224 protein-coding genes, 1 tRNA gene and 1 riboswitch (2 of these 226 only partly in view) are annotated in these 227681 nt (G+C 63.9%); of the genes, 111 read left to right on the plus strand and 114 right to left on the minus strand.

The window, feature by feature from the left end; all coding sequences use genetic code 11:
* The 4 genes from ENE74_RS07485 to ENE74_RS07500 form a co-directional block, all read left to right on the plus strand.
* On the plus strand, window positions 1–755 hold the 3' portion of the coding sequence (locus ENE74_RS07485) for a ribonuclease (protein WP_127690254.1). 238 nt of this gene lie to the left of the window's left edge; 755 of the gene's 993 nt are visible here — the last part of the coding sequence; its start codon lies beyond the left edge, outside the window; it ends in the stop codon at window positions 753–755.
* A gap of 1 nt (window position 756) precedes the next feature.
* The gene (locus ENE74_RS07490) at window positions 757–924 is read left to right on the plus strand and encodes a DNA gyrase inhibitor YacG (RefSeq protein ID WP_127690255.1); all 168 of its coding nucleotides are present in this window, start codon (window positions 757–759) and stop codon (window positions 922–924) included.
* 75 nt (window positions 925–999) lie between these two features.
* Window positions 1000–1075 (plus strand) — tRNA-Phe (locus tag ENE74_RS07495).
* 134 nt (window positions 1076–1209) lie between these two features.
* On the plus strand, window positions 1210–2985 hold the full coding sequence (locus ENE74_RS07500) for an SLC13 family permease (protein WP_127690256.1): 1776 nt from the start codon (window positions 1210–1212) through the stop codon (window positions 2983–2985).
* Between the two features lie 21 nt (window positions 2986–3006).
* Here ENE74_RS07500 and ENE74_RS07505 read toward each other — a convergent pair whose 3' ends face one another.
* The 3 genes from ENE74_RS07505 to ENE74_RS18200 are packed head-to-tail and all read right to left on the minus strand — an operon-like array spanning window position 3007 to window position 5219.
* Entirely contained in the window at window positions 3007–3918 is a 912-nt protein-coding gene (locus tag ENE74_RS07505) for an ROK family protein (RefSeq protein WP_127690257.1), read from the minus strand.
* The gene (locus ENE74_RS07510) at window positions 3915–5033 is read right to left on the minus strand and encodes a glycoside hydrolase family 68 protein (protein ID WP_127690258.1); all 1119 of its coding nucleotides are present in this window, start codon (window positions 5031–5033) and stop codon (window positions 3915–3917) included. Before ENE74_RS07510 ends, ENE74_RS07505 begins: the two co-directional genes overlap by 4 nt.
* An 18-nt stretch (window positions 5034–5051) precedes the next feature.
* Window positions 5052–5219 carry a hypothetical protein gene (locus ENE74_RS18200; RefSeq protein WP_164847405.1) on the minus strand — a complete coding sequence of 56 codons (168 nt, stop codon included), beginning with the start codon at window positions 5217–5219 and terminating at the stop codon, window positions 5052–5054.
* A 256-nt stretch (window positions 5220–5475) separates the two neighbouring features.
* On the opposite strand from ENE74_RS18200, the gene ENE74_RS07515 reads away from it, so the two are divergent.
* From ENE74_RS07515 to ENE74_RS07560, 10 genes are all read left to right on the plus strand, one after another.
* A complete protein-coding gene (locus ENE74_RS07515; protein WP_241241880.1) occupies window positions 5476–6795 on the plus strand; it encodes an MFS transporter in 1320 nt (439 codons plus the stop codon).
* 134 nt (window positions 6796–6929) lie between these two features.
* Window positions 6930–7937 carry a LacI family DNA-binding transcriptional regulator gene (locus tag ENE74_RS07520; protein ID WP_241241881.1) on the plus strand — a complete coding sequence of 336 codons (1008 nt, stop codon included), beginning with the start codon at window positions 6930–6932 and terminating at the stop codon, window positions 7935–7937.
* Between the two features lie 20 nt (window positions 7938–7957).
* Entirely contained in the window at window positions 7958–9295 is a 1338-nt protein-coding gene (locus ENE74_RS07525) for a cation:proton antiporter (protein WP_127690259.1), read from the plus strand.
* A 70-nt stretch (window positions 9296–9365) separates the two neighbouring features.
* Window positions 9366–11201 carry a copper resistance system multicopper oxidase gene (locus ENE74_RS07530; RefSeq protein WP_127690605.1) on the plus strand — a complete coding sequence of 612 codons (1836 nt, stop codon included), beginning with the start codon at window positions 9366–9368 and terminating at the stop codon, window positions 11199–11201.
* Window positions 11198–12139 carry a copper resistance protein B gene (locus ENE74_RS07535; RefSeq protein ID WP_127690260.1) on the plus strand — a complete coding sequence of 314 codons (942 nt, stop codon included), beginning with the start codon at window positions 11198–11200 and terminating at the stop codon, window positions 12137–12139. The genes ENE74_RS07530 and ENE74_RS07535 overlap by 4 nt, the downstream gene beginning before the upstream one ends.
* A gap of 50 nt (window positions 12140–12189) precedes the next feature.
* Window positions 12190–12816 carry a glutathione S-transferase family protein gene (locus ENE74_RS07540; RefSeq protein WP_127690261.1) on the plus strand — a complete coding sequence of 209 codons (627 nt, stop codon included), beginning with the start codon at window positions 12190–12192 and terminating at the stop codon, window positions 12814–12816.
* A 356-nt stretch (window positions 12817–13172) separates the two neighbouring features.
* Window positions 13173–14489 carry a DNA cytosine methyltransferase gene (locus ENE74_RS07545; protein WP_127690262.1) on the plus strand — a complete coding sequence of 439 codons (1317 nt, stop codon included), beginning with the start codon at window positions 13173–13175 and terminating at the stop codon, window positions 14487–14489.
* 2 nt (window positions 14490–14491) lie between these two features.
* Window positions 14492–15409: a XamI family restriction endonuclease gene (locus ENE74_RS07550; RefSeq protein WP_127690263.1), complete on the plus strand. Its 918-nt coding sequence runs from the start codon at window positions 14492–14494 to the stop codon at window positions 15407–15409.
* 66 nt (window positions 15410–15475) lie between these two features.
* Window positions 15476–18133, plus strand: coding sequence for an alanine--tRNA ligase (alaS, locus tag ENE74_RS07555; protein WP_127690264.1), 2658 nt, complete (start codon window positions 15476–15478; stop codon window positions 18131–18133).
* A 79-nt stretch (window positions 18134–18212) separates the two neighbouring features.
* A complete protein-coding gene (locus ENE74_RS07560) occupies window positions 18213–18767 on the plus strand; it encodes a hypothetical protein (protein WP_127690265.1) in 555 nt (184 codons plus the stop codon).
* Window positions 18768–18773: 6 nt separating this feature from the next.
* Here ENE74_RS07560 and ENE74_RS07565 read toward each other — a convergent pair whose 3' ends face one another.
* The 3 genes from ENE74_RS07565 to ENE74_RS07575 form a co-directional block, all read right to left on the minus strand.
* Window positions 18774–20546, minus strand: a complete 1773-nt coding sequence (locus tag ENE74_RS07565; RefSeq protein ID WP_127690266.1) for a cation:proton antiporter domain-containing protein — start codon at window positions 20544–20546, stop codon at window positions 18774–18776.
* A 94-nt stretch (window positions 20547–20640) separates the two neighbouring features.
* The gene (locus ENE74_RS07570) at window positions 20641–22257 is read right to left on the minus strand and encodes a carbon-nitrogen hydrolase family protein (RefSeq protein ID WP_127690267.1); all 1617 of its coding nucleotides are present in this window, start codon (window positions 22255–22257) and stop codon (window positions 20641–20643) included.
* A 127-nt stretch (window positions 22258–22384) separates the two neighbouring features.
* Window positions 22385–23605, minus strand: a complete 1221-nt coding sequence (locus ENE74_RS07575; protein ID WP_127690268.1) for an NADP-dependent isocitrate dehydrogenase — start codon at window positions 23603–23605, stop codon at window positions 22385–22387.
* A gap of 170 nt (window positions 23606–23775) precedes the next feature.
* On the opposite strand from ENE74_RS07575, the gene ENE74_RS07580 reads away from it, so the two are divergent.
* The gene (locus tag ENE74_RS07580) at window positions 23776–24510 is read left to right on the plus strand and encodes a phosphatidylserine decarboxylase (RefSeq protein ID WP_127690269.1); all 735 of its coding nucleotides are present in this window, start codon (window positions 23776–23778) and stop codon (window positions 24508–24510) included.
* 53 nt (window positions 24511–24563) lie between these two features.
* On the plus strand, window positions 24564–25280 hold the full coding sequence (locus ENE74_RS07585; protein WP_127690606.1) for a CDP-alcohol phosphatidyltransferase family protein: 717 nt from the start codon (window positions 24564–24566) through the stop codon (window positions 25278–25280).
* 114 nt (window positions 25281–25394) lie between these two features.
* On the opposite strand, the gene ENE74_RS07590 is transcribed toward ENE74_RS07585, so the two are convergent.
* Window positions 25395–25625 (minus strand): hypothetical protein, encoded by a 231-nt coding sequence (locus tag ENE74_RS07590; RefSeq protein ID WP_241241882.1) that lies wholly within the window; start codon window positions 25623–25625, stop codon window positions 25395–25397.
* Window positions 25626–25876: 251 nt separating this feature from the next.
* Between ENE74_RS07590 and rpsB the strand changes: the two genes are divergently transcribed.
* From rpsB to rpmE, 12 genes are all read left to right on the plus strand, one after another.
* On the plus strand, window positions 25877–26689 hold the full coding sequence (rpsB, locus tag ENE74_RS07595; protein WP_127690270.1) for a 30S ribosomal protein S2: 813 nt from the start codon (window positions 25877–25879) through the stop codon (window positions 26687–26689).
* A gap of 248 nt (window positions 26690–26937) precedes the next feature.
* The gene (gene tsf, locus ENE74_RS07600) at window positions 26938–27864 is read left to right on the plus strand and encodes a translation elongation factor Ts (protein WP_127690271.1); all 927 of its coding nucleotides are present in this window, start codon (window positions 26938–26940) and stop codon (window positions 27862–27864) included.
* 218 nt (window positions 27865–28082) lie between these two features.
* A complete protein-coding gene (gene pyrH / locus ENE74_RS07605; protein ID WP_127690272.1) occupies window positions 28083–28799 on the plus strand; it encodes a UMP kinase in 717 nt (238 codons plus the stop codon).
* 12 nt (window positions 28800–28811) lie between these two features.
* Window positions 28812–29369 carry a ribosome recycling factor gene (gene frr, locus ENE74_RS07610; RefSeq protein ID WP_127690273.1) on the plus strand — a complete coding sequence of 186 codons (558 nt, stop codon included), beginning with the start codon at window positions 28812–28814 and terminating at the stop codon, window positions 29367–29369.
* Window positions 29370–29392: 23 nt separating this feature from the next.
* Window positions 29393–30151 carry an isoprenyl transferase gene (locus tag ENE74_RS07615; RefSeq protein ID WP_206517680.1) on the plus strand — a complete coding sequence of 253 codons (759 nt, stop codon included), beginning with the start codon at window positions 29393–29395 and terminating at the stop codon, window positions 30149–30151.
* A gap of 33 nt (window positions 30152–30184) precedes the next feature.
* On the plus strand, window positions 30185–30985 hold the full coding sequence (locus ENE74_RS07620) for a phosphatidate cytidylyltransferase (protein WP_127690275.1): 801 nt from the start codon (window positions 30185–30187) through the stop codon (window positions 30983–30985).
* Window positions 30986–31007: 22 nt separating this feature from the next.
* On the plus strand, window positions 31008–32168 hold the full coding sequence (locus ENE74_RS07625) for a 1-deoxy-D-xylulose-5-phosphate reductoisomerase (protein WP_127690276.1): 1161 nt from the start codon (window positions 31008–31010) through the stop codon (window positions 32166–32168).
* Window positions 32165–33298, plus strand: coding sequence for an RIP metalloprotease RseP (gene rseP / locus ENE74_RS07630; protein ID WP_127690277.1), 1134 nt, complete (start codon window positions 32165–32167; stop codon window positions 33296–33298). The genes ENE74_RS07625 and rseP overlap by 4 nt, the downstream gene beginning before the upstream one ends.
* A gap of 194 nt (window positions 33299–33492) precedes the next feature.
* On the plus strand, window positions 33493–36162 hold the full coding sequence (bamA, locus tag ENE74_RS07635) for an outer membrane protein assembly factor BamA (RefSeq protein ID WP_127690608.1): 2670 nt from the start codon (window positions 33493–33495) through the stop codon (window positions 36160–36162).
* Window positions 36162–36824, plus strand: coding sequence for an OmpH/Skp family outer membrane protein (locus ENE74_RS07640; RefSeq protein WP_127690278.1), 663 nt, complete (start codon window positions 36162–36164; stop codon window positions 36822–36824). The genes bamA and ENE74_RS07640 overlap by 1 nt, the downstream gene beginning before the upstream one ends.
* Before the next feature lie 14 nt (window positions 36825–36838).
* Window positions 36839–37333, plus strand: a complete 495-nt coding sequence (gene fabZ / locus ENE74_RS07645; protein ID WP_127690279.1) for a 3-hydroxyacyl-ACP dehydratase FabZ — start codon at window positions 36839–36841, stop codon at window positions 37331–37333.
* Window positions 37334–37618: 285 nt separating this feature from the next.
* On the plus strand, window positions 37619–37843 hold the full coding sequence (rpmE, locus tag ENE74_RS07650) for a 50S ribosomal protein L31 (RefSeq protein WP_127690280.1): 225 nt from the start codon (window positions 37619–37621) through the stop codon (window positions 37841–37843).
* A 74-nt stretch (window positions 37844–37917) separates the two neighbouring features.
* On the opposite strand, the gene ruvC is transcribed toward rpmE, so the two are convergent.
* From ruvC to ENE74_RS07675, 5 genes are all read right to left on the minus strand, one after another.
* Window positions 37918–38412 carry a crossover junction endodeoxyribonuclease RuvC gene (gene ruvC / locus ENE74_RS07655; RefSeq protein WP_127690281.1) on the minus strand — a complete coding sequence of 165 codons (495 nt, stop codon included), beginning with the start codon at window positions 38410–38412 and terminating at the stop codon, window positions 37918–37920.
* An 87-nt stretch (window positions 38413–38499) separates the two neighbouring features.
* A complete protein-coding gene (locus ENE74_RS07660) occupies window positions 38500–39243 on the minus strand; it encodes a YebC/PmpR family DNA-binding transcriptional regulator (RefSeq protein WP_127690282.1) in 744 nt (247 codons plus the stop codon).
* Window positions 39244–39412: 169 nt separating this feature from the next.
* A complete protein-coding gene (locus ENE74_RS07665; RefSeq protein ID WP_206517663.1) occupies window positions 39413–39739 on the minus strand; it encodes a heavy metal-binding domain-containing protein in 327 nt (108 codons plus the stop codon).
* 39 nt (window positions 39740–39778) lie between these two features.
* Window positions 39779–40021: a DUF2312 domain-containing protein gene (locus ENE74_RS07670; RefSeq protein WP_127690283.1), complete on the minus strand. Its 243-nt coding sequence runs from the start codon at window positions 40019–40021 to the stop codon at window positions 39779–39781.
* 145 nt (window positions 40022–40166) lie between these two features.
* Window positions 40167–40466 carry a DUF1244 domain-containing protein gene (locus tag ENE74_RS07675; protein ID WP_127690284.1) on the minus strand — a complete coding sequence of 100 codons (300 nt, stop codon included), beginning with the start codon at window positions 40464–40466 and terminating at the stop codon, window positions 40167–40169.
* Window positions 40467–40574: 108 nt separating this feature from the next.
* On the opposite strand from ENE74_RS07675, the gene pyk reads away from it, so the two are divergent.
* Window positions 40575–42032, plus strand: coding sequence for a pyruvate kinase (pyk, locus tag ENE74_RS07680; RefSeq protein WP_127690285.1), 1458 nt, complete (start codon window positions 40575–40577; stop codon window positions 42030–42032).
* A 151-nt stretch (window positions 42033–42183) separates the two neighbouring features.
* Here the strand turns inward: pyk and ENE74_RS07685 are convergent, their stop codons facing one another.
* Together ENE74_RS07685 and ykgO are read right to left on the minus strand one after the other, a co-directional pair.
* Window positions 42184–42795, minus strand: a complete 612-nt coding sequence (locus tag ENE74_RS07685; RefSeq protein WP_127690286.1) for an HAD family hydrolase — start codon at window positions 42793–42795, stop codon at window positions 42184–42186.
* Between the two features lie 8 nt (window positions 42796–42803).
* Entirely contained in the window at window positions 42804–42929 is a 126-nt protein-coding gene (gene ykgO / locus ENE74_RS07690; protein ID WP_003046794.1) for a type B 50S ribosomal protein L36, read from the minus strand.
* Between the two features lie 189 nt (window positions 42930–43118).
* Here ykgO and ENE74_RS07695 point away from each other — a divergent pair, with 189 nt between their 5' ends.
* The 9 genes from ENE74_RS07695 (at window position 43119) to ENE74_RS07735 (ending at window position 47517) form a co-directional block, all read left to right on the plus strand.
* Window positions 43119–43709 carry a DUF4136 domain-containing protein gene (locus ENE74_RS07695; protein WP_127690287.1) on the plus strand — a complete coding sequence of 197 codons (591 nt, stop codon included), beginning with the start codon at window positions 43119–43121 and terminating at the stop codon, window positions 43707–43709.
* On the plus strand, window positions 43706–44824 hold the full coding sequence (locus tag ENE74_RS07700) for a M14 family metallopeptidase (RefSeq protein WP_127690288.1): 1119 nt from the start codon (window positions 43706–43708) through the stop codon (window positions 44822–44824). The genes ENE74_RS07695 and ENE74_RS07700 overlap by 4 nt, the downstream gene beginning before the upstream one ends.
* A gap of 27 nt (window positions 44825–44851) precedes the next feature.
* Window positions 44852–45430 carry a hypothetical protein gene (locus ENE74_RS07705; RefSeq protein WP_164847406.1) on the plus strand — a complete coding sequence of 193 codons (579 nt, stop codon included), beginning with the start codon at window positions 44852–44854 and terminating at the stop codon, window positions 45428–45430.
* Between the two features lie 42 nt (window positions 45431–45472).
* On the plus strand, window positions 45473–45727 hold the full coding sequence (locus ENE74_RS07710) for a type II toxin-antitoxin system Phd/YefM family antitoxin (protein ID WP_127690290.1): 255 nt from the start codon (window positions 45473–45475) through the stop codon (window positions 45725–45727).
* Window positions 45724–45990, plus strand: a complete 267-nt coding sequence (locus ENE74_RS07715; RefSeq protein WP_127690291.1) for a Txe/YoeB family addiction module toxin — start codon at window positions 45724–45726, stop codon at window positions 45988–45990. The genes ENE74_RS07710 and ENE74_RS07715 overlap by 4 nt, the downstream gene beginning before the upstream one ends.
* Window positions 45991–46039: 49 nt before the next feature.
* Window positions 46040–46303: a type II toxin-antitoxin system ParD family antitoxin gene (locus ENE74_RS07720; protein ID WP_164847407.1), complete on the plus strand. Its 264-nt coding sequence runs from the start codon at window positions 46040–46042 to the stop codon at window positions 46301–46303.
* 119 nt (window positions 46304–46422) lie between these two features.
* Window positions 46423–46509, plus strand: coding sequence for a type II toxin-antitoxin system RelE family toxin (locus ENE74_RS18480; RefSeq protein WP_241241917.1), 87 nt, complete (start codon window positions 46423–46425; stop codon window positions 46507–46509).
* A 73-nt stretch (window positions 46510–46582) separates the two neighbouring features.
* Window positions 46583–47116, plus strand: a complete 534-nt coding sequence (locus ENE74_RS07730) for a hypothetical protein (RefSeq protein ID WP_127690292.1) — start codon at window positions 46583–46585, stop codon at window positions 47114–47116.
* Window positions 47113–47517: a hypothetical protein gene (locus ENE74_RS07735; RefSeq protein ID WP_127690293.1), complete on the plus strand. Its 405-nt coding sequence runs from the start codon at window positions 47113–47115 to the stop codon at window positions 47515–47517. Before ENE74_RS07730 ends, ENE74_RS07735 begins: the two co-directional genes overlap by 4 nt.
* Window positions 47518–47535: 18 nt before the next feature.
* On the opposite strand, the gene thiC is transcribed toward ENE74_RS07735, so the two are convergent.
* From thiC to ENE74_RS07765, 6 genes are all read right to left on the minus strand, one after another.
* Window positions 47536–49416: a phosphomethylpyrimidine synthase ThiC gene (gene thiC / locus ENE74_RS07740; protein ID WP_127690294.1), complete on the minus strand. Its 1881-nt coding sequence runs from the start codon at window positions 49414–49416 to the stop codon at window positions 47536–47538.
* 45 nt (window positions 49417–49461) lie between these two features.
* Window positions 49462–49569, minus strand: a riboswitch (TPP riboswitch).
* A 68-nt stretch (window positions 49570–49637) separates the two neighbouring features.
* Window positions 49638–49832: a hypothetical protein gene (locus ENE74_RS07745; RefSeq protein WP_127690295.1), complete on the minus strand. Its 195-nt coding sequence runs from the start codon at window positions 49830–49832 to the stop codon at window positions 49638–49640.
* 189 nt (window positions 49833–50021) lie between these two features.
* Window positions 50022–50873, minus strand: coding sequence for a MipA/OmpV family protein (locus ENE74_RS07750; RefSeq protein ID WP_127690296.1), 852 nt, complete (start codon window positions 50871–50873; stop codon window positions 50022–50024).
* 111 nt (window positions 50874–50984) lie between these two features.
* Window positions 50985–51446 carry a DUF2141 domain-containing protein gene (locus ENE74_RS07755; RefSeq protein WP_127690297.1) on the minus strand — a complete coding sequence of 154 codons (462 nt, stop codon included), beginning with the start codon at window positions 51444–51446 and terminating at the stop codon, window positions 50985–50987.
* Entirely contained in the window at window positions 51443–52132 is a 690-nt protein-coding gene (locus ENE74_RS07760) for a sterol desaturase family protein (protein ID WP_420902569.1), read from the minus strand. Before ENE74_RS07760 ends, ENE74_RS07755 begins: the two co-directional genes overlap by 4 nt.
* A gap of 173 nt (window positions 52133–52305) precedes the next feature.
* On the minus strand, window positions 52306–52686 hold the full coding sequence (locus ENE74_RS07765; protein WP_127690298.1) for a hypothetical protein: 381 nt from the start codon (window positions 52684–52686) through the stop codon (window positions 52306–52308).
* 197 nt (window positions 52687–52883) lie between these two features.
* Here ENE74_RS07765 and ENE74_RS07770 point away from each other — a divergent pair, with 197 nt between their 5' ends.
* From ENE74_RS07770 to tgt, 8 genes are all read left to right on the plus strand, one after another.
* Window positions 52884–53156: an exodeoxyribonuclease VII small subunit gene (locus ENE74_RS07770; protein WP_127690299.1), complete on the plus strand. Its 273-nt coding sequence runs from the start codon at window positions 52884–52886 to the stop codon at window positions 53154–53156.
* Window positions 53157–53191: 35 nt separating this feature from the next.
* Window positions 53192–54097 carry a polyprenyl synthetase family protein gene (locus tag ENE74_RS07775; RefSeq protein WP_127690613.1) on the plus strand — a complete coding sequence of 302 codons (906 nt, stop codon included), beginning with the start codon at window positions 53192–53194 and terminating at the stop codon, window positions 54095–54097.
* Window positions 54094–54612: a pantetheine-phosphate adenylyltransferase gene (gene coaD, locus ENE74_RS07780; RefSeq protein WP_127690300.1), complete on the plus strand. Its 519-nt coding sequence runs from the start codon at window positions 54094–54096 to the stop codon at window positions 54610–54612. Before ENE74_RS07775 ends, coaD begins: the two co-directional genes overlap by 4 nt.
* A gap of 87 nt (window positions 54613–54699) precedes the next feature.
* On the plus strand, window positions 54700–55452 hold the full coding sequence (locus ENE74_RS07785; RefSeq protein WP_127690614.1) for a peptidylprolyl isomerase: 753 nt from the start codon (window positions 54700–54702) through the stop codon (window positions 55450–55452).
* Window positions 55453–55508: 56 nt separating this feature from the next.
* Window positions 55509–56537: a tRNA preQ1(34) S-adenosylmethionine ribosyltransferase-isomerase QueA gene (gene queA / locus ENE74_RS07790; RefSeq protein ID WP_127690301.1), complete on the plus strand. Its 1029-nt coding sequence runs from the start codon at window positions 55509–55511 to the stop codon at window positions 56535–56537.
* Between the two features lie 63 nt (window positions 56538–56600).
* Complete coding sequence (locus ENE74_RS07795; protein ID WP_127690302.1) at window positions 56601–57791, plus strand: cytochrome P450; 1191 nt, start codon at window positions 56601–56603, stop codon at window positions 57789–57791.
* Window positions 57792–57963: 172 nt separating this feature from the next.
* Window positions 57964–59973 (plus strand): putative bifunctional diguanylate cyclase/phosphodiesterase, encoded by a 2010-nt coding sequence (locus tag ENE74_RS07800; protein WP_241241883.1) that lies wholly within the window; start codon window positions 57964–57966, stop codon window positions 59971–59973.
* 33 nt (window positions 59974–60006) lie between these two features.
* Window positions 60007–61137 (plus strand): tRNA guanosine(34) transglycosylase Tgt, encoded by a 1131-nt coding sequence (gene tgt, locus ENE74_RS07805; protein WP_127690303.1) that lies wholly within the window; start codon window positions 60007–60009, stop codon window positions 61135–61137.
* Here the strand turns inward: tgt and ENE74_RS07810 are convergent.
* Complete coding sequence (locus tag ENE74_RS07810) at window positions 61134–62669, minus strand: sensor histidine kinase (RefSeq protein ID WP_127690616.1); 1536 nt, start codon at window positions 62667–62669, stop codon at window positions 61134–61136. The genes tgt and ENE74_RS07810 overlap by 4 nt on opposite strands.
* Window positions 62670–62758: 89 nt before the next feature.
* Complete coding sequence (locus ENE74_RS18485; RefSeq protein WP_127690304.1) at window positions 62759–63106, minus strand: NepR family anti-sigma factor; 348 nt, start codon at window positions 63104–63106, stop codon at window positions 62759–62761.
* Window positions 63107–63362: 256 nt separating this feature from the next.
* Between ENE74_RS18485 and ENE74_RS07820 the strand changes: the two genes are divergently transcribed.
* From ENE74_RS07820 to ENE74_RS07825, 3 genes are all read left to right on the plus strand, one after another.
* Window positions 63363–64157, plus strand: coding sequence for a response regulator (locus ENE74_RS07820; RefSeq protein ID WP_127690305.1), 795 nt, complete (start codon window positions 63363–63365; stop codon window positions 64155–64157).
* Between the two features lie 119 nt (window positions 64158–64276).
* Complete coding sequence (locus tag ENE74_RS18655) at window positions 64277–64408, plus strand: hypothetical protein (RefSeq protein ID WP_277601362.1); 132 nt, start codon at window positions 64277–64279, stop codon at window positions 64406–64408.
* A 115-nt stretch (window positions 64409–64523) separates the two neighbouring features.
* Window positions 64524–65180 (plus strand): sigma-70 family RNA polymerase sigma factor, encoded by a 657-nt coding sequence (locus ENE74_RS07825; RefSeq protein WP_127690306.1) that lies wholly within the window; start codon window positions 64524–64526, stop codon window positions 65178–65180.
* Window positions 65181–65209: 29 nt separating this feature from the next.
* Here ENE74_RS07825 and ENE74_RS07830 read toward each other — a convergent pair whose 3' ends face one another.
* On the minus strand, window positions 65210–65395 hold the full coding sequence (locus ENE74_RS07830) for a hypothetical protein (protein ID WP_164847408.1): 186 nt from the start codon (window positions 65393–65395) through the stop codon (window positions 65210–65212).
* 144 nt (window positions 65396–65539) lie between these two features.
* Here ENE74_RS07830 and ENE74_RS07835 point away from each other — a divergent pair, with 144 nt between their 5' ends.
* The 5 genes from ENE74_RS07835 to xth all read left to right on the plus strand — a co-directional run bounded on the left by ENE74_RS07835 (window position 65540) and on the right by xth (window position 71097).
* Window positions 65540–68242: a bifunctional [glutamine synthetase] adenylyltransferase/[glutamine synthetase]-adenylyl-L-tyrosine phosphorylase gene (locus tag ENE74_RS07835; RefSeq protein ID WP_127690617.1), complete on the plus strand. Its 2703-nt coding sequence runs from the start codon at window positions 65540–65542 to the stop codon at window positions 68240–68242.
* Window positions 68242–68703: a thioredoxin-dependent thiol peroxidase gene (bcp, locus tag ENE74_RS07840; RefSeq protein ID WP_127690618.1), complete on the plus strand. Its 462-nt coding sequence runs from the start codon at window positions 68242–68244 to the stop codon at window positions 68701–68703. The genes ENE74_RS07835 and bcp overlap by 1 nt, the downstream gene beginning before the upstream one ends.
* A gap of 313 nt (window positions 68704–69016) precedes the next feature.
* Window positions 69017–69760, plus strand: a complete 744-nt coding sequence (locus ENE74_RS07845; RefSeq protein WP_127690308.1) for a M23 family metallopeptidase — start codon at window positions 69017–69019, stop codon at window positions 69758–69760.
* 89 nt (window positions 69761–69849) lie between these two features.
* Complete coding sequence (erpA, locus tag ENE74_RS07850) at window positions 69850–70176, plus strand: iron-sulfur cluster insertion protein ErpA (protein WP_127690309.1); 327 nt, start codon at window positions 69850–69852, stop codon at window positions 70174–70176.
* A gap of 150 nt (window positions 70177–70326) precedes the next feature.
* On the plus strand, window positions 70327–71097 hold the full coding sequence (gene xth, locus ENE74_RS07855) for an exodeoxyribonuclease III (protein WP_127690310.1): 771 nt from the start codon (window positions 70327–70329) through the stop codon (window positions 71095–71097).
* 83 nt (window positions 71098–71180) lie between these two features.
* Here the strand turns inward: xth and ENE74_RS07860 are convergent, their stop codons facing one another.
* The 3 genes from ENE74_RS07860 to ENE74_RS07870 all read right to left on the minus strand — a co-directional run bounded on the left by ENE74_RS07860 (window position 71181) and on the right by ENE74_RS07870 (window position 74141).
* Window positions 71181–71999, minus strand: a complete 819-nt coding sequence (locus ENE74_RS07860) for a hypothetical protein (protein WP_241241885.1) — start codon at window positions 71997–71999, stop codon at window positions 71181–71183.
* 88 nt (window positions 72000–72087) lie between these two features.
* Window positions 72088–72801, minus strand: a complete 714-nt coding sequence (locus ENE74_RS07865; protein ID WP_127690312.1) for a hypothetical protein — start codon at window positions 72799–72801, stop codon at window positions 72088–72090.
* 182 nt (window positions 72802–72983) lie between these two features.
* Window positions 72984–74141: a GNAT family protein gene (locus tag ENE74_RS07870; protein WP_127690313.1), complete on the minus strand. Its 1158-nt coding sequence runs from the start codon at window positions 74139–74141 to the stop codon at window positions 72984–72986.
* 181 nt (window positions 74142–74322) lie between these two features.
* On the opposite strand from ENE74_RS07870, the gene ENE74_RS07875 reads away from it, so the two are divergent.
* On the plus strand, window positions 74323–75363 hold the full coding sequence (locus ENE74_RS07875; RefSeq protein ID WP_127690619.1) for a fatty acid desaturase family protein: 1041 nt from the start codon (window positions 74323–74325) through the stop codon (window positions 75361–75363).
* 3 nt (window positions 75364–75366) lie between these two features.
* Here ENE74_RS07875 and lptG read toward each other — a convergent pair whose 3' ends face one another.
* Together lptG and lptF are read right to left on the minus strand one after the other, a co-directional pair.
* Window positions 75367–76467, minus strand: coding sequence for an LPS export ABC transporter permease LptG (gene lptG, locus ENE74_RS07880; protein WP_127690620.1), 1101 nt, complete (start codon window positions 76465–76467; stop codon window positions 75367–75369).
* A complete protein-coding gene (gene lptF, locus ENE74_RS07885; protein WP_127690621.1) occupies window positions 76464–77672 on the minus strand; it encodes an LPS export ABC transporter permease LptF in 1209 nt (402 codons plus the stop codon). Before lptF ends, lptG begins: the two co-directional genes overlap by 4 nt.
* A gap of 132 nt (window positions 77673–77804) precedes the next feature.
* Here lptF and ENE74_RS07890 point away from each other — a divergent pair, with 132 nt between their 5' ends.
* From ENE74_RS07890 to ENE74_RS07900, 3 genes are all read left to right on the plus strand, one after another.
* Entirely contained in the window at window positions 77805–78347 is a 543-nt protein-coding gene (locus ENE74_RS07890; RefSeq protein WP_127690314.1) for a DUF2141 domain-containing protein, read from the plus strand.
* Between the two features lie 21 nt (window positions 78348–78368).
* Window positions 78369–79337 (plus strand): diacylglycerol/lipid kinase family protein, encoded by a 969-nt coding sequence (locus tag ENE74_RS07895; RefSeq protein WP_127690315.1) that lies wholly within the window; start codon window positions 78369–78371, stop codon window positions 79335–79337.
* A gap of 127 nt (window positions 79338–79464) precedes the next feature.
* Entirely contained in the window at window positions 79465–80388 is a 924-nt protein-coding gene (locus tag ENE74_RS07900; protein ID WP_127690316.1) for a hypothetical protein, read from the plus strand.
* On the opposite strand, the gene ENE74_RS07905 is transcribed toward ENE74_RS07900, so the two are convergent.
* The 3 genes from ENE74_RS07905 to ENE74_RS07915 form a co-directional block, all read right to left on the minus strand.
* Window positions 80345–82345 (minus strand): ATP-binding protein, encoded by a 2001-nt coding sequence (locus ENE74_RS07905; RefSeq protein ID WP_241241886.1) that lies wholly within the window; start codon window positions 82343–82345, stop codon window positions 80345–80347. The two genes, ENE74_RS07900 and ENE74_RS07905, sit on opposite strands and share 44 nt — an antisense overlap.
* 71 nt (window positions 82346–82416) lie before the next feature.
* Window positions 82417–83679 carry a serine palmitoyltransferase gene (spt, locus tag ENE74_RS07910; RefSeq protein ID WP_127690317.1) on the minus strand — a complete coding sequence of 421 codons (1263 nt, stop codon included), beginning with the start codon at window positions 83677–83679 and terminating at the stop codon, window positions 82417–82419.
* Between the two features lie 10 nt (window positions 83680–83689).
* Complete coding sequence (locus ENE74_RS07915) at window positions 83690–83932, minus strand: acyl carrier protein (RefSeq protein WP_127690318.1); 243 nt, start codon at window positions 83930–83932, stop codon at window positions 83690–83692.
* A gap of 148 nt (window positions 83933–84080) precedes the next feature.
* Between ENE74_RS07915 and ENE74_RS07920 the strand changes: the two genes are divergently transcribed.
* Window positions 84081–84647: a Pycsar system effector family protein gene (locus ENE74_RS07920; RefSeq protein ID WP_241241887.1), complete on the plus strand. Its 567-nt coding sequence runs from the start codon at window positions 84081–84083 to the stop codon at window positions 84645–84647.
* A gap of 144 nt (window positions 84648–84791) precedes the next feature.
* Here the strand turns inward: ENE74_RS07920 and ENE74_RS07925 are convergent, their stop codons facing one another.
* The 4 genes from ENE74_RS07925 to ENE74_RS07940 form a co-directional block, all read right to left on the minus strand.
* Window positions 84792–85712 carry an NAD-dependent epimerase/dehydratase family protein gene (locus tag ENE74_RS07925; protein ID WP_206517664.1) on the minus strand — a complete coding sequence of 307 codons (921 nt, stop codon included), beginning with the start codon at window positions 85710–85712 and terminating at the stop codon, window positions 84792–84794.
* Window positions 85709–86839 (minus strand): glutamate 5-kinase, encoded by a 1131-nt coding sequence (gene proB / locus ENE74_RS07930; RefSeq protein ID WP_127690319.1) that lies wholly within the window; start codon window positions 86837–86839, stop codon window positions 85709–85711. The genes ENE74_RS07925 and proB overlap by 4 nt, the downstream gene beginning before the upstream one ends.
* Before the next feature lie 156 nt (window positions 86840–86995).
* Window positions 86996–88069 carry a GTPase ObgE gene (gene obgE / locus ENE74_RS07935; RefSeq protein ID WP_127690320.1) on the minus strand — a complete coding sequence of 358 codons (1074 nt, stop codon included), beginning with the start codon at window positions 88067–88069 and terminating at the stop codon, window positions 86996–86998.
* Between the two features lie 232 nt (window positions 88070–88301).
* Complete coding sequence (locus tag ENE74_RS07940) at window positions 88302–88880, minus strand: TetR family transcriptional regulator (protein ID WP_127690321.1); 579 nt, start codon at window positions 88878–88880, stop codon at window positions 88302–88304.
* Between the two features lie 44 nt (window positions 88881–88924).
* On the opposite strand from ENE74_RS07940, the gene ENE74_RS07945 reads away from it, so the two are divergent.
* Window positions 88925–89818 (plus strand): metal-dependent hydrolase, encoded by an 894-nt coding sequence (locus ENE74_RS07945; RefSeq protein WP_420902570.1) that lies wholly within the window; start codon window positions 88925–88927, stop codon window positions 89816–89818.
* Window positions 89819–89842: 24 nt separating this feature from the next.
* Here ENE74_RS07945 and ENE74_RS07950 read toward each other — a convergent pair whose 3' ends face one another.
* Window positions 89843–90229: a hypothetical protein gene (locus tag ENE74_RS07950; protein WP_206517665.1), complete on the minus strand. Its 387-nt coding sequence runs from the start codon at window positions 90227–90229 to the stop codon at window positions 89843–89845.
* Between the two features lie 134 nt (window positions 90230–90363).
* Here ENE74_RS07950 and ENE74_RS07955 point away from each other — a divergent pair, with 134 nt between their 5' ends.
* The gene (locus tag ENE74_RS07955) at window positions 90364–90891 is read left to right on the plus strand and encodes a GNAT family N-acetyltransferase (RefSeq protein ID WP_127690323.1); all 528 of its coding nucleotides are present in this window, start codon (window positions 90364–90366) and stop codon (window positions 90889–90891) included.
* 121 nt (window positions 90892–91012) lie between these two features.
* Here ENE74_RS07955 and ENE74_RS07960 read toward each other — a convergent pair whose 3' ends face one another.
* From ENE74_RS07960 to ENE74_RS07975, 4 genes are all read right to left on the minus strand, one after another.
* Complete coding sequence (locus tag ENE74_RS07960; RefSeq protein ID WP_127690324.1) at window positions 91013–91594, minus strand: GNAT family N-acetyltransferase; 582 nt, start codon at window positions 91592–91594, stop codon at window positions 91013–91015.
* 307 nt (window positions 91595–91901) lie between these two features.
* Window positions 91902–92171, minus strand: a complete 270-nt coding sequence (gene rpmA, locus ENE74_RS07965) for a 50S ribosomal protein L27 (RefSeq protein WP_127690325.1) — start codon at window positions 92169–92171, stop codon at window positions 91902–91904.
* 31 nt (window positions 92172–92202) lie between these two features.
* Window positions 92203–92571: a 50S ribosomal protein L21 gene (gene rplU, locus ENE74_RS07970; protein ID WP_127690326.1), complete on the minus strand. Its 369-nt coding sequence runs from the start codon at window positions 92569–92571 to the stop codon at window positions 92203–92205.
* 165 nt (window positions 92572–92736) lie between these two features.
* Entirely contained in the window at window positions 92737–93672 is a 936-nt protein-coding gene (locus ENE74_RS07975) for an AEC family transporter (RefSeq protein WP_164847409.1), read from the minus strand.
* Window positions 93673–93764: 92 nt separating this feature from the next.
* Here ENE74_RS07975 and ENE74_RS07980 point away from each other — a divergent pair, with 92 nt between their 5' ends.
* Entirely contained in the window at window positions 93765–94292 is a 528-nt protein-coding gene (locus tag ENE74_RS07980; RefSeq protein ID WP_127690328.1) for a hypothetical protein, read from the plus strand.
* Window positions 94293–94436: 144 nt separating this feature from the next.
* Here the strand turns inward: ENE74_RS07980 and ENE74_RS07985 are convergent, their stop codons facing one another.
* The 6 genes from ENE74_RS07985 to ENE74_RS08010 all read right to left on the minus strand — a co-directional run bounded on the left by ENE74_RS07985 (window position 94437) and on the right by ENE74_RS08010 (window position 100750).
* Window positions 94437–94997, minus strand: a complete 561-nt coding sequence (locus tag ENE74_RS07985; RefSeq protein ID WP_127690329.1) for a gamma carbonic anhydrase family protein — start codon at window positions 94995–94997, stop codon at window positions 94437–94439.
* Entirely contained in the window at window positions 94997–95557 is a 561-nt protein-coding gene (locus ENE74_RS07990) for a GNAT family N-acetyltransferase (RefSeq protein ID WP_241241888.1), read from the minus strand. Before ENE74_RS07990 ends, ENE74_RS07985 begins: the two co-directional genes overlap by 1 nt.
* Entirely contained in the window at window positions 95550–96545 is a 996-nt protein-coding gene (gene hemB / locus ENE74_RS07995) for a porphobilinogen synthase (RefSeq protein ID WP_127690330.1), read from the minus strand. The genes ENE74_RS07990 and hemB overlap by 8 nt, the downstream gene beginning before the upstream one ends.
* 77 nt (window positions 96546–96622) lie before the next feature.
* Window positions 96623–96859 (minus strand): hypothetical protein, encoded by a 237-nt coding sequence (locus tag ENE74_RS08000; protein WP_127690331.1) that lies wholly within the window; start codon window positions 96857–96859, stop codon window positions 96623–96625.
* A 210-nt stretch (window positions 96860–97069) separates the two neighbouring features.
* Window positions 97070–100180, minus strand: coding sequence for a bifunctional proline dehydrogenase/L-glutamate gamma-semialdehyde dehydrogenase PutA (gene putA / locus ENE74_RS08005; RefSeq protein WP_127690332.1), 3111 nt, complete (start codon window positions 100178–100180; stop codon window positions 97070–97072).
* 153 nt (window positions 100181–100333) lie between these two features.
* Window positions 100334–100750 (minus strand): glycine zipper 2TM domain-containing protein, encoded by a 417-nt coding sequence (locus tag ENE74_RS08010; RefSeq protein ID WP_127690333.1) that lies wholly within the window; start codon window positions 100748–100750, stop codon window positions 100334–100336.
* A gap of 344 nt (window positions 100751–101094) precedes the next feature.
* On the opposite strand from ENE74_RS08010, the gene ENE74_RS08015 reads away from it, so the two are divergent.
* Window positions 101095–102081, plus strand: a complete 987-nt coding sequence (locus ENE74_RS08015) for an esterase-like activity of phytase family protein (protein ID WP_127690626.1) — start codon at window positions 101095–101097, stop codon at window positions 102079–102081.
* A 52-nt stretch (window positions 102082–102133) separates the two neighbouring features.
* Here the strand turns inward: ENE74_RS08015 and rpmB are convergent, their stop codons facing one another.
* Entirely contained in the window at window positions 102134–102424 is a 291-nt protein-coding gene (gene rpmB, locus ENE74_RS08020; RefSeq protein ID WP_127690334.1) for a 50S ribosomal protein L28, read from the minus strand.
* 173 nt (window positions 102425–102597) lie between these two features.
* On the opposite strand from rpmB, the gene ENE74_RS08025 reads away from it, so the two are divergent.
* Window positions 102598–102825, plus strand: coding sequence for a hypothetical protein (locus ENE74_RS08025; protein WP_338142983.1), 228 nt, complete (start codon window positions 102598–102600; stop codon window positions 102823–102825).
* A gap of 193 nt (window positions 102826–103018) precedes the next feature.
* Window positions 103019–103477: a tRNA adenosine(34) deaminase TadA gene (gene tadA, locus ENE74_RS08030; protein WP_127690335.1), complete on the plus strand. Its 459-nt coding sequence runs from the start codon at window positions 103019–103021 to the stop codon at window positions 103475–103477.
* Here tadA and ENE74_RS08035 read toward each other — a convergent pair.
* Entirely contained in the window at window positions 103445–105346 is a 1902-nt protein-coding gene (locus ENE74_RS08035) for a hypothetical protein (RefSeq protein WP_127690628.1), read from the minus strand. The two genes, tadA and ENE74_RS08035, sit on opposite strands and share 33 nt — an antisense overlap.
* Before the next feature lie 84 nt (window positions 105347–105430).
* Here ENE74_RS08035 and ENE74_RS08040 point away from each other — a divergent pair, with 84 nt between their 5' ends.
* On the plus strand, window positions 105431–105847 hold the full coding sequence (locus tag ENE74_RS08040) for a GtrA family protein (protein ID WP_127690336.1): 417 nt from the start codon (window positions 105431–105433) through the stop codon (window positions 105845–105847).
* A gap of 84 nt (window positions 105848–105931) precedes the next feature.
* Entirely contained in the window at window positions 105932–106732 is an 801-nt protein-coding gene (locus ENE74_RS08045) for a DUF4198 domain-containing protein (protein ID WP_164847410.1), read from the plus strand.
* 37 nt (window positions 106733–106769) lie between these two features.
* On the opposite strand, the gene ENE74_RS08050 is transcribed toward ENE74_RS08045, so the two are convergent.
* The 3 genes from ENE74_RS08050 to ENE74_RS08060 are packed head-to-tail and all read right to left on the minus strand — an operon-like array spanning window position 106770 to window position 109205.
* Window positions 106770–107570: a LytR/AlgR family response regulator transcription factor gene (locus ENE74_RS08050; RefSeq protein ID WP_127690338.1), complete on the minus strand. Its 801-nt coding sequence runs from the start codon at window positions 107568–107570 to the stop codon at window positions 106770–106772.
* Window positions 107567–108664: a sensor histidine kinase gene (locus ENE74_RS08055; protein WP_127690339.1), complete on the minus strand. Its 1098-nt coding sequence runs from the start codon at window positions 108662–108664 to the stop codon at window positions 107567–107569. Before ENE74_RS08055 ends, ENE74_RS08050 begins: the two co-directional genes overlap by 4 nt.
* 52 nt (window positions 108665–108716) lie before the next feature.
* Entirely contained in the window at window positions 108717–109205 is a 489-nt protein-coding gene (locus tag ENE74_RS08060; RefSeq protein ID WP_127690340.1) for a winged helix-turn-helix transcriptional regulator, read from the minus strand.
* 136 nt (window positions 109206–109341) lie between these two features.
* On the opposite strand from ENE74_RS08060, the gene ENE74_RS08065 reads away from it, so the two are divergent.
* Window positions 109342–111447: a RelA/SpoT family protein gene (locus ENE74_RS08065; protein ID WP_127690341.1), complete on the plus strand. Its 2106-nt coding sequence runs from the start codon at window positions 109342–109344 to the stop codon at window positions 111445–111447.
* A gap of 156 nt (window positions 111448–111603) precedes the next feature.
* On the opposite strand, the gene ENE74_RS08070 is transcribed toward ENE74_RS08065, so the two are convergent.
* From ENE74_RS08070 to ENE74_RS08095, 6 genes are all read right to left on the minus strand, one after another.
* Window positions 111604–112299 carry a GIN domain-containing protein gene (locus ENE74_RS08070; RefSeq protein ID WP_127690629.1) on the minus strand — a complete coding sequence of 232 codons (696 nt, stop codon included), beginning with the start codon at window positions 112297–112299 and terminating at the stop codon, window positions 111604–111606.
* 43 nt (window positions 112300–112342) lie between these two features.
* Complete coding sequence (locus tag ENE74_RS08075) at window positions 112343–113080, minus strand: head GIN domain-containing protein (RefSeq protein ID WP_164847411.1); 738 nt, start codon at window positions 113078–113080, stop codon at window positions 112343–112345.
* Window positions 113081–113236: 156 nt separating this feature from the next.
* Window positions 113237–113767, minus strand: coding sequence for a CarD family transcriptional regulator (locus ENE74_RS08080; protein ID WP_127690343.1), 531 nt, complete (start codon window positions 113765–113767; stop codon window positions 113237–113239).
* A gap of 226 nt (window positions 113768–113993) precedes the next feature.
* Window positions 113994–114332 (minus strand): ferredoxin FdxA, encoded by a 339-nt coding sequence (fdxA, locus tag ENE74_RS08085; protein ID WP_127690344.1) that lies wholly within the window; start codon window positions 114330–114332, stop codon window positions 113994–113996.
* 94 nt (window positions 114333–114426) lie between these two features.
* A complete protein-coding gene (locus ENE74_RS08090) occupies window positions 114427–114741 on the minus strand; it encodes an RNA-binding S4 domain-containing protein (protein ID WP_127690345.1) in 315 nt (104 codons plus the stop codon).
* The gene (locus tag ENE74_RS08095; protein ID WP_127690346.1) at window positions 114734–117382 is read right to left on the minus strand and encodes a helicase-related protein; all 2649 of its coding nucleotides are present in this window, start codon (window positions 117380–117382) and stop codon (window positions 114734–114736) included. The genes ENE74_RS08090 and ENE74_RS08095 overlap by 8 nt, the downstream gene beginning before the upstream one ends.
* A 230-nt stretch (window positions 117383–117612) precedes the next feature.
* Here ENE74_RS08095 and ENE74_RS08100 point away from each other — a divergent pair, with 230 nt between their 5' ends.
* Together ENE74_RS08100 and folP are read left to right on the plus strand one after the other, a co-directional pair.
* Entirely contained in the window at window positions 117613–119133 is a 1521-nt protein-coding gene (locus tag ENE74_RS08100) for a M23 family metallopeptidase (RefSeq protein WP_127690347.1), read from the plus strand.
* Between the two features lie 79 nt (window positions 119134–119212).
* The gene (gene folP / locus ENE74_RS08105; protein ID WP_127690348.1) at window positions 119213–120337 is read left to right on the plus strand and encodes a dihydropteroate synthase; all 1125 of its coding nucleotides are present in this window, start codon (window positions 119213–119215) and stop codon (window positions 120335–120337) included.
* 1 nt (window position 120338) lies between these two features.
* On the opposite strand, the gene ENE74_RS08110 is transcribed toward folP, so the two are convergent.
* The 3 genes from ENE74_RS08110 to ENE74_RS08120 form a co-directional block, all read right to left on the minus strand.
* Complete coding sequence (locus ENE74_RS08110) at window positions 120339–120974, minus strand: hypothetical protein (RefSeq protein WP_127690349.1); 636 nt, start codon at window positions 120972–120974, stop codon at window positions 120339–120341.
* 54 nt (window positions 120975–121028) lie between these two features.
* Complete coding sequence (locus ENE74_RS08115; protein WP_127690350.1) at window positions 121029–121796, minus strand: SDR family NAD(P)-dependent oxidoreductase; 768 nt, start codon at window positions 121794–121796, stop codon at window positions 121029–121031.
* 105 nt (window positions 121797–121901) lie between these two features.
* On the minus strand, window positions 121902–123317 hold the full coding sequence (locus ENE74_RS08120) for a sigma-54-dependent transcriptional regulator (protein ID WP_241241919.1): 1416 nt from the start codon (window positions 123315–123317) through the stop codon (window positions 121902–121904).
* 182 nt (window positions 123318–123499) lie between these two features.
* On the opposite strand from ENE74_RS08120, the gene ENE74_RS08125 reads away from it, so the two are divergent.
* The 5 genes from ENE74_RS08125 (at window position 123500) to ENE74_RS08145 (ending at window position 127514) form a co-directional block, all read left to right on the plus strand.
* On the plus strand, window positions 123500–123625 hold the full coding sequence (locus tag ENE74_RS08125) for an aa3-type cytochrome c oxidase subunit IV (protein WP_127690352.1): 126 nt from the start codon (window positions 123500–123502) through the stop codon (window positions 123623–123625).
* A gap of 77 nt (window positions 123626–123702) precedes the next feature.
* Window positions 123703–124824, plus strand: a complete 1122-nt coding sequence (locus ENE74_RS08130) for an NAD(P) transhydrogenase subunit alpha (protein ID WP_127690353.1) — start codon at window positions 123703–123705, stop codon at window positions 124822–124824.
* 157 nt (window positions 124825–124981) lie between these two features.
* Window positions 124982–125266 (plus strand): NAD(P) transhydrogenase subunit alpha part 2, encoded by a 285-nt coding sequence (locus tag ENE74_RS08135; protein WP_104952160.1) that lies wholly within the window; start codon window positions 124982–124984, stop codon window positions 125264–125266.
* Window positions 125266–126705, plus strand: a complete 1440-nt coding sequence (locus ENE74_RS08140) for an NAD(P)(+) transhydrogenase (Re/Si-specific) subunit beta (protein WP_127690354.1) — start codon at window positions 125266–125268, stop codon at window positions 126703–126705. The genes ENE74_RS08135 and ENE74_RS08140 overlap by 1 nt, the downstream gene beginning before the upstream one ends.
* Before the next feature lie 116 nt (window positions 126706–126821).
* A complete protein-coding gene (locus ENE74_RS08145; RefSeq protein WP_127690630.1) occupies window positions 126822–127514 on the plus strand; it encodes an aspartate/glutamate racemase family protein in 693 nt (230 codons plus the stop codon).
* A 7-nt stretch (window positions 127515–127521) separates the two neighbouring features.
* Here the strand turns inward: ENE74_RS08145 and ENE74_RS08150 are convergent, their stop codons facing one another.
* Window positions 127522–127908, minus strand: coding sequence for a DUF2147 domain-containing protein (locus ENE74_RS08150; protein WP_127690631.1), 387 nt, complete (start codon window positions 127906–127908; stop codon window positions 127522–127524).
* Window positions 127909–128047: 139 nt separating this feature from the next.
* Between ENE74_RS08150 and ENE74_RS08155 the strand changes: the two genes are divergently transcribed.
* The 3 genes from ENE74_RS08155 to ENE74_RS08165 all read left to right on the plus strand — a co-directional run bounded on the left by ENE74_RS08155 (window position 128048) and on the right by ENE74_RS08165 (window position 131241).
* Window positions 128048–128914 carry an S-methyl-5'-thioadenosine phosphorylase gene (locus tag ENE74_RS08155; RefSeq protein WP_127690355.1) on the plus strand — a complete coding sequence of 289 codons (867 nt, stop codon included), beginning with the start codon at window positions 128048–128050 and terminating at the stop codon, window positions 128912–128914.
* A gap of 154 nt (window positions 128915–129068) precedes the next feature.
* Complete coding sequence (locus tag ENE74_RS08160) at window positions 129069–130622, plus strand: catalase (protein WP_127690356.1); 1554 nt, start codon at window positions 129069–129071, stop codon at window positions 130620–130622.
* A gap of 64 nt (window positions 130623–130686) precedes the next feature.
* Window positions 130687–131241: an ankyrin repeat domain-containing protein gene (locus ENE74_RS08165; protein WP_420902571.1), complete on the plus strand. Its 555-nt coding sequence runs from the start codon at window positions 130687–130689 to the stop codon at window positions 131239–131241.
* 47 nt (window positions 131242–131288) lie between these two features.
* Here the strand turns inward: ENE74_RS08165 and ENE74_RS08170 are convergent, their stop codons facing one another.
* The 7 genes from ENE74_RS08170 to ENE74_RS08200 all read right to left on the minus strand — a co-directional run bounded on the left by ENE74_RS08170 (window position 131289) and on the right by ENE74_RS08200 (window position 138391).
* The gene (locus ENE74_RS08170) at window positions 131289–132284 is read right to left on the minus strand and encodes a type II secretion system F family protein (RefSeq protein WP_206517666.1); all 996 of its coding nucleotides are present in this window, start codon (window positions 132282–132284) and stop codon (window positions 131289–131291) included.
* Between the two features lie 19 nt (window positions 132285–132303).
* Entirely contained in the window at window positions 132304–133299 is a 996-nt protein-coding gene (locus tag ENE74_RS08175) for a type II secretion system F family protein (protein WP_127690357.1), read from the minus strand.
* Window positions 133300–133361: 62 nt separating this feature from the next.
* The gene (locus tag ENE74_RS08180; RefSeq protein ID WP_127690358.1) at window positions 133362–134648 is read right to left on the minus strand and encodes a CpaE/TadZ family protein; all 1287 of its coding nucleotides are present in this window, start codon (window positions 134646–134648) and stop codon (window positions 133362–133364) included.
* A gap of 2 nt (window positions 134649–134650) precedes the next feature.
* Window positions 134651–135334, minus strand: coding sequence for a CpaD family pilus assembly protein (locus ENE74_RS08185; protein ID WP_127690359.1), 684 nt, complete (start codon window positions 135332–135334; stop codon window positions 134651–134653).
* A 17-nt stretch (window positions 135335–135351) separates the two neighbouring features.
* Window positions 135352–136887: a type II and III secretion system protein family protein gene (locus ENE74_RS08190; protein WP_127690360.1), complete on the minus strand. Its 1536-nt coding sequence runs from the start codon at window positions 136885–136887 to the stop codon at window positions 135352–135354.
* 1 nt (window position 136888) lies between these two features.
* Window positions 136889–137866, minus strand: coding sequence for a Flp pilus assembly protein CpaB (cpaB, locus tag ENE74_RS08195; RefSeq protein WP_127690361.1), 978 nt, complete (start codon window positions 137864–137866; stop codon window positions 136889–136891).
* A gap of 51 nt (window positions 137867–137917) precedes the next feature.
* On the minus strand, window positions 137918–138391 hold the full coding sequence (locus ENE74_RS08200; protein WP_127690634.1) for an A24 family peptidase: 474 nt from the start codon (window positions 138389–138391) through the stop codon (window positions 137918–137920).
* A gap of 49 nt (window positions 138392–138440) precedes the next feature.
* On the opposite strand from ENE74_RS08200, the gene ENE74_RS08205 reads away from it, so the two are divergent.
* From ENE74_RS08205 to ENE74_RS08215, 3 genes are read left to right on the plus strand one after another with little or no spacing between them, the layout of a single operon-like run.
* A complete protein-coding gene (locus ENE74_RS08205; protein WP_127690362.1) occupies window positions 138441–139385 on the plus strand; it encodes an alpha/beta fold hydrolase in 945 nt (314 codons plus the stop codon).
* On the plus strand, window positions 139382–140530 hold the full coding sequence (locus tag ENE74_RS08210; RefSeq protein ID WP_127690363.1) for an NAD(P)/FAD-dependent oxidoreductase: 1149 nt from the start codon (window positions 139382–139384) through the stop codon (window positions 140528–140530). Before ENE74_RS08205 ends, ENE74_RS08210 begins: the two co-directional genes overlap by 4 nt.
* Before the next feature lie 38 nt (window positions 140531–140568).
* Window positions 140569–140739: a YegP family protein gene (locus tag ENE74_RS08215; protein WP_127690364.1), complete on the plus strand. Its 171-nt coding sequence runs from the start codon at window positions 140569–140571 to the stop codon at window positions 140737–140739.
* Between the two features lie 21 nt (window positions 140740–140760).
* Here the strand turns inward: ENE74_RS08215 and pobA are convergent, their stop codons facing one another.
* Complete coding sequence (gene pobA / locus ENE74_RS08220) at window positions 140761–141945, minus strand: 4-hydroxybenzoate 3-monooxygenase (protein ID WP_206517667.1); 1185 nt, start codon at window positions 141943–141945, stop codon at window positions 140761–140763.
* A 112-nt stretch (window positions 141946–142057) separates the two neighbouring features.
* Between pobA and ENE74_RS08225 the strand changes: the two genes are divergently transcribed.
* Both ENE74_RS08225 and ENE74_RS08230 read left to right on the plus strand, forming a co-directional pair.
* Window positions 142058–143017: a helix-turn-helix domain-containing protein gene (locus ENE74_RS08225; protein ID WP_127690366.1), complete on the plus strand. Its 960-nt coding sequence runs from the start codon at window positions 142058–142060 to the stop codon at window positions 143015–143017.
* Window positions 143018–143086: 69 nt separating this feature from the next.
* A complete protein-coding gene (locus tag ENE74_RS08230) occupies window positions 143087–145405 on the plus strand; it encodes an EAL domain-containing protein (RefSeq protein WP_127690367.1) in 2319 nt (772 codons plus the stop codon).
* A gap of 367 nt (window positions 145406–145772) precedes the next feature.
* Here the strand turns inward: ENE74_RS08230 and ENE74_RS08235 are convergent, their stop codons facing one another.
* On the minus strand, window positions 145773–147146 hold the full coding sequence (locus tag ENE74_RS08235) for a class II 3-deoxy-7-phosphoheptulonate synthase (protein ID WP_127690635.1): 1374 nt from the start codon (window positions 147144–147146) through the stop codon (window positions 145773–145775).
* A gap of 494 nt (window positions 147147–147640) precedes the next feature.
* Window positions 147641–149146: a cysteine--tRNA ligase gene (gene cysS / locus ENE74_RS08240; protein ID WP_127690368.1), complete on the minus strand. Its 1506-nt coding sequence runs from the start codon at window positions 149144–149146 to the stop codon at window positions 147641–147643.
* A 171-nt stretch (window positions 149147–149317) separates the two neighbouring features.
* On the opposite strand from cysS, the gene ENE74_RS08245 reads away from it, so the two are divergent.
* The gene (locus ENE74_RS08245) at window positions 149318–149884 is read left to right on the plus strand and encodes a DUF1993 domain-containing protein (protein ID WP_127690369.1); all 567 of its coding nucleotides are present in this window, start codon (window positions 149318–149320) and stop codon (window positions 149882–149884) included.
* A gap of 27 nt (window positions 149885–149911) precedes the next feature.
* Here ENE74_RS08245 and ENE74_RS08250 read toward each other — a convergent pair whose 3' ends face one another.
* From ENE74_RS08250 to ENE74_RS08270, 5 genes are all read right to left on the minus strand, one after another.
* Window positions 149912–150388 (minus strand): GreA/GreB family elongation factor, encoded by a 477-nt coding sequence (locus ENE74_RS08250; protein ID WP_127690370.1) that lies wholly within the window; start codon window positions 150386–150388, stop codon window positions 149912–149914.
* 144 nt (window positions 150389–150532) lie between these two features.
* Window positions 150533–152359, minus strand: a complete 1827-nt coding sequence (gene cobT, locus ENE74_RS08255) for a cobaltochelatase subunit CobT (RefSeq protein WP_127690371.1) — start codon at window positions 152357–152359, stop codon at window positions 150533–150535.
* Window positions 152356–152772 carry an OsmC family protein gene (locus tag ENE74_RS08260; protein ID WP_127690372.1) on the minus strand — a complete coding sequence of 139 codons (417 nt, stop codon included), beginning with the start codon at window positions 152770–152772 and terminating at the stop codon, window positions 152356–152358. The genes cobT and ENE74_RS08260 overlap by 4 nt, the downstream gene beginning before the upstream one ends.
* Window positions 152773–152776: 4 nt before the next feature.
* Complete coding sequence (gene cobS, locus ENE74_RS08265; RefSeq protein WP_127690373.1) at window positions 152777–153784, minus strand: cobaltochelatase subunit CobS; 1008 nt, start codon at window positions 153782–153784, stop codon at window positions 152777–152779.
* 54 nt (window positions 153785–153838) lie between these two features.
* A complete protein-coding gene (locus tag ENE74_RS08270) occupies window positions 153839–154447 on the minus strand; it encodes a J domain-containing protein (RefSeq protein ID WP_127690374.1) in 609 nt (202 codons plus the stop codon).
* A 45-nt stretch (window positions 154448–154492) separates the two neighbouring features.
* On the opposite strand from ENE74_RS08270, the gene ENE74_RS08275 reads away from it, so the two are divergent.
* The 3 genes from ENE74_RS08275 to ENE74_RS08285 all read left to right on the plus strand — a co-directional run bounded on the left by ENE74_RS08275 (window position 154493) and on the right by ENE74_RS08285 (window position 157339).
* The gene (locus ENE74_RS08275) at window positions 154493–154777 is read left to right on the plus strand and encodes a BolA family protein (RefSeq protein ID WP_127690375.1); all 285 of its coding nucleotides are present in this window, start codon (window positions 154493–154495) and stop codon (window positions 154775–154777) included.
* Between the two features lie 120 nt (window positions 154778–154897).
* Entirely contained in the window at window positions 154898–155800 is a 903-nt protein-coding gene (locus ENE74_RS08280) for a pirin family protein (RefSeq protein ID WP_127690376.1), read from the plus strand.
* A 75-nt stretch (window positions 155801–155875) separates the two neighbouring features.
* Window positions 155876–157339, plus strand: a complete 1464-nt coding sequence (locus ENE74_RS08285; protein ID WP_127690377.1) for an MATE family efflux transporter — start codon at window positions 155876–155878, stop codon at window positions 157337–157339.
* A gap of 122 nt (window positions 157340–157461) precedes the next feature.
* Here the strand turns inward: ENE74_RS08285 and ENE74_RS08290 are convergent, their stop codons facing one another.
* On the minus strand, window positions 157462–159099 hold the full coding sequence (locus ENE74_RS08290; RefSeq protein ID WP_241241921.1) for an ATP-binding protein: 1638 nt from the start codon (window positions 159097–159099) through the stop codon (window positions 157462–157464).
* Between the two features lie 157 nt (window positions 159100–159256).
* Here ENE74_RS08290 and ENE74_RS08295 point away from each other — a divergent pair, with 157 nt between their 5' ends.
* Entirely contained in the window at window positions 159257–159745 is a 489-nt protein-coding gene (locus ENE74_RS08295) for an AAC(3)-I family aminoglycoside N-acetyltransferase (RefSeq protein WP_127690378.1), read from the plus strand.
* Window positions 159746–159803: 58 nt separating this feature from the next.
* On the opposite strand, the gene ENE74_RS08300 is transcribed toward ENE74_RS08295, so the two are convergent.
* The 4 genes from ENE74_RS08300 to ENE74_RS08315 are packed head-to-tail and all read right to left on the minus strand — an operon-like array spanning window position 159804 to window position 163587.
* Window positions 159804–160568 carry a TIGR02186 family protein gene (locus tag ENE74_RS08300; RefSeq protein ID WP_127690379.1) on the minus strand — a complete coding sequence of 255 codons (765 nt, stop codon included), beginning with the start codon at window positions 160566–160568 and terminating at the stop codon, window positions 159804–159806.
* Window positions 160565–161479 (minus strand): sulfite exporter TauE/SafE family protein, encoded by a 915-nt coding sequence (locus ENE74_RS08305; protein ID WP_127690380.1) that lies wholly within the window; start codon window positions 161477–161479, stop codon window positions 160565–160567. Before ENE74_RS08305 ends, ENE74_RS08300 begins: the two co-directional genes overlap by 4 nt.
* Window positions 161480–161539: 60 nt before the next feature.
* Window positions 161540–162649, minus strand: coding sequence for a hypothetical protein (locus ENE74_RS08310; protein ID WP_127690381.1), 1110 nt, complete (start codon window positions 162647–162649; stop codon window positions 161540–161542).
* Window positions 162646–163587, minus strand: coding sequence for a glycosyl transferase family protein (locus tag ENE74_RS08315; protein ID WP_127690382.1), 942 nt, complete (start codon window positions 163585–163587; stop codon window positions 162646–162648). The genes ENE74_RS08310 and ENE74_RS08315 overlap by 4 nt, the downstream gene beginning before the upstream one ends.
* 88 nt (window positions 163588–163675) lie before the next feature.
* On the opposite strand from ENE74_RS08315, the gene ENE74_RS08320 reads away from it, so the two are divergent.
* Complete coding sequence (locus ENE74_RS08320; RefSeq protein WP_164847412.1) at window positions 163676–164437, plus strand: hypothetical protein; 762 nt, start codon at window positions 163676–163678, stop codon at window positions 164435–164437.
* Between the two features lie 17 nt (window positions 164438–164454).
* Here ENE74_RS08320 and ENE74_RS18715 read toward each other — a convergent pair whose 3' ends face one another.
* Window positions 164455–164757 (minus strand): DUF6471 domain-containing protein, encoded by a 303-nt coding sequence (locus ENE74_RS18715; protein WP_420902572.1) that lies wholly within the window; start codon window positions 164755–164757, stop codon window positions 164455–164457.
* 30 nt (window positions 164758–164787) lie between these two features.
* Here ENE74_RS18715 and ENE74_RS08330 point away from each other — a divergent pair, with 30 nt between their 5' ends.
* The gene (locus tag ENE74_RS08330) at window positions 164788–165744 is read left to right on the plus strand and encodes an IS1595 family transposase (protein WP_127690384.1); all 957 of its coding nucleotides are present in this window, start codon (window positions 164788–164790) and stop codon (window positions 165742–165744) included.
* Window positions 165745–166061: 317 nt separating this feature from the next.
* The gene (locus tag ENE74_RS08335) at window positions 166062–166577 is read left to right on the plus strand and encodes a hypothetical protein (protein ID WP_127690385.1); all 516 of its coding nucleotides are present in this window, start codon (window positions 166062–166064) and stop codon (window positions 166575–166577) included.
* Here the strand turns inward: ENE74_RS08335 and ENE74_RS08340 are convergent.
* Together ENE74_RS08340 and ENE74_RS08345 are read right to left on the minus strand one after the other, a co-directional pair.
* Window positions 166574–167047 carry a hypothetical protein gene (locus tag ENE74_RS08340; RefSeq protein WP_127690386.1) on the minus strand — a complete coding sequence of 158 codons (474 nt, stop codon included), beginning with the start codon at window positions 167045–167047 and terminating at the stop codon, window positions 166574–166576. The genes ENE74_RS08335 and ENE74_RS08340 overlap by 4 nt on opposite strands.
* Before the next feature lie 55 nt (window positions 167048–167102).
* A complete protein-coding gene (locus ENE74_RS08345) occupies window positions 167103–167567 on the minus strand; it encodes a glycosyltransferase (protein WP_241241889.1) in 465 nt (154 codons plus the stop codon).
* Window positions 167568–167744: 177 nt separating this feature from the next.
* Between ENE74_RS08345 and nhaA the strand changes: the two genes are divergently transcribed.
* Complete coding sequence (gene nhaA / locus ENE74_RS08350; protein ID WP_127690387.1) at window positions 167745–169007, plus strand: Na+/H+ antiporter NhaA; 1263 nt, start codon at window positions 167745–167747, stop codon at window positions 169005–169007.
* Here the strand turns inward: nhaA and ENE74_RS08355 are convergent, their stop codons facing one another.
* The 9 genes from ENE74_RS08355 to ENE74_RS08395 form a co-directional block, all read right to left on the minus strand.
* The gene (locus tag ENE74_RS08355) at window positions 169008–170369 is read right to left on the minus strand and encodes a M24 family metallopeptidase (RefSeq protein WP_127690388.1); all 1362 of its coding nucleotides are present in this window, start codon (window positions 170367–170369) and stop codon (window positions 169008–169010) included. It lies immediately after the preceding gene.
* A 52-nt stretch (window positions 170370–170421) separates the two neighbouring features.
* The gene (locus ENE74_RS08360) at window positions 170422–171696 is read right to left on the minus strand and encodes an MFS transporter (RefSeq protein ID WP_206517669.1); all 1275 of its coding nucleotides are present in this window, start codon (window positions 171694–171696) and stop codon (window positions 170422–170424) included.
* Entirely contained in the window at window positions 171693–172493 is an 801-nt protein-coding gene (locus ENE74_RS08365; protein ID WP_127690389.1) for a TrmH family RNA methyltransferase, read from the minus strand. The genes ENE74_RS08360 and ENE74_RS08365 overlap by 4 nt, the downstream gene beginning before the upstream one ends.
* 134 nt (window positions 172494–172627) lie before the next feature.
* Window positions 172628–172900: an HPr family phosphocarrier protein gene (locus ENE74_RS08370; protein WP_127690390.1), complete on the minus strand. Its 273-nt coding sequence runs from the start codon at window positions 172898–172900 to the stop codon at window positions 172628–172630.
* On the minus strand, window positions 172897–173301 hold the full coding sequence (locus ENE74_RS08375) for a PTS sugar transporter subunit IIA (RefSeq protein WP_127690391.1): 405 nt from the start codon (window positions 173299–173301) through the stop codon (window positions 172897–172899). Before ENE74_RS08375 ends, ENE74_RS08370 begins: the two co-directional genes overlap by 4 nt.
* Window positions 173302–173328: 27 nt before the next feature.
* A complete protein-coding gene (gene rapZ / locus ENE74_RS08380) occupies window positions 173329–174261 on the minus strand; it encodes an RNase adapter RapZ (protein WP_127690392.1) in 933 nt (310 codons plus the stop codon).
* Window positions 174239–174688, minus strand: a complete 450-nt coding sequence (locus ENE74_RS08385) for an HPr kinase/phosphorylase (protein ID WP_127690393.1) — start codon at window positions 174686–174688, stop codon at window positions 174239–174241. The genes rapZ and ENE74_RS08385 overlap by 23 nt, the downstream gene beginning before the upstream one ends.
* 9 nt (window positions 174689–174697) lie before the next feature.
* Window positions 174698–176293: a sensor histidine kinase gene (locus ENE74_RS08390; protein ID WP_127690394.1), complete on the minus strand. Its 1596-nt coding sequence runs from the start codon at window positions 176291–176293 to the stop codon at window positions 174698–174700.
* A complete protein-coding gene (locus ENE74_RS08395) occupies window positions 176262–176966 on the minus strand; it encodes a response regulator transcription factor (protein ID WP_127690395.1) in 705 nt (234 codons plus the stop codon). The genes ENE74_RS08390 and ENE74_RS08395 overlap by 32 nt, the downstream gene beginning before the upstream one ends.
* A gap of 274 nt (window positions 176967–177240) precedes the next feature.
* Between ENE74_RS08395 and ENE74_RS08400 the strand changes: the two genes are divergently transcribed.
* Both ENE74_RS08400 and ENE74_RS08405 read left to right on the plus strand, forming a co-directional pair.
* The gene (locus tag ENE74_RS08400; RefSeq protein WP_127690640.1) at window positions 177241–178836 is read left to right on the plus strand and encodes a phosphoenolpyruvate carboxykinase; all 1596 of its coding nucleotides are present in this window, start codon (window positions 177241–177243) and stop codon (window positions 178834–178836) included.
* Between the two features lie 221 nt (window positions 178837–179057).
* Window positions 179058–179375 carry a hypothetical protein gene (locus tag ENE74_RS08405; RefSeq protein ID WP_127690396.1) on the plus strand — a complete coding sequence of 106 codons (318 nt, stop codon included), beginning with the start codon at window positions 179058–179060 and terminating at the stop codon, window positions 179373–179375.
* 208 nt (window positions 179376–179583) lie between these two features.
* On the opposite strand, the gene ENE74_RS08410 is transcribed toward ENE74_RS08405, so the two are convergent.
* Window positions 179584–180027, minus strand: a complete 444-nt coding sequence (locus ENE74_RS08410; RefSeq protein ID WP_127690397.1) for an NfeD family protein — start codon at window positions 180025–180027, stop codon at window positions 179584–179586.
* The gene (locus tag ENE74_RS08415) at window positions 180024–181040 is read right to left on the minus strand and encodes an SPFH domain-containing protein (RefSeq protein ID WP_127690398.1); all 1017 of its coding nucleotides are present in this window, start codon (window positions 181038–181040) and stop codon (window positions 180024–180026) included. The genes ENE74_RS08410 and ENE74_RS08415 overlap by 4 nt, the downstream gene beginning before the upstream one ends.
* 82 nt (window positions 181041–181122) lie before the next feature.
* On the opposite strand from ENE74_RS08415, the gene ENE74_RS08420 reads away from it, so the two are divergent.
* Window positions 181123–181929, plus strand: coding sequence for an HpcH/HpaI aldolase/citrate lyase family protein (locus ENE74_RS08420; protein WP_127690641.1), 807 nt, complete (start codon window positions 181123–181125; stop codon window positions 181927–181929).
* Here ENE74_RS08420 and ENE74_RS08425 read toward each other — a convergent pair.
* Both ENE74_RS08425 and ENE74_RS08430 read right to left on the minus strand, forming a co-directional pair.
* Complete coding sequence (locus ENE74_RS08425; protein ID WP_127690399.1) at window positions 181926–183389, minus strand: glycosyltransferase family protein; 1464 nt, start codon at window positions 183387–183389, stop codon at window positions 181926–181928. The two genes, ENE74_RS08420 and ENE74_RS08425, sit on opposite strands and share 4 nt — an antisense overlap.
* Window positions 183390–183487: 98 nt before the next feature.
* Window positions 183488–185791: a TonB-dependent receptor gene (locus ENE74_RS08430; RefSeq protein WP_127690400.1), complete on the minus strand. Its 2304-nt coding sequence runs from the start codon at window positions 185789–185791 to the stop codon at window positions 183488–183490.
* Between the two features lie 354 nt (window positions 185792–186145).
* Here ENE74_RS08430 and guaB point away from each other — a divergent pair, with 354 nt between their 5' ends.
* The 3 genes from guaB to ENE74_RS08445 all read left to right on the plus strand — a co-directional run bounded on the left by guaB (window position 186146) and on the right by ENE74_RS08445 (window position 189532).
* Entirely contained in the window at window positions 186146–187603 is a 1458-nt protein-coding gene (guaB, locus tag ENE74_RS08435; protein ID WP_127690642.1) for an IMP dehydrogenase, read from the plus strand.
* 157 nt (window positions 187604–187760) lie between these two features.
* Window positions 187761–188942, plus strand: coding sequence for an RsmB/NOP family class I SAM-dependent RNA methyltransferase (locus ENE74_RS08440; protein ID WP_127690401.1), 1182 nt, complete (start codon window positions 187761–187763; stop codon window positions 188940–188942).
* Between the two features lie 68 nt (window positions 188943–189010).
* Window positions 189011–189532, plus strand: a complete 522-nt coding sequence (locus ENE74_RS08445; RefSeq protein ID WP_127690402.1) for a tetratricopeptide repeat protein — start codon at window positions 189011–189013, stop codon at window positions 189530–189532.
* A 127-nt stretch (window positions 189533–189659) separates the two neighbouring features.
* Here ENE74_RS08445 and rsmA read toward each other — a convergent pair whose 3' ends face one another.
* The 4 genes from rsmA to ENE74_RS08465 form a co-directional block, all read right to left on the minus strand.
* Window positions 189660–190484 carry a 16S rRNA (adenine(1518)-N(6)/adenine(1519)-N(6))-dimethyltransferase RsmA gene (gene rsmA, locus ENE74_RS08450; RefSeq protein ID WP_127690403.1) on the minus strand — a complete coding sequence of 275 codons (825 nt, stop codon included), beginning with the start codon at window positions 190482–190484 and terminating at the stop codon, window positions 189660–189662.
* Window positions 190484–191503 (minus strand): 4-hydroxythreonine-4-phosphate dehydrogenase PdxA, encoded by a 1020-nt coding sequence (pdxA, locus tag ENE74_RS08455; protein WP_127690404.1) that lies wholly within the window; start codon window positions 191501–191503, stop codon window positions 190484–190486. Before pdxA ends, rsmA begins: the two co-directional genes overlap by 1 nt.
* 17 nt (window positions 191504–191520) lie before the next feature.
* Window positions 191521–192849, minus strand: a complete 1329-nt coding sequence (locus ENE74_RS08460; protein WP_420902573.1) for a peptidylprolyl isomerase — start codon at window positions 192847–192849, stop codon at window positions 191521–191523.
* A gap of 155 nt (window positions 192850–193004) precedes the next feature.
* Entirely contained in the window at window positions 193005–195260 is a 2256-nt protein-coding gene (locus tag ENE74_RS08465) for an LPS-assembly protein LptD (RefSeq protein WP_127690405.1), read from the minus strand.
* 221 nt (window positions 195261–195481) lie between these two features.
* On the opposite strand from ENE74_RS08465, the gene ENE74_RS08470 reads away from it, so the two are divergent.
* The 4 genes from ENE74_RS08470 to ENE74_RS08485 all read left to right on the plus strand — a co-directional run bounded on the left by ENE74_RS08470 (window position 195482) and on the right by ENE74_RS08485 (window position 198422).
* The gene (locus ENE74_RS08470; protein ID WP_127690406.1) at window positions 195482–196930 is read left to right on the plus strand and encodes a leucyl aminopeptidase; all 1449 of its coding nucleotides are present in this window, start codon (window positions 195482–195484) and stop codon (window positions 196928–196930) included.
* The gene (locus ENE74_RS08475) at window positions 196930–197367 is read left to right on the plus strand and encodes a DNA polymerase III subunit chi (RefSeq protein ID WP_127690644.1); all 438 of its coding nucleotides are present in this window, start codon (window positions 196930–196932) and stop codon (window positions 197365–197367) included. The genes ENE74_RS08470 and ENE74_RS08475 overlap by 1 nt, the downstream gene beginning before the upstream one ends.
* A gap of 94 nt (window positions 197368–197461) precedes the next feature.
* Window positions 197462–197884, plus strand: coding sequence for a nucleoside-diphosphate kinase (ndk, locus tag ENE74_RS08480; protein WP_127690407.1), 423 nt, complete (start codon window positions 197462–197464; stop codon window positions 197882–197884).
* 1 nt (window position 197885) lies between these two features.
* Window positions 197886–198422 (plus strand): GNAT family N-acetyltransferase, encoded by a 537-nt coding sequence (locus ENE74_RS08485; RefSeq protein ID WP_241241890.1) that lies wholly within the window; start codon window positions 197886–197888, stop codon window positions 198420–198422.
* Here ENE74_RS08485 and purN read toward each other — a convergent pair.
* On the minus strand, window positions 198419–199372 hold the full coding sequence (gene purN / locus ENE74_RS08490; protein ID WP_127690409.1) for a phosphoribosylglycinamide formyltransferase: 954 nt from the start codon (window positions 199370–199372) through the stop codon (window positions 198419–198421). The two genes, ENE74_RS08485 and purN, sit on opposite strands and share 4 nt — an antisense overlap.
* Before the next feature lie 114 nt (window positions 199373–199486).
* Window positions 199487–200581, minus strand: coding sequence for a phosphoribosylformylglycinamidine cyclo-ligase (gene purM, locus ENE74_RS08495; RefSeq protein ID WP_127690410.1), 1095 nt, complete (start codon window positions 200579–200581; stop codon window positions 199487–199489).
* Between the two features lie 484 nt (window positions 200582–201065).
* Here purM and ENE74_RS08500 point away from each other — a divergent pair, with 484 nt between their 5' ends.
* The 9 genes from ENE74_RS08500 to ENE74_RS08540 all read left to right on the plus strand — a co-directional run bounded on the left by ENE74_RS08500 (window position 201066) and on the right by ENE74_RS08540 (window position 212571).
* Entirely contained in the window at window positions 201066–202229 is a 1164-nt protein-coding gene (locus ENE74_RS08500; RefSeq protein ID WP_241241922.1) for a heavy-metal-associated domain-containing protein, read from the plus strand.
* A gap of 13 nt (window positions 202230–202242) precedes the next feature.
* Window positions 202243–202875, plus strand: coding sequence for an HdaA/DnaA family protein (locus ENE74_RS08505; RefSeq protein ID WP_127690412.1), 633 nt, complete (start codon window positions 202243–202245; stop codon window positions 202873–202875).
* Window positions 202876–202915: 40 nt separating this feature from the next.
* Entirely contained in the window at window positions 202916–205057 is a 2142-nt protein-coding gene (locus tag ENE74_RS08510) for an RNA degradosome polyphosphate kinase (RefSeq protein WP_127690413.1), read from the plus strand.
* A 3-nt stretch (window positions 205058–205060) separates the two neighbouring features.
* The gene (locus ENE74_RS08515) at window positions 205061–206593 is read left to right on the plus strand and encodes a Ppx/GppA family phosphatase (RefSeq protein ID WP_127690414.1); all 1533 of its coding nucleotides are present in this window, start codon (window positions 205061–205063) and stop codon (window positions 206591–206593) included.
* Window positions 206594–206714: 121 nt separating this feature from the next.
* On the plus strand, window positions 206715–208400 hold the full coding sequence (locus ENE74_RS08520; protein ID WP_127690415.1) for a putative bifunctional diguanylate cyclase/phosphodiesterase: 1686 nt from the start codon (window positions 206715–206717) through the stop codon (window positions 208398–208400).
* A complete protein-coding gene (locus tag ENE74_RS08525; protein ID WP_127690416.1) occupies window positions 208397–209134 on the plus strand; it encodes a LysM peptidoglycan-binding domain-containing protein in 738 nt (245 codons plus the stop codon). Before ENE74_RS08520 ends, ENE74_RS08525 begins: the two co-directional genes overlap by 4 nt.
* Window positions 209131–210807 carry a protein kinase domain-containing protein gene (locus ENE74_RS08530; protein ID WP_127690417.1) on the plus strand — a complete coding sequence of 559 codons (1677 nt, stop codon included), beginning with the start codon at window positions 209131–209133 and terminating at the stop codon, window positions 210805–210807. The genes ENE74_RS08525 and ENE74_RS08530 overlap by 4 nt, the downstream gene beginning before the upstream one ends.
* Window positions 210808–210817: 10 nt before the next feature.
* Window positions 210818–211831 (plus strand): type VI secretion system-associated FHA domain protein TagH, encoded by a 1014-nt coding sequence (gene tagH / locus ENE74_RS08535; protein WP_127690418.1) that lies wholly within the window; start codon window positions 210818–210820, stop codon window positions 211829–211831.
* A complete protein-coding gene (locus tag ENE74_RS08540) occupies window positions 211828–212571 on the plus strand; it encodes a PP2C family protein-serine/threonine phosphatase (protein ID WP_127690419.1) in 744 nt (247 codons plus the stop codon). The genes tagH and ENE74_RS08540 overlap by 4 nt, the downstream gene beginning before the upstream one ends.
* Before the next feature lie 24 nt (window positions 212572–212595).
* On the opposite strand, the gene ENE74_RS08545 is transcribed toward ENE74_RS08540, so the two are convergent.
* From ENE74_RS08545 to ENE74_RS08595, 11 genes are all read right to left on the minus strand, one after another.
* Complete coding sequence (locus ENE74_RS08545; RefSeq protein WP_127690420.1) at window positions 212596–215076, minus strand: glycoside hydrolase family 3 protein; 2481 nt, start codon at window positions 215074–215076, stop codon at window positions 212596–212598.
* 13 nt (window positions 215077–215089) lie between these two features.
* On the minus strand, window positions 215090–216409 hold the full coding sequence (locus ENE74_RS08550; protein WP_127690421.1) for a sugar MFS transporter: 1320 nt from the start codon (window positions 216407–216409) through the stop codon (window positions 215090–215092).
* Window positions 216410–216433: 24 nt separating this feature from the next.
* Window positions 216434–218677 (minus strand): beta-glucosidase family protein, encoded by a 2244-nt coding sequence (locus ENE74_RS08555; protein WP_420902574.1) that lies wholly within the window; start codon window positions 218675–218677, stop codon window positions 216434–216436.
* Between the two features lie 108 nt (window positions 218678–218785).
* Window positions 218786–219928 (minus strand): MFS transporter, encoded by a 1143-nt coding sequence (locus ENE74_RS08560; protein ID WP_338142984.1) that lies wholly within the window; start codon window positions 219926–219928, stop codon window positions 218786–218788.
* 46 nt (window positions 219929–219974) lie between these two features.
* A complete protein-coding gene (locus ENE74_RS08565; RefSeq protein WP_127690424.1) occupies window positions 219975–221048 on the minus strand; it encodes a LacI family DNA-binding transcriptional regulator in 1074 nt (357 codons plus the stop codon).
* A 4-nt stretch (window positions 221049–221052) separates the two neighbouring features.
* Entirely contained in the window at window positions 221053–221988 is a 936-nt protein-coding gene (locus ENE74_RS08570) for a glycoside hydrolase family 16 protein (protein ID WP_127690425.1), read from the minus strand.
* The gene (locus ENE74_RS08575; RefSeq protein WP_127690426.1) at window positions 221985–223487 is read right to left on the minus strand and encodes a tryptophan halogenase family protein; all 1503 of its coding nucleotides are present in this window, start codon (window positions 223485–223487) and stop codon (window positions 221985–221987) included. The genes ENE74_RS08570 and ENE74_RS08575 overlap by 4 nt, the downstream gene beginning before the upstream one ends.
* Window positions 223484–224542 (minus strand): cupin-like domain-containing protein, encoded by a 1059-nt coding sequence (locus tag ENE74_RS08580; RefSeq protein ID WP_241241891.1) that lies wholly within the window; start codon window positions 224540–224542, stop codon window positions 223484–223486. Before ENE74_RS08580 ends, ENE74_RS08575 begins: the two co-directional genes overlap by 4 nt.
* Entirely contained in the window at window positions 224505–225227 is a 723-nt protein-coding gene (locus ENE74_RS08585; protein ID WP_127690428.1) for a SapC family protein, read from the minus strand. Before ENE74_RS08585 ends, ENE74_RS08580 begins: the two co-directional genes overlap by 38 nt.
* Entirely contained in the window at window positions 225224–226777 is a 1554-nt protein-coding gene (locus ENE74_RS08590; RefSeq protein WP_127690429.1) for a tryptophan halogenase family protein, read from the minus strand. The genes ENE74_RS08585 and ENE74_RS08590 overlap by 4 nt, the downstream gene beginning before the upstream one ends.
* A 101-nt stretch (window positions 226778–226878) precedes the next feature.
* Window positions 226879–227681: the 3' portion of a TonB-dependent receptor gene (locus ENE74_RS08595; protein ID WP_127690430.1), read on the minus strand. Its footprint extends 2179 nt past the window's final position; only the last 803 of its 2982 coding nucleotides appear in the window; the start codon falls outside the window, past its right edge; the stop codon is at window positions 226879–226881.

Here is a 227681-nt window from a genome sequence, read left to right on the forward strand (position 1 = left end):
TGCTGGTCGATATCCTCCGTGCCGCGATCCCCGAGGAAGGGCGGCTCAAGCTCGCCAAGGGCCGCATCGCCGCGCCGGGCAGCAAGGCCGCGCCCGGACCCAGCCTGTTGCAGCGGCTGCGCGCGACCGGCCTGCCCGTCATCCCTTGTCCCGCGCATGAAGAAGACCGGCTGGAAGCGCATGGCTGGAGCGAATTGCTGGACGAAGCGGCGCGTGGCGAGGTGGGGCGCGAGGATGCGGCGCTGCGCATATTTCCAACGCCTGCGATGGTCCTGATCGACGTGGATGGCAGCCTGCCGCCGGCGCAGCTTGGCCCGAAAGGCGCGAAGCTGGCGGCGCTGGCGATCCGCCGCATGGGTCTGTGCGGTTCGATCGGCATCGACCTGCCGACGATGAACAACAAGGACGAGCGCATGATCGCCGCCGCGCAGATCGACAAATATCTGCCGCTGCCCTTCGAGCGGACGGCCGTCAACGGCTTTGGCTTTGTCCAGATCATCCGACGGCGCGAGCGGGCATCCCTGATGGAAGTGCTGCGCGCCGATCCGGTGCGGACGGCGGCGATGGCGCTGCTGCGCCAGGCGGAGCGGCACGGTACGGGTGGCGCGGTCACGATCGTCGCGGGGCCCGCCATCGCCGACCTGCTCTACCGCATGCCCGACTGGACGCAGCGGCTTGCGGCACGACGCGGCGGGGCCGTAGAGGTGCGGGCCGATCCGGCGCTGACCCTTGCCGCCGGATATTTGGAGCCCTGACATGCCCCGGACCGCCCTTTGCCCCGTCTGCCGCGCGCCGACCGACCCGCTGTTCAAGCCCTTTTGCAGTCGGGGTTGCCGTGACCGCGATCTGCTGAAATGGCTGGGCGAAGACTATCGTGTGCCCGGCCCGCCTGCCGATGTGCCCGATCGAAAAGACGATGATTAGGGGCTAGACAGCCCCATGCGGCGACGCTTATAGGCATCGCTCCCAATCGCCGGAGCCTGCCGCTCCCGCGTCCCTGCCCGGGTAGCTCAGTTGGTAGAGCATGCGATTGAAAATCGCAGTGTCGGCGGTTCGAATCCGTCCCCGGGCACCATTGCATCGTCGATCGCCCGTGGCGCCGCGGTGACAAGCCCTCGATTTCTAGGGAAAATGCATTGCCGTCGCAATCGTTGCAGCCCTAGGGGCTGTGTGTGCGTTAGGCTGTGACGTTGTTTCCCGGGGGACCATATGCCGCTGCCGCAAATCCTGGCCTTCGCCATTCTTGCCGCGATGATGGGCCTCTTTCTCTGGGGCAGGCTGCGCTATGATCTGGTCGCGATCCTTGCGTTGCTGGCATCGGTCGTGGCTGGAACGGTGCCCGTCAAAGACGCCTTTTCCGGGTTCAGCGACGATATCGTCATCATCGTTGCCAGTGCGCTGGTGGTGAGTGCCGCGGTCGAACGGTCGGGCATCGTCGAACTGCTGCTCGGCAAACTCTCGAGCCGCGTGAAGCGCATCCGCTGGCAACTGATGATCCTCGTCACCTCCGTCACATTTCTTTCGGCGCTGGTGAAGAATATCGGCGCGCTGGCGATGCTGATCCCCGCCGCGCTCAAGATGGCGAAAAAGTCGGATGCCTCGCCATCGGTGTTCCTCATGCCGATGGCGTTCGGATCGCTGCTCGGCGGCCTGATAACGCTGGTCGGGACGTCGCCCAACATCATCGTGTCGCGGGTGCGCGAGGATATCACCGGCGAACCGTTCGGCATGTTCGATTATGCGCCGGTCGGGCTGGGGCTGGCGATCACCGGCATCGTCTTTCTGCGCTTCGGCTATCGACTGATGCCGCGCGACCGGCGGGCGGCGCCGACGATGGGCGAGGCGCTCGACATCACCGATTACATGACCGAGGCGGAGGTTCGGGAGGATTCGCCGCTGGTCGGGCTGGACGCAGCCGCCTTTCGGGAACGCACGGAGGACAGCGTGGAGATATCCGCCATTCTGCGCGGCACGACACAGGCGAAGATCGCCATCGATACCGCCCAGATCGAGGCGGGTGACCTGCTGGTGATGAAAGGCGATCCCGATGCGCTGGAAGCCGCGATCGCGCGGCAGGGACTGACCCTGGCCGGGCAGGATCGTGCCGCCGTCACGCAGACGCGGTCCGGCGATATCGGCGTGATCGAAGCCGTCATTTCCGGCGAATCGCTGCTGGTCGGGCGATCGGCGCAGCGTCTGCGTCTGCACAGCCGCTATGGCGTGAACCTGCTCGCATTGTCGCGGGCCGGCGAGCGGCGGATCGAGGGGCTGAGCGAAACACGGCTGCTGGCGGGCGATGTCATCGTGCTGCAAGGTCCGCTCGACCTCCTGCCGGTGCAATTGCGCGAACTGGGGTGCCTGCCGCTGGCGGAACGGACAATGCGGCTGGGCAGCGTGCGGCACGGCCTTACACCGGTCGCCATATTGGGCGGCGCAATGGCACTGACGGCGATGGGGCTGGTGCCGGTCGCCATGGCCTTTTTCGGCGCGGCCGCGCTGATGATGCTGACCGGCGCGCTGCCGTTGCGCGACGCCTATGACCATGTCGAATGGCCCATCCTTATCATGCTCGGCGCATTGATCCCGGTCAGCGAAGCCTTGCAGACGACCGGTGGTACCGACCTGATCGCAGGGTGGCTTTCGAGCACTGCCGTCGTCCTGCCGCCCTGGGGGGCGGTCGCGCTCATTCTGGTGGCGGCGATGGCGGTGACGCCGTTTCTGAACAATGCCGCGACCGTGCTGGTCATGGCACCGATCGCCGCGACCTTTGCCAGCGACATCGGTCTGCGCCCGGAGGCGTTTCTGATGGCTGTTGCGGTCGGCGCGGGATGCGATTTCCTCTCGCCGATCGGGCATCAGTGCAATACGCTGGTGATGGGACCGGGCGGCTATCGCTTCGGCGATTATGCCCGGCTGGGCGCGCCTCTCTCGCTGCTCGTCATCATCGTGGGCGTGCCGCTGATTATGCTTGTCTGGCCGGTCTGACCCGCCTGACCGGCAGAGCCGTCAACGCGCGTCGCCCAGGGCCTGCTGCGCGATGAGGATCGCACCCAATGGCCCGGCGTCATTGCCGAGCGCGGCAGGCACGATAAGTGTTTCCATGTCGCTCGCCGCATGATCGACGAGATAGCCTGCCAGCGAGTCCGCACAGCGCGCGCGTGCGCGGGCCAGCAGGCCCTGTTGGCCCAGGCCGACGCCGCCGCCAATCACGATCCGCTGCGGCGAGAGCGTGAGGATGAGGATGGCGAGCATTTCGCCAATGTCCGCCGCGACATTGTCCCATAGCGGATGGTCGGCGGGCAGCACCGCCGGATCGCCACCCGCGCGCGCGGCAAGCGCGGGACCGCTCACCAGCCCCTCGATACAGTCGCCATGGAATGGGCAGACGCCTGCAAAGGCGTCACCCGCAACGCGGCGGATGCGCAGATGCCCGGCCTCCGGATGAATGCGGCCATGCACCGGCTTGCTGTCAACCACGACGCCGATCCCGACACCCGTACCGATGGTAATGTAGATATGGACCGCGCAATCCTGCGCCGCGCCCCAGCGTCCTTCGGCGAGGGCAGCGCCCGCGACGTCGGTGTCGATCCCGACGGGCAGGCCGGGCAGCAACGCCGCGAAATGGCCGCGGACATCGGCATGCGTCCAGCCCGGTTTGGGCGTGCGGCCAATGTGGCCGAAGGCGGGATCCTGCGGGTCGAGATGGAGCGGGCCGAAGCTGGCGATGCCGATCGCCGCGACCGGATCGCGACGGTGCCATGCCAGCAGATGGTCGCCCATTTCCGCCAGAGTTTGCGCGGGTGTTGTCGTTGGCCAGCGCGCCTGGTCGATAATGTGCCGGTCACGGGCGAGCGTCACGATCGCCTTGGTGCCGCCCAATTCTATCCCGGCGAGCAAAGGCGAATCGTCGAGCCTCACGCCAGCATGCTCCGGTCGCCTTCCAGCCGCAGGCGACAGCGCGGAGCAGGCGTGCCGCCGAAATGGGCACGGGCGATGGCGGGATCATCGGGCAGGCAGAGAAGACCGGGCATGTCGACGAACGATAGCACCGAAAGATCGTCGAGCACCAGCCAACTGAATGTTTGAAAGGGTGCCGCCAAGGGATTGGCGAGCACCAGCCCGGTTCCGTTCACCGGACGCCAGGGACCGGCCATCCTGTCGGCGACCATGCCGTAGAGGCCTGTCGGGCCGACCGGGCCATCGGGATCGAAAACCTTGCGCTGGGTCGACCAGAAGCAATAATAAAGGCCACCGTGCAGCACGATATGCGGCCGTTCCAGCTCGTTATTGACACCATCGGCATCGATGAGCGGGCCATCCAGCCGCCAGTTGCCGGCCGGTCCCCGCAGCGCCTTGCCGATCGCCCCATTGTAGGCGGAGGTCGATTGCGCGAGAGACGCGGTGAATAGCAGATATTCGACATCGTCGGCCGGATCGCGGAACCAGAAGGGATCGCGAAACGCCTTGATCGTGCCGACGCCGCCATGGCTGAAATCATTCACATAGACATGCCCATCCGGGACGACGCATTCGCGCGGTGTCGTCCACGTGCCGATGTGGATCATGCCTTCCTCCGTCGAGAGGGGCGCCCGTGTTTCGAACAGGCGTTGCGTGAAGCTTTCGATGGCCTCGTCGCGTGCGCCTGCGGCGGTGAAGTACAGCGTGATCGTATCATGACCGGCCGAGACGAAGGCGGAGCCCGCCCATTCGCGGCTACCCGGCGAAAAGCCTTCCGGGAGCAGATTGCCAAGGTCTGTCCACTGATCGTCCCGGACATGCATGACCCGGATGCGGGCATGGCCATGGCGTGCCTCCGGGTCGCCCATGATCGGCGCGGTGAGCAGAAGCATCAGAATGCCGCCCGCGATCTCCGCCGTGCGCCCGTCCTCCTCCTGCACGGGCCAGTGATCCCAGCAGTCATATCCAGGCAGGATGGACGAAAGGCTATCCGGCGCGATCAGGGGCATTTCGGGGCTGTCGTGCCCATGCGCGAGTGCTGCGACTGCCTCGCGGGTCCATCTGCTTGCCGTCATGCTTTCCCGTCCAACTCGTCAAATGATTAGGCCCGGCGATGCTTGCGCGATCGGCCGGGCCACTCGACGCGGGAAAGGCAGGTACAGGTCATCACGGAAAAACCGGCGCAGGCCGTGGCCGTGCAGTGCCCCGGTGTGTCGATTTTTCCCAGGCCCGTCATTGTCTTTCGTCACGCCGATATTCATAAGCCAGACTGGCAGACGGAGCAGGGGAGGCAGCAAATCCAGCGGTCATCGCGCTCTCCCGCGCTGTCGTTTTTTCTGACTTGCCGATGATCTATCAGAAGCCGACGTCGCAGCGCAAGGGATATTTGCAATCGTTTGCACATTGCGACATAGTGCGCGAGACGATGCACCCGGAATCATTGATTGCGGGACAAGGCAGGATCGGTGCCGTGACGCGACGCGTACAGGCAACTGGCCGCAAAAAGGGGAGTATGTGATGTCGAAGGCCGCGAGCAAGCCGATCCTGTCACTGGGGCGCATCATCCAGATGAACCTGGGCTTCCTGGGCCTGCAATTCAGTTTCGGATTGCAGCAAGGCAATATGGCGCCGATCTATAGCTATCTGGGGGCGGACGAGGCGTCGCTGCCGCTGCTGCAACTGGCCGGACCCATGACGGGCCTGATCGTCCAGCCGATCGTCGGCGCGTTGAGCGACCGGACGCTCAGCCGCTGGGGGCGGCGGACACCCTATTTCATCATCGGTGCTATCATGTGCAGTGCCGGGCTGCTGTTCATGCCGCTGTCGTCCAGCATCCTGATGGCCGCCAGCCTGCTATGGATTCTCGATGCAGGCAACAATATCACGATGGAACCCTATCGCGCCTATGTGAGCGACCGGCTCGACAAGAACCAGCACCAGACCGGCTTTCTGACGCAAAGCGCCTTTACCGGCCTGGCGCAAATGCTCGCTTTCCTGACACCTTCGCTGCTTGTCGGTGTGCTGGGCGTCGATCGCGATGCGGTGGACGCGCACAATATTCCCTACACCACGCATATCGTGTTCACGATGGGCGCTGTGCTTTCGCTCTCGACCATCCTGTGGTCGGTGTTCCGGGTGCCCGAACTGCCCCTGACGCCGCAGGAGCGCGCCAGCATCGCTGCGGCACCGCGCAGCGCGGGCGCGACATTCCGCGAGATATTCGACGCTATTCGCGACATGCCTGTGCCGATGCGGAAACTGGCGCTGATGAGCCTGTTCCAATGGTATGCGATGGCAAGTTACTGGTCTTATGTCATCTATGCGATCGGACGATCGGTCTATGAAACGCGGGACGCCACCTCGTCCGCCTTTCGCGCGGCGGTGCTGACCAATGGCGAAATGGCAGCCTTTTACAATCTCGTCGCGTTCGTCGCCGCCTTTGCCATGGTCCCGCTGGTCCGGCGACTGGGCGCAAAGCGGATGCATGCGATCTGCCTGGTGCTCGCCGGTTTCGGCATGATGGCGTTGCCGCACGTCGAGCACAAATGGATGCTGTTCCTGCCCGCAGTCGGTATCGGGCTGGGCTGGGCGAGCATCATGGGCAACCCCTATGTCATGCTCGCAAGCTGCATCCCGCCTGCGCGTACTGGCGTATACATGGGCATTTTCAACATGATGATCGTCATTCCCATGCTGCTCAACGCGGCGACCCTGCCGCTCTACTACAACAGCCTGATGGCGGGCGATCCGCGCAACGTGCTGACGATGGCGGGCGTGTTGATGCTGTGTGCGGCGCTGGCGGTGCTGCGCGTGCGGGACCGCGAACTGGATAGGTGAACGCAGGCCGTTGCAATCGTTTGTCAATGTCTTGAAGCGGTACTCGCTCTGTATGCAAAACGCTGTGCAAATCCTGCAAACTGTGCAAAAGCCACTGCTATTCGAGGGCGTGACGGAGGCAGGAGAGCGAACGCGTGGGCACGATCCGGAACATATCAGACCTTGCCGTGATGGCAGGCGTTTCGCCGGGTACGGTGTCGCGGGCGCTGGCGGATTCGCCGCTCATCAGTGCGAAAACGCGCGAGCGGATACAGGCGATCGCGCGCGAGCATGATTTTCGCCCCAATGCCGTCGCCCGCAATTTGCGGACCCAGCGTACCGGTGCGATCGGCGTGGTCATTCCGCTGGGGCATGAAACCGGGCAGCATATCTCCGATCCCTTTTTCATGACGATGCTGGGCCTGCTGGCCGACAGCCTGACCGAGCGTGGCTATGACCTGCTTTTGTCGCGCATCATTCCGTCCGATCCGCAATGGCTCTCGCGCATGGCCAGCTCCGGCCGTGTCGATGGTCTCATCATCATCGGCCAGTCCGACCAGGCGGCCACCCTGGATGCTGTCGCGGCCCGATATCGTCCGCTCGTCGTCTGGGGCGGGCATGTCGAGGGGCAGGTGCACTGTTCGGTCGGGTCCGACAACCGGCTGGGCGGCGAAATCGCAACCGCGCATCTGATTGCACGGGGTGCCCGACGGATCGCGTTTTTCGGTGATCCCCGGGCGCGGGAAATCGCGCAGCGGCTGGAGGGATGCCGCGCGGCGATGGCAGCGGCGGGCCTGTCGCATGCGCTTCAGCTGTTCCCGACGCATCTGGTAGCCGATACCAGCCATGCCGACATCGTCCGCTTTCTGGGCGAGCAGGGCAAGGATGGCATCGACGGGATCGTCGCCGCGTCCGACGTGATTGCCTCCAGCGCATTGCGGGCGATGGTTTCGCTGAGCCTGCATGCGCCTGACGACATCCGTGTCATCGGCTATGACGACCTGCCGATCGCCCGGCAGACTCTGCCGCGCCTGTCGACCATCCGGCAGGAACTGACGGCGGGGGCCGACGCGCTGGTCGATCTGCTGTTCCGGCGGATCGGCGGGGAGGATTGCGCGTCCTTCGTAATGCCGCCCAAGCTTATCGTCCGGCATTCGACCTGACTGCGGCGGGGGACAAGCCTATGATCGACAGCGCGATCGCGACCTTGGGGGATCTCATGGGCGCGCACGGCCCGGCGGCGGCGGCCAGGGCCACCACCTTTGCGCCGGCCGACTATAGCATCCATTTTTTCATCCAGATCGGCATCATCGTGCTGTTGTGCCGCCTGGTCGGCTGGCTGGGCAAACGCCTGCTGGCGCAGCCGCAAGTGGTGGGGGAAATGATTGCGGGTGTCATCCTTGGCCCTTCGCTGCTCGGCCTCGCCTTTCCCGAGTTTCAGGCGGCGCTGTTCCCGAAGGATACCCGCAACGTGCTGTATGTCGGCGCGCAGCTGGGCGTCGGGCTTTACATGTTTCTGGTCGGCACCACCTTGCAGCTCGATCATTTCGCGGCGAAGGCGCGCAGTGCGGTCGCCGTGTCCGCTGCCGGAATCGTTGCGCCGTTCCTCATCGCCATCATGCTGACGCCGATGCTGCTGACAGTGCCCGGACTGTTTGCGCCGGGCATATCGACGGCCAATGCGACGCTGTTCTTGGGCGCATGTATCGCGCTGACCGCCTTTCCGATGCTCGCGCGCATCATCAACGAACGGGGGCTGAGCCATTCCGCGCTCGGCACATTGTCGCTGACCGCAGGGGCGTTCGATGATGCCGTGTCCTGGTGCATCCTGGCGATCGTGCTGGCGACCTTCGGCGGCGGGCCGGGGGTAGCGATCGTCGCGATTGGCGGGGCGCTGCTCTACGCGGCGTTCATCATGACCCTGGGGCGGCGGTTGCTCGCACCGCTGGGTCATATGGTCGAGCGCGCGGGGACGATGAGCATGACCGTGCTGGCCATTACCATCGGCCTGTTCTGCCTGTCGGCCTTCCTGATGGACGCGATCGGCATTCATGCGATCTTCGGCGGCTTCATTCTGGGGGTGGTGATGCCGCGCGGCCTGTTCGCGCAGCAACTGAAGGAGAAAGTGGAGCCGCTGGCGGTCGTGCTGCTGTTGCCGATGTTCTTCACCTATTCAGGGTTGAACACGCAATTGAGCCTGGTCAACAGCGGGCCGTTGCTTCTGATCGCGCTGGGGATTCTTGTCGCGTCGATCCTGGCGAAGGGCGGTGCATGCTATGCCGCAGCGCGGCTTTCGGGCGAGGACAATCGCACGGCAATGGGTATCGGTGCGCTGATGAATGCGCGCGGCCTGATGGAACTCATCATCATCAACATCGGCCTGCAGAAGGGGATTATCGGGCCGACGCTGTTTTCGATGCTGGTGCTGATGGCGATCGTGACGACGATGATGGCCAGCCCGCTGTTCGAGATGGTCTATGGCCGTCATGCCCGTGCCAGCGGGGAACTCGCGCGATTGTAGCGTTGCCGGGCTGGACGCGGCGGCCCGCCATCCCTATCTGCTGCCAATGCAGTGCCCGGACGGATCGAGCATGGATGGAAAGATCGACCGGCGCACCCTGTTGCGGGGCGCTGTGGGCAGCAGCGCGGCGTTTGCGCTTGCCACATCCGTGCCTACATGGGCGCAACCCGTCAGCGCAGGGCTTGTCCGCGACTATCCGAGCGTATCGGGCGACGACATCCGTCTGACCGTCGATCATGTGATGCGCACGATCGATGGCCGGACGAGCCACGGCATCGGCATCAACGGCACGGCACCCGGCCCGCTCATTCGCCTGCGCGAGGGGCAGACCGTGCGCCTGCACGTCGAAAACCGGCTGGAGGAGGACACATCGATCCACTGGCACGGCCTGCTGCTGCCGTTCCACATGGATGGGGTCCCCGGCATCAGCTTTCCCGGCATCGCCCCGCGATCGACCTTCACCTACACATTTCCCCTGCGGCAGGCCGGCACCTACTGGTATCACAGCCATTCGGGATTGCAGGAGCAGATGGGGCATTACGGCCCGATCGTCATCGACCCGGCGGGTGCCGATCCGGTCGCGTTCGACCGCGAACATGTCATCCTGCTGTCCGACCACAGCCCGATGCACCCGCACCTGATCTTCCGCAAGCTCAAGCAGATGGGCGGCTATTTCAACTATCAGAAGCAGGCGTTGGCCGATCAGTTGCGTGGCGAAGGGCAAAGCGCGGGCGAACGCGCGGCTTGGGGCGCGATGCGGATGGATCCGGCCGATGTCGCCGATGTGACCGCATCGACCTACACCTATCTGGTCAACGGCCATGGCCCACGCGATAGCTGGACGGCGCTGTTCACGCCCGGAGAACGGGTGCGGCTGCGGATCATCAACGCCTCTGCCATGACGACATTCAACGTGCGGATACCGGGCCTAAAAATCACGATCGTCGCGGCGGACGGCCTGCCGGTGCGGCCGGTGCCGGTAGACGAGTTTCAGATTGCGGTTGCCGAAACCTATGATGCGATCGTCGAACCGGCGGACGAACGCGCCTATGCGCTGGTCGCCGAAAGCGTGGACCGGTCGGGCATGGCCGTAGCGATGCTCAGCCCGCGCGCGGGGATGATCGCCCCCGTGCCGCCGCTTCGCCCGCGTCCGCTGGCGACGATGAAGGACATGGGCATGGGCGATATGGACCATGGCGCGCCCGCTTCCGCGCCGGTCAACGATCCCGCCTGTCCGCCCGAACATGCGGCGATGGGCCATTGCACCCCCGGCGCGACGATGCCTTTGCCCGATGCCGCCACCCCAGTCGATCATGCCGCGATGGGCCATGGCGGCAGCATAATGCAGCACAGCATGCGCGATTTCGCCAACGTGCCCGATACCGTGGCCAAGACGCCGACCGTCCAGACGATCTCACCCATGCCGGTCGATCGGACGGGCGAACCGGGGCAGGGCTTAAGTGATGTCGATCACCGCGTCCTCGTCTATCGCGATCTGGTGGCGCTGGAGCGCAACCCCGATGTCCGCGCGCCGGAGCGGCAGATGGAACTGCATCTGACCGGCAATATGGAACGCTATATGTGGGCGTTCGACGGGCGGAAGTTTTCGGAGATCAGCGCGCCGATCCCGTTCCTGGAAGGGGAGCGGGTGCGGGTGCGCCTCGTCAACGACACGATGATGACGCATCCCATTCATCTGCACGGCCATTATTTCGAGCTGGTCACCGGCCATGGCGACCATGCCCCGCGCAAGCACACGGTGAACGTGCAGCCCGGCGGCACCGTGACGTTCGACCTGACGGCCGACGCGCTGGGCGACTGGGCGTTCCACTGCCACATGCTCTTTCACATGCATGCGGGCATGATGCAGGTGGTGAGCGTGCGCCCGCGCGACGCGGCGGCATGACGGCGGCGGCACTGGCCACGATGGCGATGGCCATGGCGTTTGCGCAGGCCCACGCCGGGCATGGCGCACCGGCATCGGCACCGGCCGTGTCGTCGGCAGACTGCCCGCCCGAACATGCGGCGATGGGCCATTGCACTCCGACGCCCGCGCCGCCCGCCGATCCGGCCATCGATCCCGCCGCCAGCGGCACTGCCCTGCCCCCCGGCAATGCGCCCGCGCCCGTGATCGAACGGGCGGACTATGCCGACCGCATATGGGGCAGGGCGGCGATGGCCCCGGTACGCGCCGCCATCCGCCGCGAACATGGCGGCATGATGCTCAGCCAGATCATGGTCGACATCGCCGAAATGCAGGTCCGCAACGGCCGCGAAGGCTATCGCTGGGAAGGCGAAGGCTGGTTCGGCGGCGATATCAACCGCCTGGTCGTCAAGACCGAGGGCGAAGGCGATTTCGGCGAGCGGGTGGAGGATGCCGAGGCACAGGCGCTCTACAGCCGCGCGATCGACCCCTATTTCAACGTGCAGGCGGGGGTGCGGCAGGATTTCGAACCGGCGGGGCGCACCTATGCCGCGGTCGGCGTGGAGGGCCTCGCGCCTTACTGGTTCGAAATCGAGGCGCATGGCTTTCTGTCCACCGGCGGCGACCTGCTGGGGCGTGTGGCGGCGAGTTATGACCAGCGGATTACCCAGCGGCTGATCCTGCAACCGCGTATCGAGCTGAACCTTGCGGCGCAGGATATCGCGGCGAGCGGCATCGGCGCGGGCCTCAGCGAGGCGGACGTCGACCTGCGGCTGCGTTATGAAATCCGCCGCGAGTTTGCGCCTTATATCGGCATAACGCACCGCGCCCGGATCGGCCGCACCGCCGATATCGCCCGTGCGCGGGGGGAGGATGCCGCCGCCACCAGCTTCGTCATCGGCCTCCGCGCCTGGTTCTAGCGGTCGGCGCGGGGCCCGTGCTACATCCGATCGCTAAGGAGACCGCCCCCATGCCCATCATCGTCCATCATCTGGAAAACAGCCGTTCGCAGCGTATCCTCTGGCTGCTGGAGGAACTGGGCATGGCCTATGTGGTGAAACGCTATGCCCGCAACCCCAGGACGATGATGGCGCCGCCGGAACTGAAGGCCGTCCACCCGCTCGGCAAGTCGCCGGTCATAGAAGATGACGGCGTCGTCGTGGCGGAGACCGGCGCGATCGTGGAGTATCTGGTGGACAAGGCGGGCGGGCAACTGGGCGCGGCGGCCGATGCGGAGATTGCGCGGCGATACCGCCATTTCCTGCATTATGCCGAAGGGTCGATGATGCCGCCGCTGCTCGCGCTGCTGGTCGTCGGCAAGCTCGGCCCGCTCGGCTGGCCCGCGCGCAAGCCGGTGCAGGGGATGATGGACACGCATCTCGACTGGCTGGAAAGCGAACTGGCGACGCGCCCGCATTTCGCCGGGCAGGATTTCACCGCCGCCGACATCATGATGAGCTTTCCGCTGGAAGCCTCCCGCGCCCGCGCCGGTCTGGACGCGACGCGCCCGCATCTGACCGATTGGCTGGCGCGGATGCACGCGCGCCCGGCCTATCAGGCCGCGCTGAAGGAAGGCGGGCCATATGCGTTTGCGTGATGGGGGGGGTGGCGTGGGGTGGCGGGCAAGTGCGTGGAGGGCGCGGAAGCTCACGGAGTTCACGTAACGTCACGCCCCGTCTGCGGGCATCCGAGGTCAGCAGAGACGTTCTGGCGTGATACTATTCTGACCGATCAACAGCCGCAAAACCGTTCCCCGGCGAAAGCCGGGGCCCCAGGCGGCACGTGCATGCTGGGTGACACTAGACTCCTGCCATCTCAGGAGAACAGCAGGACAATGTGTTCGATAGTCTTTCGCCTCCACCCGCACCTCGTCCTCAATCCAAAAACCGGGCCAGCCAAAGCCCCTGCCCAAGACAGCGACGGGACACCAACGCATTTTCGGTTATCAGAATTATGGAACAAAAAAAGAACAAAATGAGTGTTGCCGACCTTGATCAGCTGACTCGGATGTTCTACTTTCCGTTCCATTCACAGATGAGAAGCAGTCAAAGGTCAGTAATGCACAGATTTATATCTATTTTTTCTGGCGCAGGCGGGCTTGATCTTGGTTTGGAACAGTCCGGTTGGGAATGCTCGTTCGCGACCGACCACGATGTCGATGCCGTCGCTACACTCGAACGCAACCGAGGCTATGCTCTTGGACAGGGTCGCAAGGCATTGGGGGGCACCATCATAAAGCAGGCCGACGTCCGTAATTTGCAAGGTGCCGAAATCCTCTCTGAACTCGGATTGCTTAAAGGCGACGTGCCCTTGCTTGCGGGTGGACCGCCTTGTCAATCTTGGAGCAGCGGAGGATTGCAAAAGGGCTTTTCCGATCCGCGTGGCCGGTTGGTAGATGATTACCTTCGGCTTGCACAAGAGATTGATGCCCGGTGGCTTCTTTTTGAGAATGTTCGGGGATTGCTGACTGCTAGAGGGCAGGACGGGGTGCCAGGCAGCGCGTTGGCTTACGTTCGTGCGCGCCTTTATGAGTGCGGGTGGCATTCAAAGGCTGCTCTCTTGAACGCAGCCGACTTTGGCGTTCCGCAACGCAGGGTGAGACTGATCTTGATAGGCTACCGTGCAGGCGATGAACCCGAGTTTCCAGGTCTGACGCACTCTTTGACTCCGAATGGCGTTGAACGCCCTTGGGTTACGCTTGGGGAATGCTTAGCCAAATTGCCGCCTCCCTCAGGGGATGAAATTATTCGGCCAACCGGAAAAATGGCCTTGGAACTTGCTGATCTTCCGCCCGGCAGCGGGGCGAAGAGCGAGGGGAAGAAGGAGGCAACGCGCCCTGGAGGCCATTGGGGATACAAGCAGGGAGCTTTTATTGCTGACGTGCGCAAGGCAGCGCGCACCGTGACAGCCAGTTCCCAACAGGACTGGATTCGTGATCCAGTTTTGGGCCTTCGCAGGCTTACTCCAAGGGAATGCGCTGCGATCCAGACTTTCCCGCCCGAGTGGGTAATGGTTGGGAATCGTCAAACACAGTATCGGCTGATCGGCAATGCGGTGCCGCCTGCGATGGGTAGAGCACTGGGAGTGGCCTTAATCCAACGGTACAATCAGCATCCAGAATGCATGCCCGTCGCAGACAATACGGTTCTTGCCCCCCTTCCTGCCAAGCTTCAATCCGCAATAGCGTACACGATTAAAGAAGAACGCCGAAACGGACCTTCCCGTCGCGCTGCAAGCAAGCGCAACATTGAAATTGCGGCAGTCTGTTAGTGGTGAGCGCCCTACTGCGGGAATATCACCGCGAACAGGCGGCCCGTGCCAAACAGATCTATGTTGAAAGCATGATATCCGCACAGGCGGGAAAGGACTGGCGGAATGCCCATAGCGTGGCCCGTCGGCAAGTGGTTGCAGCGCTACGGGCCACTGACTATTTGCGTGATATACCAGCAGGTCTGAGTGAAAGCGGCCTGCACCTGACGATATTGCGACACCTTATGGCTCCGCCCATCAGCCAAGATCAGTTTGCGTTGCTGTGCGCGGACTATCCGAAGCGCGCAGAAATTACGGGTAGGGGTGTGAGCGTCGCGGCTGCAACAGCCGTGGCGTCAGCCTTTCTTGCCGGTCGTGATCGAGTTTTGACTCGATGGCTTGACGGCAACGGACAGCCAACGTCCAATCAAATCAGGAATCTGCTCCGGGGCGTTGTTCCACTCTTGAGTGTTCAGAACACGGCCACTGTTAGGCGCGGCCGCATGTCCGTCGAGCAAGAGGCTGCCATTGTCGCATTGCTGACCGACCGAGGATGGACACGACAATCTAGCGGACTTATTTCAAGTTTGACCGACGTCAAGCCACAGCACTTCCTTCACAAAGCCAGGTTTGCAACCAAAACTCGCCCCCAAGAAGTAGATATCGCCTGCGGATTGCCCGGTACGGTGGTGTTGGCAATGGAGTGTAAGGTCACGAACGACGAAACAAACTCGGTAAAGCGTATCAATGATGTGCTCAAGAAAGCGGCCGCGTGGCAGGAACATTGGGGCTCATTTGTCCGAACTGCTGCCCTTCTGCAGGGCGTCATCGCCTTCAAGGATGTAGATCGCCTACTGGAAGGCAGGGTCGAAGTATTCTGGTCGCACGATCTGACGTCCTTCGATAGTTGGCTCGTCGAGCAAGGATGGCTGACTAAGTAGCTTCCTTGACACCCCCCACCCCCATCCCCCTTGAGAAGCCCGGCGCTACCCTCTAAGTCCCGTCGCATGACATCGACAAACGACATTCGCCGGGGCTTCCTCGATTATTTCGCGCAGGCGGGGCATGCGCCGGTCGCGTCCGCGCCGCTGGTGCCGCATAACGATCCGACCTTGATGTTCGTCAATGCGGGCATGGTGCCGTTCAAGAATGTCTTTACCGGCCTGGAAAAGCGGCCTTATTCCACGGCCACCTCTTCGCAGAAATGCGTGCGGGCGGGGGGGAAGCACAATGATCTCGACAATGTGGGCTATACCGCGCGGCACCACACTTTCTTTGAAATGCTGGGCAATTTCAGCTTTGGCGATTATTTCAAGGAACAGGCGATCCTGCATGCCTGGACGCTGCTGACGAAGGAATGGGGCCTGCCGCCCGAGAAACTGACGGCGACGGTCTATCACACCGACGATCAGGCGTTCGACCTGTGGCGGAAGATCGCGGGCCTGCCCGAAGAGCGGATCATCCGCATTCCGACCAAGGACAATTTCTGGGCGATGGGATCGGACGGGCCGTGCGGGCCATGTTCCGAAATCTTTTACGACCATGGCGACCATATCTGGGGCGGGCCGCCGGGATCGCCGGAGGAAGATGGCGACCGCTTCGTCGAAATCTGGAACCTCGTCTTCATGCAGCATCTGCAGGAAGCCGACGTGATCGTCAGCGACCTGCCCAAGCCGAGCATCGACACCGGCATGGGGCTGGAGCGGATCGCGGCGGTGATGCAGGGCGTCCACGACAATTATGATACCGACACATTCCGCGCGCTGATCGCGGAGAGCGGCGCGATGTCCCGCACCGCGACCGACGGCGCGCACAAGGCGAGCCACCGGGTGATCGCGGACCATCTGCGCTCCGCCGGGTTCCTCATCGCGGACGGTGTGCTGCCCGCGAACGAAGGGCGCGGCTATGTGTTGCGGCGGATCATGCGGCGGGCGATGCGCCACGCGCACATCATCGGCGCGAAAGACCCCCTGATGCACCGGCTGGTCGGCAGCCTGGTGAGCGAAATGGGTGCGGCCTATCCCGAGCTGGTGCGCGCGCAGCCGCTGATCGAGGAAACGCTGCTGCGCGAGGAAACGCGCTTTCGCCAGACGCTGGAAAAGGGCCTGCGGCTGCTGGACGAGGCGACGGCGGGGATGGGCGAAGGCGATACCCTGCCGGGCGAGACTGCGTTCAAGCTCTACGACACTTATGGTTTCCCCTATGACCTGACCGAGGATGCGTTGCGGTCGCAGGGGCTTGGCGTCGATCGGGCGGGCTTTGACGCGGCGATGGCCGAGCAGAAGGCGGCGGCGCGCGCGGCCTGGAAGGGATCGGGCGACAAGGCCTCCGACGACATCTGGTACGACATTGCCGACAGCGAAGGCGGGACGGAGTTCACCGGCTATCTCTCCACTCAGGGCGAGGGGCAGATCGTCGGCATCGTGCGCGACGGGGCGAAGGTGGAGCGCGCGGAGGGAGGCGAGACCGTCGTGCTGCTGACCAACCAGACGCCTTTCTATGGCGAGAGCGGCGGGCAGAATGGCGACGCGGGGACGATTACCGGCGGCAATGGCCTGATCGCGATGGTGGAGGATACGTCCAAGCCGCTCGGCCGTCTGCACGCGCATCAGGCGCGGATAGAGGCGGGCAGCGTGAAGCTGGGCGATACGGTGGCGCTGTCGGTCGATGCGGAACGCCGCGACCGCATCCGCGCGAACCACAGCGCGACGCATCTGCTGCATGCGGCGCTGCGCAAGACGCTGGGCGGCCATGTGACGCAGAAGGGCAGCATGGTGGCGGAAGACCGCCTGCGCTTCGATTTCTCGCATCCCGAGGCGCTGACGGCGGCGCAGATCGCGACGATCGAGGCGGACGTGAACGCGCAGGTGCGCCATAATGTCGAGGTGACGACGCGCCTCATGTCCCCCGACGATGCCGTGGCGGCAGGTGCGATGGCGCTGTTCGGCGAGAAATATGGCGACGAAGTGCGCGTGCTTTCGATGGGGAAGGGGGACGACGCCTTCTTCTCGGTCGAGCTGTGCGGCGGTACGCATGTGCGCGCGACGGGCGACATCGCCTTGTTCAAGATCATCTCTGAAAGCGCGGTGTCGAGCGGCATCCGCCGGATCGAGGCGCTGACCGGCGAGGCGGCGCGGCTGTGGCTGATCGATCGTGACGAACGGCTGCGGCAGGCAGCGGCGGCATTGCGTACCGCGCCGGATGATGTCCCCGCGCGCATCGTCGCGCTGGTTGAGCAGAGCCGCAAGCTGGAGCGCGAACTGGCGGACGCCAAGAAGGCGCTGGCGCTTGGCGGCGGCGGTGGCTCGGCCGCGCCCGCCGGGCCGGAGCAGGTCGGCAGCGTGGCGTTTCTGGGGCAGGTGATCCAGGGACTGGACCCCAAGGAACTGCGCGGCCTGGTCGATCAGAACAAGGCTGTGCTGGGCAGCGGCGTCTCGGCAATTGTCGCCGTACTGGACGGGCGCGCGAGCATCGCCGTGGGCGTGACCGCCGATCTGGCGGGCAGCATCAGCGCGGTCGATCTGGTGCGCGCGGGCGTCGAGACGCTGGGCGGCAAGGGCGGCGGCGGTCGCCCCGACATGGCGCAGGGCGGCGGTCCGGATGGTGACAAGGCACAGGCCGCGATCGACGCGGTGAAGGTGGCCTTGGCAGCGGTGCCTGCCTGATTTTTCATCGTTTCGCAAAGTGTTAACAATAGCGATCTAACTCTCTGGCCAGTGCCATACCTTTGTGCGGGAGAGAGATATGCGTGCGGTGATGTTTTGCGGCGCAAGCCTGTTGATGATGGCGCAGGCGAACGCACAGCCGACTGTGGTTTCGACAACCTCTCCCCTGCCACCCCCGGTATTTCGTGCCGAGAGTGCGACCGCAAGGGCCGCACCTCCGGTTTTTTCTGCCATGCAGGAGTCGGATATCCCGGTGCGACCGATGCAGGTTATGATGCGCCTGGGGCAAAGAACGCTCTGGAACGGGGTATTGAATGTCGGGGGGCGCGCGCCTGCACGTGTCTCATTGTCCGAAGCTGTGGAACAAGGTGCAGGGTGCGAGCCGTTGCGGGGCTATGGCTCGTCCGCGAACCGGCAGATCGAAATCTCCCTTTCGGCATCACGCAGTCCGCGTCAGCGCGACGGCTTTCCGATCTACAGTCTGACGGCCCGCTACGTGCGTCCTCCGGAAAACAGCGCGCAGTGCGACGGAAGCCGCACGGTGGCGATGGATCAGCGCTTTATGTGGGAGTCTAACGACACGCTCACTTTCTCCGGCGACGGCGGTCTCAGCGTGACGATCAGCAGGCCGTAAGCCCGCTCACGCATCCTCCGCGCGCAGTTTCCGCAGTTTCGGGGCAGTATCCAGATCGGCCGCTTCCTTGATCCCTTCGCGCAGATCCTCGCGCATCTGGTGGATTGAGGCGATCACCGGCCCCATCGCGACGCCCAGATCGACCAGCGCCGTTTCGGCAAGCTGAAGCGAGCTTTCGAGGGTTTCGGGCACGGCGTCGCTCGCCCCCGCCTTATAGAGTTCGGCCGCGTGATCGGTGTCGCGCGCGCGGGCGATGATGGGGAGATCGGGCACCCAGCCGCGCACCCGGCGCGTCACGCGAATGGAAAGCACAGGATCGTCCATCGTCAGGATGAGAGCGCGGGCGTGGCCGAGGCGCAGCTTGTCGAGCATTTCCGCACGGGACACGTCGCCGAACAGGATCGGATAACCATTGCGCCGGGCCGCGGCGACGACGTCCGCGTCCGATTCCACCACTATGAACGGCTGATTGTGGGACTTGAGGAGATCGCACACCATCTGCCCCACGCGGCCGAAGCCGATGACGACGGCAGCAGGCTGTGCCCCGTCCTCGCCCATGGGCGCCGGTTCTTCCGATCCCGCCATTTCCAGACGGCGGGCGACATCATGGCCGATCCGCGCCAGCAACGGCGTGATGGTAAGGCCTATGGCCGTCACAATCTGCCAAAACGCGGCGGTGGAGGGCAGGATGAGTTGCGCGGCGGCGGCAGCGGTCAGCACGATCAGCGTCGTTTCGGACGGGCTGGCCATCAGGACGCCCGCTTCCAGCGCGACCCCCCGGCTGGCCCCTGCAAAACGCAGCAGCAGGCCGGTCACGACGGTTTTCACGACCACCACGCCGATCACGGCCATCAGCAGCACGGACCAGTTGGCGGCGATGACGCGCAGGTCCAGGCTCATGCCCACGGTGATGAGGAACACGCCGAGCGCCAGGCCCTTGAACGGTGCGGTCATCACTTCGACTTCGCCGTGATATTCCGTTTCCGCGATCAATATCCCTGCCAACAGCGCGCCGACGATGGGCGACAGGCCGACCAGGCTGGTAACGAGGCTGGAGACGATCACGACCAGCAGGCTGGCGGCCAGGAACACCTCCGGGCTTTTCGTCCGCGCGGCCTGGCTGAAGATATGCGGCAGGACGAAACGGCCCAGGATCAGCATAGCAACGATGGTGACGCCACCTTTCACGAGCGTATCGACAAGGCCCACCCAGCCCGCGTCCGTAGCGGTCGGCGCCAGTGCCCCCAGCAGGAAGATGATGGGAACGAGCGCCAGATCCTCGAACAGCAACATGGAAAAGGCCGCGCGACCGACCGCCGACTGGGTGCCGACCATCGGCAGTACCAGCGCCGTGGACGACAAAGCCAGTGCCAGCCCCAGGCCAACGGCCCCGCCGATCCCCTGGCCGATGAGGTAGAGCGCAACCCCGATCAGCGTCGCGCTGATGATCAGTTCCGCCGCGCCCACGCCGAATACCTGCGTCCGCATGGACCACAGGCGCCGGAAGCTCAGTTCAAGGCCGATGGAAAAGAGCAGCAGAATGATGCCCAGCTCTGCGAAGGGCGCGATTGCCTCCGCGTCCGAAATGGTGATGTAGTAGAGCCAGGGATATTGGCTGACGAGCGAACCGAGGCCCGCCGGGCCGACGAGCAAACCCACCAGAATGAAGCCGATCACCGGGCTGATACGGAACCGCGCAAAGCCGGGGATGACGACACCCGCTGCCCCAAGGATGACCAATGCGTCGCTGAAACCGGTATGATTGAGTTCGCCTGCCATGCCGTTCCTTATGCACGCCATGGCCGGTTTGTCAGCGTTTTATGCTGAATCCTGGCACATTGTTCCCCGACCGTCGCCGGGGCGCAACCTATGCTCATCCCCCACCCGGCGAATTATGCCCGCCTGCAGGGGTCGGCCCGCCGCTGGGTGCATGTCCCTGCCGTCCGGCGTTGCTGTCCCACTCTATATGGTAAAGGTCGAAGCGGCGGTCGCGCAGGTTGCGGACCGTGCCCTCCGCCCGCGCCCAGCTCAGGTCGGCAAGGTTGACGTCCGCGATCGTCAGGGTCTCGACATTCTCGCTCGCTTCCGCTGCGATCCCGTCGCGCGCGAAGGGCAGGTCGCATGGCGTGAGGATACAGCTTTGCGCATATTGAATGTCCATATTGTCGACATTGGGCAGATTGCCGACATTGCCCGACAGGATGACGTAGCACTGATTTTCGATCGCGCGGGCCTGCGCGCAGTAGCGCACCCGCATATAGCCTGAACGGCTGTCGGTGCAGAAAGGGACGAAGATCATCCGCGCACCCTGATCGACCAAGCGGCGGGCGAGTTCGGGAAATTCGCTGTCGTAGCAGATGAGAACCCCGATCGGCCCGCAGTCGGTCTGGATCACGTCAAGCTGTTCGCCGCCCCGGATGTTCCACCAGAAGGCTTCGTTCGGGGTGGGGTGAATCTTTTCCTGCGCATGGACAGAGCCGTCGCGCAGCGCGACATAGGCGACGTTCTGAATGTCGCCATCCTCGGTGCGCGTGGGGTGCGATCCGCCGATGATGTTGATGTTATATTCCAGCGCCATGCGCGCCAGTTCCTTGGTCAGGCGCGGCGTATAGGTGGTCAGCCGGTCGATCGCCTCCACCGGCGACAGCTTCTTGGTTTCGAAGGAGAGGAGGGGCAGTGTGAACAGTTCGGGAAAGACGATGAAGTCGGAACGATAGTCGGCCGCGACATCGACGAAATATTCGATGTTGCGGATGAAGGCGTCGAAATCCTCTACGGCGCGCGCCTGCAACTGGCAGGTGGCGAGGCGCACGCTCTCCACGCCGCGGGGCACGCGCATTTCGGGTGCTTCGTCCGGATCGACATAGGGATTGCGCCAGACGAGATGGGCGGCATTGCCCGCCGACATCCTGTCCTCGGGCAGGTAATTTTCGAGCACGCCGATCGGTTCGAACTGGTTTTTGAGCTGGAAGCTGATGACCGGATCGCGCAACTTGCCCGCGATCACGCCGTCCAGATAATCCTGGGGCGATCCGACCCGCCGTTTGGCGCGGGCATAGCCGGGCATCCGCCCCGCGATGACGATGCCGTGCAGGTCGAGCTGTTCGGCCAGTTCCTTGCGCTCGTCATAGAGGCGCTGGCCGATGCGCAGGCCGCGCTGGCGCGGGTCGACCGCCATTTCATAGCCATAAAGCCATTCGCCCGCGGCGCTGTGCCGTGTGCCAAAGCCGTTGGCGGTGATCTCTTCCCAGTCGTGCGGTGAAAAGGCCATGGCCTTGCTGACGCGCATCGTCGCGCAATAGCCCACGACCTTGTTGTCGTAGAGCGCGACGAAGCAGCCTTCGGGGAAGTTGTTGATCTGCCCGCGCAAGGTCGCCTGCGCATAGCCGGGCATGCCGGTATAGACCCGCTCGATCAGCCGCTGGATCGCCCGCACGTCCGATGGCAGCGCATTGCGTATTTCGAGGCGTTTGCGGGCAGCGGTGGTCATGTGCGTGTTCCAAACCGTTCGTGCTGAGCGAAGTCGAAGCCTTTGCCTGAACGAAGTGAAGGTGCTTCGCGGCGCTCAGCTTAGCCCTTCGACTTCGCTCAGAGCGAACGGTTTTAGGATGACGGGCTTATTTCCAGCTCGCCATTTCGCTTTCCAGGTTGACGCGGATCGCCTCGAAGAACTGCTCCGTGGTCATCCATGCCTGATCCGGGCCGATCAGCAGCGCAAGGTCCTTGGTCATCTTACCGCTTTCCACGGTTTCGATGCACACCCGTTCCAGCGTTTCGGCAAAGCGCACCACATCGGGTGTGCTGTCGAACTTGCCGCGGAACGAGAGGCCCTGCGTCCAGGCGAAGATCGAGGCGATCGGGTTGGTGGAGGTCGCCTTGCCCTGTTCGTGCATGCGATAATGGCGGGTGACGGTGCCGTGCGCGGCTTCAGCCTCGACGGTCCGGCCATCGGGCGACATCAGTACCGATGTCATCAGGCCAAGGCTGCCGAAGCCCTGTGCCACGGTGTCCGACTGTACGTCGCCATCGTAATTCTTGCAGGCCCACACGAACTTGCCGCTCCACTTGAGCGCGGAGGCAACCATGTCATCGATCAGGCGATGTTCGTAGACGATGCCGGCGTCCTTGAACTTGTCGGCAAAATCGGCGTCGAACACCTCCTGGAACAGATCCTTGAAGCGGCCGTCATAGGCCTTGAGGATTGTGTTCTTGGTCGAGAGATACAGCGGCCATTTGCGGTCGAGCGCATAGTTCATGCTCGCCTTGGCAAAATCGCGGATCGAATCGTCCAGATTGTACATGCCCATGGCGACACCGGCGCTGGGAAACTGGAACACTTCCTCGTCGATGGTCTCGCCATTGTCGCCTTCCCACACGAGGCGCAGCTTGCCGGGGCCGGGGACGCGGAAATCGGTCGCCTTGTACTGATCGCCGAAGGCATGGCGGCCCACGACGATCGGATCGGTCCAGCCCGGCACCAGGCGCGGCACGTTGCGGATCACGATCGGCTCGCGGAAGACGACACCGCCCAGGATGTTGCGGATCGTACCGTTGGGCGATTTCCACATCTTCTTGAGGGAAAACTCCTCGACCCGCTGTTCATCCGGCGTGATCGTGGCGCATTTCACGCCGACGCCATATTGCTGGATCGCCTTGGCGCTATCGACGGTGATCTGGTCGTTGGTTTCGTCGCGCTTCTGCACCGACAGGTCATAATATTTGAGGTCGATGTCGAGATAGGGCTTTATCAGGCGCTCGCGAATCCATTCCCAGATGATACGGGTCATTTCGTCGCCGTCGATTTCGACCACCGGGTTCTTCACTTGGATTTTCGCCATGCGGGTGCTTCGCTTTCTTCTGCCTGGGGAGGGAAACTGGCACCGCGTCTAGGGAAAGCGCGAGAAATGTTCAACCGTATCGCCATGATTTTGCCGCTTTGCAAAGTGCGACGGACACGCGGGGCCGCTGGGACGTTGTCAGTCCGTCTCGCACTGCCTAAGACAGGGTCATGGAAAACAACGAGTTCACGGTCGCCGCCGGCGGCGACATCAAATGGCGATTCCCGACGGTGCATCCCGAAGGCCGCAAGTTCGGGCTGATCGCCGCCGCGATCACCGGCCTTGCATTTGTGATGGGCTGGGAGTTTCTCGGCTGGCTGCTGGTGCTTGTGACATTGTGGGTGCTGGCTTTCTTCCGCGATCCCGTGCGCGCCACACCGCAGGACGACAGCCTGCTGATCGCCCCGGCCGACGGCCTCATCACCTTGATTCAGACCGTCACGCCACCACGCGAAATGGCCGGGCCGGAGGGGCTGGGCGATGCACCGATGGTCCGCGTGTCGATGTTCATGAGCGTGTTCGACGTCCACATCAATCGCACCCCGATCGGCGGGACGATCAAGAACGTCATCTATATCTCCGGCAAGTTCCTGAACGCCGATCTGGACAAGGCGAGCGAGGACAACGAACGCCAGCACATCTTGGTCGAGCGGGACGACGGGCTGCGTATCGGCTTTACCCAGATTGCCGGGCTGGTCGCGCGGCGGATCGTGCCTTTCGTGAAGCCGGGCGATATCGTGGCGGCGGGCCAGCGCATCGGTCTCATCCGCTTCGGCAGCCGGGTGGATATCTATCTGCCGGCCGGCACGGTGCCGCGCGTGGTGCTGGGCCAGCGCACGGTCGCGGGCGAAACGGTGATCGCGAAGCTCAATGAGACACAGGCGGTGACGGGTGTGCAGCAGTGAGGCAGCGCCGTCGCGTCATCCCGCGTGGCTTGCGCCGGGGCATCACGCTGCGGATGCTCGCGCCCAACGCTGTGACGGCGATGGCCCTGTGCTTCGGCCTGACCGGGGTGCGTTATGGCATTGCGATGGAATGGGAAAGGGCCGTGGCCTGCATCGTGCTGGCTGGTGTTCTCGACGGTCTTGACGGGCGGATCGCGCGGCTGCTGCGCGGGGAAAGCCGGTTTGGGGCAGAATTGGATTCGCTGTCGGATGTGATCGCCTTTGGTGTTGCGCCCACTCTGATCCTCTATCTCTGGTCTTTGCAGGCGATGCCCAAGGTGGGCTGGGTGTTCGCCCTGGCCCATGCCTTGTCCTGTGCCCTACGGCTGGCGCGGTTCAATGCGAATATCGACGCGGACGTGCAGCCGCACAAGTCGGCGGGGTTTCTGACCGGCGTTCCTGCGCCCGCCGGCGCAGGCCTGACCTTCGTGCCGATGTATCTGTGGTTCGTGACCGGGCTGGACATTTTTCGGGCCTGGTATGTCGTCGCGCCCTGGACGGCGTTCATTGCATTCCTGATGATTTCGAACGTCGCGACGTTCAGCTGGTCCTCGCTGCGGCTGCGCAAGACGATTCGCATGGAGGCAATATTGGTGGCGGGGCTGCTCGCCGCGCTGCTGATGACGGTGCCCTGGCATACCCTGCTGGCTGTCAGCCTGCTGTATGTGGCGCTGATCCCGTTCGGCATCTTGAGCTATGCCAAGGTGCTGAGAGGTAAACCAGCGATTTGAGCTTTATGCCCGCCATCCCGACGATAGTCAGGACCCGTTAGTCCCCAGTTTCGAACGCCTTCCAGATATCCGCGCTGATGGATGCTGAAACAAGTTCAGCATGACGCTACAGTTTTACGCCGCCAGTGCCGTCCGCATCGGGCTGGGTCGGGTCGCGTTTGCCGGTGTGGCACGGCGACGGGTGATGCTGACATGATAGACACGCACCGTCTGCGGCATCGGTTCGACCAACAGCGCCGCGACGATCTTTTCGCTATAGTGCGTGAACATCCACGCGATCACCCCGATCGCCAGCGCGAAACCAAGCGCAAAGACAAGTGCAGCAACGGTTGCAAACATCGTCATGACCCTTCATCCTGCCGCGAGCACGGCCTATCGAACTACCGGCTGCAAACACCGCAAATAGCGGCTTTGTTCCGTATGTTCACTTTATGTTCCTATTTGTCGGTGCTGTCAAGCCTTGCAATCCATCGATTGCGCCGGTAAAGGCCGCGCTCCAATCCACATGGGAATCGCTCATCCCGGTGCCGGACAGCGTCTTTGAGACGCCTGAAGGTCACTGATTCCCAGAGGTCCAACCGGCAAGGAGAACTATTATGGCGGCACCTGTCGTCACCATGCAGCAATTGATCGAAGCGGGCGCGCATTTCGGGCACCAGACCCATCGCTGGAACCCGCGCATGAAGCCCTATATTTTCGGCGACCGCAACGGCATTCACATTCTCGATCTGTCGCAGACGGTTCCGCTGTTCGCCCGCGCGCTCGACTTCGTGTCGTCGACGGTCGCGGCAGGCGGCAAGGTGCTGTTCGTCGGCACCAAGCGCCAGGCGCAGGATCCGATCGCCGACGCCGCCCGCAAGTCCGGCCAGCATTTCGTGAACCACCGCTGGCTGGGCGGCATGCTCACCAACTGGAAGACGATTTCCGGTTCGATCAAGCGCCTCAAGACGCTTGAGGAGAAGCTGTCGGGCGACACGCATGGCCTGACCAAGAAGGAAGTGCTCCAGATGACGCGCGAGCGGGACAAGCTGGAACTGTCGCTGGGCGGTATCCGCGACATGGGCGGCATTCCCGATGTCATGTTCGTGATCGACGCGAACAAGGAAGAACTGGCGATCAAGGAAGCCAACACGCTCGGCATCCCTGTCGTCGCGATCCTCGATTCGAACGTTTCGCCTGACGGCATCGCCTTCCCGGTCCCCGCCAATGATGACGCCAGCCGCGCCATCCGGCTTTATTGCGATGCGATTGCCGCTGCCGCCACCAAGGGCAACCGGGGTGCGGTGCAGGCGTCGGGTGTCGATCTGGGCGCTTTGGACGAGCCGCTGCCCGAAGACGTCATTGTCGACGTTGCGCCGGAAGAGGCCGCTGCCGCCGTTGCGGAAGAGACTGTCGCCACCGACGCCTGAGGCAGTTTGGAGGAAAGCTCCAATGCCGTTCGCCCTGAGCGTGTCGAGGGGTTAGCCTGAACGCAGTGAAGGCACTTCACTGTGTTCAGTCGAGGGCTTCGACTTCGCTCTCCTGAGCCTGTCGAAGGGCCGAACGGTATTGAGGGCGTCATACTCCAAATTGAAAACTTCGCAGGGTAGGGCGCGTTCTTCCATCACGGGATCGCGCCCTCCCGCACATCTGAAATCCAGGACATAAGGACATCACCATGGCCGATATTACTGCTGCCACTGTCAAGGAACTGCGCGACCGTTCGGGCGCGGGCATGATGGATTGCAAGAAGGCGCTGACCGAAACCGGTGGCGACATTGAAGCGGCAAGCGACTGGCTGCGCGCCAAGGGCCTCGCCGCCGCGCAGAAGAAGTCGAGCCGCACCGCGGCCGAAGGTCTCGTCGGCGTCGTCGTTTCGGGGACGAAGGGCGTTGCCGTCGAAGTGAACAGCGAAACCGATTTCGTCGCGAAGAACGACCAGTTCCAGGATTTCGTGCGGACCGTGGCGCAGATCGCGCTCGACACGCAGGCGGCGGACGCGGAAACGCTGGGCAACGCCGCCTATCCCTCGGGCGGCACCGTCGCCGAAAAGCTGGTCGCCAATATCGCGACGATCGGCGAGAACCAGACGCTGCGCCGCGTCGGCCATGTGTCGGTCGAACAGGGCGTGGTCGTGCCTTATGTGCACAACGCCGCAGCACCGGGCCTGGGCAAGATCGGCGTGCTCGTCGCGCTGGAAGGCGATGCGCCCGCCGATGTGCTGGAACCGCTGGGCAAGCAGATCGCGATGCACATCGCCGCCGCATTCCCGCTCGCGCTTTCGGCCGCCGACATCGACCCTGCCATGCTGGAGCGTGAACGCGCGATCGCGACCGAAAAGGCTGCCGAATCGGGCAAGCCCGCCGAAATCATCGCCAAGATGGTGGACGGTGCCGTCGCGAAATACGCCAAGGAAAACGCGCTGCTCAGCCAGTTGTTCGTGATGGACAACAAGACGCCGATCGCCGACGTGGTGGCCAAAGCCGCGAAGGACGCGGGCAAGTCGATCACGCTCAAGTCCTACGTCCGCTTCCAGCTTGGCGAAGGCATCGAGAAGGAAGTGAGCGACTTCGCTGCGGAAGTGGCGGCGGCGGCGGGGGTCTGAGCGCCAATTATATCCTCCCCTGCAAGGGGAGCGGGACCGTTCGCGCAGCGAATGGTGGAGGGGTGTCCCGCTTTCGATAAGGTGACACCCCTCTGTCACGCTGCGCGTGCCACCTCGCCTTGCAGGGGAGGATATCGGGAAAAACCCCGCTTCACATCATGGCGCGCGCCCCCTAAGGTGCGCGCCATTTCCATGACCCGACAGGATTCCCCGCCCGCATGACTCGGCCAGCCTTCAAGCGCATCCTGCTCAAGCTTTCCGGCGAAGTGCTGATGGGGCAGGGGCAGTTCGGTATCGACCCGGAAACGGTGGATCGTATCGCAGGCGAAATCGGGGCGGCGCGTCAGGCCGGGTTCGAGCTGTGCGTCGTCGTGGGCGGCGGTAATATCTTCCGGGGGCTGGCGGCGGCGGCCAAGGGCTTCGACCGTACCAGCGCCGACTATATGGGGATGCTGGCGACGGTGATGAACGCGCTGGCCGTGCAGAACGCGCTGGAGCGGATGGGGCATGATACGCGCGTCCAGTCCGCCATTCCGATGGCCAGCGTGTGCGAACCCTATATCCGCCGCCGCGCCGAGCGGCATCTGGAAAAGGGCCGGATCGTGATCTTCGCGGCGGGCACCGGCAATCCGTTCTTCACGACCGATACCGCCGCTGCCCTGCGCGCGGCGGAGATGAACTGCGACGCCCTGTTCAAGGGCACCAGCGTCGACGGCGTGTACAATGCCGATCCCAAGAAGGTCGCTGACGCCACCCGTTATGAAACGGTGACGTTCGACCGGGTGCTGAACGATCATCTCAAGGTCATGGATGCCAGCGCGATCGCGCTGTGCCGCGAAAACAATATTCCGATCGTCGTGTTCAACATCCGCGAGACGGGCAACCTTGCCAAGGTGCTCGCGGGCGAAGGCACTGCCACGATCGTGCAAGCCTGAGGAGAATGGACCATGGCGCAGTATGACAAGGCCGATCTGGAACGCCGCATGGCAGGCGCGACCGAATCGCTGAAAGGCGACTTGAACGGGCTGCGCACGGGCCGCGCCAGCACCGCGCTGCTCGATCCGGTGACGGTGGAAGTCTATGGGTCGCATATGCCGCTCAATCAGGTGGCGACCGTTTCCGCCCCGGAGCCGCGCATGCTTTCGGTGCAGGTATGGGACCGCAGCAATGTGACGTCGGTGGAAAAGGCGATCCGGTCGGCAGGACTTGGCCTTAACCCCATTACCGACGGCACCACATTGCGCCTGCCGATCCCGGACCTGACCGAGGAACGGCGCAAGGAACTGGCGAAACTCGCCAGCAAATATGCCGAAAATGCGCGCATCGCCGTGCGTAATGTGCGCCGCGACGGCATGGACAGCCTGAAGACCGACGAGAAGAAAGGCGAGATCAGCGAGGACGAACGCAAGCGCCTGGAAACCGAAGTGCAGAAGATGACGGACGCGACCATCGCCGACATCGACGCGGCCGCCGCCGCCAAGGAAAAAGAAATCCTTGGCCAATAGGCCGCAAAACGGCACATAGTCGGATTGTGGCAACCCAGGCATCCACCCGCGCGGCAGGCGACCTTGCGCATGGCAGCGTTTCTGCATGTGGCGCGCGGCATGTCGCGATCATCATGGACGGTAATGGCCGCTGGGCGAAAAAGCGCCTGCTGCCGCGCTTTGCCGGGCACAAGGCAGGCGTCGAAGCGGTGCGCCGCACGGCCCGCGCCGCGCGCGAAATGGGGCTGGAGTGCCTGACGCTCTACGCCTTTTCATCGGAAAACTGGAAGCGACCGGCGTCGGAGATTGCCGACCTGATGGGCCTGTTGCGCCGCTTCATCGAGGCTGATCTGGACGAACTGGCAGCGGAAGATGTCCAGCTTCGGGTGATCGGCAATTATCAGGCGCTGGAGCCGGCGCTGGTCGCGCTGATCGACGATGCGGTGGCGCGCACGGCGGCCAATGGCGGGCCGATCCTGGCGATCGCGCTCAATTACGGATCGCAGGACGAGATGGTGCGCGCGGTGCAACGGATTGCGGCGCAGGCGGCGGCCGGTTCGATCGCGCCCGATGCCATCGACGCGTCCGATGTCGATGCGGCGCTCGATACCGCCGACCTGCCGCCGCTTGATCTGCTGATCCGCACTTCGGGCGAGCAGCGGCTGTCCAATTTTCTGCTGTGGCAGGCGGCCTATGCCGAACTGTATTTCACCGATACGCTGTGGCCCGATTTCGACGGCACGGCGCTGCGGCAGGCGCTCGATGCTTTCAGGACACGCGACCGGCGCTATGGCGGACTTTGAGAGGTGTTGCCTTTTGCCAGGGATGACGCGCGCGTGACGGCAAGCCGCCCCAGCGACCTCAGGACCCGCGCCATCGTGGGTGTCGCACTGATCTGCGTAGCGGTGGCGGCGCTGCTGATGGGGCATATCCTGTTCTGGATGCTGGTCTCGGTCGCGGGTGTGCTGATGCAGGCGGAATGGGCCGGTCTGATCGGCGCGGACCGCAAGGCACGGCGCCTTTCGATGTTCGCGATCAGCGTGCCGCTCGCCATCATGGCACCCGATCCGCTGGCGGCCGGGCCTTCCTTCCTCTCGGTGGGCCTGCTGATGGGGGCGGCGCTGTTCGTGCTGGCGATCACCCGATCGGTCCGGCTGGCACTGGGCATTTTCTATGTCGGCATACCGGTCCTCGCGTTGCTGTTTCTTCGCGCGCAGCCCGTCGGCGTGACACCGGGCGGACTGCTGCTCGCTTTCTGGGCGCTGGGGCTGGTCTGGGCGACGGACATCGGCGCCTATTTCGCGGGTCGGTCGATCGGCGGGCCGAAGCTGGCACCGACCATCAGCCCGTCCAAGACATGGGCCGGGTTGCTGGGGGGCGTCGTCGCGGCGCTGGCATTCGGCTTTGCGCTCCATCAGCTTGCCGGATTGCCTGCCCGCTTTGCGGCCGCCTGCGGCATTTTGGCCGTGGCGGCGCAGGCAGGGGACCTGTTCGAGAGCGCGATGAAACGGCGCGCAGGCGTGAAGGACAGTGGCACCCTCCTGCCCGGCCATGGCGGCGTGCTGGACCGGCTCGATGGCGTGGTGACGGTTGCGCCGCTGGCCGCGCTGCTGGTGGCCGTGCCGGGGCTGCTATAACGGACAGGCATATGCACGGGCGATGACGAGACGCATTTCCATTTTTGGCGCGACCGGATCGGTCGGCACGTCCACGCTCGATCTGGTGGGGCGCGACAATGATGCGTGGCAGGTGGTCGCGCTGACCGCCCATAGCGACGTCGATGCGCTGGCGGCGGCCGCGCGGGCGCATCGGGCCGAAGTCGCGGTCATCGGCCGTGAAGACCTGTATGCCGATATCAAAACGGCGCTGGCAGGCACCGGCATTCGCGCCGAAGCAGGCCCGCAGGCGCTGGTCGATGTCGCCCGGCTGGATGTGGACTGGACGATGGCGGCGATCGTCGGCACGGCGGGGCTGGAGCCGACCCTGGCGGCGCTGGAGCGCGGGCACAGCGTCGCGCTCGCCAACAAGGAATCGCTGGTTTCGGCCGGCGCGCTGATGATGGAGGCCGTCCGGTCATCCGGCGCGACACTGCTGCCGGTCGACAGCGAGCATAACGCCATCTTCCAGTGTCTGGCCGGGGGCCGAATGGAAGATGTGCGGCGCATCACGCTGACGGCCAGCGGTGGCCCGTTCCGCACCTTCACGAAGGCACAGATGGCCGCAGTGACGCCCGCGCAGGCGGTGAAGCACCCCAACTGGTCGATGGGCGCGAAGATCAGCATCGACAGCGCCACGATGATGAACAAGGGGCTGGAACTGATCGAGGCGGATCATCTGTTCCCGGTCGGTCTCGACAATATCGACATCCTCGTCCACCCGCAGTCGGTCATTCATTCGATGGTCGAATATCGCGATTGTTCGACCCTGGCGCAGCTCGGCAGCCCGGACATGCGCATACCCATCGCTCATGCGCTCGCCTGGCCTCGGCGTATCGCGACGCCCTGCCGCCCGCTCGATCTGGTCGCCATCGGTCGTCTCGATTTCGAGGCACCCGATCCAGACCGCTTTCCCGGCCTGCGTCTCGCGCGGGAAGCGGCGCGTGCGGGCGGCGGCCATCCCGCGACGTTGAACGCCGCCAATGAAGTGGCGGTTGCCGCGTTCCTTGCCGGGCGGATCGGCTTCCTCGACATCGCCGCGATTGTGGAAGATGTGCTGGCAGGCTATAGCGCGCCGGTGCCCCGCTCTATTGCGGAGATACTGGAGGTGGATGGCGAAGCCCGCAGGGCCGCCACCGGCATCGTGGAAAGAGTGCAAGTTTGATCGAAAGTCCCGGCCTGTTGCTGACTGTCGTCGCGTTCCTCGCCATCATCGGTCCGCTCGTTTTCGTGCACGAGTTCGGCCATTATATCGTCGGCCGCTGGTGCGGCGTGAAGGCCGAGGCCTTTTCCATCGGCTTCGGCAAGGAGCTGTTCGCCTGGGTCGACAAGCGCGGCACCCGCTGGCGCGTGGCGATGCTGCCGCTCGGCGGCTATGTGAAGTTCAAGGGCGACATGAATGCCGCCAGCCAGGCCGATCCCACATGGCTGGAAATGTCCGCGCAGGACCGTGCCGAGAGTTTCCCCGCCAAGCCGGTGTGGCAGCGGGCAGCGATCGTGTTCGCGGGCCCCGCCGTCAATTTCCTGGCCGCCGTCCTGCTGCTGGGCGGCCTTGCCTATGTGCAGGGCGATCCCGAAGCGCCGCCGGTGGTGGGCACGGTGGCGGCAGGATCGGCCGCGCAGTCTGCGGGGCTGAAACCCGGCGACCGGATCGTGCGCATCATGGGGCGGAGCATCGACAGCTTCACCGACATATCCTCTATCGTCACCCTGCGCCCGAACGAACTGCTCGCCTATGAAATCGAACGCGACGGACGACGTCTGGACCTCTCGATCGCGGCGGGCACCCGGATCGAGAAGGACCGCTTCGGCAATGTGTTTCGCCTCGGACAGCTTGGCGTCGGCTCTGCCCCGCTGGTGTTCCGCCCGGTCAGCCTGATCGAGGCACCGGTGGTCGGTGCGCGCAAGGTGGCGCAACTCTTCACCTCCGCGCTCGATGGTCTCGGCCAGATCGTCACCGGGCGGCGATCCCTCACCGAACTGGGCGGGCCGCTCAAGATCGCCGATGTCTCCGGTCAGGCAGCGACGATGGGCTGGGCAAGCTTCATCTTCCTGATGGCATTCATCTCGATTAACTTGGGGTTCATCAACTTGTTGCCAATCCCGATGCTGGATGGCGGGCATCTGCTGTTTTACGCAATCGAAGGGATAAAGGGGCGGCCGGTCAGCCCGCAGGTGCAGGAAATGGCCTATCGGTCGGGCCTCATGGTGCTGCTGACGCTCATGGTGTTCGTGACATTCAACGATTTGTCGTCTTTCGGGCTATGGCGCAGCCTGTCCGGCTTGATCGGCTGACGCGCTTCGGGCAGGGAAGCGGCCGGGCCGAGCGAGCAACATTGTGTAACATGCCGCATGCGGCGCAAGGCATCTGACCGGTGGTCAGGACCAGACAGATATTCAAGGGTGATCGGGTGACAGCGAGCAGGAACAGCAATTTCGAGGCACCGGTGCGACATCGCGTGGCTCTGTCCGTGCTGCTGGCGGGAACCATGCTGGCCGGAATGCCGATCGCCCATGCCCAATCGTCGGCAGCGCAGCCCGCGCCTGCGCAGACATTGCCTGCCGCGCCCGCGACGCCGCCCGCCGCACAGATCGCCGCCCCGGTCAAGGCGATCGCCATCACCGGGCAGCAGCGGCTGGAGCAGGATACGATCCTGTCCTATACCAAGCTGCGCGTGGGGCAGAATTACACGCGCGAGAGCCTGGACCAGGCGCTGCGCGACCTGTTCGAAACCGAATTGTTCGCCGACGTGCAGATCCGTGACGACAACGGCAATCTGACGATCGAGGTGAAGGAAAATCCGGTCATCAACCGCATCGTGCTGGAAGGCAACAAGCGGTTGAAGGAGGACAAGATCCGCCCGGAAATCAAGCTCGCCCCGCGCCAGATCTATACCCGCTCGAAAGTCCGCGCCGACGTCGCCCGCATCATCGAGCTGTACCGCCGTCAGGGCCGCTTTGCCGCCACCGTCGAGCCGAAGATGGTGCAGCTTGACCAGAACCGCGTCGACATCGTGTTCGAGATCAGCGAAGGCCCCAAGTCCAAGGTCCGCCAGATCAACATCATCGGCAACGAGAAGTTCAAGGACGGGCGCCTGCAGGGCGAAATGGCGACCAAGGCCGCGCGCTGGTTCCGCCTCTTCTCCTCGGGCACCAGCTATGATCCCGATCGCCTGGCTTACGACCAGCAGAAGCTGCGGCAATTCTACCTGACGCAGGGCTATGCCGATTTCCGCGTCATTTCCGCCGTTGCGGAGCTGACGCCGGACAAGCAGGACTTCATCATCACTTATGTGGTGGAAGAAGGTGAACGGTACAAGTTCGGCGACGTGAAGGTGGAAAGCGACATTCGCGACCTGTCCGGCGAATCGCTGACCCGCCTGCTGCCGATGAAGACCGGCGACTGGTACAATGCCAAGCAGGTCGAGGACACGGTCGACAATCTGAACGAGACGGCGGGCCTGTTCGGCTATGCCTTTGCCGACGTCTCTCCAGACTTCAACCGGGTCAAGGACGACCTGACGATGGGGATCACCTTCCGCATCGGCAACGCGCCGCGCGTCTATGTCGAACGCGTGGACATTAACGGCAATACGCTGACGCAGGACAAGGTCGTGCGCCGCGAGTTCCGCCTGGCCGAAGGGGACGCCTTCAACAGCTTTGCCGTGAAGCGGTCGCGCGATCGCATCAATTCGCTCGGTTTCTTCCAGGAAAAACTGGAGATCGAGCAAAAGCCGGGATCGACGCCCGACCGCATCATCCTGGAAACCAACGTCGAGGAGAAATCCACGGGCGAGCTGTCGCTTTCGGCCGGTTTCTCGAGCCTCGAACGCTTCATTCTGGCCGGGTCGATCACCCAGCGCAATTTCCGTGGCAAGGGCCAGGAACTGCGCACCAGCGTCAACTATTCGGTCTATTCGCGATCGGTCGAAGTCGGCTTTACCGAACCCTATCTGTTCGACAAGAACATCGCGGTCGGCGGCGACATCTTCCGTCGCGATCTCAACAGCTTCCAGTTCGGGTTGAACAACGACCGCAACACGACCTACGAACAGACGACGACCGGATTCCAACTGCGCGCAGGCGTGCCGCTCACCGAGTTCATGTCGCTCGCGCTGCGCTATGGCCTGAGCTACGACGACGTTTCGCTCGATCGCGACACTTATTTCTCCGACACGAACGGCGATGGCACGATCGAGTGCGACCCCATCCTCGCGGGCCGCTATCTCTGCGATGCCATCGGCAAGCGCACTACGTCGTCGATCGGCTATTCGTTGCTGTTCGACAATCGCGACAACCGCATTCGCCCGACGCGCGGACAGAGCTTTGCGATCAGCCAGGATCTCGCCGGGCTGGGCGGGAGCGTCCGTTACATCAAGACGCGGCTTAACGCGACGAAGCATTTCAACCTGGGCAGCGGCTTCATCACCAGCTTCTATGCCGAAGGCGGCTTCATCCAGTCGCTCGAAAATGCGCGGATCGATTCGGCGGGCAATTCGGTCGAGCGTATCCGCTTGACCGACCGCTGGTTCCTGGGCGAGCCGCAGATGCGCGGTTTCGACATTCGCGGCGTCGGCCCGCGTGTACTGCGCTACTTCCTTCAGCCTTCGACGGATTCGAACGGCAACCAGGTGATCGGGGCGGACGGCAATCCCGTTTACGAACGCCCGACGGGCCGTCGCAACCTGACCGACGATGCGCTGGGCGGCCGCATCTATTATATGGCGCGCGGCGAAATCGAAATCCCGCTGGGGTCGGGCGCCCGCGAACTGGGGCTGCGGCCCTCCGTCTATGTTGATGTCGGCGCGGTCGCGGGGATCAAGAATCCGATACTGGTCGGCAATAATGGCAAGTTTCCGGGTTACTGCACCGAATCGCCTACTACGGAGAACACCACCGGTTCGGCGCGTCGCGTGACTGCCAATGCACCGGGGGTCTGCCCCACGGTCGGCGCCGGATTCACCACAGCGTTTCAGGAAGGTACGGCGTTCGAGGAAGTCTACACCGGTGACACGCTCAAGCCGCGCCTTTCGATCGGTTTCGGTGTAAACTGGAACTCTCCGTTCGGCCCGTTCCGCATCGACATCGCTCGCGCGCTGCTGAAGGAACCAGGGGACGACGACAAACTCATCACTTTCAACGTAGGGACTCAATTCTGATGAAGACGATTATCAAAGCCGCCGTGCTGGCACTTGCGCCGATGACGGCGATGGCGCTGGCCACTGCGCCTGCCACCGCCCAGTCGAAGACGAGCATCGCCGTCGCGAACCTGCCGCAGGCTGTTGCCTCCAGCACCGCCTACACCACGGCGCGGACGCAGATGAACACGACGTACAAGGCGCAGATCGACGCCGTGACGGCGCGTCGTACCGCGATCGAAGCCGACCTCAAGACCAAGGGCGAAGCGTTGCAGGCTGCGATCAACGCAGCGGGCGGCAAGCCGACCCCGGCGCTGGAAACACAGTATCAGCAGTATCAGCAGCAGACCCAGACCTATCAGCAGGAATTGCAGCGGCTGAGCCAGCCGGTCGCGCTCGCCAACGCCTATGTCGAGGAGCAGATCACCGCCAAGCTCTCCGACGCGCTGAAGGCCGCGATGACAAAGACGAAAGTCGACCTCGTGCTCTCGCCCGAAGCGACGGTGTCCTATCAGCCGACGGTGGACATCACCGCTGCTGTGGTGACGGAACTCAACGCGCTGGTGCCGAGCGTCGGTATCACGCCGCCCGCAGGCTGGCAGCCCGGTGGCCAGCGCCAGCAGGGTCAGGCTGCTGCACCCGCTGCACCGGTCAACCCGAACCAGAAGCCGACGACTCGCTGACAGGCTGATCCGGCATGAGCGATACCGCTGACACGGCGGCAGAAGTTGCGGCGGCAACCACGCTTGGCCCCCTGGATATCCGGGGGGTCATGGCGTCGCTGCCGCACCGGTTCCCCATGCTGCTCATCGACCGCGTGGTTGCGATGGAAGCGGGCAAGAGCATTCACGCGGTAAAGGCGGTGACGATCAACGAGCCGTTCTTCGCCGGGCATTTCCCCGAGCGGCCGATCATGCCCGGCGTGCTGATCGTCGAGGCGATCGCGCAGGCGGCGGGCGTGCTGGCGGTCCAGTCGCTTGGCCTCGCCGGGTCCGGCAAGCTCGTTTATTTCATGGGTATCGACGGCGCAAAGTTCCGCGCGCCGGTGGAGCCGGGCTGCCTGCTCGACATCCATGTGGAGTTCACGACGTTGCGTGGCGCGATCTGCAAGTTCACGGGCAAAGCGCTGTCGAACGGCAAGCTGATGGCCGAGGCGCACTGCACCGCGATGATCGCCGACCCGCCGAAGTAGGGTATCCCTCTCCCCATGAAGAGGGGAGAGGGCTGCGCAGCCCCGGATCAGGTCCGGGGCGTAGCTGGGTGAGGGGTAAGCGGTACCCCCGGAACCGCGCGGACCGGAGGTCCACTCACCCTCATCCAACTCCGCCTAGGCTCGTTCCTCGCCAAGGCTACGTATCCTTCTCCCTTCAAGGGAGAAGGCTTGCTTTTTATTCCGGCGCACGCTAACCGCGCGCCTTCGCGAGAGTTTCACGCATCCACAGGCCGGTCGGAACCGGCCATTACCGGAGCAGTACCCATGAAAGCCGACACGCATCCCGACTATCATTTCATCACCGTCCAGATGACCGACGGCACCACCTATCGCACGCGCTCCACCTGGGGCAAGGAAGGCGATACGCTGGCGCTGGATATCGACCCGAAGTCGCACCCGGCATGGACCGGCGGCAGCCGTCAGGTCGATCAGGGTGGCCAGGTGGCGCGCTTCAACAAGCGTTTCGGCGGCCTGACGCTGAAGAAGTAAGGATCGCGATCCTGCTGATGGAAAGGGCGCTTGCGGGCGCCCTTTTTCTTGGGGGCGATGCGGTCAGCGCAGGATCAGCGTCCGCCGCCGATCCTGCGAGCGGTGGCACTGTGATGCGCATGGGTGATGGCAACGGCCAGCGCGTCGGCGGCATCCGGCCCGGCGATGGCCGCACCGGGCAGCAGGCGGGCCACCATCGCATGCACCTGTTCCTTGCTCGCGCCGCCGGTGCCGACCACCGATTTCTTGACGAGCCGCGCCGCATATTCGCCCACGTCCATGCCCGCACGCGCGGCGTTCAGCAGGCAGATGCCGCGGGCCTGCCCCAGCTTCAGGGTCGATTGCGGATTGACGTTCACGAACACTTCCTCGACCGCCGCCGCGCCGGGGCGATATTCCAGGATAATGTCGGTCAATGCACCGTCCAGCGCCAGCAGGCGGGCGGCAAGCGACAGGCTGGTATCGCTTTTTATCTGGCCGTTGGCGACATGCGTCAGCCGGTTGCCGTCGACGGCAATGATGCCCCATCCGGTGACGGCAAGGCCAGGATCGAGACCGAGGAGGATCATATGCTTACCTCCGTTCGTCCCGAGCGAAGTCGAGGGACGGTTGCACGACGGTCCCTCGACTTCGCTCGGGACGAACGGCCTATGGCTTTAACCCAGTTTCTCCATCACCGCGTCGGACACTTCGTAATTGCCCCATACCGTCTGCACGTCGTCGTCGTCGTCCAGCACGTCGATCAGCTTGAAGAGCTGCTGCGCGGCGTCGGCTTCCAGTTCGACGGTGGTTTGCGGACGGAAGGCGAGTTTCACGCTTTCCGCTTCCCCCAGGGCGGCTTCCAGCGCCTTGGCGACTTCGTGGAGCGCGTCCATCGCCGTCCAGATTTCATGCTCTTCTTCGGAGGATGTCACATCCTCCGCGCCGGCTTCCAGGGCCGCTTCGAACACGGTGTCGGGGTCGCCGACCTTTGCGGGATAAGTGATGAGGCCGAGGCGATCAAAGCCGTGGCTCACCGCGCCGGATGCGCCCAGATTGCCACCATTCTTTGAAAAGGCCGTGCGGACGTTGGTGGCGGTGCGGTTGCGGTTGTCGGTCAGCGCCTCGACGATCAGCGCGACGCCCGCCGGGCCATAGCCTTCATAGCGGATTTCCTCGTAATCATCCCCGCCACCCTGCGTCGCCTTGTCGATGGCACGCTGGATATTGTCCTTGGGCATCGACTGCGCCTTGGCCGCGTTGACGGCGGCGCGCAGGCGCGGGTTCATGTTGGGATCGGGCAGACCCATTTTGGCTGCGACGGTGATTTCGCGGCTGAGCTTGGAAAACATCGAGGACCGCTTTTTATCCTGCGCGCCCTTGCGATGCATGATGTTCTTGAACTTGCTATGGCCGGCCACGGCCTGCTCCTGACATGACTGTTGGATTAAAGGGGGCTGTCTAGCGGCGGGATGCCGGGGAGGCAACCGGGTAGCGATCTGCGCGCTGTTCTCCTGCGAAAGCAGGAGTCCAGTGCAGCACGCGCTACCCAGGAGACTCTAAGGCTCCTGCTTTCGCAGGAGAACAGTTTCAATAAATGATCGCCGTGCCCGTGGCGGAGACCATCAGCATCGATCCGTTGGCCCCCAACACTTCGTAATCGAGGTCCACGCCGACCACGGCGTTGGCACCCAGCGTCGCGGCGCGGGTGCGCATTTCCTGGATCGCCTGTTCCCGTGCGCGTTGCAGCACATCCTCATAAGCGCCCGACCGTCCCCCCACGATATCGCGTACGCTGGCGAAGAGATCGCGGAAGAGATTGGCACCAACGATCACTTCGCCGGTGACGATGCCCAGATATTCGCGCGCCGGGCGGCCTTCCAGGATCGTGGTGGTGCTGACGATCAGTTCGGACATGGCAATTCCTCTCATTTTCCCGAGGCAGTCCGCCGGGGCCTATTCGATCCCCAGGGCAGCCTTGTAGGTTTCCAGCAGCGCCTCGGCTTCCTGCCGCACATGGTTTTCCATCTTGCGCAGGCGCACGATGGCGCGGATCGTCTTCACATCATAGCCGGTCGCCTTGGCTTCACCATAGACATCCTTGATATCGTCGGCGATGCCCTTTTTCTCTTCTTCCAGCCGTTCGATGCGCTCGATCAACAGGCGTAGCTGGTCTGCGGCGACGTTTGGTTCGCTCATGGAATATTCTCCTTGGTAGTCCCGGTCCGTTCGCTTCGAGCCTGTCGAGAAGCCGCGCGCCATCTTCTCGACGGACGCATCTCGGCTTCGCTCGATGCTGCGCGAAGCGAACGGGAGAAGGGTAAATGAATCGGTGCAGTGGGCCTTAATGGCTGTCCGCGTTCTTCGCCACGCTTTCCTGCATGCGGGCGATCTGTTCGGGCGTCGCCTCGCTCTGATAGCGGTCTTTCCATTGCGCAAAGGGCATGCCGTGAATGATTTCGCGGGCCTCGTCGCGGCTCAGCGTGCCGTCGGCTTCCGCGATCCAGTCCGCCAGGCAGTTGCGGCAAAAGCCCGCAAGACCCATCAGGTCGATATTCTGAACGTCGCTGCGATGCTGCAAATGTGCGACCAGACGGCGGAACGCAGTTGCAGCCGCAGCGTCATTGATTATGGTGCCGCCCATATAATCTCCATCAAGCAATATCCTTGTCGTGCAGCCGGGATAGCGAAAAAGAACCGCGGGTAAAACCGCGGAGACGATAGCAACAGCCACGATTCCCCAGGAGTGCATGTGAAGAAGATACCTCCCCGTTCGCGCAAGGTGCGCATCCTCGCGACGCTCGGCCCGTCAAGCAGCAGCCCGGAGATGATCCGCAAGCTGTATCTGGCCGGTGCGGACGCCTTCCGCATCAATATGAGCCATGGTGCGCATGAGGATCACGCCACCAACATTGCGTCGATCCGCGCATTGGAGAAAGAGTTTGGCCGACCGACGACGATCCTCGCCGATCTTCAGGGGCCGAAACTGCGCGTGGGCACGTTCGCCAATGGCGTGGCTATGCTGAAGGTCGGCGATCCCTTCGTGCTGGATCGCGACGAGACGCCGGGCGACGCGACCCGTGTCAACCTGCCGCATCCTGAAATCTATGCCGCGCTGCTGCCCGGCACGCGCCTGCTGCTCGACGACGGCAAGCTGGTGTTGCGCGTGCAGGTGGTGACGGACGACCGGATCGAGACGCTGGTCGAGGTGGGCGGCGCGCTCTCCAACCGCAAGGGTGTGAACGTGCCCGATGTCGTGGTGCCGATGGCGGCGATGACCGACAAGGACCGGCGCGACCTGTCCTTCGCGATCAAGGAAGGCGCGGACTGGATCGCCTTGAGCTTCGTCCAGCGGCCCGAGGATCTGGCCGAGGCGCGCAAGCTGATGGGCGGCTATGGCGCGCTGATGGCGAAGATCGAGAAGCCCGCCGCCGTCCAGCGGCTCGACGAGTTGCTGGAACTGTGCGACGCGGTGATGGTGGCGCGTGGGGATCTGGGCGTCGAACTGCCGCCTTATGCCGTGCCGCCCCTGCAAAAGCAGATCGTCGAGTCCGCGCGACGCATGGGGAAGCCCGTGGTGGTCGCGACGCAGATGCTCGAATCGATGATCAAGGCGCCGACGCCAACGCGCGCGGAAGTGTCGGACGTGGCGACGGCCGTATATGACGGCGCGGACGCCATCATGCTGTCGGCGGAAACCGCGGCGGGCGACTGGCCGGAGGAAGCCGTGGCGATGATGGACAATATCGCCCAGAGCGTGGAGGCCGATCCGCGCTATCTCGACCGGCTGCACTTTACCGAGACGAAGCCCGATCCGACCACGGCCGACGCCTTGGCCGAGGCCTGTGCCGGTGTGGTGAACACCGTGGGCGCGACGGCGATCGTGTGCTTCACATCGAGCGGCAGCACGGTGCGCCGTGTGTCGCGCGAGCGGCCCTCCGCGCCCATATTGGCGCTGACGCCGCGGCAGGACACGGCGCGCAAGATGGGCCTGCTGTGGGGTGTCCATGCAGTGCGGACCAAGGACATCGGCAGTTTCGAGGAGATGATCGGCAAGGCCCGCCGCATGGCGCTGCGCCACGGCCTGACCGATGCGGGACGCAAGATCATCGTGCTGGCGGGCGTCCCGTTCGGTACGCCGGGATCGACCAACGTCATCCATGTGTCGACCGTGCGTGGCGATGAACTGAAGGATCGCGACGAGGGGTAGGCGTATCATTGCGTCACGCCAACGCATCCACTGCCGTCGCCCCAGCGTAGGCTGGGGTCTCGTGCGGCTGGATCACACCCTGTTGCCTGAGACCCCAGCCTTCGCTGGGGTGACGGAAAGGTAGGTAGGGTTACGGAGTAAGGTACGGGCTTTAGAGAAGGCCTGCCGCCACCAGTTCCGCCCGCAATGTCGGCGCATCGCGGAACTGATGCGCGGTCATGCCCACGCTGCGCGCGCCTTCGACATTGTCCAGCCGGTCGTCGATGAAGAACGCCTGATCCGCCGCCACCCCGAAACGGTCGAGCGCCAGATGATAGATCGCCGGGTCGGGCTTTGACAGTTTCTCGACGCCGGACACCACGATATCCCGGAAATGCGCGAAAATCGTGGGATAGGCATCGCGGAAGGGCGGCCAGAACTCATGGCTGAAATTGGTGATGGCGAACAGCGGAACGTCGGCCGCCGCCAGGTCTTCCAGCAAGGGCACCATGCCGGGGATCGGCGCGCCCACGCTGTCGCCGAAGCGCGGCTTCCACAGACGAATCAGGCCCTCGTGCTGCGGGTAGCGGGCGATCAGCTCCGCACTGGTGTCGGCAAAATCGCGCCCGGCATCATGCTGAAAATGCCATTCCTCCGACACCACATCGCGCACAAATGTTTCAAGCACCTGACCATCGGGGATCAGGCGCTCATATAATATGCGCGGGTGCCACGGGAAAAGCACATTGCCGATGTCGAAGATGACAGCGGCGATGTGCCTCACAGGCGGATTTAGCCCTGGCGGGCCTTGAACCGGCGGTTCGTCTTGTTGATGACGTAGGTGCGGCCGCGACGACGGATCACGCGGTTATCGCGGTGACGGTCCTTGAGCGACTTCAGCGAGTTGCGGATCTTCATGGGAACGCAGCTTTCAATTGATTCTGTGTGTCGAAAAACGAAGCGTCGCCACTATGGGCGCGGGCCGATAAAGTCAAGGCAGGGCGGAGCCTTTTCGAGGCTTTCGTTGCATGTCGGCCATATTCCGTTCAGGCAGGATGCAGCAAAAGGCGATGGCCCTGCGTTCGGCCACCCGGAGAGACCAGTCCCATGATGAAGCAGTCCCTAGCCGCCGCCATTATCGTGATCGCCCTTGCGGCTTGCGCAACGGCGGTGCCGCCGGTCGAAGTCACGCGCTTCCACACCGCCAATCCGCCGATGGGCGGCACCGTTTCCATCGAGGAGATGATCGGCAATCCCGACATCAGCCTGGAGTTTCGCACCTATGCCGCCGCCGTCGCGCAGGAATTGCAGCGCGCGGGCTTCAGCGAATCGGCGCAGGGCAAGGGCGAATATGTCGCCCTGGTTGGCCTGCGCCGCAGTTTCCGGCCGACTGGCCCCGACCGATCGGGCAATCCCGTAAGTGTGGGCGTCGGCGGATCGACGGGCAGCTTCGGCAGCGGCCTTGGCGTCGGGATCGGCATCAACCTGTCGGGCAAGCCCAAGGATGTCGTGACGACCGAACTGTCGGTGCAGTTGCGCCGCCGGGGTGATTCGCAGGCGGTATGGGAAGGCCGGGCGCTGACCAGCGCCAAGGAAGGCACACCCGCCGCGCAGCCGAACATGGCCGCCGCAAAGCTCGCCGCCGCGCTGATCGGGGGCTATCCCGGCGAGTCCGGGCGCACTATAACCGTGCGATGACATTATCCATCACCAGCGCTTTTGACGCGGGCAACATCCGCGTCCTTTCCGTAACTGACACCACCGCCGATCTGGAGATCGTCACCGATCATCAGAGCGATTTCTATCAGTGGTTCCATTTCCGCGTCGCGGGCGGCGCGGGGAAAGAGGTGACGCTGCGCATCGTCAACTGCGCCGGGTCGGCCTATCCCGACGGCTGGGCGGGATATCAGGCGCGATTCAGCGAGGATCGCGAAAACTGGCTGATGGCCGACACCGATTATGCCGACGGTGTGCTGACCATCCATCTGGTGCCGGACAGCAACAGCGTCTGGCTCGCTTATTTCGCGCCTTATGCGATGGAGCGGCATCATGACCTCATCAGCTGGGCGGCGAACCAGCCGGGGGTGGAGACGCGCGAACTGGGCCAGACGCTCGACGGGCAGCCGCTCGACGTGGTGACGCTGGGCGAGGGACCGAAAACCGTGTGGCTCTATGCCCGGCAGCATCCCGGCGAGACGATGGCGCAATGGTGGATGGAAGGCGCGCTGGAGCGCCTCTGCGACATGGAGGATTCGGTCGCGCGGCTGCTGCGCGACAAGGCGACCTTCCATATCGTGCCGAACATGAACCCGGACGGGTCGCGGCGCGGGCATCTGCGCACCAATGCCGCGGGCGTGAACCTGAATCGCGAATGGGCGGACCCGAGCATGGCGCGCAGCCCCGAAGTGTTCCTTGTCCGTGCGGAAATGGACCGCACCGGCGTCGATTTCGCGATGGACGTGCATGGCGACGAAGCGATCCCCGCGGTGTTCGTGGCGGGCTTTGAAGGCATACCGTCGCTGAAAGCCGACCGGCTGGCGCTCTATAACCGGTTTCGCGATACGCTGGCGGTGCGGACGCCCGATTTCCAGACGAAGCTGGGCTATCCCATCGGCGCGCCGGGCCGCGCGAACCTCACCATGTCCACCGCGCAACTGGCGGAACGCTATGGCGCGGTCAGCATGACGCTGGAAATGCCGTTCAAGGACAATGACGATCTGCCCGATCCCGATTTCGGCTGGTCCCCCGCGCGATCGATGCAACTGGCGAAGGATTGCCTGGCGGTGCTGGCGGAGATCATCGACGATATCTGAGGCTTGAGCGTGGGGGCGGGCGGACCGATGGCGCAGCAGGACGGCGACGCCGACAGCGAAAGCGACGACAGCGAAAGCGACACCGGCGCGGATGACGCGGGCGATCGCCGCACCAGCCGGTCTTTCCGCGCCAATCTGCGTGCCTTTCAGCGGATGCATGGCGGCAATCCCTCGCCCGGTTTTGTCGCGGATCTGGAATATCTGGAAAACCGCGACCTTGATCTGTCGATCCGGCTGGGCGCGATGCTGGCGTTCAACGCGCTGCTCATCACCATCGGCACGCACCCCATTTCCGCTTCCCCCGGCGCGCCGCTCAGCATCGATGCGGCCACCCATCCCGCGCAGACGATCGCCAGCCTGATCGGCATATTGCCTTTCGCCTGGTCCAGCCTGTTGCTGCTCCGTGCGCTGATGGTGGGCGAAGAGTTCGAGACATGCGGGGAGGAAGGCGAGGAGGCGTTGCGTGTCCGCCTGCTCGCCGCGTTCGTGCGCTCGGTCGACCTTCAGTCCCGCTTTCTGCGCCGCGCGGTGTGGGGATCGATCGCGGGCGGGGGGCTGACGATGATCGTGTGGGCATGGATCATGGGGGCGAAGATGCTGGCGTGAGGGGGATTGTCTTTATGTACAGAAATCTGTACATAACAGTGTATGGAATCGCTGAGCTTCTCTGACACCCGCGCCAACTTCAAGGCCGTGATGGACCGTGTGGTGGAGGACAAGGTGCCGATCGCCGTCACGCGTCAGCGGGGCGAAGGCATCGTGATGGTCTCCGCCAGCGAATGGGCGTCGATCGAGGAAACGCTCTATCTGTTGCGGTCGCCCGAAAATGCGAAGCGGCTGCTGGAATCGATTGCCGAACTGGATGCGGGCAAAGGCGAGGAACATGAGCTTATCTGCCCGTGAAGGTGACTTTCTCGTCCCGTGCCTGGGCTGAGTATCTTTGGTGGCAGAGCGAGGACGCCAAGCTGCTTGGTCGCCTAAATAGCCTGATAGAGGAATGCCGCCGCAATCCCTTTCGCGGGACGGGCAAGCCGGAGCCGCTGGGCGGCAATCTGTCCGGCTGGTGGTCTCGCCGGATCAACAGCGAACATCGGCTGGTCTATCGGGTGACGGGCAAGGGCGATGTGCAGGCGCTGGAGGTTGCGCAGTGCCGCTATCATTACTGAAAACGTCGGGTGATTGCCAATCTTAGCGCAATATCGTAGGATATTGCGCATGGCGCAGATGAACATATCCCTTCCCGAAGGCCTCAAGGCCTGGGCGGAAGCCCGCGTCGCCGAAGGGCGTTACAGCAGCACCAGCGATTATGTCCGCGACCTGATGCGGCGGGATCAGGAGGCAGAGGAGAAGCTGCGCACCCTGCGCGCGATGATCGAGGAGGGGGTGGCGTCGGGAGTGAGCGAGCGCGATCCCTTTGCTTATCTGGCGGAATTGCGGGAACGGGCGAGGCGCGGGGTCATTGGGTCAGATGCGGCTTGAACAAAGCCCGCGTGCTACCGCTGCCGCACGTATTATCAAAACATTGAAAGAGCGGAGACGAGCCGCGCACCCTGGGTAGCTCACTGACCGGCGATCAGGCGGGATATTGGCGCTGGCGGATCGGGGATTATCGCGTGGCGGCGCGGGTGAAGGATCAGCGGATTGTGATTATCGTGGTGCGCGTGGCGCATCGGCGCGACGTTTAGCCCTCCCTTAAGTAGATGGAACAGTTTTTTCACGCGACACGGGTTGGAGTGTCATTGCAAATGAATTATAATAATGGCCTTGATCGACTGGCTCCTAATCCCCGCAAACAATGCGATTATAACTTGGATTGGCTTCGCTATTGGCGTCGCCGGTACGTTTCTGGGTTTGCTTGGTATCGCGATCGCGCTGAAGCAACTGAAGGCGATCAAGAACGAAACAGAAGCAGCAGGGGCTGCTATTAGTTCCGTTCAGTTAAAGGTGGCGTCATTCGATGCGGCAGAAGAGTGTCGAAAAGCTAGCGATTTGCTGGTATCGATTAGGACCAACCTTAAGATTAGCAAATGGGACCAAATCATTTCTAGTTATGAAGATTTGATCCAGGCCTTTTTGAATTTGAGCCATTCGACCTCATTAATCGAAGGCGAGGATCGTCTTTTGCTTCAAAAGCACACTCAAGATATGGCGAAAATGTGCGAAGCGGTAAGGCGCAGGCTGGCCGAAGGCGATAGCATTATTGTCTTAAAAGGGCAGGACCGTGCTTTGCGAAACTTTACGGATATACTTACCAAGATATCTTTTACGGTAATGAGGAGCCTGCAGCAATGACCGATCCAACCAAAAGGCTGCGTCAGCTTATCGAGGCGATCTATCTGAAAACTGTTGCCGGTGAGATTACTTGGGCATTTAATCCGACTTCTGATGCGTGTGAAACTGACCTTGGCGCAGGCTCCATCGAGGTAGTCCAAGAGTCCGATGATGACGGCAATTATTATTCGTATGTGAAAATACGCAACAGTGAGCAGGAGGTAGTGGAAAATATTTACGGCGGAACGTTAGGAAAAGGTGCAAGACCTTTTAATACTGGACACAAAAACTACTGGGAGTTGTTATCCGACTTAAGAGCACAATCTTATCGCTCCGCAATGGGAGCGGATAAGATCGTAGCAAGCATGTTAACTCAACTCGATGCGACAGATCTCATAATTGACGATGATGTACCTTTTTAAGAGTGATAACACCATGCATCACTCCGCCCTCAAATAAATCTCCCCGCCCTTCTCCTTGAACACTTCGCTCATCTCCGCCATCCCCGCTTCGGCATCAGCCCCATCACCCGTCGCAGCGATAAACGCATCGGCTTCCTGATTCTGCTTTGCCGCAAAGTCCCGCACCTCTTGCGTGATCTTCATCGAGCAGAACTTTGGCCCGCACATCGAGCAGAAATGCGCGGTCTTTGCGCCTTCCGCCGGGAGCGTCTGGTCGTGATATTGTTCTGCCGTATCCGGGTCGAGCGAGAGGTTGAACTGGTCGCGCCAGCGGAACTCGAAGCGGGCGCGGCTTAGGGCGTCGTCGCGGAGTTTCGCCGCGGGGTGGCCCTTGGCAAGGTCGGCGGCGTGGGCGGCGAGCTTGTAGGTGACGACGCCGACTTTCACGTCATCGCGGTCGGGCAGGCCAAGGTGCTCCTTGGGCGTCACATAGCAAAGCATCGCCGTACCATACCAGCCGATCATCGCCGCGCCGATGCCGCTGGTGATATGGTCATATCCTGGCGCGATGTCGGTCGTTAACGGCCCCAATGTATAGAAGGGCGCTTCGCCGCAGGCCGCGAGTTGCTTGTCCATATTCTCCTTGATCTTGTGCATCGGCACATGGCCGGGGCCTTCGATCATCACCTGTACGTCCTGCGCCCAGGCGCGCTTGGTCAGCTCGCCCAGCGTATAAAGCTCGCTGAACTGCGCTTCGTCATTCGCATCGGCGATGGAACCGGGGCGCAGGCCGTCGCCCAGCGAATAGGCGATGTCGTATGCCTTCATGATCTCCGTGATCTCGTCGAAGCGTTCGTAGAGGAAGCTCTCCTTGTGATGGGCGAGGCACCATTTCGCCATGATCGAGCCGCCGCGCGAGACGATGCCGGTGACGCGCTTGGCCGTCATCGGGATGTAGGGCAGGCGGACGCCAGCGTGGATGGTGAAATAATCGACGCCCTGTTCGGCCTGTTCGATCAGCGTATCGCGGAAGATTTCCCAAGTGAGGTCTTCGGCAATGCCGCCGACCTTTTCCAGCGCCTGATAGATGGGGACGGTGCCGATGGGGACGGGCGAATTGCGGATGATCCATTCGCGGGTGTCATGGATGTTGCGGCCGGTGGAAAGGTCCATCACGGTGTCCGCGCCCCAGCGGATCGACCACACCATCTTGTCGACTTCATTGGCGACGTCGCTGGCGACGGCGCTGTTGCCGATATTGGCGTTGATCTTCACCAGGAAATTGCGGCCAATGGCCATGGGTTCGGATTCGGGGTGGTTGATGTTGTTCGGGATGATCGCGCGGCCACGGGCGACTTCGTCGCGCACGAACTCCGGCGTGACATAATCGGGGATCGCCGCGCCCCAGCTTTCGCCATCGCGGATAAGCTTTTCCTTTGCCTGCGCGCGACCGAGGTTCTCGCGCGCGGCGACATATTCCATTTCGGGCGTGATGATGCCCCTGCGGGCATAGTGCATCTGGCTGACGTTCATGCCCGGCTTCGCGCGCAGCGGGCGCTGGACGACATGCGGGAAGGGGGCGACGCCGCCGGAGCGATCGGGGCCAAGCTGGCCGTTATCCTCGGGCTTCAGCGCGCGGCCTTCATAGTCCTCGACATCGCCGCGACCGATGATCCAATCGCGGCGGAGCGGGGCGAGGCCCGCACGGATGTCGATCGCGACCGTGGGATCGGTATAGGGACCGGACGTGTCATAGACGCGCAGCGGCGGTTCGCCGCAGCTCGGTTCCAGATGGATGTCGCGCATCGCGACGCGGATTTCCCCCGCCTGTACGCTGGGCACCGGCACATGGATCTTGCGACTGCCCCGGATCGGCCCGGTCGTCACGCCGATTTCGGCTTTCGTGGGAATATCGGCCATGTGCATGCTCTCCTCAGGGCGGCGGGAGAGCGGGGTTCCGGCGGTCTGGAAACGCCATGCCCTCCCTACGCCAGTGTCAACTGGATCAGGTTCAGCGGGTCGCGCGGATTTGCACCGCACCTCTCAGCCTTTGCGGCTCCCCGGGGAATGGCGTGGACGATAAGGGCCATTGCCGCGCACGTCCAGCGGCAATGCGCCTGCCATGCCGCATCGGCGACACGCTATTTGGGCGGGGAATGATCCGGCGCGCTTTTGCCCGCCTCGATATCGGCGGCCACGTTACGCTCCTGCTTTCCCTCGAGCGGATGGCGGTTGGATCGCTTTCGCAGGAACACGACCAGCGTTATGGCGGCCACCCCCAGCACGATCAGGAGCGTCACGAGACTGAGCGACGAGAGAAATCCGACATTCGACATGGTTCTGGTCCTTCACGCTGCATGAGCCTGACCAACCGTTGCTGCCGGGCGAATGTTCCGCTGCCTGCCGTGGCAGAAAACTCACTAAAATACCGTGATTTAAGCGAATAAGAAGCGTCGGCATAACCTATGTTATGTCGATTGTGCGGGATAGGCGCGGACAGGGTGCCGTGCCATCCTGTGCTGCCTTCAGAAGCTGTAGGTGAGGCCGACCGCGCCGATCCACTGGTCCTTGTCACCGGCGACCGAGACCACCGGCGAATCGGCATATTTGCCGAACATGCGGGCATAGCCGCCCACCACGAGCAGGCTCAGCCCCTTGGTAAGATCACCGGTCAGCGCCTGGCTGAAAGCCGCCGTCGCCCGCGCGCTTTTCCACCCGCTGCCCGATGCGCCGGTATAGACCGGCAGGCCGCTCGACGCGCTGCCCGCCGCGTCGATATTGGAATAATAGCGGCCGAAACCCTTACCCACATAGTCGGCCGACATGCCGATGCCGATGAAATTGTACCGCGAAAGCGGTGTGCCATATTCGATTGCCGGGGTCACGATAGTGCTGCCATGCGCGCCGTTGACATCCTTCACGATCGAGACGCGGGCACTCAGCACATCATAGGCGCTGGTGATGACGCCGGTTTTCGAAAGGCCGACCCAGCCGCCCAGCTCGATGGCGGGATCAAGCTTGCCGAGCGCGCGCACCTGTGTGTCCCTGATCCGCGACACCCGGTCGAGACGGAAGCCTGCGACCGGGCCAACGCCAATATCCCAGCCGCCGTCGCTGGCCTTTTCAGGGAGCACGTCCACGAACAATTGCGGCCCGCGCGAGAAGAAGGCGATGCCCGACACCTGTCCGCGGATGACGACTTCGGGAATGATGACGTTTGTGTCGGACCCTTCATAGCTTGGCACGGTGGCGATGCCCGCCCCCAGCGACAGCCGGTCCGCTGTAGGATCGGATGCATCCTGCGCCAGCGCGGGCGAGGACAGGGCAACAGCAAGCAGGGCGACGGCAAGTGCCGTCGAAACACGCGAAACGGACATGAATGGAAACATCCCTGAAGTACACTATCGCGGCTGTAATGTCCTGCTGTGGTGACAGGTTCCGCAGCAGCGTCGATGGGCGACGAAAAAGCGGCGACTGTATCCAGAAGGTTACAGGAAATAGCGCATTTTCACATCCTGCTCGACCGGTGCGCCGGCAATGACGAAGCGAGCGGAATGAAAGCTGGGCGCACCGAACCGGATCGGCGGGTTGCGGCTGAAGGCGACGCCCTCACGCGGGATACCCGCAAAGGTATCCAGCTTTCGATTGCCGTTTTCGTCATGGATGAGGGCAAGCGCATAGCCGCCCGGCGGCAGGTCGCTGATGACGATGCCGTTGGCGCGCGCCTGCGCCGCCGATACCGTATAATGCCGCCGGTCCGGATCGCCCGTGCAATCCGGGAAATGATCGGGCAGGCGAGTCAGGCAGACGATCAGCGACCCCTTGGCAGAGCGGAGCGCGCCAACATCCACCTCCAGTGATTGCGACAGATCGGCGGGCGCAGCGGCACCCGTGGCGGTCCACAGGACAGCAAGGGCGGCCAGCTTTCCGGATGTGCGCGATAGTGTCATAGTCTTTTGAACTGTCCCAAACCCTTGTCGGTGCCGCAAAGCCGGTCCCAGAACCGGAAATACAGCCCATAGTTGCAATTATACTGATCATGGTGCCGCTGATGATGCGTGGCGGTGATCAGCCATGCCCCGGCCGGTCCCCGGACCAGCCAGCGCGGAAACATCTCCCACCCCATATGATTGCTGACACCCATGACAGTCATGATCGTTAGCACAAGACCCAGTGCGGCAACATGAACGGGAATGAGGAAAACAAGCGCCGGTATCACGATTGCGCCGGTCAGTGCTTCCCACGGGTGGAAACTCATCGCTGCCCAGGCGGTCGGCGGGCGACTGGCATGATGCACGGCGTGGGCGGCCCGGAACAGCGCCGGGCGATGCATCCAGCGATGCGTCCAGTAGAACCAGCTGTCGTGCGCAAACAGATAGGCCAATATCGACACGGGCACATACCAGAGCGGATAATCACCGATATCGGTGTAGATGCGCGTCCAGCCGTGCTGCTGCCATCCCCATGCGACGACGCCCGCCGGAATCCCATAAATCAGGGCAGACAGCAGCGACCAGCCGATTTCCCGCCGGATCTGCGGATCGAGGCCGGTGTAGAGATTGCGATGGCGCAGCCGCGTTGCGAGCGCAAAGCCGCCGCTCGCCAGAACGTAGCGCAGCGCGACGATGGCGCTCATCGCCAGGGCGGACAGCAGGATGGAGACGGCAATCGACATTGCGCTGCGGTATAAACGCTCCGGCGGCGCGCGTCACCTGTTTGATGCAGGTGCGAAACGGGGATGGTCCAAGAAAAAGGGCCGGACACTTGCGCGTCCGGCCCACCATGGGAGAAAGAGAGAGTGTTGCGAAGTCAGGCCTTGCAGCTCTGCGCGCCCTTGCCCGGCACCGTGATCGAAACCTGATCGCCGCTGCCCGATACTTCGAACCCGCCATCCGCCTTCAACGCGCCGCCCGCTTCGGCAGCGGTCAGCTTCGTGGGTGCACCGTTCTTTTCCGTGCGCAGGTTGGCCGTCTTGTCGTCGGCAAGGAAATCGACGAAAATCAGGCTGTTGTCCTTGCAGCGATACTGCTTGCTGGCTTTCACCGGCGGCGGCAGTTCGATCGGCGCGGCATTGGCGATCTGATCGGCCATGGGATCGGCAGGGCCGCCCACGACTTCGGGTTCGGACTTGCCGCAAGCCGAAAGGCTCAGCAGGGCGGCGATGGCGATGAGGGGGACAGGATGTTTCATGACGGAACCTCGTATGTGCGGATGCAGCATAGTGCGTCAACGGAAAAATGGAATGTTTGTGCGCTTTGTTATTGCGGAGCGGAACGTCAGTTTCGTTACATTTAGCGGGATGATCTACGCGCTGCGATCGGCGATGTGACGCCATCCGCGCTGCGCGGGGTTGACCATGCCGCCTGCCCCCGCCAATGCTAGCGGCCATGGAAAGTGAGACGCACAACCTTGCGGGTAACGCCGCGCCGCCGGTCGAGGATCTGTCCTTCGAAGAGGCCCTGCGCGAACTTGAGACCATCGTGCGCAAGCTTGAAAGCGGCGATGCGCCGCTGGAGGCGTCGATCACGCTGTACAGTCGCGGCGAGGCGTTGCGGGCGCAGTGCACCCGGCGGCTGGCCGATGCGGAGGCGAAGATCCAGAAACTCACGCTGACGCCGACCGGCGATGTGGTCGGGGCGCAGCCCTTCGACGCCGGTTGAACGCGAAACGGGGGACTGGCAGGGCGATGACGGTGATGACGGGAGAGACGGGGAGCAGCCTGTTGCGCGACGCCGTGCAGGAGACGGCGCTTGCCATCGACGAGGCGTTCGACCGGCTGCTGCCGGTGCCGTCCGACGCGCGCGCGCGGCTGTACGAGGCAATGCGCCATGCCGCGATCGGTGGCGGCAAACGGATGCGGCCGCTGCTGGTCAAGGCGACCGGCGACCTGTTCAACGTTTCCGCCGAATCCGCACTCCGCGTCGGTCTGGCGGTCGAGTGCATCCATGTCTATTCGCTCATCCACGACGATCTGCCCGCGATGGATGACGACGATCTGCGCCGGGGCAAGCCGACGGTCCACAAGGCCTATGACGAGGCGACCGCGATCCTGGCGGGCGATTGTCTGCACGACATCGCTTTCGAAGTGCTGGTCGATCCGCGCACCCATGCCGATCCCTTCGTGCGCTGCGAACTGATCCGCGCGCTTGCGGTGTCGAGCGGCCCGGCAGGCATGGCGGGCGGGCAGATGATGGACCTGGAGGCGGAAAAATCGGGGTTCGACCTGCCCACTGTCACCCGCCTGCAACAGCTCAAGACCGGCGCGCTTATCGGCTTCTGCGTGGAGGCCGGCGCGATACTGGGGCGGGTGCCGCCCGAAGGCCGCACCTCGTTGCATGGCTATGCGCGCGACATCGGGCTGGCATTCCAGATTGCCGACGATCTGCTGGACGTCGAGGGCGATGCGCAGCTTGCAGGCAAGGCACTGGGCAAGGATGCGGCCGCGGGCAAGGAAACCTTCGTCTCGTTGCTGGGTGTCGACCGGGCGCGGGAGCAGGCGCATATTCTGGTCGCGCAGGCCAAGGCGCATCTGCACAATCATGGTGCGGAAGCCGATCTGCTGCGCGCCATCGCGGATTATGTCGTGGAGAGAGACCGATGAGCGACGATCATGCGGTGCGGATCGGCGTCTATCCGGGGACGTTCGATCCGGTGACGCTGGGCCATATGGACATCATCCGGCGCGGCGCGAAGCTGGTCGACCGGCTCGTCATCGGCGTCACCACCAACCCCAGCAAGTCGCCGATGTTCACGCTCGACGAACGGATGGCGATGGTGAAGCGCGAATGCGCGGGCATCGACACGGAAATCCATGTCGTCGCCTTCGATGCACTGCTGATGACCTTTGCCGAGCGCGAGGGGGCAAGTGTCATCATCCGGGGCCTGCGCGCTGTCGCCGACTTCGAATATGAATATCAGATGGCGGGCATGAACCAGCAGATCAACGCCGCGATCGAAACGGTGTTCCTGATGGCGGACGTGTCACTCCAGCCGATTGCCAGCCGCCTCGTCAAGGAAATCGCCCTGTTCGGCGGGCCGATCCACAAGTTTGTCAGTCCCCAGGTTTGCGAGGACGTGGCGGAGCGCGTAGAGCGCATCGGACGAAAAGGGTCATGAGCTGTGCCTGGGCATGCTCAGCGGCCGTTCATGGGACATTATCTAACCGCGGGGCTGCACAAGGCTTGCGCTGGAGACAGGACGATCATGGGATTGGGTAAGGGTTTGAAGGCCGCGTGGCTGGGTTCGGCGATCACGCTGGCGATGCTGCACGCGCCAGTCGCGCTGGCGCAGGGCGGCGGTCAGGCCGAAGCACTGAAAAAGGCCGAATCGGCGGCCATCGCGGCCGACAATGCGAAAAAGCTGGCGGCGGAAGGCGGCGTGAAGCTGCCGCCCGCCACGGTGCCGGTCGATCCCGAGAATGTCTGGGATCTGGACCTGTCCACCGGCGGTCGTGTGCGCATCCAGCTTCGCCCCGACATTGCCCCCGGCCATGTCGAGCGCATCAAGGCGCTGACGCGCCAGGGTTTTTACAACGGCCTGCGGTTCCATCGCGTCATCCCCGGCTTCATGGCGCAAGGCGGCGATCCCAAGGGCGACGGCACCGGGGGATCGACCGAGCCCGATCTGAAGGCGGAGTTCAACCTGATGCCGCATTTGCGCGGCACCGTTTCGATGGCGCGCGCCGCCAGTGAGGACAGCGCCAACAGCCAGTTCTTCATCCTCTTTCTGCCACGCATGCAGCTCGACAAGAAATATACCGTCTTCGGCCGGGTGATCGAAGGCATGCAATATGTGGACAGCATCGCGCAGGGCGAGCCGCCCGCAAACCCCAGCGTGATCGTCCAGGCTTCGATCGAAAGTGACGGAAAGGCGCCGCCCGCCAACCTGTCCGCACCCACGACCGCGCCCGCAAAGGTGCCCGGCATCGCCGATCTGAACGCGCCGCTGCCGCAATAGGGGCTGTTCCCGTTCGCCGAGATCGCGGGGGGGGTATCGCAGGGGGATCAGGGCCAGTGCGCGTCGATCTGTTCGATTTCGATTTGCCGCCGGAGCGCATCGCCTTGCGCCCCGCCGTGCCGCGCGATGCGGCGCGCATGCTGGTAGCTGAAGGCCCGACGGGTCTATCCGACCGGATCGTGTCCGACCTGCCGCAGATCCTGCGGCCGGGGGACTGCTTGGTGTTCAACGATACCCGCGTTATTCCTGCGCAGCTTGAGGGAACACGGGGGCAGGCGCGCATCGGCGCGACGCTGCATAAGCGGCTCGGCCTGCGAAGCTGGCAGGCGTTCGTACGCAACGGCAAGCGCGTGCGCGCGGGCGACCGGATCGATTTTGGCGGCGGGGTGACGGCGATTGCCGGACCGAAGGATGCCGATGGCGCGATCGCGCTCGATTTCGAAGGGGACGAGCCGGTCGAACTGCTGCTCGAACGCGCGGGGCAGATGCCGCTGCCCCCCTATATCGCCGCGAAACGCCCCACCGACGCGCGCGACGCGCAGGATTATCAGACGATGTTCGCGCGGGAGGATGGGGCTGTCGCCGCGCCCACCGCGGCGCTGCATTTCACCCCTGCGCTCGTCGATGCGCTCGCGGTGCGCGGCGTGCTGACGCAGACGCTGACGCTGCATGTCGGCGCGGGCACCTTCCTGCCGGTGAAGGCGCAGGATACGCAGGACCACCATATGCATGCCGAATGGGGCCGGATCGAGCCGCAGGCCGCCGACCGGCTGAACGCCGTGCGCGCTGCCGGGGGGCGGATCATCGCCGTCGGCACGACCAGCCTGCGCCTGCTGGAAAGCGCGACCGGGGAGGATGGCATCATCCGCCCCTTCGCCGATGAAACGCGGATTTTCATCACGCCGGGCTACCGCTTCCGCGCGATCGACGGGCTTATGACCAATTTCCACCTGCCGCGCTCTACCCTGTTCATGCTGGTCAGTGCGCTGATGGGCCGGGAACGGATGCAGGCAGCCTATGCTCATGCGATCGCACAGGGCTACCGTTTCTATTCCTACGGGGATTCCAGTCTGCTCCTGCCATAAAGCGCAGTTGTGGCGGGCTGGCGCGCGCCTACCCTTCCCGCATAACCGAAAGGGGAGGCATGCATGATACCCGCCCATGTTCCGGCAAACCGGGTCGTCGATTTCGACATCTTCAATCCGCCGGGGGTGGAGCGCGACTATTTCGCCGCGTGGAAGACGTTGCTGGATGGGCCGGGACTGGTGTGGAGTACGGCCAATGGCGGCCACTGGATCGGTGCGCGCGGCGATGTCGTGCGCACGCTCTGGGCCGATGCCACGCGGCTGTCCAACGAATGCCTGGCGGTCACGCCCGGCCTTGGTGAAGTCATGCAGTTCATTCCGCTCCAGCAGGACGGCGCGGAGCACAAGGCGTTCCGCATGGCCGTAATGAAGGGGCTGGCGTCCCGCTTCGTCGTCGCGCTGGAGCCGAAGGTCGCGGAAAGCGCGCGGGCGCTGATCGATCAGTTGCGGCCGCGCGGACGGTGCGATTTTGTCGCGGATTTCGCGGAAATCCTGCCGCTCAACGTCTTTCTGTCGCTGATCGACGTGCCGCTGGAGGACCGCCCGCGGCTGCGCGAGCTGGGTGTGCAACTGACCCGGCCCGATGGCTCGATGACCGTCGAGGGGCTGAAGCAGGCGGCGGACGATTATCTCTGGCCGTTCATCGAGCGGCGAATGGCAGAGCCGGGCGACGATCTGTTCAGCCGCATTCTCGCCGAGCCGGTGGGGGGCCGCGCATGGACGGTGGATGAGGCGCGGCGGATGTGCCGCAACCTCCTGTTCGGTGGGCTGGACACGGTTGCCGCGATGTTCGGCATGGTCGCCCTGCATCTGGCCCGCCATCCGCAGGACCAGCGCCTGCTGCGGGAGCGCCCGGACCTGATCCCGGCAGCAGCAGACGAGCTGATGCGACGCTATCCGACCGTATCCGTCAGCCGCAATGCCGTGGCCGATGTGGAGATTGACGGCGTGACCATCCGCACCGGCGATCTCGTCTATCTGCCGAGCGTGCTGCACAATCTCGACCCTGCCTGTTTCGACGCGCCCGAGGATGTGGCGTTCGACCGCGACCTGACCCCCATCCGTCATACCACCATGGGCGCGGGCGCGCATCGGTGCGTCGGTGCGGGTCTGGCGCGGATGGAAGTCATCGTGCTGCTGCGCGAATGGCTTTCAAGGATGCCCGACATTGCGCTCGACCCCGCAGAGCCGGTGCGGATGAAGGGCGGCAATGTGGGTGCCTGCATCGCTCTACCGCTCGTCTGGACGCCCTGATCGCACCGATATGTCCTGTGGTGGCGCGGGCCGATCGACGATCTGTCGCGCCTGTGGCGAAACGGACGCACTGCCTTGGAAAGTCGTATATTTTTCAGTCGAAACGGTGGTGTCGTTAACGGGTTCATAACTCCGATCGGGGCATCAGGATCGCGAGCGGAGTGCCCGGTTCTTGAAAGACCTGATCGAGCGATGGATAGCGCGCGTATGGCGCGAAAACGGCGATGATGCCGCCGCCAGGCGGAGCCTTGCCGAATCGCTGTATGCCTCGCCGCTGGCGCTTGTCATCGGTGGCATCATCGCACTGGCCATCGGTCTGCTGATCGTTGCGCGCACGGGCGATCCTGTCATTCTGCGCATAACGGTTGCCCAGGGCCTTGCCGCCGTCATCCGCTTTGGCTGCGCCTTCGCCGCCGACCATGTCACCGACCGTCCCGAAGCAAGCCGCCGCCGCGCGTGGGTGATGGGGTTCGAAGCCGCATCATGGGGCCATGGCCTGCTGATCGGTGCCCTGGCCAGCGCCACGATCCTGCGCAGCAATGACGCCAGCCTGCATATGCTGGCGGCGACGCTCGCCGCGACCTATGGTGCGGCGGCTGCGGGGCGCAATGCGGGGCGGGTTCAGGTCGCGATCGGCCAGAGCCTGTTGATGGTTTTGCCGCCTGCGGTAGCCTTGCTGGTGCATGGAGGCCTGCCCTATCAGTTGCTGGGGGCAGTGATGATCCTGATGCTGGTCGGCATGGCCGAAATCAGTTTCAAGACACATCAGATCGTGGCCGATGCGTTGCGGGGCAAGCAGGAAAAGTCGCAGCTTGCCATGAAATATGAGCGGCTGGCGCGCTTCGACAGCTTGACCGGGGTTGAAAACCGCATGGCGATGCAAATGCGCCTGCGAGACCTATTCGAGAAGAACCGCCGCACCCATAATGCCGTCGCAATCCTCTGGATGGACCTCGACCGGTTCAAGGAAATCAACGATTCGCTCGGGCATATGGTTGGCGACCACTTGCTGTGCGTGGTGGCCGAAAAGCTGGCGGAGGCGTTGGACGGTCGCGGCCATGTCGCGCGCTTTGGCGGCGACGAGTTCATTCTCATTTGCCCCGGCGCGGACCGCGCGGCAGCGCAGGCGATCGCCGCCGACGTTGTCGACTATTTCCGCCACAGCTTCGACATTGCCGGGCACAGCCTGGCGGTCACCGCGTCGATCGGTATTGCCGTAGCGCCGCAGGATGGGCGCGATGTCGACGAGTTGATGCAGCATGCCGACATGGCGCTGTATCAGGCGAAAGGCACCGGGCGAAACCGCGCGGTCAGCTTCACCTGGTCGATGAAGGAACGGTTCAACCGGCTGCACGAGATAGAGACGGGCCTGCGCCGCGCGATTGCCGACCGGGAGCTGTCGCTGCATTTCCAGCCCGTGTTCAATCTGGCGTCGGGTCAGGTCGTCGGCTGCGAGGCGTTGTTGCGATGGATGCACCCCACGCTGGGATCCGTGCCGCCGCAGGAGTTCATTCCGATTGCCGAGAATATCGGCATCATTGCCGAAATCAGCGACTGGGTGCTTGGAGAGGCATGCGCGGCGGCGACCGACTGGCCGGGTGACCTGCGCGTGGCCGTGAACATTTCCCCGCAACTGCTGCGCAGCGCCGAATTGCCGCAGATGGTCGTCAGCCATCTGATGCGCGCCGGCTTGCCTGCCCGGCGGCTCGAACTGGAAGTCACCGAAAATGTCTTTCTGGACGATCAGGCGCATACCAGCGCGATGCTGCTGGAACTGCGCAAGATCGGCCTGCGCCTGACACTCGACGATTTCGGCACCGGCTATTCCTCGCTCAGCTATCTGAGCGCCTATGCGTTCGACACGATCAAGGTCGACCAGAGCTTCATGCACAATGTCCGCAGAAGCCCCGAAAGCCAGGCCGTAGTGCGCGCCATTGCCTTTCTGGCGGCCGAACTGGGCATGGACACCGTGGCCGAGGGCATCGAAACCGACGAGCAGCAGGATTATGCGTCCGCAGCGGGGTTCACGGACGCGCAGGGCTTTCTGCTGTGCCAGCCACAGGCGCGCCCGGCGATCGCGGCGCTGCTGGCGGGCGGCATCGACATTGGCACGATGCGCGCCAGACGGGCCAGGCGCCGCGCGGGTGCCGGGCCTGCGGCACCCGTTGCCGCACGGGGCTGACAAAAGGCCTCCAAAGCGCCTAAGGGCGCAGACATGACCAGACCACGCTTTTCCTTCTCGATCGCCGCGACCGACGGCAAGGCGCGCACCGGCACGCTTGCCATGCGGCGCGGCGACATCCGCACGCCCGCCTTCATGCCGGTCGGCACCGCCGCGACGGTGAAGGCGATGCGCCCCGCCGAAGTGCGGACCGCAGGCGCGGACATCATTCTGGGCAATACCTATCACCTCATGCTGCGACCCGGTGCGGAGCGGATGGCGCGGCTGGGCGGGCTGCATGATTTCATGGGCTGGGATCGCCCGATCCTGACCGACAGCGGCGGCTATCAGGTGATGAGCCTTTCCGCGCTGACGAAGATGAGCGAGGAAGGCGTCGCCTTTTCCAGCCATATCGACGGGTCAAAGCATATGCTCAGCGCGGAACGGTCGATGGAGATCCAGCGGCTGCTGGGCAGCGACATCGTGATGGCGTTCGACGAGTGCACGAAGAACGGCGCGACCCGTGATGAAGCGGCGCTGTCCATGGAACGCTCGATGCGCTGGGCGCGGCGATCGCGCGACGGTTTCGATGCAGGCGCCGATCATGCGGAACGCTCGGCGCTGTTCGGCATTCAGCAAGGTGCGCTGGACGAGGACTTGCGGCTGCGATCAGCACAGATGCTGACCGAAATCGGGTTCGATGGCTATGCCGTCGGTGGTCTGGCGGTGGGCGAGGGGCAGGAAGCGATGTTCGCGACGCTCGATTTTGCGCCGAACCAGTTACCTGCCGACCGGCCGCGCTATCTGATGGGTGTGGGCAAGCCCGATGATATCGTGGGCGCGGTGGAGCGCGGGATCGACATGTTCGATTGCGTGCTGCCGACACGATCGGGCCGCAACGGGCAGGCGTTCACCTGGGCCGGGCCGCTCAATATTCGCAACGCACGCTTCGCGGAGGACCGGGCACCGCTCGATCCGCGCTGCCCCTGCCCCGTCTGTACGACATGGAGCCGCGCCTATCTGCACCATCTGGTGAAAGCAGGGGAAATGCTGGGCGCTATGCTGATGACGCAGCACAATATCCATTTCTATCAGGCGCTGATGCAGACGATGCGCGATGCGATTGGCGAAGGGCGCTTTGCGGCGTTCGTCCGCGCGTTCAGGGCGGATTATCGCAGGGCTTAGCCGCCCTTGAGCGCCGATCCGTCAAGCACCGGCACGGCAATGGCGAAACGCCCTTCGGCTTCATCGCGCACCAGCGGCGCGCGCAGCTGGCGCGAAAGGCCGGTCAGGACCCGATCGAAACGGCCCACCAGCCTTTCCTGCAAGACCGGCGTCGTGCGCAGCGCGGCCGACGTCACCATCACTTGCGCGCGTGCGCCATCCGCATCCGACACCGGAAGAATGCTGATCTGGATCATCGTCGCCGGATCGCACAGCATCGCCAGTTCCACCAGCTCGGTGACCAGAAACGCGATCGGCACGGCGACATCCTGCGTCACGTACAGGTCGGCGCTTTCGACCTGAATCGCCAGCCGCGCGCCGTTGTCCGGGGCGGAGGCGCGCAGGCTTGCGGAAAGCTCGCCCACCAGCGCCCGGATGCCGACGCCGCGATTTTCCTCTAGCTCGGCATAATGGTTCCGGTGGACGACCGACAGCGCGTCGACCCGGCGCTGGATGGAGCCATAGGCTTCCGCAGCTTCCACCGTCTCGGCGGACCGACTGTGCAAGTTGATCAGACTGGCGATGATCTGGAGGTTGTTCTTGACGCGATGATGCACCTCCCGCGTCAGCTTGCGCTGGCGGGCCAGCCCTTCAGCCATTTCCGCCTCATGGGTTGCGACATCTTCGCTGATTTCCCGGAATGTCTCGCCCAGATCGACGATTTCCTGCGCCGGCGTGCGTACCGGCTGGAGCGGTTGCAACGGCACGCCCGGCTGATAGGCGGCAACGGTACGGCGCAACAGCACCAAGGGTCTGATAAGGAGGCGATTGACGACAAACCAGCCAATGGCCGCTGCCGCAAACCACATTACCAGCGGCAGGAACAGCGAGAGGCTGCGCGCCAGCGTCTGCGGCGGGGTACGCACGATCAGATTGAGCGTCACGTCGCTGCCTTCGATCGGCGCTGTGACCTGGTCTATTCGTCCGCCTGCGGCAAAAGGCTTTCCATGTTCCAGCGTCAGGGACCGATTGCCCTGCCGCAACACCACGCGATGGCTGGCCATTGCGGTCGCCGGATCGGTCACCCTGTCGAGATAATCGCGCCCGTAAAATGCCAGGGCGACCATCTGCCGATCATCGCTTGGCGTTCGCGCGAGCAGCATGCTGCTGTCGGGGAGCAGTTCAAGGGTTTTGCTTTCGAACCGTCCCGATGGCGCAAACCGGTTCGTCGCACCGTCACCGGTGCTGCACTTCACCCGTCCGGCGCGGTCGTAGATCGCAAAATGCGTATCCTGCGACGTGCGGGAACGGATGAAGCTGTCAAGCCTGGCGCACTGCTGCGGATCGGCGAGGCCGCGCGCGAAGGCGTTGGTTGCAATTCGCAGCGCCGTCTGGTCCGACTGTATTTCTGCGGAGAGCTTGCGCGCGCTCTGCATCGCAGCAATTTCCAGCAATGATTGCCGTTCGGTATCCGCGGTGCGTATTGCCTGTAGCGATGCGAACAGCGCGACCAGGCCAAGGGGAAGAAGTGCGAGCGTCAGAATGAAGAACATCTTGACGCCGGTCGAGCGCAGGGGTTGTGGTACTGTTATGGTCCGGGCCGGGGACAAGGCCTTGTCACGATCGTCCACATCGGTGCCGTTCAGTCCAGCTTGTTAAGCAGGTCGAGCATTTCCGCAGGAATATCCTCCTGCACGGCGCTTTGATAGACCGAGCGAAGAACATTGCCGACATGCCCGTCGCCACCGCGGCGGCTCGCAGTTTTCCGTGACTTCCCAGAGGGCACCGACGGCTGCGTAGCAACCCCGTCGGGCATGGCCGAATGACCCGCGCCGACGGCTGCATCGGAGGACGCGCCAGCATCCGGTAGCATGTCGGAAGAACCCAAAACTCGCCCCTTTACACCAATCTTCATTCTTCTGCCCGCCCGAAAGGTTTCTTCAGGCGACCGCAGCAGAAAATGCTTCAGCACGCCGGATGTGACCTTCAAGCCTCTCGATAACGGGCTACCGGATGTCTCGAAACAAAAAACCGAACGGCTGTGAAACAAATTGCCGTCTGGTTGGTTCCCGCAGCACGATATTTTTTACCTCGGTTCCTCGCCGCTTGGCGAGGCGTGGTAGAGCAGGGCGGGAAAAGCGTTCAGGGGCGGGGGGTTGCCAACAGGCAATGCGACATCCATCCTTAAGCGACAACCGGCTTGTCTCGCACCGCGCAGCGACCGGCCTCAGGGAGATTGTTCATCTATGTCGCTTGGCCAGCAATTGCATCCGCATCTTCCGTTCGTGCGGCGTTATGCCCGTGCGCTGACGGGTAGCCAGGCGCATGGCGACGCCTATGTTCGCGCGACACTGGAAGCGATCGTCGCGGCGCCGGAGGAGTTTCCGCGCGACGTCGACCCTCGTCTCGGGCTGTACCGGACCTTCCATGCGATCTGGTCGTCCTCGCATCTCGATGATGCCGACGACGATGGCGATCATTCCGATCATGAGGCGATCGCGCGGGCGCGTCTCTCGCGCATCACGCCCTTGTCGCGTCAGGCGCTGCTACTGACCGCGATGGAAGGTTTCACGACGGACGATGCCGCCTATCTGATCGATGTATCGGCCGACGACGTCGATCGGCTGGTTGCCGAGGCGCTGGGCGAGATCGAAGCGCAGACCCGAACCCGTGTCCTCATCATCGAGGACGAGCCGATCATCGCAATGGACATCGAGACGATCGTGCGTGACCTGGGCCATGACGTCACCGCCATCGCCGTGACGCGCGACGAAGCGGTGCGCGAGGCGATGGCCGAACGACCCGGGCTGGTGCTGGCCGATATCCAGCTTGCAGACGATTCGAGCGGCATTGATGCGGTCAAGGACATATTGGCCGAGTTTTCCGTGCCGGTCATCTTCATCACGGCCTTCCCCGAACGTCTGCTGACGGGGGAACGGCCTGAACCGACGTTCCTTATCACCAAGCCGTTTCAACGGGCTACGGTGAAGGCGGCCATCGCGCAGGCACTGTTCTTCGACGAGGCGACTGCACCCGCCTGATCGTGCGGAATGCGTAAGTTCCGTCATATATCTGTCGTGGGATCGCAGGATTATGCCGCCAACAGGGAACATCGTCTGACGACAGGGGTTGTTGATGCGTAACGATTGGGAGAGTCGCCATGGCGGACGAAGAACATATCGCCACGGACAAGGCCCGCGCCGGCACAACGCCGCATATCGTGCGCTACGTCCTGTTCATATCGCTCGCACTGGTTGTCGTCGGCATGGCTTTCCTGCTGCTGGTGGAATAAGCCTGTCGTCGTCCCCTGCGTTGTCCCGACTTCAATCTGGATATGATCCCTTGATTCTTGCCGCTATTTCATCCTCTAGCCGCCTCCGCTCAATACGCTTCGTGGCGAACCGGTCATGACGGTGGCTGCACCTGCTGCGATCACCGTTGGGGACAGCCTTGCCGACGCAATCGTCGCGCCTGAGGCACGCGAGCCTCTGTCCGACAGTGATTTCAAGGCCCAGTTGGGAGCCGTCATTCCGCATCTGCGCGCATTTGGCCGCTCATTATCGGGCAACCGGGATCTTGCCGACGATCTGGTACAGGAAACGTTGCTGAAGGCGTGGGCGGCGCGCGCGCGCTTCCAGGCGGGCACGAACATGCGCGCGTGGACATTCATCATCCTGCGCAACCACTATCTCTCACAGATGCGCCGCTCGCGCTTTCGCGGCGAGTGGGATGATCTGACGGCGGACCGCCTGCTTGCGGCCCCCGCCGGGCAGGATAAGCATATAGAACTGGCCGATATGCAGCGCGCGCTGCTCCAACTCCCACAACCGCAGCGCGAGGCATTGATCCTGGTGGGTGCGGGTGGGTTCGCCTATGAAGAGGCGGCGGAAATCTGCGGCGTTGCCGTCGGCACGATCAAGAGCCGCGTGGCGCGTGGGCGTGCAGCTCTCGAGCAACTGATGGACGGCGGCGAAGTGACCAGCCGTCGCGATCAGGTCATCACGGCAAACGGGGTTCTTGACGAAATCATGGGCGAAGTCGACAAATTGAGCCAAGGTCGCTGATTGCGAAAAGTAAGCGGTTCGGACGCCTTTTACCTTGCATCCAGCCGCGCAAGCAGTGCAAGCATATCCTCCGGCACCGTCGCCGGGCCAACGTCGAAGCTGCGGTTCAGCGCCTTTGCCACACCGTCGCGCGCCGATGGGGCCTGCACGAAGATATGCCCGGCCGTCTGCCGGTGATCGGTGCGGTTGCCGCCTGAAGATGCCTGTTCGACCATAGTTTTGATAACGGACGGGGCAGGCAAAGGTTGCGCGGTCATTTCCGTTCACTGTAAGCGATACGGTGAACCGTTCGATCCACAGGCATTTGCATGGCAGACGAGAACCGGCGCGAGAATACCGACCGGCCGGATGCGGCACCGATGGAGGCAATGGCGGAAGCGCTGGCGCGGGGGCAGGCGCATGCGCCGTTTCTTGCGCGGCAGATGATCGCTTATCCGCGCCTTGTCGTCACGCTGCAACGGGGTGACGTGGATGCGGCGCTGAGCCAAGCACTTGCCGCAGGACAAGGCACGGACAGCGTGGCGCAAGGTCTGCGCCGGGTGCGGGGGGGCCTGGCACTGGTAACGGCGATTGCCGACCTTGCCGGTCTCTGGTCGCTCGATCGGGTCACGGCAGTCCTTTCTGATTTTGCCGACTTTGCGCTGGAATCCGCCATCGCGGCAGCCTTCGCGGAGCGGTATCCCGATGCGCCCGTGCGCGGCCTGACGGTCGTGGCGCTCGGCAAGCATGGCAGTCGCGAACTCAATTACAGCTCGGACATCGACCCGATTGTGCTGTTCGATCCCGACACGCTGCCGCACAGCGCGCGCGAGGAACCGGTCGAGGCGGCCGTGCGCCTGACACGACGCATCTGCGACCTTCTGAGCGCACGGGATGCCGATGGCTATGTGTTCCGGGTCGATCTGCGCCTGCGGCCGTCGCCGGAAGTCACCCCGGTTGCCTTGCCGGTCAATGCGGCGATCAGCTATTATGAATCGGTGGCGCTGGGCTGGGAACAGGCCGCGTTCATCCGCGCGCGCGTTGCGGCCGGGGACCGTGCGCTGGGAGACGGGTTTCTCAGCGCGATCCGTCCGTTTCTGTGGCGTCGCTCGCTTGATTTCGGGGCGATCGACGCCATCACCGACATTTCCCGCCGTATTCGCGATCATTATGCGCAGGGGCAGGCGTTCGGCCCGGGCTATGATCTGAAACGCGGGCGCGGTGGCATTCGCGAGGTCGAGTTCTTCGCGCAGGTGCATCAGCTGATTCACGGCGGGCGCGACCCGTCGCTGCGCCCCGGCGCAACACGGGCAGCCGTGCGCGCGCTGGGCGCGGCGGGTACGATCGCGCCGGAGGTCGCCGCGCATCTGGATGACGCCTATGTGCTGCTGAGGACCATCGAACACCGGTTGCAGATGGTCGATGACCGGCAAACGCATGCGCTGCCACAGCAGCCTGCGGCGCTGGACAACGTGGCGCGGCTGCATGGCCTCGCCGACGGCGCGGCGTTGCTGGCCCTGCTGGGCCCGGCAGTGACTTGGGTCGGGAACAATTACGACCGGCTGGTGCGCGCGGACTCTGTGGAGCATCTGTCGCATGAGCCGGACGGGCTGGCGGCGCAACTGATCGCAATGGGCTTTGGCGATGCGCAGGTGCCGCTGGCGCGCATCGCGCATTGGCGCGACGGATCGATTCGTGCCCTGCGCAGCCCGGCGGCACGGCAGGCGCTGGAGGATTTGCTGCCCGCATTGATGCGTGCGCTGGCACAGGCACCCGACCCGGCGACCGCGCTCAACCGGCTGGACGACATGATCGGCCGCCTGCCGAGCGCCATCAACTTCTTCAAGCTGCTCGCCGCGCGCCCCGCGCTGGTGCAGCTGCTTGCCGAGATATTGAGCCATGCGCCGACATTGGCCGATGCGCTGGGTAAGCGCGCCGAACTGCTCGACGGGCTGATTGACGCCAGCGCCTTCGATCCGCCGCCCGCCGTGCCGGTGCTGATCGACCAGATCGGCCGACTGGAACCGGGCGAGGATTACCAGACGTTGCTAGACCGGGTCCGCGCGCGGGTGGGCGACCGGCGCTTTGCGCTGGGCGCGCAGATCGTGCGGGGCACCGCGGATCCGCTCGACGTGGCGCAAGGCTATTCCCGCGTCGCCGAAGCGGCGATCGATGTCCTGACCCGCGCCACCGTCGCCGCCTTTGAAGAGGCGCATGGACGCGTGCCGGGCGGCGAACTGGTGATCCTGGCGCTCGGGCGGCTGGGCGGCGGGGCGCTGACTCATGCGTCCGACCTCGATCTCATCTATCTTTTCACCGGCGATTTCGCGGCGGAATCGGATGGTGCCAAACCGCTCGGCGCGACGCTGTATTTCAACCGTCTGGCCCAACGCGTCACCAATGCGCTGACGGTGCAGACCGGATCGGGGCCGCTCTACGACGTGGATACCCGTCTGCGGCCGTCCGGCGCGCAAGGTTTGCTCGCCGTCAGCTTCGACAGCTTCGCCCGCTATCAGCGCGAGGCCGCCTGGGCGTGGGAGCATCTCGCGCTGACCCGCGCACGGCCGGTGTTCGGATCGGCACCGGCGCGCACGGCGTTGCAGGCGATCATCGCCGACACGCTGGCGATGCCGCGCGACATGCAGGCGCTGGCGCGCGCCGCGATCGGCATGCGCGGCGACATCGCAACGCACAAGCCGCCCGCGGGGCCGCTGGATGTCAAGCTGGTGCCCGGCGGTCTCGTCGATCTCGAGTTTCTGGTCCATGTCACCCAGTTTCTGACGCGCAGCGGCTTTGATCCGTCGATCCGCGCGGCGCTCACGCAGTTGATCGCGGCTGGCCATCTGCCGGAGCCGCTGTTGCCCGCGCATGATCTCGTGACGCGCTTTCTGGTCGTCTCGCGCCTCGTTTCCCCGCGTTCGACCGAGCCGCCGGAAGCGACCCGTCCGCTGGTCGCCCGTGCCTGCGGCGTGGCGGACTGGCAGGCACTGCTTGCAAGCTACGCTGCGGCGCGGCAGGATATCAGCAACGGCTGGAACGCGCTGGTCGCGCGGTTCGCGGCAACCGACAGGGAAGGTGCATGATGCTGAACGAAGGCGACACGATTCCGGCGGCGGCTCTGGAAGACAGCAGCGGCAAGCCTTTCACGCTGGCGGACTTCGGCGGTAAGCCGCTGGTCGTCTATTTCTATCCCAAGGCCGACACGCCCGGCTGCACCAGTGAAGCGCAGGCGTTTACGGCGCTGGCCGATGCTTTTGCGGCCGTCGGCGTGACGATTATCGGTGTTTCGAAGGACAAGCCCGCCAAGCTGAAGAAGTTTGCCGACAAATATGGTCTGAAGGTGCTGCTGGCCTCGGACGAACAAGGCGGCGTGTGCGAAGCGTTCGGCACATGGGTGGAAAAATCCATGTATGGCCGCAGCTATATGGGCATCGAACGGGCGACCTTCCTGATCGGCCCGGACGGCACCATAATTCGCGTATGGCCCAAGGTGAAAGTGAAGGGCCATGCTGAAGAGGTTTTGGCCGCGGTGCAGGCACTCTGACCTTATCGATGGGTTCGAATCACGGCAGTTCCCCGCCCGGTCAAGCGATCCGTCCTGACGACGAGCCGATTGCCTGTCTGTGCGCGCCGTCACAGACGACGGCCGCAAATGGCCGATTTTCGCCATTTGTTCATCCACCGTTCAACGACTCAACGCATCGACGGGCCGGTTGAACGCGGTTAACGGCGCGTTGGGTTGCTTAATGTGGCGCGATCGGCAGACAAGACTGCGGGGGCAGGTGATACTGCCAAAAAAACACAGGGTCTGAACGTCTCGCGGCTTTTTGCGGTGCGGCGGCAATATCGGGGTTCGCATGTCGCAACGTTACAAAGCCAACGACAAGACTAGCCGTTTGTTCCACAGTTTTTCCGCCTCCGCCGCAAAAGCCGCCTGCTTTGCAATGGCTGCTGCATTGTGCTGCGCCGCAGCGCCCGCACAAGCCGCGGATGAGGACGGCCCCTATGCCGACGTGACCGAGGCCGACCTGGCCGCCACACAGGCACCCGTCGCGCAGAATGATGCGGGCTTCACGTCTCTGTTTTCGAGCTGGAAGAAGATGGACAATGTTGCCCAGTCTTCGGTCTACATTCCTTCGGGTCGCCCGGTGGAAAAGCTCAGCCTCACCAGCAACTTCGGCATCCGCCATGATCCGTTCAACGGATCGGCCCGCATGCACAAGGGCATTGATATTCCCGGTCCCGTCGGTACGCCGATTTATGCGACCGCCGACGGCATCGTCGCCCGCGCAGGCTGGGCCAGCGGCTATGGCAATCTTGTCGAAATCTCGCACGGCAACGGCATGGAAACGCGCTATGGCCACATGTCGAAGCTGGTCGTCGCACCCAACAGCCGGGTGCGCCGTGGCCAGATCATCGGTCTGATGGGATCGACCGGTCGCTCGACCGGCAGTCACCTGCATTATGAAGTGCGCGTCGCGGGCAATGCCATCAACCCGCTGCCCTTCGTCGCCAGTTCCGATTATCTCGTGGCGCTGAACAGCAAGCCGCCGGTCGCCATGGGCGGCCCGACGCCGGGACAGGAAAAGGCCGCCGACTGACCGGCGCTTTCCCGTCTGAAATCATCGCTTTTGCAGAAGGCCCGGCAGCACCGCTTGCCGGGCCTTCTGCTTGCGCCTATCTAAAGGCCATGACCGAAATCGATTTGACCCCCTCGGCGGCGTCCCGCGTTGCCGCCATTGCACAACGCCAGGGCAAGGCGGCGATCCTGCGCCTTGCCGTGGAAGGGGGCGGCTGTTCCGGCTTTCAGTATCGCTTCGGTCTGGCGGATGCCGTCGATGCGGAGGATGTCGCCGTCGAGCGCGACGGCGTGACGCTCGTGGTCGATTCCGTAAGCCTGGACCTGGTGCGGGGCGCGGCGGTCGATTATGTCGAGGATCTGGGCGGCGCGGCCTTCAAGGTAACAAACCCCAATGCGACGGCGGGTTGCGGCTGCGGCTCCAGTTTCTCGGTGTGATTTTCTAAGCGGATATTTCCTGATCCGTTCGCCCTGAGCTTGTCGAAGGGGCCCACTGAGCGTAGCGAAGTGCCTTCCCCCGGATCAAGTCCGGGGTCAGTTGAGAGCTTCGACAAGCTCGGCTCGAACGGTCTGGGGGAATCGCTTCCAATGCGCATCGCCACATTCAACATTAACGGCATCAAGGCCCGCCTGCCGCGCCTGATCGAATGGCTTGAGGAAACGCAGCCCGACGTCGCCTGCCTCCAGGAAATCAAGACGTCTGACGAGACGTTCCCGGAAAAGGATATCGCGGCGGCGGGCTATGGCGCAATCTGGCACGGGCAAAAGGGGTTCAACGGCGTCGCCATCCTTGCGCGCGGGCAGATGCCGGTCGAGATAGCGCGGGGGCTGGAAGGCGAGGCGGAGGACGAGCACAGCCGCTATCTGGAGGCCGATGTCGACGGTATCCGCGTCGCCAGCATCTACCTGCCCAACGGCAATCCGCAACCGGGGCCGAAGTTCGACTACAAGCTGCGCTGGATGCACCGCCTGCGACTGCGCGCGGCGCAGATATGGGCGGAGGAAGTGCCCGCCGTGCTGGCCGGGGACTATAACGTCATCCCGCAGGACCGCGACACCTTCTCGGTCAAGGCGATGGAGACCGATGCGCTGATGCAGCCCGAAAGCCGCGCCGCCTATCGCCGGTTGCTGGGCGACGGCTGGACGGATGCACTGGCCAGCCGCCATCCGCAGGGCGGGGTGTGGACCTATTGGGATTATCAGGCGAACAGCTGGCCCCGCGACGCAGGATTTCGCATCGACCATCTGCTGCTCAGCCCCGCCGCCGCCGACCGCCTGAAAGACGCGCAAGTGGACAAGGACCATCGCGGCCGGGAAAAGGCAAGCGATCACGCGCCTGCGTGGGTGGAACTGGGGTAGGGGCAGGAACGACATCTGTCGTTCCTGATTTTGCCGTCGACATCCCTGTGGGCTGTCAGTGCCCAGTCATGTCCACATCCTGCTCAGAAGCGACGATGATCCTCGCCATCGATCAGGTCACAGCTTCCCCTGAACGCATAGGGGTCCAGGCCCCGGATCGAGATCTGACCGCTGCGCCGATTGATGATGACCTCCGGCTTGTTCAGGCCATTCAGCCGGTACTTCGCGCGAATGACATCCGATCCCGTTTCGACATCGTACAGGTCCCACCAGCTGTCGCTGCCGCGCGAATGGATGGGCGGCACGAGCTTTTTCGGCAGGCTGATCCTGCCTCCGCCATCCCAGAGCTGGATCATGACCGAAGCGTCGAACTGCTGCGCGGTCATTTCCGTCCGATTGCCATAGTCGTAGCGATTGCGTCGGCTGTTCCACGACCATCCATAAGTCGTCGCTACGCCCGGCCGCTGGCCATCGCCAAAGCAGACGAGACCGAGATCGACGGCATTCTGCCCGACGCGCAGCGGTCCACGTTCGTCGGCATAACTGGGCGATTCGCGGCCCGGGCCGGGGCGGGTAAAGCCCACGTCCGGCCGATTGCGTGACTCGTAGTCATCGCGCACAGGCGGCCTCTGATTGCAGTCAGGCGCGGGCGACGATGTAATGGAGGCGTAGCGTCCGTCCATCGTCGCAACAGTGACGCACTGACGGCTTCGCGCATTCCACCAATAGCTATACTTGCGATCATCGCCGGTCTGCGTCTTCACGAAGACATAACCGCGCGCCTGGATCGCTGTCTCCGCCCCTGCAGCGCGTGCGCCGACAAGATCGCGGAGGTCGGCCGGCGTCTGTGCATGCGCAGAACCGGCAATCATGGCGATAGCAGCGGCGCTAATGGTCAACATTCTCATGGGCTTGCTCCCACTTGGCAATGGCGAACCACTACCATGAAAGCCTGGGCCAGCATAGGATGCTTCTATCAGCAACGCATCGTCAAACGATCATGAGCGCGATCGCGACGAACATTATCGTTGCAAGGCATGTCGATACTAGCGCCTGTCCCAATCCGGCGACGAACGAAATGTGGAGCTTTCGGGAAAACCAGAGTGACTGAACGCTCAGATACCAGCCAATTGCGAAGATCACGACGATCGCGCCTGTGATGTGGCCGTCAGGGAGGGGGGCGGTCGTCAGTAGCGTACCAATGCCGATCAGGAGAGCGAACGGTGCTGCCGTGAAACATTGACCGTAAAATGGGCGGCGCAGATTTGGATGGGTGAGCCGGACGCTCTGTCGGCGAAGTAGCCGGACTGACATCATCAAGGGGAACAGGCTGAACAAGATCATGCGCAACGCAAGCAACGCAAGATCGGAATCCACCAATGCAGCCAGACCGTGACGGTCGGACAGAAGCGGATTTTGCCCCGCCACTGCCGCTTCGATGCCATGCGAAATCAGAAGCGTGAGGAACAGAAACAAAGGCGGCCGGATTGCGTCATCATACTGATCTTCCGGCTTGTCGGAAACTTCACGATCTGCATAGGCCATCATCTTGAGGGGGCGGACCAGCGCGCGCCAGAGTGTCATGGGATAAAAGACGAGCCAGCCCATGACGGTATAGAGCGCCTCGTCGAGGGACTCGATGATCTTCATGAAATCCATAAAGACAACGTCTCGATTTTTAGTGACGCTGTCGAGCCCCGGCATGACAGGTTACGGCGGAAGAAGCATGCCGCAAGTGACGATTATCCCCTGCGAAGGCCGGGGTCCAGCGCCCCAAATTCTATACCATGCGGCCCTGAACCACCGCTTTCGCTGGGGAACAGCAACGTACTTGCCGGAACGCTATGGCTACCGCCGCACATCACATGCACGCCTCGCTGGCCCCCTCACAGCCCCTTTTCGTAAATCTGGTAGCTCTTGTTCGTAAACGCGTCGATCGCCTTGGTGATGGCGACCATCCCCTGATTGTCCTCCAGGATCCAGCCCATCTCGCCGCGGGTCGCGCCGTAATGTTTCACCGAATCGCGGCGGATGAACTCGATCATCATGAAGGCCAGCTGGCTCGCCATGCGTGATGACTGGAGCTTCTGCACAACCCCCATCAGCGGCACCCGCATCGTCCGCACCTTCGGCTTGCGCAGCCACAGCAGCAGCTTGGCCCAGCCGAAGGGGAGGAGCGATCCGTTGAGGGGCTTGAGCGCCTCGTTGAGGTCCGGCAGGGTCATCATGAAGGCGACGGGTTCGCCGTCGACTTCGGCGATGCGGATGAGGTCTTCGTAGACGATCGGTTTCAGCTTCTTGCCGGTGAAGGCGACTTCGCTGTCGGTGATCGGCACGAAGCCCCAGTTCTTCCCCCAGGCGTCGTTCAGGATATGCAGGATGATCGCGGCGTCGCGGTCGAAATGTTTCTTGCTCACCTTGCGGATGACGATGCGCGGATTCTTCTCGCCCGACTCCACGATCCGCTGGATGAGCGGGGAAAAGCCCTTTTCGATATTGATTTCATAGCAATGGAGCAGCTTGGCGGGCGTGAAGCCCGCGTTTTCGATCCATGCCTGATAGGCGGGGCTGTTGTGCCCCATCATCACCGTAGGGGGATGATCGTGGCCGTGGACGAGCAGGCCCGGTTCCTCCCAGATGGAAAGCGAGATCGGCCCCAGCACGCGCGTCATCCCCTTGGCGCGCAGCCAGTCTTCGGCAGTAGCTATCAGCGCATGGGCCGTCGCCGCGTCGGTCGCCTCGAACAGGCCGAAATTGCCGGTGCCCGGACCCATGCCCTGTTCCGGCGGCAGCTTGAGCGCCAGATGATCGATGTGCGCGGATATCCGCCCGACCACTTTGCCGCCGCGGCGGGCCAGGAAATATTGCGCCTCGCCATGTTCGAACCAGGGGTTCTTGCCCGGCGTGATGAGGCCGTAGACTTCGGACTTGAGCGGCGGCACCCAGGCCGGGTCGTTGGCATAGATCGTCCAGGGCAGATCGACGAAGGCCTTGCGGTCCGCCTTGCCGTTGACGGGAGAGATCACTACGTCGCTGTCTGCCATGATGCCGTTTTCGTGATGGAAAGATAGGGCAGCAGTGCCGGGAGGGTGCGGGCACTGTCAAGCCGGTCAGGCGGGGGCAAGGGCGATTGTGCCATGGTGCTGCCACGAACTGCCCGCATTTGGCCGGTAGGAGAACTGCATGACGAAGTATGAATCGATTGCCGTGCCGCCTGCCGCCATAATGGCGGAGCGCCGCAGTGTGCCGGTGCCCGACGATGCCGCCATGCTGCGCTTTGCCGCCGATCTGAACCGCGAATATGCGGCGGCCAATCCGCGCATCTACTGGCCCGATTTCCTGCTTTCGACGGCGCTTGGTTATGCGGGGCTGGCAGGCGCGATTTTGCTGGATGGGACTGGAGCGGTGCTGCTGAGCGGTCTGGTCGCGATGCTGGCGCTGTATCGCGCGGCGAGCTTCATCCATGAATTGACGCACATCCGCAAAGGCGTACTGCCGGGCTTCCGCTTCGCCTGGAATGCGCTGATCGGTGTGCCGCTGATGATCCCGTCCTTCATGTACGAAGGGGTGCATACCCTGCATCATGCGCGCACGCGCTATGGGACGGCGAACGATCCTGAATATCTGCCGCTTGCCCTGATGAAGCCCTGGTCGCTGCCCTTGTTCGTGCTGATCGCGATGCTGGCCCCGGTTGGGCTGATCCTGCGTTTTGGCGTACTGACGCCGCTGTCGCTGCTGATCCCGCCGCTTCGCGCTGCCGTGGAGGCGCAATATTCGGCGCTTTCGATCAACCCCGCCTTTCGCCGTCGCCCGGCTGAAGGAGAATTGCGGCGGCAATGGATATGGCAGGAGGCAGGCGCAAGTCTGTTCGCGCTGGCGCTCGTGGCCAGCGTGTTCGCCTTCCGCTGGCGACCCCTACTGACCTATATGGCTATTCATTCGGCGATGACCGTCATTAACCAGTTGCGCACACTGGTCGCGCATCTGTGGGAGAATGACGGCGATGCGATGACGGTGACGGCGCAATATCTCGATTCGGTCAACGTGCCGCCGCCGGGCTGGATTGCGGAAATCTGGGCACCGGTCGGCCTGCGCTATCACGCGCTGCATCACCTGTTGCCAAGCGTGCCCTATCATGCGCTGGGTAAGGCGCATCGCCGGATGACGGCGGCGCTGGACATCGCGCAGACGTATGGCCGGGCGAACTATGCGGGTATGGGGCCGCTGCTGGGCAAAATTGCGCGGAGTACGATGGGAATACGGTAGGTTTTATTCCTCCGTCCGTACCAGTACCGTTTCGCCCACCAGCAGGAATAGTAGAAACGGTGCCCATGCGGCCATCAGAGGCGGATAGGCCCCCAGATTGCCCATCGCTAAGGCGAAATTGTCCGCCACGAAATAGGTGAAGCCCAGCGACATGCCGATCACCGCGCGGATGAACAGCTTGCCGGAACGCGCCAGTCCGAAAGCGGCGACGGAACCGAGCAGCGGCATCAGCAGGGCGGAAAGCGGCCCGGATACCTTGTGCCATAGCGCGCCTTCCAGCGCCGCAGTCGGGCGGCCCGCGTCCTTCAGGTCGGACACGGCGGTGCCCAGCGCACCGATCGACAGGCCATTGGCATCCACCCGCGCCAGCGTGAACTGGTCCGGGCGGATATCCCGCCCGAAGCGCACCGTTCCAAGCGGGCGCGAAGTGCCTTGCGCGACATCGAACGCGCGTGCCTGCTCCAATATCCAGCCGCCGCCTTGCGCGTCGTAGCGGCCGCGCGGTGCCTGATAGATACTGATAAGGCTGTTGTTGACGCGGTTGAAAATCTCGACATTGCGCAAAAGGGTGTTCGCGCCGCGCCCGCCGACGATTCCTGCCGACACCAGATTGTTGCCGTCGCGCACCCATACGTTCGTCTTGACGCCGCTGTCGCGCGGGGGTGGCCCATAGTCCACGGCCGCCCATGCGTCGAGCGAAGCGGAGGCCCGCGCCACGATCCGTTCGTTGAACACAAAGCTGACGATCGAAATGCCCAGCGCGACGACGATCAGCGGCGCAAGGATCTGATGCGCGGAAAGCCCCGCCGCCTTCATCGAGATGATTTCGCTATTCTGGTTGAGCGTCGCCAGCGTCACCAATGTTCCCAGCAGCACCGAAAAGGGCAGGAAACGCGCGATGATCTGCGGCGCGCGCAGCATCACATAATGGAGAAGCTGCGCATTGCCGTTGCGGGGATAGGCCAGCACGTCGCCCGATTCGCCCAGCAAGTCGAGCGTCTGGAGCACGATCACCAGCAATGCGAGCACGGCAAAGGTGCGCACCAGGAACAGCCGCCCCATATACAGCGCAAGCCGCTTCGACGGAAAGAATTGCAGCATCATGGCCGCGCCACCGCTGTGTTGCGGCGCTTGCCGAGGCGCAGGCGCGCGCCGATCCATTTGCCGATCTTGGCAAAGGCAATTTCCAGCGCGCCGATCGGCTGGCCACCCGGGCGGTGCGCCACGACATGATACATCCACAGGATCAGCGCGGCGACACCCAGGAACGGCACCCACAGGGCAACAAGCGGGTCGATCCTGCCCAGCGCGCCGACTGCTTCGCCATATTCGTTGATTTTGTGATAGGTCACGATGAAGACGATCGAGAGGAACACGCCCAAGGCAGACGTTGACCTTTTGGGCGGAATGGCGAAGGCGAGCGCGGCCAGCGGCAGCAGCAGCATCATCGCCACCTCAACCATGCGGAAATGGAAATTGGCGCGCACTTCGCTGCGCAATTCGCGGTCGCTGGTGGTTTTACCGACCCGTACCAGCTCGGGCAGCGTCAGCTCCCGGTCGGCGTCGCCGCGACCGCGGAACCGCTCGATCTGCGGCAGATCGATCGGCAGATCGTGGCTCGAAAAGCTCAGGATGCGCGGCGCTGTATATTGCGGCGCGTTGTTGACCAGCACGCCGTTGCGCAGACGGAATATGATGACGTCGGGGTCATCGGTGGCAAGGAAGGTGCCGCTTGCCGCCGTCACCGCCAGGCTTTGCCCGTCCTTGCCCAATATGCGCACGAATATCCCGTGGAGATCGGTGCCTTTCTGGCGGCTTTCCTCGATCCGCAGCGTCATTTTCTTGCCCAGGGTCGTGAACTCGCCCACCTTGATCGAGGCGCCTAGCGCGCCCGATCGCAGCTCGAACCGCAGCCCTTCATAGGCATAGCGGGCGTAAGGCTGAACGAAACCGACGATCGCCAGATTGATGAGCGCAAGGCCGATGGCATACATATAAGGCACCCGCAGAAGCCGCCCGTAACTCATGCCGATCGCGCGGAACACGTCCAGCTCCGATGACAGCGCGAGCTGCCGGAATGCCAGCAATATGCCCAGCATCAGGCCGATCGGGATGCCAAGCGAGAGATATTCGGGTATCATGTTGGCGAGCATTCGCCATACGACGCTGACCGGGCCCCCTTCGGCCGCGACAAAGTCGAACAGACGCAGCATCTTGTCCAGAACCAGCAGCATCGCAGCGATGACGAGCGTGCTGAGCAGCGGAACGGCGATGAGCCGGGCAATATATCGGTCAGTGGCGCTCAGCATTTTCAATATATGGTCGTTCCATCACCATGATTTGGCCGCAAACCCCGCCCATATCACAGTCCGGGCGAACAGGGATGGCGCAGGTACGGCGCAAGCCAGACAGGCGCTATAGCTGGCAGGAGTGTGTTGGTCATGTTGAAAGTGCTGCCCCGCAACGGGTTCCGGACAGGTGCCGCGCCTTTGGCTGCGTCGCTGCTGGTGCTTGGGGCTGCCGCAGCTCCGGTAACGGCGCAGGCGATCGGTCCGCATGCCAGTTCCTGCGCGCGCAATGCCTCTGCCGTGCTTGTCCATGTCGAGGGGCTGAAGGCACGGACCGGCATGCTGCGCGTGCAGTTGTACGAGGCCAATCCCAAGACTTTCCTGGAAAAGCGGCAATATGTCGAGCGTATCGAACTGGCCGTGCCACGTTCCGGCCCGCTCGATGTCTGCGTTGCCGTGCCCAAGCCGGGCAACTATGCGCTGTATGTGCGGCACGACGCGAACGGATCGGGCAAGAGTGACCGATCGGACGGCGGCGGCTTTTCGGGCAACCCCAGAGTGAGCCTCACCGATTTGGCGTTCAAGCGCAAGCCGGACCTCGCCAAGACGCAATTCGCCGTCGGCAACGCCACCCGCGAGATTCGCGTCGTCCTCAATTATGTTCAGGGCTTGAGCTTCAAGCCGCTGGGCGCCTGATCCGCAAAGGGGCCGGTTTCCATGGCATGCGTCGCGCTTCTGTCCAACCCCCAGTCCACGGGGAACCGGCAGACGTTGCCGCGTGTCCGCACCTATTGCGCGGCCAATCCGGACATCTTCCATTATGAAGTCGAGAGCGTCGACCAGATCGGCCGGGCGCTTCAGACGATCGCCCGCGTCAATCCCGCCGTCATCGTCATCAACGGCGGCGACGGAACGGTGCAGGCCGCGCTGACGGAACTCTATCAGGGCGCGCATTTCAACGGCAAGGTGCCGCCGATCGCGGTGCTGCCCAATGGCAAGACGAACCTGATCGCGCTGGACCTTGGCATTCATGGCGATCCCGTGAAGGCGCTGGAACGGATCGTGCATATTGCCAAGACGGGGGTTACAGACCATGTCGTGGTGCGCGAGTTGATCGCGCTGTCCAACGGACAGGCGGGCAGCCGCCCGGTGCTCGGCATGTTCCTGGGTGGCGCGGGTCTGGCCGACTATATCCTCTATTGCCGGAACAAGATTTATCCGCTCGGCCTGCCCAACAGCATCAGCCACGCGCTCACGGCGCTGGCCGTTGTTTTTTCGGTGCTGTTCGGGATCAAGGGCAAGTTCATGCCGCCGGTGTCGCGCCCCGTCTCCATTTCGCTCATCCGCGACGGCCAACTCGCCGGGCGTTTCGCTGTGCTGATCGTGACGACGCTGGAGCGGTTGTTGCTGGGCGCGCGTTCCGCCAATACGCCGCGCGGATCGATGAAGCTGATGGCTGTGGACCAGAATGGGCCGGCTGTATTGCGCATGCTGGGCGCCGCGCTGCTGGGCCGGTTCGGCACGCGCAAGATGCAGGGCATCCATCTGGAACAGGGCGACACGATCCGCATCGAAGGCGATCGCAGCAGCGTCATTCTGGATGGCGAAATCTTCGAGGCGAACGAGGGCTATCCGATCGTCCTGCGCTCCACCGCGCCGGTGCCGTTCCTGCGGCTGGCGGCCTGAGAGGATATATTCTATTTCCGTTCGGGCCGAGCGTGTCGAAGCCTGCGCCTGAGCGCAAGCGAAGGCACCTCGCTATTTGCTCGGTTTGGCCCTTCGACTTCGCTCAGGGCGAACGGTGAAAGTCTGAATGTCGCAATCCCTCTCCACCCTCGTCGCGGAAGAACTCGCCCTGCCTGCCGATCCGCGCGCGGTGACCATGGCGGCGGCGCTGGCCGCGCGCTATCCGGGGGCGGCGCGGGCGGTGCTGTTCTACGGTTCCTGCCTGCGGGAAGCGAATCTCGATGGACTGATGCTCGATTTCTACCTGATCGTGTCGGACTATCGCGCCGCTTACGGCAAAAGCTGGCTGGCGCGCGCCAATGCGCTGATCCCGCCCAATGTCTTTCCGTTCGAACATGACGGGCTGATTTCCAAATATGCGGTTCTGAGCGAAGCGGATTTCCATCGCCTGTGCGGGATGGAGGCGGACAATGTCTCGGTATGGGCGCGCTTCGCCCAGCCGAGCCGACTGCTATGGTCGGCGGATGAGGCTGCGCGGGAAAAGGCTGTCGCGGCGGTATCGCGCGCAATACCCGCGCTCTTCCAACTCACCCTGCCCATATTGCCGCCCGATACCGATTTCACGTCGGCCGATATCTGGAAAACCGGGTTCGCGCGCACCTACAATGCAGAATTGCGTGCGGAAAAGGCCGGAAGATCAGTGTCCATCGTCGATTCGGACCCCTACCGATACGACCGCTTCGGCGAAGCGGCTCTGATGCGGATCGCGCAGGATATGGGTGTCGGACCGAACGGTGGGGTCCCCAATGCTCTGTCACCGGCCGCCGCTGAACAACGCTGGCGCAGGCTTCAGCGGCGCGGGAAATGGCTGTCGGTAGCTCGCCTCGCCAAGGCGAGTTTCACTTTCGCGGGCGGGATCGATTATCTGGCGTGGAAGATCAACCGCCACGCAGGCACGCAGATTGTCATCAAGCCGTGGCAGCGGCGCTGGCCGCTGCTGGGTGCCATCACTCTGCTGCCTGCGCTGTTTCGGTCTGGTGCGGTGCGCTAGGCAAATCCGGCCCCGCCTTGATGGCGTCCGAAATGGCGCGCGCCAGGATCGCCAGCGTATAGGGTTTGCGCAGCACCTGATGCCCCTCGAACATCGTCGCATTGTCGATGTCCCCTGCATAGCCGGTGACGAACAGCACCGGTACGGCGCGATAGGCATCCGGCAGGCTCGCGATCATCTCCGGTCCGGTCATCCCCGGCATCAGCACGTCGCTGACGATCAGGCCGACGTCGCCGTGCCGCTCCAGCATGGCCGCCGCCTCGCTGGCATGGGGGCAGGCGATGGGCAAGTGGCCCAGCTCCGCGATCGCATCCATCGACTGGGAAAGGACACGCGGATCATCCTCCACCACCAATATGCGCGTCGGCGGCAGATCGGTTGTTTCCACGATGTCCTGCGTCGCGGCCATGGTCGCGGCCTGCTGCGCCGTCATATGCTTGCGCGGCAGGAACAGGTCCACCTGCGTGCCTTCGCCGGGCGTCGAGAGGATGCGGATTTCGCCATCGCATTGCCGCACGAAGCCGAAAATCTGGCTGAGGCCAAGACCGGTGCCCTGACCGACCGGCTTGGTGGTGAAGAACGGCTCGAACACGCGCTGCAGGACGTCGGCATCCATGCCGCACCCGCTGTCCTTGACGGTCAGGCAAATATAATCACCACCGGCACATTCGCCGATTTCGTGCTCGGCCAGCGTCGCCTGCGCGGTGGCGATGGTCAGCGTGCCGCGCCCGTCCATGGCGTCACGCGCATTGACGCACAGGTTCAGGATCGCATTTTCAAGCTGGTGCCGGTCCACGAAAATCGCCCAGCCTGATGCGCCCGTATCGATCGTCACGGTGATCTGGTCGCCGATCGTTCGGTCGATCAAGTCGCTCATGTCGCGGATCAGCGCATCGGGATCGGTCGGTGCAGGCAACAGCGGCTCGGCGCGGGCAAAGGCCAGCAGGCGACGGGTCAGGGCCGAGGCGCGATTCGCTCCCTCCATGGCGTTGTCGATGTGCCGTTGCGCATTGGCGGGGTCTTCGTGCAGCTTGCGGCGCGCCAGTTCCAGCCCGCCGGACACGACCGCGAGCATATTGTTGAAGTCATGCGCGATGCCGCCGGTCAACTGGCCGACAGCCTCCATTTTCTGCATCTGGCGCAGGCTTTCCTCGGCAGCGGCGCGTTCGGCCGCCTCCTGTTTCAATCGCGCGTTCGCATCGCGCAACTCGGCGGTGCGCGCCGTTACGGCTGCCTCCAGCCGGTCCGCGCGCACCATTTCGGCATCGGCCAGGCGGCGGGCATTGCGCCGGTCGGCCCAGGCGGACATCGCCGCCCATGCCGCGCACAACGCCCCCACCAGAATGACCAGGCCGATAAGCATATAGGTGCGGCTGACCCGTTCGCTACGCGCCCCGGCCAGATTGGCTGCGGTACTCCGCTCGGCAAGGCGGGCATTCTCCGCCCTTATGATCGCGTCCAGCCGCGCGTTGATGGCCTTCAGGTTTTCCGCCTTTCCAGCCTGATGGAATTGCGCCAGCGCCCCCAGTTTCTGGTCGTAGGTGGTCCGCAGGCCGATTTCGCTCAGCATCTTGCCGCGGTCCACGAAAGCGTCGCGCAGACCGTTTATGGCATCCTTCTGCCAGGAGCTCCTGCGGGTGGCGAAGACCAGCGCGTCCAGTTCCGCCGACGCGCTGCGCCATTGCGACTGGAACAGCCGACCGATGTCGGGATCAAGGCTGATGACATAGCGGGCCAGCGTGGTTTCGGACTTCGCGATCGAAGCATCGAGCCGGTTGGCCAGCACGATGACTTCGAAGCTGTGCTGCTGTTCGGCCAGTGCCGTGTCCCGGTCGTTACTGGCGATGGTCGCGAAATACAGCAGGGCGGCAAGTGCGGTGACCAGCGGCAATCCGATCGCCGCCGCCACCACGTTGCGCAGCACACGCCTGGTCTTTGGCAGTTCGTCTTCGGTCAAGCGGCAACCTCCCGTTCCGCGCCTTCATAGTCCAGAACGCGAATCGGGGGAAGGTCCTGCGCCGTATCCGGTCAGGCAATGGCCCCGGTCGCCTTGCCTGCCGCCTTGAACATCGCGATGATCTGCGTCACCTGATCGCTGCTATGTTCCGCACAGAGCGAACAGCGCAGCAGGAAGGTGCCGGTCGGCGTGGCGGGCGGCCGCGCCATGTTGACGTACAGGCCCAGCTCCAGCAGCGCCTGCCACATGGCCACGGCCTGGGTCTGGTCGGTCAGGATGACGGAGATGATCGCCGACTGCGGGGTATCGGTGCCAAGCGTAAAGCCCAGGGCTTTGAGCGCCCCGTGCAGGCGGCGGCTGTTTTCCCAAAGATGGGCGCGCTTGTCCTGCGCGTGCATCAGCTTGCGGATCGAGGTCGCGGCGGTCGCGACGACGCTGGGGGGCAGCGAGGCGGTGAACACATAAGGACGGCAGACAAGGCGCATCACGTCAAACTTGGGATGATTGGACACGCAGAAACCGCCGACCGTGCCCACCGATTTGGAGAATGTACCGACGACGAAATCGACGTCTGCCTCGACGCCCTGCTCCTCGTAGACGCCACGGCCATTGGGGCCGAAAAAGCCCATACCATGCGCTTCATCGACCAGGATCATGCAGTTGGCATGTTTGCGGATTGCCGCCACCATGTCCGGCAAAGGTGCGATATCGCCCAGCATCGAATAGACGCCTTCGAGCACGACCAGCTTCTGCGCGTCGGCTGGCAATCGCCCCAATCGTTTATCCAGATCCTCGACGCTGTTGTGACGGAAGCGGACGATTTCGGCGTTGCCCAGGAAACAGCCGTCATAGATCGAGGCATGACTGTCGGCATCAAGGACGATGTAATCGCCTTTGCCCGCGAGGGTGGAGATAATGCCGAGATTCGCCTGATAGCCGGTCGAAAAGACCATGGCATGGTCCATGCCGTAGAACTCGCGCAGCGCCGCCTCGACTTGCTTGTGCCCCTGATAAGTGCCGTTGAGCACGCGGCTGCCGGTTGTGCCCGCACCGAAATCGTCAAGCGCCTGCTTGCCCGCGGCGATCACGTCCGGGTCGAACGTCATGCCCATATAATTGTACGTGCCCAGCAGGATCGTGTCCTTGCCCTTGATGACGGCCAGCGTCGGCGATTTCACTTCGTCCATGACGATGGCGAAGGGATCGCGCACCCCCGTCGCCATCAGCGCCTCGCGCTCGGCGATTAGCGGATCGAACTTCGAAAACAGGTCGCGCGCCTGGGGCACTTCGGCGGGGGTCTGCGCGTCGTTGGCGGTCTGTGCAGCGAGGCTCATGATGGTTCCTTCAGCCCTTGAGCTTGACGATGGCATCGACAAGCTGGCCGACGGTTTCGATCTCGGCCTGCATGTTCATGGTGATGAGAATGTCGAAATCATCCTCGATCGCGGCGACGAAATCCATGACGGTCAGGCTGTCCCATTCCAGATCCCCGGCAAAGGTCGTGCCTTCGTTCAGCGCCACGCCTTTCTTGTTGAAGGGGGCGATCTGTTCCGCGACCTGCGCGAAGATAGTCTGGCGATCCGTCATTTTTTCTCGTCTTTCCGGCGTTGGATGGCGCGATTTTCTGCGCTGTATCTGCGCTCTTTGGCAAGCGAATACGGCGGCAATCGGGCGTGACCTTGCCGCATTGTGCACAAGATGCAATGGTTCGCGGCAAAAGCAGGGGAAAGTGGCAATGGCACAGGACGGCGGCATGCATCCCGCGCCGGGGACAGCGGCGACGCAGCGGCGGGTGCTGGCCCCCAATGCGATCCATCTTGTCCGCACGACCATGGCCTCCACATTGCAGCTCAGCCAGATGGCCGACCAGAAGGCCAACATGCTGATGGGGGCGGCATTCGTGGTTTTCACCTTGTCGATCGGGCAATTGCGGTCGGGGCAGATGATCCTGCCGATCGCCATCCTTGCGACCGGCGCGTTCCTTGCCGCGACTTGTGCCATCCTCTCCGTCCTGCCCAAGGTCACGCATGTCGAGGGGCCGGTGGGGGAGGATGCCAACATCCTGTTCTTCGGCATATTCACCAGCATGAGTGAGAAGGATTTCGCCGACCGCATCGTCGACACGCTGCACGACGACGAGGCGCTCTATCGCGTCATGCTGCGCGACATCCATCAGAACGGGCAAGTGCTCCAGCGCAAGAAATATCGCTTTCTCGGCTATGCCTACCGGCTGTTCCTGGGGGCGCTGGTGCTGAGTTTCCTCGCATTCCTGGGTGAGATGGCGACGGGGCGGATGGTTTGATCTTCCATACATCCGTTCGCCCTGAGCTTGTCGAAGGGTTCTGCTGAGCCGCAGACGAAGTCCCTTCACTGCGTTCAGGAGAAGGCTTCGACAGGCTCTCCTGAGCTTGTCGAAGGGCCGAACGGGATAGGGAGTCCCGGAGGGCTATAACCACCCCTTCTCGCGATAGGCTTTCGCTGTGGCGGCCAATCCCTCGCCCGTCGCGACTTTCGGCGTCCACAGACGCGCAGGGGGCGCCAACTCGGGCCGCGATACCCAGTCGGGATGACAGAAATAGGCGACACGATCCTGCGTCAGCTTCGCCTTGCGTCCGCGGATCATCCGATCACTGACCGCCGCGACGTTCATCATCCAGCGTGGTGCCGCGAGCGTGCGGACCGTGTCGCGCCCCAAGCCTCTGCCGATGGCTTGTCCGAAATCGACATGGCTCCAGCCGCTTGGTGTCCCGTCATCCACTTCATATATCTGCGCCAGGCTTTCGCTGCGCTCCTGCACCAGCGCCAGCAGCAGGCGCGCCAGATCGCTGACTTCGATGACCGACAGCCGCCCGCCCGGCGGCAGCATCACCAGCCCCTTGTTCGCCATGCGGAACAGATCGAGCATTTCCTTGTCGCCCGGCCCGTAGATGGCGGGCGGGCGCACGATCGTCCAGTCGAGGGCACTGGCCATCACATGCCGTTCGGCCAGTTCCTTCGACCAGCCATAAGCGGACAGTTGCGGTTCGCGCGCGGCCAGCGAGGAGACATGCACGATGCGCCGGACCCCGGTGCGCCGCATCGCATCGACGACATGCATCGTGCCGGTGGCATTGCCCGCCGCGAAACCGGCGCGGTCGGGCGCGTTCACCACGCCCGCGATATGCAGCACCGCGTCGGCATCCGCGATCAGCCGCTCCAGACTGTCGCGATCGTCCAGCGCGCCGGGCGTCCAGGTCACGCCCTTGCGCGGGAATTGCGGCTGGCGGGTGAGGGCGTGGACCTTCATCTTCGCCTTGAGCGCAAGATCAAGGGTTACGGCGCCGACGAAACCCGTCGCGCCGGTCACGGCCAGTCGAAACGCGCTCATGGGTGCAGCAGCACCATATGGTCGCGATGGACCAATGCGGACCGGGGCATGTCGCCCAATATGGCGGAGATATCCTCGCTGCGGTGACCGGCGATGCGGACGGCGTCGGCGCTGTCATATTCGGCAAGGCCGCGCGCCAGCACCCGCCCGTCCTCCGCGACGATGTCCACGACATCGCCGCGCGCGAAGCTGCCGGTAACGGCCTTGACGCCAATGGGCAGCAGGCTGTTGCCCTTGCCCAGCGCCCGTTCCGCGCCTGCGTCGATCTGGATATGCCCGCGCGTCGTCAGCCGCCCGGCGAGCCAGCTCTTGCGCGCCCGTTTGGCGTCGGCGGCGTGGAAAATCGTGCCGCGTCCGCCCTTCGCCCAATGGTCCAGCGGCTTCTCGACATGGCCGGAGATGATCGCCAGATGCGCGCCCGCGCCCGTTGCGATCTTTGCCGCCTCGATCTTGGAGCGCATGCCGCCCGATCCCATGCCGGAGCCGGAGCCGCCGTCCGCCATCGCCATGATCCGCGCGTCGATTCGTTCTACCACTTCCACCAGCATCGCGGTCGCATCGACGTGCGGGTTGGCGGTGTAAAGCCCGTCCACGTCGGACAGCAGCACAACTGCGTCCGCCCGAGCAGCCTGCCCGATCCGCGCGGCCAGCCGGTCATTGTCGCCGAAACGGATTTCGGCGGTCGCCACGCTGTCATTCTCGTTCACCACCGGCACCGCGCCCAGCGACAAGAGCCGCTCCAGCGTGGCCGAGGCGTTGAGATAGCGGCGGCGGTTTTCCAGATCGTCGAGCGTTACGAGCATCTGCGCGGCGGTGATGCCCCGTTCGCCCAGCAGCATCGCCCATGCCTGCGACAGCGCGATCTGCCCCACGGCGGCGGCAGCCTGCGCGTCTTCCAGGCTGCCGCGCCCGCCCTTGGCCAGGCCAAGGCGACGGGCACCGAGCGCGATCGCGCCCGAGGACACGAGAATGACCTGCTGGCCTTCCGCGCGTCGTTCGGCGATTTCCGCCACCAGCGCGCGCAGCCAGGCCTCACGCGGATTGCCCGCCGGATCGACGAGCAGCGCGGAGCCGATCTTGACGACGATGCGGCGGCACCGGGCAGGGGGGAAGCCGGGGGGAGTCAATGAAGCGTCGGCTCTGTTATGCACAACATTTATCCCGTTCGGGCTGAGCCTGTCGAAGCCCTCTGCTGAGCATAAGCGAAGCACCTTCACTGCGTTCAGGGTGGGGCTTCGACAAGCTCAGCCCGAACGGAGTAAGGGGCTGTTCCGTCTGGGGTATCACAGCGGCGACCAAGGTTCCGCCTCCTCCGGCGTATCCTCTTCCGGGTCAACATCCATGCGATAATGGCTGGCGCTGCGCTGTTCCGGCCCCAGTTCGGGGATCACCCGGTCGAGAAGGTCGCTTACCCCCGCGCCGGTGCCGCCCGAAATGATGAACAGATCTTCCGCGCCTGCCTCGCGCAATTGCGCGGCGATGTCCTCCATCAGTTCCGGTCCCAACAGGTCGCCCTTGTTGAGCGCCAGCAGTTGCGGCTTCTCGTCCAGCCCCGCGCCATAGGCGGCCAGCTCGTCCTGCACGATATGCCACGCCTGCACAGGATCGTCCTGCGTCGCATCGACCAGATGCAGCAGCACCCGGCAGCGTTCGATATGCCCCAGAAAGCGGTCGCCGATGCCCGCGCCCTCGGCCGCGCCTTCGATAAGGCCCGGAATGTCGGCCAGCACGAATTCGCGCCCCTTGTGGCTGACGACGCCCAGTTGCGGCTTGGTGGTGGTGAAGGGATAGTCGCCGACTTTCGCCTTCGCGTTGCTCACCTGATTGATGAATGTGGACTTGCCTGCGTTGGGCAGGCCGACAAGGCCGACATCCGCCAGCAGTTTGAGCCGCAGCCAGACCCACATTTCCTCGCCCGGCCAGCCGGTGCCATGCTGGCGCGGGGCGCGGTTGGTGCTGGTCTTGTACGACATGTTGCCGCGCCCGCCATCGCCGCCGCGCAGGAACACGACACGCTCGCCCGGCACGGTGAAGTCGGCCAGGATCGTGCCTTCCTCGTCATCGGCTATCACCTGCGTACCGATGGGCACCTGGATGACGAGATCCTCGCCGCCTGCGCCATAGCGGTTCTTGCCCATCCCCGGCGCGCCGCGCTGCGCCTTGAAATGCTGGGTATAGCGGAAGTCGATCAGCGTGTTGAGACCGGCCACCGCCTCGAACACGATGTCGCCGCCCTTGCCGCCATTGCCGCCATCGGGGCCGCCATATTCGACATATTTTTCGCGCCGGAAGCTGACGGCACCGGGGCCGCCTGCGCCGGAACGCAGATAGATTTTTGCCTGATCAAGAAAATGCATGGGCGGCCCTTAGCGGCATTCGCCCGGAAATTAAACCTTTGGGCCAAATTGCCACATTCGCAGATTATATCCGTTCGCCCGGAGCGAAGTCGAAGCCTGTCCTGAGCGCCTGCCGCAGGCGGGCAGTCGAAGGGGGCTACACTGAACGCAGTGAAGCGTGCTTCGCTCGCGCTCTGCAGAAGGCTTCGACAAGCTCAGCCCGAACGGGGCGGGGTGGTACTGACTTTCTCAGCTATTCCCCGCCCATACCGGCGATCAGCGTCCGTGTCGCCAGATCGCGCGCTAATGTGCGCGGCAGGCCCAGCGCGTTTGCCATCTGCGCGCCCATCATCGAATCGCCCAGTGCGCTCAGCACCAGTGCGAGCGTATGCTCGGCGATTCGGGGCCGATCGGGTTCGCCGGCGGACAGTTCATCGACCAGCCGGTGGATCGCCTCCACCACCGGGTCCAGCGCGTCCTCGTTGCCTGACGCCATCATCCAGGAGGCAAGCGCGCCTGCGCCTTCCTTGTCGAAGGCGTCGAACGTCAGGTCCACGATCGCGCGGGGTTCCGCCTCGCCGCGCCGCGCCTTCTGCACCGCCTCGCCGATGGTCGCGGTGATCGTCTCCGCCAGATAGCCTGCCAGCGCCTTCTGCAATCCCGACGCCGAACCGAAATGATGCAGCAGATTGGCGTGGGTGCGCCCGATTCGCGCGGATACCGCCTTCAGCGTCACGGCCGGCGGCCCGGCTTCCAGCAACAGGGCCCGCGCCGCCTCCAGTGCGGCCGTGCGGCTTTCCAGCGGGCTGAGGCGACGGCGTGCTATTGACATAAGTGTAAGTAAACTCTATTTGCAATGATGTCAGTTAGACAGCAATGAGGCAAATTACCATGGCGCGCGGCATCGCTTCCCCCACACCGAAGGATTTGTCGATCACCCCGCGCGACCGCCGTTTCGGCCGGGCGCAGGCGGAGAGTGACCGGCAGGCACGCTGGTGGATGGGCGGCGATCCGGTCGGCACGGCGTTCTATAATGCGCTGTCAGTCACGTTCCCGCGTGGCGAGGCGTTTTTCGTCGACAGCGTCCGTGCCTTTCGCGATGACGCGCCGGAACCTCTCCAGAAGGAAATCAACGCCTTCATCAAGCAGGAAGTGCTGCACAGCCGCGAACATGTCGCCTTCAACCGGCGCGTGGTCGATGCGGGCTATCATGTCACGGCGCTGGAGGCGGACGTGATCCGATCGCTGGACGAGATCAAGGACCGCCCAAAGATTCTCAATCTCGCCGCGACCATGGCGCTGGAGCATTTCACCGCCATCCTCGCGCATCAGTTGCTTGCCAACCCGCGCCATCTGAACAAAGCGGATGCCGAATCGCGCGTCCTGTGGCGCTGGCACGCTATCGAGGAGATCGAGCACAAGGGCGTCGCCTACGACACTTGGCTCTTCGCCACGCGGGACTGGTCGCGGTTCAAGCGGTGGAAGGTCAAATCGCTGCTGATGCTGCTCGTCACCAAGCGGTTCTTCCATCACCGCACGGTCGGTATTCTGGAACTGTTGCGGCAGGACGGGCTGACCGGCCCGCGCGTCTGGGCGCACATGGCGTGGTTCGCCTTTGGCAATCCGGGCATGGTGCGCAAGATACTGGGCGCATGGATCGGCTATTTCCTGCCCGGCTTCCACCCGTGGAACCACGATGACCGCGCGCTCATCGCCCTGGCGTCGAGCGATTATGCCGATGCGGTGATGCCGGAGGCGGTGGCGGCCTGACAGGCTTGCGACCAGCGGCAGCCCTTATGACTGGCCAATATGCGGCGCTGCGGAAACCGGCGCGGCATAAGCATCGGCGCACTTGCGCGTCATGCTTTCGAGAGCTTCGAACAGCACAGGGTCGATTGTCTTGAAATTGAAGCAGCTCTTGCCCTGCATCCGCTTCTGCAAATCCGGGCCGATGCCGCTCGCCAGTGCCGGAACCACATAAAGCGGCATGAGGTGATAAGAGACGTAGCTTTTCTTGCGCTGCACCGCGCCGAACCAGGCCAGATCCTTTTTACCCGGCTCCGTCCATGATGCCTTCAGCACAAGATTGCCCGGTTCATCGGTTGAAACGGTCATTCCGCTAGCCGATTCCAGCATTATGTCGCGCAATGCCGCAAATACCGTTTCAAGACCCTCGGCCATCGCAATGCCCTTCCTGTTTGTAGGGGCAGGAATATAGTCTCTTGGGTCTGCTATCCACATAATCCTGCGCGTTCGGCCGATCAGGCGCAGGCGGGGCGTTGACCTGATGGCGTCGCGAACGGCATCAGCATGCGATGACCAGCGCCCCCATCCTCCATACCGATCGCCTCATTCTGCGCGCCCATCGCCTGTCCGATTTCGACGCCTGCCTCGCTCTGTGGAGCGATCCCGGTACGGTGCGCTTTATCGGCGGGCAGGTGCAGGGGGAGCAGGCGGTGTGGTTCCGGCTGTTGCGCTATGCCGGGCAGTGGGCGTTGCTGGGACATGGCTTCTGGGTGTTCGAGGATCGCGCGACCGGCGCTTTTCTGGGTGAAGGCGGGCTGATCGAGGCGCGGCGCGGCATTGCGGCGCTGGAAGGCGCGCCGGAGGTCGGCTGGGCGCTGGCGCAGGCGGCGCAGGGCAGGGGCATAGCCACCGAAGCGGTGGAGGCGATCGTGCGCTGGGCGGACGCGCATGTCGATGCGCCCTGCACCCGTTGCATCATCGAACCGGAGAATGAAGCCTCGATCCGCGTTGCCGAGAAATGCGGCTTCGTCCGTGGCGACCGGCTCGATGATGACGGGACGGCGCTGATCCTGTTCGAGCGGGCCCGCGGTTCATGACTTCATAGCGATGCCGATACATCCCACATTCCCCGGCGAAGGCCGGGGCCAGAGCCGTACAGGACTATCCTTCAGCGCCCTGGACCCCGGCTTTCGCCGGGGAACAGCTGAAGGAACATCATCATGCCGCCAGGGGCGGTGCCTCATCGTCGTACAGTTCCAGCGCCACGTCCTTGCGTGACATGTCGGCATCCTCGTCCATTTCGAACAGTACGCACGGCACGGTCTCGCCGCGCGCCACGCTGTAGCGCGGCACGATCCGGCCGGTCTCGCGAAAGCCCAGCTTGCGCAGAACGTGGCCCGATGCGCGGTTGTCGGCGAAGTGGCCGGACGCGATTTTCGACAGCCCGGTGGCGCGGGCAATCTGCATCACGGCCCGCCCCGCCTCCGTCGCGAAGCCAAGGCCCCAATAAGGGCGCGCGATCCAGTAGCCCAATTCCAGCGTACCGGCTTCCGCCCCCCCATGGATACCGCATACGCCGATGAGCCGCGGCGCACCCTTGGTACGCGCGAAGATCAGGAAATTGGGCAGGTGTGCGTCTTGCGTCCGCGACAGAAACGCCTCTGCGTCGGCAAGACGATAGGGCGCGGGCGGATGTTCCAGATTGCGCAGCACCGCCGGGTCGTTGATGGCCTGCGCCAGGGCGGGCGCATCCTCCATCCAGCCGGGCCGCAGCAGCAAGCGATCGGTACGCGCAAACATGGGGTAATCCTCTCTCGTCTTCTATGTCACCGGCCCCAACGCCTTTGCCGCTAGAGGCATTGCGTTACGGCTTGGCGACAGCCTCTTCTCGGAAAGGCCTGCCCGTGTGACGCATGGGACGAGCCGTTGTTCCGCGAAAATCTGCGAGGGAAAAGAAAAGGATAGGCCCTGAAACATGCCAGACATGAAAATGGGGCGCTACCCTTTCGGGGCGCCCCGTTTTCCCTCAACCCGATGGTCTTTCGCGCTTGCGAAAAACCCTCTTCGGGGCGCCCAAGCGGACGACCCCGTGTCAGGAGGTTGTCTGTTATTCTGCGGCTTCCGCCATCATGTCGACCGACACATATTTGCGGCCGAGCTTGCCATCGTGGAATACCACGCGGCCTTCGGTCAGCGCGAACAGCGTGTGGTCCTTGCCGATGCCAACGTTGCGGCCCGGATAGACGCGGGTGCCGCGCTGGCGAATGATGATGTTGCCGCCGATGACTTCCTGGCCACCGAACTTCTTCACGCCAAGGCGACGGCCAGCGGAGTCGCGACCGTTGCGCGAAGAACCGCCTGCTTTCTTATGTGCCATTGTCTAAACTCCTCGAATTGCGTTCAGGCGCTCAGGCTTCTGCAGCCGCTGCGTCTTCGGTCTTGGCGGCGGCTTTCTTGGGCGCGGCCTTCTTCTTCTCTTCGCCGCCGATCGCGACGATGCGCAGGATCGTGTGGCGCTGGCGATGGCCGTTCTTGCGGCGATAATTGTGGCGGCGGCGCTTCTTGAAGACGATGACCTTCTCGCCCTTCGCCTGCGCGATGATTTCCGCAGAGACGGTCAGTCCCTTGGTGTCCTTCAAGTCGCTGCCTTCACCGGCGAGCAGGACGTCATCCAGGGTGATCGTGTCACCGGCTTCGCCAGCGATCTTTTCGATCACGATCTTGTCTCCAGCGGCAACGCGATACTGCTTGCCGCCCGTGCGCACGACTGCGAACATGGCTTTTCTCTTCTAATCCAAACTGCGTGACGCGGAAACAAGAGGCATGGCCCCGACAGACCCCGCGCGGGAAAGTGGCCCGTTATTGGATTGAGTCTGTTCTGTCAACCGGCTTGGCCCGCCAGGCTCCCCTTTTTGGCGAGCAGAAAGGACCGCTATCGGGCGCTATCGCAACAGGAACAGGACGGCCGCGATGGTCCCGACTGAAAGCAAAGTCGTCAGCATGATCGTGCCCGATGTGACCCTGCCGTCGCGGGCGTAGAACTCCGCGATCATGAACGGCCCGGTGCCGGTCGGCAGCGCCGCGATGGCAATGGCCGTCACCGCAATGTCGTTGGGCAGCGCCAATAGCCGCCAGGCCAGAAACGCGGTGATCGCCGGGTGAACGATCAGCTTGATGCACGACAGCAGCCAGACCGCCGGGCTGACCACCGCTGCGACGAGCGGGCGCTGGCTGAGGAACAGGCCGACCGCGACCAGCGCAACCGGGCTCGCGGTGCCGCCCAGCAATTCCAGAAACTGCTTGACCGGTGCGGCGAGCGGCCACCCCGTCAGCCACCAGAGCAATCCTGCCAGCGGCGAGACGATGACCGGATTGCGCGCCATGCCGGTCAGGATGCGCCATGCGGCACGTGCCATGCCGTTGCCCTGCGCCCGGTCCGCCTCGATCAGCATGACGCCCGCGGCGAACAGAGCGGTCAGCGTCACCGTGCCCGCCACCACCACATGCGGCCTTGCCGCCGGGCCGAGTGCCAGCGTCAGCATCGGCAGGCCAATGAAGACGGCATTGCTGTAGCTGGCGTTCATGCCGTCTATCGCGACGTCGCCAAGGCGCAACCCGCGCATTTTGCCGACGACCAGCCCGAGTGCGAACACGGCGAAACTGCCCCCCAGCGATGCGATGGCGAAGCCGGGATGCCACATCTGATTCCAGTCCGTCGTGCCGACGACGTCGAACAGCAGGCAGGGCAGCGCGATCCATATGACGAACCGATTGAGCAGGCTTGCGGCGTCACTGCCGATGATCCCTACCTTGCTCGCGCCAAAGCCCGACAGAACGATCAGAAACACCGGCAAAATGGCAAGAAGGCTGGACAGCATGCCCCTGCCGATAAGGCGTTTCACCCGCGCTGCCAATGGCGGCAGGCTGGCCGCCATTGCATCGACGGCGGGCGCGCCCTAGATGCAGCGCGATGATCTTGCGTCCGCTCCTTTCCTCGCTCGCGCTTCTGCTATCGGGCTGTGCAGCGGGCGTGGCCGATACCAATCCCTATCCCTCGCTGGCGCGCCGCCCGGTCGAAACGCGCGACTATGCAACGCCGGAGCCTTCGCCAACGCTTGTCCCATCACCGGCGGATGTGGCGGCCGATGCCGATGCGGCACGGTTCGCGCAGCAGGCCGACGCCGGAGCGATGATGTTCGACAAGGCCTATGGCGAGGCGGAGCGGCTTACGCGGACCGCCAGCGGTGCTGCCGTGTCGAGCGAGCCGTGGGTCGCGGCACAGGCGGCGATCAGCGGTCTGGAAGCGGCACGGAACGACAGCGTGTCGGCGCTCGCCGCGCTCGACACGCTGTATACCGCGCGGGCCAGCGCTATTGCCGACGGGACGCAGAGCGGTGACCTCACCCCGCTGGAGACCGCCCGCACCCGCGCGCTCGCGGCTGTCGATTCGCAGAACGACCGTATCGATGCGCTGAAGGCCATGCTCGCCCAGCCTTGAGCCCTTACTGTTCCCCTGCGAAAGCAGGGGTCCAGTAATCGAGGTGCTATCGCTTGTGGCCCTGGCCCCCTGCTTTCGCAGGGGAACAGAAAGAAACGTCCTTTGACAAGCTCAGGATGCGCGGCTTATTTTCGTCCCGTATTTCTACAGGTCCCTGACGGCACCTTTGTGCGCGCGGGCGTTGTGGACATAGTGCTCGACACCCTCACGCATTCCCACCACCGCAGCGTCGGTCAGGTCGCGCATATATTTGGCGGGGCGTCCGCTCCATAGCTGGCGGTGCGGGACGCATTTCCCCGGCGTCAGCATCGCGCCGGCGGCCAGCATAGCGTCGCCCTCGATCACGCAGCCGTCCATCACGATCGCGCCCAGCCCCACGAAGGCGCGGTCCAGCAGGGTGCAGCCGTGCAGCATCGCCATATGGCCCACCAGCACATCCGCGCCGATGATCGTCGGATAGCCGCCAGCCCCATCCTTGTCCGAATCGCAATGGATGACGGTGCCGTCCTGGATGTTGGTCCGCGCGCCGATCACGATGCGGTTCACGTCGCCGCGCACCACGCAATTGTACCAGATACTGGCATCCGGCCCGATTTCGACATCGCCGATGATGCGGCATCCCGGCGCGATGAAGGCACTGGGGTGAATGCGCGGGGCAATACCGGCCAGCGGCACGATGCTGGCGCCCGGATAATCTTCGTGCATCAGGCTTCCGGCACGGCCGACGGCCGGTTCAGGCTGTAGGTCACATGCGCGCGAAGCGGATCGCCGGGCGGCATGGCGGGATGCTGGAAATCCAGCTTGCGGTGGCGCACCATGCCCAGCCGCAGCATCAGCGCCTGGCTGCGCTGGTTGGCGGGCGCGGTGATCGCCCAGATCGAATCGACTTTCAGATTGGCCCACACCCAGTCGATGACCGCCTGCGCCGCCTCGCTTGCATAGCCCGCGCCCCACCAGGCGCGCGCCATCCGCCAGCCGATTTCGAGCTGCCCGTCGATCGACGTGCCGATCGCGCCGGGCTTCACGCCGCAAAAGCCCATCAGCGCGCCCGTCTCCTTATGCTCCATCGCCCAGAAGCAATAGCCAAGCTGCGCCTGCATCGCCTGCATCCGGCTGACCACCAGTTCGGTTTCCGCCAGCGTCATCGGTTCGCCCAGATACTCCATCACCTGCGGGTCGCTGCATATCTCCTGAAAAGGGGCGGCATCGGCCTGCCGCCATCCGCGCAGCAGCAGCCGTGGCGTTTCTATCACGACGTCAGCCATGGAGCAGCCGTGCGGCAAGCGGGGCGTGATAGGTCAGGACGCCGGTGCAGCCGGCCCGCTTGAAGCTCATCAGCGTTTCGAGGACCAGCGCATGGCGGTCGCCTGCGCCTGCCGCCGCTGCCGCCTCGATCATCGCATATTCGCCCGACACCTGATAGGCAAAGACCGGCACGGCAAAGGCGTCCTTCACCCGTGCCACGATGTCGAGATAGGGCAGGCCGGGCTTGACCATCACGCTGTCGGCCCCTTCCTCCAGGTCCAGCGCGACTTCGCGCAACGCTTCCTCGCCATTGGCCGGATCCATCTGATAGCTTTTCTTGTCGCCTTTCAGCAGCCCGCCGGAGCCCACGGCGTCGCGGAAGGGACCGTAAAAGGCGCTCGCATATTTGGCGGCATAGGCCATGATCTGCACATTGGGATGGCCCGTTTCCTCTAGCGCCTCGCGGATTGCCCCGACGCGCCCGTCCATCATGTCGCTGGGCGCGATGATGTCCGCGCCCGCCGCCGCCTGGTTCAGCGCCTGGCCGATCAGCACGTCGATCGTAGCGTCGTTCAGCACATAGCCGTGCCCGTCGAGCAGCCCGTCCTGTCCGTGCGCGGTATAGGGGTCGAGCGCCACGTCGGTCAGCACGCCCACTTCAGGGACGGCATCCTTGATCGCACGAATCGCCCGGCACATCAGATTGTCGGGATTGAGCGCCTCCGCCCCGTCGTCGCTGCGCCGGTCAGGCTGCGTATTGGGGAATAGGGCGATGCAGGGAATGCCGAGATCGCGGGCGAGCTTCGCCTGCGTGACGATCCCGTCGACCGACCAGCGCGAGACGCCCGGCAGGCTGCCGACCGGTTCCTCCACGCCGCTGCCGTCGGTCACGAACAGCGGCCAGATGAGGTCGGCCGGGCTGATGCGATGTTCGGCATGCAAGGCGCGCGACCACGCTGCGGCGCGGGTACGGCGCAGGCGAAGCGCGGGATAGGGGGCATAGGACATGGGGGGACGTTTAGGCGGCAATGCCGCGCGCCGCAACGCCTCTCACATCCTTCCGGGCCGCTTTCGTGCCGAACGCTTCAGTGAAGCCCGCGCTCCAGCAGCCGCGCCAGCGTTTCCAGGTCCCGCGCCCCGATTTCGGTGCCGAAATGCCGTCCGTCGATCAAAACCGGCTGCTCGAACCGGGCATAGGCGGCAAAGCGTTCCTCCGGCGACATGCCCGCGAACAGCGCCACGCAACCGCGAAAGGTGCAACGAAAACCCGGCTCGCGATTGCCCGGAAAAAACCTGACCGTCGTATCCCACGCAATACTCATGTCCCGCCCCCGGATTGCCCTACGGCATTGGGCCATAATTGGCCGGGCGATGCAAGGGGGGTGGTGCTTCAATCCTCCGCTGCAAGGGGAGGGGGACCGCCCGCGTAGCGGGTGGTGGAGGGGTATCACCCTATCGATAGCGGGACCCCCCTCCGTCAGGCTTCGCCTGCCACCTCCCCTTTCAGGGGAGGGTCATGATAAGGGCAAGACTCACCCCTCATCCTCAAGGCTCAGCAGGCTGGCATTGCCGCCCGCCGATGTGGTGTCGGTCGATGTCACCCGCTCGGCACAGAAGCGGTGGAGATAATGCGGCCCACCTGCCTTGGGGCCGGTGCCTGAGAGGCCTTCGCCGCCGAACGGCTGCGATCCGACGACCGCGCCGATCATCGACCGGTTGACATACAGGTTGCCGACCGCCGCCAGCCCCTCCACGGTGGCTGCGGTCCGCGCGATGCGGCTGTGCAGGCCCATGGTGAGACCGAAGCCTTTCGCGTTGATCGCCGCGATCACCGTGTCGAGCGTCCCGGCGCGCCAGGTGGCGACATGCACGATCGGACCGAAGATTTCGCGGTCGAGCTGGGCGGGATCGTCCAGCCGTATCAATGTCGGCGGCACGAACAGCCCTTTTTTCGGCACGGCGACCGAATGGACGATCTGCGCCTGATGCGCCTTGCGATGGGCCATCAGCCGGTCATAGGCCGCCTTGTCGATCACCGGGCCGATGTCTGTGCGGCTGTCGGTCGGGTCGCCGATCACCAGCGCATCCATCGCGCCTTTCAGCATGTGTAGCGTGCGATCCAGCACCTCCTCCTGCACCAGCAGCAGGCGCAGCGCGGAACAGCGTTGCCCGGCCGATTGGAAGCCGGAAATCACGATGTCGCGGACCACCTGCTCGGGCAGCGCAGTTGAATCGACGATCATGCAGTTGATGCCGCCGGTTTCCGCAATCAATGGTACTATGGGGCGCTGTTCCGGCCCTTCGAGCAGGGCGCGGGCAATCGCCTTGGCCGCCGCGACCGATCCGGTGAAGGCGACGCCTGCGATGCGTGGATCGGCGGTAAGCGCCTTGCCCATATCCGCACCGCCGGTTGCCAATATCAGCGCATCCTGCGGCACGCCTGCCTCATGCGCCAGCGCGACCGCAGCGGCGGCTATGCGCGGTGTCTGCGGCGCGGGCTTGGCGACGACGGCATTGCCCGCGACCAGCGCGGCGGCGACCTGGCCGATGAAGATCGCGAGCGGGAAGTTCCACGGCGCGATACACAGCCACACGCCGCGCCCTTCCATGCGCAGCACGTTGCGCTCGCCCGTCGGCCCCGGCAGCGTGACGGGAGCCAGCCCGGTGCGCGCCTGCGCGGCATAATAGCGGCAGAAGTCGACGGCCTCGCGCACTTCGGCAAGGGCATCGGGGATCGTCTTGAACGCTTCCTGACAGGCGATTGCCATCAGGTCGGCACGACGCGCCTCCATCAGATCGGCCAGGCGGTCGAGGCAGGCGGCGCGCGCGTCGAGCGGGGTGGCCGCCCATGCGGGGAAGGCGGCGTGAGCGCGGTTGAGGGCGGATTGGGCGATGTTTCCAATGTCTAAATCCGTTCGGGCTGAGCTTGTCGAAGCCTCTCCCTGAACGGGGTGAAGGGACTTCGCCTGCGGCTCAGTCTGACCCTTCGACAGGCTCAGGGCGAACGGATGTGAAATATCCCCCCGAACCTCCCCCATCACCTCTGCCAGCACATCCCGGTCGTCCAGGTCCACGCCCGCGCTGTTCGCCCGTTCCGGCATGAACAGGTCGCGGGGCAGGGGTATGGCGGGATGCGGCGCGCCACCCGCGCGCGCGACCTTCTCCACCGGATCGGCGAGCAGTTCCTCTTCCGACGTATCGGCATCGGCCAACTGATGCACGAAGCTGGAGTTTGCGCCATTTTCCAGCAGGCGGCGGACCAGATAGGCCAGCAGATCCTGATGCCCGCCCACCGGCGCGTAGATGCGGCAGTGATAGCCGTCCTTGCGCACCAGCCGTTCGTACAGCCCTTCGCCCATGCCGTGCAGCCGCTGGAACTCGAAATCCCGACGGCTGCCGGCCCATTGCAGGATGGTCGCGACGGTCAGCGCATTGTGGCTGGCAAAGGCGGGATAGAGGTGGCTGGCCTCCAGCATGTCGCGCGCGCAGGCCAGATAGGACGTATCCGTCGCCGCCTTGCGCGTGAACAGCGGATAACCCGACAAACCCCGTTCTTGCGTATATTTGATCTCGCTGTCCCAATAGGCGCCTTTGACGAGGCGCACCGCAAGCCGCGTGCCGCGATCGCGCGCCACTGCATTGGCCCAGCCGACGACGGCGCGGGCGCGCTTGCTGTACGCCTGCACCGCCATGCCGAACCCGTCCCAGCCGCGCAGATCGGGATGCCGCGCCACGGCCTCTATGATGTCGAGCGACATGACCAGCCGCTGCGATTCCTCCGCGTCCACCGTCAGCGCCACATTGCTGGCGGCCGCCTGCTGCGCCAGCGTCAGCAGCATTTCGGTGAGGTCGGGTACGCAGCGCCAGGACTGGCTCGCCTCATAGCGCGGATGCAGCGCCGAAAGCTTGATCGAGACGCTGTGGCCTTTCTCCCCCTGCGCCGCGACCTGCCGGATCGCAGCGCCATAGCTATCGAAATAGCGGGCGGCGTCCTCATACGTGCGCGCGCCTTCGCCCAGCATGTCGAAACTGGCGGTGAAACCGCGATGCTGGCGCTTGTCCATCCGCCGGATCGCTTCCTCGATCGTGCGGCCCATCACGAACACTTCGCCCATCAGGCGCATGGCTGCGCCCACCGCCGTCCGCACGAACGGTTCACCTGCCCGCCCGATCAGCTTGCGCAGGACACCTGCGGTGCTGTCCTCCTTCACCATCGCGCGGCCGAGCACCAGACCCCATGTGGCACTGTTGACGAGGCCGCTGTGCGATTTGCCGCTGTGCGCCCGCCAGTCCCCTTCACCGATCTTGTCGGCGATCAACTGGTCGGCGGTGTCCTGATCGGGCACGCGCAGAAAGGCTTCCGCGAGGCTCAGCAACGCGACGCCTTCGGCGGTGTTCATCCGATATTCCTGAAGGAACTGGTTGACCCAGCCGTCGCTTTGCGCCGCGCGCAGATCGGTCAGCAAGGCGCGCGCCTGTGCGATGGCGGCATCGCGCTCTGCCCGGTTCTGCCGCGCCCGGTCCACCAGCGGGCGCAGCACATCAGGTTCGGCGCCACGATGATCGTGCGGAAGGCGTCGGCGAAATGCGTCGGCGGGGGCATCGGGGGATGGGAAAGGCGCGGGCAGGGGGCCGGTGGTCATCGTGCGAAAGCTCCAGAACGCGGTCGTCAGACGCTGATGGAATGTTACCGCGTATCGAAACTTTATTACACGCATAGCAAAAAGGCCAGCCCCTCGCGAGGCTGGCCTTCCGGTTGTTTGCGACGATATTGGTCGTCGGGTTACGTGTCGGGCTTAGCAGCGACGACCGTTGTTCTTGTCGATCGCACGACCGGCCAGAGCGCCGACGCCCGCGCCGAGGATCGCGCCTGTGGTGCGGTCACCACGTCCGGCAACTTCGTTGCCCAGAAGGCCGCCGGCAATCGCGCCGATGATCGTACCGCCGGTGCCGTTGTCACGGCAGCGAAAGGCGTTGCGGTTGTTGCCGCGATAATAGCCGTTGTTCCGGTACGCGCCGTTATTGCGATAATAGCGGTCGCCGCGATAGCCGCGGTCGCCCCGGAAATTGTCGCCGCGATAATAATCGCCCCGATCATAACCCCGGTCGTAGCCGCGATAGCTTTGCGCGCTGGCGGGGGCCGAAACGGCCACGAAAGATGCAACGCCCATTGCAAGCGCAGCACCCATGTTGAGGAAAGCAGACTTCTTCATGGCGTTACTCCTTGTTCAAACTCTCATCGGGAGAGTGATTATTCCGAATCACTGTGTCTCTCGATGAAGCCGTTATGCGCGAGTCGCGTTGAGGGCTGGCTGAACATGGCTGACAGCGGTCGTTCAGTTAGCTGGCGTTCATGATGCAGGCTAAACGCCCCAATCCTCCCCGTAGAGGGGAGGGGGACCGCCCGCAGGGCGGTGGAGGGGGGTCCCGCTCTCGATAGGATAAGACACCCCTCCGTCAGGCTCCGCCTGCCGCCTCCCCTGCAAGGGGAGTATTGGGCGGTATCGAAACCTTTTCGCTGTTTTCCCTTTCGGCGATGCCCTATCGGCTTGGGCCGATGTCGCGCATTGCCCTCATCCTGCTGCTCGCCGTGGCGCTGCTGTCGCCGCCGCCGCCCAACAAGAGCGGCCCGCGCGTCGCCGGGTTGATCGCTGTGACGGCGCAGCCGCTTGCTCTCGACAGCAGCGATCCGGCCCGCACATTGCTCGGTCCGCTGCGCTATCTGGGTGGCTGGGCGCTGCGCAGCGATCATGATGACTTCGGCGGCATATCCTCGTTGCGGGCGATGCCGGACGGCAGTCTGCTGGCGCTGAGCGATTCGGGCATGCTGCTGGGTTTCACGCCCGGAAAAGCGCGCGGTTTCATTGCGCCGCTGCCGGTGTTCCGGGCGGAAAGGAACTGGCCGGGCTGGAAATGGGATTCCGAAGCGCAGGCCTATGATCCGGCGACGGGCCGCTACTGGGTCTCCTTTGAGCTGATCCAGCGCGTCTGCCGCTATGCCCCCGGCTATGCGCGGGTGGAAGCGTGCCGGGTCTGGCCCGCTGTCGCCGCCTGGCCCGATACCGGCGGCGGCGAGGCGATGGCCCGCCTGCCCGACGGACGCTTCCTTTTGTTTTCCGAATATGCCTATGGGCCGGGCGGCGTCGGCACCGATGTATTGCTGTTTCAGCAAGATCCCGCCGACCGCAGCAGTGTGCCGCCGCTGCGCCTCAGCTACCGCCCGCCGCAGGGCTATCGTGCGACCGATGCCGTGGCGCTCGATCATGATAGGCTGCTGGTGCTCAACCGTCGCGTCACCCTGCACGAAGGGTTCACCGCTGTCCTGTCGCTCGTGAAGCTGCCGCCGCTGCGCGCAGGGGCGGTGCTCGTCCCTCGCGACATCGCTCGCTTCGCCCCGCCGCTCCTTGCCGACAATTTCGAGGCACTGGCGCTATCGCGCGAAAACGGACGACGGATTCTCTGGATCGCATCGGACGACAACCACCAGTTCTTTCAGCGCAGCCTGCTGCTGAAGTTCGCGCTGCCGGACGATCCGGGACAATAAAAAAGGCGACCCGAAGGCCGCCCTCTTTATCACTCAGGCGATTCGCAGCCGATCAGGCGGCGGCGCTCGCCTTCTTGGCGATTTCGCGCTTCAGGCGCTGCGCCTTGAGCGACAGCTTCTCATCATTGGTCTTGAGCAGCCAGTTGTCCAGGCCGCCGACATGCTCGACCGACCGCAGGCCGTTGGTCGACACGCGCAGCTTCACGCTCTTTTCGAGCGACTCGGAAATCAGCGTGACGTTCTGCAGGTTGGGCAGGAACACGCGCTTGGTCTTGTTGTTCGCATGGGACACATTGTGGCCCACCTGGCGGGTCTTGCCGGTCAGTTCGCAGATACGCGACATATCGTTCAGCCTTATACGTCTTGAAGGTTCAGGGTGTCGGGCCTGTGCCCGGAAAGCGGCGCGGATAGCCCGATCGGGCGTGCGCGTCAACCCTTGGCTTGGGGTAGACCCAAGCGATCAGCAACCTTCGCACCTGATCTGCGTTAAGCTGTCTATAATGGATGGAGGATCGGATGATAAGGTTCATATTTGGCCTGCTGCTGGTGGCCGTGGTGCTTGTCGGGGGCGCAATGGCCTTTGGCCTGCTGAAGGTCGAGCAGACCCGCGACGCGAAGCTTCCTGCCATCGCGGTGGAACAAGGCACATTGCCGTCGTACAAGGCGGACGTCGTGAAGGTGGAAGTCGGCACCCGCAACGAAACGGTGGAAGTGCCGACGGTGGCTGTGCGCAAGCCGGAGTGAATTGAACTCGCAACGCCGTCCCCGGCCCTCGCGATGCCTCAACAATAGGGTCAGGCAAAGCGCGTCGTCATTCCCGCCTTCGCGGGACTGACAGACATATCGGGTCTGCGCTCGTCGGATGGCGATGACCTTCGCCAGGAAACGGTAAGCTGGCCAATTGCGGTTCGCATCCCTTTGCCTCTAAACAGGCTGGGTGCCCGCGCCTTTCCCCACGCCTCCCTTCATGCACCAGGCGCTCGATCTTGCCCGTGCCGCGGGGGCGGCGGGCGAAGTGCCTGTCGGTGCGGTCGTCGTGCGGGCGGGAGCAGTGATCGGGCAAGGCGAGAACCGTAACCGGCGGGACAATGACCCGACCGCCCATGCCGAGATCATCGCTATACGCGCCGCTGCGGCGCAACTGGGCGATTATCGTCTTGTCGATTGCGACCTGTGGGTGACGCTTGAACCATGCGCGATGTGTGCAGGGGCCATCGCCCATGCGCGAATCGCCCGCGTCTATTATGGCGCGGCCGACCCCAAGGGCGGCGGTGTCGATCATGGCGCGCGGGTCTTTGCCCATCCGCAGTGCCTGCATCGGCCGGATGTCTATGGCGGTATCGGGGAAGATGCCGCCGCTGCCCTACTGCGCGGCTTTTTCGCTGCCCGTCGCTAAGTCGTCGGGCGCTGCATAGTCGATGCGATAGATGCGGTAGGGCCAGGTATAGCCGACGTTGAGGTTCACGAGTGTCAGCCAGGCGGGCACTTTTCCCCGCATCAGTTGCGCGTAGAAGCCGCGGGGGCTGCGGGCCTGATAAACGGTGGCTTCCGGGAAATTGGGGCAGACCAGCAGATAGCGGGCGAAATGCCGAGCGGCGATGGCCCGGAATCCTTCGGGCGGGCCATCCATCGCATGATGGATCGCCAAGATGGCGTCGCCATTGCGGTGATAGGGTCCGGCGATCGCACGGTGATGCGTCGTCGCGATCAGGCGGGGGCCAAGATCGACCAGTGTGAAGATCGTCGACGACGGCAACTGATCGAGCACCTTGAGCGCAGGGGCAGACCGGCACTGGCCGTTCGCCTTGCGGATGGCCGCCGTGCGTTTCGCGATGAACGGGCGTGGGGGCGGGGCGGGCTTCGCGCCGGTAATATCCGCGATCAGCCGGTTGGCCTTGGGGTAAAGCTGATAGGAAAAGAGGACAGCGACGACCAGCAGGATGGCAACGCCGCCGACCAGTCGCCACACGGGTCGCCCCAGCACCAGGGCGCGCCCGGCCGTCCATGTCGCCCATGCCGCCGCTGGGATGGCCAGAAACTGTGCCGCCGGGCCAGCCCGCAATTGCCAGAACAACAGGGCGACGGCGAATAGCGTCATCAGCGTTACCGTCGCCCAGGCCCACAAAGCCTCGGTATCGCGCCGGACCTGCCAGCATGCGATCAGCGCGCCGATCACCGCCGTCACCGGCAGCGCCAGCAGCGGAATGACCACGCTGCGTGCCTGCGCCGTGATCGGCTTCGCCTCGCGGATATTGGCCAGCCACAGCTTTTGCAGTTCGGGGGAGAGCTGATAGGCGCCCGAAAGGCATTGCGGCCAGTTCACCCATGCGAACAGGCCGACGGCAAGGCCGACAAGCGCGCCCGCCGCCAGCCGCTGCGGCCAGCTTTTCAGCGGCAGCAGGGTCAGCAGCAGCATGCCACCGGACGCCGCTCCCAATATCGCGACCCACACCGGCGAGAGCGCATCGCAAACCGGCGCGCGATTGGCATAGCTGGCGGTCGTCACGAACAGCAGGCCCGTGCCCCCGCCCAGGCTGAGCGCATAGGGCCGCATCCGTCGCGCCGCGCCATCCTTGAACACCCAGCGCAGCGCGACGATCGCTCCGGCCGCAGCGAGATAGACGATCATCTCCATGCCGATCGCAATCGACAGCGCGCTGGAAAGCCCGGCGACGATCCCGCCGCGCAGCCAGTTGCGGTCGACCATGCCCGCCAGCATCGCCACGGTCAGCGCCAGTTGCCAGCCATGATGGTCGATCCGCATCGGCATATACATGCTCAGACCCATTTGCGCGGCCAGCGGCGCGAGGATCGCGACGATCCAGGCATTGCCGCCCGCCAGCCGCCGGACAATGAAGGCAAGGCCCAGCATCATCGGCAGCAGCGGCAGCAGCGGCGCGATCGCGCAGGCCAGCCGGTCCGCCGTCCCTGTATCGGTGAAGAAGCGGAAGAACAGCATCAGTCCCGCGATCGGCAGGTCCACCAGCCGCGACCAGTGGATGTTGGCGCCGACCGGCGGGTCCAGCCGGTGCTGGCTAAGGTCGAACCAGCCTTGCCCCGCCAGCCAATCCTTCACCTGGACATAGCGGATATTGTCATCGGTATCGCTCAGCACCATCCAATGGACCTGCTGCCAGCGCGCAACGATGTAGAAGGCGGCGATGCCGACCCAGGCAAGGAACGTCAGCCATTTCCAGTTTTCGTCGGCATAGGCGGACACGCGCGTGACGTGCGGGCGGATGCGGTCATGCCACAGGCTCGTCATGCTGTTTGCACTGTCCATCATCCCGCTTCCCATTGGCCGGGCTTGGGATTAGACCGCCGCACGCAAAGCGCAAAGGGGTGCGTCGTGAAAATCTTGGGAGCATCCGCGCCGCAGCGCCGCGCCCTCGTCTGGCAGGTGATACGCTATGGCCTGACCGGGCTGGCGGTGACGGCGATCCAGGCGGCGATCTACTGGACGCTGGCCGCGCCAATCGGCCTGCATCCGCAAATCGCGCTGGTCGCAGGATTTTGCGTCGCGGTGATCGCGGGCTATGTGCTGCACGGCGCTTATTCCTTTCCCGACGACGCGCGGGAGGATCGCAGCGCCCGCCGCGCCATACGGTTCGTTGCCGTTTCGCTGGTCAGCCTCGGCATCAACGCCTTCTGGGTCTGGCTGTGCGTCACGACGCTTGGCTGGCCAGAATGGTCGCCGATCCCGGCCTTTGTCTTCGTGACACCGGCCATCGTGTTCGTGCTCAACCGGCAGTGGGTGTTTCGGTAACGGGTCTACCCTTGCATGGGGTATTTGCCCTATGGGCGAACGGACGGTGCGATCTACTGTCGGGCGAAAGATACGGGGATAATCATGCGCCATTACCTGCTATTCGCCTTTGCCCTGCTGGGTGCTGTTCCCGCTGCTGCACATGATTTCTGGATCGATATCCCCCGCTATCGCCAAACCGACGGACAGGCGTTCGATCTCCAGTTCCTGATCGGCGACCCGACCGAAGTCGAGCATTGGGAAACCCGCTGGCACAAGATCGTGGCCTTGCAGAGCATCGGACCCGGCGGCGTAGCCGATCATCTCGCCGGGGTCCGGCTCAGCACCGAAACGAAGGCGGGCGGCGCCAGCGTCACCTTGCGTGGTGAAGGGACACATGTTCTGGCCTTCGTCAGCCATCAGGCTGAAAGCGACTTGCCCGCCGATGAGTTTACCGCCTACGCCGAACATGAAGGGCTGACTCCCGCGCTTGAAAAGCGCAAGGCCGATGGCACGAGCGCCGCGCGCGGACGCGAGCTTTATTCGCGCCGCGCGAAGGCGCTGGTTCAGGTCGGCACGGCGATCACCGATCAAGTGACGCGCCCGCTGGGGCTGACCTTGGAAATCGTGCCGGAAAAAAACCCTTATGCGCTTGCCGCCAATGAGGCGCTTCCGGTGCGCGTCTATTATCTTGGCAGGCCGCTGGCGGGCGCGAGTGTGGTCCTGGAACCGCTGCACCGCGCCGCGGGCCACGGCACCCCGGTCATCACCGACGCGCAGGGCCGGGCGCAAGTCCAGTTCGAGAAACGCGGCGAATGGCGGCTGGGCGTGGTTTGGACTCAGCCGATCGTCCATCCCCGCGCCGACTTCGACACGATCTTCTCCAGTCTGACATTCGGCTATTGAGCTAAGCCATCAGGTCAAAGTCTGGTCGTCAAGTTTCTTAATGTACGAACCGTGCCACCACGTCGCGGTAGCTGCGGCTGACCTTCACCTGCGCGCCACTTTCCAGCACAAGGAAACATTCGCCGTTGGTGTGGGGCTTTACCTGCCGAACCTGCGACAGGTTGACGATGGTGGACCGGTGGACGCGCTGGAAATTGCGGGGGTCCAGCCGCTTCTCCAGATCCTTCATCGTCTCGCGCAGGATCAGTGAATTGTCCGCGGTGTAAATGCACATGTAATCGCCCGCCGCGTCGATCCGCTCGATGCTGTCGACATCGACGCGGAATATCTGGCCGCGATCCTTGATGTTGATGAGTTTTTCGTAGCGGCTGGCGGCATGGCCGTCCTCTTCGGGCGCAAAATCGCTCATCGCTTGTGGGGCGACTTCGGCCAGCACCTCGCGCAGCCGTTCGACTTCCTGAACCTGCCGCTTTTCGTTCAGGCGCTGGCGCACGCGGTCCAGCGCATCGGCCAGGCGATCCGGCTCGACCGGCTTCATGAGATAATCGACTGCCTGCGCCTCGAACGCGCGGATGGCATGGTCCGAATAGGCCGTCACGAAAATGAACAGCGGCGGCTCGATTTCCATCATGCCCTGCACCACCGAAAAGCCGTCGAACCCGGGCATCTGGATGTCGAGAAAGACGAGATCGGGCTTGTGTGTCTTGATCGCGCGGATCGCCTCGCGACCGTTCTGGCAGGTTTCGATGATTTCGACATCCTCATGCGCTTCGAGGCGGAGTGTCATGCCCTGAATGGCAAGGCTCTCATCATCGACGAGGATCGTTCTGATTGTCATGCAGCCACTTTCGTTGAATCTTCCGTTATCAGCGGCATTTCGATGGTGACCGAAAATCCGCCTCCGGGTGTGGAACGCGCATCGAAGCTGTGCCGTTCCCCATAAGCCTGAAACAGCCTGTCGCGGATGTTCGCCAGCCCGACGCCTGTGGACAGACTTGGCCGGACAGTGATTTCGTTCAATCCCGGACCCGTATCGGATACGACGATACGGACGTTTTCACCGGCAGGCTGCGCCATGACGGTGATTTCCGCGCCTTCCTCCTTGGGTGTCACGGCATATTTGATGGCATTTTCGACCAGCGGCTGGAGGAGCAGAGAGGGGAGGCGGGCATGCGCCACGGCCGGATCGATGCTGAACGTAGGGCGCAGCCGCTCCTCGAACCGCATTTTCTCGATTTCCAGATAGAGCTTGAGCGTCTCGACTTCCTGCTCCAGCGTCACCTGCGCGGTCGGCTCGTTGATGAGGGTGTAGCGCAGGAAGGAGGACAGGCGCGAAAGCATGGCATTCGCCCTGTCGGTCTGTTTCAGCAGCACCAGCGTCGAAATGCTGTTGAGCGTATTGAAGAGGAAATGCGGATTCAGCTGGTATCGCAACATCGCGAGCTGGGCGTTGCTCGCCTGTAGTTCGAGGCGCTGCAACTGATCGGCCTGTTCCTCGACCGTCAGGTAGAAGTTGATCGCATAATAGAGCGCCGACCAGGCGCCGAGCAAGGTCACCGCGAGATAGAAGGCCCCCAGAAACAGTTGCAGTCCCGCCGTTGCGCTCGACTGATTCTGCGTCGCGAACACCCATGCGTCGATGAATGCGCAGAGCGCCGCCGCCGCAACCACCACGATGATCGATACACCCCAGGTGATAAGCGGCCGCTGCTTCAGCAGCGCGCGAAAGATGACGCCCATCAGCAGCGTGACGGAATAGCCGGTCACCGTCGAAATCAGCACCGGCACCAGAAATGACAGGTCCTGCCCATTGGCCACGCCCGAGGCCCCGCGCAGGCCGAAAGCCCCCAGCCAGCCCAATGTCTGCAAGTTCCAGAAAGCCCGGTTCTTGTCCGCGAAAAAGGGTTGCGGTTGCAGGGGATTGACCGACATGCGGCAGGCTTAGCGAGTTTTCAGGAAGGCGAGAAGGGGGCGCGGTCCTTCGTCAGGCCGCAAGGTCTTTCGTCAGCTCGCCCAGATCGACGTGATAATCGTCAGGAAACAGCCACATCAGGTCGTCGATGGTCAAAACACGCCCGTCATGCGCGCGAATCTGCATCGGCTGGATGGGGAGGCCGTCGCGCTTGTCGCACAGCACAGGTTTCGAAGGAACGCCGCACTCCCATTTTTCGCCCCACTGGCGCAGTGCGATCATCACCGGCGCCAGTTCCTTGCCTTTTTGCGTTATCCGATATTCCACCTTGCGCCGATCGCACTGCATCGGCTCGCGCGACAATATGCCTTTTTCCACCAGCCGGGCCAGCCGGTTGGCCAGGATGTTGCGGGCGATGTTCAGTTGCGACTGGAACTCTTCAAAATGCTTGAGACCGCTGATCGCGCCTCGCATGATCATGAACGACCACCGTTCTCCCATCGCCTCCAACGCCTGGGGAAGCGGGCATTGATCGAACGCGTCATGTAGCTGCTTTGTCATAACCGGAAATAATAAACCAAAACGGGCAAAGTTGCAAAAAACAATCCTTAGCTGCGGGAATGTTGATGGGCGCTTAACCTTGGCGATCCAGATATTTTTGTTGCGAAACCGGCCCTAGTCCGCACAACGGACAGTGATGTTACGCCAGTATGAGCTTGTCGAGCGGGTAAAACGCTATGATCCGGATGCGGACGAGGCGATGATCAATCGCGCCTATGTCTTTTCGGTGCAGAAACATGGCAGCCAGAAACGCGCCAGCGGCGACCCCTATTTCAGCCATCCGATTGAAGTCGCTGGCATATTGACCGATCTGTATCTGGATGACCAGACCATCGTGACGGCGCTTCTGCACGACACGATCGAGGATACGCTCGTCACTTATGAAGAGATCGAGGCGGCGTTCGGAAAGGATGTCGCGCGCCTCGTCGACGGCGTTACGAAGCTCAGCAAGATCGAGGCGCAGTCCGAAAACGAACGCGCGGCGGAAAATCTGCGCAAGTTTCTGCTCGCGATGTCCGACGATATCCGGGTTCTGCTGGTGAAGCTCGCCGACCGGCTGCACAATATGCGGACGCTGCACTTCATCAAGAATCCCGACAAGCGCAGGCGCATCGCCCGCGAAACGATGGATATCTACGCGCCGCTCGCCGAACGGATCGGCATGTATGATTTCATGCGCGAAATGCAGTTGCTGGCGTTCCGCGAGCTGGAACCCGACGCCTATGGCAGCATCACCCGAAGGCTGGAGCAGCTGAAGGAAGGCGGCGGGGACAAGGTGGCGCGAATCGCATCCGGCCTTCAGCTTCTGCTGGGCAGCAGCGACGTGCGCGTCACGGTCTCGGGCCGGGAAAAGCATCCTTTCTCCATCTGGAGGAAGATGCAGGAGCGGCACATCAGCTTCGAGCAGTTGACCGATGTCATGGCCTTTCGCGTCATCACGGAAAGCCCTGAGGATTGCTATCGGGCGCTCGGCGTCATCCATCAGAAGTTCAAGATGGTGCCCGGCCGGTTCAAGGATTATATCTCAACGCCCAAGCGCAACGGCTATCGATCGATCCATACGACGGTGATCCATGGGGAAAATGCGCGTATAGAGGTGCAGATTCGCAGTCAGGACATGCATCGTGACAGCGAGTTCGGCCTTGCCGCACACTGGGCCTATAAGCAGTCGGCCGATGGCAAGATGAAGCGGCCCGACGGGCAGGCCGGCTGGCTGCGCGATCTGATCGAGATACTGGAGCAGAGCCAGGACGCCGACGAACTGCTCGAACATACCCGCATGGCGATGTATCAGGATCGCATCTTCGCCTTTTCGCCCAAGGGCGAGTTGCACCAGTTGCCCAAAGGCGCGACGCCGGTCGATTTTGCCTATGCCGTTCACACCCGGCTGGGCAATCAAACGGTCGGCGCGAAAGTCAACGGACGCGTGGTGCCGCTGCGCACCAGCCTTGAAAATGGCGATCAGGTCGAGATTCTGAAGTCCGACGGGCAGGAACCGCAACCCGGCTGGCTGACGTTCGTGGTCACCGGCAAGGCGCGTGCCGCCATCCGCCGGTACATCCGCAACAAGCAGCGCGGCGAACAGATTGCGCTGGGCGAAAAGCTGTTCGAGGAAATCGTGGGCCGCCTGCCGGTCGAGATCGGCGACAAGGGGATCGCCGCGGGGATCAAGCGATTGAAGCTGGAGGACCGGGCGGCACTGATGATCGCCATAGCAACACACCGCGTTACCGATGCCGAAGTGATGGAGGCCCTGATCCCCGGATCGACCACGGCGGAAGGGGCGGAGGAAGCGCATCCGCGCCAGCATGAGCCGGTTTCCATCCGGGGGCTGACGCCCGGCATCGCCTATCATCTGGGCGAATGCTGTCACCCCGTGCCGGGCGACCGCATCGTCGGCATTCGCATCACCGGCGAACCCATCGAAGTCCATACGATCGACTGCCCGAAACTGGAAAGCGGGCAGGATGCCGACTGGGTCGATCTGGCCTGGGATGCCAAGTCCAAGGGCGGCACGGCGCGTCTTGCCATTATCGTCAAGAATCAACCAGGTGCCCTTGCCGCCGTCGCCAACATCTTCGGCGCGAACAAGGCGAACATCCTCAACCTGCAACTGGTGAACCGCGAAGGACCGTTTCATACGGACGTCATCGACCTGGAAGTCAGCGACGCGCAGCATCTCATGCGGATATTATCCGCCCTCCGCGCGCTGGATATCGTGGTGCAGGCGGACAGGGTTTAGGGGCGCAACACAAGATCAGAGCCTTTCACCCTGAGCCTGTCGAAGGGCTTTACTGAACGAAGTGAAGTATATGCTTCGCCTGCGGCTCAGCATGGCCCTTCGACAGGCTCAGGGCGAACGGGGTAGATGGGCTGATCCTTGCTTCGTGCACCCAGCCTAACGCTCGTCCCCACCGCACAGCACCCGGCCCGCGCCGTTGTGGACCACGGTGCACGCCGCCTTGCCGCTCACGATGACGTCTCCTGATCCATAGGCGCGCACATCGGCCGTTGCCGATGCGGTGATTGCGATGCTGCCCGTGCCTTCATTGGTCAGCCGCGCATCGCGTGCCGTCAGCGCCTCCGCCGAGAGCGTACCTGGGCCGGAAACGCGCACGTCGGTCCGCCCCGCCTTGCCCGCCACGGTCACGCGCCCGCTGCCGGACAGCAGGATGTTGAACTGGTCGAGCGCGACTGCGCCGATCGTGAGGTCGCCGCCGCCGCCCAGCATGATATCACCGCGCGTTCCCTTCATCCTGTCGATGCTGAGCGATCCGCCACCGGTCAGCGTCGCGCGCCGCACATCGTCCGTCGACAGCCGCAGTGTCACCGGCCCGCCGCCGCCCTTCTGGCCCGATGGCCTGGGTTTCATGCGGATCACAAGGCTGTTGCCCGACACTTTCATGTCGATGCGGTCCAGTGCCTCGCGGTCGCCTTCGCCGCTGGCGGTCACCCCTTTGCCGCTGGTGATGGCGACGCGAATCGGCGCATCCAGCCGAACGCTGTCAAAGCGGGTAATCGTGTAAGTCTGCGTCGCGGCGAGCGTGGGCACCGGTAGCGCGGCGAACGCGATGATGAGAGCGGCGCGGATCATGGCCTGAACGGAGTGCAAGCCACCCTCCGCGGCAATCGGGCCATTATCCGCTGCATCGCGCCTTGCCCGATCCCATCGCTGCGACCGTGCATTTGGCCTTGCCGATCACATCGGCGTTGCCCGATCCCATGATATGAACCGCGACGGTGCCGTCGGATGCAAGGCGGGCGTCACCCGATCCCAGCATATTGATGTCGCCGCTTCCCGCCTTCAGAGCGGCTGCGTCGATGCCGCCCGATCCGGTGGCGGACAAAGATGCCGTGCCCGCGGTTCCGCTGATCCGCATATCGCCCGATCCGGTGACACCGGCCTTGAGCGTCCGCACCTTGGCAGTGGCCACCGCCAGATTGCCGGAACCCGTCAGCGACAGGTCGAGCGTGTCGCCCTGTGCCCGGTCGACCGTCATATCGCCCGAACCCGCCAGCGATGCCGACGCCAGCGCGGGCATGGCGACACGGATCGTCGCGCCCTTGTCCGGCTGGCGATCCATGCCGCCGACGCGCGGCTTGCGGCCGATATGGAGCACGCCGTCCTTCACCCCGATTTCGATACGCTTCAAGGCTTCGGGATCGCCCTGGGCCGTCACGTTGAAGGCCGGGCCGACGCTGACAATCACGGTGTCCGGTCCGGCCGCTTCGACACCTGCAAAGTCACGCAGGTCGGACAGATCGGCCGTCGCAGCGCGCGTGCCGACCATGGATTGCGCCCCGCTTTCCGAACAGCCCGACAACGCCACGGCAAGGCCCCCCATCATCAGGGCGGGAATGAAGCGTCGCGGCATCCGGCATCTCCTCATCTGTATTGCGAATATAATACAGTGAAGGAACGGGCATGCAAGGCGAAATATTGGCCGGGTATCGGCCCTGCGGCTGCATGGGCAACGAAAAAGGGCGCCTCGCGGGGCGCCCTTCTTGTCTGGTACGGTCGGGGCCGACTGTCAGTCGACCTTTTCCTTGTTATATTTCGGCGCGGCTTCGTTGAGAATCTGCAGGATCTTCTTGAGCGCACCCGGCTCATCCGTCTCTTCCATCGCGGCAAGTTCGCGGGCGAGACGGCTGGAGGCCGCTTCGAAAATCTGCCGCTCGGAATAGCTCTGCTCGGGCTGATCGTCGGCGCGAAACAGGTCGCGCGTCACTTCGGCGATCGACACGAGGTCGCCCGAATTGATCTTCGCTTCATATTCCTGCGCGCGGCGCGACCACATGGTCCGCTTGACCTTGGGCTTGCCTTTCAGCGTTTCCATGGCCTCTTCGAGCGTCTTGTTCGAAGACAGCTTGCGCATGCCGACACCTTCGGCCTTGTTCGTGGGAACGCGCAACGTCATGCGTTCCTTTTCGAAGCGCAGGACATAGAGTTCCAGCTCCATGCCCGCGATCTGCTCTTTCTGCAATTCGATCACACGGCCAACGCCATGCTTGGGATAAACGACATAATCACCGACGTCAAAGGACAGCGCCTTGGCAGCCATTTGGAACCTTTCCATCACAATGGAGAAACCGATGTTGCGCACCACATGGACATTAGGGGAAATGCATGCGGCCGGACCGCAACGTCACCTGAGGATCATGGGACGATTTTACTCCACACGGGCGCGACGGCACCCGCTGCTTCTCATCATGTAGCAGATTCGTAATAAAATTACCAGCCTGCGCATCGACCGGCTTTTGCAATGCTTTGCAGCGGTTGTTTCCGCCTCAGTCGCCGGTGCCTGGCTCTGCGGAAAAATACTTCTCGAACTTGCCTTCTTCGCCCTTGTAGGCGTCGGCATCGGCAGGCGCTTCGCCCTTTGTCGTGATGTTGGGCCATTGTGCGGAGAAGGTCGTGTTCAGCTCCAACCACTTCTCCAGCCCGTTTTCGGTATCGGGCAAAATGGCTTCGGCCGGGCATTCAGGTTCGCACACGCCGCAGTCGATGCACTCGCTCGGATTGATGACCAGCATGTTCTCGCCTTCGTAGAAACAGTCGACGGGGCATACTTCGACGCAATCCATATATTTACAGCGGATGCATGCGTCGGTCACGACATAGGTCATCAGTGGGGCCTTTTCCCTGGGTCCGATGCGCTCTGCTATGCTGGCCCTTGCCTTGCGTCAAGCTGGCTGGATATCAAAAAGGCGCTCTATTCCCTCACGAGCCCACAACTATTTCTTCGTAGCAGGTCCGGGCCTCCACCGCTGGTCCGCGCCGGTGGGGAAGGGCGCTGACCCGCACAACGCGGACCTGTGTTCCGCTGGGAAAGGTGATGAGGTCGCCCGGCCGCACGGGGGCGTGGGCGCGATCGACGCGGCGACCGTTGAGGCGCATGTAACCGGCCTCGGCCAGCTTCTGCGCCTGGCTGCGGCTGCTGGCGAGGCGCACGAACCAGAGATATTTGTCGATGCGCTGCGTCGGGCTGGCCGCGCCTGTGCCCTGCGACCGGACGGCATCGGATCGTTCAGCCATTGCGCCCCAGCAGATCGGCAAGCCCGGCAAAGGGCGAGGCGGCCGACGGGGATGGCGCGGATGCCGACGGCGGGGAAGGGGGCGCTGCCGCATCCGGTGCCCCTGTACCGCCCTTGCGATCGGCGCTCTTGCGATCGGTGCGGGAGCGTTCGGCCTTGCCTCCCGCGCGCGGTCCTTGCTGATGTGCCCGGGCCTTCTGCCGGCCGCGAAACACCCAGTTGGGCCCACCCTCTGCGGCGTCCACCGCGCGGAAACCGGCCTCGCGCATCAGGTCCAGAAACCCCGGTTCATGCAGCCCGAGCGAAACGATGCGCGGGTCCGCCGCCACGAAAGGTTCACCCTTCGCAATCGTCTCATGCGCGGCGCAAGCCATGCGTTCTGCCATGTCGATGCGCACATGCTGGCCACCGAAATCGCGGAAGCCGGATTGGCGCGCGCCTGCCTGCGCCTGCGCATCGTCGATCACCAGTAGTGTCGCCCCGGCGGCGGGCAGCGGCAACATCGGGGTGCCGCGGCGCGCACAGCCCAGCGCCATCCGCCATAGCGCCGCACCGGGCTTCAGCAAGCCGGGATGAAAGATGTCGAGAACACCGATGGTGATCCCCGCCCGCCGGATGCGGTAGCGTTCCGTCTTGTCGAGCGGGGCCAGTGCCGGATCGAGATCGATACGCGCGCTGATGCCGCCCGCATCTGCCAGTTGCGCGAAAAAGCCGCGCACCACCGCAGGCGTTTCGGGGTCGATGGCCGCCGCCGCCATCCGCACCAGCGGCAGGATATGCCGTTCCTGTTGCGCCGCCATCCAGGCGGACAGGCGCTCGCTCACGCGCTTCTGGATATCCTGCCCCAGGCCCTGAAGCGCGCGATCCAGGCGGATTTCCGGTGCTGTCAGCGTCGGCCCGGCATGCAAGGTGGCGATCGCCGTGCCATTCCAGAACAGGGCGGGCGCTTCGGCTGCCCCCGGCGCCAGCAGAAAGGCGGCATCCTCCGCCGCCAGCAATTCGTCGGCTTTCACGCGCAATATCGCCCCAAGTCGTTTCTCCGCAGCAGCGAGCAGCATCCGCCTGTCACCCCCGCGTGCATCGGGATCGACCGAGAAACGAAATCCGTCAAGCCGCCCGATGCTTTCGCCGTCCACGCTTACCGCGCCGTTACCATCAATGGTTACCGGCAGTTGCGTGATGTTCTGACCGATATCGCGTAGTAATACAGCAGTACGCCTGTCGACGAACCGTTGCCTGAGTGCGGCATGCAGTGCGTCGGAGAGCTTTTCTTCCAGCGCCCGCGTGCGCTCCGCCATTTCTGCGGGATGTTCGAGCCAGTCGGGACGATGCGCGATATAGGCCCAGGTGCGGACGGCGGCGATTCGCCCGGACAGCGTGTCGATATCGCCCACTACACTGTCCAGCCGCGCGAGATGCTGCGCGAACCAGTCGCGCGGAATATAACCTTTTCCTTCGGACAGAAAGCGCCACAGCCGCGCCACCATCCGCGCATGATGGTCCGACCCCAGTTTCTGGAAATCGGGCAGTCCGCAGGCTGACCACAGGCGCGCCACCTGCTGCCGGTTGCGCGCGCGCTCGCGCACCAGCGGGTCGTCGGCCATGCGTTTCAGCACGGCCAGATCGACCGCTTCGTGTGCGGCGCGCAACTGCGGGGCCTCCGGCCGCGCTTCCAGATCGGCGATCAGCCCGTCCAGCGTGTCGCACCGTGGTGCCCCGTCGCGCCAGTAGAGCATGTCGAGTGGCGGAAAGCGATGCGCCTCGATCGCCTCGATTTCCTCGGGCGTAAAGGCCGCGTCGCTGCCTTCGCCGCCCAGTGATCCGAATGTGCCGTCGCGGTGATGCCGCCCCGCGCGCCCGGCGATCTGCGCCATTTCGGTAATGGAAAGCCGACGGGTGCGATGCCCGTCGAACTTGCGCAGCACGGCAAAGGCGACATGCGATACGTCGAGATTGAGGCCCATGCCGATCGCGTCGGTCGCGACCAGATAATCGACCTGGCCTTCCATGAACATCTTCACCTGCGCATTGCGGGTGCTGGGGGAGAGCGCGCCCATCACCACCGCTGCGCCGCCGCGAAACCGCCGGAGCATCTCGGCCACGGCATAGACTTCCTCCGCCGAAAAGGCGACGATCGCGGAGCGTTTGGGCAGGCGGGAAAGCTTTTTCGCGCCTGCATAGCTCAACGTCGAAAAGCGGGGGCGGCCGATGATCTCGGCCTCGGGCACCAGCTTGCGGACAAGCGGAGCGATGATGGCGGAGCCGAGGATCATCGTCTCCTCGCGCCCGCGTGCGCGCAGCAGCCGATCGGTGAACACATGGCCCCGCTCCGGGTCCGCGCCAAGCTGCGCCTCGTCCAGGGCGACGAAAGCAAAGTCGCCGTCGGTCGGCATGCTTTCCGCTGTGCACAGGAAATAGCGCGCCTTGGGCGGGCAGATTTTCTCCTCGCCGGTAATCAGGGCGACGCTCTCCCGCCCCTTGATCGTGACCACCCGGTCGTAGACTTCACGCGCCAGCAGCCGCAGCGGAAAGCCCATCATGCCGCTGGAATGCCCGCACAAACGCTCGACCGCCAGATGCGTTTTCCCGGTGTTGGTCGGGCCGAGCACGGCAGTGACGGCGGATCGGGCGAACTGGGCCATGCGCTTATGTCGGGGAAGGGCAGGGACGGCGCAAGGGCGTTTCGTGTCAGGCGTCGACTTTGCCGTCGGGTGCCGTACCGAACGGCTATCCGGCACGGTTCGCCGCAGAATCGGTTCCTCCGTCCGGCTATTAAATTGACTTTAACCTTATGTGTTCACAAGCGTAATCCCAATGTCACGGCGCGGGGGCCGTTGGCAACAGCAGAACGAAGTTCCGGGGGGTTGCCGGTTTGTTTCAGAAAAGCGAGTTCGGGTCCGCCCATGGAGGCGCCAGCGCCTCGCTGTGGCTGTCCGGCGCCATCGCCAGTCCGGGACCGCTGACCGAAACGCGCGAATGGCGCACACGCCTGCGCGACTGGGCCGAGGATGTCGATCTTGTCCCCGATTTGGGCCAGCGTGTCGGCAGTCTCACATGGTTCCGCGGCCTCGCGACCTGCACCGCTCTATGTGCGGGTGCCATTGCGCTCTCGCCCGGTTTTGATCCTATTCCCGGTGCGCCCGAACCGATGATGGACGCGCGCCAGTTCGATGAAGTGCGCAGCCAGATGATTACGCCGCTGGCGATGGGCGCAGACAGCGGGCGGCACATGGGTGCGACCGACGCCGTATCGAACCTGCGCGAAACGCCGGAACGTCCGCAAATCGAATTGACCGCGCAGATCGGCAGCGGCGACAGCTTCGCCCGTGCCCTTTCCCGCGCGGGTGTGAGCAGCAGCGATGCCGGCCGGGTGATTGGCCTGACCGGTCTCGACATGCGCGACGCGGCGCTGCGGCCCGGCACACGCCTCGACATCGTGCTTGGCCGCCGTACCAGCCGCGCCATGCCCCGCCCCCTCGAAAGCCTGTCGTTCCGCGCCCGGCTCGATCTGGCGATCGACATCCGGCGCGTCAACGGCGCATTGGTGGCTCAGCGCATTCCGATCCGCGTCGATGATACGCCGCTGCGTATCCGGGGCACCGTTGGCGACAGCATCTACCGCTCGGCCCGTGCCGCGGGTGCGCCGCCCAAGGCGATCCAGGCTTTCCTGCGGACCCTGTCGCAGCAGATCGCGATCGGCGCGGTGGGGGCAGGCGACCGCTACGACATGATCGTCGCCCATCGTCGTGCCGAAACCGGCGAGGCCGAAGTCGGCGATCTGCTCTATGCCGGTCTCGACCGTGCACGGGGCAAGGATATCGACTTGCTGAAATGGACGTCGGGCGGCCGCAGCGAATGGTTCGAGGCGTCGGGCGTCGGCGAACGGCGCGGGGTCCTGTCGCAACCTGTATCCGGTCGCCTGTCGTCTGGCTTCGGCATGCGCCGCCATCCCATTCTCGGCTTCACCCGGATGCACGCGGGGATCGACTTTGCCGCGCATTACGGATCGCCCATCTATGCGGTGACGGACGGTATCGTCGAATATGCCGGGCGGCATGGCGGGCATGGCAATTATGTGAAGCTGCGCCATGGCGGCGGCATCGCCACCGGCTATGCCCATATGAGCCGCATCGCCTCGGTTCCCGGCCAGCGGGTCCGGCGCGGACAGGTGATCGGCTATGTCGGGTCGAGCGGCCTGTCCACCGGGCCGCATCTCCATTACGAACTGTATCGCAACGGGCATGCCGTCAATCCCGCCTCGGTCAGCTTCACAACGACGGCGCAGCTCGCGGGCCGCGATCTTGCCGCTTTCCGGGCGCGCCTGGCGGCATTGAAAGCCATACCCGCGGGCGTGCAGACGGCGCAGGGTGGTGGGTCAGCGCGGGGCAAATAATCCCAAATCCTCCCCGTAAAGGGAGGACTTTTTTGTTCGCCCAATTCCCCCGCGCGCCAAACCCCTCTAAGCCTTGGCCATGAACCCGTCCCAGATCCCTGCTGACGCGCGCCTGACGCTGCGCCCCGTCGGCTTTGTTGACAGCCCTGTTGATCTCGATGGGCGTACGGCGCGCATCGGCACCGGGCTGTCCTGGTTCCAGGCCTATGAAGTCGTGGCGGTGCAGGCGGACGGGCGGCGGATGTTCCGCGATATGATTCCGGTCGTCGACTTTACTGTCTGGTCCGCGCAACTGCCCGATCCGCTGGCGCAGCGCGCCGCCACATTGGTCGCGCGCATCGCCGCGCCTCGCCCGCCGCTGCACCTGGGGGAGCGCATCGTGCGGCTCGATCTGCCGCAGGTCATGGGGATATTGAACGTTACCCCCGACAGCTTTTCGGACGGTGGCAAGCATGCGGGCGATCCGCAGGCAGCGGCCGATGTCGGCTTTGCCATGATGGCGGCAGGCGCGGCGATCGTGGATGTTGGCGGCGAATCCACCCGGCCCGGCGCGGCAAAGCTGTGGGAGGGGGACGAAATCGCCCGCGTGGTGCCCGTCATCGCGCGTCTGGCCGCATCGGGGGTTCCCGTGTCGATCGATACGCGCAAGGCCGCGGTGATGGAGGCGGCGCTCGGGGCAGGGGCGGCCATCGTCAATGATATCAGCGCCTTGCTCCACGACCCGCGCAGTATGGACGTGGTGGCGCAGGCGTCCTGCCCCGTCGTCCTCATGCACGCGCCATCGACCGGCGACGATCCGCATGCGAACGGCGGCGGCTATGGCGATGTCGTCACCGATGTGTTCGACTGGCTGGAGGCACGTATCGCGGCCTGCGAGGCGGCGGGCATCGACCGGGGGCGGATCATCGCCGATCCGGGCCTCGGCTTCGGCAAGTCGCTCACAGACAATCTGGCGCTGGTCAATCGCCTCGCGGTCTTTGCCGGGCTGGGCGTCCCGCTGCTCTTTGGCGGCAGCCGGAAGCGGATGATCGGCGCGCTGTCCAACGAAGCGCCCGCCGCGCAGCGGTTGGGCGGTTCGGTGGCGCTGGCCATGCGCGCGGCCGATCTCGGCGCGCAGATGGTGCGCGTGCATGATGTGCCTGAAACGGTGCAGGCGCTGCACATATGGCGCGGCCTGCGCGACGCCGCGCTGGTGGCGGGATAGATTATCGAGCGGCGTTACTGGCAGGCGCTGGTGCCGGTGGTGCGCCAGCCGCAGCCGGAGCGCCGCCGTCGAAGACCCGCAGGCTGTCGAGCGCGCCTTGCCCGATGGCCTGATATTGTTCGCTCAGCAGTTCGGGATAGACGAAAGTCGCGCTCACCAGCGATCCATCCGCCTTGCGGATGAGGCGCAGGGCGATGTTGTTCCCTTCGCCGTCGTTGGCGGTGCCGCGATACTCGTTCGCGCCGACGAAACGACCCTCCACGCCTTCGGACTGATCGCTCATCGCCTCCACGATCTGTTGCAAATCCTTGTCATCGCTGTTGGCCGACCAGAATATGCGAATGTCCGCCCCCGCGCCGGGGTCTTCCGCGACGACGCCGTCCGTCGTGCTGGCCTGCGCATTGCGCACCCAGCCTTCGGGCAGCGTCAGCGAAAAGCCGCGCGCCGCATTCACGTAATTGCGGCTTTCCTCGGCCGATGCGGCGTTGGCTTCCATGCGTTCGGCGGCATTGTCGGCCGCTGCCTTGGCCGCCGCAGCCAGAGCCTCGCTGTCGGGGACTTCGGAAACAGGTTCCTGCCGCCCGCACGACATCAGGAGCAGGGCAAGGGCGAAGCTGGCGAGCGATTTCTGCATCATGCAGCCAAAGCATAGTGCCGGGCCTATTTCAACCGGCGCGCGCGGCGACCTGCCTCAAAGCCGGTATCCACCGTCGCTTACCAGCACCGATCCGGTCATCATGGCGGCGTCGGCGGAAAGCAGGAAGGCGATTTGCGCGGCTGTTTCGTCCGCCGTGGCGAAGCGTCCGAGCGGAGTCGCCTCGCCCATGGCCGCAAAAGCCGCTTCGGTGCCGCCGCGCCGCTGCGCCAAGTCGTTGAAAAAGGGTGCCTGTTCCCAGATGGCTGTGCGTACACCCCCCGGCGCGATAGCATTGATGCGGATGCCGCGGGCCGCGCCTTCCTTCGCGGCGACCCGCATCAGGTGCAGCGCGCCCGCCTTCGATGCGGCATAGGCGGCGGTGTTGGCCTCTGCCTTGATACCCGCGACCGACGCCGTGACGACAATCGCGCCTGGCCCGCCCATCGCCCGAAACAGGGCCTGAAGCGTCAGGAACACGCCGTCCAGATTGATCGCCATCACCCGGCGCCACGCGGAAAAGTCCATGCTGTCGATGGGCGCGCTGTCGGCGATCCCGGCGTTGGCCACCCCCAGGGTCACGCCTGTCAGGGTGGACTGCGCATGGGTCCAGAACAGCGGGTCGGCGACATCGCCCGCCAGTCGATCGATGACAAGCGCCTCGCCCCGCAATTCCGCCGACGCCTCATTCAGCGCAGCGGCGTCTATGTCGCATAATATCAGGCGGGCCGCACCCTCCTGCGCCAGCCGACGCGCGGTCGCGAGGCCGATGCCGGACGCAGCGCCGGTAATCAGGGCGCTCTGCCCCGCAAAACGGTCCGTCATGGCCCTCTCCCGATCATTGTTGTCGTCGGCGATGGTGGCACAGGGCAGCGAGGACGCCAAGTCGCGTGCGTCGAAACAGCCAGTGCAGGTGCGGCCGCGCGATCGTCAGGCGGCGTTATCGATGCCCAGTTCGGCGAGTTTGCGGTAGAGCGTCGAGCGGCCGATGCCCAGGCGCCGGGCCACTTCGCTCATTCGCCCGCGATAATGGCCGATGGCAAGGCGGATGACGTCCGCCTCGATTTCCGCAAGCTGGCGCACATGGCCGTCGCTTTCGAACAGCGTAATGCCTGCCGCCTCGCGCTGGCTCGTCTGCGGGCTGTGCGGGCCCATGCCGGTCTGACGCGTCACGATCTGCGCGGCGATCTGCGGGAAATCCTGCGGCGTCAGGGCATCGCCCTCGCACAGCACCGCCGCGCGGAACAGCGCGTTCTGCAACTGACGGACATTGCCCGGCCAGTCGTGCCGCATCAGCAAGAGCAGCGCCTCGCTGGTGATGCCCAGGCTGCGCAGGCCCGGCTGTCCGGCGATCCGCTCCAGCAGGTGACGGCAGAGGGCGGGGATATCGGCCGACCGGTCCCGCAGCGGCGGAATGGTGACCTGCACGACGTTCAGGCGATAATAAAGGTCTTCGCGAAAGCGCCCCGCTTCCACTTCGTCGATCAATCGGCGGTTGGTCGCGGCGATGACCCGCACATCGACATGCACCGGCATTCGCGCGCCCAGCGTCTGCACTTCGCCATCCTGCAACACCCGCAACAGCTTGACCTGCGCTTCCAGCGGCAGCTCGCTCACTTCGTCCAGGAATATCGTGCCCATATCGGCATCGACGAAGCGGCCGGGCTGGCGATCGAACGCCCCCGTGAACGCACCCCGTTCATGCCCGAACAGCTCCGATTCAATCAGGTTCGCGGGGATGGCGCCGCAGTTGACTGCCACCATACGCTGGCGAAAACGCGGGGATGCCGCGTGAATGGCGCGGGCGACGACATCCTTGCCGACGCCGCTTTCGCCTTCGATCAGCACGGGAATGCGGGCGCGTGCCGCCTTTGCCGCCACCGCCAGCGCCGCGCGGAACTGGGGCGCTGCGCCCACGATTTCCTCAAAGGCGAGCGGCGCGGAAATCTTTTCGGTCAGCGGCCGCAATTCGCGGCTGTCGGCTGGCGCACTCAGCGTGGCGTTCAGCGCGGCGAGCAGCTGGTCCGGCGCGATCGGTTTGGCCAGATAGTCGGTCGCGCCCGCCCGCATCGCCTGCACGGCGACGGCGACACTGTTGTGCGCGGTGACGATCAGGATGGGGAGCGAGGGGCGCTGCGTCCGAATGTCGCGAATCAGCTCGGCCGGATCATAATCCGGGCTCCACTGGTCGATCAGCACGGCGTCCAGACGCAACCCGTCCTGCGTGCCAAGGGTCGCCATCGCCGTTTCGCCGTCATTGGCGAACAGCGTACGCCAGCCTGCCCGGGCCGCGAGTGCCGACACCAGCCGCCGCTGGGCCGGTTCGTCGTCAATCAGCAGCAGCATTGGCGTTTCGTCACGCAAGCGCCATTCCCCCCTTACTTTCATCAGGAGCACATACGTAGCGGCACAGGGTAAAGACGCGATTAAGTGTGCTACAGGATTCTTTGAAGCGCGGCAGGGTTGAGGGGGGCACGGGTTGACGATAAGAGGTGCGCGACCGAACATTTTTCCCAGGGGAACGACCAATGGCAGCGCATGGTGACATCAAGACCGCTGAAAAGACCTATTCCGCCTTCCTGAACTTCATGAAATGGGGCACGATCGTCAGCGTCGGCCTGACCGCACTCGTGGTCCTGCTGATCGCAAGCTGACATCAGGCGTCGGTCGGGCGCGGACATGCTGAACAGCCGGTCGAGCTTAGTCCGGCGCGGCTTTTGGGGGATGCCAGTTGAAAATTGCGATAGTCAAGGAACAGGCCGCAGGCGAACGGCGTGTCGCCGGCACGCCGGAGACCGTGAAGAAGTTCATCGCTCTGGGCGCGCAAGTCGCCGTTGAGGCCGGGGCAGGCGTTGCCGCCTCGATCGGCGATGATGCCTATGCCGCTGCCGGTGCGCAGGTCGCCGACCGTGCGGCTGTCGTATCGGGTGCGGACATCGTGCTGGGCGTGCAGGCTCCGGCGGCCGATACGCTGGCCGGGGCGAAGCCGGGTGCGCTAGTTGCCGCCAGCTTCAATCCGTTCGGAGAGCGCGCCCGCGTGGATGGCTATGCCGCTGCGGGGCTGGAGGCGCTGGCGATGGAGTTCATGCCCCGCATCACGCGCGCGCAGTCGATGGACATTCTTTCCTCCCAATCGAACCTGTCGGGCTACAAGGCTGTGCTGGACGCCGCTGCCGAATATGACCGCGCCTTCCCGATGATGATGACGGCGGCGGGCACGGTTTCCGCCGCGCGCGTGTTCGTGATGGGCGTGGGCGTCGCAGGGTTGCAGGCGATCGCGACGGCACGCCGTCTGGGCGCGCAGGTTTCTGCCACCGATGTGCGCTCCGCCACGAAGGAACAGATCGAATCGCTGGGTGCCAAGGCGATCTTCGTGGAGAATGTGAAGGGCATCGAAGGCGAAGGATCGGGCGGCTATGCCACCGAAATGTCAGACGAATACAAGGCGGCGCAGGCCGAACTGGTCTCGGCGCATATCGCCAAGCAGGACATCGTCATCACCACCGCACTGATCCCCGGCCGCCCCGCGCCGCGCCTCATCAGCGATGCGCAGATCGCCAGCATGAAGCCGGGCAGCGTGATCGTCGATCTTGCGGTCGAGGCGGGCGGCAATGTCGAAGGCGCGGTCGCGGGCGAAGTCGTCGAGAAGCATGGCGTCAAGATCGTGGGGCACCGCAACGTCCCCTCGCGCGTCGCGGCAGACACGTCGGCGCTTTTCTCGCGCAACCTCTACAACTTCCTCTCCGCCTTCTGGGACAAGGAAAAGAACGCCCCCATCCTCGACGAGGAAATCGGCATCGCCATCCGCCTTACGCAAGGCGGCAAGGTCGTGAACGAAAGGCTGTTGGGGTGAGTGGGGCTTCTTGCACTACTCATGCTCGTCACCCTGAACTTGTTTCAGGGTCCATTAGCGCAGGCTTATGGGCGTCATTGCCCAGTCAGAGCCGATGGATGCTAAAACAAGTTCAGCATGACAGCACGAATACTGAAGCATCTTAGGGGGGAGTGGCGTGGACTTCGTATCAATTTTATCCATCTTCGTGATGGCCTGTTTCGTGGGCTATTATGTGGTGTGGTCGGTGACGCCTGCGCTGCATACGCCGCTGATGGCCGTCACCAACGCCATTTCCTCCGTCATCATCGTCGGCGCGCTGGTAGCCTCGGCTGAGGCGGGCAGCGCAGCGGCGAAATATCTGGGGCTGCTCGCGGTGGTGTTCGCCTCCGTCAACATCTTCGGTGGCTTTGCCGTGACCGAGCGGATGCTCGCGATGTACAAGAAGAAGGAGCGCAAGTGATGCACGAAGCCGTTGCTTCCGTTCCGCCCTTCGTTGCGCTGGCCTATCTGGTCGCGGGCGTCCTGTTCATCTTGGCGTTGCGCGGGCTTTCCAGCCCCGCGACCAGCCGCACCGGCAACCGGTTCGGCATGGCGGGGATGGCGATTGCGGTCGCCACCACGCTCTACACGCATGACATCGCCAATCTGCCGGAAATCATCGGCGCGATCGCCATCGGCGGCGTGATCGGCTTCATCACTGCGCGCAAGATCGCGATGACCGACATGCCGCAGCTTGTCGCCGCTTTTCACAGTCTCGTTGGCCTCGCTGCGGTGCTGGTGGGGGCCGCAGCCTATCTCAACCCCGGCGCATTCGGGATTTTGGATGCCGCCACGCAACAGATTCACAACGCCAGCCGGATCGAACTGGGGCTGGGCGTTGCGATCGGTGCCATTACCTTTTCCGGGTCGGTCATCGCCTTCCTGAAACTGAATGGCAACATGTCGGGCAAACCGATCCTGCTGCCTGCGCGTCACGCCATCAACCTGGGCACGCTGGCGGCGATCCTTGGCCTCATCGCCTGGTATTTCGTGCTGCCCGCACCGACGTTGACCGCCCCCTGGCTGTTCTGGGTCGTCATCGGCCTCAGCTTCGCCATCGGCTTCCTGCTCATCATCCCCATCGGCGGGGCAGACATGCCGGTGGTGGTGTCGATGCTCAACAGCTATTCGGGCTGGGCCGCAGCCGCGATGGGCTTCACGCTGGGCAACAGCGCGATGATTATCACCGGCGCGCTGGTCGGCTCGTCGGGCGCGATCCTCAGCTACATCATGTGCAAGGCCATGAACCGCAGCTTCATCAGCGTCATTGCGGGCGGCTTCGGCGCGGATGCGGGGCCGGCTGGCGCAGGCGGGGCGGTGGTCGATCGTCCGTACAAGCGTGGTTCGGCCGAGGACGCAGCCTTCCTGATGAAACAGGCGGACAGCGTCATCATCGTGCCGGGCTATGGCATGGCGGTCAGCCAGGCGCAGCATGCGTTGCGCGAGATGGGCGACCTGCTCAAGAAGGAGGGCGTCAGCGTCAAATATGCGATCCACCCCGTCGCGGGCCGCATGCCGGGGCACATGAACGTGCTGCTGGCCGAAGCCAATGTCCCCTATGACGAAGTGTTCGAGCTGGAGGACATCAACGGCGAGTTCGGCCAGGCCGACGTTGCCTTCGTCATCGGCGCGAACGACGTCACCAATCCGGCGGCCAAGACCGACAAGACATCGCCGATCTACGGCATGCCGATCCTGGACGTCGCCAATGCCAAGTCGGTGCTGTTCGTAAAGCGGTCGATGGGCGGCGCAGGCTATGCCGGGGTCGACAACGACGTCTTCTATATGGACAACACAATGATGCTGCTGGCCGACGCGAAAAAGATGGTCGAGGAAATCGTGAAGGGGCTTGCCCACTAAACAAAGTCCCGGTTTTTTCGCGTCATTCCAGCGAAAGCTGGAATCTGCCTTCTCTTTCGCGCTAGGGGAGAAGCGAGATCCCGGCGTTCGCCGGGATGACGAAACGAAGGACCGTGATGCGCAAAATCGGATTGATCGGCGGGCTGAGCTGGACGTCCACCGCCCGCTATTACCAGATCATCAACGAAATGGTCGCGCGGGCAAAAGGCGGGTTTCACAGTGCCCCACTGCTGATCGAGAGCCTCGATTTCGCCGAAGTTGCCCGCTGTGCCACTACCGACGACTGGGATTGCGCTTCGGGTCAGCTGATCGGCGCGGCGCAGCGGCTGGAACAGGCCGGCGCGGAGGCGCTGCTCATTTGCGCCAATTCGATGCACAAGGTCTATGATGCCGTTGCCGCGTCGGTCGCCGTGCCGATCATCCATATCGCCGAAGTGGTCGGCGAGAAGATGCACGCCGATGGCGTCAAATCCGCCGCGCTGATAGGCACGCGCAACGTGATGACCGAAAAATTCTATCGGCAACGCCTCGTGGCCCATGGGGTCTCGCTGCTCCCCGCCGACATGGACCTGGCCGACCGTATCGACCGCATCGTCTACGACGAACTGGTCCATGGCAAGGCGACGCGCGAATCCGAACGGTTCATGAAGTCGGAACTGACCGACATCGCGAAGGAACAGGTACAGGCCGTGGTTCTGGCCTGTACCGAGCTGGAAATGATCGTCGACGTGAAGGCCAATGTCCTGCCGATCTACGACTGTACCAGCCTCCACGCAAAGGCCGGCGCAGCGTTTATCCTTCAGGAATAGGCACCGCTCACCGCACCGCGCGCCATGTCTGCGTGCGGCAGAAGAAAGCAATGCAGCCCTGGACCTTGAGTGTCCCGTCGGCATTGCGCGACAGTTTCGATGCATAGGTCTTGCCCGATTCGGGATCGTAGATGCGGCCTTTCCACAGGCTGCCCGAATCGGTGAATCCGGTCAGGATGGTCAGCCCCTCGATCGGGCGCGCGCGCAACGCGACATCGGGATTGTTGGCGTCGTTCTGCGGCGCACCGGGCGTGGGCTTGACGACCTTTGCGATGCGACCGCAGACGGCCTGGCCGCAGGGGCCGATCTGGACGATCGCCTTCCCGCCCTCGGTGCTCCATCGGCCGGATATCGGCTGCGCTGCCGACAGGGCGGGGGGTGCGGCGGCAGCCATCGTGGCGATAGCAACGGCCAATATGCGGGGTTTCAGGGGATGGTCCTTTCGCAATTCCTGCCGCTTCGTCATAAAGCTGGCACGCATGCGCGGCTAGACCCGTTGCGACGGATGGTGCAGCGAGCAGAGGGCGGGGCGGATGAGCGAATGGACGATCGGGATCATCGGCGGCTCTGGCCTGTATCGGATCGACGGGCTGGAGGACGCGCATTGGGTTGCCGTGACAACCCCCTGGGGGCCGCCGTCGGATGATCTGCTGGTGGGGCATATCGCCGGGGTGCGCTGCGTCTTTCTGCCGCGCCATGGCCGGGGCCATCATCTTGGCCCCAGCGATCTCAATTTCCGGGCGAACGTCGATGCGATGAAGCAACTGGGGGTAACCGATCTCTTGTCGGTCTCGGCTATCGGTTCCCTGCGGGAAGACCTGCCGCCGGGGTATTTCGTGGTCGTCGACCAGTTCGTCGATCGTACCTTCGCCCGCACGAAAAGCTTTTTCGGCACCGGGCTGGTCGCGCATGTCTCCATGGCCGATCCTGTCTGCCCGCGGCTGTCGGCCTTTGCCGCCGATGCCGCGCGTGATGCTGGCGCGCCGGTTACGCAGGGCGGCACTTATCTGGCAATGGAAGGCCCGCAGTTTTCCACGCGCGCCGAAAGCCTGCTCTATCGGCAATGGGGGTGCGACGTCATCGGTATGACGGCGATGCCCGAAGCCAAGCTCGCGCGCGAAGCGGAACTGCCTTACGCGCTGGTCGGCATGGTGACGGACTATGACGCATGGCGGCCGGAGGAAGCGGGCGTGGAGGTGACTGACGTGCTCCAGGTGTTGCACGGGAATGCTGCTCTGGCGCGCCAGATGCTGCTGCGTTTCTGCGCCGCGCTGCCCGCCGTGCGCGCACCCTCGCCGATCGACCGATGTCTCGATCATGCGATCATCACCGCGCCCGAGGCGCGCGACCCGGCTATGGTGGACCGACTTGCCACAGTGGCGGGCCGCGTGCTCCGCTGATCGGCCCCACGCCCTCCCGCGCATCTCGCAATCGCGAAAGTCGATCAGTCTGAAAGGAACGTCTCGTTTCCGTTCCATTTATCCCCCGTTCATACCAATCGTGCCGGGCCGCCCCCTGAAAATCCCGGCGGGATAATGGATTAAGGAGGATATCATGACCCGTACCATCTTGGGCGCTTTGCTCGCCACTGCCAGCATCGCGGCCCCGATCAACGCGCAGACCGCGCCGCAGATGACGCGCGACAACGGCGCGCCGATCGGCGAGAATCGCGCCTCGCGCACGGCGGGCGAAAGTGGCGGCGTGTTGCTGGAGGATACGACGCTGATCGAAAAGCTCGCCCGGTTCGACCGGGAACGTATTCCCGAGCGCGTTGTCCACGCTCGCGGCACCGGTGCCAAGGGCGTGTTCGTCGCCAGCAATGACCTGTCGCAGTTCACCAGCGCCGGCCTGTTCACACCGGGCAAGCAGACCCCGGTGTTCGTCCGCTTCTCCACCGTGATCCATCCGAACGGATCGCCCGAAACATTGCGTGATCCACGCGGCTTTGCGACAAAGTTCTATACCGATCAGGGCAACTGGGATCTGGTCGGCAACAATCTCGCGGTGTTCTTCATTCGCGACGCGATCCAGTTTCCCGATATGGTGCACAGTCTGAAGCCCTCGCCGGTCACCAACCGGCAGGACCCTAATCGCTTCTTCGACTTTTTCAGCCACACACCCGAATCGGTGCATATGCTGACGCAGCTCTACTCCGATCTCGGCACACCGAAGTCCTATCGCGAAATGGACGGCAACGGCGTGCACGCCTTCCGCCTGGTCAATGCCAAGGGTGACGTGGTGTTCGCGAAGTTCAACTGGAAGTCGAAGCAGGGCGTGAAGACCTTCACGGCGGCCGAAGCGGGCGCACAGCCTTTCAACGTCCACACCGACGATCTTTATGCGAACATCAAGGCCGGAAACCATCCGAGCTGGGACCTCTATGTGCGTATCCTGAAGCCGCAGGACATCGCGAAGCTGGACTATAATCCCTTCGACGCGACGAAAGACTGGTACGGCATGGAAGAGATCAAGGTCGGCACCATGACCTTGAATGAAGTGCCCGAAAACTTCTTCGCCTTTACTGAGCAGTCGGCTTTCGCACCGTCCAATCTGGTTCCGGGTATCGAGGCATCGCCCGACCGGCTGCTTCAGGGCCGGTTGTTCAGCTATGCGGATACCCACCGGCATCGCCTGGGCGCCAATGTGCAGACGCTGCCGGTCAACGCGCCACGCGTCAGCGTCGTCAACAATAACCAGGACGGTCCGCTCACCGCGACACCCAAGGACGGTGACGTGAATTATTTCCCGTCGCGTTCCGCGCCCAAGGCGACCGAAACCGCCTATCGTCAGCCCGCTTATGAACTCGACGGCCTCGCACAGGCCAAGCCGATATCGAAAACGAACAACTTCGCGCAGGCCGGCTGGTTCTACAACAACCGGCTGGATGCGAAGGGCCGGGCCAATCTGATCGCCAATATGGCGGGCGATCTGGGGCAGGTGAAAGACCCGAAGATCAAGACGATCATGGTCAGCTATTTCTATCAGGCCGACACGGATTACGGGACGAAGCTGGCCAAGGCCGTCGGCGTACCGATGAGCCAGGTCGAACAGGCCGTGGCCGAATACAAGGCGGAAGAGGCGAAGGCGACGCAGCTCGCCGCACGCTGACCCAAGGCATGCCGGGGCAGGCGGCAACGCACCGCCCCGGCATGCCTGTTTCGAGAACGGATTCATGATGGACAGATATGCTTTGCTCGCTGCGGCGATGGTCATTGCGACGCCCGTACTCGCGCAAAATGCGCCAATCCCGGCGGAACGGCAGCAACAATTGCTGCTGGACGCCGCGAAGCTGGGCCGCGCGGACCTTATTCCGGCATTCAAGGCGCAGGGCACGAACCTTAACGTGCGTGACGGACGTGGGTTCACGCCGCTGATCCTCGCCGCCTATAACGGGCATGCCGAAACGGTCGATGCGCTGCTGGCTGCCGGTGCCGACGCCTGTCTTGCGGATACCGCCCAGGGCAATACCGCGCTGATGGGCGTCGCCTTCAAGGGGCATGACGCGATCGCAAAGCGCCTGCTCGCGGCAGGCTGTGACGTCAATGCGCGCAATGGCGCGGGGCAGACAGCCTTGATGATGGCGGCGCTGTTCGGGCGCACCGCGCAGGTCGATATGTTGCTGGCGGCAGGGGCGGATGCGACGTTGGCCGACGCATCGGGGCGCACCGCCGCAACGGTCGCCAAGGCGCAGGGCAATGACGCGCTCGCGCGGACGCTGGAACGATAGACGCGAACGGAATCCCTGCTGCGCGTGCGCGTCGCTGAATGAGCCGCTTACTCGAACGCGGAGGAGATCGAACAGCCTGCCGGGCCGAGAATGACGACGAACAGCGTCGGCAGGATGAAGAGAATGAGCGGCACCGTCATGATCGCGGGCAGCCGCGCCGCCTTTTCTTCCGCGCGCATCATGCGTTCGTTACGGAACTCGGCCGAAAGCACGCGCAGCGACGAGGCAAGCGGCGTCCCGTATTTTTCCGTCTGGATCATGGTCGTGACCACGCCCTTCACGGCATCCAGCTTCACACGATTGGCCAGATTTTCAAACGCCATCCGCCGTTCGGGGCAGAAACTCAGCTCGATCGCCGTCAACTGGAACTCGTCGCCCAGCTCGGGATAGGCCTTGCCCAGCTCCTTGGCGACGCGGTTGAACGCGGCATCGACCGTCAGGCCGGCTTCGGCGCAGATGACGAGCAGGTCGAGCGCGTCGGGCAGCCCCTTGCGGATTTCCTTCGACCGCTTGGTAATCTTGTTGCTGATGTAGAGATCGGGCGCCTTGTAGGCGAGGATGAGCAGCACCGCAAAGGCACCGAACCGCTTCATCGGCCCCCATTCGGGCATGCCATCGAAGACATAGAGCCACAGACCCGCGCTGATGCCGACGACGATCGGCATGATCATGCGACCGAAGATGACGGCAACGGCCCAGTCTTTCGACCGGATGCCGGCCTGCGCCAGCTGGCCTTGCGCGTCCTTGAGCTGATCTTCCTGAAGGACCTTGAGGCTGGAGAGGAACGACCGCATCTGGTCGGTCGCCTGGTTCTTCTGGACGAGCTTCGCACGGCGCTTGGTGGTCGACGCGGTGATCCCCGCCTTGAGCTGTTCCCGGCGTTCGTTGAGCACCTTGACGCGCTTGGCCATGGGATCGCGCACCGTCATCACGGTGTACAGCGCGAACAGCACGGCCATCGTCGCCAGAGCGGCAAGCAATGTGCCGAAATCCGTGGCGGTCATCCCCAGGATCATGGCGCTGGATGGCGGTGTGGCCTGCATGTCTTTGCGCTTTCCCGGATCAGATTTCGAAGTTGATCATTTGGGCCATGATGAACACGCCAATGCCCATCCAGCACATGCCGCCGATGCCGATCATCTGCATGAGGCTAAGGCCGAGCGGACCCGTCGGGTCCGGCGTGTAGAACGGCGCCATATAGTCGTAGTTGATCCACGAAATCAGCCCGAACACCAGAAACGGCAGCGCGCCGATGATATAGGCCGACGCCTTGGATTCGGATGACATCGCCCTGATCTTCAGTTTCATCTGCGCGCGCTGGCGCAGCACCGTGGCGAGGTTTGCAAGCGTTTCGGCAAGATTGCCGCCGGTCTCGCGCTGGATCGCCAAGGTGATGACGAAGAACTGGAATTCCGGAGTGCCCAGGCGGTCGGCAGTTTCCTGAAGCGCCTGGTCCATCGTCCGGCCGATCTTCATGCGTTCGCTGATGAGCTTGAACTCCTCGCCGACCGGGCCGGGGATTTCGCTGGCGACGATGCCCATCGTCTCGCTGATCGGCAGGCCCGAGCGCAGGCCGCGTACCAGAAGCTCAAGTGCGTCAGGGAAATATTTGGTGAACAGGGCCACGCGCTTCTTGATGAGCTTGCCCACATACCAATGGGGCAGGCCAAGGCCCGCCGCCAGCCCGATGAACAGGATGGTGAGCGGCGCATAGCCTTTCAGCACAAGATAGGCGGCGACGACGAGCGCAATGCCCGCGCTGGCCGTCATATACTGGCCCAGCGTCCATTTCTTGCCGGTCATGCGGATGCGTTTTGCAAGGTTTTCCGGATTGGGGATCAGGGAAACCAGCAGCTTCATGTCTTCGGTGGTGCGATTGGAAATCGCCTTGCGCATCCGGGCTTCGAGGATGGCGTCGGCCGAATCGCTGTGCCGACCGCGGATCAGCGCCAGTCGGCGCGCCCGCGCCTTGTCGGCCGAGGGCCCCAGCAAAAGGACGGCAAAGACGACGACCAGGGCCATGCCCAGCATCGTCATCAGGATCAGTGGGTTATCCATCGTCTGTCCGTCCCATCATGCCCGCATGGCGATCGTTCCGACGCGCCATTCGGTCTGCGCCTTCAGCTTTCGAGCGCCGCTTTCTTGTCTTTCTTGGCGGGCAGCATCGATTTGAAATCGGTGAACTTGCCCATCAGCGAGGCGCCCTTGGGCTTTGCCTTGGTCTTGGATGCGCCATCGGCGTCCTCGATCAGCGCGAGCGTCTCGTCCATCACCTGCATCAGGCCGATGCCCGCCTTGCTGCCCTTGGCCACTTCGGCCAATGTCTTGCCCAGCTTTGCCGCCTGCGCGGCGAGACGGGCATCGAAGGGCACGATCACGTCGACCTTGCGTTCGATAGACTGTTCGAAGTCTTTCCGGCTGATTTCGAGCGCGGCGGGGTGGACGCGATTGCCCACCACGATCACGCGCGCGTTGGGCGCATTGCTTTTCAGCCAGGACAGGATGCGGATCGAATCGCGCGCCGCCGCCAGCGTCAGCTCGGTCACGACGATCACGGCATTGGCATCGGTCACCAGATGCGGATGCGCGATCAGCATGCCGCGCGGCAGATCGACGACGCTGCATGCAAAGGCCGACCGGAACTCGTCTAGCAGCATATGGAATGCGCCACCATCGGTGATGGTTGGCTGGCTGATCGGTGCTTCGGCCGACAGGATCGCCAGCGTGTCGCTGGCGCGCACCATGGCCCGCTCAATGAACAGCCCGTCGATGCGGCTGGGATTTTCGATGGCGTCAGTCAGGCCGCGACCCGGTTCCAGATCCATCGCCAGCGCGCCGGTGCCGAAATGCATGTCGAGATCGAGCAGCGCGGTCGAGCGTTTCGCCTTCTCGCTGAACAGCCAGGCCAGCGATGTGGCAATGCTGGATGCGCCGACGCCGCCGCGCGTGCCGATGACCGCCGCGCACAGATGCTGGCGTTCGCCCGATGCATCAAGGCGCGGTGCCATGAAGACGGCCTGGGCCTGCGCGATACTCTCGCGCAGATGATCGGGGCCGAGGGGCTTCAGGATATAATCCTGGATGCCGCTGGCGACGAGATCACGATACAGGCGCACGTCGTTCACCTGGCCGGAAGCGATCACCACCGTGCCCGGCTCGCACACTTCGGCGAGGCCGTTGATGTCGTTGAGCGGATCGCCGCTTTCTGACAGGTCGACGAATAAAATCTGCGGGCTGGCGCTGATCGACAGCGTCTGCACGGCGTTGCGCAGGCCACCCTTGTTCACCTTTTCCGGCGGCCATCCCATTTCGATGGCGACGCTGCGCACCACGTCGAAACTGTGGTCGTCGCAGACGAAGGCCTGGAAGGGATCACGCGTGCCCGCGCCTTTCCATGGTGCGTTCATGCTCAGTTGCCCCCTGTCGTAGCGGTCATGGTCTTGAGGTCACCCGCGCCGGTCGGCTGCTTCTCGCGATAGGTCTGGATGGCGCGGTTGGACGTGGCCGTGCGCAAGGCGCTCTGGCCTGTCTGGCCCCGCACCAGATCTTCGGGATTGGCGACCATGGCGGCCAGATTGCTGTTGGCACCGCAGCCGAAGTTGCGGGAGGTGGCGGCATTACCGTCGGTTTCCGCCTTGTCCGTCCAGTCGGGGCAGCCCGGCACGCTGGCCGAGGCGCGACGCACGACCAGGCGCACGGCCCCTTCCGGGGCAGCGCCGTTGGCGATCGCGGGATCTTCCTCGATCAGCAGGCCGTGGCGGCCGATGACATTGGCGATCCCGTCGCGCACGCCGGGGCCATAATAGCCGCCGTCCGGCGCGACCGAGATGCGGTCGCCATAGCCGATGCCGATGGATTGCAGCCAGCCTTCGAGGCGATAGGCTTCCGCCGGCGTCAGGTCGCCGTTGCCGCCGACCTGCACGTCATAGTTGAAGCTGGTATAGGCGACGACGGGCTGATGCACGGAGTCCAGGCCGCGATTGGCCGCGCCGATCGTCGCGTTGTTGCAGGCGGCGAGCGGCAGCAGCGCGGCGCAGGCGATGGCAAGGCGCAGGCCGGATGTTTTCAGGCCGGATGTCTTGATGGATGTCATTGTCGCGATCCTTCCCGTCAAAAGCTGAAGCCGGGTGCGGCAGCGCCGTTGCCCGATTTTTTGTCATTGCCTTTGCGCGGCGCGGCGCTGGCGAGCGGTGACGGCGCGGGGGCCGAGGAAGGCGCGCCGGGCGCGACCATCGGGCCGGGCGCGCGTGCACCGCTTATCCCGTCAGAGCTTTTCTGCTCTAACAGCCCCTGCGCTTCAGTCGCGGTTCTGAACCCATCTGTGGGCAGACGGATGTCGGCCGCGTTGACCGGCTTGACCAGATAGGGGGTGACGACGATGACGAGCTCGGTCTCGTTGCGCTGGAAATTGCGCGACTTGAACAGGCTGCCCAGGATCGGGATGTTGCCCAGACCCGGCACCTTGTCGACGTTGTTGGCGGTATCGTTGCTCAGCAGCCCCGCAATCATGAAGGCTTGCCCCGAGCCCAGCTCGACCGTCGTTTCAACCGACCGGCTCCTGAGCGCAGGGACCGAGGAATTGATCGAGAAATCGAGGCTGGAGACCGTCGGGCGAACGCGCAGCGAGATACGGCCATCGGACAGCACCGTCGGCGTGAAGGCAAGCTGCACACCATATTGCTTGAACTCGATGGTGTTGCCCTGAATGCCGTTGCTGATCGCATAGGGATATTCGCCACCGGCCAGGAAGCTGGCGGTTTCACCCGACAGCGACGTCAGATTGGGCTGCGCCAGCGATGTCGCGAGACCAGTCGTCTCCGCAAGATCAAGCGCGCCCGCGATGTCCATGCCGAACAGCTTCGCGAGGAAGCCGATGGACGTGCTGCTGTCGGTTGGCTGCTGGAATGTGAAGCCGCGCGTGATGTTATCGGTGTTGCCAGGAACGAAATCCCCAAAATCGCCGAAGTTACGCGTATTGCGGCCAATGTACCCTGAGAAGCTGCCCGAACCGGTGCCAAGGCCGGTCACGTTGGTGCCCACCTGATGCAGCAGGTTGCGGCTGACCTCGGCGATCTTCACCTGAAGATTGACCTGGATCGGCGTCGCAGTGCGCAGGCGGCTGACGACCGTCACGTCCTTGCCGACGAAGGCCTGCGTCAGCCGTTCGGCTTCGGCGGCGTCCTCGGGGGCCTTGATCGTGCCGGTCAGCAGGATCATGCCGTTCATCGTCGACACCTGAATGGCGGCGTCGGGCATGGCGAGCGTCAGCATCTGGTCCACGCTGGTCAGGTTGTTGCCCACGCGCACCAGCGTCGTGTACAGCGTCTGGCCGGTCTTGCTGATCGCCGAAACCGTGGTTTCGCCGGGTGCCTTCGCCAGAATGTAGATCTGGTTGTTGGAACGGACGAAGACATCCGCGACTTCGGGGTTGGCGACCACCACGTCGGACATCCTCCCCGGCAGGTTGACGACCCGGCTGCCGCCGACCGACAGAGTTACCCCCGCACCGGCGGCGCTAGCTTCGGACGATGCCGCGTTCAGCATCGTCGCGGGCACCATGCCGCCACCCAGCGTCAGACCCAAAGCAAGCAGCGATGCCGCCGCCTTGCGCCCCGTTTTGCGGGCGATTGTCTTTGACAGGATCATCTTACTTCCCCCCGACCGGTTCGACGGTCACATTTGCGCCGCGCGCGATCCGCACGCTCGGTCCCGTCACCACGGGCTTGTCGGTTGCCACCGGCGGCTTGGACGGCACGGTGCGGCGCTGGTAACGCGATACGTCCGCGCCGGTCACATAGGTCGATCGGCTGTCGATTGGCGTCGTGGCGATCTTCGCCAGCATGCGCTTTTCGGCGGCCGGGTCATTGCCATCGGGCAGGTCCGCGCCGCTGGCGATTGCCGCGTCGATGTCGGCCGGTGTGTCGGCCATGGAACGCAGCGCGAGCGAGAGCGAACCCAGCGTCTGCGACACTGCGATCTTCTCGGCCAGCTTCGGCGTCACTTCCAGGGTGACGTTGGAATAAGGTTGCACGATCGGCTTGCCGTCGTCGCCCATCACGTCCGTGCGCTGGTCGGTCGCCAGCACGCGCAGGTTGCGCAGGATTGTTTCGGAAACTTTCAGCGGTTCGCCGTCGCCGCCGCCGACCACCGATTGCGTCAGCATCATGTCGACCCGGTCACCCGGAAAGATGAACCCCGCCACCGATGCGGCGAGCTGAACCGGAACCGTCACCGCGCGCATGCCGGGCGTCAGCGCCGCGGCCAGGAAGCCCCGGTCGCCGGGCATGACGACAGAACCCTGTGTCAGCGGCTGCCCTGCGGTAATCGCATTGCGCACGACGCTGCCGGCCAGCTTGGCGGGATCGGCCTTGCCCTTCAGATAATAGGCCTGTTCGACCAGATCCTTGGGCCACGGCTGAAAGCGGAAGCTTTCGGCATCGAGAATGGTGCCGACGGGCAGGGCCTTGGTCGCGACCAGAACGTGCGGCGTGCTGGCATCGACCTGCATGGCCGATGCTGCCGCCTGCGGCGCACCGCCCGGCGAGAGCATGTTGCGGGCCAGAAGGGCCGTTGCAACCGCTATCACGAGCGCCCCGATCAGCAGCACTATCTTCTTGGCATCCATGACGAAATCCGCCTCCCTCAAGCCGGAACCCTTCGGCCCCAACCCTTCTCTTTACGTAAATTGGTTAAAATATCGTTCGCCAACCAGCCACAGCGCGGCGATCGATATCGCGACGCCGTAGGGCACTTCGGGCGGACCTTCCCGCTTGGCGAGCTTGTGGTGGACGAGGGTGATGACCGTGACGATACCGCCCGCCACCGCCATGATCGACAGCAGCAGGAGCAATGCCTGCCATGGAAACCACAGCGCCAGCGCCGCCAGCATCTTCACGTCGCCGCCGCCCATCATCCCGATCGCGAACAATCCGGCGAACACCGCGAAGACGGTAATGCCGAGGCCAAGCTGGATCGCGGCATCCGGCCACAGCGCGATGTCGCACGCCCACCAGTAAAGCGGCGCGAGCAGCGCGATAGCGAGGTTGAGCCAGTTGGAAATGATCCGCGACCGCAGATCCGTGATGGCGGCCATCACCAGCAGACAGGCGAGCACCGCCAGCAGCACGAACTTGAGATATTCCCCGATCATGGGAAAGAAGGTGTAGACCCGATGCCTTACCAAACCGTAACCATGGTTCATGCAGGCGAATCCCTCTCTTTTCCGCAGCTGGCCGCCGGGCGGCATTCTCGACCGGTGGGTTGCCCCGGATGGCTGGACGCACCGCATGTTCACGCTGGGCGATGGATCGCGCGGGCAGATGCTGATGATCGCCGGGCGCGGCGACATGATCGAGAAATACCTCGAAGCGGTGATGCATTTCGCCACGCGCGGCTGGGCGGTGACGACGTTCGACTGGCGCGGGCAGGGCGGTTCCGGGCGGCTGACGGATGATCCCACGGTCGGCCATGTGCAGGATTTCGGCCAATGGGTTGCGGACCTGGGCGCCTTTGCCGCCGATTGGGAGACGCGCGGTAGCGGCCCCCATGTGATGCTGGGGCACAGCATGGGCGGGTTCCTGCTGCTGCGGGCGATGGCGGAAGGCGTGGTACGTCCCGACGCGGCGGTGCTGACCGCGCCGATGCTGGGTCTCAACGGTGGCATGATCCCGCGCTGGCTCGCGCGGATCATCGTGGCGGTGATGCTGAAGATCGCCGGGCCGACCGGTGCCGCCTGGACGCAGAATGAGGCATCGGCGGCCCGGCTGCGCGCGCGGCAACGGCGGCTGACGCATTCGCTCGAACGGCATGACGACGAGCTGTGGTGGCGGCGCACTGCCCCCGACATCAGCCTTGGCGCGCCGAGCTGGGGCTGGCTGGATCAGGCCTATCGCGCCACCGCGGCGCTGGAGGCGGACACGCGGATCGCGGCGATGGCGGTGCCGACCCTGATCCTTTCGACCGATGCCGACCAGCTCGTATGCCCGCATGCGATCCGGCGCATCGCCGCGCGCTTGCCGGACGTTGCATTTCATGCATATGGCGCGGAGGCGGCGCATGAGATATTGCGCGAGGCCGATCCCGTGCGCCTCGATGCCCTTGCCAGGATCGATGCTTTCTGGGATGCGCGTGCGCCTGCGACATGACGGATTTCGACATCATCATCATTGGCGGCGGCATGGCCGGTGCCAGCCTTGGCGCGGAAGTCGCCCCGCATGCCCGCGTCCTCATTCTGGAAATGGAGGATGTGGCGGGCTATCATGCGACCGGGCGCTCGGTCTCTTTCTGGGAAGAAAGCTATGGTGGGCCGCAGGTGCAGCCGCTGACTTCGGCGTCCGGGCCGCTGCTGACGACACCGGACCCTGATTTCGCCGACACCGGATTTCTGACGCCACGCGGCGCACTGCATATCGGGCGGGCCGAGGATCGGGCCGTGCGCGACGATTTCATCCGTGCCTTTTCCGGCTCGGGCGTCCGCTTCGAGGCACTGGAAGGCATTGATGTCGCCCGTCGCATTCCCGGTCTGCGCAGCGCATGGACGCTGGGATTGGCGGAACCGAGCACGGCGGACATCGATGTCGCCGCATTGCATGCTGCCTATCTGCGCCGGTTCGCGCGGCATGGCGGGACGATGTGGAATGCGGCGCGGCTGATTGCGGCTCGGCACGACACGCAGGGCTGGCATGTGGAGACCACCGCCGGATCCTGTCGTTGCGCCACGCTGGTCGATGCCGCAGGCGCATGGGCGGACGATGTGGCGCGGCTGTGCGGCGTCGCCCCGCTGGGCATCGCACCGTTGCAACGCACGGTCGTGCAGCTCCGCGTCGATGCCAATGTGCCCGCCGACATGCCCGTGGTGATGGACCTGAACGGCAGTTTCTACTTCAAGCCGATCGGCGGCCGCTGCCTCTGGCTGTCGCCGCATGACGAGGAACCCAGCCCCCCCTGCGATGCCGCGCCGGAAGAACTGGCCGTCGCCATCGCCATCGACCGGCTGGAGCAGGTGGTTGACTGGCCTATCGTCGCGGTCGAGCGCAAATGGGCCGGATTGCGCAGCTTTGCGCCGGACCGTCGGCCGGTTTACGGTCGGGACAGCGCGCAACCGCATTTCTTCTGGTTCGCAGGGCAGGGCGGCTTCGGCATACAGACCGCACCGGCCGCCGCCCTGATCGGTGCGGCGCTGCTGCTGGACCATGCGCCGGCCGCCGCCGTGTCAACCATTGACGCCGAAGCGTACAGTCCGCGGCGTTTCCATGCCTTGCCTCTGGTCAGCGCCGCTAACGCAGGTTAATCTGCATACGGTGTTTTGCCTTCAGGAGAGGAACCGTCATGGCGCACAAGTTCGTGATCGAGCAGAACAAGGCAGGCGAATATGTCGCCAAGTTCAAATATAACAGCGAAGTGATGTTCTGGACCGAAGGCTACAGCAGCAAGGCAGGGGCGCAGAACGCAATCGAATCGATCAAGAAAAATGGACCGGACGCACCCGTCGAGGAATAGGGGAGGGCGATATCTGCCGCTTTACAGCGGTAGGCCGACATAATTTTCGGCGATCGCAGTTTGCATCGCCACGCTGTTGGCAATATAGTCCAGCTCCGCGACTTGCATCGCCCGTTCGAAATCGCCGTCGCCGGGCATCCGATGCATCAACTTGGTCAGGTACCAGCTGAACCGTTCCGCCTTCCACACGCGCGCCAGCGCCTTGGCCCCATAGCCTGCCACGGCGTCCCGGTCGCCTTTCGTGAACCAGGCGATCAGCGCGTCGGACAGATAGGCGATGTCGGACGCCGCCAGGTTCAGCCCCTTGGCACCTGTAGGCGGCACGATATGTGCGCTGTCACCCGCCAGAAACAGGCTGCCATGCTGCATGGGCGTGAAGATGTAGGAGCGCAGCGGGGCAATCGATTTTTCGAGGGCCGGGCCGCGCACGATATGCGGGGCGACGGCGGGGCCAAGACGGGTCGCCAGTTCATCCCAAAGCCGCTCGTCCGGCCATGCCTCGATGGACTCGGTCAGCGGTACGTCGATGTAATAGCGGCTGCGCGTGTCCGACCGCATCGAGGCGAGCGCAAAGCCGCGTGCGTGATTGGCATAGATCAGCTCATGATTGCATGGCGGCACGTCGGCGAGAATGCCCAGCCAGCCGAACGGATAGGCAAACTGATACTCGTGGGTGACGGCAGTCGGTATCGCGCGGCGGGACGGGCCATGAAAACCGTCGCAGCCGACAACAAAGCGCGCATCTATGCGCTCCGCCTGACCATTGCGTTCGAAGGTGACGAACGGCGCATCGCTCGCAATGTCATGCACCTGCGTCGTGTCGCCCGCTTCCCAGAGGATCGCAAGATCACGGTCGGGCGCCGCATCGATCAGATCCTTGGTGACTTCGGTCTGGCCGTAGACCGTGACCTGTTTGCCGACGAGCGCCTTGATGTCGATGCGGATCAGCCGTTCCCCGTCGGCCAGGTTAAAGCCATCATGGGGATGCCCCTCCGCCTGCATCCGCGCGTTGATGCCCAGCCGGTCAAGCAGATCGGTCGTCGTTCGCTCCAGCACGCCCGCCCGGATGCGGGCCAGGACGCGCTCGGCGCTCTGCCGCTCGACAATCATGCACGCTATGCCGGCCTGGCGCAGCAGATGCCCGAGCATCAGCCCGGCGGGCCCCGCGCCGACGATCGCGACGTCGGTCTTCCAATGCTGTGTCATGGTCGCCTCTCCCGCAAACGGACGGCAGAATATGACAGGCCAAAACGTCACGGAAGCAACGTAGCGGCCAAAGCGATGGTACTTTGCGGACATATTGATTAAGCTGGGGTCCATGGACACGCCCGGCATTCCGCATTTCCATCTTTACGGCGAAACCGAACGGTTCGATGATCCCGGCTTCGTCCATATGGAGACGATCGAAAGCCGCAGCCGCCTTAACAATTGGGAAATCGCGCCGCATCAGCACGAGGTGCTGGACCAGATGATCGTGTTACGGTCGGGCTCCGTCGTGACCCGGATCGAGGGGCAGATGTTCAACGGGACGGGACCGCTCGTGGTGCATGTACCCGCCGCGACGGTGCACGGCTTTCACTTTTCCGACGATGTGGACGGTGATGTCCTCACCTTTGCCACACGGCTGGGGCACAGCGTTCTGCCTGCCCATGCGCCGCGTGGGCTGCTGCCGGATACAGCCTATCTGCTGCCGCTCGATCCCGGCCAACTGGCGCGGATCACGCCGCCGGTCGATAGCCTGCGGATCGAGACGTCGGGGCATGAACGCGGCAGGATCGCGGCGGCAAGCTGGGTCGTTGCCTTGCTGTTGCTTCAGGTGGGGCGCTGGCAAGCGGAGCGGGGTGCCGCTGCGGATGGGCAGTTACCGGTGGTCGCGGAAGGAGATCGGGACAGCCGTGGCACAGCCCGTGCCCGCGCTTTCCGGCAACTGGTGGACCGCCATTTCGCCGAGCATCGCCCGCTCGGCTTCTATGCCGATGCGCTGGCGCTGACGGAAAAGACGCTCGCACGCCTGTGTATCGCGCGCTTTGGCTGCACGCCGCAACGCTATCTGCACCGGCGCCTGCTGCTGGAGGCGCAGCGGATGCTGGTTTACGGCAATGCGACCGTAGCGGAAATTGCGCAGGATCTCGGCTTTGCGGATCCATCCTATTTCACGCGCTTCTATCGCCGGATGACCGGCGCGCTGCCCAGCGCCAACCGGGCCGGACAGGCGCGGCTGACCCCTTTGCCAATCGCCCGCAATCCTGCGGAAAAGGCGGCGCAGCGGCATGATTGATCTGAAGCATGATTTGCATTTCGGTAACCACTTTCCGCTAGAGCGGGCGGGTAAAGGGTCACAACACGCATGCCATTCCTGTCCGTCCAGCCTGGTGCTTCAGCACCCCGCGGCAAGCGAAAGCTGCTTGCGTGGCTGGTATTCCTGTCCTTTTTCATCGGGATAGCAGAAATTGGCGAGCCTCTCGAGCTGGGCATGCGTGCCGCGCAGTTCAAGATTCGGGCACAAGCGGCCAGCGGCAGGATCGTCGCAGTCGGTCTTGATGACCGGGCTTTCGCGACATTGGGGTCGTGGCCATGGAAGCGCGACAAGGTCGCACAGCTGACCGACGACCTTATGGCGTCCGGCGCGGACCGCATTTTCTTCACCATTCCGTTCCCGCCGCTCGACCAGCAGGGCGACCGCATCTTTGCTGACACCATCGCCAAATATCCCGGCCGCGTCTTCCTGACCGCAGCGATGGATTATCGCACGGGTGAGACTGCCGGAACACCCGTGTTCCCGGCCCCGATCATCGCGCGCAACGCCGCCATCGTCAGCAAGATGAAGTGGATCGAGTTCTGGAATGGCACCGCGACGATGCCCTATGGGCAAAATATTGCCGGGCGCTATTACACGTCGATCTGGACGGAAATCGCTGGTGTCGACACCAAAAGTACGGATCAGTTTCCGGTCGATTATTCTTACCGGCAATCATCGATCCCCTATCATAGTGTTTCGGAAATCATGTCGGCCCGGCCCGGCACCGTCGACCTGCAAGGCAAATCTGTCATCGTTGGCCATAATTCCAATGCATTCTCGAACTTCGAATATATTCTGGGGCAAGGTCGTACAGCCGATCTATTCGTGACGGCTTTGGGCGCCGAAACATTGCGCGGCGGCGCACCGCAATCCTGGGGCTGGATGCCTGCCTGGTGCTTTGCTTTGGCGATAGCGGCGTTCTGCTTTCTTGGCAGATGGACAAAGCTGGTCGGCCCGGTCAGCGCCGGTGCGCTGGTCGTGCTGTTCGTCGCGCCGATCATGCTTCAGAACATGGGCATCTTCATCGACGTGGCACCGGCCTTCGTCCTGGCTGCCTCGATTGCGATCACGGCCGCCTGGCAACGCTATGGCGCGCGGAAGCAGAGCCTGGGTGCGATCAACCCGGTATCGGGTTTGCCGACCGTCAATGCGATCCTGCATCGCGACGAGCTGGACCCGCAAATCCTGGTCGCAGCGCGAATCAGCCGGTTTACCGAGATCGTCAGTACCTTGCCCCCCGAGCATGAGCGCGAGTTGCTGGGGCAGGTCGTGTCGCGCCTGTCGCTTGGCGTCGGTCGGCTTCAGCTTTTGCATGGCGATGACGGCAACTTCTTCTGGCTGATGCCTGGCGAGCAACTGGCCGGGGCAGTCGATCAGTTCAAGGCGCTGCAACTTATTTTCCGCAACAGCATCGCGGTGCAGGACAAGAGCTTTACCGTCGACATCGCGTTCGGCGTCGATCAGGAAGTCGATCGGCCGCTGTCCCATCGGCTCGCCAGCGCGCTGGCGGCGGCGAAGGCGGCGGCCGATCAGGGCACCTGCTGGAAAATCCACGATCCTGCTGCCAACGGCGCACAGCAATGGGCGCTGTCGCTCCTTGGCGAACTGGATCAGGCAATCGACAACGGCCATCTGTGGGTCGCCTATCAGCCGAAAATGGAGCTGGCGTCGCGCAGGATCATCGGTGCCGAGGCATTAGCGCGGTGGACGCATGCGACGCGCGGGCCGATCGGTCCCGACGAGTTCATTCAGGTTGCCGAGCGCCACGGCCGCATCGAAAAACTGACCGCCTTCGTGCTCAACGATGCCGCGCGGGTCGGGGCCGAAGCGATGCGGCAGGACCCGGATTTCTGCATTTCAGTCAACATTTCCTCGGCCCTCCTTGCCTCGCGCAACATCATCGACATGGTGCGGCAGGCGCTCGCTGCGAACGCCTTCCCTGCGGCCAATCTCATTCTGGAAGTCACCGAAACCGCGGCCATGGCGGAAGGCCGTGTCGCCATCGCCCTGCTGGAGGAATTGCGGGACATGGGCGTGCGCCTGTCGATCGACGATTATGGCACGGGCATGTCCACGCTCGAATATCTCCGCAGCATTCCGGCAACCGAGCTCAAGATCGACAAGCAGTTTTCGATGGCGCTGCAAAGCAGTGCGGAAGATCAGGCGGTGGTGCAATCAACCATCGAACTGGCGCATGCACTGGGGATGATCGTGGTGGCGGAAGGCATCGAAACCGCCGAAACGCTCTACCTACTCGACCAGATGGGATGCGAGATCGGCCAGGGCTATCACATCTGCAGGCCCACTGACTGGGAAACGATCCTCACCATGATCCCGGCCCCGGCGCGGATCGTTGCAAATGGTTAATGAGTTGTAAGGGATAGGCATTTACTATATTGGTTCCGAAGGCGCGGCCCTGTGCTGCGTCTTTTTTATGGGGATCAATATGAGCAAGAACAAAGCGCCTGATCGCCGCCCCCAGCAGCCCGCTCGTGGCTTTTGGGACTGGCTTTTCGGTGGCGGCTACTGGGCCTGACGCCAAAACTTATCCTTTGATGGACCGAGGAAAAGCCCCGATTCCGGGGCTTTTCTAGTTTTTGCGCCGGTCGTGGTCCTGTGCCTAGGCGCGCCAATCTATCGCTGCACCGCACGGTCGGATGGTGCACGGCCATCCGTTGAACGTCTGCCCGAATCAGAGGGCGAATCGCGCGTTAACCATAGCGAATCGGGTGCGTCAGGCCGCTGCTTTGCGTCGCTCCGCCAGCTCATCGTTAAGCATTTCGGCGAGAAGGAACGCCAGTTCGAGGCTTTGCGCCGCGTTGAGACGCGGATCGCAATGCGTGTGATAGCGGTCCGCCAGTCCCTCGTCGGTGATCGCAATCGCGCCCCCGGTACATTCGGTGACATTCTGCCCGGTCATCTCGGCGTGAATGCCGCCGCCAAAGCTGCCTTCGGCGCGATGCACCGCGAAAAAGCCGCGCACTTCGGCAAGGATACGCTCGAACGGTCGCGTCTTGTAGCCGTTGGGCGCTTTCACGACATTGCCGTGCATCGGGTCGCACGACCACAGCACCGGATGCCCCTCGCGCAGCACCGCGCGCACCAGCTTCGGCAGGCCCGCCTCGATCTTGTCATGGCCATAGCGGGTGATGAGCGTGATCCGCCCCGCCTCGCGCGCCGGATTGAGCGTGTCGAGCAGCCGCAGCAGCACGTCCGGCTCCAGGCTCGGCCCGCACTTCATACCGATCGGATTGCCGATGCCGCGCAGATATTCGACATGCGCCGACCCCTCGAACCGGGTGCGGTCCCCGATCCACAGCATGTGGGCGCTGGTGTCGTACCAATCGCCCGTCAACGAATCCTGCCGGGTGAGCGCCTGCTCATAGGGGAGCAACAGCGCCTCGTGGCTGGTGTAGAAGCTGGTGCCGCCAAGCTGCGGCACGGTGTCGGGCGAAAGGCCACAGGCTTTCATGAAGTCCAGCGCCTCGCCGATGCGATCGGCCATTTCGCTGAACTTCTTGGCCCAGGGGCTGCGGCCCATGAAATCCAGCATCCAGCCATGCACCCGGTCCAGGCTGGCATAGCCGCCGGTGGAGAAAGCGCGCAGCAGATTGAGCGTCGCCGCCGACTGGTTGTAGGCGCGCACCATCCGCGCCGGGTCCGGCTCACGGCCTTCCGCGGTGAACGCAATATCGTTCACATTGTCGCCGCGATAGCTTGGCAATTCGACGCCGCCTATGACTTCGGTGTCCGATGAGCGCGGCTTGGCGAATTGCCCCGCCATGCGCCCGACCTTCACGATCGGCAGCTTGGACGCGAAGGTCATCACGACGGCCATCTGAAGCAGCACGCGGAAGGTGTCGCGGATGTTGTTCGGGTGGAACTCGGCGAAACTCTCGGCGCAATCGCCCCCTTGCAGCAGGAACGCGTCGCCTTGGGTCGCCTTGGCCAGCTCCGCCTTCAGGCTGCGCGCCTCGCCTGCGAATACCAGCGGCGGATAAGTGCCAAGCTGCGCCTCTGCCGCGGCCAGCGCCGCCGCATCGCGATAGGTCGGCATCTGCCGCGCTTCCTGGGTCCGCCAGCTGTCAGGCGTCCACTTCGCCACCACCGTCATCCTTCTGTCTCAATCCATCCGAAAATCAGGATGGCTCCTATGCGCGCGACGTCCCGTGAAGGCAAGCCCGCGCCGCCATCCGCTTTCTTTTGTTACGTCAACGCTGGCTTGCGCGAAACGGGATTGCTTCGGTCAGTGTGATCGGATGGGGTGGCTGTGATGCAGTCTGGCTATTTTTACCGTTCGGGCTGAGCCTGTCGAAGCCCTCCACTGCACGTCGTGAAGTGGCTTTGCAGCCAGAGCTTTTCAACAAGCAAGGTTCCGTTCCCCCGCGCACGCGGGGGTCCAGGGCCGCACGGAATAGCATTTGAGGCCCTGGACCCCTCCTTTCCCAGGGGAACAAGGCATACATGCTCGAACGGGATAATCGCCACGTGCCTTCGCGATGCTCAGGCGAACCCCATTCGACTGCCTGCCTGCAGCAGACGCTCAGGACAGGCTTCGACTTCGCTCACGGCGAACGGCTTTCTAGGTTTCCTTGAATACCCTCAGCCCAGGTCGATCTTCCATTCCCAACCCAACGGATCGCCGTCCATCACCTCGACACCCCGCGCAGCCAGGGCATCGCGGATCGTGTCCGAAGTGACGAAGTCCTTGACTGCGCGGGCCGCCTTGCGCGCGCCAAGCTGCGCTTCGATCTCCGCTTCGGCGATCGTCGCATCCTTTGGGCGGATGCGCAGGTCGGTGCGGGTGAGTGTGAGAAGGTTGAGGCCCAGTACCTGATCCATATCACCGATCAAGTTGCGTTTCAGATCAGGGCCAAGCCCCTTCTGCGCTAAGGCTTCTTCCAGAACGGTGAGGGCAAGCGGGGTATTCAGATCATCACTGATTGCGGCATCGAAACGCGCGATCAGGCTATTGGCAGGGTCTGATACAGGGCTGTTGTGGGCGGCTACATCGGGAACGATCTTCTCCACCGCCATCACCAGCCGTTTAAGCCGCGTCAGCGCCGCGCCCAGCGTCTCCCCGCTGAACTCCAGCTCGCTCCTGTAATGCGCGCTGAGGCACAGCAGGCGATAGGCGAGGGGATGCACGCCGCGGTCGATCAGCGAGAAGAGCGTCGTAAAGCCGCCCTTGCTCTTGGACATCTTCCCCGCCCGATCGACCAGGAAATTATTGTGCATCCACCAGCGCGCGCCGGTGAACCCCGCCGTCGCCGCATCCACGCCGCCATCCCCACCGCAGCAGGCATGAAAGGCCTGGTTTTGGGCAATTTCATTGGGATGATGAATTTCGCGATGGTCGATGCCGCCGGTGTGGATGTCGAACGGATGCCCCAGCGTATCGTGGCTCATCACCGAGCATTCGAGGTGCCAGCCGGGCGCGCCCTTGCCCCATGGACTGTCCCATTCCATCTGCCGCTGCTCGCCCGGCGGTGACCTGCGCCAGATCGCGAAGTCGGACGGGTGGCGCTTGCCCTCCACCGGATCGATCCGCGCATTGGCCGCATCGTCGCGGCCCCCGGCGAGCGCGCCGTAATCGGGCACGGAGGCCGAGTCGAAATAGAGGCCGGTCGGCAGTTCGTAGCAATGCTTGTCCGCGATCTTTTCCGCAAAGGCGATCATCTGCGGCACATAATCGGTCGCGACGGTCCATTGCGAGGGGGGCAGGATGTTGAGCACAGCGATATTGTCCTTGAACGCCTGCGTATAATGCGCTGCGATGTCCCATATGCTCTTCGCCTGCGATCGCGCGGCGGCCTCCATCTTGTCGTCGCCCGCGTCCGCGTCGCTGGTCAGATGGCCGACGTCGGTGATGTTGATGACGTGGCGGACTTGCATGCCCTTCCACAGCAACGCCCGCCGCAACGTGTCGGTAAACACATAGGCGCGCAGATTGCCGAGATGGGCATAATTATAGACCGTCGGACCGCAGCTATAGACGCGCGCGATGCCCGGCGTGATCGGTTCGAAGGTCTCGATCGAGCGGGTCAGGCTGTTGAACAGGCGCAGCGGGGCGGTGGTTTGGCCACGGGTGGCGGAAGTTTCAGTCATGGTCCGAAGCCATGATGGCGTTGGGGCGGGAGGTCAACCTTTTGGAACCGGCACAACCAATGGTTCATTTGACGCTATGCCGCTGGAAGACATGGCGCCAAGATCGGACCGCGCCTATTGCGCCATCGGCGCTGTACGCTTTGTGCATGGTGCAATGAAAAGGTGATTTTCGTGACTCTCAGCGATATTCTTATCCCGACCTATGTTCAGATGCTCAAGGCGCTGTCAGCCTGGCTTGGCAAGGCGCAGGAACGACTGTCGGCCGATGCGGCGCAAGCCCTGCTTACCGCGCGCCTCGCGCCCGACATGTTTCCCCTTTCGACACAAATCCGTTTTGCCTGCGTACAGGCGCTGGAGGGCGTGTTCAGAGCGCGCGCAGAGGATTTTCCGCCCACCGTCGATATTCTGCTGAATGAAGGGCGCAATGCCGCCGAACATCCCGGCTCCATCGCGGATGCGCTGGCGAGAATCGATGAAACCGTTGCTCTCGTGGAATCGCTTGCCGCGCAAGCTATCGATCTGGACCCTCAAACACCAATCGCCCATGCTCTTCCCAACGGCATGATATTCGATCTTGCGGCGGAACAATATGTCCGTGACTGGGCAATACCCCAATTCTATTTTCATGTGATGATCGCCTACGCAATTTTGCGTAACAACGGAGTCGATTTAGGCAAAGCGGATTATGTCGCCCATATGTTCGGCTTTCTCCGACCCGGTACAATGCCTGCGCAATAAATCATCATCGCAAATCGTTGCGTGATTTTAATCGAGCATCGAGTCCGCGATCCCCACCTCAAGCACTTCGATCGCCTCCGCCGTGCCGCCGAAATCCAGGCGCTCGCCGACTTCCGCTTCCATCATCGCGCGGGCGAGGGGGGCGGACCAGGCGATGCGGCCTGCCGCCGGATCGGCTTCATCGTCGCCCACGATATCAAGCGTGCGTTCCTGCCCGTTCAGGCGGAAGCGGACGCGAGAGCCGAAGGCGACGGCATCCTGCGGCGGCATCGGCGCGAGTTGCGCCGTCGCCTGCCGCGTTCGCCAGTAGCGGGCGTCGCGCAGGATTTTCTTGCGCGCCTCTCCATCGGTGGCGTGGGCGAGAGCGGCCTCGATCTCGATCACTTTCGCTTCGATCTGCGCAAGGCCACGCGGCGTCACCAGATTGGGACCATGCGGAATGGGCAGCTCGAACTTCGGTTCGAGGTGCTCATCGTCGCTCTCGCGGCGGAAGGCGACGCTCATGGTCCTGGTGCCGCCCGGAATATCCGTTCGCCCTGAGCCTGTCGAAGGGCCATGCCGAACGCAGCGAGGTTGCTGCCTTCGACAAGCTCAGGCAAAGGCTTCGACAAGCTCAGCCCGAACGGGAATGGGTTGATGAGATCGTACTCAATCCTCATCGAACAGCCCCGCAAGCTGTTCCACCATCGTGCCGCCAAGCTGTTCCGCGTCCATGATCGTCACCGCGCGCTTGTAGTATCGCGTCACGTCATGGCCGATGCCGATAGCGACGAGTTGCACGGGGGATCGGTTTTCGATCCAGTCGATCACCTGCCGCAAATGCCGCTCCAGATAGGTGCCGCTGTTTACCGAGAGCGTCGAATCGTCGACCGGCGCACCGTCCGATATCACCATCAGGATGCGGCGTTCCTCATGCCGTGCGATCAGGCGGCTATGCGCCCACAGCAGCGCCTCGCCGTCGATATTCTCCTTCAGCAGCCCCTCGCGCATCATGAGGCCCAGGTTCTTGCGCGCGCGCCGCCATGGATCGTCGGCACGCTTGTAGATGATGTGGCGCAAGTCGTTGAGGCGGCCGGGAAGCGGCGGGCGTCCGGCGGCGAGCCAGTCCTCGCGGCTCAGCCCGCCTTTCCACGCGCGCGTGGTGAAGCCCAAAATCTCGGTCTTCACGCCGCAGCGTTCGAGCGTGCGGGCCATGATATCCGCGCTGATCGCCGCGATGCTGATCGGGCGGCCGCGCATGGAGCCACTGTTGTCGATCAGCAGGGTGACGACGGTGTCGCGAAACTCGGTATCGCGCTCGATCTTGTAGCTGAGTGACCGGGTGGGATCGATGACGATACGGGCCAGGCGCGCGGCGTCCAGCATGCCCTCCTCCTGGTCGAAATCCCAGGAGCGCGACTGTTGCGCCATCAGGCGGCGTTGCAGGCGGTTGGCAAGTTTGGTGACGGCCCCCTGCAAGGATGTGAGCTGCTGGTCGAGGAAGCCGCGCAGGCGGATCAGCTCATCTTCGTCGCACAGATCCTCCGCGCCGATCGTCTCGTCATGGCGACTGGTATAGGCCTTGTAATCGAAACCCGGCGGCAGGTCCGCCATCGGACGATTGGGGCGAACGGGCATCATGCCTTCCTCGCCCATGTCATCCGCGCCGCTTTCGCTGTCGCTGTCGAACTCGTCGCTGTAATCGGGGTCGCCGTCCTCGCTTTCGCCGCCCTTTTCCTGGGATCGCGCCTCTACCTGCGCGTCGCTGTCGCCGGACTGGTCCTCGCCCTCGTCGCCTTCGTCCTCCTGATTTTCTTCGTCCTCGCCGTCCTCCTGCGCGTCGTCGTCGCTGGCGTCGGGCGGGGCGTCGGTTTCGATGAGGTTGAGATGTTCCAGCAGCGATGTGGTCAGCTTCTGAAACGCGCGCTGATCGTCGAGCGCAAGCCCCAGCGCATCGAGATCGGACCCGGCCTTGTCCTCGATCCATTCGCGCACGAAATCGAGACCGGCGTTCGCGCTGCGCGGTGCCGCCTGCCCGGTTAGCCGCTCGCGCACCATCAGCGCGACGGCCGTGCTGAGCGGCACTTCGTCGCGGCCCTTCGCGCGGGAAATGGGATCGGCCTTCAGGCGCATCGTCAGCGCCTCGTTCAGATTGGCGCGCACCCCTTCCATCCGCCGCGATCCGATCGCCTCGATCCGCGCCTGCTCGACAGCGTCATAGACGCTGCGGGCGACAGCTTCCGCCGGGGCGGACGCGGCATGGACCTTGACGTCGTGATGCCGCATCCGCAGCGCATTGCCATCGGCGAAACCCCGTGCCAGCGCCACCTGATCAGCCGGCAGATTGCGCGCCGGAGCGGGTACGCGCACCTGCTTGCCCACGACATGCGGCGCATCCGATGTAAAACTGACTTCCACGTCCGCATCGCGCGCCATCGCCCGCGCCGCGCCGGACAGCACGGATTTGAACGCATCGAGAGGGGAGCGTTCGGTCATGATTCGCGATGTTCGCCAGTGGCATCGACAAGCAGCGTGTCGATTTCGGTCGTCACCTGCGTCATCAGCCTGTGAACCGGGCATTTTGCGGCAACGTCGCGCAGCTTTTCACGCTGCGCATCGGTCAGGTCGCCCCCGATGGCGATACGTGTGGTGAGGCGATAGAGGCCTTCACGCTCCCGGCTGGCATCCCGGCTGACGCCGACATGGATGTCGTCGAGCGGAATGGCATTGCGCTGCGCATACCAGAGCATCGTCAACGCCTTGCACGCGCCGATCGCGGCGTCGTAGAGATCATGCGGGTCCGGTCCGGCGTCGCCATCGGGCGGCGTCATGTCGGTCACCAGATCATGCGCGCCGATGCTGATCCGGTGCGCGCTGCCGTCCGGCGCGATCCGCTCTACGACGATCATGGCCTCAGCCTGCCTTCCCCACCACGCTCTCCGGCAGATCCTTGCCGAACACGCGCTGATAATATTCGGCGACCAGCGATCGTTCCGCCTCGTCGCATTTGTTGAGGAAGGACAGGCGGAACGCGAAGCCGACATTCTTGAAGATCAGCGCGTTCTGTGCCCAGCTTATGACCGTGCGCGGCGACATGACGGTGGAGATGTCGCCATTGACAAAGCCCTGCCGCGTCAGTTCCGCGACCTTGATCATGTTCTCGACTTCCTTGCGGCCGCCTTCGTGATCGTATTCGCCAGACTTGGCGAGGACGATCTGCGCCTCGGTCGCGGCGGGGAGGTAGTTGAGCGTCACGACGATGTTCCAGCGGTCCATCTGGCCCTGGTTGATCTGCTGCGTACCATGGTACAGGCCGGTGGTGTCGCCCAGCCCGACCGTGTTTGACGTCGCGAACAGGCGGAACCAGGGGGAGGGGCGGATCACCCGGTTCTGGTCGAGCAGGGTCATCTTGCCGTCAGTTTCCAATACGCGCTGAATGACGAACATCACGTCCGGCCGACCGGCGTCATATTCGTCGAACACCAGCGCGACGGGGCGTTGCAGCGCCCAGGGGAGCAGCCCTTCCTTGAACTCGGTCACCTGCTGCCCGTCCTTCAGGACGATCGCGTCGCGCCCGACCAGATCGATGCGGCTGATATGCGCATCCAGGTTGATCCGGATGCACGGCCAGTTGAGCCGCGCCGCCACCTGTTCGATGTGCGTCGACTTGCCGGTGCCGTGGTAGCCCTGCACCATCACGCGGCGGTTGTGCGCGAAGCCCGCCAGGATCGCGAGCGTCGTGTCCGGGTCGAACACATAGGCCGGGTCGGCATCGGGCACCCGCTCGTCGGCTTCCGAAAAGGCGGGGACCATCATGTCCACGTCCACTCCGAATACGTCCCGTGCGCTGACTTCACGGTCGGGCCGCTCCAGGATCGTCTCGCTGCGGTTGTCGGGCTGAGTATTGGGAATGTCGGTCATATTGGGCCTGTTCGGTCGGATGGAGTGCGCCGGAGGTGACGCAAAAATCAGGACTCAGGCAAATGCCGGAGCCTTTCGCAGATGCGTATAGGCGGAAATCACTGCCTGCAACGCTTTCTCGTGGCTGCGGTCCCCGCCATTATGATCAGGGTGATAGCGGCGCGCGAGTTGCGTATAACGCTGGCGCAGCGCCTTTCGGTCCGCGTCGGCCGCCAGCCCCAGAACCTTGAGCGCCTGCCGGTCCTCGCCCGACAGCGGTTTGCCATCGACGCGGGCTTTCGCTTCCTGCATCCGTTCCCGGAACTTCGCGCCGATCGCGTCGATCGGATCGGTAAAGTCCTGCCACTTCGGCGGCGGGGTGGTGCCGTTGGTGGAAAAGGCGCGGGTCTCGCGCTCCCATCCGGCAAAGGGGCGCTGTGCCGCCTCGATCTCGTCGGGCGACATGCCGCTGAAGAAATTATAGCCCTGATTGAAGGCGCGCACATGGTCGAGGCACAGCCAGCGCCAGCGCGGCCCTTCGTGCGCGCCGTCCGATCCTTCCAGCGGCGGCGCGCGAAACTCGCCCGGTTCGGTGCAGCCGTCCATCGCGCACGGGCGATCCGCACCTTCGACCCGGCCGTGAAAGCGGTTGTGGCGGCGGGTGGAAAAGGGTTCGGAAGCCAAGATCAGTCCAGATGCAATTGCGGCGGATGGCCTTATATAGGGCGCATGACCGGAGAATCGAAAGGGCCAGTAGGCCAGGAAATCGAGGCACGCCTGCGCGCTGCCCTGAACCCGCAACGGCTTGCCGTCATCAACGACAGTGCCAGCCACCGCGGCCATATGGGCGACGACGGCACGGGCGAGAGCCATTTTACGGTGGAAATCGTGGCGGATGCCTTCGTGGGGCAAAGCCGTGTCGCCCGGCAAAGGCTGGTGAACGGCGCGCTGGCGGAGCTGCTGCGCGAGAAAATCCACGCGCTGGCGATCAAGGCGAAAGCGCCGGGGGAATAACCCATTCTCCGTTCGGGCTGAGCTTGTCGAAGCCCTCGCCTGAACGCACGGGAAGGCACTTCACTGTGTTCAGTGTAACCCTTCGACCTCGCTCAGGGCGAACGGTTTTCAGGAGTTTCTATGAACCAGGACCTCATCATCCAGACGATCACGCCGACCACCCACAATCTCGGCGATTTCAAAGTGTATCGCAGCCTGCCCGCGCCCGACCGTACGATGGTCGGGCCGTTCATCTTCTTCGATCAGGCGGGACCGGCGAAGTTCGGGCCGGGCGAGGGGATCGACGTGCGGCCGCATCCGCACATCAACCTCGCCACCGTCACCTATATGTATGAAGGCGCGTTCCTGCACCGCGATTCGCTGGGGACGGAGCAGATTATCGAGCCGGGCGCAGTCAATCTGATGACGGCGGGCAAGGGCATCGTCCATTCAGAACGCTCGCCGCAGGATGAGCGTGATCGTGCGTCGAAACTTTCGGCGATCCAGACCTGGCTGGCATTGCCCGACGCCCGCGAGGAAATGGACCCTGCGTTCGAGCATGTGGCAGAGGATGCGCTGCCGGTGCTGGACTACGGCGGCGCGCGGGCGCGGATCATCATGGGGTCGCAGTGGGGTCAGCGCGCGCCGGTCACCACTTACGCGCAGACGATCTATGCCGACATCATGCTGCGCCCCGGCGGCGCCATTCCGATCGAACCGGATGCGGATGAGCGGGCGCTCTATGTCTCCGGCGGCGATGCGGCACTGGATGGCATGCCGCTGAGTCCGCAGACCCTGTACGTGCTGCGACCGGGAACCCGCGCGAGCCTGTACAGCGTCGACGGCGGGCGCGTGATGCTGTGCGGCGGCGAAGCCTTCACGACGCCGCGCCACGTCTGGTGGAACTTCGTCGCGTCCACCAAAGACCGGCTGATGCAGGCGCGCGAGGACTGGGAAGCGATGCGCTTTCCCCTGATTCCGGGTGACGATGCGGAGTATATTCCCAGTCCGCAGGGCCGCCCCAAGACGGTCAGCTATCCCTGACGTGCCGGACGCCGCGACAATCGCGGGATTAAGGATTTGACTGCACCGCCGCAGGGAAGTGATATCGCACGCAGCATGGCCACGCTCGCCTCCCCGACCGCCCGCAAGCGGCCCGATCTCACCTCAGGGCCTATCAGCACGACGCTGTTCGCCTTCGCCTTGCCGACGCTGGCGTCCAACATCCTGCAATCGCTCAACGGTTCGATCAACGCGGTATGGGTCGGCCGGTTTCTGGGTGAAGGCGCGCTGGCGGCGACGGCGAATGCCAATATCATCATGTTCCTGCTGTTCTCCGCCGTGTTCGGGTTCGGCATGGCAGCGACGGTGATGGTCGGGCAGGCATTCGGGCGGCGGGATATCGATGCCGCGCGCTGTGCCTTCGGGTCCGCGCTCGGCTTTTGCTTCATCCTGTCGCTGGTCGTCGCGACGGCGGGCTGGTTCGGTGCGCCTGCCATTCTCCGCGCGCTTTCGACGCCGGGTGAGGCGTTTGCGCTGGCGCTCACTTATCTGCGCGTCATTTTCCTGGCGATGCCCGCTTCGCTCATCAGCGTGATGGTGATGATGGGGCTGCGCGGATCGGGCGATTCGATCACGCCGCTGTGGTTCATGATCCTGACGGTGCTATTGGATGCCGGTCTCAATCCGCTGTTCATCCTAGGCTATGGCCCTGTCCCGGCGATGGGCATTGCCGGATCGGCGACGGCAACGGCGGTGGCGGGCTATGTCAGCCTGATCGCGATGCTCTTCTATGTCTATGCGAAGGATTTGCCCTTGCGCCTGCGCGGCGCGGAACTCGGCTATCTGATACCCGGTGCCGCGCAGCTGCGGGTGATCGTCGCCAAGGGCCTGCCCATGGGGCTTCAGATGATCGTCATTTCGACGGCGGGTCTCGTCATGGTCAGCCTGGTCAATCGCGAGGGGCTGCTGACATCGGCGGCTTATGGCGCCGCGCAGCAACTGTGGACCTATCTTCAGATGCCCGCGATGGCGATCGGCGCCGCGGTCAGCGCAATGGCGGCGCAGAATATCGGCGCAGGCCGGTGGGATCGGGTGAACGGCATCACCTGGCGCGGCATGGCGTTCAATGTCGCCATGACGGGCAGCCTCATCCTGCTGATGCTGGCGTTCGACCGGCCGGTGCTGGCGCTGTTCCTGGGGGCAGGCAGCGCGGCGATCGACCTCGCCCGGCACATGCAGTTTCTGGCGAGCTGGAGCTTTCTGCTCTTCGGTTTGACGATGGTGCTGTTCGGCACGATGCGGTCGAACGGTGTGGTCATGGCGCCGCTCGTGATCCTGCTGGTCGCGCTCTATCCGGTGCGGATCGGTTTTTATGCGGTCACCTATCCCCTGATCGGCGCGGACGCGATCTGGCTCAGCTTCCCCGTGGGATCGGTCGTGGCGCTGGCGATGGCGGCGGCTTATTATCTGCACGGCGGCTGGCGTCGCACGGCCCTGATGGTGCCGCCGCATGAAGAGGAATGCCGGGAAGGGACCAATGTCACCGGCGAGCCGACCGGGCGCATGACGCCGACGGGGTGACGCCACTTCCCGTTCGCTACTATCTTCCTCCGTTCGCTTCGAGCTTGTCGAGAAGGCGTCTTGGGTCAAGGTTCTCGACAGGCTCGAACCGAACGGAGAGGTTGATGCTTGTGGGCGTGTATTTACCGCCCCTGATTGCGCCAGCGGTTGACGGTGCGTTCGAGTATTTCGTTCTCGCCGCCGCAATCGCGCCATTGCTCGGTAAAGCTGGGATCGCTGGAGGCCGGACGGCGTTCCGGCTCCAGATTGTCGAGCGCCACCCGGATCGGCACCGCGACACCTTCGCCGCAGATGATGCATTCGCGGTTGCGCAGCGCGGGGATCGAATCGAGGAAGCCGCGCGCCCCTTCGGGCATAGCCGCCTTCACGAACGCCTGGTCGCGATCGTTGTTGAGGCGCATGGCGATGATCGTGCCGCACTGCGACAGGACGCCTTCGGCCAGATCCGACGGACGCTGCGTGATAAGGCCCAACGAGACGCCATATTTGCGCCCTTCCTTGGCAATCCGCTCCAGTATCTTGCGCACCGCCTGCCCGCCGCCGGTCTTGCTGCTGGGAATGTAGCGATGCGCTTCCTCGCACACGAGCAGGATCGGCCGCTGCGGTTCGTTGCGCGCCCAGATCGCATAATCGAACACCAGCCGCGCCAGCACCGACACCACGGTCGAGGTGATGTCCGAAGGCATGGCGGACACGTCGATGATCGATATCGGCTTGCCGTTGGCCGGCAGGCGGAACACCTTGGCCAGGAAATCATGCATGGTATCGGCAACGAGCATGCCGGAAAACATGAAGCTGTAGCGCGGATCGGTCTTGATCTCGTCGATCTTGGTTTTGAGCCGCATATAGGGCAGCGAATTGGTGCCCTTGTCCAGCTTGCCCATTTCGTTCTGCAGGATGTTGGTCAGGTCCGACAGCAGATAGGGGATCGGCGAATCGACGGTCAGCCGCCCCGTGCTTTCGGCAAGGCGGTTCTTCGACCGCGCGGCCAGCAGGCATTTGGCGAGGATGTCGCAGTCCAGCGTGCGTTCGGCCCCTTCGGAGGTGACGAACACTTCGCAATGTTCCTCGAAGTTCATCAACCAGTAGGGCAGGGCCAGATTGTTGACGTCGAAGATCGCGCCGTTCGTCTTGAACGCGGCGCTATATTCGCCGTGCGGGTCGATCATCACGATGTGCCCCTGCGGCGCGAGGTCACAGATGCGGTGCAGGATAAGCGCGGCGCTGGTCGACTTGCCGGTGCCGGTGGAACCGAGCAGCGCAAAATGCTTGCCCAGCATGGAATCGACATAGAGCGCGGCGCGCGTCGATTTCGTCGGATAGACGGTGCCGATCTGGACATTCGCACGCTCGTCTGCGGCGTAAATCTGGTTCATCTCGACGCTGGATACCGGATAGACTTCGGTGCCCGGCGTCGGATAGCGCGTCACGCCGCGGCGGAAGCCATAGATTTTTCCGGTCAGCCGTTCCTCGTCGCCTTCGCCCAGAAAGTCGATATCCGCGACGATCTTCGTCGGGTCATGGCGATCAAGCACCATGGTGCGGACGTTGGCGACCAGCCAGCTGCTGCCGACGCGCATCTTGATCTGGCTACCGACCTGCCCTGCCATCGCGACCGAAGGGTCGCTGTCATGGCTGTAATGGGCGAGTACGGCGGCTTCCAGCAGCAATTGGGAGCTGGACCCCGCGATCTGGAAGACCAGCCCCATCGATGGTCCCGCCGCCTCGCTGCGCGTCATCGCGGCGGCGCCCCCCTGCATCGCCTGATCGAACTGTGTCGCACCCGTCATGCTGTTCATACTGCCCCGCATCCGCCGCCTGGCCACATGGGCCGAAGCGTCGGGCGTAACGGCAACCGGTAAAAATAGGCTTACACGGGCCTCTTGTCGTTGATGCAGCCAAGGCTATGTCTGGGCGATGTCGGGAAGCGATTACACGGTCCGCAGGCTGGGAGCGGACGACCTTGCGACGATGCGGGCGCTCAACGCCCTGTTTCGCGACGTGTTCGACGATGCGGAAAATTATGCGTCCGCGCCTCCGCCGGACACCTATCTTCAGGCATGGCTTGCCAAGCCGCATGTCATCGCTCTCGCCGCCCTGTCGGACGAAGCCGTCGTGGGCGGGCTGGTCGCCTATGTGCTGGACAAGTTCGAACAGGCGCGCAGCGAAATCTACATCTACGACCTTGCGGTTGCCGATGTGTGGCGGCGAAGGGGCGTCGCGACGGCGCTCATCGCGGCGCTTGGCGAGATCGCGGCGGCGCGTGATGCCTGGGTCATTTACGTCCAGGCCGATTATGGCGACGATCCGGCGGTGGCGCTGTACACGAAACTGGGCGCGCGGGAGGATGTCATGCATTTCGATATCGCCATGCCGAAATCGCGCGATCCCGCGAAGGAGGTCTGATTATCTGTTTTACCGTGATTTCCGAGCCGTGAAATGTTCCATTTCCCTCGAAATCACTCTAGATCCGCCGGGCGATGGCCCCTGCGGCCCAGCCCATGCCGATCGCCATGGCGATCGCGACAAGGCCATAAAGGAACGACCAGTTTTCCGCCGCCTGCGCGATGAAGCGTTCGAAGCCTGCCTTGCGGATCACGATGTCGCGCACCGCCGCGGCGACCACGCGGCCATCCTGCACCAAGAATGTCTCCGCCGTATAGTCGCCCACGATGACACGCGCCGAAAGCGGCAGGCGCGCGCGATAGAGAACGCCATCGGTAATCTCCACCGTGCCCGGACGCTCGACGAACAGGCCGCTGCGGCGGCGCACATCGACCAGCCCTGCCTGAAACCGCTCGATCTCTGTATTGTCGTTGAGCGAGGCGGGCGAAAGCTGGAGCTTGTCGACGCCCATTTCGAAGATTGCGGCGGTGCGATCATCGACGATCCGGTCGATCGGGCGGGATGACGCCATCGCGTAGAAGCTGGGGGCGGAGCGGAAGCGAGCACTGTCGGCGTTGACCCAGACGCCCGCCACTTTCTGCTTCTCGCGCATGGTGATCGACTGGTCCGGGCCTTTCAGCACCACCACGATGTCGGCCTGCTCGTCGGGCGGTCGTCCGTCGGGATAGACGATCGCGCCGAACAGCAGCAGTTCCGCGCCGGTAAAGCTGTACTGGATGACGACTTCGCGCTGGGAGACATCGGGCACCAGCATCGGTGCCTTCGCCGCGCCCAGCAGCAGCGCGACCGGCAGCAGCATGCAGAGGCGCGCCAGCCACCTCATTGCAGTTGCACCGTATAGATTTCGTCCGGCCGCCAGCCAAGGCCGAGCGCCATGCGGATGGCGATCACCAACACGATGAAGGCCAGGATGATGCGCAGATATTCCGGGCGCGCGGCCATGGATATGCGCATGCCCACCTGCGCGCCGACCACGCTGCCGATCAGCAGCAGCAGCGCAAGGACAAGATCGACCGCCTTGGTCGTCAGGCTGTGGACCATCGTGGTCGCCATGGTCACGAACAAGATCTGGAACAGCGATGTGCCGACGACGACCTGCGTCGTCATGCCGAGCAGATAGAGCATCGCAGGCACCATGATAAACCCGCCGCCTACCCCCAGCAGCATCGTCAATATGCCTGTCGCCACGCCCAGCAGCAGCGGCGCAAGCGGAGAGATATAGAGGCCCGAGCGGTAGAAGCGCCAACGCATCGGCAGGGCGGCGACCAGCGGATGATGCCGCCGCTTGCGCGCCGGGGGGCGTGCGCCGGTCCGCATCGCGATCAGCGACTGGATCGATTCGCGCGCCATCAGTGACCCGATGGAACCCAGCATCAGCACGTAGAGCACGGCGATCACCGTATCGATCTGCCCGAGTTGCTGGAGCAGGCGGAACAGTCCGGCACCGATCAGCGCGCCGATGATGCCGCCCACCACCATCACCCAGCCCATCTGGATATCGACGGTCTTGCGCGAAAGATGCGTGAACACACCCGACACGCTGGCCCCTGTCACCTGCGTCGCGGCGGATGCGGCGGCGACGGTCGGCGGAATGCCGTAGAAGATCAGCAGCGGCGTCGTTAGGAAGCCGCCGCCGACACCGAACATGCCGGACAGCACACCCACGATCCCGCCCAGGCCGATGATGACCAGCGCGTTGACGGACAGATTGGCGATCGGCAGGTAAATGTCCATGGGCGTCCGGCCTAGCTCTATTTCAGGCGACGGGAAACCACCTGTGCGCCGAAAAACCCTCTAAAAATCCGCCGCGAGCGTAACTGCGAGACCCGAGCCGGGACGCGCATTGCCCGCAATGCGTTCGCGCCACTCCGCACTGATACGCGCGGGATTGCCGCCCAGCCGCAGGCGCGCACTAAGCTGCGGGCCGATGTCGAGCCGTGCGACCTGCGGCTGGGCACCGCCCGACAGGCTGAAACCGGCGGCGACCGGCGCTATGCCGGGCAGGGCATGCATCACGCTGACCTTGCCGTCGACATAAGCGTCGCGCCGGGCCAGGCCGACAATCCCAGCCTGGCCATAGGCTTCGACCGTGGCATCGGTCGTCACTGCAACCGGGCCGAAGCCGCCGATCACGCCGGTGGCAAAGGCATTGCGCCCGCCATCGCCGAGGTTGGCGCGCCGTTCTACCGTCAGGCGCAGGGGCACCCGCGCCGACGGCTGAAACGCCAGGCCCAGCGCGGCTTCATGCGCATGGGGCCGTCGCAGGGCGGATGTCGCCCGCGCATAGAGCGCCAGCCGCTCGGGCTGTGCCGGCGTCAGCGCATAGGCGATCCGTACACCGGCCTGCGCGCCACCAAGCTGCCCTGCGCCCGCCGCCAGCGCGCCGCCCCCCGCATCGCGCCAGAACAGCCATGCGCTGGCGTTCAGGCGGTTGGTCGGCGGGGCCGCCGGGGTGAAGGCGGTGCCGGGCAAGGGCATGGCCATGCCGCGTCCGGGAATATCGGCGATCGGCTGCGGACCGCCGACGATTGCGGGGGCAGGCGTGCGGTTGGCGAATGCTACGCTGAAACGCATATAGTCCAGCAGGGGACCGGCTTGCATCGCCCCGCCGCCGGTCGACACGGCTGAGGGCGGCCGGAGCGCACGAGGCCGGACGGTCATTGACAGGGCTGTCGATGGGCGCGGTGCGCGCGACGCAACAGCCGATGCCCGATCCACGCTGACGCTGAACCCGACGGCCGGTGACGCCGCCTGCTGTGCCTCTGCAAACAGCCGCGTCGGCGGGTGGTGGCTTTCGGCGCCCCAATCCTGCGTCATCGCGACTCTGCCGCCTGCCCAGCAGAGCAGGACAAGCAGCAAGAAGCGCAGCGGTCTGCCGCGGCCGGGCGTCGCCGCGTCCGTCATGGCGCGCCGTCCATTACATGGGCAGGAAAGCGATGGGTCGTCTTGTCCCACCGCAGCGGCGCGCCGCGCAGCATGGCGGCATAACGGAAAAGCGCGCGCCGCGCGGCGAGCATCGCAATCAGATTGCCGATCGCGATGCGCGGCAGGGACCACAGCCCCTGTCGCCAGCCATAGGCATAGGTCACGAAACAGGCGCGCATCAGCATCCGCCACAGCATCAGCAGGGCCGTCACGGTCAGCAGCGGTGGCAGCCAGGGGTGCGGGGGCAAGGCCGCCGGTCCGCCCAGCCAGCCGACAAGCGTGAGCAGCATCCAGACGAGACCGCCGAGATAGGCCGCGCCGAGCACCAGCGCGGACAGCGCCGCGCGCCGGTCACGCAGGCGCATCCAGCGTTCGGTGAAACCGCCGTGCCAGCCCAACCGATCCCATCCGGCAAGCGAAATGCCGATCGTCCAGCGCGTCTTTTGCCGCACCGCATCTTCCAGCCGCTCCGGGAAATGTTCGCGCGTGCAGACCGGCTGGCCCTGCGCGTCCATCATCCGCACGAACACGCTGCTGTATCCGCGTTCGGCAAGGCGCAGGCCGATTTCGTAATCCTCGGTCAGCGAATGGGGATCGAAGGGACGCCCGCTCTGCTCGCTTGCTAGCCGGGCGAGGGCATCGCGGCGAAAGGCGCAGCCCACCCCGGCGGAAGGCACCGCGGCACCGATAGCCTCGCGCACGATCAGGTTCTTGGTATGGCTTTCCGCAAACTCATCACAATAATGGCCCGCAACCCATTGTGACTGCTGGCTTGGCAGCGGCAAAACCGGCAATTGCACGAGGTCGAAGCGGTCGCACATCCGGTCGAGCAGGCGCAGCGCATCGGGATGGACGACATCCTCCGCATCATGCAGCACGATTGCCTTGAATGGCGCGCCGCAGGCCTGTTCCGGCATTATGTAGCAAACGCACCAAGCCCGGAGACGGCGCGTGATTAGTGCGCTATTCCTTGCGCTCACGCTCCCATTTGGTAAGCAAGCATGCTTGGAGCGGGTACCCGTTGGGCTGGAAGAGGCTGTGGGACACCTCGTGATGGTCGGACATCCCCTGCCCCCACGAATAGTCAATCCGCATCCTTACGACCATAACCGATCCCGCGTGCATCCTGCCGAGATTATCAAGATCCATGTGAAGAAAGCTAAACGAGTCTCTTCTGTGGTCGCCGGGGGCTATCGTTCCATAGCTTCCGGGTTCAATATCGAAATCCACAATGGTGTCTCCGATCGGGCGATCAACAATCGCCCACCCATACCGCAACTTGACATCGAAGGCTGGTGTCTGGCCAAAATTTTTTATCGAAATAGGCAGTTCGGTATCGCGTCGCAGAAACCGGACATCTTCAAGCGGGTCGTCCAGGGGGGTGAAGTAAACGTATGGCCGCAGTTGCATGGCAGCAGCGTTGCGCGCGATTTCGTTGGCCTCCCTCATCGCCTGGGTAGCTTCCCCGGTGTCTTCGACAGCCCTCAAGGTCGCGTCGAGCGTTCGCTTAACGTAATACAAACCTATGAAAGTCGCGATGGCTTGGGCGATCGCAAAAACGGCAACCCAAAAGCCCCAGACCGCAGACGCTTCCTGCGCGGCCAAGTCGCGCTTTTCGCGTTCATCGGTATTTTGGGGCTCTGGATTGGAAGCAAAGGATTCCGCAACGAGAGGAAGCCCGGCCCTGTTGGTTTCGACCTGCTCTATCCGATCGCTATGCTTGCCGGAGGATTGTTTACCACCCTCGCGATAATGGGCGCTTTCTAAGCCAAAAGCAGCGACAATTAGGCATCCGATAATCGTAAAGACGAGGAGCCAATCGCTTCTAAGCACTGCACAAGGAACACAGCCGTGAACCCTCCGCGACTGATTTTGTTGGCGATGTTTCGTTCGCTTTCATGAACCCCCATCGCGGCGAGTCGTTCAGCCAGCTCGCGATAACCCACGTTCTTGCGTTTCAATTCCGACTTCAACAGCCCTTTTACGCGGGCTTGCCATTCCGTGTCCGTTGCCATGTCATCCCTTTCAAGAACATTATCATCATAAACGATGTAATTCTCATTGACAATGAGATGTGTAATCATCATATTCGATGTAACAACACCGGATACGATGACATGCAACACTTTCTCCTCTCCTCCAAAGCCCGCTCGATCAGCCTCAAGGCTGTTTTCACGATGGGCGAGGACAAGGCTTACAAGACGTTCTGCGACATGCGCTGGCCGGAGAACGATGGGGAAGCGGTTTGCCCGCGTTGCGGCTGTGTGGAAGTCTATGGCATTGCCACGCGCCGCAAGTTCAAGTGTGTTGCCTGCCATCACCAGTTTTCGGTGACGAGCGGCACGATCTTCGCCTCGCGCAAGATGTCCTTCACCGATCTGCTGGCCGCGATCGTGATCTTCGTGAACGGCGCAAAGGGCATTGCCGCCCTGCAATTGTCGCGTGACCTGGATTGCCAATACAAGACGGCGTTCGTTCTCACGCACAAGCTGCGCGAAGCCATGCGCCGCGAAATGGCCGGTCGCCAACTTGACGGCATCGTGGAAATCGACGGCGCTTACTTTGGCGGTTACAGCAAGCCGGAAAACCGCAAGGAAGATCGCAAGGATCGCCGCCTGAAAGCGAACCTGACCGGCAAGCGCCAGTGCGTCGTCATCATGCGTGAACGTGGCGGCAAGTCGCTTCCCTTCATCGTGCGCAACGAAGGCGATGCCGTTCCTTTCGTCCGCGATCATGTTGGCACTCTCACCACGATCATGGCCGACGAAGGCACAGGCTGGGATGCCCTTCACGCTGGCTGGGATACGCGCCGCATCAATCACTCGGTTGCGTTCTCTGACGAAGGCGCTTGCACCAATCAGGCGGAAAGCTACTTCTCGCGCCTGCGCCGTATGGAAGTCGGAACGCACCACCACATCGCAGGGCCGTATCTCAACGCTTATGCGGGCGAAGCGTCATGGCGCGAAGATAACCGCCGCACTGACAACGGCGCGCAGGCTGGCATGGTCGCCATGGCTGCTATGGGATCGCGGGTTAGCCGCCAGTGGAAGGGGTATTGGCAGCGCGCGGGTTGACTTTGATTTTTCTTCGCTCCAGCAAGTTTGTAGGGGCGGAGGCGGGAATTGCTAGTAAGATCATTCAAAAGAGCGTTTCTGCAATATCTAGGTTTTTTTGGCGCTTTACCCGCCATGCCTGATTACTGGTTAGTGCTTGCTTTGCGCAACGAATTATACGAAACAGACTATGGATTTTTGGTCGCGGCCTTGACCTGGTATCTCTTGAGTCTGTTTTATGATTTGTGGCTCTTGGGGCAGCAACGACCCCCCTTGTAAATGTTGTGTCAATACATAAAAATATATAACAACACAGTAATGGAGAAGGACACCGCCAAGTGATTGAGATTCAACGTTTTGTTGGAGAGAATCCTTGGGTATCGATCCTTATGGTGGGCATCGTATGGTTCGGTTCTCAAGCCATTTTCTCGTACATTGTGAAGCCATATCGTAATGAACTTCGCGAAACTATCGCGACGCTCAAATCTGGTAACTCACTAACGCGACGAGAAGAATTGGTGCTTGACCATATGTGGGGGGCGTCTTTTGCCGCGCGATCTGCTGTAATTCTTACGGTAGTGTATATTCTCGCATTGATAGTGCCTCAACACACTATTTTTCGAGAAAATGAAGAAATGAAGGATGACTGCCCAACGCTTTGGGATATGCCCGAGATGGGCAGAGTTATTGACTGTCATTTTATCTCAATATTCGCAGCTAATCCTATTTTCGGTGTGTTTTGCATCGTTTTGCGGACTGCGTGGCGCATCAAAGTTGTCTATCTCAAGCGTTCTCTTAATGACAAGGGACACTACGCTGCCATGCCCTTGATGGAGGCGACTTGTAGAGCCTAGCTGTGAATGGGGTCGGTTTTGTCCGACCCCATTCCGACAGCCCTCACCATCCACCACCGCAACAGCCCCGTCGCATCCGCCTTCTCCGCCACGATCATCCCGTTCCTGCGCAGCTTGGCGAGACTATGCCCGGTCCGTTGTGAAATCAGCTTTAGCAGCGCCTTGTCGGACGTATTCAGCCCGCGCGCTTCCATGACCCTGCGCGCAAGATCGTGCGTTGTCAGCGCCACGTCTGACTTGCGTATGGTGTCGAGAAGGAAACGCTGCACTTCACCACGAAACGCGGCATTGGCTGGCGGCACTGGTTTGACCGGCCCGTCCGTCAGATCAATGTCAGGCTCGAATATGCGGATTGTGCGGTCCAGGCTGTCCAGATCGGCCATTAGCTGGGCAAGCTGCGCCTGCATCGCCTCGATCTTGCCGACCGTCTCTGCCCGCTTGTCTATCAGGCCATGCACTACGATTTTCATGCTCGCAAATTAGCGATAGACACGCTTTTTGGGGATTCCCCTGTTGGTGCGTTTGCTACATAATGCCGGCCTGTTCGTCGCGCTGCATAGCCCGCCACAGCAGGTTCAGGCAATCGGCCTTGGTCGTCGGCCCCTCCCGGTTGTGGATCGCCAGCACGATGCGCGGGTCGCCTTCCGCCAGCCCGGCGACGGCGTCGATCGTCTCGGGATCATTGGGATAGACGCCCACGAAAATCCGGTAATCGCCATGTCCCCAGGCCCGTAGCGCGGTCCAAAGCATCGGCCCGATCACACCCGCCTCGCGCCACGCAGGAACGAAGATCGCCATGCGTCCGGGCGTTGCGGGCAGAGGGAGAGTCTGCGTCGTCATCGGGCTGTTGCGGCGATAGACGGTGGCGCGTCGCCACGCCGTCCGGCCCAGATAGATGAGATCGACCGCCAGTTCGTCGAGACCGCCCAGCAGCAGCCCGATCGCGGCGAACAGCATCACCTCCTGCTGCAACCCGGACAGCAGCAGCACCAGAATATTGGCAAGGTCGATGGAATGTCCCCCCGTTCGGCCTTTGGCATTAACCGTGATAGTGTCTCAATCGTAAGGATTTGCAAGAGATTGCAAGCATGTCCGTATCGATTTGACGCCGGCATCGCATGACCGCTAGAGGCAGTGGCACGCACACACTGGCAAGGGAGGCCCGCCATGGCGCAACGGCGCAACCGATCTGCCCTGCGCGATTTTCTGTCGAGCGAAGCCGGCGGCGGCGTTCTGCTGATGGTCGCGGCGGCGCTGGCGATGATCGCGGCCAATGGCCCATCCGCAGTGGCCGAAGGCTATCATCACCTCGTTCACATGGTGACGGGGCCTGTGCTTACCCCGAAACTCGGGGCGATGACCGTGCATTTGTGGATCAACGACGGGCTGATGGCGCTGTTCTTCCTGCTGGTCGGGCTGGAGATCAAGCGTGAGTTCGTGGACGGACGCCTTGCCAACTGGAACGCCCGCCGCCTGCCGATGATTGCCGCCGCCGCGGGCATGCTGATACCCGCTATGGTCTATCTCGCGGCCGTTCGCGGCGATCCCGCTGCGACCAACGGCTGGGCGATCCCGGCGGCGACCGACATCGCCTTTGCGATCGGCGTGCTGGCTTTGCTCGGCAAACGCGCGCCGACATCGCTCAAGCTGTTCCTGATGACCGTCGCGATCGTCGACGATATGGGCGCGGTCGCGATCATTGCGATCGTCTATACGCAGGGGCTGGACGTCATGGCGCTGCTCGCGGCGGCCGTGATCCTGGGCGTCATGTTCAGCCTCAACCGCATGGGCGTCCGGTCGCTGCCGGTCTATCTGATCGGCTTTGCGCTGCTCTGGTATGCGGTGCTGCTGTCGGGCGTGCATGCCACCATCGCCGGGGTGCTGGCTGCCTTCACGGTGCCGATCCGCCGGACGCCGGGCGCGCCGGATGCCGACGACAGCCCGCTCCACATCCTCGAACATGCGCTGCACCCGCTCAGCGCCTATCTGGTGGTGCCCTTGTTCGGCTTCGCCAATGCGGGCGTGACGCTCGGCGGGTTGAGCTGGGCGGAGATTTTCGCGCCCTTGCCGATTGGCATCGCTGCCGGCCTGTTCCTGGGCAAGCAGATCGGCATATTCCTCAGCGTCGCCATTGCCGTCAAACTCGGCCTTGGCGCGCGCCCGCGCGGCGCCACATGGTTGCAGGTCTACGGCGTCGCGATGCTCTGCGGCATCGGCTTTACCATGAGCCTGTTCATCGGCGGCCTTGCCTTTCCCGGCGCCCCGCTGCTGGTGGAAGAGGCCAAGATCGGCATATTGATGGGGTCGATCCTGTCCGCCATCGTCGGCTTTGCGATCCTGCGCTTCGCGCCCCCGCATCCGCTCCACAATCTGGAGGAAGTGCTTCAGGAGCGCGAGATCGAACAGGATGGCGACGTCGCCCGCTGCTGATTATCGCCCGCCGATCAGGTGGAATGCCGTCTGCCGTCCGTCGATATACTGCACCGTCTTTCCGTCGAAAAAGGCATCTTCCTCGCGGCGGAACACCACGGCTTGATTGTCCCATTCCGGGACAGTTGCGGTGTTGGACAGTTCGATCGACCAGGCGGTGTTCGGGCGCAGCGCATGGTTGCCCGACGGGCCGGGCATCTGGTTGTCCCAGAAGCCGATGGCGCTGCCCGCCGCATGGCCATGATAGCCGATGGGGTGCGAATAGATATTGGGCGACAGACCCGCCGCCAGCGCCTTTTCGCGTGCCGCCGCCAGCATCTGGTTGCCGGTCAGGCCGGTGCGAAAGCTGGCCGTCAGCATGTCCATCACCCGGTTCGCCGCCGCCATCCCTGCGCGCAGCCCGGCGGGCGCGTCGGTCTCGCCGGGCTTCAGCACATAGGCAAGATGCTGGGTGTCGGTGTTGAGGCCCATGTAGGTGATGCCGAAATCGGTCCACAGCATGTCGCCCGGCTGGATCACGACATCGCCGTCAAGATCGCTCTTTTCCCCCTTGCGGAATATATGGACGGAAGGCTGGAACCAGGTGTCGAGTTTCAGCCCCGCGATACGCTCGCGATACCACCACATCACGTCATCGGCGGTGGTCTTGCCCGGCGTGATGACGGCGTCCGACATGCCCTCCGCCATGATCGCATGGGCCGTCCGCACGATCTGGGGATAGAGCGCCATCTCCGCCGGAATGCGGGTTTCGAGCCAGCCGACCGCCAGTTCCTCGCCCGATACGATCCGCGTCCGCAGGGCAGGGGGCAGCGCGGCCGTCAGATCCAGATATTGCCCATGTGTCAGCCCGTCGCCGAACGCCGTCAGCGGCGAAATGTTGAGCGCGATCTTCTTCGGGTCACGCGCCGCGATCAGTTCGGCCAGCCGCTTCCACTGGTCGGGCTGTGTCTCGGGTGTCCAGGCTGAAGGAAACAGGCCCGCCAGCCCATAGCGGCTGACCGTCAGCCGCTCGACCGGCTTGCCCGCGCCAGGATCGTAGAACATCAGGATCGTGCGCCGCCGCGCGCTCATCGATTGCGCATCCAGCATCGTCGCGACGACCGTATCCTCCATATATTCGCGCGCGACCAGCACCCACATGTCGATGCCCTGCTCGCGCATCAGCGCGGGCACGATCGTGTCGAGCCGCTCCTTGAGCCAGCCATCGCGGATGCGCGCCTGCTCGCGCAGGGGGAGGACAGGCGGCACGGCGGGCCGCAGTTCCTCGGTCGCGCGTAATCCCGTTTGCGCCACCGCAGGCATTGCGCCTGCGATCAGCGCCGCACTCGCCAGAAATGCCCATGTCGTCAAATGCCTGCGCATATCGTCCCCCTGATCCGAAAAGATATTTTAGCGCACGGTCGCCCGCTGGCAACTATGCCGCAACAGTGTCTTTCCGCCGCCCCGCCAGCCCCAGCAAACTCAGCCCTGCCGCCGCCGACATATACAGCCCCACGGTCGCAATCCCGCGTGTATCGACCAGATATTGCGCCACGATCGGCGCCATCGCCCCGCCGATGATCCCGCCCAGATTGAAGCCGAAGGACGCACCGGTATAGCGCAACTGCGTCGGGAACAGCGCAGGCAGGAACGCGCCCAGCGGCCCATAGACGAACCCCATCAGGAACAGCGCCAGCGACAGGATAAGGAAAATCGCGATCAGCGAGCCGCTGCCCATCGCGGTGCCGAAGATCAGCCCCATCGGGATCGTCCCGATGCAGCCCGCCACCAGCACGAAGCCGGGGCTGCGCCGGTCCGCCCAATATCCCGACAAAATGATGCCCAGTGCCATGAACAGGATCGCACCCAGTTGCAGCCCCAGGAACGTCTCGCGCGGAATGTTGAGCGTCTTCGTGCCATATCCCAGCGCAAAGGCCGTCGCGATGTAGAAGATTGCGAAACAGGCGACGACCGCGAACGTGCCCGCGATCGCGCTGCGCAGATGATCGCGCAGCAGCGTCGCGATCGGCAGGGCCGGCGGCGGCGCAGCCTTCTGCGCGGCGGCGAACTCGCGCGTCTCGGTCAGGGTCAGGCGCACCCACAGACCCAGGATGACAAGGATCGCGCTGGCCAGGAACGGCAGGCGCCATCCCCATGCCATGAACTGCGCCTCGCTCAGCACCGCGCCCAATATCAGGAACATCCCGTTTGCCGCCAGAAAGCCGACGGGTGCACCAAGCTGCGGAAACATGCCGAAGCGCGCGCGCCAGCCCGGCGGCGCATTTTCCACCGCCAGCAATGCCGCGCCGCCCCATTCGCCGCCCAGGCCGAACCCTTGGCCGAAACGCAGGATGCACAAAAGCAGCGGCGCGACCCAGCCGATCGACTGATAGGTGGGCAGAAACGCAATCAGCAGCGTCGATCCCCCCATCAGCATCAGCGAGGATACCAGAGTCGCCTTGCGCCCGATCCGGTCGCCATAATGGCCGAACACCGCTGCCCCCATCGGCCGCGCGAAAAAGGCGAGGGCGAATGTGGCATAGGACGCCATCAACTGCGCCGACTCCGACGTCTTGGGAAAGAAGAGCGATCCGAAGACCAGGCTCGCCGCCGTGGCATAGATATAGAAATCGTAGAACTCGACGGCCGTGCCGATCAGGCTCGCGCCCAGCACCCGCTTGTGGGCCCGCATGGCCGCAAGACCGCTCATCCGCGCCGCCGCTTCTGGTTCAGTATTTCATAGGCCATCACCGCCGTCGCGACCGCGACATTCAGGCTGTCGGCCTTGCCCAGCATCGGCATTTTCACCAGTAGGTCGCATTGTGCTTCATAGCTCTCCGGCAACCCCTGCGCCTCGTTGCCGACCAGCAGGAATGTCGGGCTTTGGTAGTCGGGTTCCTGATAGTCCTTGTCGGTGTTGAGGCTGGTGCCGACCAGTTGGCCCGGCCCTTTCCGCAGCCACGCCACGAAATCGTCCCAGCGCGCGGTCGCGATCTTCTGCGTGAACAGCGCGCCCATGCTCGCCCGCACCGCCTCGACGGAGAAGGGATCGACGCAATCGTCGATCAGGATCAACCCGCCTGCGCCCACCGCATCGCCGGTGCGCAATATCGTGCCCAGATTGCCGGGATCGCGCAGCGACTGCGCGACGATCCAAATGTCGGTGCTGGCCCGGTCTATCGTATCAAGCGGGGTCAGCCGGTCGCGATACACGCCGACGACGGCCTGCGGATTATCCTTGCCGCTGATCTTGGCCAGGATGTCGGGCGTCGTCTCGATCACGTCGCCGCCTGCCGCCTCCATCGCCGCGATCAGCGCGCGGGCAAGCGGATGGTCCGATCCGGCATGGAACAGCATTTCGGGCAGTACGCCCGCATCGCGCGCCTCGGTCAGGATGCGCAGCCCCTCGGCCAGAAACAGTCCCTCGGCCTTGCGGAACTTCTTCTCCCGCAAGGATCGCACCCGCTTCACCAGCGGATTGGAAAATCCGGTTATTTCACGGGACAAATAAGACGCTCCGGGAAAATCCGTTCGGGCTGAGCACAGTCAAAACCCTCAGCCGAACATAGTGAGGCGTTAATGCCTTCGCTTACGCTCAGGCGAACCCTTCGACAAGCGCGGGGCGAACGGCGAAGAGTAGCTCACTCCTCGCCGAACTTGTCCTCGACCAGGCTGACCAGCTTGCCCAGCGATTCCTCCGCGCCGTCGCCGGCCGCGCTGATGACGATGCTGTCGCCCATCGCGGCGCCCAGCATCATGAGGCCCATGATCGACGTGCCGGTTACTTCCGATCCGTCCTTGGCCACGGTGATCTGCGCGGGCAGGCTGCTGGCGATGGTCACGAACTTGGCGCTGGCGCGCGCATGCAGGCCGCGCCGGTTGGTGATGAGAACCTCGCGGCTCGCGGCGCTCATGATGTGCTGCCCAGCAATTCGGAAGCGACGCTGATATATTTCTGCCCCGCCTCGCGCGCGGCGGCTACGGCGGCGCGCACGTCCATCGCCTTGCGCGCGCTTTCCAGGCGGATCAGCATGGGCAGGTTGATGCCCGCGATCACTTCGATCTCGCCTGCCTTCAGCAGCGAAATGGCGAGGTTTGAAGGCGTGCCGCCGAACAGGTCGGTCAGCAGGATGACACCGCTGCCGTCGTTCACCTTGTCCACGGCGGATGCGATGTCGGCGCGGCGCAATTCCATGTCGTCATCGGGGCCGATGCAGATCGTCTCGATCGCCTGCTGCGGACCGACCACATGCTCCATCGCGACGACAAACTCGCTCGCCAGTCGGCCATGCGTCACCAGAACCAGTCCGATCATAGAGTTTTGCAGCCCTTTAGCGTCATTTTATGTGTCCGGCGCCGCGGCCCGGCGCTTCTCCAGGGCATCCTGGGGCGCCGATTCCATGTTGCGGTGCGAGACCGTGGGCGAAAATCCTGCCTGACGCAAGGCTGCGGCGACACGTTCGGCAACATGCACCGACCGGTGTCTCCCCCCGGTACAACCGAAGGCGACGGTAACATAGGCCTTGCCTTCCTCGGCATAGCGCGGAAGCAGTGTCTTGAGCAGCGTTTCGATCTGCCCGACGGCGCTTTCATAGGCCGGGTCCTGCGCGATATAGGCGGCCACATCGGCATCCTGCCCGGTGCGCGGGCGCAAGGCGGGCTCCCAATGCGGGTTACGCAGAAACCGCATGTCGAACACCAGATCGGCATTGCGCGGCAGCCCGCGGGAAAAGCCGAAGGACAGGATGGTCAGCACCGGATCGGACAGGCGCTCCAGGCTGTAGCGGCTGCGGATATCCTGTTGCAGGCTGTTGCTGTTGAAGGTGGTCGTATCGACGACGTTGGTGGACCAGCGGTGCAACGGCTCCAGCATTTCGCGTTCGCGGGCGATGCCGTCGGCGGCATGCCGGTCCTGCGCCAGCGGGTGCCGCCGTCGCGTCTCGGAAAAGCGGCGTTCCAACTCCGCACCGCTGCAATCGAGGAACAGGGTTTCAATGTCGTGGCCATGGCTGTCGCGCAGTGCCTTGATCCGCTGGACGATGGCGTTGGCATCGAATCCGCGGGTGCGCGCGTCGATGCCGATGGCGAGCGGCCGGTCCGCCGCGCCGTGCCCGGCGGGCAGGGGCGTGTCGAGCAGCCGGTCGAGCAGCAGCAGCGGCAGATTGTCCACCACTTCCCAGCCCATGTCCTCCAGCGTCTTGAGCGCCGTCGTCTTGCCCGCGCCGGACAGGCCGGAAACGAGCAGGATGCTCTTAGGGTGCGGGTTCGGCGTCATGCGTCCCTGTTGCCAGTCCGAAGGCGGCAAGCGCAAGCCTGACTTTGCGTGGCGCGCTCGCTTCAAACGGCGCGAAGGGCAGCACGGGCACGGCTATACCCGCGATCGCGCGTGTCGCAAGCGTCCCCGGCATCCGGTCCGGCGGCGTTGCAAGGTCCAGGATCAGCGCCACCGGCGCGGCGGGGCAATGCGGCATCTCGACGATCCCGATGCCGCGCACTTCCATGCGGCCCTCGATCGTTTCGGGCGCACGCGCGATCAACTGGTCGCCATCGCGCCGCACCTGTGTGTAATCGTCGCTCAGCAGCATCGCGCCGTCATGGATCAGCCGCAAGGCCAGGTCGGACTTGCCGCTGCCGCTCGGTCCGGTCAGCAAAATGCCCCGGTCGTCGATGACAATGCAGGTGGCATGGATCGTCTCGACCATAGGATTGCGCTATTCCGACGCCATGCCGGGATCGGCGGCCTGTGCCATCGGCAGATGGACGATGAAACTTGCACCCTGCTGCGCATCGTCGCGATCGCCGATGCGGATGCGGCCCTGATGCCCCTCCACGATGCTGCGCGCGATGGCGAGGCCCAGCCCGCTGTGCTTGCCGAATTGCTCGCCTTCGGGCCGGACGCTGTGAAAGCGGCGAAACACTGTCTCGCGCTCCTCGGCGGGCACGCCGGGGCCTTCATCCTCGACGCTGACCAGCACTTCCTCGTTGGCGACCGTCGCCACGATCTGAACGAGGCCGCCCGGCGGGGAGAAGGATATCGCGTTGTCGAGCAGGTTTTCGAGCACGCGCGCCAGCCGCTGTTCCTCGCCCATCACCACCGCCACGTCCTTGCGCGGCCGGGCGAAGGCGATGCGCACGTCGCGTTCCACCCCGCGCGCTTCCCGCGCCAGGATCAGCTCCTCGATCAGCTTGCCCAGATCGACCGGCTCGAACCGGGTGCGGGAAAGCTGCGCGTCGATGCGTGACGCCTCGGCTATGTCGGTGACCAGCCGATCGAGCCGCCGCACGTCGTCCTTGGCGATGCTGAGCAACTGGCGGCGCAGTTCGGGCTGTTCGATCCGCTCCAGCCCGTCGAGCGCGGAGCGGAGGGAGGCGATCGGGTTCTTCAACTCGTGGCTGACATCGGCGGCGAAGGCATCCGTCGCGTCGATCCGCTGGCGCAGCGCGTGGCTCATGTCGGACAGCGCACGGGCCAGCAGGCCGATTTCGTCGCGTCGTTCGGGCAGGCGCGGCACCGTCACCTCGCGTGCCCGGCCCAGACGCACCCGCACCGCCGCCCGCGCCAGCCGCCGCAGTGGCAGAACGATGGTCCGCGCCAGAAACAGCGACAGCAAGGTCGATCCCATCAGCGCGACGGCCAGCACCAGCCCCAGCCGGAGCCGTTCGGCGCGGACCACGCGCGTGATGTCCCGCGCATTCTGCGTCGCCAGTAGCATTGTGCCATTGCGCATGGGCAAGGCGGCGGACAGCATCGGGGTGCGATCGGGCGCGAAGCGGTTCATCACCTGTCCCTGGCCGGTCTGTCGCGCGGCCATCAGTTCGGGCCAGGCCTGCGCCCGGTCGGCGCGCGGTTCGGCGAAATAGGGCGTCGGCGGCGCAAAGACGATACGGTCCACCACCCGGTCGAGAAAGCGTGCGACATGCCGCTGCCAGTCTTCGCTGGCGGGATCGCGCAGTTGATAGCGCGGCGTTGCCAGCCTGAAGCTGTCGGCGACCTTCTCGCCGTCGGGCCGATATTCCCGGATGCGGCTGTCGTTCTTGCGCGCGAAGGCGGCGATCAGCCGGTTATGCTGGTCGGGCGAGGTGCTTTCCATCGCGATGCCCAGCAGTTGCAGCTCGCGCAGCGACTGTTCCAGGCGGGCGTCGATGATGCGCGTGCGATAGCTGTCGAGATAGAAAAATCCGCCTGCCAGCAGCGCAAGCGCAAAGATGTTCACCGCAAGGATGCGGCGCGTCAGCGACAGCCGCCCCGACCACTGGAGCGCCATGTCGCTGTGCTCATTCCTCGGAGAATCGGTATCCGGCGCCATAAAGCGTGTCGATTGCGTTGAAATCGGGGTCGGCCTCGCGAAACTTGCGGCGCAGCCGCTTGATATGGCTGTCGATCGTTCGATCGTCGACATAGACGTCGTCCTGATAGGCGGCGTCCATCAACTGGTTGCGGCTCTTGACGACGCCGGGCCGCGTGGCCAGCGTTTCGAGGATCAGGAACTCGGTGACGGTCAGCGTCACGTCCTGTCCCTTCCATTTCACCCGATGCCGCGCCGGGTCCATCTCCAGCCTTCCACGCACGATCGGTTCGGCGGCCGGTTCACTGCTGTCGGTCGCGGGCCGGGCGAACTCCGCGCGACGCAGGATCGCCTTGATCCGCGCGATCAGCAGCCGCTGCGAGAAGGGTTTGGAGATATAGTCGTCCGCGCCCATCGCCAGGCCCAGCGCCTCGTCCAGCTCGTCGGTCTTGCTGGTCAGGAAGATGACCGGCATCGCGCTTTTCTCGCGCACCCGGCGCAGCAGTTCGATGCCATCCATTTTCGGCATCTTGATATCGAAAACCGCTAAGTCCGCAGGCTTTTCGGTCAGCGCCTTCAATGCGCCTTCCGAATCCGAATAGAGACGCGTGATAAAGCCTTCGGCCTGGAGCGCGATGGAAACGGACGTCAAAATATTGCGGTCGTCATCGACCAACGCAATGGTTGCGCTCATCTTATGCGGTCCAGATGGGTAAACACGCAGGTGGCCTAGACGATGGCGGGGCAGGGGGCAAGAAACTCGCAAGCGGCACAGCGATCGCAACGGCGGCACGGTTAAGGTCAGTTGGCGGTGCTGTCCCGTCATGGACCAGGCCGGTGTCGCGATTTGACGACTATCTGGCAAAGGCTTATGCGGATTCGCACTGCGGGACAGCGGCGACGAAAAGATCGCCGCGCCGCGCACAATACGGCCTTTCAGGCCGGACATGACATTTAGGAGCAAGCGCGTGCAGGCGACATCCTCATTCATCCTGGCTGACCAGGGCATCTCTACCCGTGCCGCAATATATTGGAACCTCGGCACCGCGCCGCTGGTGGAGGCGGCGCTTGCCAATGGCGAAGGGCATCTGGCGAAAGACGGTCCGCTGGTGGTCAAGACGGGCGCGCACACCGGCCGTTCCGCAAAGGACAAGTTCATCGTCCGCGACGCCGAAACCGAAAACACCGTCTGGTGGGGCAACACCAACGTGCCGATGACGCCGGATCATTTCGCTGCCTTGAAGGCCGATTTCTTCGCCGCGCTGGCAGAGAAGGACAAGCTCTACGTCGCCGACCTGTTCGGCGGATCGCAGCCGGAATATCGCGTCAATGTGCGCGTCATCAACGAGCTTGCCTGGCACAATCTGTTCATCCGCACCCTGCTTGTCCGGCCCGCCGCCGAAGAGCTGGCGGGCTTCACGCCGGATTACACGATCATCGACCTGCCCAGCTTCCGCGCCGATCCCGCGCGCCATGGCAGCCGCGGCGAAACGGTGATCGCCGTCAATTTCACCGAGCGGCTGATCCTGATCGGCGGCACGAAATATGCCGGGGAAATGAAGAAGTCGGTGTTCGGTATTCTCAACTATCTGTTGCCCGCGCAGGGCGTGATGCCGATGCACTGTTCGGCGAATATCGGCCCGGACGGCGACACCGCCGTTTTCTTCGGCCTCTCCGGCACCGGCAAGACGACGCTGTCCGCCGACGCCAGCCGCACACTGATCGGTGACGATGAACATGGCTGGTCGGATACCGCCGTGTTCAATTTCGAAGGCGGCTGCTACGCGAAAATGATCAACCTCTCGCCGGAGGCGGAGCCGGAAATCTTCGCGACCACCAAGCGGTTCGGCACGGTGCTGGAAAATGTCGTGATGGATCCGGTGACGCGCGCGCTGGATTTCGACGACAACAGCCTCGCCGAAAACAGCCGCGGCTCCTATCCGATCGACTTCATTCCCAATGCCAGTGCCGACAATCTCGGCCCGGTGCCGCGCAACATCATCTTCCTGACGGCGGATGCCTATGGCGTTCTGCCGCCGATCGCGCGGCTGACGCCCGAACAGGCCATGTATCACTTCCTGTCGGGCTACACCGCGCGCGTCGCGGGCACCGAAATCGGGGTGACGGAGCCGACGGCGACTTTCTCGACCTGCTTTGGTGCGCCGTTCATGCCGCGTCACCCCTCGGTCTACGGCAATCTGCTGAAGGAACGGATTGCAAAGGGCGGCGTCACCTGCTGGCTGGTCAACACCGGCTGGACCGGCGGCAAGCATGGTGTCGGCAGCCGCATGCCGATCCGCATCACCCGCGCGCTGCTCAATGCCGCGCTCGACGGCAGCCTGAATGCCGTCGCCTTCCGCACCGATCCCAATTTCGGTTTCGAAGTGCCGGTGGCGGTGCCCGGCGTCGATTCCAAGATCCTCGACCCGCGCCAGACATGGGCGGACGGCGCGGCCTATGACGATACGGCGGCGAAGCTGGTCAAGCAGTTCGTGGACAATTTCGCGCAGTTCGAAAGCCATGTCGATGCCTCCGTGCGGGAAGCGGCGCTGACCGCCGCCTGACCGCTGCAAGGTAACAAGCCTAGGAGAGGAGGGCCGGGCGCACGTACGCCCGGCCCCACTTTTTTAGGAGTTCGCGCGGAGCCGCGGAGGCGCGGAGATTTGCCGCCTGGATATAATTCTCTGCGCCTCCGCGTCTCTGCGCGAACCAAAAAAACTTTCACCCGCTTCGCGATATCAGCGAAAGCTGCTAAGTTGCATCTTCAAGCAGCGGAGGCGCGATCATGGGCATTTTCGACGGCATATTGGGCAATATGGGCGATCTCGACGCGCTGGCGACGAAGCTGGGCCTGCCCGCCGAGTCGATCGGCCCGATGATGCAGCAGATCGCGGCCGATATCGGATCGGGCAAGACCAGCATTGCCGCGCTGGCCGAAACCGCCGCCGCACACGGCGTTTCCGCTGACAAGCTTCAGGAACTGATGGGGCAGGCGGGCGGACCCGAAGCGATCATGGGGAAGCTCGGCGGCCTGCTGGACCGCGATGGCGACGGCAATCCGATGAACGATCTTGGCGGTCTGGCCAAGGGCCTGTTCGGCTAATCGCCATAACGTGGCGCTTGCATTTTGTAACCATTTGGGTTAAATGACTGGCATGGCCGTTCCGCATACCCATCGTTCAAAATCACGTCGGCTTGCGGTGCCGTGCAGCACCGGCCTGAATGATGTGATCGGCGGTTTTGTGCGGGCTTCAACGCCGCAACTTCCGCAACTTAGCGATCGTCCAGGGACAGGCGCATTGCGCCATTCGTCATACTGACTCGACGAACAGCGCGTTTCCGTTGACGCCTGTGACTCGCATCACCGTTCCTTCGTCAGCGTCCGGTCCGCGGCACGGCCATACGCTGTCGCCCAGCTTTACGCGTCCTTGCCCGCCACGGATCGCCTCGACCACGGTAACGGTCTCGCCCACCAGCCGCGCGGCGCGGTCGTTCAGCAGGGGGTCCTGCGATGCGACGGGATGGTCGCGATACCAGCGTTTGCCCGCATAGGTCGCGATCAGGCACAGCACGGCAAAGAGGATGATCTGCGCTGGAATGGCGATCCCGGTCAGCATCGCGATGCCGCCGGTCAGCGCCGCAGCGATCGCGATCCACAGCAGAAACACGCCGGGAATGACGATCTCGCCGATGCCGAACAGCACGGCAAGGATCAGCCACATCCAGTGGCTGTCGAGTGCGGCAAGATCGATCATGCGCCCCCCTGACTGCCCGGGGCCTGATTAAACGGGGCCTGCTCGAACGGACCACGCCGGCGCGGCGCGGATGGCGTCGGATCGGTCACGGTCGGTGCACCACCGCCGCCACCGAATGTCTCGCGCGCCAGCTCGCCGATGCCGCCCAGCGTGCCGATCAACTGTGTCGCCTCGACCGGGAACAGGATCGTCTTGGCATTGGGCGACGTCGCAAAGCCGCTGATCGCCTCCACATATTTCTGCGCTATGAAGTAATTGAGCGCCTGCGGATTGCCTGCCGATATCGCATCGGACACCATCTGCGTTGCCTTGGCCTCCGCCTCGGCTTCGCGCTCGCGCGCTTCGGCATCGCGGAAGGCTGCTTCCCGGCGGCCTTCGGCCTGCAATATCTGGCTCTGCTTCTCACCCTCGGCCTTCAGGATTTCGGATGCGCGCATCCCTTCGGCATCCAGAATGTTGGCGCGCTTCTCGCGCTCCGCCTTCATCTGGCGGCCCATGGCGTTCACGATGTCGGCGGGCGGGCGGATGTCCTTCAGCTCGACACGGGTGATCTTGACCCCCCAGCTTCCGGTCGCATGATCGACAACCGACAGCAGCCGCGCGTTGATCTCGTCGCGCTTGGACAGCGTCTCGTCCAGGTCCATCGACCCCATCACCGTCCGCAGGTTGGTGGTGGCCAGCTGCATGATCGCGACATAGAGTTCGGACACTTCATAGGCGGCCTTGGCAGCGTCCAGCACCTGAAAGAACACCACGCCGTCGACCGACACCATGGCATTGTCCTTGGTGATGATTTCCTGCCCCGGAATATCGACCACCTGCTCCATCATGTTGATCCGCCGACCGACATTGTAGAAAAAGGCGGGATAGAAATTGAGGCCGGGCCGCGCCACCTCGGTAAAGCGGCCGAACCGCTCGATCGTATATTGATAGCCCTGCCGGACGATCTTGATACTCGCCCCCAGATAGATGAAGACGAGCAGCGCGGCTGCCAGTGCGAATGTCGTGACCATGAAATCTCTTCCTCCCCACCTGTCCTACTGCGGACTATGCCGATAAAGCGTTAACCGGGGAAGGCATTTGAAGGATGATGTGATGCAGCTTGCCTATGCCCGTTCGCTTCTCTTCCTGCCCGCGTCCAATCCGCGCGCGGTGGAAAAGGCGCGCGGCCTCGATTGCGACATGGTGATCCTCGATCTCGAGGATGCCGTGCCCGATGCGCAGAAGGACGATGCGCGCACGGCCGCGGCCGCCGCCCATTATCCCGGCAAGCTGACCGGCATCCGCATCAATATGGAAGGTACGCCGTGGCACGGGGTGGACATGGTCGCGGCGAAGCAGAGCGCGGCGGACTATGTGATCCTGCCAAAGGTCGAAAGCGCGCAGCAGGTGCATGATGTCACCAGCGTCACCGAAAAGCCGGTGATCGCGATGATCGAAAGCGCGCGCGGCCTGATTGCGGCATCGGCCATCGCGGCGCAGGCGGGCACGGCGGCGCTGTTCGTCGGCGTCAACGATCTGCGCAAGGATATGGGCATCGCCGCCGATGCCGGGCGGATCGGCCTGATGCTGGCGTTGCAGACCGTCGTTCTGGCCGCGCGCGCCAGCGGCAAGGCGGTGTTCGACGGCGTCTACAACCGGCTGGACGATGGGGAAGGGCTTGCGGCGGAATGTCGCGAAGGCCGCGCGTTCGGCTTTGATGGCAAGACATTGATCCACCCCAACCAGATTGCCGTTACGAACAGCCTCTTTGGTCCCGATGCACAGGCGCTTGCCGACGCCCGCCGCCTGATCGCCGCCGCCACCGGCGGAGCGGAACGGTTCGAAGGCAGCATGATCGAGGCGATGCACGTCGATGCCGCCCGCGCGCTCATCGAACGGGCAGACGCGCTGGGGATTTAGCGGGCGCGGCGTGTCCGAGCCAGCATTGCTGCGGCCAGCACCGCCAGCACGCTCAATATCCCGCCCACGACTTCCTGCCACAGCCAGACGCGCACGATGCGATAGGTGCCAGGCGCGCTGGCCTCAAAATGCAGGATCGGCCCGGCGGAGGGGATGCGCTTGCCCTCATGTTCCACGGCAAAGGCCGGGAAGTCCCACCGGCCCATCGTTACGGGTCCGGGGCGGTCCACGGTGATGGCTGTGCCGCGTGGCAGGTCCCTGTACTGGCGCAGGTCCAGCATGCGCCGCCGGTCGATGATCGGCCAATAGTTGTAGGTCGGCGGAACATATTCGACGGCATCGGGCAGCGTGGCCAGCGCGGCCCTGTCAGGCTGCTTCTGCATCGCGATCAGGCTATATTGGGCCAGCAACGCATAAGGGACGATCAGCAGCGCCGCCCCCGCGGCCAGATAAAGCGGCTTCAGCCGGACCCTCGCCGTGAACAGCGCGGTGATGGCGACAAACTCCGTCACGCCCAGCAGCCGCCAGGGGAATTGCACCTTGTCGAGCGGCGGGATGAGCCAGAGAAATGGCACGATCCCGATTGCCGCCACGGCCGTCACGATGGTCAGTACCGTCCAGATGTTACGCGCCGGAACCGCCAGGCTCAGCGCGATCAGTCCAAGGCCCAGCATCTGCAAATTGCCCAGCGTGTCGTCCGGGTGCCAGAAGAAATGCCAGTTCACCGGGTTGTAATAAGGCGCCCACAGCGCCTTTACGGAAATATGCGCTTGCAGCATCGCGGCAGGCAGCAGGTAGAAAGCGGACAGGGCCACACCCAGCAGGCCCGCACCGATGGCGGGCAGCAGCAGCGTCCGGTCGGATCGTATCCGCCAGACGACAAGGGGGGCGATGAGGAACAGGCCGGTCAGCGTCGCCATCGGCAGATGCGTCAGGATCATGCCGGCAAAGCTGCACCCCAGCAGCAGCACGCCACGCCGTTCGGGCAGGCGCGCGATCCCCAGCGCGATCAGCGGCAGCCAGATGAAGGACGCAAACTCGGCCAGCGCGCCGCGCACACCGAAATCCAGCAAATGATAAGGCGCAACCATATAGGCGATCGCGCCCGCAAGCGGCCACTGGCTGCGCTCTTTCAGCCAGTGATGCATGGCAAGGCCGGACAGCAGCAGCACGACGAACGCCGCGCCGTTGATGGCCTGTTCGGTGGATAGGCCCAGCGCGTCGAGACCGCCGCTCAGCCAGAAGGCAAGCGGCGGATAGAAGAAGAACACAGGGGCCCCCATGCCCTCGAAACTGCCCGGCAGCCAGCGGGGGTAGAGCGTGCCTTGGCGCAGCGCATCGCCGAACTGGCTCGTCCACACGAAATTATAGGTGCTCGAATGGCTGACGCCCGGCCCCATCAGGATGGAGGGTGCCATGACAGCGGCCGCGACGAGGAATAGCCAGAACAAGGTGCGCATGGCCGCGCGTTTACCATGTTCTTCCTTACCATCTCCTTGCACCGGGACCGCGCTGGCCAATAGGCCGGTCCCGGTGCAGGAAGAACGTCAGCGCGGCCTCAGAAGCGACCGCTCAGCGCCACGCCGATCACGCGGGGTTCGTTATAGACGGCGGCCATGAAGTTCTCGATCACGCCCTTGAGGTTCTTTTCGTTGGTGATGTTCCGGGCAAAGACGGAAAACTCATAGGCGTTGCCGGGCGCGGCATAGCCGATCTTCAGCCCGCCTTCGAAATTGCCGTTCGAATTGAACTCTTTGGTCGAATAGAGCACATATTGCGTCTTGCCCTGCACGTTCCAGTCGGTCGCCGCGAACAGCGCCCCGCCATTGCCCAGCGGCACGTCATAGCGGGCCGTGAAGTTCAGATTATATTCGGGCGCATTGGGCAGGGGATTGCCGTCGATCTGCGCAAAGACAGCCGGCGCGCCGAACACCGGCACGGTGATCGTCGGATCGCCGACGGTGCAGACCACGACGCCGTTCAGCGCGCAGACCTGCGCATAGACGCGCGTGTCCTTGATCTCGCTTTTCAGCAGGCTGAGACCGGCGGAGAGCGACAGATTGTCGACCGGCGCCCAGTCCAGCTCGGCTTCCATGCCATAAGCGACGGCCTTGTCGGCGTTGAACAGCACGCCGTTGCCGTTGGTGTCATTGCCGTTCAGCTGGATGTCCTTGACCGTGTAGTAAAAGCCGCTGGCGTTGAAGCGCAGGCGGCTTGCGATCTGGCTCTTGAAGCCCGCTTCCCACGACAGGATCGTTTCGGAATCGGCGGTCGTGAAATCGGCGTTGAACACTGCCGAGCGTCCCTGGATGGTGGGACCACGGAAGCCGCGGGCAACACGGGCATACAGGCTGAGGTCCGGGCTGGCCTCATAGAGCGCGCTGACGTCCCAGCTTGCCTTGGTATCGGACAGGCGGACGTTGCGGCGGCCGCGATAGGTGACGACGCCCGCAGCGGTATCCGCCGTCTTGAGCAGGCGTGTGCGCTTGGTATCCTCGGTGATGCGCGCACCCGCGGTCAGCGTGAATGCGGGCAGGATTTCATAGCTCGCCTGACCGAAGAGCGCCCAGCTCGTGTTGACATTGCGCAGGCGCACCCAGTTGTTCGGGTTGCGCGCCGCGGTCGTTAGGAAGAACGCCCGCTGATAGAATTCGGTCGTATCCCGCGAATCGAAATAGATGCCGCCGACCTGATAGCGGAACGGCCCGTCGCCGTTGCTCGACAGCCGCACTTCCTGCGTCCACTGGTCCAGATCGCGCAGGTTGCCCCGGCTCTGGCCAAAGCCGTTGGGTACGCCGTTGACCGGGAAATTGGCCGCCGCGCCGCCGTCTGTATCGCCCCGGCTGAAGCCGGAGGCATGTTCGTAGGCCGTGATCGACGTCAGCGTCACGGGGCCGAAATCATGGCTCACTTTCAGCGATGCGCCCTGCGTCTTGTAGGCCTGCGGATTGTTCTGCGCCTCGTCGAGGGCGATCTGGTCGCGCCGGTCGGCCGCGACGCTGTTCGATCCCCGGATGAGCGCGGCGCGATGGAAGAGCGTCGATGTGCCTTCATAATCGCGCGCATGGCCCGACAGCAGGAAGCTGGTCTGCTCGGTGGGCGTCGCCAGCAGCTGCACGCGGATGTCGCGCTCGTCAAAGCCGCCCATGGCGTTCTTTTTCGGCGCGACGGTGCCGTCCGCGCTCACGCCGCTGTATGTGTTGTCCACCCAGTCGTCGCGTCGCTGGTAGAGCGCGGAAACGCGGATCGCCAGCTTGTCGGCGATCAGCGGGCCACCGACGCCGCCGTCGAAGGTGACGGTGTTGTAGCTGCCATAGCTGGCCGATGCGCGGCCTTCGAACTGCGTCAGGCTGGGCTTGATGGTGTCGAACTTGATGATGCCTGCCGTGGTATTACGACCGAACAGCGATCCTTGCGGCCCGCGCAGCACTTCGATCTGTGCAACGTCGAACACCGGATTGGACTTGAGCACGACATGCTCCAGCACGACTTCATCCTGGATGATCGATACGGGCTGCGACGCGCCGAGATAAAAGTCGATGTTGCCGAGGCCGCGAATGTAGAAGCGGGGAAAGATGCGGCCCGTGGTCGTTTCGGCATAGAGGCCGGGGACCCGGCCGGACAATGCCAATATGTCCTCGCCGCCGGTCTGGAACGCGCGCAACTGGTCGCCTGCCACCACGCCAACCGAAAGCGGGACTTTCTGAAGGTTTTCCGACCGCCGCTCGGCCGTCACCACGATGTCGCCCAGCGGGTTGTCGTCGGCTGCGGCATCCTGCGCCTGAGCAGTGGTGGACAGCGCCAGCGCGCCAAGGGCAGCGGTCAGCATGAGGGCGTTACGCGCGGAGGAGAGATGCGGCATGAAAGCGTTCCTATGGGGATAAAGGCCTGCTGAACGGGCTGTGCCGCCGCAGGTCAGAAAAATGGTCGACCGGATGCCATGCCTTTGCGGCCTGTGCGATCCCATCCTCGCCTTGAGCGGCGGCGCTATCGCCGCTTTGTGTCTTGAAAGTTACAATCGAAACAATCTGGTCGACTGTGGCCCTGTTGCCACAATCGCGACCGCTTAGTGGCCAGTGTCGCGGCCAACAAAATGCCGCCATGGGCTAGCCCGCTGGCGGCATAATGGTTACATGGACCGCCACATATCCCCAGCGCATGGCCCATGCCGATCCTTCCGGCGATCCGTGCGGCGCACCAGAAAGTGGCTTGTTACATGGACATTCGCCTTGGCCTGACCTTCGACGACGTTCTCCTGCAACCCGGAGAATCGGATGTCATGCCGAGCCAGGTCGACACCAGCACGCAACTGACCAAGGCCATTCGCCTGAACATCCCCGTCCTGTCTTCGGCCATGGATACTGTGACGGAAGCCGACATGGCGATCGTGATGGCGCAACTGGGCGGCATGGGTGTGCTTCATCGCAACCTGACCATAGAGCAGCAGGCAGCGGCGGTGCGCGCGGTGAAGCGATTTGAAAGCGGCATGGTGGTCAATCCGATTACCATCACCCCGGACGCGACGCTGGCCGATGCGAAGGCGCTGATGGCGCGGCATCGTATTTCCGGGATTCCGGTTGTGGAGGCGAGCGGCACCCTCGTTGGCATTCTCACCCACCGCGACACGCGGTTTGCGGAAAATCCGCAGCAACCGGTCAGCGAACTGATGACCAGGGACAATCTGGCGGTGGTGTCGCCCGGCGTGGGGCAGGACGAAGCCCGGCGGCTGCTGCATCAGCGCCGGATCGAGAAATTGCTGGTCGTTGACGAGGCCTATCGCTGTATCGGCCTGATTACCGTCAAGGATATCGAGAAGGCCGTCACTTATCCGCAGGCGACCAAGGATGCGACCGGGCGCCTGCGCGTCGCCGCCGCGACGACCGTGGGCGACACCGGCTATGAGCGGACCGAGGCGCTGATCGATGCCGAATGCGACCTGATTGTCCTCGACACCGCGCATGGCCACAGCCGCCAGGTGTCGGCGGCGGTCGAACGGATCAAGCGCCTGTCCAATTCGGTGCAGGTCGTCGCGGGCAATGTCGCCACCGCAGAGGCGACTCGCGCGCTCATCGATGCAGGCGCAGATTGTGTGAAGGTCGGGATCGGGCCGGGGTCCATCTGCACCACGCGTGTCGTCGCGGGGGTTGGCGTGCCCCAATTGACGGCGGTTATGGATGCAGCGGAGGAAGCGTTCAAATCGGGCGTTCCGGTCATCGCCGACGGGGGCCTGCGCACCAGTGGCGATCTCGCCAAGGCACTGGCGGCGGGCGCAAGCTGCGTGATGGTCGGCTCGCTGCTCGCCGGAACGGAAGAAGCGCCCGGCGAAACATTCCTCTATCAGGGGCGCGCCTATAAGAGCTATCGCGGCATGGGCAGTGTTGGCGCGATGGCGCGCGGCTCCGCCGACCGTTATTTTCAGCAGGATATCAAGGACCAGATGAAGCTGGTGCCCGAAGGGATCGAAGGCCAGGTGCCGTTCAAGGGCCCGGCCAAGGATGTCATTCATCAGCTTGTCGGCGGCGTGAAGGCGGCGATGGGCTATACCGGCAGCGCCACCCTGAGCGACCTGCGGGAGCGTGCGCGCTTCATTCAGATCACCAATGCGGGCCTGTCCGAAAGCCATGTACACGATGTGACGATCACCCGCGAGGCCCCCAATTATCCGACGCGGTAGATAGGATTTCCCCCTCCCTTTCAAGGGAGGGGCAGGGGTGGGTGCGGTTGCGCAGCAATCGCTGGCGCAAGCCAAGTACACTGTCAAAAGGCTCGCTGCGCTCGCCACCCACCCCCAACCCCTCCCTTGAAAGGGAGGGGAGAGAAAGGTTTTCCCCATGACCCCAGCCGCACGGGCGCAGGCCGCCATCGATCTGCTCGACGAGGTGATCGGCGCAGCGCGCGACGGTGGCCCGGCGGCGGACACGCTGATCGCGCGCTATTTCAAGACGCGCCGCTATGCGGGGTCGAAGGACCGCAAGGCGGTGCGCGATCTCGTCTATGATGCGATCCGCCGCGCCGGGGAACGGCCCGAAAGCGGGCGGTCTGCGCTGCTGGGGCTGGCAAGGGATCAGCCCGATCTTGCCGCCTGTTTCGACGGGTCGCCGCATGGCCCGGCACCGATCGCGGACAACGAACCCGTGGCAGAGGCGCGCCCATTGCCCAAATGGATCTTGCCGCGCCTCGCGCCGCTGATCGACCGGGCGGAACAGGCGGCCCTGCTGGACCGGGCGCCGCTCGACATCCGCGTCAACCGGCTGAAGGCGACGATGGACATGGCGCGTGCAGCGTTCCCCGATGCGATGCCGATAGAGGGGTTGCCCGATGCGCTGCGCCTGCCCGAAGGCTTTCCGCTCGATCGGTCTGACGCGTGGGATCAGGGGCTGGTCGAGGTGCAGGATGCCGGTAGCCAGATCATCGCGGCGATCTGCGAGGTGCAGCCCGGCATGACCGTCATCGATCTGTGTGCCGGGGCAGGCGGCAAGACGCTCGCGCTGGCTGCGGACATGGCGGGGCAGGGCGTGTTGATTGCCGCCGATACCGTGCGTTCGCGGCTGCAACGGCTTGCGCCGCGCGCCGAGCGTGCGGGCGCGGGCTTCATTCAGACCCTTTTGCTCGATCCGGGTCGGGAGGCGTCTGCGCTGGGCAATCATGAAGGCAAGACTGATGTGGTGCTGGTCGACGCGCCCTGTTCGGGCACCGGCACATGGCGGCGCAATCCCGAAGCGCGCTGGCGGCTGACGCCTGATCGGCTCGCACGGCTGGTGCAGGAACAGGCACGCATCCTGGACATCGCCGCGCCCCTTGTGCGCGACGGCGGCCGACTGGTCTATGCCGTCTGCGCGCTGACCGACGCTGAGGGGAGGGGGCAGGTCGATGCCTTCCTTGCCCGCCATCCCGGCTGGCGCGCCATGCCGCAGGCGACGCCGCCAGGCCGCCTTTGGGGCCACGGACGGTTGCTAAGTCCGCGCCATGATGGCACGGATGGCTTCTTCCTTGCGGTGCTGGAAAAGTCTTGATGGACAAAATGGCGCGATCCGGTGAACATCACCGCCCATCACCTATGGAATCGATGCTGGAGACTGTCATGCGTTTCACCCCTGCCTCTATCGCCCTGGCCGCGCTGTTCGCCACGGCGTCGAGCGTCGGTATCAGTCAGCGCCCCGATGCGCAGATCGAGCCGCTGTCGCTCGAATGGCTGAAAAAAGGGGAAGCGGCGATCGGCGCGGGGGATCAGGCCGCAGCCATCGACGCGCTGGAAACCGCGCTGGCCATCGATCCGCGCAATCGCGCCGCCTATCTGGCGCTGGGCCAGGTCGCCCGGCAGCAAGGTTTGCAGGGCAAGGCGATCCGCTACTATCGCGAGGCGCTGCTGCTCGATCCCACCGATGTGCAGGCGCTTGCGGGTCAGGGCCAGGCCATGGTCGAAAAGGGCGCGGTCGCCAAGGCGCGGGAAAATCTCGCGCAGGTGCGCAACCTCTGCAAGGGCGACTGCGCCGCCGCCACGCAGCTTTCCGCCGCGATCGACAAGGGTGCGCCGCCCACGGTTCTGACCGCCAAGGACGTAACCGCCGTGCCGACGGTCGTGCCGACGACCGAGCGGCCGTGAATATACTTTCTTGAACGCGCAAAAATCTCCGTTCGTGTCGAGCGAAGTCGAGACACTTTGCGCGCTCCGTGCGGCCTGTCCCTCGACTTCGCTCGGGACGAACGGAGATTTTTAACTCTACTTCACTTTACCCGCTCAACACCCGCGCCACCGCCACGAACTCCGCCACGCTCAGCGTCTCGGCGCGGCGCTGTGAGTCGATGCCTGCCGCTTCCAGCGCCGCCAGCCCGCCGGGCAACCCTTTCAGGCTTTGGCGCAGCATCTTGCGACGTTGCCCGAACGCTGCGGCCGTCAGCTTTTCCAGTTGGCGGAACGCGACACCTTCGGGCGCGTCGTCCGGTGTGAGATGCACAACGGCGGACATGACCTTGGGCGGCGGGGTAAAGGCGCTGCGATGCACTTTCATCGCGATCCGGGGCGTTGACCGCCACTGGCTCAATACCGCCAGCCGTCCATAATGATCGCTGTCGGGCGGCGCGACGATCCGCTCGGCCACTTCCTGCTGGAACATGAGCGTGAGGGACGCCCACCAAGGCTTCCAGGATGCGGAAAGCCAACCGACCAGCAGAGCCGTGCCGACATTATAGGGCAGGTTGGCGACGACATGTGCGCCGTCCCCGGCCAGCGCCTGCGCATCGATGCCCATCGCGTCACCCTCCACTACCGTTAGCTGGTTGGGGAAGGCCGCATCCAGTTCCGCCAGCGCGGGGAGGCAGCGGCGGTCACGTTCGACCGCGACGACGCGCGCTCCGGCGCGCAGCAGCGCGCGTGTCAGGCCGCCCGGACCGGGGCCGACCTCATAGACGCGCGCGCCGTCGAGCGATCCCGGAATGGCGGCGATGCGGTCGAGCAACTGTTCGTCCAGCAGGAAGTTCTGGCCCAGCGCCTTGCTGGCCTGTAGCCCGTGCGCGGCGATGACATCGCGCAGCGGCGGCAACGCAGGATGGGGCATCAGGCCGTGGGCGCAAGCTGCGCGGCGTCCGCCGCCCGCCGGTGCATCGCCGCCTCGCCCGCCATGCGAATGGCCGCGATCATCGCACCGGGATTGGCGCTGTCCTGTCCGGCAATGCCGAAGGCCGTGCCATGATCCGGCGAGGTGCGGACGATCGGCAGCCCGAGCGTCATGTTCACGCCCTCGTCAAAATGCAGCGTCTTAACCGGGATCAGCGCCTGATCATGATACATGCACAGGCATGCATCATAGGCTTTGCGGGCACGGGCATGGAACAGGGCATCGGCGGCGAACGGCCCGGTCACGTCTATGCCCTCCGCGCGCAAGGATGCGACCGCAGGCGCGATGACGTCAATTTCCTCGCGGCCGAGCGCGCCCTGTTCGCCCGCATGCGGGTTCAGCCCCGTCATGACGAGGCGGGGACGGGCGATCCCGAAATTGCGTTGCAGCCCCTTGGCCGTGGCAATGGTGCGCGCACGGATAAGGTCGATGGTGAGCGCTGCGGGCACGTCGGCCAGCCGCAGATGGATGGTGATCGGCACGACACGCAGCGAAGGCCCCGCCAGCATCATGACCGCATTGTCCGGTGCCACGCCGCAGCGTTCGGCAATGAACTCCGTCTGTCCCGGATGCGTAAAGCCGACACCGTAAAGCTGGGTCTTGCCCACCGGTGCCGTCACGATCCCGGCCGCAGATCCCGACCGGGCGAGACCGACGCTGGCCTCCAGCGCCTGCAAAGCGGCGCGGGCGCCATCGACGCTGGCACAGCCGGGGGTAATCGCGCCGGCATCCGACACCTGAAGGCAGGGCAGGGCGCGCGCAAAGACATCGCAGGCCTGATCGGGCGCGTCGATCGCCGCCAGTGGCCCGCTCCATACTGCCCTTAGCGCGGCAGGATCGCCAACCGCGAAGAACGTCGGCAAGTTGCGCGCTTCCCGCATCGTCCACGCCTTGGCGACGATTTCAGGCCCGATCCCGGCCGGGTCGCCCAGCGATATGGCGAAGGGCAGGTCGGACATCGCCGGACCCTCTGGCATCAGTTGTAATCGATCACCGCATCGCGGCGAAGGTCCCGCAGATAGATGCGCGCGCGCTTGTTGACGCGCTCCTCTTCCATCTGCGCCATGATCTGCTCGGTTGATGGCGCGCCCGCTGCTGTGGCATCGTCACGCCCGCAAAGCACGAGCACGCGTACGCCGTCATCGACCGAACCGAACGGCGGAGTCGACTGGCCAACCTGAAGGCCGAGCAGCATTTCCTGAAGCGGCGCGGGCAAGTCACGCACCTTGATATTGTCGTTGTCCACGACATCGGCACCCAGCTTCTGGCCGATGTCGTTGGCGGCACCGCAGCCCTGGATTGTCCGTGTTTCCTGCGCGAAGGTCGCGGCGCGTGCGGTCGCCTGTTCCTTCGTGGTGCCTTTGGCAAAGGCGATCGACAATTGCTTGAGGCTCATCAGGGCGTCACGCGGATCGGCGGTCAGCACCTTGCGCTTGTCCATCACATAGAGTAGCGACATGCCGCCGGGCACCTGGATCGGCCCCGCGATCTGGCCGACCTGCATTTCGGCGGCTGCCTGCGCGAGTTCATCGGGCAATTGCGCGGGGCGCACCCAGCCCAGGTCACCGCCGACCGCAGCCGTCGACGCTTCGGAAAACTGCCGCGCATAGGCGGCGAACGAACCGCCCTTGCGAATCTGGTCGATGATGTTGCGCGCATTGGCGCTGATCTGTTCAGCATTTTCGGGCGTTGCCGACAGATAGATTTCGCCGATGCGGAACTCGTCCGTCCCCTTCGCCGCATTCAGGCGATCGACGACGGATTTCACTTCGTCCTCGCCGACGTTGACGAACGGCTGGACATTGCGCCGCAAAAGGCGGCTCCATGCAAGCTCGCCTTCGATCTGCCGCTTGATGCTGGCGGCGGAACTGCCCTGCGTGCGCAGATAGGCGTCGAACTGTTGCGGAGTCTGGCGGAAATTGCCGGCGACCCGTTCATAGCTTTGCTGGATTTCGGCTGGGTCGATCTTGATGTCGTTGGCGGCAGCTTCCTGAATCTGGAGCGTCTCGTCGATCAGGTTGCGCAGCACCTGCACGCGCAGCCGCTCCTTTTCCTCGTCCGATACCTTGCCGCCATTCGCCGTGATGATCAGCGCGAGCCGCTGATCGATGTCCGTGCCGGTGATGATCTGGCCGTTGACCACGGCGGTCGCCTTGCGCACATTGGGGTCGCTCTTGCCAAAGATCGTCATTTCCTTGGGCAGGTCGAGGGCGGCCGAGGGCATTTCCCCTTCCTCCGGCACGGACTGCGCCAGTGATGCGCTGCCGATGGCGAGCAGGACGACGGCGGCCACGCTGGACCGCATGCGGGAAGATCGGGGCCGACGGGCGGCAAACTCGGGGCGTATCATCAACGAAACATACTCTCCAGCTCTGGCCCGCGGATGCAGGGAGCAAAGGCCCCATTGGCATGCCGCGTCTTAACCCGGCCTGAGCGGCAACGGGCAGTCATGCCATCCCTTTATATGCCAAGATTGCGAAAAGCCAGCCGCAGCAGGAAAGTGTTGCCCTGCCGCGCGTCACCGGTGGTGCGATAGTCACGCCGCCATGTCAGCCCCATTTCCAGACAGTCATCGGCATAGGTCACGCCGACTCTGTGCCTGACCGGCTGATAGCCGTCCGCCAGCGTCAGCGGATCTTCCTGCGCGCCGGTCAGGTCGATCACCGTGGAGCCGAACACGGACCAGAAGCGCGCCACCTGCACCCGGCCGCCCACGCGGATTTCCTCGCGATCCTGCAAATCCTCGAAGGTCGCGGCGGCATCGCGGTTCAGGCGCAGATAGCCGACCGTTGCATAGGTTTTCGACGTGCCGACCGTCGCATCCAGTTCGTTGCGGCGGACGGCCAGATTGTCCTTGTCGAGCCGGAAACGATGCGTGAAGCGCACGAAATCGGTGAAACTGAATGTGGTGCGGCCTACGATGTCCGAAACGCGTTCCGACAGGCCGGTGCCATTGGGGAACAGATTGGGGCGCTTGTCGAGGCGATAGCTCTGGCCGATAACCGTGCCGATCGACAGGTTCTTGCGGTCCAGCCGATACTCCAGGCCATAAGTGATTCGCGTCGAATCCTCGAACCGGTCGTAACCGGGGAAACGGTTGAGCGCGAACAGGTTGCTGTCTTCCAGATCGACCGCCCGCGCATCCTCGTTCGGCACCGCCAGATTGGAAAGCTTGGGCGCGGCGACGATCTGCACGCGCGGGGTAATGCGCTGGGTGCCGCCGAAGGCTTCGCCGATGAAAGGCCAGCGCATATCGACTGCGGCAGCCACGATGCCCCGCGCCTGCCAGCCGGGATTGCCGCGATAGATCAGGGTCTGCGTCAGACTGTTCTCGTCGCTGTGATAGACATCGCCACGCAGATAGCCGGTGAAGGTCACTTCCTGGCCCAGCCCGGTCAGCTTGCGCAGGCTCCATTCCGCTCCGGCGAATGCGCGCTGCGTATCCTGTCCGTCGGTGCGGGTGATAGCGAGGCTGTTGGCCTGAAGCTGGATGCGCCCGCCCAACACCGGATCGGCGAGCCGCAGGCGATAATCGATGATCGGCAGGGCGACGGGGACCTGGCCCTGCCGGTCGTTGGCGCGCAAGGTCTGGGTCGCCCAGCCTGACAGCGAGAAATAGCTGCGCGCGCCGATCCGTTCGGCCTGCAACGTCGATCGCAGCCGATCGTCGCGGCTGATGTCGTACCGGCGCAGGAATGTCCGGTCGGATGCGACGCGGATCGATCCGCTGACGCTCCACTCGGGGTCAAGCTGAAGGCGGCCGCTGGCATCCACATAACCGCGAATGTCCTTTTGCGAATCGGCTGCGGTGTTGACGACAGATGCAGGCAGGCGCGATCCGTAGGTGGCGTAACCGGTAATCTGATAGGCGCCCTTGTCGATCAGCGCGCGATAATTGCCGACAACCATGGGCAACGCATCGGAATAGACGTGGGGGGTGATCGTGAGGTCGCGGTTGGGGGCGATGCGAATGTAATAAGGCACCGAGAGTTCGGCGCCGTTTACCCGGTCATAGCGGAAATCGGGCACCAGCAGCCCGTTGCCGCCGCCTTCGCCAACCGGATGCGACAGGCCGGGAAGCGGAATGAGCGGCAGGCCGAACAGTTCGATCTTGGCGTTGGTATAGGACACACGCTGCCGATTGGGGTCATAGACGACCTTCACGGCCTTGATCTGCCAGGTCGGCTCTTTCGGGCAGCCGTCGCTGTCCTCCACTGCACATCCGGTATAGGCCGCGCGATTGAGCGTGTAGACCCCGTTCACCCGCGACGCGCGCACCGCCGCCAGCCGCCCGCCGCTGTCCAGAACCAGCAGCAGATTGTCGATCAGGCCGTCTTTCAGCGTGTCGGTCACATCGACCTTGTCGCCAAAGGCAATGTTGCCTTCGGGATCGGTCACCGAAACATTGCCTTCCGCGACCACCTTGCCGCTCTTGCGTTCCCACGTCACGCTGTCGGCGCGGAGGCGGTTGCCCTCGCGCAGCATCTGGACATTGCCCTTTGCGGTAACGATGTCGCGTTCCGAATCATATTCCAGCGCATCGGCCGCAAAGGCGATTTCTTCCGCCGTCGCCGGGGTCGGCGTATCGGCCGGTGCAAGCGGCGCGGACGGCGCGTTGAGATTTTGCGCGCAGACCGGCGCTGCGGACAGCATCGCGATCCAGACGACAGCATTGCGCGCAAGCCATGCTCCGGGCAGGAAAGGTCCGCTGGTCATAAACGTCGAAACATACTCTGCTAAGGCGCGCAGCCTCCAGCCTATTGCACTGCAGCGCCCTCGCTGCAATCGCCTTCGCACGGCACTGGCGGAGGAAATTGCGCGCGGGCACTTTGCCAGAACGACGCAAGCGCACTATCTGGAGCGCAGCGCGCATTGACGCCGATCCTGTTTGCCGGGTTCCCGGCACCCGCAACCCGATGACGAAAGAACCGACCCTGATGGATATTGCGATCCAAACTTCCCGCCCCGAAAATGTCGATACGCTGGCCTTCGCGATACCGAAGGACGCGCTGGCCGCCGTGCCTCTCGCGGCGTCGCGCACGCTGGTCGAAGGTGCCCGGGCGGCGCGGTTCACGGGTGAAGTGAGCAGCAGCTTCGAAAGTTTCGTTGAGGAAGGCGGCAAGGTGCTTCGCGTCGTCCTGCTCGGTACGGGCTCTGGTTCGGACGCCGATATGGAAAAGGCGGGAGGGACGCTGACCGCCCGGCTCGCGACATCAGGCGCGGCGCATGTTGCGGTAGAGTTTATCCATGGCGCCAGCGGATCGGCGGCGGCGCATCTGGCGCTCGGCGCGTGCCTGCGTGGCTGGCGGATCGATACCTATCGCACAAGGCAAAGCGAAAAGGCCAAGCCCACGCTGGCCGCGCTCACGGTGGTGAATGGCGCAGGGGCGGCGGAATGGGAAGCCCTGTCGGCGGTTGCGGCAGGCGTTGGCTTTACGCGCGAACTGGTGTCCGAACCGGCGAATATCCTGTATCCGGAAAGCTTCGTCGAACGCTGCCGTCACCTTGCCGATCTGGGTGTCGAGATCACCGTTCTGGACGAGACCGATATGGCGGACCTTGGCATGGGGGCGCTGCTGGGCGTGGCGCAGGGATCGGCCCGCAAGCCGCGCCTGCTGGCGTTGCGCTGGGATGGCACCGGCGGCGCGCAGGACAAGCCGGTCGCTTTCGTCGGCAAGGGCGTGACCTTCGACACCGGCGGGATCTCGATCAAACCCGCTGCGGGCATGGAGGACATGAAGTGGGACATGGGCGGTGCCGGTGCGGTCGCGGGTGCGATCAAGGCGCTTGCCGGGCGGAAGGCGAAGGTGCACGTCGTGGGCGTCTGCGGTCTCGTCGAGAACATGCCTGATGGCAATGCGCAGCGGCCCGGCGACATCGTGACATCGATGTCGGGCCAGACGATCGAAGTGCTCAACACCGACGCCGAAGGACGGCTGGTCCTGTGCGATGCGATCACCTGGACGCAGCAGACCTTCGCGCCCGAGGTGATCGTCGATCTCGCCACGCTGACCGGCGCGATGATGATCGCACTGGGCGACCAGAACGGCGGCCTGTTCGCCAATGACGATGGCCTTGCGGACAATCTGATTGCTGCGGGGCAGACGACCGGCGAGACGCTGTGGCGCTTTCCGCTGTCGGATGCCTACAACAAGCTGCTCGACAGTCCGATTGCCGATATGAAGAACATCGGCCCGCGCTTCGCCGGTTCGATCACCGCGGCCCAGTTCATCAAGCGTTTCGTCGATGAAGACGTCAAGTGGGCGCATCTGGATATCGCCGGCATGGTGTGGGCGGACAAGCCGGGTGCGCTGTGGGACAAGGGCGCGACGGGCTATGGCGTCCGTCTGCTCGACCGGCTGGTGGCGGACGTGTTCGAGCGTTGATTCAGGTCGATTTCTACCAGCTCAGCCGGGATCCGGTCGATCGGGTGCTGCCCGCCATCGCGGCCAAGGTGCTGGCGGGCGGCGGGCGATTGCTGGTGGTGGCCGCCGCGCACGATATGCGCGCGGCGATATCGGCGGGGCTGTGGGAAAGCGATCCGGCGAGCTTCCTTGCGCATGATCATGTCGATAGTCCGCTTGCGGCGGCGCAGCCCATTCTGCTGTCCGACCGATGCGAGGCCATCAACGGCGGGCGGTTCATCGCGCTGGCCGACGGGCAATGGCGCGACGCGGCGCTCGGCTTTGACCGGGCGTTCTACTTCTTCGATGGACAGACGATCGACGGCGCACGGCAAAGCTGGCGTGCACTTAAGGCCCGCGATGATGTGGAACCGCGCTTCTGGCGGCAGGAAGGCGCGCGCTGGCTTCAGGGGCCTTAACGACCTTGCCCTCAACGACCTTGCAGTGCCGACATTGCCCCGCTAAAGGGCGCCAACCCAATTCCACGCCCTTATTTTCCGGAGCTTTCCCGCCATGGCCGCGACCCGCACCTTTTCGATCATCAAGCCCGATGCGACCCGCCGCAACCTGACCGGTGCCGTCACCAAGATGCTGGAGGAGGCAGGCCTGCGCGTCGTCGCTTCGAAGCGCATTCACATGAGCCGCGAGCAGGCCGAGGGCTTCTATGCGGTGCATAAGGAACGTCCCTTTTTCGCCGATCTGGTCGCCTTCATGATATCCGGTCCGGTCGTCGTGCAGGTTCTGGAAGGCGAAGACGCCGTGAAGCGCAACCGCGACATCATGGGCGCGACCAACCCCGCCAATGCCGAGCCGGGCACGATCCGCAAGGAACTGGCCGAATCGATCGAAGCCAATACCGTCCATGGTTCCGACAGCGAAGAAAATGCCGCGATCGAAATCGCCTATTTCTTCAAGCCGGACGAAATCGTCGGCTGATTTGGCGACGCTGACCGACAGCGCGCCGACGATACGGGGCTGCACCGCCGCCGATGCCGCGATCCTGTCGCTCATCGGCGGTGCGACGTTCCTGGAGACGTTCGGCGACAGTATCGACGCGGACAATCTGCTTGCCCATGCGCGCGGACCGCATGGCGAGGCTTATTATGCGGCGTTGCTGGCCGATCCCGGTGCGCGATGCTGGCTCGCGGAACTGCCCGGAACAGGCGCACCGGTTGGCTATCAGGTGCTGACCGCGCCTGATCTGCCGGGCATTGCGCAGCCCGGCGATATCGAGCTGAAGCGCATCTATATCTTCTCGCGCTATCATGGCGGGGGTCTGGCCGGTCGCCTGCTCGACGCAGCGGTCGCCGCCGCGCGGGCGATGGGAAAGCGCCGGATGCTGCTGGGCGTGTATGGCGAGAACCACCGCGCCATCGCCTTCTACCGCAAGGCCGGGTTCGCGATGATCGGCGAGCGCAATTTCACGGTGGGCACGCAGGTCTTTTACGACAAGGTGATGGCGCGGATGCTCTAGAAGTCGTCCGCAATATCCATGAGTTTCGTCAGCCGCTTGGGCGCGGACATCCGCCAGCTTCGGCGCAGCCGGTCGGCGATATGGTCCCAGTCGTTGCCACCGCGATCGAGCCGCAAGCCGACCCAGCCAGACGGACCCAGATAGGCCGGGCGATAATAAAGGTCGGGGTCACGCTCGATCAGCATCGCCTGTTCCTCCACGCCGCTTGCCTTGACCAGCAGGCCGGTCACGCCGTCGTGATGATGATCGTAGCTGAAATAGGCGAAGAACTTGCCGCCTTCGACGAAGAAACCGGGGCTGCCGTGCGACAGCTTTTCCGAGGTTTCGGGCAACGCCAGCGCGATGTCGCGGACACGGCCCAGCAGCCATTGGGGATCGCGTTCGCGCCGGACAAAATCCGCCAGAACGCGGGGATAGAGCTGATGCTCGGCAAAGACGGTCCGCGCGGCAAGGCTTTCCGCCGTTTCTCCGGGGGTGATCGGTACGGGAAGCTGCCCCAGCACCGGGCCGTCGTCCAGATCGGGCGTGACGAGATGGACCGAACAGCCGCCATAGCTGTCGCCAGCGGCAATCGCGCGGGCGTGCGTGTTCAGCCCCTTGTATTTGGGCAGCAGCGAGGGGTGGATATTCAGCATCCGCCCCTGCCAGCGTTCGACGAAGCCGGTGGAGAGTATCCGCATATAGCCTGCCAGCGCGACATGATCGGCACCGCTGGCGGCCAGCGCATCATCGATGATGGCGTCAAAGGCCTCGCGGCCAAGCCCCTGGTGGCTGTGCGCGAAGGTCGGCACGCCTTCGGCGGCGGCAAGGGCAAGGCCCGACGCATCGGGATTGTTCGAGGCGACGAGCACCACGTCATAAGGGCAATCGGGCAGTCTGGCGGCATAGAGCAGCGCCATCATGTTCGATCCCCGGCCCGAAATGAGGATGGCGACTTTGGCCTTTGTCATGTCATCTCCCCTCCCGCTTGCGGGAGGGGTCGGGGGCGGGCGGGTTGCACACGCCGCCTGCCCGGACATTCCCTCCCCTGACCCTTCCCGCAGGCGGGAGGGGGACTGGTTGGACTATCCCAGATGCGTTGCCGTCCACGCTGCCTGTGCACTCCACGCCTCGGCCGATCCGCGCACGGTGCAGCCCTTGTCGCCTGCTTCGACATGGCCGATGCGGTGGACGGTTTCGCCTGCTTCGGTGAGGGCGGCGGACACCGCGTCGGCTTCCTCCGCCGCCACCGCCAGCACCATCCCAATGCCGCAGTTGAAGGTGCGCGCCATTTCTTCCGGTTCGATATGCCCCTGCGCCTGAAGGAAAGCCATGAGGCGCGGCTGCGCCCAGGCATCGGCGTCGATCACGGCATGGCTGCCTTCGGGGAGGACGCGGGGGATATTTTCGAGCAAGCCGCCGCCGGTGATGTGGGCCAGCGCATTGATCCGGCCCGCGCGGACAACGGGCAGCAACGATTTCACATAGATGCGCGTCGGCGCCATCAGCGCGTCGATCAGCAGCAGTTCATTGTCAAACAGGGCAGGGCGGTCGAGCCGCCATCCCTTGTCGGCGGCAAGGCGACGGACCAGCGAGAAACCGTTCGAGTGGACGCCCGACGATGCAAGGCCCAGCAGCACATTGCCGGGCGCGACCCGCGATCCGGTGAGCGCCTGCGCGCGCTCGACCGCACCGACGCAGAAGCCCGCAAGATCATAGTCGCCCGGCGCATACATGCCCGGCATTTCCGCCGTCTCGCCACCGATCAGCGCGCATCCGGCAATGCGGCAGCCTTGCGCGATGCCGGCGATCACACGCTCGGCGATGCCGCTCTCCAGCTTTCCGGTCGCATAATAATCCAGGAAGAACAGGGGTTCGGCACCCTGGACGATCAGGTCGTTGGCGCACATCGCGACCAGATCGATGCCGACACCGTCGTGCCAGTCATGATCGATCGCCAGTTTCAGCTTGGTGCCCACGCCATCGTTGGCCGCGACGAGCAGGGGATCGCTGTAGCCTGCCGCCCGGAGGTCGAAAAATCCGCCAAAGCCGCCCAGTTCGGCGTCAGCACCGGGGCGACGGGTGGCTTTGGCAAGCGGCGCAATCGCGCGGACCAGGGCGTTGCCCGCGGCAATGTCTACACCCGCGCGGGCATAGCTATAGGATGTGTCGTCGCTCATGGGCATCAGCGCCTAGCCATCTGCGCGATTTTATCAAGTGCGCGTTGGGCGGGCGCGCTGCCCAAAGGTTCCAACAAAGGTAATAAAGGTAACGGTAAACACGTCGTTCGCACGCAAAATGTCCATTTTTCGGAAGGCGAAATTGGGGGGTTCGGGGGAGTGTGTTGGACATGTGATGACTATGGCATTGCGTTGATGAGTAGGACAGGTGGCAGCCGTAACCCAGTGTCGTCATCCTGACGAAAGTCAGGATCCATTGGTGCTGACGCTCGGGCGTCATGGCAATAGCAGAGCTAATGGATGCTGACCTTCGTCAGCATGACGAACTCCGGGCTGTTGTCAGCATGACGAACTCTAAGAGGGGCGTCTAAACCCGCTTGGCTTCCCCGGCAAATGCCGCCAAAAGGACGCCGTGACGCTGACCCTGCCCCAGATACGCCCGTTGCATGTCCTGATCCTGCTGTTGCTGGGTCTGGCCGCAGCGATGCTGGTGGCGCAGATCGAAGGCGATCGCGGTGTTCCGCCGATCGCCAGCGGAGGCGATTTCGAAGTGAGCGGGGTCAAGGTCGATGTCGCGGGACCCAATGCGGAGGCGGCGCGCTACGCCGGATGGCGGCAGGCGCAGCGGCTGGCGTGGAAGATGCTGTGGACGCGCACCAATGGCGGCACCGGCGCACCGGGCCTTTCCGATTCGCAGCTTGAGGCAATCGTGTCGGGCATTGAAATCCAGTCCGAGCAGGCCGGGCCGACACGCTATATCGCCACATTGGGAGTATTGTTCGATCGCGCCCGCGCAGGCCAGATATTGGGCGTGCAGGGGCGCACGATGCGCTCTCCGCCGCTGCTCGTGATCCCGATCCTCTGGCAGGGTGGCGTCGCGACATCCTATGAGAGCGTGAACGAGTGGCAGAAGGGCTGGGCACGGTTCCGCACCGGCGACAGCGCGATCGACTATGTGCGCGTTGCGGGCAACGCCGCCGATCCGGTGCTCCTGAACGCCGCGCAGACCGGTCGCCGCAGCCGCAACTGGTGGCGGGTCCTGCTCGACCAATATGGTGCCGCCGATGTCGTGATCCCGATCGCGCGGCTGGACTATGCATGGCCCGGCGGGCCGGTGACGGGGCGCTTCGCCGCCCGCTATGGCCCGGACAACGCCCTGATCGGCACGTTCACGCTGCGGGCATCGAACGCAAGCGGTGTGCAGGCGATGATCGACCAGGCAATCCAGCGCATCGACGGGCTGTATACGCAGGCGCTGAACGACGGCACGTTGCGGCCCGATCCTTCGCTCATCATCGAGGAGCCGGTCGATCCCGACGCGCTGGCGATCGAAAATGCCAGCGAAGCCATCATAGAAACGGCCATAACGCCGCTTCAGACGGGCATCATCGATGTGACGATCCAGTATGACACGCCCAATGTCGCTTCGGTCAGCCAGGGCGAGGCGACGGTGCAGGGCATCGCCGGCGTTCGTGCCGCATCGACCAGCAGCCTGGCGCTGGGCGGCACATCGGTGATGGCGGTGCGGTTCGAAGGGACGATCGATGCGCTGCGCGCCGCGCTGCAATCGCGCGGTTATACGGTGGCCGCATCGGGCAGCACGTTGCGGATCAGCCGTCGCGCGCAGGCGGCACCCGGCGCGCAATAGGGGCAGGCGAACGATGAGCCAGATCAGCCTGCCATTCGACTGGAGCGGGCAGGGCACCCCAGTCAGTGGCGACTTTCTGGTCAGCGAGGCCAACCGGATCGCGGTGCAACATATCGAAGGCTGGCACGACTGGCCGGTACAGGTCAGTGTGCTTTCCGGCCCGCCCCGGTCCGGCAAGTCGACGCTCGGGCGGCATTTCGTGCGGCAATCGGGCGGCACCGTGATCGACGATGCGGACGGCACCAGAGACGAGGCGCTGTTTCACGCGTGGAACCGGGCGCAGAACGACCGGCGGCCGTTGCTGATGATCGCCGATCGCGCACCGGGGCAATGGACGGTGGCGCTGCCCGATCTCCGCTCCCGCCTGGCCGCGGTGCCGCATGTGCGGATTGCCGAGCCGGACGATGCGCTGGTGCGGGCGCTGATCGAACGTGGCCTTGCGACCGGCGGATCAGCCTGGTCGCCCGACCTTCCCGACTGGCTGCAGCACCGGATCGAGCGCAGCTATGCGGCCATCGCGCAGGTGCTTTCCTGCCTGCATGCGGCGTCCTTGTCGCACGGACGCAAGATTTCCGTGCCATTTGCGAAAGAAGCCCTGCAAAGCGCCGGTTTTCTGCCTATAGTCTGGTCCGACCCCGAACCATAGAGCGCGGAACATGCCCGTCGTGACATCAAAGGAGGCCATCTTGGCCGAAGCCGATCCGTCCGCCAGCCTTGCGATCGCCCCCGATCGCTATTTCAATCGCGAGTTGAGCTGGCTCGGCTTCAATCAGCGCGTGCTGGAAGAGGCAATGAACCCGGCACATCCTCTGCTGGAGCGGCTGCGGTTCCTTTCCATTTCTGGCAACAATCTCGACGAGTTTTTTTCCGTCCGTGTCGCGGGCCTCAAAGGACAGCAGTTGCAGGATGTCGATCTGCGCTCCGCCGACGGGCTGACCCCCGGTCAGCAGCTTGCCGCCATCGCCCAGGAAACCGACCGGCTGATGACCGCGCAGCAGCAGGTCTGGCATCGGCTGCACGGCGAACTGACGCAGGTCGGGATCGAAGTGGTCGGCAGCGACGTGGTGATGGGCAAGCAGTGCGACGGCTGGCTCGCCAATCATTTCCAGACACAGATTTTCCCGATCCTGACGCCGCAGGCGCTCGATCCGGCGCATCCTTTTCCTTTCATTCCCAATCAGGGGCTGTCGATCGTCTTCGACCTTGTCCGCCTGTCGGACAAGCAGCCGATCCGCGAACTGGTGATGATCCCAGCGACGCTAGCCCGCTTTGTCCGCATACCGGGGGAGCCTGCGCGTTACATGGCGCTGGAGGCGGTGATCCGGCGCTTTTCCGATACGCTCTTCCCCGGCTATCAGATCAAGGACAGCGGCGTTTTCCGTATCATCCGAGACAGCGATATCGAAATCGAAGAAGAGGCGGAGGATCTCGTCCGCTATTTCCGCAGCGCCATCAAGCGGCGGCGGCGGGGCCGCGTGATCCGGCTGGAAGTGGAAAGCGGCCTGCCCAGCAGTGTCGAGGACATGTTGCAGGACATGCTCCAGGGGCATGATTCGATCATCGCCGATATCGATGGCTTCGTCGGGATCGGCGACCTTTCCGGGATCGTCGACGAGGATCGCCCCGACCTCAAGTTCGAACCTTATGCGCCACGCTTCCCGGAGCGTATCCGCGAATATGGCGGCGACTGTTTCGCCGCGATCCGCGCGAAGGATATCGTCGTCCATCACCCCTATGAGAGCTTCGACGTTGTCGTTGCCTTCCTGAAGCAGGCGGCGGACGATCCCGATGTGGTGGCGATCAAGCAGACGCTCTATCGCGCGGGCAAGCAGTCCGCCGTGATCCGCGCGCTGATCGACGCGGCGGAGGCCGGCAAGTCAGTGACGGCCGTGGTCGAGCTGAAGGCGCGGTTCGACGAGGAGCAGAACCTGCTGTGGGCGAGCGCGCTGGAGCGCGCGGGCGTGCAGGTGGTCTACGGCTTCATCGACTGGAAGACCCATGCCAAGATTTCGATGGTGGTGCGGCGTGAGGGAGAACAGTTCCGCACCTATTGCCATTTCGGTACGGGCAATTATCACCCGGTTACGGCACGTATCTACACCGATCTGAGCTATTTCACTGCTGATCCGCTCATCGGTCGCGATGCCGCATCGCTGTTCAACTATATCACTGGCTATGTCGAGCCGCAGCATCTCGAAAAGCTGGTGATGTCTCCGCGCGACCTGCGCGAGACATTGTGCGACCTGATCGAGGCGGAAATAGAGCATGTCCGCGCCGGACGCGCGGGCAGCATCTGGGCAAAGATGAACTCGCTGGTCGATCCGGCGATCATCGAAAAGCTTTATGCCGCCAGCAATGCCGGGGTGCAGGTGGAACTGGTGGTGCGCGGCATCTGCTGCCTGCGGCCCGGTGTGCCCGGCATGTCGGAAAACATTCGGGTCAAGTCGGTGGTCGGCCGGTTCCTGGAGCACAGCCGCATTGCCGCCTTCGGCAATGGCAAGCCGCTGCCCAACAACGGCGCGCGTGTATACATCAGCTCGGCGGACTGGATGCCCCGCAATTTCGACCGGCGGGTGGAATATATGTTGCCGCTTCAGAACCCGACGGTGCACGACCAGATCCTCGACCAGGTGATGGTCGCCAATCTGATCGACAATGAGCAGAGCTGGGAGCTGGACAGCGACGGCCGCTACAACCGGCTGGAACCGGGCGAACGGCCGTTCAACCTGCATCGCTATTTCATGACCAACCCGTCGCTGTCCGGGCGTGGCGCATCGCTGAAAGGCGGCGAGGCGGTGCCGACACTCAGCCTGCGACGGCGCGGCTGATCCATGGCATCTATGCTTTCGCGCCTGCGCGCCGTCCGGGAGCGCGGTGAGGCTAATGCGCCTTCGCCCGGCCTTGATGGTGTGCGATCGGCGATCATCGACATCGGATCGAACAGCGTGCGATTGGTCGTGTATGACGGGCCGCAGCGTATTCCCTTCATCCTGTTCAACGAAAAGGTGATGGCGGGTCTGGGCGCGTCGCTTGGCAAGACCGGCGCGATCGAGCCTGCCGCCATGCGGCGCAGCCTGGCGGCGCTCGCACGCTATCGGCATTTGTGTGCTGAAATGGGCGTGGACGCGCTCCGCTGCGTGGCGACGGCGGCGGTGCGCGACGCCAGCAACGGCGGCGAACTCATCCGCCGTGCCGCGGCCATCGGATTGAAGGTGGAACTGCTTTCCGGCGCGCAGGAGGGGGCGGCATCGGGTTATGGCGTTCTTTCCGCGATACCGGGCGCCGATGGCATTGTCGGCGATCTTGGCGGCGGCAGTCTGGAACTGGTGCGCATTCGCGATGGCGAGGTGCACGACGTGACATCGCTCCCGCTCGGCGTCCTGCGCTTGCCGGAAATCCGCGCGAAAGGGAAAGGTGCGCTGGAACGGCACGTGCGCAAGCTGCTGAAGAAAGCGGGATGGGATGCGGTCCAGCCCGATCTGCCTTTTTATCTGGTCGGCGGGTCGTGGCGGGCCTTGGCGAGGCTGGACATGCATCTCAACCAGTTCGCCTTGCCGGTGATGCATCATTACGAGATGCTGCCAGCGCGGGCAGAGCATCTCGTCCGGGTGGTCAGCCATATGCAGCGCGACACCCTGAAGAACGTGCCGTCGTTGACGGGCACCCGCATCCCCACCTTGCCCGATGCGGCCGCGCTGCTGTCTGTTATGGTGCGGCAGTTGCAGAGCAGCCGGCTGATCGTGTCGGCCTATGGGCTGCGCGAGGGGCTGCTGTTCGAGGATCTGCCGCCAGAGGTGCGCGCGGAAGACCCCTTGCTGGCGGCGGTCGCTGCGGAGGGCGAGGCGCAGGGCCGCTTTCCCGGACATGGCGACATGATCGAAACGTGGATCGCGCCGCTTTTTCTGGAGGATGGCGCAAACTGGCGGCGCATTCGGCGCGCGGCCTGCCTGCTGGCGGATGTCGGCTGGCGCGCCAATCCCGATTTCCGATCGGAGCGCGGGGTCGAAATCGCGCTGCATGGCAACTGGGTCGGCATAGACGTGGAGGGTCGCGCCATGCTGGCGCAGGCGCTGCACAGCAATTTTGGCGGCGGTTTAGCGGTGCCTGATGCGCTTGCTCGGCTCGCACGGCCCGAAGCCTTGCGCCGTGCCGCCTTGTGGGGCCTTGCCATCCGTCTGGGCCAGCGTTTGTCGGGCGGCGTCGAAGGGCCGCTGATCGGCGGGCGGCTGGACGCCGATGACAGCATGCTGACGCTCACGCTGCCCGACAGCCAAGCTGATCTCTATGGCGAGGCCGTCGAGCGGCGGCTGAAAGCCCTGGCGCAGGCATGCGGCCTGAAGCATCGGTTCGCGATAGCAGATTAGCGCCATGCTATTGAAACAACTGGCCGCAGTTAATCCAGATCAAGAAATTATCCGTTTATTTTCATGTGTTTGATGTGCTGCGTTAAGAGTATTTTTCTGTCTTGTCCGTAAGCCTGCAACGATGGCGCAGGCACAGGACAGACGATCGATGGGCGCGCGCGCGATACGCGGCGTGCTGAACTGTGCCCGCGACACCGACATTTTCCCTTTGCTTTCAATCGGTCTCGCCTTCTGTTGGGCGATCGACCTGACGATCGATGGCCGCGCTGCGAAAGGCTTCATGGTCGGCGCGGTCGCGCTGCTTGGTGCTGCCTATCTGTGGGGATTTTTCGCCCGCAATCGGATCGATGCGCGGCTGACCCTGATGGCGGATCGCGCCGACGAGGCCTTGGGACAGCCCGAACACGAGGCCCCGGCCAGCGATAGTCTTGACCGGCTATCCAACCACATAGACGCGCGCATCGCCCACGCCCGCAGTGTCGACCATCGCGCCGCGCAGCGGCATGGGATTACCCGGCTACCTACGCGGGAGCCTTTGATCGAGGCGATCGCGGCGCACGACGAGGGAGGTGTTCTCGGTATCGTCGAGCTGTGCGATTTCGATCGCCTTTGCGCCTTCGACATTGCGCTCGCGGATCAGGTGCTGAACGATGTCGCGGCGCGCCTGTTGCGGATGGTAGGCGACGCACGCTTTCTGGCGCATGTCGATCGCGCGCGCTTCGCCATCTGGTACGGGGGTTCATCCGATGGCATGGCGCGTCAGGAGTTCGACGCCATATGCTATGCGTTGCGCAGCCGGATACAACTGGGCGAGCTCGACATGCTGCCGCAGATCCGTGCCGCCTGCGTCATTCAGGATCAGGTGCCGTTCGAGCCGGCTGCGCTGCTGGCACGCACGATCGCCGCCCTGTCGGACAGTCGAGCGCCGCAGATATCGGTGCATGGCGGCCAAGCCATGGATATCGCACGCCGATCGTTCCTGCTGGAACAGGATTTGCGTCAGGCGGTCGCACGTAACGAGCTGGAGCTGTGGTTTCAGCCCTTTATCGATGCGACGACGGCGCGGACATGCGGGGCCGAGGCACTGCTGCGCTGGCGTCACCCCCAACATGGCCTCATCGCACCCAATCAGTTCATTCCGATCATGGAAATCGCTGGCCTGGCGGATGAAATCGGCCTGTGGACGCTGAATGCGGGGTGCCGCGAGGCAAGGGAGTGGGCAAGGCAAGGGTTGGGCGCGGTGAAGGTCGCGATCAACCTGTCTGCCCATCAACTCGAAGGCAGCGATCTTGACCGCATCGTGGAACGCACGTTGCAGCGGCACGACCTGCCCGCGCACTGCCTGGAGCTGGAGCTGACCGAGACGGTGGCCGCGGTCGATTCTGTCGAAGCCACGCGGCTGTTCGGCAAGCTGCGTGCGATGGGCGTGTCGATTTCCATCGATGATTTTGGCGCAGGCTATTCGAGCCTGTCCTATCTGAAGAAACTGAAGTTCGACAAGCTGAAGATCGATCGCGAGTTCGTGACCGATGTCGACAGGCAGGGCGACAGCCAGGCGATCTGCCAGAGCATCATTGCGCTAGGCAGGGGCCTGGGCATCGCTGTGCTCGCCGAAGGTGTCGAGCGGCCGGAGGAATATGCCTGGCTGCGCCGCCATGGCTGCGACCTGTTTCAGGGCTTCTACTTTTCCCGCCCGCTGGAGGCCGCGGCCTTCCCGGCCTTTGCCAGAGATCGCGAAACGGTTCGCCGCCTGACCGATCTGACCCCTGTCGCCCTGCAACGGCGACTGACGAAGAGTGTATCATGACAGGATATCGAGCCTCCGGCGTCTCCGGCCGGTCCCTGACCGCAGCCATTCTGGCGATCGCCGCCCTTTCTGGTTGCGCGCAAAAGCCGGGTGGACGACCATCGGCTCCGGCCACGATCCAGCCTGTCTCCAACGCGCAGCAACTGGAGGACGTCGTCTCCCTGCTGGAAAACGGCAACGAAGCCGCAGCCCGCAAGGCCCTGAAGGCGATGGTCAAGCGCGAGCCGGGTGATATCGGCGCGGCCGTCCTGCTGGACAGCATGACAGCCGATCCGGTTGCGTCGCTCGGTGCGCGCAGCTTCGACTATCGCACGCAGCCGGGTGATAGCTTCCCCGATCTGGCAAAGCGTTTTCTGGGTAATCGGCTCAAGTTCTACGCCCTCGCGCGCTACAACGGTATTGCCGTACCCGCATCGGTCAAGAGCGGCACGGTCATCCGTATTCCGGGCGAGGCACCGCGCCCCGTGATCGTGCCTGTGCCCAAGCCCGCGCCTACGCCGCCAAAGCCTGCGCCCAAGGCTGTGCCTGCGCCAGCGCCCAAGCCATCGGTCGTCAATCCGGCGCAGGCCGCCAGGCTGCGCGGGCAGGGGCTGGCGCTTCTCAATCAGGGTCAGGTATCGCGCGCCGTCGTCATCCTGCGGCAGGCCGCCGCGATGGACCCCGGCAATGCACTGATCAAGCGCGATCTGGAGCGCGCCCAGCGCATCCGCCAGACCGTGAAGGACCGGAAATGAGCGCGCCGACATGGATCGGGCGCTATCGCGTGGAAGCGGCGATCGGCGAAGGGGCGATGGCCCATGTCTATCTCGCCCATGACCCGAGCATCGACCGCCCGGTCGCGATCAAGGTCCTGAAGCCCGAATATCGCGACGACGCAGAGGTTGTGCATCGCTTTCTGGCGGAATCCGGCGCAGCGGGGATGCTGTCGCACAGCCATATCGTTACGATCTACGACGTCGGGGATGCCGACGGCATACCTTATATCGCGATGGAGCATCTGTCGGGACGTCCGCTCGATACCGTGATCGAGGAAGCCGGGCGAATCAGTGTCGAACGGACCGTTGCGCTCGCGATCCAGATTGCCGATGCGCTGGCCTATGCCCATGCCCATGGCGTCATCCACCGCGATGTCAAACCGTCCAATATCCTGATCTGCAACAACGGCCAGACCGCCAAGCTGCTCGATTTCGGGATTGCGCGCGTCGATGCGCGCGACGCGATGCGCAACGCGCGCGATGCGCAACGCACGCTGGCCGGGCAGGTGATGGGCACACCGCGCTACATGAGCCCCGAACAGGCGATGGGTATTGCTGTGGACGCGCGCAGCGACCTGTTCTCGCTGGGCGCGCTGCTCTATGAAATGGTAACAGGCAAGCCGGCCTTTCCAGGCAGCGGCCTCGCCACGCTGGCGCTCCAGATCGCCCAATCCGAACCTGCGCCGATCGCCACGCTGGTGCGCGATTGTCCACGCGGTCTGCGCTTCATCATCGGCAAGCTGCTGGCCAAGAAGCCGACAGATCGCTTTGCCGATGCCGATGCGCTGCGTCTGGCGCTGGAGCGGGAGCAGGCCGCACTTGTGCAGGACATAGACACATCGCGTCGCGGCCTTGCGCTGCGGTTCAAGCTGCCGCTGATACTGGCCGCTGCATCGGGATTGGCACTGGCGTTCAGCGTGACCATGGTGCTGGACCGCCAGAATGAGACGATGACGCGCATGGCCCTGACGTCCGGCGCGTCGATGACCGATTTCGTAGTCCGCAACGTCGCCGTCAGCATGGCGGACAATGCCGGTCTGCCCGCGGCCGAGCAGGACTGGCTGCCCCTTCAGGCGTTCGTCGAAAGCGCCGTGCGTGACCACAACGTGCAGAACATGACCGTGGTGGACGATCGCGGGATCATCCGCGCAAGCGGGCAGCGTAGCCAGATCGGCACTGTCTATGCGACATCGGCGCAGGCGGAGGCGCGCAACGGCGTGGTCCGCGCCGACGGCATCCACTTCACCCGGAACGTGCGCTACGCCGGGGCGGATTTCGGCAAGGTGTCCGTGTTGATGGATCGTGCCGCGCTCGATGCCGCGATGGCGCGTACGCGTCTGCTGCTCATCGCTTTGTCGCTGTTCGTGGTCGCGGTGATCGGCGGCATCGGCTATTTCAGTGCGCGGCAGTTTTCCAAGCCGCTGCGCCGCCTGCGCGAGGCGATGGACGAGGCGGCTGGCGGCAACACCGCGTTTCGCCTGTCGCATGGCCGCAAGGACGAGGTCGGCCGACTGTTCGATGCCTTCAACCAGATGATCGGCAGCTTTGACGATCGCCTGCCCCAGGGCCATCCGGTTGCCGATGCACAGGCTATGCTGCGCACGCGGCTTGGCCGGACGCCGGACAATACGCCCGGTCGCGAAGCCGCTTAGGAACCGCCCCATGTATATCTTCAAGCTGTTCGAGAAGGACCATCTGCATCAGCCGGTGGACGCACGTTTCCTGCAGGAGGGCACGCTGACCATCGGCCGCGACCCGCAGTCGGACTGGGTCGTCAATGACCCGGCGTGCGAGATATCGCGATCGCACTGCACGATCAGCACGGAATCGGGGATGCTCATTCTGCGGTGTTTCGGCGCCAATGGCGTTTTCGACGGCGCATCCGGCGAGCGGCTGCCGAACGATCAGGCGATCGAAATGGTGCTGCCGCACACGATAGGCTTTGGTCCCTACCTGCTCGTGGCCGATCATGCCGTGCAGGCGCGTTCGACCATGGAAGACGGCAAGACACTGATTCTCTCGCCGCCGCTTGGCTCCTCTATCGCTGTGCCGACCGAATGGTCCGATGACGTCAGCGATCAGGCGGGCAGTCGCAACGGGTCCCTGCTCGAAGCCTTCTGCGACGGTGCGGGCATCAGCGCGTCGGCCTTTTCAGCCGAAGACCCCGAAGAAATCATGCACCGGGCCGGGGCGGTCTATCGGCAGATGGTATTGGGTATCGGTGATCTGATGGCCGAACGCGAACGGGTGCGCGGACGCTATCAACTCGCGCGCACCACCATCGGCGGGGCTGATAACAATCCGTTCAAATGGGCACCGACGCAAAGGCTCGCGATCGACCTGCTGCTGCTGTCCGATCGCGGATTTCTGAGCGGCCCCTCGGCGCTCAAGGCCTCGTTTCGCGATATCAAGAAACATCTGATCGCAACGTTCGAAGGGCTGCGAGCGGCCCTGCGCCTTTCGGTCGAAACCTTCGATCCTGCACGGATCGAGGCAGCCGCGAGCGGACGGCAATCCCTGCTGAAGAGCCGCGCGGCGGCAAGCTGGGACATCGCCTGCGAACAACAGGCGCAACTGCTCGCCCAGATCGACGGCGGCGAGGACGGACCGCTGAACCATGCGTTCGTGCAGGCCTATGATGCCGCGGCTTCGCAGCTGGAGGCGCGCGAGGGATGATGCTGTTCCCCTCTTACCGCACACGTCGCTCCGCCCCGCTGACGGTTCAGTCCGTCTCGCGCAGCCATATCGGCAAGGTGCGCAGCGTGAACGAGGATCGCCTGCTCGATTGCGCTGACCGCACTCTGTGGGCGATCGCCGATGGCATGGGCGGCCACCAGCTCGGCGACAGGGCCGCGACCATCGTTGTCCGCGCGCTGGCGCAGCTCGTCGGGGCGGAAGGCCCGTTCGATAGCGCCAGCATTGCCGCAGCCCTGGACAGCGCCAATGGCGAGATCGCGGCGCTGGCCCGTGACGCCGGGCATATCTGCGGTTCGACTGTCGCTGCCCTTCATATCGCGGATCGGCGCTACACATTGTTCTGGGCGGGGGACAGCCGTGTCTACCGGCTGCGGGACCGGAAGCTCCAGCGGCTGACGCGCGATCACAGCGTCGTGCAGGAAATGACCGACGCGGGCCTGATCACCGAAGCGCAGGGGCGCAACCATCCCCAGGCCAACGTCATCACCCGGGCCATCGGCATCGATCGCGCGGTCCAGCTGGAAAGCGCAACCGGAAGCGTCCGGCCCGGCGATCTGTTTCTGCTATGCTCCGATGGCCTGTCTGCCCTGCTTTCCGACGACGTTCTGTGCGCGATGCTGGGAACGGGACTGGACGAGGCCGCCAGCCGTTTGCTGAACGCGGCGCTCGATAGCGGCGGACGCGACAATATCTCGCTGATCCTTGTCAGCCTGACCTGACGAGCCACCGCTCTCTGCCAGGGCTCAGCGCGCCGGGTCGCACTGCGTCGTGGCGGTGGGTATGTCGGCTACCGTGACGTCTGAGATAGCGATGGTGGTGCCTGCCGATGCGTCGATGCGGAAGGGGGTGCTGACAGCGGTCATGTCCACCCCGACCGTTGCGAAGCAATGCAGCGGGACAGTCAACCGGGTCCATTCCCCCGGTTTGGCTTGCGAAAGTGCGCGGGTGATGGGGACAGACCCCGTCTTGCCGTCGCTTGCCATCGCCAGCGTCACCGGACCAGCGGCCAGACGATCGACGCGATATTCCACGACGATGCTGAGCAGGGCATTGCTTTCGCGAGACAAATCGATCGGCCGGGGCGGTGTGATGGCGACATGGCCGGTCTCCCCCTGCCACAGGAACGACCGGGCATCTTCCTGCGCGCGCCGATCAACGCCTGCCTGCCGGACGCCTTCAGCATCCATGGTCCAGCCGAAAGGCACCTTGCCCGTACCGTAGAAGACACCGGGTACGCTTTCGGCCATGCCGGCCGGCCGTGTTTCGTCGAGAAGACCGACCTTTCCCGGTGCGGCGTAGGACAGGCCATAGCCAAAGGCAAACAGGGGATCATAGTCGGGATCGTGCCGGTTCAGCACATATTGATCGGGGCGCCTGGGCCATGAAAAGCTGAGCTTGCCTTGAAAGTCATGATGCACCGCGCCATCGGGGCGGGTGAACAGCACGTCTGCGATGCCGCCGCCCTCACTGCCCGGCAGAAAGGCCGCGACAAAGGCATCGGCCGCGTTCATTTCGGCATTGACCCATAGGGGCCGACCGGAAAGGAATACGGCGACGACCGGAATACCCGCCGCCTTCAACCGTTTGAGCATCGCAAGATCGGACTTGTCGCCCGGGCTGTACTCCAGATTGGGAATATCGCCCTTGAACTCGGCATAGGGCTTTTCGCCGAACACCAGGATCGCGGCATCGGGCCGCGCGGTAAAGCGGCCGTCCGGCGCGTAAGTCGCCGTGCCGCCAGCGGCCTGAACGGTTTGGGCGATGCCTTTCCAGATGGACGTCGCATTGGGAAAGATGTTGTTGGGCAGGTCCGCGCCCTGCCAGGTAATCGACCAGCCGCCCGCCTGCTGGCTGATGCTGTCGGCGGCCGATCCGGCAACCAGGATATTGGCGCTCGGCTTGAGCGGCAGCACCCCTTCATTCTTGAGCAGGACGAGCGATTTGCGCACCGCCTCTCGGGCGATGTCCCGGTGGGCAGGCGACCCGATGACATCGAACTGCCCGGCAACCACTCGCGAAGATGGACGGCCGCGATCGAACGTGCCTGCCCGAACCTTCGCACGCAGGATACGGCGGACGGCGTCGTTCAGCCGGTCCGTGCCGATGGTGCCGTCCTTTGCCTGCCGCAGCGTGTTCTCGTACAGTTGCTTCCAGCCGGAACCGGAATACATGAACATGTCCATTCCGGCGTTGATGGCCTGCGGGCAATCTTCGTTGCTGCACCCTTCGACCTGGCCGTGACTGTTCCAGTCGCCGACCACGAAGCCGTCGAAGCCCATCCGTTCCTTGAGAACATCGGTCAGCAAGCTCTTGTTGCCGTTCATCTTCTTGCCGTTCCAGCTCGAAAAGCTCACCATCACCGACTGGGTGCCTGCCTCGATCGCCGCAGGATAGCCGCCAAGGTGAATGTCCCGCAGTACGGCTTCGGGCACGCGCGTATCGCCCTGATCCCGGCCGCCGGTGCCGCCATCGCCCAGGAAATGCTTGGTCGTCGCAATCAGATGTTTGGGGGCCAGAAAATCCTTCGTGCCGACTTTTCCCTGCACGCCTTCGATCATCGCACCGGCATAATCGCGCGCGATCGCGGGTTCTTCACCATAGCTTTCATAGGTGCGGCCCCAGCGATCATCCTGCACCACCGCAAGCGTTGGCGCAAATGTCCAGTCCAGCCCGGCGGCGGCCGTTTCGAGCGCAGTGACTTCGCCGATCTTGCGGATCAGGTCGCGGTCGCGCGCCGCGCCCAGCCCGATATTGTGCGGAAACAGCGTCGCGCCAACGATGTTGTTGTTGCCGTGGACCGAATCCGTACCCCAGATGATGGGGATTTTCGGGCGACCGTCGCTTCGCTGCATGGATGCATCGTAAAAGGCGTCGGCAAGCTGGAGCCATTTCTCGGGCGGTGCGAAATCATCGTCATAAGGCCCGCTATTGCCACCGTTCAGGATCGAACCCAGCTTGTAGGTGACAATATCGTCCGGCTTGATGGAAGCGATATCGACCTGGATGAGCTGGCCCACCTTGTCCTCGATGGACATGGCCCGCAGCAGCGCCGTTACGCGCCGTTCGACAGCGGGGTCCCGTTTCGGCTGGGCGTTGACGCGCGGCCACAGGGCGGGATTGGCGACCGGCGAGAGCGATTGGGGCTGGGAGGGGGATTGCGCAGGCGCGCTCGTCCCCGCCGCCGCCGTGGCGATCGCAAGGGCGAGAGGCAGATATCGATTCATGACTATTCCCGGATCAGCATGAGGGTTCGAGATCGGTAGCCTGCGTCGGCGCCGTGACAGGCCGCGTTGCGAACAATCCGAACAGGAGGATGAGGAGATAGGCGAGCGCGGGGACGACAAGCGCCGCGCGCAGCGATGTGACATCCGACATCCACCCTGCAATCGGCGGCAGGATCGCGCCGCCGACGATGGCCATGCAGATGACGCCCGATCCTTCCGCAGCGCGGGGGCCAAGCCCTTCGCACGCGAGCGAGAATATCGTGGGAAACATGATCGCGTTGAACAGGCCGACGGCAATCAGCGCCCAGCCCGAGAGCAAGCCCGACGTTCCGGCCGACACAGCGAGCAGCAGGATTGCGCCTGCCGCGACGCAGGCCAAGACTTTGCCGGGCGAAAACAGGCGCAGCGCGGCCGACCCCAGGAAACGGCCGACCATCGCGCCGCCCCAATACCATGCAACCAGCTTTCCGGCCGATTCCTGGTCAACGCCCAGCGTATCGGGCTGAATCAGATAGAGGACCAGCAGGCTGCCGATCGTCACTTCCGCACCGACATAAAGGAAGATGCCAAGCGTGCCGAACCCGAACCGGGGACGGCGCAACAGCCCGAACGCTGCGGCAAAATGCAGCTTTTCTACGCGCTGTTCCTTCAATTTGTTGCGCTGCGACCACACAGCCAGTGCCACCAGAAGCAGGGCCAGCGCGATGCCGATATAGGTCTGGACGACGACGCGTGTTTCGTCCGCAAGAAACGCCGCCCGCGCAACACCGGTCAGCGTCCAGGGATCGACGGTTGCGAGGCTGCCGAGGATGAGGATCGCGCCGACGTAGGGAAACAGCGTCGTTCCCAGGGAATTGAAGGCCTGCGCGAAGGTCAGGCGGCTGGACGCGGTTTCGGGTCGGCCCAACATCGAAATCAGGGGGTTTGCAACCACCTGAACAATCGTGATGCCACTCGCCAGGACGAACAGCGCGCCTAGGAAAGCCGCAAACAGACCGGAAGCCGCCGCCGGCACGAACAGCAGGCATCCGGTCGCCATCGTCAACAGGCCGGCGACCGCGCTGCGCATGTAGCCGATGCGGTGGACGATGGCCGAAGCGGGGATGGACATCAGAAAATAGGCGGCAAAAAATGCCGACTGAATAAGCAGCGCCTGACCGTTGCTGAGGGTGAAAAGGTCCTTCAGCTTGGGAATGAGGACATCGTTGAGGCTGGTGATGCCCCCGAAGACGAAGAACAGGGCAAAGACGAATATCGTCAGCCCGCTGCCAGCGGCCGCCGCTGCGGACGGCTCCGCATTGGCGGAGGGGGGCGCAAGAGGTGCAAGGGCCATGGCTGCAATCCTTCCCTTGGCGGTTCAGGGCGCAACCGACAGCGCGTCGAGCGACGCGACGCCCGCGAGTGCGGTATCCCCGGCGAAACGGCCGATACGAATGCGATAGGTGCCCGCATCCCGTTTCCAACCATGCGCCTGTTCATCAAACCGGCCGATCACCCGCGGGTCGATGGTCAGCGTCACCCGGCGTTTTTCACCCGGCTGCAAATGCACTTTTTCGAATCCGGCCAGGCGAAAGGCCTTGGCCCCCGCCGCACTGGTCGCCTCGACGTAAACCTGGGGCACGTCCGCGCCTGCGCGCTGGCCGCTGTTGACGACGTCGAAGCCGACGACCAGATCACGGCCGCCACGGATCGTCAGTCCGCTATAGGCAAAGCGGGTGTAGCTGAGGCCGTAGCCAAAGGGGAACAACGGCCTGTGGCCCCGTGCCGCATACCAGCGATAGCCGACATCGGCACCCTCGTCATAATCGACGGCGAAGGGGGCGACGCCGCCGCTCATGCCGTAGACGGTCTTGTCGCCGGATTCCCGGCGAGCCTCGGCGGCGTGCAGCTCCGCCAGGCCCGCCGGTTCCGGTCGCGGGGCCTGATCGGCACGCACCGGAAAGGTGATGGGCAGGCGACCGGACGGATCGACTGCCCCGAAGAGGATATTGGCGATGGCTTCGCCGCCGCGCTGGCCGGGATACCAGGCCTGGACAATCGCGGGGACGCGATCGACCCAGGGCATCAGCACCGGCCCGCCACTTTCCACGACGACCAGCGTCTTGCGATTGGCATCGACGACGGCGTCGATCAGCGCATCCTGATGATCGGGCAGGGCCATATCGTCGGGGTCCTGCGCTTCGGTGCGCCAGGCGAGGGCAAAGACTATCGCGAGATCAGCGGCGCGGGCGGCGGCGGCCGCCTTCGCAGGGTCGCTCCCGTCGACATAGGTCACCTGGGCATCGGGTGCGAGCGCCTGGATGGCCTTGAGCGGCGAAGAGGCATGCCATGTGATCCGCGCGAAAGACGCGGCCGCGCCCTTGGTCAGCGGGATTTCGACCGGCGCGCCACCGACCGACCGGACCTGCGACGATCCGCCGCCGGACAACACGCCGACATCGGCATGGCCGCCAATCAGCACGATCCGGCGCGCGCTGCGGGCCAGCGGCAGCAGGCCGCCATCGTTCTTCAGCAGCACAATGCCTTCTTCCGCCGTCCGCTGGGCTATATTGGCGTTCGCGGCATAATCGATGGCCTGTGCAGTCTCGGGTGCCGGATTGTCCATAAGCCCGACGTCGATGATGCCGAAGACGATGCGCCGCACCATATCGTCGAGCCGTGCCATCGGAATCTGGCCCGCGTCGAGCGCCTCTGCGAACTTGCTGTCGAAAAACAGCGCGTCGTCCAGTTCCTGCCCGGAAGCCTGATCCAGGCCGTTGAGGGCCGCCTTGCGCGTGGAATGCACCGCGCCCCAGTCGGACATGACCCAGCCCTTGTACCCCCAATCTTTCTTCAGAACATCGTTCAGCAACCAGGCGTTCTCGCAGGCATAATCGCCGTTCACCTTGTTGTAGGCGCACATGACGGAGGCCGGGCGGCCCATTTCGATCGCGATCTGGAAGGCCAGAAGGTCACTTTCGCGCAGGGCCGCCTTGTCGATCCGGGCGTCGAGCACCGTGCGGCCGGTTTCCTGTGCGTTGAGCGCGAAATGCTTGATGGTCGAGACGATGTGATTGCTCTGCACACCGCGAATATGTGCGCCTGCCATCACGCCCGCGAGCCAGGGGTCTTCGCCCAGATATTCGAAGTTGCGCCCTGCCCATGGATCACGCGTCAGGTTTACGCCGCCCGCCAGAAGGACGTTGAAGGTCTTTGCCCGCGCCTCCGCGCCGATCATGGCCCCGCCCTGATAGGCAAGGGCAGGATTGAAGGTGGCGGCCGTGGCAATGCTGGCGGGCAGGGCGGTCGCCACGTCGCCTTTGCGCTGTTCGACCTGGTTGGCCACGCCAAGGCTGGCGTCGCTCTCCCGCAGGGTAGGGATGCCGAGGCGCGGGACACCGGGTATGTGCCCTGCGGACGGGATCATGGCGATCGGCGGCACCGGCTTGGCAAGCGGAGGGAAATATCCGTGGATCAGGCGCAGCTTTTCTTCGCGCGTCATCGCCTTCACCAGCGCGTCGGCGCGCTCTTCTGCGCTTTGCTGGCGCGGCGTGGCGGGTGCCGATGTCTGCGCCGTTGCCGTCGGCAGGGCGCAAAGGCCGACGATCAGGCCAGCCAGCAAAGAATGTCGCGCAACGGAGGCCACGAGTAACCCTAATTATGTGAACGTTCTCATTTGGCTAACATGGAGTTTTGCGGAACTCAAGCCACTTCTCCCGTAATCGTCCGGTTATGCTGGCGGGGGTTGCGACCCTGCGAGCAGCACCGCCGCACCCGTTGCAAGCAGCGCAAGGACGGCAAACAGGGCGGGGAACCCCAAGGCGGGCACGAGGGAGAGCGTCAGCGATGGCATGAACAGCGACGGAAGGGTGTTGGTCAGATTGAAAATCCCCAGATCGCGTCCGCGCCGGTTGCCGTCCGGCAGAACACGCAATGTCTGCGCGCTGTGCAACGCGAGAAATATATTGGTCGCCAGACCGAACAGAACATAGCCCAGGATCGCGCCGGTGACGCTGGACGCGAGGGCCATGACCGTCAGCCCGATCGCGGCCAACACCGCAGCGTAGCGCAACGGGGCGATCGGGCGGTTGCGCCGATCGGCCCATCGCCCGGCCAGCAGCGCGCATGGTGCCGCGAGGAACAGGACGACCGCCAGAATGCGCGCCGCGCTCGCGTCACCAAGGCCCGGATCGACGCTGCGAAACCACAGATAGAGATATGCGAACAGGGCGGCTTCGGAAATCTGCACGAGGAACCGCGCGCACCACATGCGTGTCGTGCCGGTGCGTATCCCGGCGTGGTGCCACGGTCTGGTGTGCGCCTCCGTCTGCCCCTTGGTCTGTCCGCCTGTACCGGATTGGCCCAGAAGCAGCAGCGGCAGGATACATACTGCCGTGAAAGCGGCGACGATGGCAAAGCGCGTCGGCGGGTCGGCAAGGCCCGGCACGGTCACGAGCGCGCCTGTCAGCGCCCCCGTCGCGGGCGCAAAGGCCAGCAGGCCGCCAAGTTGCCCCTTGAGACCATCCGGCACGCAATCCGCCGCCCATGCAGCCAGCGGCGCGATCATCATGTTCAGCCCGATCTGCCACGCGACCACCAGGAAGATGAGCGAAGCGAGGCCGCGCGCATGCGGAATGGCAAGCAACAGCAGTGCGGAAAGGAGCAGACCGGTGGCGACCCAGTTCCGCCGGTTGCGTGTGATGTCGCTCAGCCAGCCGAACAGGATATTGGCGACACTGGCGGCGCAAGCCCCGACAAATGTGATGGCGGCAAGCCAGTGCACTGACCGGTCGTCGGCCAGCCCATCGACATGGACTGGAAGAAGGATCGTGAGGAGCGGGGTATAGGCAATGCTGACGCCGGCCCATGCCAAGGCGTACAGCAACAGGAATCGGCGATCACTTGTGGGTGCGGCGCGATCAGGCGGCATGGACGGGGGGCGCTGTCGATGCGCGTTCGACAAGCCCCATCGGTATCACCACAGGCCCAGGCAAGGCGGCAGGATCGCGCTGCGACTGGATCAGCAGGCGAACCGCGGTGGCGGTGGTTTCGGCGATCGGCTGGTCCACCGCCGTCAGCGGTGGCGTGGTGAAGCGCACCAGCGGCGTGTTGTCGAAACTGACGAGAGAAAGATCGTACGGGATATCCAGACTGCGTTCGCGCGCCGCTTCGATCGTCGCCAACGCCATCTGGTCGTTGCTGGCGATGATCGCGGTCGGCCGGTCGATTGGCGCAAGCAGGGCCTGTGCCGCGCGAAAGCCCGACGCATAGCTGAAATCCCCGGCTTGCAGCAGGCCGTCGCTGGCCGCACCTGCATCGGCCATTTCGGCGCGCCAGCCATCGACGCGCCGACCGGCCAGCCGATATTCCTCCGGTCCCGAGATGAAGCCTATGCGGCGATGCCCCAGGTCGAGCAGGTGCCGGGTGGCAAGCCTGGCCGCGCCTTCGTCGTCCATCGACACGCGGATGCCATCGGCCGTGCCCCCGTGCTTGTCGTCCTGCGCCCCGATCCGCGCATAGGGGACGTGATGGCGCGCCAATATCGCCAGAATATGCGGATTGTCGGAATGCGGGGGTGTCAGGATCGCGCCATCGGGTTGCAGCGCGGACAAGGCCGCGCCCAGTTCCCGCGCGAGATGATCGGCATGCGTGTCGACGAGTTCGAAGATCAGGCGATAGCCATGCTCGGCGCATTCCAGCATGCCGCCCAGCAACATCTGGTCTACCCAGTCCGTACCTTGCCGCGCGCGCCAGTCGGCGATGGTGCGTTCCCGGTCGTTGAGGGCGAGGATCAGATAGGATCGCGATCCGCTCATCCGCTGCGCGGCGATGGACGGCACATAGCCCAAGCGATCGATCGACGCCTTTACCCGCTCGCGCATCTCCGGCCGGACATTGGGTTCGTCGTTGATGACGCGGCTGACCGTTTGCAGCGAGACGCCCGCATCCGCCGCAACATGCTTTATGGTAACCGCCAGTCGCCGTCGCGCCATCGTTTCACTGTCCGCCCGATTGCCTTGCGCCGGTCCCGCCGGGGCCTTTTTCCCAGATGCGGACCCAGTCGATCTGCATGGACTTGGGAAAGTCCGACGGATCGACCCCGCCGCTGTTGCGTCCTTCGGGCAAGTGGCCGCCGATAGCAAGGTTCAGGATCAGGTGAAACGGACGGTCGAACGGTGCGCCGGACTTGTCGGTTCCCAGGCTGTGCCACTCGTGGGGGACGCGCTTCTGATAGGCATGGCCATCCACGCGCCATACGATGCCGTCCTTGTCCCATTCGATTTCGTAGATGTGGAAACCGTCCGGGCTTTCGGGAAGGGCCATCTCCTCACCGATATAGCGGTTGCGCGGCGGCTCTCCCCCGAAATGGATGGTGCCCAGAACCCGGTTTTCTATACCGCCCGCGCATTGCGGGCAGGGCGTGCCCAGATTGACGGCTTCCATGATGTCGATCTCGCCCGATCGTGCCCATGCACCATAATCCCATCCTTCCGGCAGCATCCATATCGCGGGCCAGGTGCCTTGGCCCTGCGGCAACTTCGCGCGTATCTGCATCCGGCCGTAAAGCCAGCTTGCCTTGCCGTTTGTCGACAGACGCGCGGAGGTGAATGGCTTGGTCGCGCGCGCGCTCTGTGCCTCGGCCGTGATACGCTGGTCAGCGGGATAGGCCGGGCCGCTGTGGCTCTCGTGGCGCGCCGTGATCGTCAACACGCCATCGGCAACGCCATGGTTGCGGGGGTCGGGCGTGTAGCACTGGCGCTCGTTGTTCCCGCCGCCCCAGCAATCGTCGGCAAGAGTCCATTTGGTGCTGTCGAGGGCAACACCATCGAACGCGTCGGCAAAGACAAGGTGCCAGTTCTTGTCCGTGGCTGCGGTCGCGCCGGTCGGCATCGCCATCCATAACACTATCGGAAGACCGAAAGCCCCCCTCATGCGGCGATCGGTGCCTGCGCATTGCAATAGCGCGCGATATAGTCGGCATGGCTGGGCATCGCATCAACGGTGCGCGCCACCTGATCCCGCAGGGACTGGAGCAGATGCGCCAGCTCCTCCGGTCGCAATTTCGCGGCGACCGGATGATAGCTCTGCGGCAGGATGCCCTGTCCCATCATCACCTGCACCCAGCTGTTTTCGGCGAAAAGCTCCTCATTCTTGCGGAACACGCGGCCGGTTTCGCGGAACAGCGCGAGCCTGTGGGTCAGGCTGTCCGGCACCGCCATGGCCGCGCAGTGGCGCCAGAACGGGCTGTCCCGGCGATCGGTCACCTTGTAATGCAGAATCAGGAAATCGCGTATCTGGACCATGTCGGTCATCTGCTGATCGTTGAACTCGTCGATATCCCGAACGCTGACAGGCCCGGCAGGCAACATGCGCAGGATGCGCAGCACGGCGCGCTGGATGAGGTGAATCGACGTGGATTCCAGCGGCTCGAGAAAACCGGCGGACAAGCCGACGGCCACGCAGTTGCGATGCCATTGCCGCCGCCGCGCACCCGTCTGAAACCGGATCGGATTGGGGCGAACGAGTGCCTCGCCCTCGATCGTCGCGAGCAGCCGTTCGAGCGCGGCGTCCGGTTCCATGAAGGCGCTGCAATAGACGATGCCATTGCCTTGCCGGTGCTGTAGCGGGATGCGCCATTGCCAGCCTGCTTCATGCGCGATCGCGCGGGTATAGGGCACGGGCGGCCGCACACTGGCGGTCTGGATCGCGACGGCCCCGTCACAGGGCAGCCAGTGGGTCCAGTCGTCATAGCCTGCGTGCAGGGCGCCTTCGATCAGAAGCGCCCGAAAACCGGTGCAGTCGATGAACAGATCGCCTTCGATACGGCGGTCGCCTTCGAGCAGCAGCGCGGCAATATCGCCGGTCTCGCTATCGAGTTCGACATGCGCGATGCGCCCCTCGACCCGCACCGTGCCGTCACTTTCCGCCATGCCGCGCAAGAACCGGGCATAAAGGGCTGAATCGAGCTGATAGGCGTAGTTCGTCCGGTCGTCGGGCAGATGCGCGAACCGTCCCGCTTCGGCCGCTTTCAGTTCGAGGCAATAGTCGCCATAGGCATGCGCCATGCCCTGATCCCGCCCGTGCAGCCAGAAATGCTGGAAACCCGCCGACCAGTGATCCTTCCCCGTTCCGCCGAAACTGTGGAAATAGCTTTCACCCGCCACCCGCCAGTTTTCAAAATTGATCCCCAGCTTGAACGTTGCCTGCGTGGCACGCATGAAAGCGGCTTCGTCGATCCCGAGAATACGGTTGTAGGCGACGAGCGGCGGTATGGTGCTTTCGCCGACCCCGATGGTGCCGATCTGATCGCTCTCGATCAGCGTCACCTGCGCCACCGGCCCCAAGGTGCGGGCGATGGCGGCGGCGGTCATCCATCCGGCGGTGCCACCCCCGGCAATGACGATGCGGCGTGGCAGGTGCGGTTGCGTCATTGGGATAGGCTCCTCAACAGAAACTGATGGAGGCGCTGGGCGCTGTGTGCATCGAGCGGCGCAAGGACGCCCTGTGCCTGCGGATCGATATGCGCGCGTGCCGCCGCCCCGCCGGAAAAGACATAATGATCGAACATGGCCTGCCAGTTGGCCCGCTCCGTCGCCGGAAGATCGCGGATCGTCATCATGGCGTGCAGCAGCGCATTATGCGGCTGACCCAGAAACCGGGGCGTTTCGCGCCACCAGTAGTTTACCAGAACGTTGAACGTATCGAGCGCCTCGACATGATGATACCAGGACGAGGGAATGAACAGCGCGTCGCCGGGGGCCAGATCGGCTCTCTGCGCCACCGTGAGCGCATCGCGAAAGCGCGGATGCGCGGCATGATCGGGTGCGGCGAAATCGACCATGGACACCGGACGTCCCGCAGGTGTGATATCGACCGGGCCGAGATAGAGATTGGCGAACTGGTCGGGCGGAAACAGGATGAAGCGCCGACGCCCCACCGCGCAGCAGGCGAGATTGTCGGGAAAATCATTGTGCGCGGCTATGCGGGTGGCGTTGCCGATCCAGATCGACGCAAGCGGATCACGCGCGCCCAGATCGAGAGGATTGGCAACGTCCAACCCGGCGAAAAACTGCTTGATGTCAATCGAACCGAGGTAGACCGTGGGCACCTGCGCGGCATCACGCTCCTCCGCCTTGTCGAACCCCGCAAAAATGTCGGGCAGGCGCCCTTTGCCCATGCGGAAGTTGACCGCCATGGCCGCGTCGTAGAACAGCCGCCCGCCAACATCCGGGTTGGCCATGGAGAGCACGAACTCGCGGTCGCGGGCATGGGCCAGCAGATGGGATCGTGCGGCCCGTGCAGATTCCTGCCCCGCCTGGACGAGCGGCCAGTGGCGCACCAATCCGCGCAGGATGAACGGCTCGGCCGCATCGCGCAGCAGGCCGTCCAGCGACGTCGCGTCGTGCGCTGCGACTTCGCGCACGGCGGGCAACGCCGGAAAGCTGGTATCAGCCACCACCGACCCGGCGGTTCTTGCGCGCGACAAGCGCCGTCAACTGCGCAAGCGACGCCACCGCCATGAACAGCGGCATCAGATGGCCTGCACTGTGCAGGTCGGCAAGCGTCGCGCCATCGAGGACGCGCAGCCTGTCCTCGTTCACGATATGGAACCCTACGAGACTGTTGTTCGATCCGTCGGTCAGCGGAACGTCAAGGCGGAACGGCTCCAGCAGATCATGCCGCGTAAGCGCGGTAAAAAAGCTTTCGCTCGCCCGGAACGCATCGTCCAGATCGCCAAGCTGTTGCGCAATGTCGTCCAGCAGCGGCGTAGGCTGCCCCGCGTTCGTGAACAGCCTCACCCCCGCCGTGCCGTCTGTGACGATCCGGGGGCTGTCGAGATCGACATGCACCTGGGCGGGGGACGCATCATCGCGTGACCGCCCGATCAGGAACGGCTTTACGGCCTGCGCCAGCGGCTTGTACGCGGCGTCCCAGCGATCCTCTTCGAGAAACAGATTTTCGCCATTCTCAAACCCGAACAGCGCGACGGCGGAAAAAGCGGCGCTTTGCAGATCACGCCGGAACAGAATCGGGAAATCTGCCTGCGCTCGCCGGAACTCGGCGGGCATCAGCAGACAAGCCATGACGTCATCCCCGAGGGCCGCCGAACTTTCCATCCGCACCCGCAAATCCCGGTGGGCGAGGGAATCGAGGATCTGGTGATTGCTCATGAGGCGCTACGCACGCCTGCGCCCGGTGCCTGCTGTGCCGTGGCGGCCAGGCACAGGCGATGGTCGGGCAGGGCAGCCAGCATCGCCCGGCTGCGCTGTGCGACATCGGCGATCGCGCGCCGCGCGGCAGGCGCGGGGGGCGGCAGATACCGGGGCAGCGGAAAATCCATGCCGTAGAGAATGTACGCGTGGCTGGCGGCGGAAAAAATCTCGTCGACGTGCGGAAAGTCCCATGCGGACGGCGGCTGGTCCCGCCATAGCGCGATCAGCGCGGCGAGCCGGGGCGGCAGGCTGTCGGTCGCCCGTTGCGCCTGCCAATAAGGTTCGGGACGCTGCGAGAGAACGTAATGCAGCTTCAGAAACTCGACGACCCGGTCCCATCTGTACCGGAACAGGGTGTTGAACCTGTCGGCCAGGAACGGCATGGCAGCGCGGCTGCGCGGGAAGTTTTCGGTCAACGCCCGCAACGACAATTCGATCATGACGATAGCCGATGCTTCAAGCGGTTCGAGGAAGCCTGCGGACAGGCCTATCGCGATGCAGTTGCCCTGCCAGAAGCGTTCGCGATGCCCGGTGGGGAACAGGATACGGCGTGGCGAAAGCGATTGCCCGGTCGCACCCGGCACGTTCGCCAAGACGTAATCGCGCAACACAGCTTCCGCCTCGTCGTCGGCCATGAAGCGGGAGGCATAGATGCAGCCTATGCCGCGTCGTTCCGGCAGGCCGATGTCCCACAGCCAGCCCGCCGCATGAGCGGTGGCGATCGTGGCGCTCGCAATCGCGCTGTCGGGCAGGACCGGGACCTGGACGGCCATCGCCCGGTCGTTCAGCAGCATGTCGCTGCGATCCATGAAGGGGACGTTCAGGGTCCCGCCGATCAGCAAGGCAGCATGACCGGAACAGTCGATGAAGAAATCACCCGAGATGGTGCCGTGGGACACACCGTGCAGCGCTGCGATACCACCGCGTTCGTCGGGGATTACCTCGCCGATGCGGTCGGCAATATGAATCACCCCCAGCCTTGTCGTTGCATGCTCGCGCAACAGGGCCGCGAACCGCACGGCGTCGAGATGATACCCATAGTTGAGCGCGCCCGCAAAGTCCGGCATGGCAGTCTGGCGGGGCGCGAGGCGCATGTCGACGACTGCCTGTTGGGCGTTTGCCGCCGCGGCGAAGGATTGGCCGCTGTCCCTGTCCCAGGCGGCCAGCAGTGCCGCCAGATCATCGCCCGCCGGTGGCGTGAATGGATGCAGATAGCTATCGTCGGCCGCGCCCGAAACCCAGCCGTCGAAACGCGAACCCTGTTTGAACGCGCCGCCGCAGGCCGCCAGGAATGTCGCTTCGTCCAGACCGATGGTCTGCAACGTGCCGCGCATCGTCGGCCAGGTTCCTTCGCCCACGCCAACAGTCGGAATGTCCGGCGCTTCCACGATCGTGATGGAAAGGCCAAGCCCGCGTCGGATGTTTTCGGCGGCCAGCACACAGGCCGACAGCCACCCGGCCGTACCACCGCCAAGGATGACGACGCGCTTTGTCTGTTCCTCCTCCATGGCCCAGCGCCTTCCTTCCAACCCGGATGGGTGCGGGGAAGGCCGTACCGCATCGGGCACGGCCTTGTCCCACTCCTCCGGGCAGCGATCAAGTCATCCCGTCAGAAGTTGACGCGAATGCCCGCTCCGTAGCGCGCATAGCCGGGTGATGCGAAGAACGCATTGTTATCGCTACGCAAATGCCCTCGGCGGCTCGATCCGGTCAAGTTGATGACTTCGGCAAAGGCAGTATACCCCTTCTTGAACTCCCAGCTCGCGCTGGCGTCCACCTGGCCATAGGCCTCGACATAGAAGGGGTTGGGACCGGTGCCACCCAGAAACTCGTCGCGCCAGTTATAGGCGATACGCGCCTGTATGCCGTTCTTGTCGTAGAACAGGACGGCGTTGGCGCTGTCCGACAGGCCTGTCAGCGCGAATTGCGCGACGCTGGACGGTTGCGTGTTGTCGTAGGTCGCGTCGCCGCGCACGATCGTGTAATTCAGGATCGTGCCGAAGCCGGTATCCCAGAAATTATGCTGGATCGCGAACTCGAAGCCATAAAGATGCGCGGTCTGATCCGAGTTGACGGGCGTCGTTACCTCGAAATTGAGCGGGGCGTCTTCCGGCAGACCCCTGATCCTGCCGGTGTAGTTGCCAGTGGCCGGATCGAAGCTGTCCACGATCACCGACGCGGGATAGTTGGCGAAGATGAAATTGCGGATGGCGGTGGTGCTTGCGTTCGCCCCCAGGGCTGCAACCGCCGCCCGATAGCGTGGGCCGTCCGCCGGATTGGTGAGGCCAAAGGCATCGGTGTCGATACGTGTGCTGGAAATGAAGTTGCGCACTCGCTTGTCGAAATAACCCACGGAGATGTAGCTCGCCGGGGCATAATACCATTCGGCCGAAACATCGATGTTCTTCGACT

The sequence above is a fragment of the Sphingobium algorifonticola genome (genome assembly GCF_004005485.1).
Taxonomy (GTDB): Bacteria; Pseudomonadota; Alphaproteobacteria; order Sphingomonadales; family Sphingomonadaceae; genus Sphingobium; species Sphingobium algorifonticola.

Coding starts and splice junctions, on each gene's coding strand:
- ENE74_RS07490 (WP_127690255.1), top strand. CDS start 757: ATGCCCCGGACCGCCCTTTGCCCCGTCTGCCGCGCGCCGACCGACCCG.
- ENE74_RS07500 (WP_127690256.1), top strand. CDS start 1,210: ATGCCGCTGCCGCAAATCCTGGCCTTCGCCATTCTTGCCGCGATGATG.
- ENE74_RS07510 (WP_127690258.1), bottom strand. CDS start 5,033: ATGACGGCAAGCAGATGGACCCGCGAGGCAGTCGCAGCACTCGCGCAT.
- ENE74_RS18200 (WP_164847405.1), bottom strand. CDS start 5,219: ATGAATATCGGCGTGACGAAAGACAATGACGGGCCTGGGAAAAATCGA.
- ENE74_RS07515 (WP_241241880.1), top strand. CDS start 5,476: ATGTCGAAGGCCGCGAGCAAGCCGATCCTGTCACTGGGGCGCATCATC.
- ENE74_RS07525 (WP_127690259.1), top strand. CDS start 7,958: ATGATCGACAGCGCGATCGCGACCTTGGGGGATCTCATGGGCGCGCAC.
- ENE74_RS07530 (WP_127690605.1), top strand. CDS start 9,366: ATGGATGGAAAGATCGACCGGCGCACCCTGTTGCGGGGCGCTGTGGGC.
- ENE74_RS07535 (WP_127690260.1), top strand. CDS start 11,198: ATGACGGCGGCGGCACTGGCCACGATGGCGATGGCCATGGCGTTTGCG.
- ENE74_RS07540 (WP_127690261.1), top strand. CDS start 12,190: ATGCCCATCATCGTCCATCATCTGGAAAACAGCCGTTCGCAGCGTATC.
- ENE74_RS07545 (WP_127690262.1), top strand. CDS start 13,173: ATGGAACAAAAAAAGAACAAAATGAGTGTTGCCGACCTTGATCAGCTG.
- alaS (WP_127690264.1), top strand. CDS start 15,476: ATGACATCGACAAACGACATTCGCCGGGGCTTCCTCGATTATTTCGCG.
- ENE74_RS07560 (WP_127690265.1), top strand. CDS start 18,213: ATGCGTGCGGTGATGTTTTGCGGCGCAAGCCTGTTGATGATGGCGCAG.
- ENE74_RS07565 (WP_127690266.1), bottom strand. CDS start 20,546: ATGGCAGGCGAACTCAATCATACCGGTTTCAGCGACGCATTGGTCATC.
- ENE74_RS07570 (WP_127690267.1), bottom strand. CDS start 22,257: ATGACCACCGCTGCCCGCAAACGCCTCGAAATACGCAATGCGCTGCCA.
- ENE74_RS07575 (WP_127690268.1), bottom strand. CDS start 23,605: ATGGCGAAAATCCAAGTGAAGAACCCGGTGGTCGAAATCGACGGCGAC.
- ENE74_RS07580 (WP_127690269.1), top strand. CDS start 23,776: ATGGAAAACAACGAGTTCACGGTCGCCGCCGGCGGCGACATCAAATGG.
- ENE74_RS07585 (WP_127690606.1), top strand. CDS start 24,564: ATGCTCGCGCCCAACGCTGTGACGGCGATGGCCCTGTGCTTCGGCCTG.
- ENE74_RS07590 (WP_241241882.1), bottom strand. CDS start 25,625: ATGACGATGTTTGCAACCGTTGCTGCACTTGTCTTTGCGCTTGGTTTC.
- rpsB (WP_127690270.1), top strand. CDS start 25,877: ATGGCGGCACCTGTCGTCACCATGCAGCAATTGATCGAAGCGGGCGCG.
- tsf (WP_127690271.1), top strand. CDS start 26,938: ATGGCCGATATTACTGCTGCCACTGTCAAGGAACTGCGCGACCGTTCG.
- pyrH (WP_127690272.1), top strand. CDS start 28,083: ATGACTCGGCCAGCCTTCAAGCGCATCCTGCTCAAGCTTTCCGGCGAA.
- frr (WP_127690273.1), top strand. CDS start 28,812: ATGGCGCAGTATGACAAGGCCGATCTGGAACGCCGCATGGCAGGCGCG.
- ENE74_RS07625 (WP_127690276.1), top strand. CDS start 31,008: ATGACGAGACGCATTTCCATTTTTGGCGCGACCGGATCGGTCGGCACG.
- bamA (WP_127690608.1), top strand. CDS start 33,493: ATGCTGGCCGGAATGCCGATCGCCCATGCCCAATCGTCGGCAGCGCAG.
- ENE74_RS07640 (WP_127690278.1), top strand. CDS start 36,162: ATGAAGACGATTATCAAAGCCGCCGTGCTGGCACTTGCGCCGATGACG.
- fabZ (WP_127690279.1), top strand. CDS start 36,839: ATGAGCGATACCGCTGACACGGCGGCAGAAGTTGCGGCGGCAACCACG.
- rpmE (WP_127690280.1), top strand. CDS start 37,619: ATGAAAGCCGACACGCATCCCGACTATCATTTCATCACCGTCCAGATG.
- ruvC (WP_127690281.1), bottom strand. CDS start 38,412: ATGATCCTCCTCGGTCTCGATCCTGGCCTTGCCGTCACCGGATGGGGC.
- ENE74_RS07665 (WP_206517663.1), bottom strand. CDS start 39,739: ATGTCCGAACTGATCGTCAGCACCACCACGATCCTGGAAGGCCGCCCG.
- ENE74_RS07670 (WP_127690283.1), bottom strand. CDS start 40,021: ATGAGCGAACCAAACGTCGCCGCAGACCAGCTACGCCTGTTGATCGAG.
- ENE74_RS07675 (WP_127690284.1), bottom strand. CDS start 40,466: ATGGGCGGCACCATAATCAATGACGCTGCGGCTGCAACTGCGTTCCGC.
- ykgO (WP_003046794.1), bottom strand. CDS start 42,929: ATGAAGATCCGCAACTCGCTGAAGTCGCTCAAGGACCGTCACCGCGAT.
- ENE74_RS07695 (WP_127690287.1), top strand. CDS start 43,119: ATGATGAAGCAGTCCCTAGCCGCCGCCATTATCGTGATCGCCCTTGCG.
- ENE74_RS07700 (WP_127690288.1), top strand. CDS start 43,706: ATGACATTATCCATCACCAGCGCTTTTGACGCGGGCAACATCCGCGTC.
- ENE74_RS07705 (WP_164847406.1), top strand. CDS start 44,852: ATGGCGCAGCAGGACGGCGACGCCGACAGCGAAAGCGACGACAGCGAA.
- ENE74_RS07710 (WP_127690290.1), top strand. CDS start 45,473: ATGGAATCGCTGAGCTTCTCTGACACCCGCGCCAACTTCAAGGCCGTG.
- ENE74_RS07720 (WP_164847407.1), top strand. CDS start 46,040: ATGGCGCAGATGAACATATCCCTTCCCGAAGGCCTCAAGGCCTGGGCG.
- ENE74_RS07730 (WP_127690292.1), top strand. CDS start 46,583: ATGGCCTTGATCGACTGGCTCCTAATCCCCGCAAACAATGCGATTATA.
- ENE74_RS07735 (WP_127690293.1), top strand. CDS start 47,113: ATGACCGATCCAACCAAAAGGCTGCGTCAGCTTATCGAGGCGATCTAT.
- thiC (WP_127690294.1), bottom strand. CDS start 49,416: ATGGCCGATATTCCCACGAAAGCCGAAATCGGCGTGACGACCGGGCCG.
- ENE74_RS07745 (WP_127690295.1), bottom strand. CDS start 49,832: ATGTCGAATGTCGGATTTCTCTCGTCGCTCAGTCTCGTGACGCTCCTG.
- ENE74_RS07750 (WP_127690296.1), bottom strand. CDS start 50,873: ATGTCCGTTTCGCGTGTTTCGACGGCACTTGCCGTCGCCCTGCTTGCT.
- ENE74_RS07755 (WP_127690297.1), bottom strand. CDS start 51,446: ATGACACTATCGCGCACATCCGGAAAGCTGGCCGCCCTTGCTGTCCTG.
- ENE74_RS07760 (WP_420902569.1), bottom strand. CDS start 52,132: ATGAGCGCCATCGTCGCGCTGCGCTACGTTCTGGCGAGCGGCGGCTTT.
- ENE74_RS07765 (WP_127690298.1), bottom strand. CDS start 52,686: ATGAAACATCCTGTCCCCCTCATCGCCATCGCCGCCCTGCTGAGCCTT.
- ENE74_RS07770 (WP_127690299.1), top strand. CDS start 52,884: ATGGAAAGTGAGACGCACAACCTTGCGGGTAACGCCGCGCCGCCGGTC.
- ENE74_RS07775 (WP_127690613.1), top strand. CDS start 53,192: ATGACGGGAGAGACGGGGAGCAGCCTGTTGCGCGACGCCGTGCAGGAG.
- coaD (WP_127690300.1), top strand. CDS start 54,094: ATGAGCGACGATCATGCGGTGCGGATCGGCGTCTATCCGGGGACGTTC.
- ENE74_RS07785 (WP_127690614.1), top strand. CDS start 54,700: ATGGGATTGGGTAAGGGTTTGAAGGCCGCGTGGCTGGGTTCGGCGATC.
- ENE74_RS07795 (WP_127690302.1), top strand. CDS start 56,601: ATGATACCCGCCCATGTTCCGGCAAACCGGGTCGTCGATTTCGACATC.
- tgt (WP_127690303.1), top strand. CDS start 60,007: ATGACCAGACCACGCTTTTCCTTCTCGATCGCCGCGACCGACGGCAAG.
- ENE74_RS07810 (WP_127690616.1), bottom strand. CDS start 62,669: ATGTTCTTCATTCTGACGCTCGCACTTCTTCCCCTTGGCCTGGTCGCG.
- ENE74_RS07820 (WP_127690305.1), top strand. CDS start 63,363: ATGTCGCTTGGCCAGCAATTGCATCCGCATCTTCCGTTCGTGCGGCGT.
- ENE74_RS18655 (WP_277601362.1), top strand. CDS start 64,277: ATGGCGGACGAAGAACATATCGCCACGGACAAGGCCCGCGCCGGCACA.
- ENE74_RS07825 (WP_127690306.1), top strand. CDS start 64,524: ATGACGGTGGCTGCACCTGCTGCGATCACCGTTGGGGACAGCCTTGCC.
- ENE74_RS07830 (WP_164847408.1), bottom strand. CDS start 65,395: ATGGTCGAACAGGCATCTTCAGGCGGCAACCGCACCGATCACCGGCAG.
- ENE74_RS07835 (WP_127690617.1), top strand. CDS start 65,540: ATGGAGGCAATGGCGGAAGCGCTGGCGCGGGGGCAGGCGCATGCGCCG.
- bcp (WP_127690618.1), top strand. CDS start 68,242: ATGCTGAACGAAGGCGACACGATTCCGGCGGCGGCTCTGGAAGACAGC.
- ENE74_RS07845 (WP_127690308.1), top strand. CDS start 69,017: ATGTCGCAACGTTACAAAGCCAACGACAAGACTAGCCGTTTGTTCCAC.
- erpA (WP_127690309.1), top strand. CDS start 69,850: ATGACCGAAATCGATTTGACCCCCTCGGCGGCGTCCCGCGTTGCCGCC.
- xth (WP_127690310.1), top strand. CDS start 70,327: ATGCGCATCGCCACATTCAACATTAACGGCATCAAGGCCCGCCTGCCG.
- ENE74_RS07860 (WP_241241885.1), bottom strand. CDS start 71,999: ATGTTGACCATTAGCGCCGCTGCTATCGCCATGATTGCCGGTTCTGCG.
- ENE74_RS07865 (WP_127690312.1), bottom strand. CDS start 72,801: ATGCCGGGGCTCGACAGCGTCACTAAAAATCGAGACGTTGTCTTTATG.
- ENE74_RS07870 (WP_127690313.1), bottom strand. CDS start 74,141: ATGGCAGACAGCGACGTAGTGATCTCTCCCGTCAACGGCAAGGCGGAC.
- ENE74_RS07875 (WP_127690619.1), top strand. CDS start 74,323: ATGGCGGAGCGCCGCAGTGTGCCGGTGCCCGACGATGCCGCCATGCTG.
- lptG (WP_127690620.1), bottom strand. CDS start 76,467: ATGATGCTGCAATTCTTTCCGTCGAAGCGGCTTGCGCTGTATATGGGG.
- lptF (WP_127690621.1), bottom strand. CDS start 77,672: ATGCTGAGCGCCACTGACCGATATATTGCCCGGCTCATCGCCGTTCCG.
- ENE74_RS07890 (WP_127690314.1), top strand. CDS start 77,805: ATGTTGAAAGTGCTGCCCCGCAACGGGTTCCGGACAGGTGCCGCGCCT.
- ENE74_RS07895 (WP_127690315.1), top strand. CDS start 78,369: ATGGCATGCGTCGCGCTTCTGTCCAACCCCCAGTCCACGGGGAACCGG.
- ENE74_RS07900 (WP_127690316.1), top strand. CDS start 79,465: ATGTCGCAATCCCTCTCCACCCTCGTCGCGGAAGAACTCGCCCTGCCT.
- spt (WP_127690317.1), bottom strand. CDS start 83,679: ATGAGCCTCGCTGCACAGACCGCCAACGACGCGCAGACCCCCGCCGAA.
- ENE74_RS07915 (WP_127690318.1), bottom strand. CDS start 83,932: ATGACGGATCGCCAGACTATCTTCGCGCAGGTCGCGGAACAGATCGCC.
- ENE74_RS07920 (WP_241241887.1), top strand. CDS start 84,081: ATGGCACAGGACGGCGGCATGCATCCCGCGCCGGGGACAGCGGCGACG.
- ENE74_RS07925 (WP_206517664.1), bottom strand. CDS start 85,712: ATGAGCGCGTTTCGACTGGCCGTGACCGGCGCGACGGGTTTCGTCGGC.
- obgE (WP_127690320.1), bottom strand. CDS start 88,069: ATGCATTTTCTTGATCAGGCAAAAATCTATCTGCGTTCCGGCGCAGGC.
- ENE74_RS07940 (WP_127690321.1), bottom strand. CDS start 88,880: ATGTCAATAGCACGCCGTCGCCTCAGCCCGCTGGAAAGCCGCACGGCC.
- ENE74_RS07945 (WP_420902570.1), top strand. CDS start 88,925: ATGAGGCAAATTACCATGGCGCGCGGCATCGCTTCCCCCACACCGAAG.
- ENE74_RS07950 (WP_206517665.1), bottom strand. CDS start 90,229: ATGGCCGAGGGTCTTGAAACGGTATTTGCGGCATTGCGCGACATAATG.
- ENE74_RS07955 (WP_127690323.1), top strand. CDS start 90,364: ATGACCAGCGCCCCCATCCTCCATACCGATCGCCTCATTCTGCGCGCC.
- ENE74_RS07960 (WP_127690324.1), bottom strand. CDS start 91,594: ATGTTTGCGCGTACCGATCGCTTGCTGCTGCGGCCCGGCTGGATGGAG.
- rpmA (WP_127690325.1), bottom strand. CDS start 92,171: ATGGCACATAAGAAAGCAGGCGGTTCTTCGCGCAACGGTCGCGACTCC.
- rplU (WP_127690326.1), bottom strand. CDS start 92,571: ATGTTCGCAGTCGTGCGCACGGGCGGCAAGCAGTATCGCGTTGCCGCT.
- ENE74_RS07975 (WP_164847409.1), bottom strand. CDS start 93,672: ATGCTGTCCAGCCTTCTTGCCATTTTGCCGGTGTTTCTGATCGTTCTG.
- ENE74_RS07980 (WP_127690328.1), top strand. CDS start 93,765: ATGATCTTGCGTCCGCTCCTTTCCTCGCTCGCGCTTCTGCTATCGGGC.
- ENE74_RS07985 (WP_127690329.1), bottom strand. CDS start 94,997: ATGCACGAAGATTATCCGGGCGCCAGCATCGTGCCGCTGGCCGGTATT.
- ENE74_RS07990 (WP_241241888.1), bottom strand. CDS start 95,557: ATGGCTGACGTCGTGATAGAAACGCCACGGCTGCTGCTGCGCGGATGG.
- hemB (WP_127690330.1), bottom strand. CDS start 96,545: ATGTCCTATGCCCCCTATCCCGCGCTTCGCCTGCGCCGTACCCGCGCC.
- ENE74_RS08000 (WP_127690331.1), bottom strand. CDS start 96,859: ATGAGTATTGCGTGGGATACGACGGTCAGGTTTTTTCCGGGCAATCGC.
- putA (WP_127690332.1), bottom strand. CDS start 100,180: ATGACCACCGGCCCCCTGCCCGCGCCTTTCCCATCCCCCGATGCCCCC.
- ENE74_RS08010 (WP_127690333.1), bottom strand. CDS start 100,750: ATGAAGAAGTCTGCTTTCCTCAACATGGGTGCTGCGCTTGCAATGGGC.
- ENE74_RS08015 (WP_127690626.1), top strand. CDS start 101,095: ATGTCGCGCATTGCCCTCATCCTGCTGCTCGCCGTGGCGCTGCTGTCG.
- rpmB (WP_127690334.1), bottom strand. CDS start 102,424: ATGTCGCGTATCTGCGAACTGACCGGCAAGACCCGCCAGGTGGGCCAC.
- ENE74_RS08025 (WP_338142983.1), top strand. CDS start 102,598: ATGATAAGGTTCATATTTGGCCTGCTGCTGGTGGCCGTGGTGCTTGTC.
- ENE74_RS08035 (WP_127690628.1), bottom strand. CDS start 105,346: ATGACGAGCCTGTGGCATGACCGCATCCGCCCGCACGTCACGCGCGTG.
- ENE74_RS08045 (WP_164847410.1), top strand. CDS start 105,932: ATGCGCCATTACCTGCTATTCGCCTTTGCCCTGCTGGGTGCTGTTCCC.
- ENE74_RS08050 (WP_127690338.1), bottom strand. CDS start 107,570: ATGACAATCAGAACGATCCTCGTCGATGATGAGAGCCTTGCCATTCAG.
- ENE74_RS08055 (WP_127690339.1), bottom strand. CDS start 108,664: ATGTCGGTCAATCCCCTGCAACCGCAACCCTTTTTCGCGGACAAGAAC.
- ENE74_RS08060 (WP_127690340.1), bottom strand. CDS start 109,205: ATGACAAAGCAGCTACATGACGCGTTCGATCAATGCCCGCTTCCCCAG.
- ENE74_RS08065 (WP_127690341.1), top strand. CDS start 109,342: ATGTTACGCCAGTATGAGCTTGTCGAGCGGGTAAAACGCTATGATCCG.
- ENE74_RS08070 (WP_127690629.1), bottom strand. CDS start 112,299: ATGATCCGCGCCGCTCTCATCATCGCGTTCGCCGCGCTACCGGTGCCC.
- ENE74_RS08075 (WP_164847411.1), bottom strand. CDS start 113,080: ATGCCGCGACGCTTCATTCCCGCCCTGATGATGGGGGGCCTTGCCGTG.
- ENE74_RS08080 (WP_127690343.1), bottom strand. CDS start 113,767: ATGGCTGCCAAGGCGCTGTCCTTTGACGTCGGTGATTATGTCGTTTAT.
- fdxA (WP_127690344.1), bottom strand. CDS start 114,332: ATGACCTATGTCGTGACCGACGCATGCATCCGCTGTAAATATATGGAT.
- ENE74_RS08090 (WP_127690345.1), bottom strand. CDS start 114,741: ATGGCTGAACGATCCGATGCCGTCCGGTCGCAGGGCACAGGCGCGGCC.
- ENE74_RS08095 (WP_127690346.1), bottom strand. CDS start 117,382: ATGGCCCAGTTCGCCCGATCCGCCGTCACTGCCGTGCTCGGCCCGACC.
- folP (WP_127690348.1), top strand. CDS start 119,213: ATGAACCCGTCCCAGATCCCTGCTGACGCGCGCCTGACGCTGCGCCCC.
- ENE74_RS08110 (WP_127690349.1), bottom strand. CDS start 120,974: ATGATGCAGAAATCGCTCGCCAGCTTCGCCCTTGCCCTGCTCCTGATG.
- ENE74_RS08115 (WP_127690350.1), bottom strand. CDS start 121,796: ATGACGGACCGTTTTGCGGGGCAGAGCGCCCTGATTACCGGCGCTGCG.
- ENE74_RS08120 (WP_241241919.1), bottom strand. CDS start 123,317: ATGCTGCTGCTGATTGACGACGAACCGGCCCAGCGGCGGCTGGTGTCG.
- ENE74_RS08125 (WP_127690352.1), top strand. CDS start 123,500: ATGGCAGCGCATGGTGACATCAAGACCGCTGAAAAGACCTATTCCGCC.
- ENE74_RS08140 (WP_127690354.1), top strand. CDS start 125,266: ATGCACGAAGCCGTTGCTTCCGTTCCGCCCTTCGTTGCGCTGGCCTAT.
- ENE74_RS08145 (WP_127690630.1), top strand. CDS start 126,822: ATGCGCAAAATCGGATTGATCGGCGGGCTGAGCTGGACGTCCACCGCC.
- ENE74_RS08150 (WP_127690631.1), bottom strand. CDS start 127,908: ATGGCTGCCGCCGCACCCCCCGCCCTGTCGGCAGCGCAGCCGATATCC.
- ENE74_RS08155 (WP_127690355.1), top strand. CDS start 128,048: ATGAGCGAATGGACGATCGGGATCATCGGCGGCTCTGGCCTGTATCGG.
- ENE74_RS08160 (WP_127690356.1), top strand. CDS start 129,069: ATGACCCGTACCATCTTGGGCGCTTTGCTCGCCACTGCCAGCATCGCG.
- ENE74_RS08165 (WP_420902571.1), top strand. CDS start 130,687: ATGATGGACAGATATGCTTTGCTCGCTGCGGCGATGGTCATTGCGACG.
- ENE74_RS08170 (WP_206517666.1), bottom strand. CDS start 132,284: ATGCAGGCCACACCGCCATCCAGCGCCATGATCCTGGGGATGACCGCC.
- ENE74_RS08175 (WP_127690357.1), bottom strand. CDS start 133,299: ATGGATAACCCACTGATCCTGATGACGATGCTGGGCATGGCCCTGGTC.
- ENE74_RS08180 (WP_127690358.1), bottom strand. CDS start 134,648: ATGAACGCACCATGGAAAGGCGCGGGCACGCGTGATCCCTTCCAGGCC.
- ENE74_RS08185 (WP_127690359.1), bottom strand. CDS start 135,334: ATGACATCCATCAAGACATCCGGCCTGAAAACATCCGGCCTGCGCCTT.
- ENE74_RS08190 (WP_127690360.1), bottom strand. CDS start 136,887: ATGATCCTGTCAAAGACAATCGCCCGCAAAACGGGGCGCAAGGCGGCG.
- cpaB (WP_127690361.1), bottom strand. CDS start 137,866: ATGGATGCCAAGAAGATAGTGCTGCTGATCGGGGCGCTCGTGATAGCG.
- ENE74_RS08200 (WP_127690634.1), bottom strand. CDS start 138,391: ATGATCGGGGAATATCTCAAGTTCGTGCTGCTGGCGGTGCTCGCCTGT.
- ENE74_RS08205 (WP_127690362.1), top strand. CDS start 138,441: ATGCAGGCGAATCCCTCTCTTTTCCGCAGCTGGCCGCCGGGCGGCATT.
- ENE74_RS08210 (WP_127690363.1), top strand. CDS start 139,382: ATGACGGATTTCGACATCATCATCATTGGCGGCGGCATGGCCGGTGCC.
- ENE74_RS08215 (WP_127690364.1), top strand. CDS start 140,569: ATGGCGCACAAGTTCGTGATCGAGCAGAACAAGGCAGGCGAATATGTC.
- pobA (WP_206517667.1), bottom strand. CDS start 141,945: ATGACACAGCATTGGAAGACCGACGTCGCGATCGTCGGCGCGGGGCCC.
- ENE74_RS08225 (WP_127690366.1), top strand. CDS start 142,058: ATGGACACGCCCGGCATTCCGCATTTCCATCTTTACGGCGAAACCGAA.
- ENE74_RS08230 (WP_127690367.1), top strand. CDS start 143,087: ATGCCATTCCTGTCCGTCCAGCCTGGTGCTTCAGCACCCCGCGGCAAG.
- cysS (WP_127690368.1), bottom strand. CDS start 149,146: ATGACTGAAACTTCCGCCACCCGTGGCCAAACCACCGCCCCGCTGCGC.
- ENE74_RS08250 (WP_127690370.1), bottom strand. CDS start 150,388: ATGAGCGTCGCCTTCCGCCGCGAGAGCGACGATGAGCACCTCGAACCG.
- cobT (WP_127690371.1), bottom strand. CDS start 152,359: ATGACCGAACGCTCCCCTCTCGATGCGTTCAAATCCGTGCTGTCCGGC.
- ENE74_RS08260 (WP_127690372.1), bottom strand. CDS start 152,772: ATGATCGTCGTAGAGCGGATCGCGCCGGACGGCAGCGCGCACCGGATC.
- cobS (WP_127690373.1), bottom strand. CDS start 153,784: ATGACCGACATTCCCAATACTCAGCCCGACAACCGCAGCGAGACGATC.
- ENE74_RS08275 (WP_127690375.1), top strand. CDS start 154,493: ATGACCGGAGAATCGAAAGGGCCAGTAGGCCAGGAAATCGAGGCACGC.
- ENE74_RS08280 (WP_127690376.1), top strand. CDS start 154,898: ATGAACCAGGACCTCATCATCCAGACGATCACGCCGACCACCCACAAT.
- ENE74_RS08285 (WP_127690377.1), top strand. CDS start 155,876: ATGGCCACGCTCGCCTCCCCGACCGCCCGCAAGCGGCCCGATCTCACC.
- ENE74_RS08290 (WP_241241921.1), bottom strand. CDS start 159,099: ATGCAGGGGGGCGCCGCCGCGATGACGCGCAGCGAGGCGGCGGGACCA.
- ENE74_RS08295 (WP_127690378.1), top strand. CDS start 159,257: ATGTCGGGAAGCGATTACACGGTCCGCAGGCTGGGAGCGGACGACCTT.
- ENE74_RS08300 (WP_127690379.1), bottom strand. CDS start 160,568: ATGAGGTGGCTGGCGCGCCTCTGCATGCTGCTGCCGGTCGCGCTGCTG.
- ENE74_RS08305 (WP_127690380.1), bottom strand. CDS start 161,479: ATGGACATTTACCTGCCGATCGCCAATCTGTCCGTCAACGCGCTGGTC.
- ENE74_RS08310 (WP_127690381.1), bottom strand. CDS start 162,649: ATGACGGACGCGGCGACGCCCGGCCGCGGCAGACCGCTGCGCTTCTTG.
- ENE74_RS08315 (WP_127690382.1), bottom strand. CDS start 163,587: ATGCCGGAACAGGCCTGCGGCGCGCCATTCAAGGCAATCGTGCTGCAT.
- ENE74_RS18715 (WP_420902572.1), bottom strand. CDS start 164,757: ATGATGATTACACATCTCATTGTCAATGAGAATTACATCGTTTATGAT.
- ENE74_RS08330 (WP_127690384.1), top strand. CDS start 164,788: ATGCAACACTTTCTCCTCTCCTCCAAAGCCCGCTCGATCAGCCTCAAG.
- ENE74_RS08340 (WP_127690386.1), bottom strand. CDS start 167,047: ATGAAAATCGTAGTGCATGGCCTGATAGACAAGCGGGCAGAGACGGTC.
- nhaA (WP_127690387.1), top strand. CDS start 167,745: ATGGCGCAACGGCGCAACCGATCTGCCCTGCGCGATTTTCTGTCGAGC.
- ENE74_RS08355 (WP_127690388.1), bottom strand. CDS start 170,369: ATGCGCAGGCATTTGACGACATGGGCATTTCTGGCGAGTGCGGCGCTG.
- ENE74_RS08360 (WP_206517669.1), bottom strand. CDS start 171,696: ATGAGCGGTCTTGCGGCCATGCGGGCCCACAAGCGGGTGCTGGGCGCG.
- ENE74_RS08370 (WP_127690390.1), bottom strand. CDS start 172,900: ATGAGCGCCGCGAGCCGCGAGGTTCTCATCACCAACCGGCGCGGCCTG.
- ENE74_RS08375 (WP_127690391.1), bottom strand. CDS start 173,301: ATGATCGGACTGGTTCTGGTGACGCATGGCCGACTGGCGAGCGAGTTT.
- rapZ (WP_127690392.1), bottom strand. CDS start 174,261: ATGACGCCGAACCCGCACCCTAAGAGCATCCTGCTCGTTTCCGGCCTG.
- ENE74_RS08385 (WP_127690393.1), bottom strand. CDS start 174,688: ATGGTCGAGACGATCCATGCCACCTGCATTGTCATCGACGACCGGGGC.
- ENE74_RS08390 (WP_127690394.1), bottom strand. CDS start 176,293: ATGGCGCCGGATACCGATTCTCCGAGGAATGAGCACAGCGACATGGCG.
- ENE74_RS08395 (WP_127690395.1), bottom strand. CDS start 176,966: ATGAGCGCAACCATTGCGTTGGTCGATGACGACCGCAATATTTTGACG.
- ENE74_RS08405 (WP_127690396.1), top strand. CDS start 179,058: ATGGGCATTTTCGACGGCATATTGGGCAATATGGGCGATCTCGACGCG.
- ENE74_RS08410 (WP_127690397.1), bottom strand. CDS start 180,027: ATGATCGATCTTGCCGCACTCGACAGCCACTGGATGTGGCTGATCCTT.
- ENE74_RS08415 (WP_127690398.1), bottom strand. CDS start 181,040: ATGGTCACGACATTCGCACTGGCAGCCGCGCTGCTCGTCTTCATCTAT.
- ENE74_RS08420 (WP_127690641.1), top strand. CDS start 181,123: ATGCAGCTTGCCTATGCCCGTTCGCTTCTCTTCCTGCCCGCGTCCAAT.
- ENE74_RS08425 (WP_127690399.1), bottom strand. CDS start 183,389: ATGCGCACCTTGTTCTGGCTATTCCTCGTCGCGGCCGCTGTCATGGCA.
- ENE74_RS08430 (WP_127690400.1), bottom strand. CDS start 185,791: ATGCCGCATCTCTCCTCCGCGCGTAACGCCCTCATGCTGACCGCTGCC.
- guaB (WP_127690642.1), top strand. CDS start 186,146: ATGGACATTCGCCTTGGCCTGACCTTCGACGACGTTCTCCTGCAACCC.
- ENE74_RS08440 (WP_127690401.1), top strand. CDS start 187,761: ATGACCCCAGCCGCACGGGCGCAGGCCGCCATCGATCTGCTCGACGAG.
- ENE74_RS08445 (WP_127690402.1), top strand. CDS start 189,011: ATGCGTTTCACCCCTGCCTCTATCGCCCTGGCCGCGCTGTTCGCCACG.
- rsmA (WP_127690403.1), bottom strand. CDS start 190,484: ATGCCCCATCCTGCGTTGCCGCCGCTGCGCGATGTCATCGCCGCGCAC.
- pdxA (WP_127690404.1), bottom strand. CDS start 191,503: ATGTCCGACCTGCCCTTCGCCATATCGCTGGGCGACCCGGCCGGGATC.
- ENE74_RS08460 (WP_420902573.1), bottom strand. CDS start 192,849: ATGCGGTCCAGCGTGGCCGCCGTCGTCCTGCTCGCCATCGGCAGCGCA.
- ENE74_RS08465 (WP_127690405.1), bottom strand. CDS start 195,260: ATGACCAGCGGACCTTTCCTGCCCGGAGCATGGCTTGCGCGCAATGCT.
- ENE74_RS08470 (WP_127690406.1), top strand. CDS start 195,482: ATGGATATTGCGATCCAAACTTCCCGCCCCGAAAATGTCGATACGCTG.
- ndk (WP_127690407.1), top strand. CDS start 197,462: ATGGCCGCGACCCGCACCTTTTCGATCATCAAGCCCGATGCGACCCGC.
- purN (WP_127690409.1), bottom strand. CDS start 199,372: ATGACAAAGGCCAAAGTCGCCATCCTCATTTCGGGCCGGGGATCGAAC.
- purM (WP_127690410.1), bottom strand. CDS start 200,581: ATGAGCGACGACACATCCTATAGCTATGCCCGCGCGGGTGTAGACATT.
- ENE74_RS08500 (WP_241241922.1), top strand. CDS start 201,066: ATGCTGGTGGCGCAGATCGAAGGCGATCGCGGTGTTCCGCCGATCGCC.
- ENE74_RS08505 (WP_127690412.1), top strand. CDS start 202,243: ATGAGCCAGATCAGCCTGCCATTCGACTGGAGCGGGCAGGGCACCCCA.
- ENE74_RS08515 (WP_127690414.1), top strand. CDS start 205,061: ATGGCATCTATGCTTTCGCGCCTGCGCGCCGTCCGGGAGCGCGGTGAG.
- ENE74_RS08520 (WP_127690415.1), top strand. CDS start 206,715: ATGGCGCAGGCACAGGACAGACGATCGATGGGCGCGCGCGCGATACGC.
- ENE74_RS08525 (WP_127690416.1), top strand. CDS start 208,397: ATGACAGGATATCGAGCCTCCGGCGTCTCCGGCCGGTCCCTGACCGCA.
- ENE74_RS08530 (WP_127690417.1), top strand. CDS start 209,131: ATGAGCGCGCCGACATGGATCGGGCGCTATCGCGTGGAAGCGGCGATC.
- tagH (WP_127690418.1), top strand. CDS start 210,818: ATGTATATCTTCAAGCTGTTCGAGAAGGACCATCTGCATCAGCCGGTG.
- ENE74_RS08540 (WP_127690419.1), top strand. CDS start 211,828: ATGATGCTGTTCCCCTCTTACCGCACACGTCGCTCCGCCCCGCTGACG.
- ENE74_RS08545 (WP_127690420.1), bottom strand. CDS start 215,076: ATGAATCGATATCTGCCTCTCGCCCTTGCGATCGCCACGGCGGCGGCG.
- ENE74_RS08550 (WP_127690421.1), bottom strand. CDS start 216,409: ATGGCCCTTGCACCTCTTGCGCCCCCCTCCGCCAATGCGGAGCCGTCC.
- ENE74_RS08565 (WP_127690424.1), bottom strand. CDS start 221,048: ATGGCGCGACGGCGACTGGCGGTTACCATAAAGCATGTTGCGGCGGAT.
- ENE74_RS08570 (WP_127690425.1), bottom strand. CDS start 221,988: ATGAGGGGGGCTTTCGGTCTTCCGATAGTGTTATGGATGGCGATGCCG.
- ENE74_RS08575 (WP_127690426.1), bottom strand. CDS start 223,487: ATGACGCAACCGCACCTGCCACGCCGCATCGTCATTGCCGGGGGTGGC.
- ENE74_RS08585 (WP_127690428.1), bottom strand. CDS start 225,227: ATGAGCAATCACCAGATCCTCGATTCCCTCGCCCACCGGGATTTGCGG.
- ENE74_RS08590 (WP_127690429.1), bottom strand. CDS start 226,777: ATGGAGGAGGAACAGACAAAGCGCGTCGTCATCCTTGGCGGTGGTACG.